Origin of the sequence: Streptomyces sp. NPDC048417 (genome assembly GCF_040651615.1) — a bacterium.
Classification (GTDB): domain Bacteria; phylum Actinomycetota; class Actinomycetes; order Streptomycetales; family Streptomycetaceae; genus Streptomyces.
Map to the genome: position 1 here is coordinate 56375 of NZ_JBEZKI010000001.1, position 224904 is coordinate 281278.

General features: G+C 70.3%; 226 protein-coding genes, 2 tRNA genes and 3 pseudogenes (1 of these 231 running past the window's edge). 142 read left to right on the top strand and 89 right to left on the bottom strand.

Going from position 1 to position 224904, the window contains the following annotated elements; genetic code table 11:
* The 3 genes from AB0D59_RS00270 to AB0D59_RS00280 all read right to left on the bottom strand — a co-directional run.
* Positions 1-329, bottom strand: the beginning of a protein-coding gene (locus tag AB0D59_RS00270; RefSeq protein ID WP_362559806.1) for a TIGR03943 family protein. 436 nt of this gene lie to the left of the window's left edge; 329 of the gene's 765 nt are visible here — the first part of the coding sequence; the start codon lies at positions 327-329; its stop codon lies off the left edge, out of view.
* Positions 326-1330, bottom strand: a complete 1005-nt coding sequence (locus tag AB0D59_RS00275) for a permease (protein WP_362558875.1) — start codon at positions 1328-1330, stop codon at positions 326-328. The genes AB0D59_RS00270 and AB0D59_RS00275 overlap by 4 nt, the downstream gene beginning before the upstream one ends.
* A gap of 461 nt (positions 1331-1791) precedes the next feature.
* Complete coding sequence (locus AB0D59_RS00280) at positions 1792-3135, bottom strand: helix-turn-helix transcriptional regulator (protein WP_362558877.1); 1344 nt, start codon at positions 3133-3135, stop codon at positions 1792-1794.
* A gap of 196 nt (positions 3136-3331) precedes the next feature.
* Here AB0D59_RS00280 and AB0D59_RS00285 point away from each other — a divergent pair, with 196 nt between their 5' ends.
* The gene (locus AB0D59_RS00285) at positions 3332-3454 is read left to right on the top strand and encodes a hypothetical protein (protein ID WP_362558879.1); all 123 of its coding nucleotides are present in this window, start codon (positions 3332-3334) and stop codon (positions 3452-3454) included.
* Between the two features lie 246 nt (positions 3455-3700).
* A complete protein-coding gene (locus AB0D59_RS00290; protein WP_362558882.1) occupies positions 3701-5674 on the top strand; it encodes an Ig-like domain repeat protein in 1974 nt (657 codons plus the stop codon).
* A gap of 10 nt (positions 5675-5684) precedes the next feature.
* Here the strand turns inward: AB0D59_RS00290 and AB0D59_RS00295 are convergent, their stop codons facing one another.
* Both AB0D59_RS00295 and AB0D59_RS00300 read right to left on the bottom strand, forming a co-directional pair.
* A complete protein-coding gene (locus AB0D59_RS00295) occupies positions 5685-6740 on the bottom strand; it encodes a hypothetical protein (RefSeq protein ID WP_362558885.1) in 1056 nt (351 codons plus the stop codon).
* Positions 6741-7005: 265 nt separating this feature from the next.
* Complete coding sequence (locus AB0D59_RS00300) at positions 7006-8091, bottom strand: PP2C family protein-serine/threonine phosphatase (RefSeq protein ID WP_362559808.1); 1086 nt, start codon at positions 8089-8091, stop codon at positions 7006-7008.
* 186 nt (positions 8092-8277) lie between these two features.
* Here AB0D59_RS00300 and AB0D59_RS00305 point away from each other — a divergent pair, with 186 nt between their 5' ends.
* From AB0D59_RS00305 to AB0D59_RS00315, 3 genes are all read left to right on the top strand, one after another.
* Positions 8278-8718: a hypothetical protein gene (locus AB0D59_RS00305; protein ID WP_362558887.1), complete on the top strand. Its 441-nt coding sequence runs from the start codon at positions 8278-8280 to the stop codon at positions 8716-8718.
* 366 nt (positions 8719-9084) lie between these two features.
* The gene (locus tag AB0D59_RS00310) at positions 9085-10050 is read left to right on the top strand and encodes a hypothetical protein (protein WP_362558890.1); all 966 of its coding nucleotides are present in this window, start codon (positions 9085-9087) and stop codon (positions 10048-10050) included.
* Positions 10051-10161: 111 nt separating this feature from the next.
* Positions 10162-10749, top strand: a complete 588-nt coding sequence (locus tag AB0D59_RS00315) for an HAD family acid phosphatase (RefSeq protein WP_362558893.1) — start codon at positions 10162-10164, stop codon at positions 10747-10749.
* On the opposite strand, the gene AB0D59_RS00320 is transcribed toward AB0D59_RS00315, so the two are convergent.
* Positions 10728-12080, bottom strand: a complete 1353-nt coding sequence (locus tag AB0D59_RS00320) for a PLP-dependent aminotransferase family protein (RefSeq protein WP_362558896.1) — start codon at positions 12078-12080, stop codon at positions 10728-10730. The two genes, AB0D59_RS00315 and AB0D59_RS00320, sit on opposite strands and share 22 nt — an antisense overlap.
* A gap of 79 nt (positions 12081-12159) precedes the next feature.
* Here AB0D59_RS00320 and AB0D59_RS00325 point away from each other — a divergent pair, with 79 nt between their 5' ends.
* From AB0D59_RS00325 to AB0D59_RS00345, 5 genes are all read left to right on the top strand, one after another.
* On the top strand, positions 12160-12948 hold the full coding sequence (locus AB0D59_RS00325; protein ID WP_362558899.1) for an alpha/beta fold hydrolase: 789 nt from the start codon (positions 12160-12162) through the stop codon (positions 12946-12948).
* 330 nt (positions 12949-13278) lie between these two features.
* Positions 13279-15228: an FUSC family protein gene (locus AB0D59_RS00330; RefSeq protein WP_362558902.1), complete on the top strand. Its 1950-nt coding sequence runs from the start codon at positions 13279-13281 to the stop codon at positions 15226-15228.
* Between the two features lie 414 nt (positions 15229-15642).
* On the top strand, positions 15643-17421 hold the full coding sequence (locus AB0D59_RS00335; RefSeq protein WP_362558905.1) for a VWA domain-containing protein: 1779 nt from the start codon (positions 15643-15645) through the stop codon (positions 17419-17421).
* A gap of 125 nt (positions 17422-17546) precedes the next feature.
* Positions 17547-19277: a methionine--tRNA ligase gene (gene metG / locus AB0D59_RS00340; RefSeq protein ID WP_362558908.1), complete on the top strand. Its 1731-nt coding sequence runs from the start codon at positions 17547-17549 to the stop codon at positions 19275-19277.
* Between the two features lie 183 nt (positions 19278-19460).
* On the top strand, positions 19461-20966 hold the full coding sequence (locus tag AB0D59_RS00345; protein WP_362558910.1) for a polysaccharide pyruvyl transferase family protein: 1506 nt from the start codon (positions 19461-19463) through the stop codon (positions 20964-20966).
* A gap of 73 nt (positions 20967-21039) precedes the next feature.
* Here the strand turns inward: AB0D59_RS00345 and AB0D59_RS00350 are convergent, their stop codons facing one another.
* Complete coding sequence (locus AB0D59_RS00350; protein WP_362558913.1) at positions 21040-22389, bottom strand: polysaccharide lyase family 1 protein; 1350 nt, start codon at positions 22387-22389, stop codon at positions 21040-21042.
* Between the two features lie 54 nt (positions 22390-22443).
* Positions 22444-23244, bottom strand: coding sequence for a hypothetical protein (locus AB0D59_RS00355; protein ID WP_362558916.1), 801 nt, complete (start codon positions 23242-23244; stop codon positions 22444-22446).
* A 262-nt stretch (positions 23245-23506) separates the two neighbouring features.
* Here AB0D59_RS00355 and AB0D59_RS00360 point away from each other — a divergent pair, with 262 nt between their 5' ends.
* Positions 23507-23980, top strand: coding sequence for a hypothetical protein (locus AB0D59_RS00360; RefSeq protein WP_362558918.1), 474 nt, complete (start codon positions 23507-23509; stop codon positions 23978-23980).
* Between the two features lie 141 nt (positions 23981-24121).
* A complete protein-coding gene (locus AB0D59_RS00365; protein WP_362558921.1) occupies positions 24122-25528 on the top strand; it encodes an FG-GAP-like repeat-containing protein in 1407 nt (468 codons plus the stop codon).
* Between the two features lie 80 nt (positions 25529-25608).
* Here the strand turns inward: AB0D59_RS00365 and AB0D59_RS00370 are convergent, their stop codons facing one another.
* Positions 25609-26529, bottom strand: coding sequence for an intradiol ring-cleavage dioxygenase (locus AB0D59_RS00370; protein ID WP_362558924.1), 921 nt, complete (start codon positions 26527-26529; stop codon positions 25609-25611).
* A 132-nt stretch (positions 26530-26661) separates the two neighbouring features.
* Positions 26662-28425 carry an aspartate--tRNA ligase gene (gene aspS, locus AB0D59_RS00375; RefSeq protein WP_362558927.1) on the bottom strand — a complete coding sequence of 588 codons (1764 nt, stop codon included), beginning with the start codon at positions 28423-28425 and terminating at the stop codon, positions 26662-26664.
* Between the two features lie 238 nt (positions 28426-28663).
* Here aspS and AB0D59_RS00380 point away from each other — a divergent pair, with 238 nt between their 5' ends.
* Positions 28664-30781, top strand: a complete 2118-nt coding sequence (locus AB0D59_RS00380) for a SpoIIE family protein phosphatase (protein ID WP_362558929.1) — start codon at positions 28664-28666, stop codon at positions 30779-30781.
* A gap of 30 nt (positions 30782-30811) precedes the next feature.
* Here the strand turns inward: AB0D59_RS00380 and AB0D59_RS00385 are convergent, their stop codons facing one another.
* The 4 genes from AB0D59_RS00385 to AB0D59_RS00400 all read right to left on the bottom strand — a co-directional run bounded on the left by AB0D59_RS00385 (position 30812) and on the right by AB0D59_RS00400 (position 36112).
* Positions 30812-31843 (bottom strand): AI-2E family transporter, encoded by a 1032-nt coding sequence (locus AB0D59_RS00385; protein WP_362558932.1) that lies wholly within the window; start codon positions 31841-31843, stop codon positions 30812-30814.
* A 415-nt stretch (positions 31844-32258) separates the two neighbouring features.
* Positions 32259-33236, bottom strand: a complete 978-nt coding sequence (locus AB0D59_RS00390) for a pirin family protein (RefSeq protein ID WP_362558934.1) — start codon at positions 33234-33236, stop codon at positions 32259-32261.
* A 113-nt stretch (positions 33237-33349) separates the two neighbouring features.
* Positions 33350-35305 (bottom strand): Ig-like domain repeat protein, encoded by a 1956-nt coding sequence (locus AB0D59_RS00395; protein ID WP_362558937.1) that lies wholly within the window; start codon positions 35303-35305, stop codon positions 33350-33352.
* 327 nt (positions 35306-35632) lie between these two features.
* A complete protein-coding gene (locus AB0D59_RS00400; RefSeq protein WP_362558939.1) occupies positions 35633-36112 on the bottom strand; it encodes an SseB family protein in 480 nt (159 codons plus the stop codon).
* A 175-nt stretch (positions 36113-36287) separates the two neighbouring features.
* Between AB0D59_RS00400 and AB0D59_RS00405 the strand changes: the two genes are divergently transcribed.
* The 3 genes from AB0D59_RS00405 to AB0D59_RS00415 all read left to right on the top strand — a co-directional run bounded on the left by AB0D59_RS00405 (position 36288) and on the right by AB0D59_RS00415 (position 39820).
* Positions 36288-38129 (top strand): acyl-CoA dehydrogenase, encoded by a 1842-nt coding sequence (locus AB0D59_RS00405; protein WP_362558942.1) that lies wholly within the window; start codon positions 36288-36290, stop codon positions 38127-38129.
* Between the two features lie 83 nt (positions 38130-38212).
* A complete protein-coding gene (locus AB0D59_RS00410) occupies positions 38213-39511 on the top strand; it encodes a M18 family aminopeptidase (RefSeq protein WP_362558945.1) in 1299 nt (432 codons plus the stop codon).
* A 66-nt stretch (positions 39512-39577) separates the two neighbouring features.
* The gene (locus AB0D59_RS00415; protein WP_362558947.1) at positions 39578-39820 is read left to right on the top strand and encodes a DUF6458 family protein; all 243 of its coding nucleotides are present in this window, start codon (positions 39578-39580) and stop codon (positions 39818-39820) included.
* Positions 39821-39899: 79 nt separating this feature from the next.
* On the opposite strand, the gene AB0D59_RS00420 is transcribed toward AB0D59_RS00415, so the two are convergent.
* From AB0D59_RS00420 to AB0D59_RS00430, 3 genes are read right to left on the bottom strand one after another with little or no spacing between them, the layout of a single operon-like run.
* Positions 39900-41720: an NHL domain-containing thioredoxin family protein gene (locus AB0D59_RS00420; RefSeq protein ID WP_362558950.1), complete on the bottom strand. Its 1821-nt coding sequence runs from the start codon at positions 41718-41720 to the stop codon at positions 39900-39902.
* 25 nt (positions 41721-41745) lie between these two features.
* Entirely contained in the window at positions 41746-42213 is a 468-nt protein-coding gene (locus AB0D59_RS00425) for a hypothetical protein (protein WP_362558953.1), read from the bottom strand.
* 21 nt (positions 42214-42234) lie between these two features.
* Positions 42235-42627: a cupin domain-containing protein gene (locus tag AB0D59_RS00430; protein WP_362559811.1), complete on the bottom strand. Its 393-nt coding sequence runs from the start codon at positions 42625-42627 to the stop codon at positions 42235-42237.
* A 74-nt stretch (positions 42628-42701) separates the two neighbouring features.
* On the opposite strand from AB0D59_RS00430, the gene AB0D59_RS00435 reads away from it, so the two are divergent.
* Both AB0D59_RS00435 and AB0D59_RS00440 read left to right on the top strand, forming a co-directional pair.
* Entirely contained in the window at positions 42702-43700 is a 999-nt protein-coding gene (locus AB0D59_RS00435; RefSeq protein WP_362558956.1) for a helix-turn-helix domain-containing protein, read from the top strand.
* Positions 43697-44191 carry an LURP-one-related family protein gene (locus tag AB0D59_RS00440; protein WP_362558959.1) on the top strand — a complete coding sequence of 165 codons (495 nt, stop codon included), beginning with the start codon at positions 43697-43699 and terminating at the stop codon, positions 44189-44191. Before AB0D59_RS00435 ends, AB0D59_RS00440 begins: the two co-directional genes overlap by 4 nt.
* Positions 44192-44216: 25 nt before the next feature.
* Here the strand turns inward: AB0D59_RS00440 and AB0D59_RS00445 are convergent, their stop codons facing one another.
* Entirely contained in the window at positions 44217-45011 is a 795-nt protein-coding gene (locus AB0D59_RS00445) for a carbon-nitrogen family hydrolase (protein ID WP_362558962.1), read from the bottom strand.
* A 184-nt stretch (positions 45012-45195) separates the two neighbouring features.
* On the opposite strand from AB0D59_RS00445, the gene AB0D59_RS00450 reads away from it, so the two are divergent.
* Entirely contained in the window at positions 45196-46020 is an 825-nt protein-coding gene (locus tag AB0D59_RS00450) for a maleylpyruvate isomerase family mycothiol-dependent enzyme (protein ID WP_362558965.1), read from the top strand.
* Between the two features lie 98 nt (positions 46021-46118).
* Positions 46119-46883, top strand: a complete 765-nt coding sequence (locus AB0D59_RS00455) for a class I SAM-dependent methyltransferase (RefSeq protein ID WP_362558968.1) — start codon at positions 46119-46121, stop codon at positions 46881-46883.
* Between the two features lie 335 nt (positions 46884-47218).
* On the opposite strand, the gene AB0D59_RS00460 is transcribed toward AB0D59_RS00455, so the two are convergent.
* Positions 47219-48520 (bottom strand): MFS transporter, encoded by a 1302-nt coding sequence (locus AB0D59_RS00460; protein ID WP_362558971.1) that lies wholly within the window; start codon positions 48518-48520, stop codon positions 47219-47221.
* Positions 48517-49167, bottom strand: coding sequence for a GntR family transcriptional regulator (locus tag AB0D59_RS00465; RefSeq protein WP_362558973.1), 651 nt, complete (start codon positions 49165-49167; stop codon positions 48517-48519). Before AB0D59_RS00465 ends, AB0D59_RS00460 begins: the two co-directional genes overlap by 4 nt.
* Before the next feature lie 190 nt (positions 49168-49357).
* Here AB0D59_RS00465 and AB0D59_RS00470 point away from each other — a divergent pair, with 190 nt between their 5' ends.
* Positions 49358-50260, top strand: a complete 903-nt coding sequence (locus AB0D59_RS00470; RefSeq protein WP_362558975.1) for a D-alanyl-D-alanine carboxypeptidase — start codon at positions 49358-49360, stop codon at positions 50258-50260.
* A 177-nt stretch (positions 50261-50437) separates the two neighbouring features.
* Entirely contained in the window at positions 50438-51373 is a 936-nt protein-coding gene (locus tag AB0D59_RS00475) for a BRO family protein (protein ID WP_362558977.1), read from the top strand.
* A 60-nt stretch (positions 51374-51433) separates the two neighbouring features.
* On the opposite strand, the gene AB0D59_RS00480 is transcribed toward AB0D59_RS00475, so the two are convergent.
* From AB0D59_RS00480 to pdhA (AB0D59_RS00490), 3 genes are read right to left on the bottom strand one after another with little or no spacing between them, the layout of a single operon-like run.
* Positions 51434-52852 carry a dihydrolipoamide acetyltransferase family protein gene (locus AB0D59_RS00480; RefSeq protein ID WP_362558979.1) on the bottom strand — a complete coding sequence of 473 codons (1419 nt, stop codon included), beginning with the start codon at positions 52850-52852 and terminating at the stop codon, positions 51434-51436.
* A gap of 10 nt (positions 52853-52862) precedes the next feature.
* Positions 52863-53843, bottom strand: a complete 981-nt coding sequence (locus AB0D59_RS00485) for an alpha-ketoacid dehydrogenase subunit beta (protein ID WP_362558982.1) — start codon at positions 53841-53843, stop codon at positions 52863-52865.
* 2 nt (positions 53844-53845) lie between these two features.
* Positions 53846-55060: a pyruvate dehydrogenase (acetyl-transferring) E1 component subunit alpha gene (pdhA, locus tag AB0D59_RS00490; protein WP_362558985.1), complete on the bottom strand. Its 1215-nt coding sequence runs from the start codon at positions 55058-55060 to the stop codon at positions 53846-53848.
* Positions 55061-55596: 536 nt separating this feature from the next.
* On the opposite strand from pdhA (AB0D59_RS00490), the gene AB0D59_RS00495 reads away from it, so the two are divergent.
* Entirely contained in the window at positions 55597-56613 is a 1017-nt protein-coding gene (locus AB0D59_RS00495; protein ID WP_362558987.1) for a phosphotransferase, read from the top strand.
* A gap of 37 nt (positions 56614-56650) precedes the next feature.
* Here AB0D59_RS00495 and AB0D59_RS00500 read toward each other — a convergent pair whose 3' ends face one another.
* Entirely contained in the window at positions 56651-58240 is a 1590-nt protein-coding gene (locus tag AB0D59_RS00500; protein WP_362558989.1) for a protein kinase, read from the bottom strand.
* A 318-nt stretch (positions 58241-58558) separates the two neighbouring features.
* On the opposite strand from AB0D59_RS00500, the gene AB0D59_RS00505 reads away from it, so the two are divergent.
* Entirely contained in the window at positions 58559-60223 is a 1665-nt protein-coding gene (locus tag AB0D59_RS00505) for a protein kinase (protein ID WP_362558992.1), read from the top strand.
* Positions 60224-60356: 133 nt separating this feature from the next.
* On the opposite strand, the gene AB0D59_RS00510 is transcribed toward AB0D59_RS00505, so the two are convergent.
* Entirely contained in the window at positions 60357-60899 is a 543-nt protein-coding gene (locus tag AB0D59_RS00510) for a bacterial proteasome activator family protein (RefSeq protein ID WP_362558995.1), read from the bottom strand.
* A 186-nt stretch (positions 60900-61085) separates the two neighbouring features.
* Between AB0D59_RS00510 and AB0D59_RS00515 the strand changes: the two genes are divergently transcribed.
* Complete coding sequence (locus AB0D59_RS00515; RefSeq protein WP_362558998.1) at positions 61086-61640, top strand: hypothetical protein; 555 nt, start codon at positions 61086-61088, stop codon at positions 61638-61640.
* Positions 61641-61662: 22 nt separating this feature from the next.
* Here the strand turns inward: AB0D59_RS00515 and AB0D59_RS00520 are convergent, their stop codons facing one another.
* The 7 genes from AB0D59_RS00520 to pdhA (AB0D59_RS00550) form a co-directional block, all read right to left on the bottom strand.
* Positions 61663-62643 (bottom strand): NAD(P)H-quinone oxidoreductase, encoded by a 981-nt coding sequence (locus AB0D59_RS00520; RefSeq protein WP_362559001.1) that lies wholly within the window; start codon positions 62641-62643, stop codon positions 61663-61665.
* A 66-nt stretch (positions 62644-62709) separates the two neighbouring features.
* On the bottom strand, positions 62710-63807 hold the full coding sequence (locus AB0D59_RS00525; protein WP_362559003.1) for a potassium channel family protein: 1098 nt from the start codon (positions 63805-63807) through the stop codon (positions 62710-62712).
* Positions 63804-65207 carry a molybdopterin molybdotransferase MoeA gene (locus tag AB0D59_RS00530; protein WP_362559004.1) on the bottom strand — a complete coding sequence of 468 codons (1404 nt, stop codon included), beginning with the start codon at positions 65205-65207 and terminating at the stop codon, positions 63804-63806. Before AB0D59_RS00530 ends, AB0D59_RS00525 begins: the two co-directional genes overlap by 4 nt.
* Positions 65204-66109, bottom strand: a complete 906-nt coding sequence (locus AB0D59_RS00535) for an NTP transferase domain-containing protein (protein WP_362559006.1) — start codon at positions 66107-66109, stop codon at positions 65204-65206. Before AB0D59_RS00535 ends, AB0D59_RS00530 begins: the two co-directional genes overlap by 4 nt.
* 108 nt (positions 66110-66217) lie before the next feature.
* Positions 66218-67567 (bottom strand): dihydrolipoamide acetyltransferase family protein, encoded by a 1350-nt coding sequence (locus tag AB0D59_RS00540; RefSeq protein ID WP_362559008.1) that lies wholly within the window; start codon positions 67565-67567, stop codon positions 66218-66220.
* Positions 67567-68571: an alpha-ketoacid dehydrogenase subunit beta gene (locus AB0D59_RS00545; protein WP_362559011.1), complete on the bottom strand. Its 1005-nt coding sequence runs from the start codon at positions 68569-68571 to the stop codon at positions 67567-67569. Before AB0D59_RS00545 ends, AB0D59_RS00540 begins: the two co-directional genes overlap by 1 nt.
* Positions 68571-69713: a pyruvate dehydrogenase (acetyl-transferring) E1 component subunit alpha gene (pdhA, locus tag AB0D59_RS00550; protein ID WP_362559012.1), complete on the bottom strand. Its 1143-nt coding sequence runs from the start codon at positions 69711-69713 to the stop codon at positions 68571-68573. The genes AB0D59_RS00545 and pdhA (AB0D59_RS00550) overlap by 1 nt, the downstream gene beginning before the upstream one ends.
* 190 nt (positions 69714-69903) lie before the next feature.
* On the opposite strand from pdhA (AB0D59_RS00550), the gene AB0D59_RS00555 reads away from it, so the two are divergent.
* Complete coding sequence (locus AB0D59_RS00555; RefSeq protein ID WP_362559814.1) at positions 69904-70389, top strand: Lrp/AsnC family transcriptional regulator; 486 nt, start codon at positions 69904-69906, stop codon at positions 70387-70389.
* Positions 70390-70405: 16 nt separating this feature from the next.
* Here the strand turns inward: AB0D59_RS00555 and AB0D59_RS00560 are convergent, their stop codons facing one another.
* Complete coding sequence (locus AB0D59_RS00560; protein WP_362559014.1) at positions 70406-70993, bottom strand: TetR/AcrR family transcriptional regulator; 588 nt, start codon at positions 70991-70993, stop codon at positions 70406-70408.
* Positions 70990-72504: a 3-hydroxyacyl-CoA dehydrogenase gene (locus tag AB0D59_RS00565; protein ID WP_362559017.1), complete on the bottom strand. Its 1515-nt coding sequence runs from the start codon at positions 72502-72504 to the stop codon at positions 70990-70992. The genes AB0D59_RS00560 and AB0D59_RS00565 overlap by 4 nt, the downstream gene beginning before the upstream one ends.
* A gap of 148 nt (positions 72505-72652) precedes the next feature.
* On the opposite strand from AB0D59_RS00565, the gene paaN reads away from it, so the two are divergent.
* Entirely contained in the window at positions 72653-74344 is a 1692-nt protein-coding gene (gene paaN / locus AB0D59_RS00570) for a phenylacetic acid degradation protein PaaN (protein WP_362559019.1), read from the top strand.
* Between the two features lie 152 nt (positions 74345-74496).
* Here the strand turns inward: paaN and AB0D59_RS00575 are convergent, their stop codons facing one another.
* From AB0D59_RS00575 to pepN, 4 genes are all read right to left on the bottom strand, one after another.
* Entirely contained in the window at positions 74497-75231 is a 735-nt protein-coding gene (locus AB0D59_RS00575) for a TrmH family RNA methyltransferase (RefSeq protein ID WP_362559021.1), read from the bottom strand.
* The gene (locus AB0D59_RS00580) at positions 75228-76436 is read right to left on the bottom strand and encodes an HTTM domain-containing protein (protein WP_362559023.1); all 1209 of its coding nucleotides are present in this window, start codon (positions 76434-76436) and stop codon (positions 75228-75230) included. Before AB0D59_RS00580 ends, AB0D59_RS00575 begins: the two co-directional genes overlap by 4 nt.
* Positions 76433-77218: a DUF5819 family protein gene (locus tag AB0D59_RS00585; RefSeq protein ID WP_362559025.1), complete on the bottom strand. Its 786-nt coding sequence runs from the start codon at positions 77216-77218 to the stop codon at positions 76433-76435. The genes AB0D59_RS00580 and AB0D59_RS00585 overlap by 4 nt, the downstream gene beginning before the upstream one ends.
* A 388-nt stretch (positions 77219-77606) precedes the next feature.
* Positions 77607-80042 (bottom strand): aminopeptidase N, encoded by a 2436-nt coding sequence (gene pepN / locus AB0D59_RS00590; RefSeq protein WP_362559028.1) that lies wholly within the window; start codon positions 80040-80042, stop codon positions 77607-77609.
* 159 nt (positions 80043-80201) lie between these two features.
* Between pepN and AB0D59_RS00595 the strand changes: the two genes are divergently transcribed.
* A complete protein-coding gene (locus AB0D59_RS00595; protein WP_362559029.1) occupies positions 80202-81335 on the top strand; it encodes an acyl-CoA dehydrogenase family protein in 1134 nt (377 codons plus the stop codon).
* A 36-nt stretch (positions 81336-81371) separates the two neighbouring features.
* On the opposite strand, the gene AB0D59_RS00600 is transcribed toward AB0D59_RS00595, so the two are convergent.
* The 6 genes from AB0D59_RS00600 to AB0D59_RS00625 all read right to left on the bottom strand — a co-directional run bounded on the left by AB0D59_RS00600 (position 81372) and on the right by AB0D59_RS00625 (position 86825).
* Positions 81372-81701 (bottom strand): rhodanese-like domain-containing protein, encoded by a 330-nt coding sequence (locus tag AB0D59_RS00600; protein WP_351738617.1) that lies wholly within the window; start codon positions 81699-81701, stop codon positions 81372-81374.
* A 39-nt stretch (positions 81702-81740) separates the two neighbouring features.
* Positions 81741-82553, bottom strand: a complete 813-nt coding sequence (locus AB0D59_RS00605) for a hypothetical protein (protein ID WP_362559031.1) — start codon at positions 82551-82553, stop codon at positions 81741-81743.
* A 9-nt stretch (positions 82554-82562) separates the two neighbouring features.
* Positions 82563-83093 carry a hypothetical protein gene (locus tag AB0D59_RS00610; protein ID WP_362559032.1) on the bottom strand — a complete coding sequence of 177 codons (531 nt, stop codon included), beginning with the start codon at positions 83091-83093 and terminating at the stop codon, positions 82563-82565.
* A gap of 22 nt (positions 83094-83115) precedes the next feature.
* On the bottom strand, positions 83116-84579 hold the full coding sequence (locus AB0D59_RS00615) for a DUF2252 domain-containing protein (protein WP_362559034.1): 1464 nt from the start codon (positions 84577-84579) through the stop codon (positions 83116-83118).
* Positions 84580-84930: 351 nt separating this feature from the next.
* Complete coding sequence (locus AB0D59_RS00620; RefSeq protein WP_362559037.1) at positions 84931-85590, bottom strand: response regulator transcription factor; 660 nt, start codon at positions 85588-85590, stop codon at positions 84931-84933.
* The gene (locus tag AB0D59_RS00625) at positions 85563-86825 is read right to left on the bottom strand and encodes a sensor domain-containing protein (RefSeq protein ID WP_362559816.1); all 1263 of its coding nucleotides are present in this window, start codon (positions 86823-86825) and stop codon (positions 85563-85565) included. Before AB0D59_RS00625 ends, AB0D59_RS00620 begins: the two co-directional genes overlap by 28 nt.
* A gap of 285 nt (positions 86826-87110) precedes the next feature.
* Between AB0D59_RS00625 and AB0D59_RS00630 the strand changes: the two are divergent.
* Positions 87111-87860, top strand: a pseudogene (locus AB0D59_RS00630) (ABC transporter ATP-binding protein); the annotation flags it as partial.
* Positions 87861-88036: 176 nt separating this feature from the next.
* Complete coding sequence (locus AB0D59_RS00635) at positions 88037-90469, top strand: ABC transporter permease (RefSeq protein ID WP_362559039.1); 2433 nt, start codon at positions 88037-88039, stop codon at positions 90467-90469.
* A gap of 364 nt (positions 90470-90833) precedes the next feature.
* Here AB0D59_RS00635 and AB0D59_RS00640 read toward each other — a convergent pair whose 3' ends face one another.
* The 8 genes from AB0D59_RS00640 to AB0D59_RS00675 all read right to left on the bottom strand — a co-directional run bounded on the left by AB0D59_RS00640 (position 90834) and on the right by AB0D59_RS00675 (position 101493).
* Positions 90834-92045: an alkaline phosphatase gene (locus AB0D59_RS00640; RefSeq protein ID WP_362559819.1), complete on the bottom strand. Its 1212-nt coding sequence runs from the start codon at positions 92043-92045 to the stop codon at positions 90834-90836.
* A gap of 722 nt (positions 92046-92767) precedes the next feature.
* Positions 92768-92920, bottom strand: coding sequence for a hypothetical protein (locus AB0D59_RS00645; RefSeq protein ID WP_362559041.1), 153 nt, complete (start codon positions 92918-92920; stop codon positions 92768-92770).
* A 9-nt stretch (positions 92921-92929) separates the two neighbouring features.
* Positions 92930-93637, bottom strand: coding sequence for a hypothetical protein (locus tag AB0D59_RS00650; RefSeq protein ID WP_362559043.1), 708 nt, complete (start codon positions 93635-93637; stop codon positions 92930-92932).
* A gap of 1369 nt (positions 93638-95006) precedes the next feature.
* The gene (locus tag AB0D59_RS00655; protein ID WP_362559821.1) at positions 95007-95630 is read right to left on the bottom strand and encodes a malonic semialdehyde reductase; all 624 of its coding nucleotides are present in this window, start codon (positions 95628-95630) and stop codon (positions 95007-95009) included.
* 140 nt (positions 95631-95770) lie between these two features.
* Complete coding sequence (locus tag AB0D59_RS00660) at positions 95771-97789, bottom strand: acetoacetate--CoA ligase (protein WP_362559045.1); 2019 nt, start codon at positions 97787-97789, stop codon at positions 95771-95773.
* Between the two features lie 16 nt (positions 97790-97805).
* The gene (locus tag AB0D59_RS00665; protein ID WP_362559047.1) at positions 97806-99416 is read right to left on the bottom strand and encodes a bifunctional 3-(3-hydroxy-phenyl)propionate/3-hydroxycinnamic acid hydroxylase; all 1611 of its coding nucleotides are present in this window, start codon (positions 99414-99416) and stop codon (positions 97806-97808) included.
* Entirely contained in the window at positions 99413-100351 is a 939-nt protein-coding gene (locus tag AB0D59_RS00670) for a fumarylacetoacetate hydrolase family protein (RefSeq protein ID WP_362559049.1), read from the bottom strand. Before AB0D59_RS00670 ends, AB0D59_RS00665 begins: the two co-directional genes overlap by 4 nt.
* Positions 100348-101493, bottom strand: coding sequence for a VOC family protein (locus tag AB0D59_RS00675; protein ID WP_362559050.1), 1146 nt, complete (start codon positions 101491-101493; stop codon positions 100348-100350). The genes AB0D59_RS00670 and AB0D59_RS00675 overlap by 4 nt, the downstream gene beginning before the upstream one ends.
* A gap of 137 nt (positions 101494-101630) precedes the next feature.
* On the opposite strand from AB0D59_RS00675, the gene AB0D59_RS00680 reads away from it, so the two are divergent.
* Positions 101631-102266, top strand: a complete 636-nt coding sequence (locus tag AB0D59_RS00680; protein ID WP_362559052.1) for a TetR/AcrR family transcriptional regulator — start codon at positions 101631-101633, stop codon at positions 102264-102266.
* A gap of 512 nt (positions 102267-102778) precedes the next feature.
* Positions 102779-103429, top strand: coding sequence for a TetR/AcrR family transcriptional regulator (locus AB0D59_RS00685; protein WP_362559055.1), 651 nt, complete (start codon positions 102779-102781; stop codon positions 103427-103429).
* A 51-nt stretch (positions 103430-103480) separates the two neighbouring features.
* Here the strand turns inward: AB0D59_RS00685 and AB0D59_RS00690 are convergent, their stop codons facing one another.
* From AB0D59_RS00690 to AB0D59_RS00700, 3 genes are all read right to left on the bottom strand, one after another.
* Positions 103481-104170: a TetR/AcrR family transcriptional regulator gene (locus AB0D59_RS00690; RefSeq protein WP_362559058.1), complete on the bottom strand. Its 690-nt coding sequence runs from the start codon at positions 104168-104170 to the stop codon at positions 103481-103483.
* Positions 104171-104435: 265 nt separating this feature from the next.
* A complete protein-coding gene (locus tag AB0D59_RS00695; protein ID WP_362559060.1) occupies positions 104436-105482 on the bottom strand; it encodes a zinc-binding dehydrogenase in 1047 nt (348 codons plus the stop codon).
* A 132-nt stretch (positions 105483-105614) separates the two neighbouring features.
* Positions 105615-108830, bottom strand: a complete 3216-nt coding sequence (locus AB0D59_RS00700) for a cytochrome P450 (RefSeq protein WP_362559063.1) — start codon at positions 108828-108830, stop codon at positions 105615-105617.
* Positions 108831-109030: 200 nt separating this feature from the next.
* Here AB0D59_RS00700 and AB0D59_RS00705 point away from each other — a divergent pair, with 200 nt between their 5' ends.
* Entirely contained in the window at positions 109031-109696 is a 666-nt protein-coding gene (locus AB0D59_RS00705) for a TetR family transcriptional regulator (RefSeq protein ID WP_362559066.1), read from the top strand.
* Positions 109697-110352: 656 nt separating this feature from the next.
* Here AB0D59_RS00705 and AB0D59_RS00710 read toward each other — a convergent pair.
* The 3 genes from AB0D59_RS00710 to AB0D59_RS00720 all read right to left on the bottom strand — a co-directional run bounded on the left by AB0D59_RS00710 (position 110353) and on the right by AB0D59_RS00720 (position 111454).
* Positions 110353-110682: an NIPSNAP family protein gene (locus tag AB0D59_RS00710; RefSeq protein WP_362559069.1), complete on the bottom strand. Its 330-nt coding sequence runs from the start codon at positions 110680-110682 to the stop codon at positions 110353-110355.
* A gap of 70 nt (positions 110683-110752) precedes the next feature.
* A complete protein-coding gene (locus tag AB0D59_RS00715; protein ID WP_362559072.1) occupies positions 110753-111172 on the bottom strand; it encodes an SsgA family sporulation/cell division regulator in 420 nt (139 codons plus the stop codon).
* 27 nt (positions 111173-111199) lie between these two features.
* Positions 111200-111454 carry a hypothetical protein gene (locus AB0D59_RS00720; protein WP_362559075.1) on the bottom strand — a complete coding sequence of 85 codons (255 nt, stop codon included), beginning with the start codon at positions 111452-111454 and terminating at the stop codon, positions 111200-111202.
* Between the two features lie 510 nt (positions 111455-111964).
* Here AB0D59_RS00720 and AB0D59_RS00725 point away from each other — a divergent pair.
* A pseudogene (locus tag AB0D59_RS00725) lies at positions 111965-112937 on the top strand (cytochrome P450); the annotation flags it as partial.
* A gap of 114 nt (positions 112938-113051) precedes the next feature.
* On the opposite strand, the gene AB0D59_RS00730 reads toward AB0D59_RS00725, so the two are convergent.
* Positions 113052-113687: a TetR/AcrR family transcriptional regulator gene (locus AB0D59_RS00730; RefSeq protein WP_362559077.1), complete on the bottom strand. Its 636-nt coding sequence runs from the start codon at positions 113685-113687 to the stop codon at positions 113052-113054.
* Positions 113688-114089: 402 nt separating this feature from the next.
* Here AB0D59_RS00730 and AB0D59_RS00735 point away from each other — a divergent pair, with 402 nt between their 5' ends.
* Together AB0D59_RS00735 and AB0D59_RS00740 are read left to right on the top strand one after the other, a co-directional pair.
* Complete coding sequence (locus AB0D59_RS00735) at positions 114090-116549, top strand: SpoIIE family protein phosphatase (protein ID WP_362559079.1); 2460 nt, start codon at positions 114090-114092, stop codon at positions 116547-116549.
* 80 nt (positions 116550-116629) lie between these two features.
* The gene (locus AB0D59_RS00740) at positions 116630-119065 is read left to right on the top strand and encodes a SpoIIE family protein phosphatase (RefSeq protein WP_362559081.1); all 2436 of its coding nucleotides are present in this window, start codon (positions 116630-116632) and stop codon (positions 119063-119065) included.
* Positions 119066-119130: 65 nt separating this feature from the next.
* Here AB0D59_RS00740 and AB0D59_RS00745 read toward each other — a convergent pair whose 3' ends face one another.
* Together AB0D59_RS00745 and AB0D59_RS00750 are read right to left on the bottom strand one after the other, a co-directional pair.
* On the bottom strand, positions 119131-119592 hold the full coding sequence (locus AB0D59_RS00745; RefSeq protein WP_362559083.1) for a hypothetical protein: 462 nt from the start codon (positions 119590-119592) through the stop codon (positions 119131-119133).
* A gap of 86 nt (positions 119593-119678) precedes the next feature.
* Positions 119679-119864: a hypothetical protein gene (locus AB0D59_RS00750; protein ID WP_362559086.1), complete on the bottom strand. Its 186-nt coding sequence runs from the start codon at positions 119862-119864 to the stop codon at positions 119679-119681.
* Between the two features lie 320 nt (positions 119865-120184).
* Between AB0D59_RS00750 and AB0D59_RS00755 the strand changes: the two genes are divergently transcribed.
* Together AB0D59_RS00755 and AB0D59_RS00760 are read left to right on the top strand one after the other, a co-directional pair.
* On the top strand, positions 120185-120322 hold the full coding sequence (locus AB0D59_RS00755) for a hypothetical protein (protein WP_362559089.1): 138 nt from the start codon (positions 120185-120187) through the stop codon (positions 120320-120322).
* A 1181-nt stretch (positions 120323-121503) separates the two neighbouring features.
* Positions 121504-121956, top strand: coding sequence for a hypothetical protein (locus AB0D59_RS00760; protein ID WP_362559092.1), 453 nt, complete (start codon positions 121504-121506; stop codon positions 121954-121956).
* Between the two features lie 251 nt (positions 121957-122207).
* On the opposite strand, the gene AB0D59_RS00765 is transcribed toward AB0D59_RS00760, so the two are convergent.
* Positions 122208-122504 (bottom strand): helix-turn-helix transcriptional regulator, encoded by a 297-nt coding sequence (locus tag AB0D59_RS00765; protein ID WP_362559094.1) that lies wholly within the window; start codon positions 122502-122504, stop codon positions 122208-122210.
* A 111-nt stretch (positions 122505-122615) separates the two neighbouring features.
* Between AB0D59_RS00765 and AB0D59_RS00770 the strand changes: the two genes are divergently transcribed.
* Entirely contained in the window at positions 122616-123539 is a 924-nt protein-coding gene (locus AB0D59_RS00770; RefSeq protein ID WP_362559097.1) for a hypothetical protein, read from the top strand.
* Positions 123536-125338: a hypothetical protein gene (locus tag AB0D59_RS00775; RefSeq protein ID WP_362559099.1), complete on the top strand. Its 1803-nt coding sequence runs from the start codon at positions 123536-123538 to the stop codon at positions 125336-125338. Before AB0D59_RS00770 ends, AB0D59_RS00775 begins: the two co-directional genes overlap by 4 nt.
* Before the next feature lie 193 nt (positions 125339-125531).
* On the opposite strand, the gene AB0D59_RS00780 is transcribed toward AB0D59_RS00775, so the two are convergent.
* A tRNA-Leu gene (locus AB0D59_RS00780) sits at positions 125532-125615 on the bottom strand.
* Positions 125616-126023: 408 nt separating this feature from the next.
* Here AB0D59_RS00780 and AB0D59_RS00785 point away from each other — a divergent pair.
* The 7 genes from AB0D59_RS00785 to AB0D59_RS00815 all read left to right on the top strand — a co-directional run bounded on the left by AB0D59_RS00785 (position 126024) and on the right by AB0D59_RS00815 (position 135464).
* Positions 126024-126908 (top strand): DUF3662 and FHA domain-containing protein, encoded by an 885-nt coding sequence (locus AB0D59_RS00785; protein ID WP_362559101.1) that lies wholly within the window; start codon positions 126024-126026, stop codon positions 126906-126908.
* Between the two features lie 10 nt (positions 126909-126918).
* Positions 126919-127449, top strand: a complete 531-nt coding sequence (locus AB0D59_RS00790; protein ID WP_362559104.1) for an FHA domain-containing protein — start codon at positions 126919-126921, stop codon at positions 127447-127449.
* Positions 127450-127547: 98 nt separating this feature from the next.
* Positions 127548-129113: a Stp1/IreP family PP2C-type Ser/Thr phosphatase gene (locus AB0D59_RS00795; protein WP_362559824.1), complete on the top strand. Its 1566-nt coding sequence runs from the start codon at positions 127548-127550 to the stop codon at positions 129111-129113.
* A 27-nt stretch (positions 129114-129140) separates the two neighbouring features.
* Positions 129141-130580: an FtsW/RodA/SpoVE family cell cycle protein gene (locus AB0D59_RS00800; RefSeq protein ID WP_362559106.1), complete on the top strand. Its 1440-nt coding sequence runs from the start codon at positions 129141-129143 to the stop codon at positions 130578-130580.
* The gene (locus tag AB0D59_RS00805) at positions 130577-132061 is read left to right on the top strand and encodes a penicillin-binding protein 2 (RefSeq protein ID WP_362559109.1); all 1485 of its coding nucleotides are present in this window, start codon (positions 130577-130579) and stop codon (positions 132059-132061) included. Before AB0D59_RS00800 ends, AB0D59_RS00805 begins: the two co-directional genes overlap by 4 nt.
* Before the next feature lie 207 nt (positions 132062-132268).
* The gene (gene pknB, locus AB0D59_RS00810) at positions 132269-134248 is read left to right on the top strand and encodes a Stk1 family PASTA domain-containing Ser/Thr kinase (protein ID WP_362559111.1); all 1980 of its coding nucleotides are present in this window, start codon (positions 132269-132271) and stop codon (positions 134246-134248) included.
* Between the two features lie 184 nt (positions 134249-134432).
* Positions 134433-135464: a restriction endonuclease gene (locus tag AB0D59_RS00815; RefSeq protein ID WP_362559113.1), complete on the top strand. Its 1032-nt coding sequence runs from the start codon at positions 134433-134435 to the stop codon at positions 135462-135464.
* 96 nt (positions 135465-135560) lie between these two features.
* Here the strand turns inward: AB0D59_RS00815 and AB0D59_RS00820 are convergent, their stop codons facing one another.
* Genes AB0D59_RS00820 through AB0D59_RS00845 form a run of 6 tightly spaced genes read right to left on the bottom strand, consistent with a single transcriptional unit; the run spans position 135561 to position 139685 of the window.
* Positions 135561-136310, bottom strand: coding sequence for a class E sortase (locus AB0D59_RS00820; protein WP_362559115.1), 750 nt, complete (start codon positions 136308-136310; stop codon positions 135561-135563).
* A 19-nt stretch (positions 136311-136329) separates the two neighbouring features.
* A complete protein-coding gene (locus tag AB0D59_RS00825; protein WP_362559116.1) occupies positions 136330-137340 on the bottom strand; it encodes a class E sortase in 1011 nt (336 codons plus the stop codon).
* Positions 137337-137975 (bottom strand): aminodeoxychorismate/anthranilate synthase component II, encoded by a 639-nt coding sequence (locus AB0D59_RS00830; protein ID WP_362559119.1) that lies wholly within the window; start codon positions 137973-137975, stop codon positions 137337-137339. Before AB0D59_RS00830 ends, AB0D59_RS00825 begins: the two co-directional genes overlap by 4 nt.
* Positions 137972-138133 carry a hypothetical protein gene (locus AB0D59_RS00835; RefSeq protein ID WP_046727640.1) on the bottom strand — a complete coding sequence of 54 codons (162 nt, stop codon included), beginning with the start codon at positions 138131-138133 and terminating at the stop codon, positions 137972-137974. The genes AB0D59_RS00830 and AB0D59_RS00835 overlap by 4 nt, the downstream gene beginning before the upstream one ends.
* Positions 138134-138185: 52 nt before the next feature.
* Positions 138186-138869 (bottom strand): class E sortase, encoded by a 684-nt coding sequence (locus AB0D59_RS00840; protein ID WP_362559122.1) that lies wholly within the window; start codon positions 138867-138869, stop codon positions 138186-138188.
* Between the two features lie 27 nt (positions 138870-138896).
* Complete coding sequence (locus AB0D59_RS00845) at positions 138897-139685, bottom strand: DUF881 domain-containing protein (RefSeq protein ID WP_362559124.1); 789 nt, start codon at positions 139683-139685, stop codon at positions 138897-138899.
* 152 nt (positions 139686-139837) lie between these two features.
* Between AB0D59_RS00845 and crgA the strand changes: the two genes are divergently transcribed.
* Positions 139838-140092, top strand: a complete 255-nt coding sequence (gene crgA / locus AB0D59_RS00850; RefSeq protein ID WP_362559127.1) for a cell division protein CrgA — start codon at positions 139838-139840, stop codon at positions 140090-140092.
* Between the two features lie 288 nt (positions 140093-140380).
* Here crgA and AB0D59_RS00855 read toward each other — a convergent pair whose 3' ends face one another.
* The gene (locus tag AB0D59_RS00855; protein ID WP_362559129.1) at positions 140381-141280 is read right to left on the bottom strand and encodes a rhomboid family intramembrane serine protease; all 900 of its coding nucleotides are present in this window, start codon (positions 141278-141280) and stop codon (positions 140381-140383) included.
* Positions 141281-141422: 142 nt separating this feature from the next.
* Positions 141423-141956 carry a peptidylprolyl isomerase gene (locus AB0D59_RS00860; protein ID WP_362559131.1) on the bottom strand — a complete coding sequence of 178 codons (534 nt, stop codon included), beginning with the start codon at positions 141954-141956 and terminating at the stop codon, positions 141423-141425.
* 334 nt (positions 141957-142290) lie between these two features.
* Here AB0D59_RS00860 and AB0D59_RS00865 point away from each other — a divergent pair, with 334 nt between their 5' ends.
* Both AB0D59_RS00865 and AB0D59_RS00870 read left to right on the top strand, forming a co-directional pair.
* The gene (locus tag AB0D59_RS00865) at positions 142291-142986 is read left to right on the top strand and encodes a DUF5324 family protein (RefSeq protein WP_362559133.1); all 696 of its coding nucleotides are present in this window, start codon (positions 142291-142293) and stop codon (positions 142984-142986) included.
* A 239-nt stretch (positions 142987-143225) separates the two neighbouring features.
* A complete protein-coding gene (locus AB0D59_RS00870; RefSeq protein WP_362559136.1) occupies positions 143226-144071 on the top strand; it encodes an alpha/beta hydrolase in 846 nt (281 codons plus the stop codon).
* 122 nt (positions 144072-144193) lie between these two features.
* Here AB0D59_RS00870 and AB0D59_RS00875 read toward each other — a convergent pair whose 3' ends face one another.
* The gene (locus AB0D59_RS00875) at positions 144194-145369 is read right to left on the bottom strand and encodes an endonuclease/exonuclease/phosphatase family protein (RefSeq protein WP_362559139.1); all 1176 of its coding nucleotides are present in this window, start codon (positions 145367-145369) and stop codon (positions 144194-144196) included.
* Between the two features lie 135 nt (positions 145370-145504).
* Here AB0D59_RS00875 and AB0D59_RS00880 point away from each other — a divergent pair, with 135 nt between their 5' ends.
* Both AB0D59_RS00880 and AB0D59_RS00885 read left to right on the top strand, forming a co-directional pair.
* The gene (locus tag AB0D59_RS00880) at positions 145505-146200 is read left to right on the top strand and encodes a response regulator transcription factor (protein WP_362559142.1); all 696 of its coding nucleotides are present in this window, start codon (positions 145505-145507) and stop codon (positions 146198-146200) included.
* Complete coding sequence (locus AB0D59_RS00885) at positions 146193-147275, top strand: HAMP domain-containing sensor histidine kinase (RefSeq protein WP_362559144.1); 1083 nt, start codon at positions 146193-146195, stop codon at positions 147273-147275. Before AB0D59_RS00880 ends, AB0D59_RS00885 begins: the two co-directional genes overlap by 8 nt.
* 267 nt (positions 147276-147542) lie before the next feature.
* Here the strand turns inward: AB0D59_RS00885 and AB0D59_RS00890 are convergent.
* Positions 147543-147615 (bottom strand) — tRNA-Ala (locus tag AB0D59_RS00890).
* Positions 147616-147799: 184 nt separating this feature from the next.
* On the opposite strand from AB0D59_RS00890, the gene AB0D59_RS00895 reads away from it, so the two are divergent.
* Together AB0D59_RS00895 and AB0D59_RS00900 are read left to right on the top strand one after the other, a co-directional pair.
* Complete coding sequence (locus AB0D59_RS00895) at positions 147800-148348, top strand: transcriptional regulator (RefSeq protein WP_046727633.1); 549 nt, start codon at positions 147800-147802, stop codon at positions 148346-148348.
* A gap of 150 nt (positions 148349-148498) precedes the next feature.
* Entirely contained in the window at positions 148499-150328 is a 1830-nt protein-coding gene (locus tag AB0D59_RS00900) for a protein kinase (RefSeq protein ID WP_362559147.1), read from the top strand.
* Here AB0D59_RS00900 and AB0D59_RS00905 read toward each other — a convergent pair.
* Together AB0D59_RS00905 and AB0D59_RS00910 are read right to left on the bottom strand one after the other, a co-directional pair.
* Positions 150292-151602 (bottom strand): hypothetical protein, encoded by a 1311-nt coding sequence (locus AB0D59_RS00905; protein ID WP_362559150.1) that lies wholly within the window; start codon positions 151600-151602, stop codon positions 150292-150294. The two genes, AB0D59_RS00900 and AB0D59_RS00905, sit on opposite strands and share 37 nt — an antisense overlap.
* A gap of 202 nt (positions 151603-151804) precedes the next feature.
* Entirely contained in the window at positions 151805-151933 is a 129-nt protein-coding gene (locus tag AB0D59_RS00910; protein WP_003999697.1) for a DLW-39 family protein, read from the bottom strand.
* Positions 151934-152295: 362 nt separating this feature from the next.
* Between AB0D59_RS00910 and AB0D59_RS00915 the strand changes: the two genes are divergently transcribed.
* The 4 genes from AB0D59_RS00915 to AB0D59_RS00930 all read left to right on the top strand — a co-directional run bounded on the left by AB0D59_RS00915 (position 152296) and on the right by AB0D59_RS00930 (position 154629).
* Complete coding sequence (locus tag AB0D59_RS00915; protein ID WP_362559152.1) at positions 152296-152643, top strand: DUF6344 domain-containing protein; 348 nt, start codon at positions 152296-152298, stop codon at positions 152641-152643.
* A gap of 170 nt (positions 152644-152813) precedes the next feature.
* Positions 152814-153602, top strand: a complete 789-nt coding sequence (locus AB0D59_RS00920) for a GntR family transcriptional regulator (RefSeq protein ID WP_362559155.1) — start codon at positions 152814-152816, stop codon at positions 153600-153602.
* Positions 153596-154411 carry a glycosyltransferase family 2 protein gene (locus AB0D59_RS00925; protein WP_362559158.1) on the top strand — a complete coding sequence of 272 codons (816 nt, stop codon included), beginning with the start codon at positions 153596-153598 and terminating at the stop codon, positions 154409-154411. The genes AB0D59_RS00920 and AB0D59_RS00925 overlap by 7 nt, the downstream gene beginning before the upstream one ends.
* 26 nt (positions 154412-154437) lie before the next feature.
* Positions 154438-154629, top strand: a complete 192-nt coding sequence (locus AB0D59_RS00930) for a transposase (protein ID WP_362559161.1) — start codon at positions 154438-154440, stop codon at positions 154627-154629.
* 551 nt (positions 154630-155180) lie between these two features.
* Here the strand turns inward: AB0D59_RS00930 and AB0D59_RS00935 are convergent.
* Genes AB0D59_RS00935 through AB0D59_RS00945 form a run of 3 tightly spaced genes read right to left on the bottom strand, consistent with a single transcriptional unit; the run spans position 155181 to position 157592 of the window.
* Positions 155181-156134, bottom strand: coding sequence for an FkbM family methyltransferase (locus AB0D59_RS00935; protein ID WP_362559163.1), 954 nt, complete (start codon positions 156132-156134; stop codon positions 155181-155183).
* 3 nt (positions 156135-156137) lie between these two features.
* The gene (locus AB0D59_RS00940) at positions 156138-156341 is read right to left on the bottom strand and encodes a ferredoxin (RefSeq protein WP_360480748.1); all 204 of its coding nucleotides are present in this window, start codon (positions 156339-156341) and stop codon (positions 156138-156140) included.
* 39 nt (positions 156342-156380) lie between these two features.
* Complete coding sequence (locus tag AB0D59_RS00945) at positions 156381-157592, bottom strand: amidohydrolase family protein (protein ID WP_362559166.1); 1212 nt, start codon at positions 157590-157592, stop codon at positions 156381-156383.
* Positions 157593-157776: 184 nt separating this feature from the next.
* Here AB0D59_RS00945 and AB0D59_RS00950 point away from each other — a divergent pair, with 184 nt between their 5' ends.
* The 3 genes from AB0D59_RS00950 (at position 157777) to AB0D59_RS00960 (ending at position 163436) form a co-directional block, all read left to right on the top strand.
* Positions 157777-158229, top strand: a complete 453-nt coding sequence (locus AB0D59_RS00950; RefSeq protein ID WP_362559169.1) for a DoxX family protein — start codon at positions 157777-157779, stop codon at positions 158227-158229.
* A 239-nt stretch (positions 158230-158468) separates the two neighbouring features.
* Positions 158469-158927: a hypothetical protein gene (locus tag AB0D59_RS00955; RefSeq protein WP_362559172.1), complete on the top strand. Its 459-nt coding sequence runs from the start codon at positions 158469-158471 to the stop codon at positions 158925-158927.
* Between the two features lie 471 nt (positions 158928-159398).
* Positions 159399-163436, top strand: coding sequence for a WD40 repeat domain-containing protein (locus tag AB0D59_RS00960; protein WP_362559174.1), 4038 nt, complete (start codon positions 159399-159401; stop codon positions 163434-163436).
* A 407-nt stretch (positions 163437-163843) separates the two neighbouring features.
* On the opposite strand, the gene AB0D59_RS00965 is transcribed toward AB0D59_RS00960, so the two are convergent.
* Positions 163844-164341 (bottom strand): DUF6083 domain-containing protein, encoded by a 498-nt coding sequence (locus AB0D59_RS00965; protein ID WP_362559176.1) that lies wholly within the window; start codon positions 164339-164341, stop codon positions 163844-163846.
* 1099 nt (positions 164342-165440) lie between these two features.
* A complete protein-coding gene (locus AB0D59_RS00970) occupies positions 165441-166199 on the bottom strand; it encodes a GntR family transcriptional regulator (protein ID WP_362559178.1) in 759 nt (252 codons plus the stop codon).
* A gap of 189 nt (positions 166200-166388) precedes the next feature.
* Between AB0D59_RS00970 and AB0D59_RS00975 the strand changes: the two genes are divergently transcribed.
* The 12 genes from AB0D59_RS00975 to AB0D59_RS01030 all read left to right on the top strand — a co-directional run bounded on the left by AB0D59_RS00975 (position 166389) and on the right by AB0D59_RS01030 (position 172994).
* Positions 166389-166724, top strand: a complete 336-nt coding sequence (locus AB0D59_RS00975) for a hypothetical protein (protein WP_362559180.1) — start codon at positions 166389-166391, stop codon at positions 166722-166724.
* A gap of 2 nt (positions 166725-166726) precedes the next feature.
* Positions 166727-168064, top strand: coding sequence for an FtsK/SpoIIIE domain-containing protein (locus AB0D59_RS00980; RefSeq protein ID WP_362559182.1), 1338 nt, complete (start codon positions 166727-166729; stop codon positions 168062-168064).
* Positions 168065-168147: 83 nt separating this feature from the next.
* The gene (locus AB0D59_RS00985) at positions 168148-168315 is read left to right on the top strand and encodes a hypothetical protein (protein WP_362559184.1); all 168 of its coding nucleotides are present in this window, start codon (positions 168148-168150) and stop codon (positions 168313-168315) included.
* 20 nt (positions 168316-168335) lie between these two features.
* Entirely contained in the window at positions 168336-168992 is a 657-nt protein-coding gene (locus AB0D59_RS00990) for a DUF2637 domain-containing protein (RefSeq protein WP_362559186.1), read from the top strand.
* A gap of 19 nt (positions 168993-169011) precedes the next feature.
* Entirely contained in the window at positions 169012-169194 is a 183-nt protein-coding gene (locus tag AB0D59_RS00995) for a mobile element transfer protein (protein WP_362559189.1), read from the top strand.
* A gap of 20 nt (positions 169195-169214) precedes the next feature.
* On the top strand, positions 169215-169544 hold the full coding sequence (locus AB0D59_RS01000; protein WP_362559190.1) for a SpdD protein: 330 nt from the start codon (positions 169215-169217) through the stop codon (positions 169542-169544).
* A 94-nt stretch (positions 169545-169638) separates the two neighbouring features.
* Entirely contained in the window at positions 169639-169821 is a 183-nt protein-coding gene (locus AB0D59_RS01005) for a hypothetical protein (RefSeq protein ID WP_362559193.1), read from the top strand.
* A gap of 5 nt (positions 169822-169826) precedes the next feature.
* Entirely contained in the window at positions 169827-170069 is a 243-nt protein-coding gene (locus AB0D59_RS01010) for a hypothetical protein (RefSeq protein ID WP_362559195.1), read from the top strand.
* Positions 170062-170253 carry a hypothetical protein gene (locus tag AB0D59_RS01015; RefSeq protein ID WP_362559198.1) on the top strand — a complete coding sequence of 64 codons (192 nt, stop codon included), beginning with the start codon at positions 170062-170064 and terminating at the stop codon, positions 170251-170253. Before AB0D59_RS01010 ends, AB0D59_RS01015 begins: the two co-directional genes overlap by 8 nt.
* Positions 170254-170257: 4 nt before the next feature.
* Positions 170258-171652: a replication initiator protein RepSA gene (gene repSA, locus AB0D59_RS01020; RefSeq protein ID WP_362559200.1), complete on the top strand. Its 1395-nt coding sequence runs from the start codon at positions 170258-170260 to the stop codon at positions 171650-171652.
* On the top strand, positions 171649-171840 hold the full coding sequence (locus tag AB0D59_RS01025; RefSeq protein WP_362559202.1) for a helix-turn-helix domain-containing protein: 192 nt from the start codon (positions 171649-171651) through the stop codon (positions 171838-171840). The genes repSA and AB0D59_RS01025 overlap by 4 nt, the downstream gene beginning before the upstream one ends.
* The gene (locus tag AB0D59_RS01030) at positions 171837-172994 is read left to right on the top strand and encodes a site-specific integrase (RefSeq protein WP_362559204.1); all 1158 of its coding nucleotides are present in this window, start codon (positions 171837-171839) and stop codon (positions 172992-172994) included. The genes AB0D59_RS01025 and AB0D59_RS01030 overlap by 4 nt, the downstream gene beginning before the upstream one ends.
* Before the next feature lie 259 nt (positions 172995-173253).
* On the opposite strand, the gene AB0D59_RS01035 is transcribed toward AB0D59_RS01030, so the two are convergent.
* The 3 genes from AB0D59_RS01035 to AB0D59_RS01045 form a co-directional block, all read right to left on the bottom strand.
* Complete coding sequence (locus AB0D59_RS01035; protein ID WP_362559206.1) at positions 173254-174684, bottom strand: site-specific integrase; 1431 nt, start codon at positions 174682-174684, stop codon at positions 173254-173256.
* Between the two features lie 16 nt (positions 174685-174700).
* Positions 174701-174925: a hypothetical protein gene (locus AB0D59_RS01040; RefSeq protein WP_362559209.1), complete on the bottom strand. Its 225-nt coding sequence runs from the start codon at positions 174923-174925 to the stop codon at positions 174701-174703.
* A 228-nt stretch (positions 174926-175153) separates the two neighbouring features.
* The gene (locus AB0D59_RS01045) at positions 175154-175579 is read right to left on the bottom strand and encodes a helix-turn-helix transcriptional regulator (protein WP_362559210.1); all 426 of its coding nucleotides are present in this window, start codon (positions 175577-175579) and stop codon (positions 175154-175156) included.
* A gap of 232 nt (positions 175580-175811) precedes the next feature.
* Here AB0D59_RS01045 and AB0D59_RS01050 point away from each other — a divergent pair, with 232 nt between their 5' ends.
* The 21 genes and pseudogenes from AB0D59_RS01050 to AB0D59_RS01150 all read left to right on the top strand — a co-directional run bounded on the left by AB0D59_RS01050 (position 175812) and on the right by AB0D59_RS01150 (position 187530).
* Positions 175812-176315 carry a hypothetical protein gene (locus tag AB0D59_RS01050; RefSeq protein WP_362559212.1) on the top strand — a complete coding sequence of 168 codons (504 nt, stop codon included), beginning with the start codon at positions 175812-175814 and terminating at the stop codon, positions 176313-176315.
* Between the two features lie 15 nt (positions 176316-176330).
* Positions 176331-176663 carry a hypothetical protein gene (locus AB0D59_RS01055; RefSeq protein WP_362559215.1) on the top strand — a complete coding sequence of 111 codons (333 nt, stop codon included), beginning with the start codon at positions 176331-176333 and terminating at the stop codon, positions 176661-176663.
* A 12-nt stretch (positions 176664-176675) separates the two neighbouring features.
* Positions 176676-177311, top strand: a complete 636-nt coding sequence (locus tag AB0D59_RS01060; protein WP_362559218.1) for a hypothetical protein — start codon at positions 176676-176678, stop codon at positions 177309-177311.
* Positions 177308-177895, top strand: coding sequence for a hypothetical protein (locus AB0D59_RS01065; protein ID WP_362559221.1), 588 nt, complete (start codon positions 177308-177310; stop codon positions 177893-177895). Before AB0D59_RS01060 ends, AB0D59_RS01065 begins: the two co-directional genes overlap by 4 nt.
* Positions 177892-178170, top strand: a complete 279-nt coding sequence (locus tag AB0D59_RS01070) for a hypothetical protein (protein WP_362559224.1) — start codon at positions 177892-177894, stop codon at positions 178168-178170. The genes AB0D59_RS01065 and AB0D59_RS01070 overlap by 4 nt, the downstream gene beginning before the upstream one ends.
* Before the next feature lies 1 nt (position 178171).
* Positions 178172-178780: a hypothetical protein gene (locus AB0D59_RS01075; RefSeq protein WP_362559225.1), complete on the top strand. Its 609-nt coding sequence runs from the start codon at positions 178172-178174 to the stop codon at positions 178778-178780.
* Positions 178780-179595 (top strand): DUF6195 family protein, encoded by an 816-nt coding sequence (locus AB0D59_RS01080; RefSeq protein ID WP_362559228.1) that lies wholly within the window; start codon positions 178780-178782, stop codon positions 179593-179595. The genes AB0D59_RS01075 and AB0D59_RS01080 overlap by 1 nt, the downstream gene beginning before the upstream one ends.
* Positions 179596-179689: 94 nt before the next feature.
* A complete protein-coding gene (locus AB0D59_RS01085) occupies positions 179690-180007 on the top strand; it encodes a hypothetical protein (protein WP_362559230.1) in 318 nt (105 codons plus the stop codon).
* Positions 180008-180015: 8 nt separating this feature from the next.
* On the top strand, positions 180016-180450 hold the full coding sequence (locus AB0D59_RS01090) for a hypothetical protein (protein WP_362559233.1): 435 nt from the start codon (positions 180016-180018) through the stop codon (positions 180448-180450).
* Positions 180447-181097 carry a hypothetical protein gene (locus AB0D59_RS01095; RefSeq protein ID WP_362559234.1) on the top strand — a complete coding sequence of 217 codons (651 nt, stop codon included), beginning with the start codon at positions 180447-180449 and terminating at the stop codon, positions 181095-181097. Before AB0D59_RS01090 ends, AB0D59_RS01095 begins: the two co-directional genes overlap by 4 nt.
* The gene (locus AB0D59_RS01100; protein ID WP_362559237.1) at positions 181094-181294 is read left to right on the top strand and encodes a hypothetical protein; all 201 of its coding nucleotides are present in this window, start codon (positions 181094-181096) and stop codon (positions 181292-181294) included. The genes AB0D59_RS01095 and AB0D59_RS01100 overlap by 4 nt, the downstream gene beginning before the upstream one ends.
* Positions 181291-181779, top strand: a complete 489-nt coding sequence (locus tag AB0D59_RS01105; protein WP_362559239.1) for a hypothetical protein — start codon at positions 181291-181293, stop codon at positions 181777-181779. Before AB0D59_RS01100 ends, AB0D59_RS01105 begins: the two co-directional genes overlap by 4 nt.
* A gap of 122 nt (positions 181780-181901) precedes the next feature.
* Complete coding sequence (locus AB0D59_RS01110) at positions 181902-183731, top strand: hypothetical protein (RefSeq protein ID WP_362559240.1); 1830 nt, start codon at positions 181902-181904, stop codon at positions 183729-183731.
* Complete coding sequence (locus tag AB0D59_RS01115) at positions 183731-184090, top strand: hypothetical protein (protein ID WP_362559245.1); 360 nt, start codon at positions 183731-183733, stop codon at positions 184088-184090. Before AB0D59_RS01110 ends, AB0D59_RS01115 begins: the two co-directional genes overlap by 1 nt.
* Positions 184087-184278: pseudogene (locus tag AB0D59_RS01120) on the top strand (WhiB family transcriptional regulator); the annotation flags it as partial. The gene AB0D59_RS01115 and the pseudogene AB0D59_RS01120, both read left to right, overlap by 4 nt.
* Before the next feature lie 195 nt (positions 184279-184473).
* The gene (locus tag AB0D59_RS01125; protein WP_362559826.1) at positions 184474-184932 is read left to right on the top strand and encodes a histone-like nucleoid-structuring protein Lsr2; all 459 of its coding nucleotides are present in this window, start codon (positions 184474-184476) and stop codon (positions 184930-184932) included.
* Positions 184929-185144 carry a hypothetical protein gene (locus AB0D59_RS01130; RefSeq protein ID WP_362559247.1) on the top strand — a complete coding sequence of 72 codons (216 nt, stop codon included), beginning with the start codon at positions 184929-184931 and terminating at the stop codon, positions 185142-185144. The genes AB0D59_RS01125 and AB0D59_RS01130 overlap by 4 nt, the downstream gene beginning before the upstream one ends.
* Complete coding sequence (locus AB0D59_RS01135) at positions 185141-185626, top strand: hypothetical protein (protein ID WP_362559248.1); 486 nt, start codon at positions 185141-185143, stop codon at positions 185624-185626. The genes AB0D59_RS01130 and AB0D59_RS01135 overlap by 4 nt, the downstream gene beginning before the upstream one ends.
* Positions 185623-185889 carry a hypothetical protein gene (locus AB0D59_RS01140; protein WP_362559249.1) on the top strand — a complete coding sequence of 89 codons (267 nt, stop codon included), beginning with the start codon at positions 185623-185625 and terminating at the stop codon, positions 185887-185889. The genes AB0D59_RS01135 and AB0D59_RS01140 overlap by 4 nt, the downstream gene beginning before the upstream one ends.
* Positions 185886-186500, top strand: coding sequence for a hypothetical protein (locus tag AB0D59_RS01145; RefSeq protein ID WP_362559252.1), 615 nt, complete (start codon positions 185886-185888; stop codon positions 186498-186500). Before AB0D59_RS01140 ends, AB0D59_RS01145 begins: the two co-directional genes overlap by 4 nt.
* Before the next feature lie 352 nt (positions 186501-186852).
* Positions 186853-187530 (top strand): hypothetical protein, encoded by a 678-nt coding sequence (locus AB0D59_RS01150; RefSeq protein ID WP_362559254.1) that lies wholly within the window; start codon positions 186853-186855, stop codon positions 187528-187530.
* Positions 187531-187533: 3 nt separating this feature from the next.
* Here the strand turns inward: AB0D59_RS01150 and AB0D59_RS01155 are convergent, their stop codons facing one another.
* Together AB0D59_RS01155 and AB0D59_RS01160 are read right to left on the bottom strand one after the other, a co-directional pair.
* Complete coding sequence (locus AB0D59_RS01155; RefSeq protein ID WP_362559255.1) at positions 187534-187959, bottom strand: DUF6233 domain-containing protein; 426 nt, start codon at positions 187957-187959, stop codon at positions 187534-187536.
* A gap of 84 nt (positions 187960-188043) precedes the next feature.
* Positions 188044-188319 (bottom strand): hypothetical protein, encoded by a 276-nt coding sequence (locus AB0D59_RS01160; protein ID WP_362559257.1) that lies wholly within the window; start codon positions 188317-188319, stop codon positions 188044-188046.
* Between the two features lie 149 nt (positions 188320-188468).
* On the opposite strand from AB0D59_RS01160, the gene AB0D59_RS01165 reads away from it, so the two are divergent.
* From AB0D59_RS01165 to AB0D59_RS01220, 12 genes are all read left to right on the top strand, one after another.
* The gene (locus tag AB0D59_RS01165) at positions 188469-188774 is read left to right on the top strand and encodes a hypothetical protein (RefSeq protein WP_362559260.1); all 306 of its coding nucleotides are present in this window, start codon (positions 188469-188471) and stop codon (positions 188772-188774) included.
* 201 nt (positions 188775-188975) lie between these two features.
* Entirely contained in the window at positions 188976-190130 is a 1155-nt protein-coding gene (locus AB0D59_RS01170; protein WP_362559262.1) for a DUF2637 domain-containing protein, read from the top strand.
* Entirely contained in the window at positions 190127-190777 is a 651-nt protein-coding gene (locus AB0D59_RS01175; RefSeq protein ID WP_362559264.1) for a hypothetical protein, read from the top strand. Before AB0D59_RS01170 ends, AB0D59_RS01175 begins: the two co-directional genes overlap by 4 nt.
* The gene (locus AB0D59_RS01180) at positions 190774-191283 is read left to right on the top strand and encodes a hypothetical protein (protein WP_362559266.1); all 510 of its coding nucleotides are present in this window, start codon (positions 190774-190776) and stop codon (positions 191281-191283) included. Before AB0D59_RS01175 ends, AB0D59_RS01180 begins: the two co-directional genes overlap by 4 nt.
* Entirely contained in the window at positions 191280-191870 is a 591-nt protein-coding gene (locus tag AB0D59_RS01185) for a hypothetical protein (protein ID WP_362559268.1), read from the top strand. The genes AB0D59_RS01180 and AB0D59_RS01185 overlap by 4 nt, the downstream gene beginning before the upstream one ends.
* A 143-nt stretch (positions 191871-192013) precedes the next feature.
* A complete protein-coding gene (locus AB0D59_RS01190; protein WP_362559269.1) occupies positions 192014-192178 on the top strand; it encodes a hypothetical protein in 165 nt (54 codons plus the stop codon).
* Positions 192179-192240: 62 nt separating this feature from the next.
* On the top strand, positions 192241-192456 hold the full coding sequence (locus AB0D59_RS01195) for a hypothetical protein (RefSeq protein WP_362559272.1): 216 nt from the start codon (positions 192241-192243) through the stop codon (positions 192454-192456).
* 160 nt (positions 192457-192616) lie between these two features.
* On the top strand, positions 192617-192988 hold the full coding sequence (locus AB0D59_RS01200; RefSeq protein ID WP_362559275.1) for a hypothetical protein: 372 nt from the start codon (positions 192617-192619) through the stop codon (positions 192986-192988).
* Between the two features lie 160 nt (positions 192989-193148).
* The gene (locus AB0D59_RS01205) at positions 193149-193538 is read left to right on the top strand and encodes a hypothetical protein (RefSeq protein ID WP_362559277.1); all 390 of its coding nucleotides are present in this window, start codon (positions 193149-193151) and stop codon (positions 193536-193538) included.
* Between the two features lie 178 nt (positions 193539-193716).
* The gene (locus tag AB0D59_RS01210) at positions 193717-194112 is read left to right on the top strand and encodes a hypothetical protein (RefSeq protein ID WP_362559278.1); all 396 of its coding nucleotides are present in this window, start codon (positions 193717-193719) and stop codon (positions 194110-194112) included.
* 38 nt (positions 194113-194150) lie between these two features.
* On the top strand, positions 194151-194330 hold the full coding sequence (locus AB0D59_RS01215; protein ID WP_362559280.1) for a hypothetical protein: 180 nt from the start codon (positions 194151-194153) through the stop codon (positions 194328-194330).
* 19 nt (positions 194331-194349) lie between these two features.
* Complete coding sequence (locus tag AB0D59_RS01220; protein ID WP_362559282.1) at positions 194350-194874, top strand: hypothetical protein; 525 nt, start codon at positions 194350-194352, stop codon at positions 194872-194874.
* Positions 194875-194912: 38 nt separating this feature from the next.
* Here AB0D59_RS01220 and AB0D59_RS01225 read toward each other — a convergent pair whose 3' ends face one another.
* Complete coding sequence (locus AB0D59_RS01225; RefSeq protein ID WP_362559283.1) at positions 194913-195539, bottom strand: hypothetical protein; 627 nt, start codon at positions 195537-195539, stop codon at positions 194913-194915.
* Between the two features lie 176 nt (positions 195540-195715).
* Between AB0D59_RS01225 and AB0D59_RS01230 the strand changes: the two genes are divergently transcribed.
* The 36 genes from AB0D59_RS01230 to AB0D59_RS01405 all read left to right on the top strand — a co-directional run bounded on the left by AB0D59_RS01230 (position 195716) and on the right by AB0D59_RS01405 (position 222628).
* Positions 195716-196078: a hypothetical protein gene (locus AB0D59_RS01230; protein WP_362559285.1), complete on the top strand. Its 363-nt coding sequence runs from the start codon at positions 195716-195718 to the stop codon at positions 196076-196078.
* 119 nt (positions 196079-196197) lie between these two features.
* Positions 196198-196374 (top strand): hypothetical protein, encoded by a 177-nt coding sequence (locus AB0D59_RS01235; protein WP_362559287.1) that lies wholly within the window; start codon positions 196198-196200, stop codon positions 196372-196374.
* A 157-nt stretch (positions 196375-196531) separates the two neighbouring features.
* Positions 196532-196780 (top strand): MerR family transcriptional regulator, encoded by a 249-nt coding sequence (locus AB0D59_RS01240; RefSeq protein ID WP_362559289.1) that lies wholly within the window; start codon positions 196532-196534, stop codon positions 196778-196780.
* A 48-nt stretch (positions 196781-196828) separates the two neighbouring features.
* Positions 196829-197158: a hypothetical protein gene (locus AB0D59_RS01245; RefSeq protein ID WP_362559292.1), complete on the top strand. Its 330-nt coding sequence runs from the start codon at positions 196829-196831 to the stop codon at positions 197156-197158.
* The gene (locus tag AB0D59_RS01250; RefSeq protein ID WP_362559295.1) at positions 197158-197334 is read left to right on the top strand and encodes a hypothetical protein; all 177 of its coding nucleotides are present in this window, start codon (positions 197158-197160) and stop codon (positions 197332-197334) included. Before AB0D59_RS01245 ends, AB0D59_RS01250 begins: the two co-directional genes overlap by 1 nt.
* Entirely contained in the window at positions 197334-197573 is a 240-nt protein-coding gene (locus tag AB0D59_RS01255; RefSeq protein WP_362559297.1) for a hypothetical protein, read from the top strand. The genes AB0D59_RS01250 and AB0D59_RS01255 overlap by 1 nt, the downstream gene beginning before the upstream one ends.
* A 14-nt stretch (positions 197574-197587) precedes the next feature.
* On the top strand, positions 197588-197983 hold the full coding sequence (locus AB0D59_RS01260) for a hypothetical protein (protein ID WP_362559300.1): 396 nt from the start codon (positions 197588-197590) through the stop codon (positions 197981-197983).
* Positions 197980-198228, top strand: coding sequence for a hypothetical protein (locus AB0D59_RS01265; RefSeq protein ID WP_362559303.1), 249 nt, complete (start codon positions 197980-197982; stop codon positions 198226-198228). Before AB0D59_RS01260 ends, AB0D59_RS01265 begins: the two co-directional genes overlap by 4 nt.
* 17 nt (positions 198229-198245) lie before the next feature.
* A complete protein-coding gene (locus AB0D59_RS01270; protein WP_362559306.1) occupies positions 198246-198635 on the top strand; it encodes a holin in 390 nt (129 codons plus the stop codon).
* Between the two features lie 365 nt (positions 198636-199000).
* Entirely contained in the window at positions 199001-199615 is a 615-nt protein-coding gene (locus AB0D59_RS01275) for a hypothetical protein (RefSeq protein ID WP_362559308.1), read from the top strand.
* A 3-nt stretch (positions 199616-199618) separates the two neighbouring features.
* Positions 199619-201274: a terminase gene (locus AB0D59_RS01280; RefSeq protein WP_362559310.1), complete on the top strand. Its 1656-nt coding sequence runs from the start codon at positions 199619-199621 to the stop codon at positions 201272-201274.
* 16 nt (positions 201275-201290) lie between these two features.
* Positions 201291-202778, top strand: coding sequence for a phage portal protein (locus AB0D59_RS01285; RefSeq protein WP_362559312.1), 1488 nt, complete (start codon positions 201291-201293; stop codon positions 202776-202778).
* Positions 202762-203778 carry a hypothetical protein gene (locus AB0D59_RS01290; protein WP_362559314.1) on the top strand — a complete coding sequence of 339 codons (1017 nt, stop codon included), beginning with the start codon at positions 202762-202764 and terminating at the stop codon, positions 203776-203778. The genes AB0D59_RS01285 and AB0D59_RS01290 overlap by 17 nt, the downstream gene beginning before the upstream one ends.
* Before the next feature lie 69 nt (positions 203779-203847).
* Positions 203848-204570: a hypothetical protein gene (locus AB0D59_RS01295; protein WP_362559317.1), complete on the top strand. Its 723-nt coding sequence runs from the start codon at positions 203848-203850 to the stop codon at positions 204568-204570.
* On the top strand, positions 204567-204755 hold the full coding sequence (locus tag AB0D59_RS01300) for a ribosomal-processing cysteine protease Prp (protein WP_362559319.1): 189 nt from the start codon (positions 204567-204569) through the stop codon (positions 204753-204755). Before AB0D59_RS01295 ends, AB0D59_RS01300 begins: the two co-directional genes overlap by 4 nt.
* A 4-nt stretch (positions 204756-204759) precedes the next feature.
* Complete coding sequence (locus AB0D59_RS01305) at positions 204760-206076, top strand: hypothetical protein (protein WP_362559321.1); 1317 nt, start codon at positions 204760-204762, stop codon at positions 206074-206076.
* Between the two features lie 56 nt (positions 206077-206132).
* Positions 206133-206558: a hypothetical protein gene (locus AB0D59_RS01310; protein ID WP_362559323.1), complete on the top strand. Its 426-nt coding sequence runs from the start codon at positions 206133-206135 to the stop codon at positions 206556-206558.
* A 15-nt stretch (positions 206559-206573) separates the two neighbouring features.
* Complete coding sequence (locus AB0D59_RS01315; RefSeq protein ID WP_362559324.1) at positions 206574-207203, top strand: hypothetical protein; 630 nt, start codon at positions 206574-206576, stop codon at positions 207201-207203.
* Positions 207200-207541, top strand: a complete 342-nt coding sequence (locus AB0D59_RS01320) for a hypothetical protein (RefSeq protein WP_362559326.1) — start codon at positions 207200-207202, stop codon at positions 207539-207541. Before AB0D59_RS01315 ends, AB0D59_RS01320 begins: the two co-directional genes overlap by 4 nt.
* On the top strand, positions 207541-207915 hold the full coding sequence (locus AB0D59_RS01325; protein ID WP_362559328.1) for a hypothetical protein: 375 nt from the start codon (positions 207541-207543) through the stop codon (positions 207913-207915). The genes AB0D59_RS01320 and AB0D59_RS01325 overlap by 1 nt, the downstream gene beginning before the upstream one ends.
* Positions 207915-208142 (top strand): hypothetical protein, encoded by a 228-nt coding sequence (locus AB0D59_RS01330; protein WP_362559329.1) that lies wholly within the window; start codon positions 207915-207917, stop codon positions 208140-208142. The genes AB0D59_RS01325 and AB0D59_RS01330 overlap by 1 nt, the downstream gene beginning before the upstream one ends.
* Positions 208139-208567, top strand: coding sequence for a hypothetical protein (locus AB0D59_RS01335; RefSeq protein ID WP_362559332.1), 429 nt, complete (start codon positions 208139-208141; stop codon positions 208565-208567). Before AB0D59_RS01330 ends, AB0D59_RS01335 begins: the two co-directional genes overlap by 4 nt.
* A 71-nt stretch (positions 208568-208638) precedes the next feature.
* Complete coding sequence (locus tag AB0D59_RS01340; RefSeq protein ID WP_362559334.1) at positions 208639-209205, top strand: hypothetical protein; 567 nt, start codon at positions 208639-208641, stop codon at positions 209203-209205.
* 94 nt (positions 209206-209299) lie between these two features.
* Positions 209300-209635 carry a hypothetical protein gene (locus tag AB0D59_RS01345; RefSeq protein WP_362559336.1) on the top strand — a complete coding sequence of 112 codons (336 nt, stop codon included), beginning with the start codon at positions 209300-209302 and terminating at the stop codon, positions 209633-209635.
* 29 nt (positions 209636-209664) lie between these two features.
* Positions 209665-210048, top strand: a complete 384-nt coding sequence (locus AB0D59_RS01350) for a hypothetical protein (RefSeq protein WP_362559338.1) — start codon at positions 209665-209667, stop codon at positions 210046-210048.
* Positions 210049-210063: 15 nt separating this feature from the next.
* Positions 210064-214527 (top strand): hypothetical protein, encoded by a 4464-nt coding sequence (locus AB0D59_RS01355; protein ID WP_362559340.1) that lies wholly within the window; start codon positions 210064-210066, stop codon positions 214525-214527.
* Positions 214528-215532: a phage tail protein gene (locus tag AB0D59_RS01360; protein WP_362559341.1), complete on the top strand. Its 1005-nt coding sequence runs from the start codon at positions 214528-214530 to the stop codon at positions 215530-215532.
* Positions 215532-216686: a siphovirus ReqiPepy6 Gp37-like family protein gene (locus tag AB0D59_RS01365; RefSeq protein WP_362559344.1), complete on the top strand. Its 1155-nt coding sequence runs from the start codon at positions 215532-215534 to the stop codon at positions 216684-216686. Before AB0D59_RS01360 ends, AB0D59_RS01365 begins: the two co-directional genes overlap by 1 nt.
* A gap of 9 nt (positions 216687-216695) precedes the next feature.
* Positions 216696-217640: a hypothetical protein gene (locus AB0D59_RS01370; RefSeq protein WP_362559346.1), complete on the top strand. Its 945-nt coding sequence runs from the start codon at positions 216696-216698 to the stop codon at positions 217638-217640.
* Positions 217640-219076: a hypothetical protein gene (locus AB0D59_RS01375; protein WP_362559349.1), complete on the top strand. Its 1437-nt coding sequence runs from the start codon at positions 217640-217642 to the stop codon at positions 219074-219076. The genes AB0D59_RS01370 and AB0D59_RS01375 overlap by 1 nt, the downstream gene beginning before the upstream one ends.
* A gap of 12 nt (positions 219077-219088) precedes the next feature.
* A complete protein-coding gene (locus AB0D59_RS01380) occupies positions 219089-220408 on the top strand; it encodes a CHAP domain-containing protein (protein WP_362559350.1) in 1320 nt (439 codons plus the stop codon).
* Between the two features lie 124 nt (positions 220409-220532).
* Positions 220533-221351: a hypothetical protein gene (locus AB0D59_RS01385; protein ID WP_362559353.1), complete on the top strand. Its 819-nt coding sequence runs from the start codon at positions 220533-220535 to the stop codon at positions 221349-221351.
* A 77-nt stretch (positions 221352-221428) separates the two neighbouring features.
* The gene (locus AB0D59_RS01390) at positions 221429-221734 is read left to right on the top strand and encodes a hypothetical protein (RefSeq protein WP_362559356.1); all 306 of its coding nucleotides are present in this window, start codon (positions 221429-221431) and stop codon (positions 221732-221734) included.
* Between the two features lie 36 nt (positions 221735-221770).
* Positions 221771-222118: a hypothetical protein gene (locus tag AB0D59_RS01395; RefSeq protein WP_362559358.1), complete on the top strand. Its 348-nt coding sequence runs from the start codon at positions 221771-221773 to the stop codon at positions 222116-222118.
* Between the two features lie 19 nt (positions 222119-222137).
* Complete coding sequence (locus tag AB0D59_RS01400; RefSeq protein WP_362559360.1) at positions 222138-222317, top strand: hypothetical protein; 180 nt, start codon at positions 222138-222140, stop codon at positions 222315-222317.
* A complete protein-coding gene (locus AB0D59_RS01405; protein WP_362559361.1) occupies positions 222314-222628 on the top strand; it encodes a hypothetical protein in 315 nt (104 codons plus the stop codon). The genes AB0D59_RS01400 and AB0D59_RS01405 overlap by 4 nt, the downstream gene beginning before the upstream one ends.
* Positions 222629-222690: 62 nt before the next feature.
* Here the strand turns inward: AB0D59_RS01405 and AB0D59_RS01410 are convergent, their stop codons facing one another.
* From AB0D59_RS01410 to AB0D59_RS01420, 3 genes are read right to left on the bottom strand one after another with little or no spacing between them, the layout of a single operon-like run.
* Positions 222691-223539, bottom strand: coding sequence for a helix-turn-helix transcriptional regulator (locus tag AB0D59_RS01410; protein WP_362559363.1), 849 nt, complete (start codon positions 223537-223539; stop codon positions 222691-222693).
* 23 nt (positions 223540-223562) lie between these two features.
* On the bottom strand, positions 223563-224090 hold the full coding sequence (locus AB0D59_RS01415) for a DUF6879 family protein (protein WP_362559365.1): 528 nt from the start codon (positions 224088-224090) through the stop codon (positions 223563-223565).
* The gene (locus tag AB0D59_RS01420; RefSeq protein ID WP_362559827.1) at positions 224062-224322 is read right to left on the bottom strand and encodes a hypothetical protein; all 261 of its coding nucleotides are present in this window, start codon (positions 224320-224322) and stop codon (positions 224062-224064) included. The genes AB0D59_RS01415 and AB0D59_RS01420 overlap by 29 nt, the downstream gene beginning before the upstream one ends.
* Positions 224323-224904 lie beyond the last annotated feature (582 nt).

Here is a 224904-nt window from a genome sequence, read left to right on the forward strand (position 1 = left end):
GGGGGGAAGAGGAGCAGGGCGACGGCGGGGAGGGTGAGCAGCCAGGCGATCCGGGGCCCGTGGTTGTGGCCGTGGTCCTGGTCGTGGCCGTGGTCCTGGTGATCGCTGTGACCGCGGTCGCGGTCGCGGTCGTGGTCGTGGTCGTCCGTGGTGCGGCTGCGCAGTGCCGCCGTCGTGAGGCCCAGCAGGATCAGGGTGATCCCGGAGGTGATCAGATACGGGCGCAGGGACGCCTGGACGTACCTGAGGTACAGGTCACCGAAGAGGGTGATCCGCAGGGCCGCCGCGCCGACCAGGCAGAGCAGGACCGGTCCGCCGTAGCGCCTCACAGCAGCCACCACCCCACCAGGACGCTGGACGACAGGGCCACCAGCCAGGTCGCCGAGGAGAAGCGGAGGGCGAAGCCCCGGCCGAAGGTGCCCGCCTGGAGGGCGATCAGCTTCAGGTCGACCATCGGGCCGACCACCATGAACGCCAGCCTCGCGGTGGCCGGGAAGGCGCTGAGCGAGGCGGCCACGAAGGCGTCGGCCTCGCTGCACACGCACAGCACGACGGCGAGCACGGCGAGGAGGGGGACGGCCGTCCACGCGGAGCCGGTGAAGACGTCCAGGACCGATCTGGGCACGGCGATGTTGAAGGTCGCCGCGGCCGCCGCGCCCAGCACCAGGAAGCCGCCGGCGTGCAGGAAGTCGTGCTGGAGGCCGGTGACGAAGGCACGGGGGCCGGTGGCGTGGGAGCCCTGGGAGGTGCGGGGTGGGCGCAGCCACTCGTCGCGGCCGAACCGTGCCCACAGCCAGCCCATCACCACCGCGGTGCCGAGGGAGGCGAGCAGGCGGGCCAGGACCATCTCCGGCCGGCCGGGGAACGCGATCGAGGTCGCCACCAGCACCACCGGGTTGATGGCCGGTGCGGAGAGGAGGAAGGCGAGGGCCGCGGCCGGGGCGACCCCGCGGCGCATCAGGCTGCCGGCCACGGGGACGGAGGCGCACTCGCAGCCCGGGAGTACGACGCCGGCGGCCCCCGCCACGGGAACGGCGAGGGCCTGGTTGCGGGGGAGGAGGCGGGTGAACACGCGCTCCGGGACGAAGGCGCCGATCGCCGCGGAGACGACGGTGCCGAGGAGGAGGAAGGGGACGCCCTGGACGGCGACCGCCGTGAACACGGTCCACCAGGCGGCGACCGGTGGGGTGTAGAGGTCGAGGGCGAGGGTGGGGCCGAGGACGGAGGCGACGGTCGCGATGGCGAGGAGGGCGGTGCCGCCGAGGACTGCGTGGACGAGGGCGCGCAGGAGGAGGCGCAGGGTGTCGGTCGCCGTCCGGTGGTTGTGCACGCCCGGGACGCTAACGAGGGTGCCTGTGGGGTGGGGGTCAGTTGACAGAGAGAAGGCTGTGTGTCGGCTGCGGGCCGGTGGGGGTTGCTCGCGCCCACGCGGCGGAGCCGCACATCAACACAGCCCCACGCCCCCCAAAGAGGCGCCGTCACCTCAGCGGGCTGCCAAGGCACCGCCCAGGAACGTGTGCGTCGGGTTCAGGTCCCGCAGTTCGTCGCCCGGCGTCTTCGCCGGGTCCCGGTCCCAGATCGTCAGGTCGGCCCGCGCCGGCGCGGATGAGCAGGTCGGCTCCGTGGTCGGTCATCGTCTTCTCCGTCGTCTCGAAGGTGTCGCTGACGAGACTGTTGTAGAAGCCGTGCGGCGATTCCACGCCATACCGACGCCGCTCGCGCAGGAAACACGACAGCGGAGCGGTCCCTGATATCGATCGTGCGACAACTACCGGACGGTAGCGACGGCCCCTACAACGGCGGCTGGGCCGGCGCCGGGCCCAGGGTCGTGGTGCCCGGGGCCGTACGGTGGCCGAGGCCCGTGCGGTACGCGTCCAGGGCCGCCTCCACCCGGCCGGTGCGGCGCAGCAGGTCGCCCAGCAGCCGGCACAGGTCCGCCAGGTCGCCGGCCGCGCCCGCCCGCTCCAGCAGGCTCAGCGCGCGGACGTAGTGCTCCTCCGCGGCCTCCGTCTCCCGGGCGTCCTCGGCGATGATGCCGAGCAGGCGGTGCGCGGCGGCCGCGTGGACCGCGCCGCGCTCGGACGAGAAGTCGCCGAGCACGTCGTTCAGCAGTGCGGCGGCCTCCTCGGACTTGTCCCGGCGGTGCAGTACGTCGGCCAGCTCGACGGCGGCCTGGCTGCGGTACAGGGCCGCCCGGGTCTCCGACAGCATCGCCAGAGCCTCCCGCAGCTCCCCTTCCGCGCGCTCCAGTTCGCCGTTCTGGGCGCAGACGTAGCCGCGCATCCAGTGGCAGTTGGCGAGTTCGGTGCGGAGCTGGAGCTGGCGGTACAGCTCGGCGGCCTTGGCCAGCGAGGCGTCGGCCTCGGCGACCCGGCCCTCGGCGAGCAGGGTGCGGGCGACGGAGCGGTGCATCCGGGCGATCAGCGCGGGGTCGCCGGCCTGCGGGGCGAGGGCGAGGGCGAGTTCGGCGGCCTGGGCGGCGCGGGCGTGGGCGCCCATGTCCATGTACGGGCCGATGGCGGAGGCGTAGAGCAGCAGGAGGGCGTCCGGGTCGTGCAGCCCGCTCCGGTTCAGCTCGTCGAGCGTGGTCTCAAGCAGGTAGACGGCGTACCGGAGTTCACCGGCCAGGTAGTGGCTGACGGCCCGGCCGCGGATCGCCGGGACGCGCACCGGCAGCGGCTCGTCGGCCGTCCACAGCTCGGCCCGCTCGAAGAACTCCCGGGCCCGGCCCAGCTCGCCGGTGTCCAGGGCGCACTCGCCCATCCCGAGCAGGGCGGTGGCCTGCTCGACCGTCAGCCCGTGCGCCTCCGCCTCCTCGAAGAGGGCGGCGTACAGGGCGGCGGCCTCCTCGGCCGCGCCGGTGGCCAGGGTGCGCTGCGCCTCGGTGAGCCGCAGCCTGAGGTCGGTGGCGAGATGGGCGGGGCGCCCGCTGGCCAGTTCCTCGAAGCCGACGCCGAGCCGCCCGGCGATGTGCCGCAGCGCCTCGTCGGAGGCCCGCACCCGCCCCGCCTCCAGTGTGGAGATGTAGGCCGGTGTGTAGGCCGGTTCGGCCAGCTGGCGCTGGGTCAGCCCCCGTTCGGTGCGCAGCTGCTGCACCCGCCGCCCGACGGTCACCGGATCGTCCCGTTTCTGCATTCTGTCACTCCCCCCAACTCCCCCTGGACCCCTTGCCGTTGAGCTCTGCCAGCCCCTAGGTTAAACGGCGAATTAAACACGCTTAACCCGCCCCTGTCGTTGCGAGGTCGCCGTGCTCGGACGCACATCCGCACGCCCCACCGCACTCCCCCACTCCCGGCTTCGCTCGGTCGGGGGGACCCCCACCGCCCGTAGTGTGGCAGCTGCTGTGATCGCGGTGGCCGCGCTCATCACGGCAGCCAACGCGGGCCCGGCCAGAGCGACGGACGACGGCTCCCGTTCCTCCGCGCCGGCCACCGCCGAACACGCGCCGCGCTGACCCGCCCCACCTGCCCCGGCGGGACCATCCCGGTCCCGCCTGACCCGGCCCCGGCCGCGGACACCCCCCTCCCCCCGGGCCGTCGACGGCCGCTTCCCGGCGGGGAATCCCCGGTGCTGATTGTCAGTGGCATGACCTAGTCTTCATCACATCCGCCACACGCGGCCCACAGCGCACGCACACCCGTGGGCCAATTCCCGTGGCGCCTCACTTCATTCGTTCCGGGGGGTTCGAATCAGCGTGCGTATGCGCACCCGCACCGTCACGGCCGCCACCACCCTGGCGGTCCTCTTCAGCTCCGCGGCCCTGGCCGCCACCACGCCGGCCTTCGCCGACACCAGCGCCCTGCTGCCGGTCAAGTCGACCGGTGACATCGTCGTCGACGGCGTCCACCAGCAGGTCTTCATCAGCGACCCGAGCAACGGCAAGATCGTCGTCGCCGACTACTCGGGCAATGTGCTCAAGCAGCTCACCACCGACCTCTCGGGGGTCACCGGCCTGGAGCTGTCCGCCGACTCGGGCACGCTCTACGCGGCCGTCCGGGACCTGGACGCCGTCGCCGTCGTCGACACCGCGACGGACACCGAGACCACCCGCTACTCCGTCGGCGACAAGCCGCGGAGCGTCGCCGTCGCGAACGGCAAGCTGTGGTTCGGTTACGGCGATGCCGCCGAGGGCAACATCGGCTCCGTCGACCTGACCGGCGACCACCAGGTCACCCTCGGCCAGGACAGCAGCTGGTACTCGGCGCCCATCCTGGACGCGGCACCGGGCACCGACATCCTGGTCGCCGGCGACCGCGACCTGAGCCCCGCGTCGCTGACCTCGTACGACGTCTCGTCGGGCACCGCGACCCAGCTGGCCCACATCCGCACCGACGGCAGCAACCTGGGCGACCTCCAGGTCACCCCCGACGGCAAGGACGTCGTGGTGGCCAGCGGGGCGCCTTACTACCACCAGGTGTACAAGACGTCCGACCTCAACGAGGACGGCAAGTACACCAGCACCGCCTACCCGAACGCGGTCGCGATCGCGCCCGACGGCACGGTCGCGGGCGGCAGCTTCGCCTGGTACGACCCGGACATCTACATCTTCCACCCGGGCAGCAGCGAGGCCGTGCGCACGTACGACTTCCCCAACACGGGCACGTCCAGCGGCGCCGACACGCTCGCCGACGGCGGCCTGGCCTGGACGCCGGACGGCTCCCGCCTGTTCGCGGTGACGTACAACGACGCGGACGTGTACTCCCTGCGCGAGTACGACACCCCGGGCCGGGCGGCCACCACCGTCACGGTGAACGCCCCGGCGACGGCGACCCGCGCCAAGCAGCTCACCGTCACCGGCACGGTCTCCTCGACGGCCGCGCTGCCCGCCGGCACCCAGCTCGCGGTCACCCGCACCGACCTGGACTCCCCGAACGGCAAGGCGCTGCCCGCCGTCACCGTCAAGGCCGACGGCACCTACTCGTTCACCGACACCCCGCCGGCCGGCGGCAAGGTGACGTACCAGGTCTCCTACGCGGGCGACGCCGACCACACGGCCGCCTCCGCCAAGGACACCGTGGACGTCTCCCGCGCCAAGCCGACGCTGACGCTGAACAACAACGGCAAGGTGTACGCGTACGGGCAGGACGTGAAGTTCACCGCCCACCTCGGTACGACGTACAAGAACCGCACGGTGGAGATCTGGGCCGACCCGTTCGGCTCGGACAAGCCCAACAAGCTGGCCAAGTCCGGCAAGGTCGACTCGCACGGCAACCTGTCCGTCACCCTGGACCTCAAGCGCGACACCAAGGTCACCGCGAAGTTCACGGGCGACGCGCGCTGGCAGCCGCGGTCGGTGTCCAGCTCGGTGGGCGCGAAGGTCAGCATCTCCATGACGCCGAGCCGTCAGTACAAGACGAAGTCCGCGTGGGGACAGAAGTACTACGTCTTCCACAAGACCAAGAACCCGCTGTTCACGACCAAGATGGCCTACTACACCGGCCGTTCGCAGCGGTTCGACTTCCAGGTCTACTACCAGGGCAAGTGGTACGCGGACGACTCGAAGTACTTCGCGCTGGCCACCAGCGGGATCTCCCAGGTCGAGTTCACCGGCAACCACAAGGACGACGTCGGCTGGCGCTTCCGGGTCCGTTCCGACTACATCAACGGCACGTCCGGCGACACCGTCAACTCCACGACCTACGGGGCGTGGAAGTACTTCACCTTCACGAGCTAGTACCGGTGACTCAGCTGGTCTGAAGCTGCCGCAGGTGCTGCTGGACATGGTCCAGGGCACCTTCCCGGCGGCCCGGCACCCTGAGTCTCAACTCCGCGAGCGCGGGTCCGAGTTCACGGGCCCGCGCCGCGTCCTTGATGGCGCCCCACTGGTGGTGGGCCCGGTCCACGGCCGCCTCGACGGCCGGCGCGTCGGCAGGCTGCCCAGCCGCCAGCCGGGCGTGCGCGACGGTCAGCCAGGTACGGCAGCTGCGCGCCGCGTCCCCCGCGAACATCGCCAGGTCGGCCCGGACTTCGGACCAGTGCAGGGCGTCCTCGGAGGCCGGCCCGTGCGCCCGCGCGGCGGCCTCCTCCCAGCGGGCGGCGAGCCCGTCGGCCTCCGCGTACCGCCCGCCCCGCGCGGCCGTGCTGATGGCGTCGTGCGGATCCCCGCTGTCCGGGGTGTGGGTGCTGAGCAGAATGCAGCCGGCGGCCTCGGCGCCGAGCCGCGCGAGCACCTGCTGGTGCAACTGCGTCATCGGCGGCCGGTGCCCACTGCGCAGCACGGTCGCCACGGCCTTCATGTACGACGGCGCCGCGACCTCCCGCCGGGACGGCGGCGGTGCGATACGCCCGTGCACGGCGTTGTTGCGCCCGGAATCGAGGGGCACGGTACGCAGCCACTCCCAGGTCTCGTGGTCGGCGTGCAGATCGAGGACGAGCGTGGTCGCCCCGGCCGGCCGCAACCGCAGCTCCTCGCGGATCCAGTGCCAGGGCAGGCCGGTGTAGCGGACGGTGGCGGGCGTGGTCCGGGCCAGCGCGAGATGCGGCAGCCGCTGCTTGCGGTCCAGCTGCAGCTGGCCCGTGACGAACACGGTCAGCGGGCCGGGGGCGGCCGCGGCGGCCCGCAGCCGGGTCAGGACGGCCTGCGGCTCCAGGGGGTCGGCGAGTTCGACGACGTTGGCGGTGTCGGTGCCGGAGAGTATCGCCGGGGGGACGGCCGCGAGCACGGGGAGCACGGAGGCCGCGTCCACCAGACACCCCTTGCCGTTCGGCGAGGCCGCGAGCAGCAGCACGGTTCCGGGCATCGGCCCTCCCCCTTGTTCCCCAGGTCCACTTACGTCAGCACGGTAACCGCTGCGCCTGCAAAGCGGAGGGTGCGGGCGAGGTTTGGGGTGGGATGGGAGTGTTCCGGGATGCGGGATAGCACGACAGGCCGGGGACCTGTGCCCGCGGACCTCTTGACGGCCACCACGTTCCGCACCCCGCCCGCACCCCGTCAGAACGCCACCGTTCCGCACCTCACCCGCACCCCGTCAGAACGCCACCGTTCCGCACCTCACCCGCACCCCGTCAGAACGCCGCCGTTCTGCGGATCGCGAAGATCGTGGTGTCGTCGGAGAGGCGTCCCCGGCTGTGGCGCAGTACGCCGTCGCGGAGGTGGGCGACCAGGAGGGCCGGGTCGGAGGTGGCGGCCCGGGCGGCCTCCTCGGGCAGCGCGTAGAACTCGCCGTCCGCGTTCCTCGCCTCGGTGACGCCGTCCGTGGTGACCAGGAGGGTCTCGTCGGCGGCGAGGGTGACGGTGCGGGTCGGCGGGGGACCGGAGCCTGTCGCCAACTCGGCCATGCCCAGCGGGAGTCCGTCGCCCTGCGGCAGCGCGCGTACCCCCGTCGGCCCCACCGCCAGCGGCGGCTCGTGGCCGAAGTTGACCATCTCCACCGCGTCCGACGCGCCCGGCGGAAAGCCGAGCAGCACCGCCGTGGCGAAGCGGTCGCCGTCGTCGCGGCCCAGGGCGACCGTGTGGCCCCGGTGCCGGAGCATCCGGATCTCCAGCCGGCCGGCCACCGTCGCCAGGTCCTTCTCGTGATAGCCCGCCTCACGGAACGTGCCCAGCAGCGCGGCCGCCGTCTCCACCGCGCCCAGCCCCTTGCCCTGCACGTCCCCGACCAGCACCCGGGTGCCGTGCGGGCCCGGCTGGATGTCGTAGAAGTCGCCGCCGACCCGGGCCACCGTGTCGGCGGCGAGATAGACCTCCGCGTGGTCCAGCCCCGCCCACCCCGGCGGCAGCGGACGCAGCACGGTACGGCGGGTCGTCTCGGCGATGTCCCGCATGTGCAGCAGCCGCCGCTCGCCGCCGGCCCGGACCGCACAGGCGAGTACGGCCAGCACCCCGGCGAAGGCGACCAGGATGAAGTCGGGCAGCCCGGCCCGGTACTCGTGCGGCCAGACGCTGTCCACGGCGATGTAGTCGAGGACCGCCAGCACCGCGAACACGACCGTCGCCCAGACCCCGCAGATCGCCGCCGCGATCCCGGGGACCAGCACGATCCAGGAGATGATCCGGAACCGTTCCGTGGTGTTGAGGTCGACCGTCGTGATCCCGGCCAGCAGCAGCAGCGGCGCGGCCCAGGAGAAGCTCCGGCCCCGGGCCCACTGCAGGGGCTGGCCCCGCGGCGGGTCCTGCCACCGCCGCGGGGCCGGGTGGTCGGTCACGACAGTCAGGGAAACACACCCCGGGACCCGCCGCATGTCGTGGACGGCGTACCCGGCCGGTATGGCCGACTTGCCAGGGGGTACCCGCAGGTGTGCTCTGGAACCTGGGGGCGAGGAGAGAGGAGCACTCTCATGGCTCAAGCGGCACCCACGACCGGCGGTATGCCCCGGCGCGGCCCCACGCCCGACGTCTTCAGCCCGCACACGCACCTCATGGCCAGACGGGCCTTCCCGATCGTGACCGGGCTGATCTACGGCTACTGGGCGGCCGCGAACCGGCGCAGCGGCGGGCCCATCACCGGCTGGAACCTGCTCTTCGGCTTCGTGACCGCCATCGTCTTCGCGCTGGTGCTGTTCGGCGTGCTGACGATCGGCCCGCGGCTGCGGCGGGAGGTGCACGCGCTGATGTGGACGGCGTTCATGGGGATCGCCTTCGGCTTCCTGTACAGCCAGAGCGGAGAGTCGGTCCTGCGCTCCACCGGCATGTCCCTGGCGGTCGCGGCGGTGACCTTCATCGTGATGTTCTACCGGTTCTACACGCACGAGGACGCGGTGGGCCATCGCATCCGATGACCACTCCCGGCCACGCGTGGGCCCCGGCCGTGCCGGCCGGGGCCCACGTGTTCCCCTTTTTCCCTCACGGGAACTTCCCCTCACCGGCCGCCGGGCCGCCCGAGGGCACCCGGCGACATCCCTGCGAAGCCGCTCCGGCCGTTCCGCCGGAGCGGAGATCTCCGCACGACCAGGAAACACCCGTTCGGGCCAACCCTCCACCGGAGCACGGCGCCCCAAGGGTTTCCGGTGCCCGGCCGCCCGCCCCGGGCCGCCGTGTCGTCCGTTCGGCTCGACCTGACGCCCCGCCGTGCCCCGGATGCAGTCACCCCGCTCGCCTGACCTGCCCGCAGAGGCTTGCCTGGAAGCGTGCCCCCCGTGCCCTCCGTGCCCACAGGGCCCGCGCGGCCCGTACGGCGCACCCGGGCCGTACGTCTCCGGATCGCCCTGTCGGCCCTGCTGATCGCGCTGTCCTGTCTGCTGCTGCCGTTCGGCGCGCTGGCGGCCTGGGCGGCGTACGGGCTGGCGGACACCGGACAGTACGTCAGCTCGATGGCGCCGCTCGCCGACGACCCGGACGTCCGGGACGCCGTGGCGGACACCGTCGGCGAGGGCATCATGCGCGAGGTGGACGTCGGCCGGCCGATGCAGGGCACGGTGGCGCCCTTCGTACGTGAGGCGGTCCGCTCGTTCACCCAGACCCGGGCGTTCCGGCTGGTCTGGGACGCGGGCAACCGGGCCACCCACGACGCGGTCCTGCGCGCGCTCCAGGACGAGCGCGAGGAGGCCGTGACCGTCGACCTCGCCCCGGTCACCGCGCAGGTCAAGGACCAGCTCACCCAGGACCATGTGCCGCTCGCGGCCCGTATCCCGGTCCAGCACACGGCCGTCGCGGTGCTTCCGGCGGCGGAACTGGACCGGCTCCGGAAGGGGTTCCACGTGCTTGAGGTCGCCGGCTTCTGGCTGCCCGTCGCGGCTGTCGTCTTCGCGGTCGGCGGTATCGCCGTCGCCGTCCACCGCCGCCGTGCGGTGCTGGCGACCGCGCTGGGTACGGCGCTGGGCGGCGCCTTGCTGGGTCTCGCCCTCACCGTCGGCCGCTCGCTCACCCTGTCCGGCCTGCCGTCCGACGTCTCGCACCCGGCCGCGGCCGCCGTCTACGACGCCCTGACGTCCACCCTGCGCACGGTCTCCTGGCTGCTGCTGGCCCTGGGCCTGACGGTGGCCGCGCTGGCCTGGCTCGGCGGGCACGTCCGCCGGCGCCCCGACGAGGAGCAGGAGCCGGCCCTCGACACGCCCGATTCCGCTTCCCTCAGGGCGGATTCACAGCCTGCCGAGAACATGCCCATCACTTAACCGGCCGCTCCAGCGGCGGACACACGGTGGGCGTCCCGGCCGGGCACCGTGACGAAACGACGGCCACCGGTACGGAACACCGGCGGCCGTGAGCTGAGGAGCCCCCGCCCGATGATCCGTCTCACCGCGGGCCGTGCCACCGTCGTCCTCGGTGCCGGCCTCGCCCTGTCGATCGCCGCCGCCCTGCCGGCACAGGCCGCCGACGTCGCCGAGGCCCAGTGGCTGTCCGACGTCGCCGCCGTCACCGGCCCCGCGCAGAGCTACGTCGACTCCCGTGCCGCCGCCGACACCTCCGGCGCCAAGCTCGCGATCGTCCTCGACATCGACAACACCTCGCTGGAGACCTACTTCGAGGGCGGCATCACCGTCCCCGCCACCCCGCCGGTGCTCGCCCTCGCCCAGGACGCGCACGCCAAGGGCGTCAGCGTGTTCTTCGTCAGCGCCCGCAGCAACCTGTTCAACGCGGTGACCAGGTCCAACCTGACCTCGGCCGGTTACCCCGTGGACGGCCTCTACGCGCGGACCGTCGCACAGCTGCCGGCCGAGTCCATCGCGGACTTCAAGACCTCGCAGCGCAAGGCGATCGAGGCGAACGGCTACGACATCGTCGCCGACATCGGCAACAACACCACGGACCTGTCGGGCGGCTACGCCGACACGACGTACAAGCTCCCCGACTACGACGGCCTGCTGGACTGACGCCCCAGGGGGCGGCGCGCCGCGAGTTCCGCGAGCGTGCGCAGCGCCCCCACCAGCTCGGGCTCGCCCGCCGAGGCGAGCCCGAGCCGTACCGCGTCCGGGGTCCGTTTCGGGTCGACGCGGAAGGCGGTACCGGGCGTGATCCCGATCCCGTGCGCCGCCGCGGCCGCCGCGAAGCCGTCCGCCCGCCAGGGCGCGGGCAACTCCCACCAGGCGAAGTACCCGCACGGATCGGCCCGTACGGCGAACCCGTCGAGCAGCTCGCGGACGAGCCCCTGCCGCCGCCCGGCCTGCGCCCGCTTGGCCGCGACGAGCCGCGCCACGGTCCCGTCCCCGATCCACCGCACGGCCGCCTCCAGCGCGAACGCCCCCGGCCCCCACCCCCCGGACCGTACGGCCGCCGCCACCGCGTCCACCCGGTCCCGCGGTACGACGACGAACCCGACGGTGAGGCCGGGCGCGACCCGCTTGGAGAGCGAGTCGACGACATGGACGAGGCCGGGCGCGAGCGCGGCGAGCGGCGGCTCGGGGCCGGTGTGCAGGAACGACCAGACCCGGTCCTCCACGACCGGCAGTGCCAAGTCGTCCAGGCACCGGACCAGTTGGATGCGCCGCTCGGTCGGCACGGTCAGGGACGTCGGATTGTGCAGGGTCGGCTGGAGGTAGAGGGCGGAGAGCGGGGCGGACCGGTGCGCGGCGCGCACGGACTCGACGACGGGTCCCTGCTCGTCCGTCTCCACCGGGACGAGCGTGACGGAGAGCCGGGCCGCGACCTCCTTGACCAGCGGATACGTCAGCGGCTCGACCCCGACCCGGCCACCCGGCCGGACCAGCGAGGCCAGGGTGGCGGCGACGGCCTGGCGGGCGTTGCCGGTGAAGAGGACACGGTCGGGATCGGGCCGCCAGTCGCCGGTGGCGAGCAGCGCGGCGACGGCCTCCCGGGCCCGCGGGGTGCCGTCGGCGGCGCCGGTGCGCAGCGCGTCGCCGAGCGCGTCGGGCCGCAGCAGGGGAGTGAGGGCGGGGGCCAGCAGCTCCGGCTGCCCGGGCACGGACGGGTAGTTGAGCTCCAGGTTGACGCGAGCGGTGCCGTCCTCGACCAGCGCCCGCCCCTGCGGGGTGACCTCGGTGGCCCGGACGAAGGTGCCGCGCCCGACCTCGCCCACCACCAGCCCGCGCCGCACCAGTTCGGCGTACACCCGCCCGGCGGTCGAGGCGGCGATCCCGTGCCGGCGCGCGAACGCCCGCTGCGGAGGCAGCCGTTGCCCGGCCCGCAACCGCCCCCGCGCGATGTCCAGCGCGATCCGGTCGGCGATCCCCCGAAAGTCGTCCACGCCACGTCCCCCGCCCACATTGCACCGAGGGCAAAGATCTTATTGCACCGAGAAGTTGGCGGCACCTAGGGTCGTCCACATGCCCCCCTTCCTCGCATACGACGACATTGACCCCCAAACCTCGCGCACCCCCTTGCTCCTGATCCACGGCCACCCCTTCGACCGCACGATGTGGCACCCCCAGCGCACCGCCTTCGCCCCCTCCCGCCGGGTCATCGCCCCCGACCTGCGCGGCTACGGGGCCTCCCCGGTCACCCCCGGCCGCACCCCGCTCTCCCGCTTCGCGGCGGACCTGGAGGACCTCCTCGACGCGCTGGACGTGCGGACCTGTGTCGTCGCGGGCCTGTCGATGGGCGGACAGATCGCGATGGAGTGCTACGACCGGTTCGGCGCCGACCGCGTGCGGGGTCTGGTCCTGGCGGACACGTTCCCCGCCCCGGAGTCACCGCAGGGCAGGCGGGCCCGCAACGCCATGGCCGACCGCCTGCTCCGCGAGGGCATGCGGGGCTATGCCGACGAGGTCCTGGAGAAGATGGTCGCGCCCTACGCCCGCCCGGAGGTGAAGGCCCACGTGCACCGCATGATGACGGCCACCGCCCCCGAGGGCGCGGCGGCGGCCCTGCGCGGCCGGGCCGAACGCCCCGACTACCGTCCCCTGCTGACGAAGGTCACGGTCCCGGCGCTGGTGGTGGTCGGCACCGACGACGAGTACACCCCCGTCTCCGACGCCGAGGCCATGCACGCCCTCCTCCCCGACGCCACCCTCCGCGTCATCGACGCGGCGGCCCACCTGCCGAACCTGGAACAGCCGGAGGAGTTCAACCGGGCCCTGGGGGAGTTCCTGGCACGGGTCGACGGAGGATCGTGACGTCACTCCCGTGCCCCACCCGAGCCGACCCGCCCGGAGTCCGAAGGCGCCGGCGCTCCGCCACAGATTTCAGGCCGCCCGGAGTCCGAGAGCGACGGCGCTCCGCCACAGATTTCAGGCTGCCGGAGTTCGAAAGCGACGGCGCTCCGCCACAGATTTCAGGCTGCCGGAGTTCGAAAGCGAAGGCACTCAGCCGTGGATTCCGCCCCCTCCGGAGTTCGAAAGTGCCGACACTCAGCCACAGATTTCGGCCCCTCCGGAGTCCGGTGGCGAGGGAACTCGCACTCAGCCACAGATTTCCTCACCAGCACCGGCGCCGATAATGGGCGTATGTCCCGCGAGTTCCCCATCGGCCTCACGCCTCCCGACTGGCTGGTAAGGAACCTCCGGCCCCAGCAGGCCCCACCCCTCAACTGGCCCGCCCTCGCCCGCGCCGCCCTCGGCATGGCCCTCCCGCTCACCATCGGGCTCGCCGTCGGACAGCCCGCGTACGGCGCGCTCGCCTCCATGGGCGCCCTGTCCGGGGTCATCGGCGACACCGCCGACGCCTACCGGATGCGGATCCTCAACATCGCGGTCCCCCAGCTCTTCGGCGCCGTCGGCGTCACCGCCGGCGCGCTGGTCTACGGCCAGGGCTGGCTGACGGTCGTCGTCATCACCGGCATCGCGCTGATCTCCGGGATGATCTCGACGATCGGCGCGGTCTCCTCCGTCTCCGGCCTCCTCCTCCTGCTCAACTCCGTGATCGGCGCGGGCCTGCCGCTGCCCGGCGCCTGGTGGCTGACACCCGTCCTGATGACCGGCGGCGGCCTGCTGGTCCTGCTGCTCGCCCTGCTGGCCTGGCCGCTGCGCTCGGGCGTACCGGAACGCTCGGCGGTCGCCGCCACCTACCGCACGGTCGCCGACCAGCTGACGGCCATCGGCACCGCCGACGCCGAGGAGTACGACCACGCCCGGCACACCGTCACCCAGTTGCTGAACCAGTCGTACGACCTGATCCTGGCCCGGCGTGCCCGGTACCGCGGCCGCAGCCGGGAACTCACCCGCATGCTGGCCCAGCTCAACGCGATCACCCCGGTGGTGGAGGCCGCCCCCGCCGCCCGGCTCGCCGGAAAGCCGCTGCCGCCCGAGATCGCCGCGGCGGTCCACCAGATCGCCGACGCCATCGACGCCGGCTACACCGGCCCGATGGGACTCGACCTCCCCGAGCCGCGCAACGAGACCGGCCGGGCCGTCGACCACGCCCTGCGGCACGTCGCCGACGTCGCCACCACCCCCGACGTCGACCCGCGCGGCATCGACGACCGCCTCGGCCGCCCCGCCGCCCTCGGCATCCGCACCGCCCGCGCCGCCCGCAACGTCGTGCTGTCCGCCAACTCCTGGCGCTACGGCATCCGCCTCGCCCTGTGCATCGGCATCGCGCAGGCACTGGTGTCCCTGGTCCCGGTCCCGCGCTCCTACTGGGTCGCGCTGACCATCACCTTCGTCCTCAAGCCCGACTTCGGCTCGGTGTTCTCCCGGGCGCTGCTGCGCGCACTGGGCACGGTGGTGGGCCTGGTGGTGGCGGCGACCGTCCTCACCCTGGTCCCGCGCGGCTGGCCGGACGTCCCGGTGATGCTGCTCCTGGCCCCGCTGATCCCCGCCCTCACCCCCCGGGGCTACGGCTTCCAGACCGCCGCGATCACCCCGGTGATCCTGCTCCTCTCCGACGTACTGAACCACCAGGGCACCGGCCTGCTCCTGCCCCGCCTCCTGGACTCCCTGATGGGCTGCGCCATCGCGCTCGTCGCCGGGTACCTGCTCTGGCCGGAGAGCTGGCGCACCCGGGTCGGCGACCGTCTCGCCGACGCGGTGGCGGACACCGCGGACTATGTCGACCTGGCCTTCAAGGAGGGCGCGGACCCGGGCGCCCGCGCCCGGATGCGCCGCCGTCTCTACCGCGACCTGTCCACCATCCGTACGGAGTTCCAGCGCGCCCTGACCGAGCCGCCGCCCACCGGCCGCCGCGCCGCCGCCTGGTGGCCGCTCGTCGTCGCCGTGGAACGCATCGTCGACGCGACGACGGCGGCCCGGGTCCGGGTACGGCACGGAGCACCGCCCCCGCCCCGGGCCGAAGTGGACCAGATCGCCCTGCAACTACGCGAATTGGCGGAGAGCGTCCGCGAGGCGGAGACCCTGGTCGCGGTCCGCACGGACCTCACGGGCCCACCGGACAGCGTCCTGGAACCCCTGCGCCAGGAGGTGGCGGCGGCACGGGCGATCGCGTCCCCGCACGGCTGAGGGCACCGGCGACGACATCGCCTACGCAGGCGTGCGCGCTGGTGATCGGACACCTCGTGGAAACAGGCGTCACCACACCGGAACCGGCAGGTGAGGGCGGAGCGCCCACCGGGATGCGCGGCGTTGGGCGTTTCCCGACGATCGGCAGCAGCTTACGTACTTTACTCTACCCTTGCGATCCCTTGGCGTGAGCGTGACCTCAGGGGCGGGGTCGCCCACGCGAAGAGCCACCGAATGAACGAGGGATGAACCAAGGGGAACCGGAGGGGAGTTGGGGAGGGGCCGGAACTCGACCGCCGTACGCCCGACAGGAGTCATCGACCCTCCCCAAGATCGCAACCTGGGGCCGCTAACCTTACGTGTCCGTCCTGGCCAGCGATTGACGGGTATCAACTCACGCGAAGGGTTGCGCACATGGGCATTCTCACTCTCCTGCGGAACGCATTCGGCCGGTCGCGAAAGCCGCGCCCCGCCGAGGCAGAGGGTGCAGACCAGCTCCCCTCGCAGCCGACGCCGGCACCGGCGCCGAAGCAGGAAACACCGGAACCGGCCACCCCGGCGGTGGTCCCGGAACCCCGCCCCGGGGACACCGACGAGCACGATCTGGTAACGGCTGCTTTCGACAACGTGACCGTCCCGAAGCAGGCGTCACGAACGATCGAACCGGAAATCGAGGTACGCGAGGAGACACCGACCGAGCCGGAGACACCGGCTGAGGCCGTGGCCGAGGTTGAGGCGCCGGCCGAGCCGGAGACATCGGCTGAGGCAGAAGCCTCGGCTGAGGCAGAAGCGTCGGCTGAGCCGGAGTCCGAGCCTGAGGTCGAGGCCGCGCCGGTCGTCACGCCGGACGCCGAAGCCGTACCGGTGGCTGAGGCGAAGGCCGAGGCCGAGACGGCAGCTGAAGTGACTGCGGAGCCGGTGGCGGAGACCGAGGCCGAGGCTGAGGTCGAGCCCGTGGCCGAGGTGGCGGCTGAGCCGGAAGCCGAGGTCGAGCCGGTCGCGGAGCCGGAGGCCGAGGCGGCTGTCGAGTCGGCGCCGCAGTCCGAGGACAAGGCTGAGGCCGAACCGGAGACCGTCATCGAGCCGACGCCGGAGCCCGTCGCCGAGGCGGTGGCCGAGCCGTCGCCCGAACCCGGGCCGGAGGCCGAGCCGGTCGCGGAGGCCGAGTCCGCCGCGACCACCGAGCCCGAGAGCGCCCCGGCCGAGAAGGCCGAGGACGAGCCCGCACCGGCGACCGCCGAGACGAGCACCGCCTCCGAGCCGGAGGTCGAGGCAGCCTCCGAGCCGGAGGTCTCCCAGGAGGCCGAGGCCGAACCGGTCGCCGAAACGTCCGCCGCACCGGCCGCCGAGAGGCTCACGGAGCCCACCCCCGAAGCCACTCCGGAACCCGCCGAAGCCACTTCGACCGCCGCTCCGGAACCCGCCGAAGCCACTTCGGCAGACACCCCGGAACCCGCCGCGGCCGCCGACGGCGAATCCGCCCCGCAGGGGCCACCCGCACCCGACGACGAAACTGTCACGGGTGGCGCGGGCGGGAACGACACCGCCGAAGGCGAAGCCGAGGCCGCCGCCGACAACGACGCCGCGGCGACCGCCCTCGCCAAGGCCGGCCTCGCCGGCACCCACGCCGCCACCTACCTCGTCCTCGACCGCTCCGCGAGCATGCGCGCGTACTACAAGGACGGCTCCGCCGCGGCCCTCGCCGACCAGACCCTCGCCCTCGCCACCCACCTCACCCCGGACGGCGAGACCCCCTCCGTCCACGTCGTCTTCTTCTCCACCGAGGTCGACGGCACCACCGACCTCACCCCGGCCTCCCCCGAGAACGCGATCGACGAGGCACACGCCGGCCTCGGCCGCATGGGCCGCACCAGCTACCACGCCGCCGTGGAAGCCGTACTCGCCCACTACGACAAGAACGCCACCCCCGGCGCCCCGGCCCTCGTCGTCTTCCAGACCGACGGCGCCCCCGACGCCAAGACCCCCGCCACCCAGTCCCTGACCGACGCCGCGAAGTCCCACCCCTCGCTGTTCTTCTCCTTCGTCGCGTTCGGCGAGCACGAGAACAAGGCCTTCGACTACCTCCGCAAGCTGAAGACCGACAACACGGCCTTCTTCCACGCGGGTCCGACCCCCCTGGAACTCACGGACGCGGAGCTCTACGACGGCGTCCTGATCGACTGGCGCCCGTAGCACCTGCCTCTCCCGTGCCGCCCGCTTCTCATCCCGTAAAACGGGAAGCGGGCGGCATACACATGTCGGCTACGATTTCAAGGTTCGCAAAAGCAGCAACAAAACCGACCTGGGAGCAGCCCCCGATGGCTCGACACCTCATCACCAGCGCCCTTCCGTACATCAACGGGATCAAGCACCTGGGCAACATGGTGGGGTCCATGCTCCCGGCGGACGTGTACTCCCGGTACCTCCGCCAGCGCGGCCACGACGTGCTCTACATCTGCGCGACGGACGAGCACGGCACCCCCGCCGAGCTCGCTGCGAAGGAGCAGGGCCTCCCGGTCGACGAGTTCTGCGCCCAGGCGCACGACGCCCAGAAGGCGGTCTACGACGGCTTCGCACTCGCGTTCGACTACTTCGGCCGTTCCTCCTCCGCCGAGAACCGCGAGATCACCCAGCACTTCGCCCGCCGGCTGAACGAGAACGGCTTCATCGAGGAGCGGGCGATCCGCCAGGTGTACTCGCCGGTCGACGGGCGTTTCCTCCCGGACCGCTATGTCGAGGGCACCTGCCCGCACTGCGGCTACGACAAGGCCCGCGGCGACCAGTGCGAGAACTGCACCCGCGTGCTGGACCCGACCGACCTGATCAACCCGCGCTCGGCGATCTCCGGCTCCACGGAACTGGAGATCCGCGAGACCAAGCACCTCTTCCTCCTCCAGTCCAAGCTCCAGAACGAGGTCGAGGAGTGGGTCTCCCGCCACGAGGACGTCTGGCCGCAGCTCGCCTCCTCCATCGCCCGCAAGTGGCTGACCGAGGGCCTGCACGACCGGGCGATCACCCGTGACCTGGACTGGGGCGTGCCCGTCCCGGCCGACACCTGGCCGGAGCTGGCGGCCGAGGGCAAGGTCTTCTACGTCTGGTTCGACGCCCCGATCGAGTACATCGGCGCGACAAAGGAGTGGGCCGACCAGGACCCGGAGAACCGCGACTGGAAGTCGTGGTGGTACGACGTCGACACCGCCGTCCGCTACACGGAGTTCATGGCGAAGGACAACGTCCCCTTCCACACGGTGATGTTCCCCGCCACCGAACTCGGCGTGCGCGAGCCGTGGAAGAAGGTCGACTACGTCAAGGCCTTCAACTGGCTGACGTACTACGGCGGCAAGTTCTCGACCTCGCAGAAGCGCGGCGTCTTCACCGACCAGGCCCTGGCGATCCTCCCCGCCGACTACTGGCGCTACTTCCTGATCGCCAACGCCCCCGAGTCCGACGACTCCTCCTTCACCTGGGAGCACTTCACAGCCACGGTGAACAAGGACCTCGCCGACACCCTCGGCAACTTCGTCAACCGCGTCCTGTCCTTCTCCAAGAAGCGCTTCGGCGAGGAGGTCCCGGCCGGCGGCGAGCCCGGCGAGGCGGAGGCGAAGCTGGGCGAGGAGATCTCGGCCCTCCTCGCCGAGTACGAGTCGCAGATGGAGTCCCTCCAGTTCCGCAAGGCCGCGGCGGCCCTCCGCGCCCTCTGGTCGGCCGGCAACTCCTACCTGGAGGAGAAGGCCCCCTGGCTGGAGATCAAGACAGACAAGGACGGCGCGGCCCTGACCCTGCGCACGGCGATGAACCTGATCCACCTCTACGCGGTGGTCTCGGAACCCTTCATCCCGGCGACGGCGAAGACGATGCGCGAGGCGTTCGCCCTCACCGGCACTGCGTCTGATCAAAAGCGTGCGACCTGGGTCACCGCCGCCGAGGCGAAGTCCCTGGCCGCCGTCCCCGCCGGCACCCCCTTCACGGTCCCCCCGGTCCTCTTCGCCAAGCTCACGGACGAGGACCTGGAGACGTACAAGGAGCGGTTCGGCGGCACCACCGCGTAAGCCCCGCGCGCACCAGCGCACCACCGCACCCCCGCGCCACCGCGCACCGCGCACCGCCGAAGGCCCGGCGGGAGGACCCCCCTCCCGCCGGGCCTTCGGCGTGAGGTAAGCCCCAGGAAAGAGACCGATCAGACTCTTACCTCTCCTTCACCATGCGTTTACTTCCGGGATATCGTGCCGTTCGTGAAACGCATCCTGATCCGTTCCGGGAAGAGCCCGTTCCGTGTCGCCACTCCGGCGGAGTTCATCCACCAGGACCTGATCGGGACGAATACCGGAAATCTGCTCTTCAGCGACTCGGCCCACAAGATGCTGACCGCCCCGGACACCGAGGTGACGTCCAACGGCATCCGCACCGACCCCTCGGCCCACCGGGCCGCGGAGATCAACGAGCAGTACGACGCCTTCGTCATCCCGCTCGCCAACGCCTTCCGCCCGACCTTCCAGACCTCCCTGGACCGGCTCACCACGCTGATCGAGCAACTCACCATCCCGGTCGTGGTGTTCGGCGTCGGCGCACAGGCCCCCGCGGACTACGACACCGGGTGGCTGAAGCCCATGGCGGACTCGGTCCGCCGCTTCGCCCGCGCCGTCCTGGACCGCTCCGCGTCGATCGGCGTACGCGGCGAGCTGACCTCGGACTACCTGAAGAGCCTCGGCTTCAACGACATCGACATCATCGGCTGCCCGTCGATGTTCCTGTACGGCGACACCTTCCCGGAGATCCGGGCCACGGAGCTGGGCGCCGGCTCATGCATCGCCCTCAACCTCTCGCCGGACGCGATACCCGTCGGCGACATAGCGGGCCTGGCCCGGCACGCGTGGGAGCGCTACCCCCACCTCACCTACTACGCGCAGAACACCGTCGACGCGGAACTGCTGATGTGGGGCGACACCTCGCCGGAGTCCGGGCACACGGACCCCTTCCCGCTCCAGCTCAGCCACGCCCTGCTCCAGGAGAACAAGGTCCGCATGCCGCTGGACCCCGCCACCTGGATCGACGAACTGCGCGGCTACGACTTCGCCTACGGCACGCGTATCCACGGCAATGTCGCCGCCCTGCTGGCCGGCACCCCGAGCGTGGTCCTCACGCACGACTCGCGCACCCTCGAACTGTGCCGCTACTTCGACATCCCGCACCGCCCGCTCACCGAGCTGGACGCCGGCACCGACCCGCGTGACCTGTACGAGGACGCCGACTTCTCCGCCATGGTCAAGGGCCACGGCGAGCGCTTCGAGCGCATGATCGCCTTCCTCGACCGCAACGACCTGCGGAACACCTACACCCACGGCGACGGCGGCGCCGCCTTCGACGCCCGGCTGGCCGCCCTCGACCTGCCCGCCTCGATGCCGGTCTGGGACGGCGGGGACGACGGCCAGATGCGGTACCGGATCAGCCGGCTGCGGGAGCGGATCACCGCGGCGGACACGAAGGCCGCCCGGCACGCCAAGGAGAACAAGGAACTGCGCAACCGGCTGGCCACCGCCGAGAAACACGCGGCCGAGACGACCCGCCGGCTCGACGCCCTCCGCAAGGAACTGACGGCCGCCACCCAGCAGCTGTCCGCCGTGGAGCGCCGGGTCTCCGGCATCGACAAGCGGGTACTGGTCCGCCTGGGCCCGGCCCTGCGCCGCCGGGTGCACCGCCCGAAGCCCCAGCCCCCGAAGCCCCAGTCCCCGAAGGACTGACCACCGCCCCGCACGCCCGTCCCCCGGCCCCGGCCCCCGGATCCTCCGCACGGATCCGGGGGCCGAGCGCTGCTCAGCTCGCGGTGAGCGCCCCGGCGCCCGCCGTCTTCGCCAGCTCCGTCGGCAGGTTCCCGGCGCTCGGCTCCAGGCCCGCCGTCAGCGTCGGCGTCCAGTTCACCGTCGTCCTGATCTTCTTCGAGTTCGCGGCGTTGTAGGCGGCGACGAGGTCGGTCGTCGTGCCGTTGACGAGGTTGCCGCTGCCCGCGACCGAGCCGGTGCCGTCGCCGCTGAGCAGCTTGGAGGTCTTGATGGAGCCCGGCACCGTCCAGTAGTTGTTCTGGGCCACGACCTGGGCCTTCGCGCGGGAGTTGATGCTGTACTGCAGCGCGTAGCCGTTGAGGGTCGTCACGTCGTAGTAGTTGTTGTAGAGGTGCACCTGACCGACGCGGGTCAGCGGGGCGCGCTGGACGACGCCCTTCCAGACGTTGTGGTGCAGGGTGACGCGCAGCTTGCCGCCGGGCTCGCTGTCGCTGCTGCCGATCAGCATCGTCTTGTCGTGGCTGGTGAACTGGTTCTGCTCCACGGTCACCAGGTCCGAGCTCTTGGTGATGTCGAGTTCGCCGTCGTGGACCTGGTACTCACGGCCGTAGTACTTCGGGTTGGTGCTGTCGAAGTGCCCGGCGTCGCTGAACGTGTTGTGGTCGGCCCAGACATGGGTGGCGCCGCGCAGGGTGACCGAGTCGTACGCGGAGTTCCAGTTGCCGTCGTCGCCGTCGGTCGGATCCCACTGCGGGAAGCAGTCCTCGGTGTCGGAGAAGGTCAGGTTGCGGACGATGACGTTGTCGACGCCCTGGATCTGGAGCATGCCGCCGGTGATGCCGGCCTTGGTGCCGGGCACGCCGACGATCGACGTGTTGGCCGGCACCCTGAAGACGATGTTCTTCGCCTGCGCGGCCTGCGCGGCGGCCCGCGCCTTCTCCTGCGTCCCGGAAGGCAGCTTGGACCGGCCGTACGTCGACGGGTCGAAGGCCTTCAGGTAGGCCGACAGCGAATACCCCGTCCCCGCCGCGTAGTCGGCGCAGGTCAGCTTCTTGCCGGAGTCGTCGGTGTCGGCGTCGATGGTGCCCTTGACCTTGATGACGCGCGGCGTGGTGTCGGACGTCGACCCCAGCGCCTTCACCAGCTGGGCGCGGGTCGAGACGGTGAAGGTGTGCGCGGAATCGGCCTTCGCACCGCCGGTCGTACCGGAACCGGAGGACGCCCAGCCGTCCTTGGCGGCGAGCGTCCGGTGGTAGAGGTCGGCGCCGGACGCGTTCGCGTCCAGCACGAGCGCACCGGCACCGACACCGGCGGCCACGACGGCGGCGGAGACGACGAGGGTACGTCGCGTACGGAGAGACCGACGGTGAGAGGCAGAGGCCACGGGGAGTCCTTACTTACTTCCGAAGTGCTGGGGACGGGCCCGCTGGGGCGGGCCTCACTTCTCTGTGGTCACGGAGATCAAAAAAGTTGCCGTCACCTTCTCGGCCGTGAACAGCCGAGCTTGTGCGCTCGGTCGTTCACACCTCGTCGCGCTCCCGACTGCCCCTACGACGGGACGGTCACGGGTCGCATCCACCCTGCCCCCGGCAGCCATCAGGGGGAGGGTGCGGGTGCGGTGACGAACACCCACGCCGAGCGTGCGCGATCGCGCACGTTGACCCCGGCGACGACATCGACCGGGCCAGCGAGCCCGTGGCATGCCGCTTCTCCTTGCCCGCACGGCGTGCGAGGCGACGGGTGGCCGATCGGTCTGCTTCCGCTGGAGTTCGGCGCGCCCACGGGTCTGCCAACGCCGATAACGGCCCAGCCGACGCCCCTGGTAGTTGGTGCCGTCGCTGGTCGTGGCCAGATTCACGACGCCCCGGTCCACCCCGATCCAGTCGACCGGCTCGTACACCTGTGGATCCGGCAGCTCGCAGGTCGCGATCAGGAACCACATGCCTCCGCGCCGGACAAGGTCGCTCTCGCCCCTGCGGTGCGCTACGAGCATCTTGAGCTGATCCGGCGAGCGGGAGAACCGGATGCCCTTCATCCGCCCGTCCACGGTCCAGATGGAGACAGTGTGCGCGTCGTACTGCCAGGACAGGCAGCGGTCGTCGAACGGTTGGGCCGCCTCTGGACGGAACACGACAGGAGCGCCGACGGCCTCGCGGTACCGCCTCGAGGTGGGCGAACCCAGGTTGCCGGCCCGGAGATTGGCCTTCAGGACCGTGCAGGCGTCGACAACCTTTTCCACCACCCGCACCGCTGGCGGCGACCACCGCACACACACCCGTGATTCATGTTCGCAATCACTACGACCAGCGGCCAATGGAGCGGTTGTTTCGCATGCGCGGTTCTGTCGGGCAGTCACGCGGAAGCTCGGCGCCGCAATCACTGCAGGAGGCGGGTACTCTGCTGCGAGAACGCCGTGGCATCCTCGGCAGAATCAAGTGAATGTTTGGGCGGGGTGAGGCCCCGGCCCCTGCATGTCCCCGACACATCCGTATGGTTTCGCCATGACCCCTGAGCTCATCCCGATCGCCTATGAGCCGCACGGCCGTACCGAGGCCATCGGTCACTACACCGGCGGACAGTTCCTGGCGTCGGTCACGTACGCGTTCCCCGAGGGGTTCCGGCTCGACGAGGGCTGGGAGGAGCAGAAACGGCTCTACTCGGTGCTGCATCTCTTCGACGCGGAGGGCCACTACCGCGACTCGCAGATCTGGTGCGCGGGCAGCTGGGCCGAGCAGCGGCGCGAGCCGGACGGCGCCGGTTCGGTGCTGGCGCGGGCCCGCGCACACCTGGCGAACATGCTGCGCAGCCTGCCGAGGCGGACGTACACGGACATCGCGATACGCCCGTTCCAGCTCACGGTGGACGGCGTCTTCTTCGGGCTGGTGGCGAAGGACGACGAGGACGGGGGGTGGGCCGAGCTCTACCCGGACCACCTGGGCTTCGGTGAGCCCTGGGACGGCCGGTACGACACCTGACACCCCACCGCCAGGCCAACGGCTGGTAAAGTCCGCTCACTTGTCGCCCGACCTGCACCGCTCCGCCTGATCCCCCGGGACAGCTGCGATGGCAAGCGGTCGTTCGGAGTGCGAGTCGGGGAATCTACAGGGGGGTAACTCATGCGCAGATGGGGTGCTGCCGCGTTCGTGGCCGCGTCTCTGGTCGGTGGCGTGCTGCTGCCGGCCGTCCCGGCCGGCGCCGTACACGGCGCCGTACCGGGTGACTTCAACGGCGACGGCTACCGCGACGCGGTCCTGCCCGCGCCGGGCGCGAACGTGTCCGGCAAGGAGGGCGCGGGCGCGGTCGTCGTACTGTACGGCTCCGCCTCGGGGCTGTCGACGAGCCGCCGTAAGACCATCACCCAGAACACCGCGGGCGTGCCGGGCGCCAGCGAGACCTACGACGCCTTCGGCGCCGCCACCGCCACCGCCGACCTGAACCGGGACGGTTACGCCGATCTGGTGGTCGGAACGCCCGACGAGGACACCTCGAAAGGCACCGACTCCGGTGCGGTGACCGTGCTCTGGGGCAGCAGGAGCGGTCTGACGAGCGGCACGGACCTGCCCTCGCCGTTGTCCTCGACGTACCGCTACGGCGAGGACGTCGCCGCGCTCGGGCTCGGATCCGGGTGGAGGACGCGGGTCGCGGTCAGCGCGATGGACTCGACCGTGTACTTCACCGGACCGTTCACCCGGAGCGGCACGTTCGGGTCGGCCGTGGACAACGAGGGCACCTTGTCCCCCCTGTCCGTGGCGCTCGGTGACTTCGACGGCGACGCCGCACCGGACCTGGCCTCCGCCACCTTCCGGGAGCCCGCCCTGACCGGCGGCAACCTCTACGTGAATCCCTGGCACGACAACGAGCTGCGGGGCAACGGCCTCATCGTGGCCGCCGGCGACGTCAATGGCGACGGCTACGCCGATCTCGTGGCCGGCGACCCGGACGAGCCCGAGAAGGCGGGTGTGGACGGCGCGCCGGGTGGCCGGGTGCTGGTCTGGTACGGCTCGAAGGCGGGTATCGCGACCGACGCGGAGCCCGTCCAGATCACCCAGAACACCGCGGGCGTCCCCGGGGCGAGCGAGAAGGACGACGGTTTCGGCGGGGCCCTCGCCGTGGCCGACCTGAACCGGGACGGCCGGGCGGACATCGTGGTCGGGTCGCCGTTCGAGGATCTCGCCAGGAACAGGGCCGGCCAGGTCACGGTCATCCCCGGCCGCGGCAGTGGTGCGCTCGGCACCGGCTCGTACTCCTTCTCCCAGGACACCGCGGGGGTGCCGGGTGCCGCCGAGACCGACGACTTCTTCGGTACGACGGTCTCGGTCGGTGACATCGACAAGGACGGCAGGCCGGAGCTGTTCGTCGGTGCGGCGGGCGAGAACAACTCCACCGGAGCCGTCTGGGTCTTTCCCGGCGGCTCCGCCCGGCCGACGGCCACGGGCAGCCGCGTCATCACGCCGAATGCCGTCGGCCTCACCCAGCAGTGGGGCACCATGCTGGGTGGCGACGGACTGCTCTCGGTGATCTGAACGCACCGGAGGCGCCCGGGGTCTCCTTCATGGGTCCCGGGCGCTCGCGTCATGGATGGCTCACCGGTGTCCCACCGATGTCAGCCGTTGCTCGTCTCGTCCGGTTCGACGCCCAGGGTCAGATGGCCGCGGACGCCCCGGGCGATGTGGTGGCGGTCGTACCTGAGGTAGAGCAGGCCGCCCTCGTGCCCGTTGTCCGGGTAGATGCTGTCCCCGTCGAGGGTGGTGCGGGTGGTGGTGTTGCTCGCGTACGGCTCCACCTCGGCCGACAGCAGCACCGACTTCTCGTCGAAGAACAGCTGGCCCGTGTGGCAGGTGTGGCCGCCCTCGTACCCGGCGTCCGTCCATTCGCCGTCCACGTGCACCTTGACGTGGATGTGGACGCACCGGCCCTGGTACCAGCCGGGGAAGACGGTCCTGAAAGTGACCTGCCCGTGCCGGTCCGTGTGCCAGGTGCCGCGCAGGTAGCGGGTGTCGTCGGTCGGCTCCTGGTGGCCGCCGCCACCGCCGGGCGGGGGGCCGGTGGGGGTGCCGGTGGGCACGTCGGTCGGCGGGGGGCCGGTCGGCGGGGTGCCGCCGCCACCGCCGCCGCTGCCCACCTCCTCGTACCCGGAGTAGACGCCGGACGCGTTGCAGTGCCAGATGTCCACGGCCGCGTTCCTGAGCGGCCTGCAGGTCTCCGCGTCGATCACCTTGAGGGTGAGATGCAGCGGGATGCCCTCCTGGTCCTCGGTGACGTCCTGGCGGAGCTTGTCGGCGTCGATGTAGTACGGGCCCTCGACCAGTTCGGACGTGAGCGTGTAGCAGGCGCCCGCCGAGGACGAGGGCGAGGCCGCGGCTTGGGTGCCCTGCTCCGCGGCGGTGCCGTCGCTCGCGGCGAAGGCGCTGCCGACGCCCACCGCGGTCACGGCCACGCTGCCCGCCGCCAGGACCGTACGGCGGGCCAACTTCCTTCTCTCTTCCGGGGATTGAGCATCAGTGGGGGCGTGGGTGTCTGTCATGGTCAGGGACCGTAGACAAGCCGGAGCCGGTGGGAACATCGGAGCGAGCTGTGAATCGCGGTGCGCAGGCGAAAGGCTCGAAACCGACGCCGGTTTCGAGCCTTTCCTTCAGCTGTGCTGCTTCTGTACGCCTTACTTCGGCTGCGGCTTCCGGATGGTCAGGTGCAGCTCGCGCAGCCGGGTCTCGTCCAGCTCGGTCGGTGCGCCCATCATCAGGTCCTGGGCGTTGCCGTTGAGCGGGAAGGCGATGGTCTCGCGGATGTTGGGCTCGTCGGCGAGGAGCATCACGATGCGGTCCACGCCCGGGGCGATGCCACCGTGCGGCGGGGCGCCGAAGCGCAGCGCGCGCAGCATGCCGGCGAACTCGCGCTCGACGGTCTCCTCGTCGTAGCCCGCGATGCCGAACGCCTTGAGCATGATGTCCGGCTCGTGGTTCCGGATCGCGCCGGAGGACAGCTCGACGCCGTTGCAGACGATGTCGTACTGCCAGGCCAGGATGTCCAGCGGGTCCTGGGTCTCCAGGGCCTCCATGCCGCCCTGGGGCATCGAGAACGGGTTGTGCGAGAAGTCGATCCGGCCGGTCTCCTCGTCCTTCTCGAACATCGGGAAGTCGACGATCCAGCAGAACCGGAAGACGTTCTCCTCGAAGTGCCCGGCGCGCTTGGCGGCCTCGACCCGCACCGCGCCCATGATCTTGGAGACCTCGTCGAACTCGCCCGCGCCGAAGAAGACGGCGTGACCTGCGGCCAGCTGGAGCCGCTTGGTCAGCTCGGCGACGTTCTCCTCGGTGAGGAACTTGGCGATCGGGCCGGTGAGCGTGCCGTCCTCGGTGACGCGGACCCAGGCCAGGCCCTTGGCGCCGAGGGAGACGGCGAAGTCACCGAGCTGGTCGAAGAACTTGCGGGGCTGGTCCTGGACCGCCGGCACCGGCAGCGCACGGACGTGCTTGCCGGCGAAGGCCTTGAACTCCGAGCCCTCGAAGATGTCGGTGATGTCGACCAGCTCCAGCTGGGCGCGCAGGTCCGGCTTGTCGGAGCCGTACTTCAGCATCGCCTCGCGGAACGGGATCCGCGGGAACGGCGAGGTGACCTCGTGGCCGCCGCCGAACTCCGTGAACAGCTCGGTCATCAGCTGCTCGATCGGGCGGAAGACGTCCTCCTGCTCGACGAAGCTCATCTCGACGTCGAGCTGGTAGAACTCGCCGGGCGAGCGGTCGGCGCGGGCGTCCTCGTCGCGGAAGCAGGGCGCGATCTGGAAGTAGCGGTCGAAGCCGGAGATCATCAGCAGCTGCTTGAACTGCTGCGGGGCCTGCGGCAGGGCGTAGAACTTGCCCGGGTTCAGGCGGGACGGCACCACGAAGTCACGGGCGCCCTCGGGGGAGGTCGCGGTGAGGATCGGGGTGGCCATCTCGTTGAAGCCGAGGGCGACCATCTTGTGGCGGATGGCCGAGATCACGGCCGTGCGCAGCATGATGTTGCGGTGCATGCGCTCGCGGCGCAGGTCCAGGAAGCGGTACTCCAGGCGCCGCTCCTCGTTGACCCCGTCCTCGGTGTTGATCGTGAACGGCAGCGGGGCGGCCGCGCCGAGCAGCTCGACCTCGCCGACCTCGACCTCGACCTCGCCGGTGGGCAGGTCGGGGTTGATGTTCTCGGTTCCACGTGAAACAACGCGGCCGTCGACCCGGACGGTGGATTCCTTGGAGAGCTTGTCCAGGGCCTCGTACGCCGGGGTGCCGGGGCGGGCGACGAGCTGCGTGATGCCGTAGTGGTCGCGCAGATCGATGAAGAGGATGCCGCCCAGGTCGCGCCGATTGTGCAGCCAGCCGCTCAGCCGGACGTCGGTGCCGACGTCAGAGGCGCGGAGCTGGCCGCAGGTGTGGGACCTGTACCGATGCATCGTCGGGTGTTCCTCTTCTTCGTGGTCTGCCGAGGTGCTCTCCTCGACCGGCACCGAGCCATGGTGCCCGGACCCATCAAGGGTACCGGCCACCCAAAGATCGCCTCCCCACCATTAATCGCAGGCGGGGGCGGGGCGGGGCGATGGCCGACCGGGGCAGGGGGGCGATGGTCTCAGTCCCACCAATCTCGCTCCGAAACAGTGGCACTCTTCGATCTCATCTTCTTAAAGTGGGGCAATGCGAACTGGCGAGCCCCTGCCCGCCGTGGAGGACGTCCTCGCCGCCCTCGCGACGGGGCTGTGGCACTGGGACACGGCCACCGGGCTGGTCACCGCGGATGCGGAGGCGGCCCGGCTCATCGGGCTGCCGGCCGAGCCGTCCCTCCTGTCGGAGGCCCTGGTCCGGTCCCGTTTCCACCCCGTGGACTGGAACGAGAACACCAGCATCACCCGGCTGGCCGCCACCGAGGGCACCCTCGGCGAGGTACGGCTGCGGGTCATGGACGAGCGAGGCCGGCTGATCCGTACCGTCCGCAGCCGTTTCAGGCCGGTGTACGACTCCGAGGAGCGCGTCTACCGGGTGACGGGCACCATCCAGGAGGTCACCGAGCCGTCCCCCGGCAGCGCGGGCCAGCATCCGGTCACCGGCGACTGGCGGCGCTCCCGTGAGGCGTTCCTGCTGGACGCGGGCCGGGCGCTGGCCGAGGCGCGGTCCACCGAGGAGGTGCTGCGGGTCGCCGGGGGCCTGTCGATGCCCGGGTTCTCCCCGGAGGGGCTGGCCGTCTTCGGGGCCAAGGGCGACCGGCTGATGATGATCGGCCACCACGGTCAGCAGATCGACGAGGACAGCCCCTTCACCAGCATGCCGCTGGACACCGACTACCCGGCGGCGGAGGTGGTACGGACCGGCCGGGCCGTCTATCTCTCCTCGGCCGATCAGTACAAGTCCCGCTACCCGGTCACCTGGCCGCTGGCCAAGCAGTTCGGCCGCCGGTCCTGGGCCTTTCTGCCGCTGACGGTGGCCGGGCGGACCATGGGCGCCTGGATGGCGGGGTTCACCTACCCGGTGTCGTTCACGCCCGACGAGCGGTCCGTGCTCACCACGGTGGCCCGGATGCTGGCGCAAGCCCTGTCCCGGGCCGGGATCGCCGACTCGGAGCGGGAGCTGACCGACGGCCTCCAGCGCTCCATGCTGCCGTCGCTCGGCCCCGAGATACCGGGCATGGACGTGGCCGCCCGCTACATCCCGACCGGCGGCGGACTCCAGGTGGGCGGCGACTGGTACGACATGATCCCGCTGCCGTCCGGCCGGTTCGCGCTGGTCATCGGCGACGTCCAGGGGCATGACGTACGGGCCGCGGGCATCATGGGCCAGCTCCGGATCGCGCTGCGCGCCTACGCCTCCGAGGGCCACCGCCCGGACGCGGTCCTCTCCCGGGCCTCCCGTTTCCTGCACGGGATCACCTACGACGAGGAGATCACCGACCTCCGCTTCGCGACCTGCCTGTACGTCGAGGCGGATCCGGCGACCGGGGTGCTGGAGATCGCCCGCGCGGGGCATCTCGACCCGACGATCCGGATGACCGACGGCACGGTGCTGCGGCGGCCGACGGCGGGCGGCCTGCCGCTCGGCATCGACCCCGACGCGGACTATCCGACCACGCGGTTCGCCCTCGAACCCGGCGAGATCATGATGATCTGCACCGACGGTCTGATCGAGACCGGCGGCCATGACATCGAGAGCGGCTGGCAGCGGGTCCGGGCGATCATGGAGGAGCAGGACAGCGACCTGGAGAAACTGGCCGACGCCCTGGTCCAGGCCGTTCACGGCCCCTCCTCGCACCACACCACCGGGCCGCTGGCCGACCGCCGCGAGGACGACATCGCGATCCTGCTGCTGTCCCGGCCGGGCTCCGTGCACGGCGACGGGACCATGGCCGTACGGCCCCGGGCACGCCGCACCCTGCTGTCGGTGGCCCAGGACGAGCCCGAGCGGATCGCCGAGGCCCGCCAGCACCTGCGCGAGCTGCTGCACGACTGGGGCTCACCCGACCAGGTCGACTCGGCGGTGCTGCTGGTCTCCGAGATGCTCACGAACGTGCTGGTGCACACCGACGCGGACGCGCTGCTGCTCGCCGAGGTCTGCGGCCAGGCCCCGGGGCGCCGGCTGCGCGTCGAGGTCACGGACGTCGGCGACGACCTCCCGCACAAGCGCCGCCCCGGGGAGCTGGCCTCCTCCGGCCGCGGCCTGGTCCTGATCGAGCTCCTGGCGGAGGCCTGGGGCGTCGAGCCGCGCGGGGAGGGCAAGAGCATCTGGTTCGAGCTGTACGAGGGGTACGCGGGCGACGGGGCCTAGCCAGTGCTGTGACCGGAAAGGTTCACCGCACTAGGTGGTCGCGTACCGCGCTCGTAGCTCGTGTACGACCCCGAAGGCGGCCGCCGTGAGCGGTACGGCGAGCAGCATGCCCAGGATCCCGGCGACGGAGGCCCCCGCGGTGATGGTCACCATCACCACCGCCGGGTGCATCTGCACGGTCCGGCTCTGGATCATGGGCTGCAGCACATGCCCCTCCAGCACCTGCACGGCGAGTACGACACCGAGCACCCACAGCGCGATGACGAAGCCCCGGTCGGCGAGGGCGACCAGTACGGCGACGGCGCCGGAGATGAAGGCGCCGAGGTAGGGGATGTAGGCGCCGACGAGGACCAGCGCGCCGAGTCCCACGGCGCCCGGCACCTGGAGGATCAGCAGGCCGACGGTGATGCAGACGGCGTCGATGAACGCGATGACGGTGGTACCGCGCATGAACCCCTCGATGCCCTCGAAGGCACGACGGGCCATGGCCTCCAGCAGGTCGGCGCTGCCGCCGGGCGCCACGGCCCGGAGGGACTCGACGACGAGATGCGAGTCACGGAGGAAGAAGAAGACGAGCAGCAACGCCAGTACGGCCATGGCGATGCCCTCGCCGACCACACTCACGCCGCTGATGACGTTGGAGGCGGCCGTCCCGGCGAACTTGCCCAGCAGGTCCTTGGCGTTCTCGGCGAGGTCGTCGAGCGAGGTCCCCGCGGCGCCGAAGTGCTGGGCGAGCGACTTCGCGGCGTTCTTGAGGGACGAGGTGATCTGGCCGCCGGTGTCGATGAGCGCGGCGACGACGATGTAGACCGCCCCACCGACGACGGTGACGACGGCGACGCAGGTGAGGCCGGCGGCGAGGGAGCGCTGCACGCCGGCCGTGACGAGCCGCCGGTACAGGGGCCCGAGCAGGGCGGTGCCGAGGAGGGCGAGCAGCACGGGGGTCACCGCGGTGCGGAACTCCGAGCAGAGCCGGATGCCGACCCAGCCGACGCCGGCGGCCAGCAGCAGCACGGCACACCACGCTGCGAACCGACGCACGGGCTCGGGCAACAGGGACACGCGTCCAGCGGATCACGCGAGGCCCCCGACCGCCCTGCCGTACACCCCCTGCCGAGTGACCCGGCACCCCAGAACCCCACCTACGCCCACCCACCACCCGTCTCGGTCGGTCGGGAAGCGAGGCCGAGGAGCCGGAATCGACTCGGCCGGCCAGAAAGCCAAGCCGAGAGGACCGGATCGACTCGGCCGGCCAGAAAGCCAAGCCGAGAGGACCGGATCGACTCGGCCGGTCAAGAAGCCAAGCCCAGGGGGCCTCGGATCGACTCGGTCGGTCAAGGAGCGAAGTCGAGGTGCCTCGGATCGACTCGGTCGGTCAAGGAGCGAGGTCGAGGGGACCGGGTCGACTTGGTTGGGCGGGGGATGGCCGGAGGCCCGGCGTAGGGGTTACGTCGGGCCTCTCGGGGGCGCGGGTCTGTTACGCCTGCGGGCCCGTCTCCGTCATTCCGTGGACCGCCGGGATCGTGCCCAGGCGGCCCTTCTGGAAGTCCTCGAAGGCCTGCATCAGCTCGTCCTTGGTGTTCATGACGAACGGGCCGTAGTGGGCCATCGGCTCCCGGATCGGCTGCCCGCCGAGCAGCACGACCTCCAGGTCCGGGGTGTGCGAGTCCTGCTTCTCGTCCGCGCGGACGGTCAGCGAGGAACCCGCGCCGAAGACGGCCGTCTGACCGAGGTGGATCGGACGGCGCTCCGCCCCCACCGCACCCTTGCCGGCCAGCACGTACGCCAGCCCGTTGAAGTCCTCGCGCCAGGGGAGCGTGAGCTCGGCGCCGGGAGCCAGCGTCGCGTGGATCATGGTGATCGGCGTGTGCGTGATGCCCGGACCGGCGTGACCGTCCAGCTCACCGGCGATGACACGCAGCAGCGCACCGCCGTCGGGGGTGGTCAGCAGCTGGACGTTGCCACCGCGGATGTCCTGGTAGCGCGGGGCCATCATCTTGTCCTTGGCCGGGAGGTTCACCCACAGCTGGAGGCCGTGGAAGAGGCCGCCGGACATGACCAGGGACTCCGGCGGCGCCTCGATGTGGAGCAGGCCGGCACCGGCCGTCATCCACTGGGTGTCACCGTTGGTGATGGTGCCGCCGCCGCCGTTGCTGTCCTGGTGGTCGAAGATGCCGTCGATGATGTAGGTGACGGTCTCGAAGCCACGGTGCGGGTGCCAGGGCGTGCCCTTGGGCTCGCCCGGCGCGTACTCCACCTCACCCATCTGGTCCATCATGATGAACGGGTCGAGGTGGCGGTAGTTGATCCCCGCGAACGCCCGGCGTACCGGGAAGCCCTCGCCCTCGAAACCGCTCGGCGCGGTCGTGACGGTGAGCACGGGACGGGCCACGGCGTCGGCCGGTGCGGCCACCCGGGGAAGGGTCAGCGGGTTCTCGACGGTCACTGCAGGCATGTTGGCTCCTCCTTGTACGCCCAGTTTAGTTGAGCGTTGAACTTTCTGCCACCCCTAACGGCGAAGGCCCGGAGGACATTCCCTCCGGGCCCGGTCATCTGCCGATCAGTGGATCAGTTGCTGAAGTAGATGTACTTCCAGCCGCCGTACGTCGTGGAGTTCACGGTGTCGCCGGACGAGCCGTTGACGTACACCGAACGCAGCCGCGCCCGGATGCCGGACTCGCCGGGAGCGCCGAGCCGCACGGCCGACTTGCCGCTCGTGCCGAGCTTGAAGTACTCGGAGTCCGTCGAGTACCACTTCCCCTGGTAGTAGACCTCCAGGTCCAGACGGTGCTCGCGGCCCGGGTAGTAGGTCATGGTCGTGGTGAACACCGGGTCGGTGTTCTTGTGGAACCAGTAGTACGACGTCGAACCGATCTTCGCCGTCTTGTAGTGCTTGGAGACGGCGGTGGAGATCTTGACCCGCGCGTACGCCGTGGCCTTCACCGCCTTCGGCGCGTACCGGGCGTCGCCGTCGAAGACCGCGGAGACGGCCGTGTCCCGGGTCATGTCCACCCAGGCGGCGATGTTGCCGTGGGAGTCCACCTTGCCGGTCTTGATCAGCTTCTTGCCCTTGTCACCGCCGAAGGGGTCCGCGTAGATCTTGACCGAACGGTTCTTGTACGTCGTCCCCAGGTGCGCGGTGAACTTCACGTCGGCGCCGTAGTTGTACAGCTTGCCGTTGTTGTTCAGGCTCAGGCTCGTCGCCGTACGGGAGACCGCGACCTTGTCGGAGGCGGAGACCGCGGTGTGCCCGGCGTCGCCGGCGTAGGTCACCTTGTACGTGACCGTGCCGCCGGCCGGCGGGGTGTCCGAGAAGGAGTACGTGCCGTCCGCCTTGACCGTGACGGAGGCGAGCGCCTTGCCGCTGGGGCTGGAGACGTCGGTGCGGGTGACGGAGAGCTTGCTGCCGGCCGCCAGCGGGACCGTGGCCGAGAGCTTGCCGGTGACGGTGAGCTTCTTGGCGCGGGCCGCCGAACTCGGGGCGTTGACCGTGAGCGTCGGCACGTTGAGCGTCGGCTGGGTCAGGGCCTTGAGCGTGTAGGTGCCGTTGCCCGACACCAGCGCGAAGATCCGCGAGGAGTCCGGCGCCCAGCGCAGGTTGCCGACGGCGTAGTCGGACGAGGAGCCGACGGTGTAGGTACGCAGCGGCTTGGTGGCGTCGGGCCGGTAGACCGCGACCTTGCCGGCGTTGAACTGGGCGACCAGGCCGGTCGCCGAGACGTCGGCACCCCAGGCGCCGGGGTAGGCGCCGGCCTTGCTGAACTTGCCGTCCGCCCACGCGTCCCGGTCGGTGCCGTTGACCAGCACCTGGTCGGCGCCGGGGACGAGGTCGATGTCCCCGATGCCGCTGTTCAGGGTGTAGTCGCCGTTGTACCAGGCGGTGGCCGTGGCGGTGGCGCCCGAGACGTCGAGGACCGCCATGGAGTCGGTGGAGATGCCGGTCTCCCCGACGGCCAGCAGGCCCGGCCGGGTCGGGTCGGTGTCCAGCAGACCCTGGCCCCAGATGCCGACCGACGTGCCCTCGGTGGGGAACTGCGCCATCGCCACCGGGTCGGTGCCGCCCGCCGGGTCCACCGCCGGGTCGATGGAGCCGATGTCGCCGTCCCACTGGTCGCCGTACGAGAACCACGCCTTGCCGCCGGCGAAGGCCAGGTGGCGGGGGCCGGTGTCGGTCGGGATGCTGTACGTCGCCTTCAGGTCCAGCGTGGCCGGGTCGAGGGCGAGGATCTGGTGGGTGTTGGGCAGGGCCGCGTAGAGGGTGGAGCCGTCGTCCGACAGGGCCAGGTCGCTGACGCTGCCGAAGCCGCTGTGCGAGTCGACGAGGGTGCCGCTGTAGTTGGCGGCGAGGATCCGGCCGTTCGCGGCGTCGCCGACGAACACCCGCTGGAGTCCGCCGTCCACGACGAGACCGCCGTTGTTGGTGACGGTGGTGGCGGCAGCCGAGGCGGTCCCCGCCGCCACGACGCTCAGCGCCGCCGAGCTGAAGAGGACCGCGAGCGCCGTCGCGACCGAAGTGCTGCGCATGCGCACAGTGATGAAACCCCCAGTGGAAACCCGGGTTCGCCGGGTGGATGAGAGCGCCGCGCGGCACCCTCACACGACCGCGGAAGAGCGGTTGTGCGTGGGGCGCGGCTGCCAGGGCGCAGCCTATGGCATGGCTGTGACAAAGGGGGAGCAGGTTTTCCCGAGGAATCCGGGAACTCCGAGGACAGCGGCCGCCAACGGGACGCGTCTGTGCGAGGTGGACGGAAAGCCGAGGTGGGCGTCTGGCCGAGGTGGCCGTAAAGCCGACGTGGCCGTGTAGCCGAGGTGGCCGTAAAGCCGACGTGGCCGTGTAGCCGAGGTGAGCGTCTAGCCGTACATCCGCCGCATCGCGAAGTCCACCATCTGTTCGACCGCCTTCGCGTCGAAGACCATCCGGTGCTCGCCCTCCATGTCGAGGACGAAGCCGTAGCCGGTCGGCAGCAGGTCGATGACCTCCGCGCCCGTGATCACGAAGTACTTGGACTCCTTGCCCGCGTACCGGCGCAGCTCCTTGAGCGAGGTGAACATCGGGATCACCGGCTGCTGGGTGTTGTGCAGGGCGAGGAACCCGGGGTTGTCGCCGCGCGGGCAGTACACCTTGGACGTGGCGAAGACCTGCTGGAAGTCCTCGGCGGTCAACTGGCCCGTGGTGAAGGCCCGCACCGCGTCCGCGAGCGACGGCGGAGACGGCTCGGGGTAGAGCGGGGGCTGCTGGCCGTACCCGCCCGCGCCGGGCATCTGCTGCTGCGGCTGGGCGTACTGCTGCTGAGCGGCAGTACCGTCCATGGGCTGGCCGTATCCGTACATGAGCGCAAGCCTACCGAGACACGCGGCCTCTGCGAGAAGGTAGACCCTTCTCACACTTCCACTGATGGGGTTGCGTCTTATTACCGGCGGGTAGCATCATCGGAGCTACTCGTTGGTATGTGAACGCTTGCGCGAGGATTCAGTGCCTCGCCGATCCGGATACGGAGCCGTCACCATGGGGCACTACAAGTCCAACCTCCGCGACATCGAATTCAACCTCTTCGAAGTGCTCGGTCGCGACAAGCTGTACGGCACCGGCCCGTTCGCCGAGATGGACACCGACACCGCGAAGAGCGTCCTGGAGGAGCTGACCCGGCTCGCCGAGAACGAGCTGGCGGAGTCCTTCGCCGACGCCGACCGCAACCCGCCGGTCTTCGACCCGGAGACCAACACCGCGCCGGTCCCGGCCTCCTTCAAGAAGAGCTACAAGGCCTTCATGGACTCCGAGTACTGGCGGCTCGGCCTGCCCGAGGAGATCGGCGGCACGACCGCTCCCCCGTCGCTGATCTGGTCGTACGCGGAGCTGATCCTCGGCGCCAACCCGGCCGTGTGGATGTACTCCTCCGGCCCGGCGTTCGCCCGCATCCTCTTCGAGGAGGGCACCGAGGAGCAGAAGAAGTGGGCCCAGATCGCGGTCGACCGGACCTGGGGCTCCACCATGGTCCTCACCGAGCCGGACGCCGGTTCGGACGTCGGCGCCGGCCGCACCAAGGCGGTCCAGCAGGAGGACGGCTCGTGGCACATCGAGGGCGTGAAGCGCTTCATCACCTCCGGTGAGCACGACATGGAGGAGAACATCCTCCACTACGTGCTGGCCCGGCCCGAGGGGGCCGGCCCGGGCACCAAGGGGCTGTCGCTCTTCCTCGTGCCGAAGTACCTCTTCGACTTCGAGACCGGCGAGTTGGGCGAGCGCAACGGCGTCTACGCCACGAACGTCGAGCACAAGATGGGCCTCAAGGCCTCCAACACCTGCGAGATGACCTTCGGCGACCGCCACCCGGCCAAGGGCTGGCTGATCGGCGACAAGCACGAGGGCATCCGCCAGATGTTCCGGATCATCGAGTTCGCCCGCATGATGGTCGGCACGAAGGCGATCTCCACGCTGTCGACGGGCTACCTCAACGCCCTTGAGTACGCCAAGGAGCGCGTCCAGGGTCCCGACCTCGCGAACTTCATGGACAAGTCCGCGCCCAAGGTCACCGTCACCCACCACCCCGACGTCCGCCGCTCGCTGATCACGCAGAAGGCGTACGCCGAGGGCATGCGCGCCCTGGTCCTCTACACCGCCTCGATCCAGGACGCGATCGCGGTCAAGGAGGCGAACGGCGAGGACCCGAAGACGGAGCACGCGCTCAACGACCTGCTCCTGCCGATCGTCAAGGGCTACGGCTCCGAGAAGGGTTACGAGCAGCTCGCCCAGTCGCTGCAGACCTTCGGCGGCTCCGGCTTCCTGCAGGAGTACCCGATCGAGCAGTACATCCGCGACGCCAAGATCGACACCCTCTACGAGGGCACCACCGCGATCCAGGGCCAGGACTTCTTCTTCCGGAAGATCGTCCGCAACCAGGGCGCGGCGCTGAACTCCCTCGCCGAGGACATCAAGAAGTTCCTGGCGCTCGGCACCGGCGGCGAGCAGCTGGCGGGCGCCCGCGAGCACCTCGCCAAGGCCGCCGTGGAGCTGGAGGCGATCGTCGGCCTGATGCTGACCGACCTCGCGGCCACCGAGCAGGACGTCAAGAACATCTACAAGGTGGGCCTGAACACCACCCGCCTGCTGCTCGCCTCCGGCGACGTGATCGTCGGCTACCTGCTGCTCAAGGGCGCCGCGATCGCCGCCGAGAAGCTGGAGACGGCGTCCACCAAGGCCGTGTCCTCCAAGGATGTCGCCTTCTACACCGGCAAGATCGCGGCGGCGAAGTTCTTCGCGGCCAACGTGCTGCCGGGCGTCACCCTGGCCCGCAAGGTCGCGGCCGACGTCGACCTCGACCTGATGGAGCTGGACGAGGCGGCCTTCTGATCGTTCCGATCGACCCGGTTTGCCTACGGTGGCCCGCTCCCTCACCTGGGAGCGGGCCACCGTACGTCGTTAAGGTGAGGAACATGAGCGAACCAGCCCGCTTCGACCGCGGCCACACCGACGACCTGATGTCCTTCCTCGCGGCCGGCCCCACGCCGTACCACGCCGTGGCCAACGCCGGCGAACGGCTGGAGAAGGCCGGTTTCCGGCAGGTCGCCGAGACGGACGTCTGGGACGGGACGGCGGGCGGCAAGTACGTGCTGCGCGGCGGCGCGATCATCGCCTGGTACGTCCCGGAGGGCGCCGCACCCCACACGCCGTACCGGATCGTCGGCGCGCACACCGACTCCCCGAACCTGCGGGTCAAGCCCCGCCCGGACACCGGGGCGCACGGCTTCCGCCAGGTCGCCGTGGAGATCTACGGCGGACCGCTCATGAACTCCTGGCTCGACCGGGACCTGGGCCTGGCCGGCCGGCTCACCCTGCGCGACGGCACCACCCGCCTCGTCGACGTGAACCGGCCGCTGCTGCGGGTGCCCCAGCTCGCCATCCACCTGGACCGCGCGGTCAGCAGCGACGGGCTCAAACTGGACAAGCAGCGCCATCTGCAGCCGATCTGGGGCCTCGGCGACGACGTCCGCGACGGCGACCTGATCGCCTTCCTCGAGCAGGAGTCGGGCCTGCCGGCGGGCTCGGTGACCGGCTGGGACCTGATGACCTACGCCATCGAACCGCCGGCCTACCTGGGCCGCGACCAGGAGCTGATGGCCGGCCCCCGGATGGACAACCTGCTGTCCGTGCACGCCGGTACGGCGGCCCTCGCGGCCGCGGCGACGGGCGGCGCGCAGCTCCCCTGCATCCCGGTGCTCGCCGCCTTCGACCACGAGGAGACCGGCTCCCAGTCCGACACCGGCGCGGACGGCCCGCTGCTCGGCAGCGTGCTGGAGCGCTCGGTGCTGGCGCGCGGCGGATCGTACGAGGACCGGGCGAGAGCCTTCGCGGCCACCGTCTGTCTCTCCTCCGACACCGGCCACGCCGTGCACCCCAACTACGCGGAGCGCCACGACCCGACGCACCACCCCCGCGTCAACGGCGGCCCGATCCTCAAGGTCAACGTCAACAACCGCTACGCGACGGACGGTTCGGGCCGCGCGATCTTCGCCGCCGCCTGCGACAGGGCCGGGGTCCCCTTCCAGACCTTCGTCTCCAACAACTCCATGCCCTGCGGCACCACGATCGGGCCGATCACCGCGGCCCGCCACGGCATCCAGACCGTCGACATCGGCGCGGCGATCCTCTCCATGCACAGCGCCCGCGAACTGTGCGGCGCCGACGACCCGTTCCTCCTCGCGAACGCGCTGACGGCCTTCCTGGAAGGCTAGTTGCACATGTACCGCCCGCCCCTGGGTACCCGGTGTGGACCGGAACCTGAAGGAAAGGCAACGCTCATGGGGCTCGGCGGGTGCATCATCCTCATCGCCGTGGGGGCCATCCTCACGTTCGCGACCGACTGGCACATGCAGGGCGTCAACCTCGATGTCGTCGGCCTGATCCTGATGGCCGTCGGGATCATCGGGGTCGCCACGTTCAGCAGCATCGCCCGGCGCCGCCGGGTCGTCGTACCGCCGACGGCCGTCGTCGAGGACGACCGGCGCCGCCGCGACGGATACGGCGACGGGTACGGCGCGTGACCGACACGGCCGCACCCACAGCGGCGTCACCGGCAACCGCGAACCCCAGGGGGAGGCCCCGCGGGGCCCCCTAGGCCTCCTAGGCCCCCTGGGCCCCCTGGGCCATTCCGGCCAGGACCAGCGGCAGCCGGTCCACCCCTCCCCCCGTGACCCGTACCGGGACACCCCAGTCCTGCTGGTGCACATGGCAGGCCGGGTACTCGTTCGCAGGGTCGTCGTCGCAGGACGCGGCCATCGCCGAGACGTGCAGGACGCCTTCGGTCACGGCCGGGTTCAGCTCCAGCTCGCGGGAGAGGGCCGTGTCCGGACCCTCGCCCTTGAGGAGCAGCTCCGGCGGGGTCGAGGACACCAGGAGCCGCGTCGACGGGCCGTAGCGCGTGTCCAGCTTCTGGCCCGCGGGGGCCTGGAAGATCACGTCCAGACGGAGGCCGCCGGGGGCCACCTCGGTCGCCGCCCGCTGGGTACGGTGGGCGACCGACTCCACCCGGACCGCCTCCTCGGGCAGCCGCAGCCGGGTCAGCCGGTGGCGGGCCGACTCGACCACCACGATGTCGTCCCCGGCCAGAACCGCGTCGCTCGGCTCTCTCAGATCCGTCGCGAGCGTGGTCACCTGGCCGGTCGCCGGGTCGTACCGGCGCAGCGCGTGGTTGTAGGTGTCGGACACCGCGACCGAGCCGTCAGGGAGCGCCGTCACGCCCAGCGGGTGCTGCAGCAGCGCCTGTTCGGCCGCGCCGTCCCGGTGGCCGAAGTCGAAGAGACCGGTGCCGACCGCCGTGTGGACGCGGCCGTCCAGGTCGACCCAGCGCAGCGCGCTGGTCTCCGAGTCGGCGAGCCAGAGCCGGTCGGCGGTGGCGGCGAGACCGGACGGCTGCGCGAACCAGGCCTCGGCCGCCGGCCCGTCCACCAGCCCCTCATTGGTGGTGCCGGCGGCCACCGCGACCGTCTCGCTCCCCCGGTCGTACGCCCACAGCTGGTGCACGCCCGCCATGGCGATCCACACCTTGCCGCCGAAGACCGCCACGTCCCAGGGGGAGGACAGGTCGACCTCGCGGGCCGGGCCCGAGGTCGGGGAGCCCTGCCACCACTGGCGGCCGGTGCCCGCGAGCGTGGTCACCTCGCCGGTGGCCGGGTCGAGACGGCGCAGCGCGTGGTTGACGGTGTCGGCGACGACCACCGAGCCGTCGTCGAGGAGCGCCAGGCCCTGCGGTTCGCTGAAGGCGGCCTCGGCGGCCGGGCCGTCGGCGAAGCCGCGCTCACCGGAGCCGATCCGCCGTACGACCGTCTCCGCGTCCTCGGCCAGCTCCACCAGCTGGTGCCGGGTGGTGTCGCTGACCAGGAAGTTCCCGGTGGGCAGCAGCAGTGCCTTGCCGGGGAAGCGCAGGGCGGTCGGCTCGGGCTCCGGCGGCACGTACGGGCCGTCGCCGCGCCGCAGGGTGCCCTTCGCCTCGTGCTCCGCCTCCAGCTCCTCGACCAGCCGTGCGATCGCGTGTGCGTGGCCCTCGCCGGCGTGCTGGGCGACGACGTATCCCTCGGGGTCGATCACGACCAGCGTCGGCCAGGCCCGCACCGCGTACTGCTTCCAGGTGGCGAGCTCCGGGTCGTCGAGCACCGGATGCTCCACGCCGTACCGCTCCACGGCGTCGACGACCGCCTGATGCTCCGCCTCGTGCACGAACTTCGGCGAGTGCACCCCGATGATCACCACCGTGTCCCGATGCCGCTCCTCCAGCTCCCGCAGCTCGTCCAGGACGTGCAGGCAGTTCACGCAACAAAATGTCCAAAAATCAACAATCACGATGCGGCCACGGAGCTCCGCAAGGCTGAGTTGCTTGTCACCTGTGTTGATCCAGCCGCCCTTGCCGATCAGCTCGGGGGCACGGACACGTACGCGCTTTGCCATGGTTCAAGCCAACCACACCCGCACCTCACGCTATTCCGTACTCGTTGAGCAGCCTGGCGATGCGCACGAGAGGTCGTCCCTCGAGAGCTTCGTCGGCGATCAGACGTGCACACACCGCGCTGCCGGGATCAGGCTCGCGGTGTCCCGAGTCGGCATCGACGCGAAGGCCGTAGGGCGGCTGTCCGCCGATCCATCGCCCTCGGCCGCGAAGGTACTGCTTGGCACGACGGATGCGCTCACCCTGGGTTTCCGCCTCGGTCCGCGCCCACTTCCGGGCCACATCCCGGTACCCAGACTTTCCGCGGTCGACGTGCACCTGGCGAACGACCAGACCGTGCCGGGCCGCCCACGTCCGGCAGTCGGCCTCCTGCCGTTCGATGGCCGTCTTGCCCTCCCGGTCGAGTGAGAGTCGAAGGTAGAGATCGGCGCAGATGCTCCCCTGCTGCATATCCCCTCCAGAGTTGCTCACTCTGTGAACGAACAGCAAAGTCAAAGGTAAAGAATTCCTTGCAGGTCAGCTCAGCGCGTGGCCCGTCGTCGCGTCCACGTGGGAGGGGATCTCGTCGTGCCGGTCGCCGACCGTGGAGGTGCCGGTCGGTTCGAAGAGGAGGATCGAGGCTCCGGCCGGGGCGGACGGCTTGTGCTCGGTGCCACGGGGGACGGTGAAGACCGAGCCCGTGGGCAGGACGACCGTGCGCTCGCCGGCCGGCTCCCGCAGGGCGATGCGCAGCTCGCCCGCCAGGACCAGGAAGAACTCGTCGGTGTGGTCGTGCACGTGCCAGAGGTGCTCGCCCTGGACCTTGGCGGCGCGGACGTCGTAGTCGTTGACGGCGGTGACGATCCGGGGGCTCCACAGGTCCTCGAAGGAGCCGAGGGCGTGGGCGAGGGAGACGGGTTCGCCGTTCATGGCGCTGCTCGTGGCGTTCATGGCGTTCATCCTGGGCGCTCGCCCGGCGGTCGGGTGAGTGCTAGAAATCGCATATGGCGCAAGGATCCTCGCAGTCGACGCACCGGGTGGCCGTGATCGTGGACGCGGGCACCAACCCGTTCGAGGTCGGGGTCGCCACCGAGCTGTTCGGGCTACCGCGTCCGGAGCTGGGGCTGTCCGTGCCGCCGTACGAGGTGACCCTGTGCGCGCCCACCCGCGAGGTGCGGATGAACCACGGCTTCTTCACCCTGAGCGGAGTGGCCGGGCTGGCGGCGGTGGACGGCGCGGACACCCTCGTGGTGCCGGGGCGCCCGGACAATGTCGTACCGCGCGGTGCGGACGTCCTCGACGCGATCCGGCGCGCGCACGCGCGCGGGGCGCGGGTGGTGAGTTTCTGCACCGGGACCTTCGCGCTCGCCGAGGCCGGGCTGCTGGACGGGCGGCCGGCCACCACGCACTGGCGCTGGGCGGACGCCTTCCGGCAGCTGCATCCCCGGGTGCTGCTCCGTCCGGATGTGCTCTTCGTCGACGACGGCGACCTGCTCACCGCCTCCGGCAGCGCGGCCGCGCTCGACCTGGGGCTGCACATCTGGCGCCAGGACCACGGCGCCGAGATCGCCAACGCGGTCTCCCGGCGGCTGGTGTTCGCCTCGCACCGGGACGGCGGGCAGCGGCAGTTCGTGGAGCGGCCGGTGCCCGAGGTGCCGGACGAGTCGCTCGGCCCGCTGCTGGCCTGGGCGCAGGAGCGGCTGGGCGAGCCGCTGACCGTGGCGGACCTGGCCGCGCGGGCGGCGGTCTCCCCGGCGACCCTGCACCGCCGGTTCCGCGCCCAGCTGGGCACCACCCCGCTGGCCTGGCTGACCGGGGAGAGGGTGGCGCTCGCCTGCCGGCTGATCGAGCGCGGGGAGGAGCGCCTGGAGGTGGTGGCCTCGCGCAGCGGCCTGGGCACCGCGGCCAACCTGCGCGCACGGCTGCGGCGCGAGACCGGGCTCAGCCCGTCGGACTACCGGCGGCGTTTCGGGCCGGTGGGCCGGGAAGGGGTACGGACATGAGATTCCTGGTACGCGACCGGCTCCTCGGCTTCGGCGAGGACTACTGGATCGAGGACGAGCACGGCGACAAGGTCTTCCTCGTCGACGGCAAGGCCATGCGGGTGCGCGACACGTTCGAGCTGAAGGACCGGCACGGGCGCGTGCTCGTCGACATCCGCCAGAAGATGTTCGCCCTGCGCGACACCATGGTGATCGAACGCGACGGCGAACCCCTGGCCACCATCAGGCGCAAGCGGCTCTCGCTGCTGCGCAACCACTATCGCGTGCACCTGGTCGACGGCACCGATCTGGACGTCAGCGGCAAGATCCTCGACCGTGAGTTCGCCGTGGAGTATGACGGTGAGCTGCTGGCCGTGGTCTCCCGGCGCTGGCTGCACGTCCGGGAGACCTACGGTGTCGACGTCGTACGGGACGACGCGGACCCGGCGCTGCTGATCGCGGTGGCGGTGTGCGTGATCCACCTCGCGGACAAGGAGCGCGAGGAGGACTGACGGGCCGCCGGAGACCGGCGGACGGCTAGCGGCGAGGGGGTTCCAGGCCCAGCAGGCGGTCCTTGAGCGCCGGGAACTGTTCGCGGGTGGCGGCGACCTTGGCCGGGTCGAGGTCGACGGTGAGGATCTCCTCGCCGGCGCCCGCCTCGGCCAGCACCTCGCCCCAGGGATCGACCACGATCGAGTGACCCGCCTGCGGAACTCCGGCATGCGTCCCGGCCGTTCCACACGCGAGCACGAACGCCTGGTTCTCGACCGCCCGCGCCTGGGCCAGCAGCGTCCAGTGCGCGCGCCGCCGCTCGGGCCAGCCCGCCGAGACCACCATCGTCTCGGCACCGGCGTCGACGAGTGCGCGGAAGAGTTCGGGGAAGCGGAGGTCGTAGCAGGTGGCCACGCCCAGCGTGGTCTCCGGGAGCCGGACGGTCACCAGTTCCTGGCCGGCGCCCATCAGCACCGCCTCGCCCTTGTCGAAGCCGAAGCGGTGGATCTTGCGATAGGCCGCGGCCAGATCACCGGAGGGGGAGAAGATGAGAGCCGTGTTGTAGAGGGGGCCCTCAGGGTCTCGCTCGGGGATGGAACCGGCGTGCAGCCAGACGCCTGCGTCGCTCGCCGCCTTCGCCATCGCCTCGTACGTCGGGCCTTCGAGCGGCTCGGCCTCGGTGGCGAACTCCTCGTAGGCGAACGCACCGGTCGTCCACAGCTCGGGCAGTACGACGAGATCGGCGTCCGCCTGCTCGCGCACCAGTGCGGCCACGCGTCGCCGACGGGATTCGACCGATTCGCCCTCGTTTACGTCGATCTGGATGAGCGAGGCGCGCACACTACCACCGTCCTGGCAATTCGAGCCGTCCACACAGGCCTACGATCGTCACACGAAAGCACTGCCGGGGTGCCTCACAGCAGCGTAACTTAGCGTCTCAAGACACCCGCCGACAGCAGCCCACCTCCAGCTGGCAGCGCCGCCACAACCTGCCCGAGTACCGACCGCCGAGGGGTCCCGTTCCGTGAGTCTGCATCCCACTCTCCAGCCCTACGCCGACGCCTGGACCCACTCCATCGAAGCGATATCCGAGCTGGTGACGCCCCTTGCCGAGGGCGAGTGGAACCGGCGGACACCGTGCCCGGGCTGGTCGGTGCGGGACGTGGTCTCCCATGTCATCGGCATGGACTGCGAGATGCTCGGCGACCCGCGCCCGATCCACACCCTCCCGCGCGACCTCTTCCACATCACCAACGAGCACCAGCGCTACATGGAGATGCAGGTCGACGCCCGCCGCCACCACACGGCGCCCGAGATGACCTCCGAGCTGGAGTACACGGTCATCCGCCGCAACCGCCAGCTGCGCAACGAGTCGCGGGAGCCAGGGCACGCGGTGCGCGGGCCGATGGGCAAGGAGATCACCCTCGAAGAGGCCATGCGCAACCGCGCGTTCGACGTGTGGGTGCACGAGCAGGACCTGCGGGCGGCGCTGGGGCGGCCGGGCAACCTCGACTCGCCGGGTGCGCAGATCGCCCGGGACGTGCTGCTCGGCGAACTGCCCCGGGTGGTCGCCAATGAGGCGGAGGCCCCGCGCAGTTCGGCGGTCATCTTCGATGTGCACGGGCCGGTGGAGTTCCTGCGCACCATCCGCATCGACATCCAGGGCCGCGGCACCCTGGAGACCACCCCCGCGCTCGGCCCCGCCGCCATCTTCACCCTCGACTGGGAAACCTACGTCCGCCTGGCCTGCGGCCGCGTCACCCCGGAGGCGGCGGCCGACCGGGTGAAGGCGGAGGGCGACCCGGATCTGACGGCGGCGATCCTGCGGAACTTCGCGGTCACGCAGTAGGAATCCGCGGTCACGCGGTAAGCATCAGCGGTGAGAAACAGCGGCGGCCACCGGTAATTCGGTAGGCCACGGCAGCCGTCGGGATCTACCTTCCCGGCATGACCTCTGCCACCGCACCGCACGACGACCTCCCGCCCCGCCTGACCCGCCTCACCTTCCACGGCCCGCTCTCCGAGGCCCGAGCGGCCGCGATGGTACGGCGGCTCGCGTCCACCCACCCCACCACGGTGCTCGACATCGGATGCGGCTGGGGCGAGTTGATGCTCCGTCTGCTGGACGCCGTACCCCGCGCTCACGGCGTCGGACTGGATGTGCACGCCGGGGATCTGGCGCGGGGACGGCGGGCCGCCGAGGCGCGCGGGCTGGCCGACCGGGTGGAGTTCGCCGAGGAGTCGGCGGTGGACACCGGGCGCGGCCCGGCCGACGTGGTGCTGTGCCTCGGAGCGAGTCAGGCGCTGGGCGACGACCTGGCGGTGGCCCTGCGGGAGCTGCGGCGGCTGGTGGCCGACGGCGGCCGGGTCCTGCTCGGCGAGGGCTTCTGGCAGCGCACCCCGACCGAGGCGGAGCTGTCCGGAATGTGGCCGGGCGCGTCGACCGCCGACCACCACGACCTGGCGACCCTGGTCGACCTGGCGGTGGCGGCGGGCTTCCGCCCGGAGTGGACGGAGACGGCGAGCCTGGCGGAATGGGAGGAGTTCGAGTCGGCGTACCAGGCCGACCAGGAGGTATGGCTCGCGACCAACCCCGGCCACCCCCTGGCCACGGAAACCCGCACCCGCCTGGACACCCACCGATCGACCTGGCTGACCTACCGCGGCGTACTGGGCCTGACCTACCTCACCCTCGTACCAACGACGAACTGACCGACCACCACACCAACAGCCACCCAGCCGCCACACCGACGCCCACCCGACCGCCTACCGATGGCCACACCGACAACCGCCCGACTGCCTACCGACAACCGCCCGATCGCCGCACCGGCAGCTGACCGACCGCACGCCCGGAAAGCCGCCGACGGCGATCGCCCCCGCAGGTCGCACCCGCAGGTCGCCCAGCCCCTCCGTCGGCTGGAAACGGGCAGCGGGGCGGCGCGAAAGTCGAATCCACGCTCGGAAAGCCGCCTGCGGCAATCGCACCCCACAGGTCGGGCAACCCTTGTGCCGACTGGAAACGGGTGGTGCGCGGGTGGGAGGAAAACTCACGCAGGCACGTGCACCGTCTCCACCCGGCTCGCCACCACCCGCTCCCGCTCCCGCCGAGCCGCTCGCCCCCGCAACCGCAGGATCTGGCTCACCCCCAGCGCCTGGAGCACGAACACACACGAGAACGCCACCGAGTAGTCGTCACCGGTCGCATCCAACAGCACACCCACCACGAACAACGTCGTCATCGAGGCCACGAAACCACCCATGTTGGTGATCCCCGACGCAGTCCCCTGCCGCTCGGGCGGATTCGCCGGCCGCGCGAAGTCGAAGCCGAGCATCGACGCCGGCCCACACGCCCCCAGCACCGCACACAACACCACCAGCAGCCACATCGGCGCATGCTCGGCCGGATACACCAGCGTCGCCGCCCACACGACGGCCGTCGCCCCGACCGTGCCCAGCGCCAACGGCAACCGCGCCGCGTGATGCCGGGCGACGATCTGGCCGTAGACCAGACCGATCACCATGTTGGAGAGCACGACCAGCGTCAGCAGCTCACCGGCCGTGGCACGGGACAGCCCCTGCGCCTGGACCAGGAACGGCAGCCCCCACAGCAGCAGGAACACCATCGCCGGGAACTGGGTGGTGAAGTGCACCCACAGACCGAGCCGGGTCCCCGGCTCCCGCCAGGACGCGACGATCTGCTTGCGTACGTACGCCGCGCCCCGGTGCGGGAAGGGCGCCGGCTCGTGCCCCTCGGGGTGGTCCTTCAGGAAGAACAGCACGAGGACCAGCACGACCACACCGGCCAGGGCGCTGCCCGCGAACGCCGGAGTCCACCCGATGCCGTGCAGCAGCCGGGCCAGGACCAGCGTGGAGACGAGGTTGCCCGCCATGCCGACCAGACCGGCGAGCTGTGCGACGAGCGGCCCGCGCCGCACCGGGAACCAGCGGGTGCCGAGCCGCAGCACACTGATGAAGGTCATGGCGTCGCCGCAGCCCAGCAGGGCACGCGAGGCGAGCGCGGTGCCGTACGACGGGGAGAACGCGAAGCCGAGCTGGCCGGCCGTGAACAGCACCGCCCCGATGGACAGCACCTTCTTCGTGCCGAGGGTGTCGACCAGCAGCCCGACGGGTATCTGCATGCCGGCGTAGACCAGCAGCTGGAGTATCGAGAAGGTGGACAGGGCCGAGGCGTTGACGTGGAAGCGGTCGGCCGCGTCGAGCCCGGCGACACCGAGGGACGTACGGAAGATGACGGCGACGAAGTAGACCGAGACGCCTATGGACCACACCGCGACGGCCCGGCGGCCGCCGGGCGGATCGCCGGGCAACGCGACGCTGCCGCGGCTCATCGGACCTCACCCCGCGCCAGGTGCGCGAACCAGTCGACGTGCCGGTGCACCAGCTCGACCGCACGGTCGGCGTCCCCGGCGCGCAGCGCGTCCAGTATCTCCTCGTGCTCGGTCAGCGACTTGGCGATCCGGTCGGGGTGGGCGTTCATGATCGCAACACCCATGCGCAGCTGGCGGTCGCGGAGCCGGTCGTAGAGGCGGGAGAGGATCTCGTTGCCGCCGTCGCGGACGATCTCGGCGTGGAAGCAGCGGTCCGTGACGGCCGCTGCGGCCAGGTCACCGGCGGCTGCCTCGGCCTTCTGACGGTCCAGCAGCTCCTCCAGACGGGCCACGAGCATCGCCGACGGCGGTACGGCCTTGCGCACCGCGTGCTCCTCGACCAGCATCCGGGTCTCCACCACGTCCGCGATCTCCTGCGCGGAGACGGGCAGCACCATGGCGCCCTTCTTCGGGTAGAGCTTGATCAGGCCCTCGACCTCGAGGCGCAGCAGCGCCTCGCGGACCGGGGTGCGGGACACCCCCACGGCCTCGGCCAGCTCGCCCTCGGTGAGCAGCGTGCCGCCCTCGTAGTGGCGGTCCAGGACAGCTTGCTTGACATGGGAGTACACACGGTCGGCGGCGGGGGGCTGCTTGACGGCCAGGCTCATGCCCACAGGATAGATACAACACGTACGCATACAGGAGAGCGGTCCACCATGCGGACGTGACCTATGTCTCCCCAAGCAACCGCACAACCATCTGTGCTACTTACGTGTCCTACACGTGCGGCCCGCACTTCCCTGCCGCCTCAACTTGGCCGCACTACAGGGGCATTCGACTCGACTCGGGGTAACTCACTTGATTACCGGCATTAAGGGCACCCGCTTCCGCAGAGCTGTCGCCGTCGCCGTCACGTCCGGCGCGTTGCTCGCCACCGGGGCCCTCACCGCGGCGCCCGCACAGGCTGTCACGGCGCCCACCATTGTGGCCAAGGGCGGCTACCTCATGAACAACGCCACCGCCGCCTCGCTGTACACGAAGAAGGCGGACACCCGGCTGTCCACCGGCTCGACGACGAAGATCATGACCGCCAAGGTCGTGCTCGCGCAGTCGAACCTGAACCTGGACGCCAAGGTCACCATCCAGAAGGCGTACAGCGACTACGTCGTCGCGAACAACGCCTCCCAGGCCCACCTGATCGTCGGCGACAAGGTCACCGTCCGCCAGCTGCTGTACGGGCTGATGCTGCCCTCCGGCTGCGACGCCGCCTACGCGCTCGCCGACAAGTACGGCACGGGTACGACCCGCGCCAAGCGGGTCGCCAACTTCATCTCCAAGATGAACACCGCCGCCAAGAACCTGCACCTGACGAACACGCACTTCGATTCCTTCGACGGCATCGGCAACGGCAACAACTACTCGACGCCGCGCGACCTGACGAAGATCGCCAGCAGCGCGATGAAGAACTCCACGTTCCGCACGGTCGTCAAGACGAAGAAGTACACGGCGAAGACGATCACCAAGACCGGTTCCACCCGCACCATGGGTGCCTGGACCAACACCAACACGCTGCTCAGCAGCTACAGCGGCGCCATCGGCGTGAAGACCGGCTCCGGCCCCGAGGCCAAGTACTGCCTGGTCTTCGCCGCGACCCGCAACGGCAAGACGGTCATCGGCACCGTCCTCGCCTCCTCCTCGGTCACCCAGCGCGCCACGGACGCCACGAAGCTCCTGAACTACGGCTTCGCCCGCCTCGGCTGACACCCTGGCACACAGACGACGAAGGCCCGCCGCAGCATCTGCGGCGGGCCTTTTCGCATACCCGAGCGACCCGGCGCAGCAGAACTCGCATCCTTCCCTCGCAATCGTGAACATCGCAGTATTTGACTGGCATATTCGATTTTCTTCGCCCTAGGTTCCGCGGCGGAGGTGGTTCCCATGAACGAACCCAACAAGCAAGCGAAGCCCGCCAAGTCTCACGAGGCGATCGACGTCAGCGACTTCGTGTACGCGGCGACCGGAGCCCGGGTACGACGACTGACCATGCCGGACGGAACGCACTGGTTTCCCGCGGTGGACTTGTGCAAGGAACTCGGGTACGCCAACGCCCGGAAGGCTCTCGCCGACCATGTTCCGGAGGAGCATCGAGAGACTATCGAGAGCGTAACTGGAGGTTACGGTCTCAGCATTCCCGCAGGTAGGATGTGGCGTCGAGACATGAACCTCATCGCTCTCCCGGGCCTCATCGCTCTCGTGAACGGCTGCACGAAGCCCGCGTGCGCCCCCTTCAAAGAGTGGGTGGCCGAAGTCATCGCGACCGTCCAGCGAGAGGGTTCCTACACTCTCGAAGAGGCCGAGGTGCAGCCCACCGAGCCGGGCGCGCCCGTGGCCTACGCCATGCCGGAGCAGGTCGCGGAGGCCATCGTCCGGCTCGAGGCGCACAACCTTCAGCTGGACGAGCAGTTGGCGGACGGGCAGCGCGAACTGATCGAGTTGCAGAAGAGCACGCTCGCCGTGCAGCAGGCCATGGTCCGGGCGATGGAACGGATCGCCGACCGGCTCGACGAACTCGTCCTCGAACGTCGCAAGCCGTACGGCCCGCCCATGGCGCTGCCGACCACCGAGTCCCTACTCGCCGACTGGCGAAGGCGGTTGTCGGTGACCGAGGACGTGTGGACGGTGGCCGTCGTCATCGCCCCGGTCCTCGTCGAGCGGGGTGAGCTGCGGGAGCCGCTCGAATCGATCGCCGCGCGTACCGGTCTGACGGTGCACCGCGTCAACGAGTGTCTCCGGCTGCTGCGCAAGCACGCCTGCATTCACTCGCGGGGCGGGACGGAGGAAGGGGCGCCGGTCTATGTGCTGAACCAGCTCTGAAAGTGAGTGGGCGGTCGCAGGACTAAGTTGCGACCGCCCACTCTCCCAACCTATCGGCTCTCAGCCCCAGGTAATCAACCGCTTCGGCTGTTCCAGGATCGCCGCGATGTCCGCGAGGACCTTGGAGCCCAGTTCGCCGTCGACCAGGCGGTGGTCGAAGGACAGGGCCAGCGTGGTGACCTGGCGGGGCTTGACCTTGCCCTTGTGGACCCAGGGCTGGAGCTTGATCGCGCCGACCGCCAGGATCGCCGCCTCGCCCGGGTTGAGGATCGGTGTCCCCGTGTCGATGCCGAAGACGCCGACATTGGTGATCGTCACCGTGCCGCCCTGCATGGCGCCGGGCGAGGTCTTGCCGTCCCGGGCCGTGGTCACCAGCTCACCGAGGGACTCGGCCAGCTGCGGCAGCGTCTTCGCCTGGGCGTCCTTGATGTTCGGGACGATCAAACCCCGCGGGGTGGCCGCGGCGATGCCCAGGTTGACGTAGTGCTTGAGCACGATCTCCTGGTTCGCCTCGTCCCAGGACGCGTTGATGTCCGGGTTGCGCCGGATCGCGACCAGCAGGGCCTTGGCGATGAGGAGAAGCGGGTTCACCCTGAGGCCCTGCAGGTCCTTGTCCTGCTTCAGCTCCTCCACCAGCTTCATCGTGCGGGTCACGTCCACCGTCACGAACTCCGTGACATGCGGGGCCGTGAACGCCGAACCCACCATCGCCGCCGCCGTCGCCTTGCGGACGCCCTTGATGGGGACCCGGGTCTCGCGCGCACCCTCGTAGGACGCCGCGGGAGCCGCCGCAACAGCAGGAGCCGTCGGCACGGCCGGCGCCTGCTGCGGGGCCGCCGCCGGTACGGCCGCCACCGCCGCGTGGACGTCCTCGCGCGTGATGACGCCGTCCGGGCCCGACGGGGTCACCGTGGCCAGGTCGACGCCCAGGTCCTTCGCCAGCTTGCGCACCGGCGGCTTCGCCAGCGGGCGGGGACGCTCCGCGGCGGGGGCCTCGGGGACCACGTCGGCGACCTCGGCATGGCCGTGGCCGTTCAGCTCGCTCTGGACCGCCGCCTGCACCGCCGCCTCGGCGACCGTCACCTCCGGGCCCTTGCGCGGGCGGCGCTTCGTGGAGGAGGCCGCCACTCCGTAGCCGACGAGGACCGGCTGGCGGCCCTGCGGCTTCTCCTCCGGCTCCGGAGCCGGCGCGGGCTCCGCCACGGGAGCGGCCGCCCCGCCCGACACGTCCACCGCGATGATCGCCGTGCCCACGTCCACCGTGGTGCCCTCGGCGAAGCGCAGCTCGCGCACCACCCCGTCGTAGGGGATGGGCAGTTCTACGGCCGCCTTCGCCGTCTCGACCTCGCACACCACCTGGCCGTCGGTGACCGTGTCGCCCGGCTGGACGTACCACTTGAGGATCTCGGCCTCGGTGAGCCCCTCGCCCACGTCCGGCATCTTGAACTCGCGTACGGACGCTTCCGTCATCGTCGTCACGACCCTCTCCTCAGTACGCCAGGGCACGGTCGACGGCGTCGAGCACCCGGTCAAGGCCCGGAAGGTACTCCTCCTCCAGGCGGGCCGGCGGGTAGGGGGCGTGGTAGCCGCCGACCCGGAGCACCGGGGCCTCCAGGTGGTAGAAGCAGCGCTCGGTGATACGGGCGGCGATCTCCGCGCCCGAGCCGAAGAACACCGGCGCCTCGTGGACGACGACCAGGCGACGGGTCTTCTCGACCGAGGCCTGGATGGAGTCGAAGTCCAGCGGGGAGACGGACCGCAGGTCGAGGATCTCCAGGGACCTGCCCTCCTCGGCGGCCGCGTCGGCGACCTCCTGGCAGAGCTTCACCATCGGGCCGTAGGCGGCCAGAGTGAGGTCGGTGCCCTCGCGGACCACGCGCGCCTTGTGCAGCGGGCCGGGGATGGCCTCCGTGTTCACCTCGCCCTTGTCCCAGTAGCGGCGCTTGGGCTCGAAGAAGATCACCGGGTCGTCGCTCTGGATGGCCTGCTGCATCATCCAGTAGGCGTCCGAGGAGTTGGACGGGGAGACGATCTTCAGTCCCGCCACGTGCGCGAAGAGCGCCTCGGGGGACTCCGAGTGGTGCTCGACCGCGCCGATGCCGCCGCCGTAGGGGATGCGCACGACGACCGGCATCTTGACCTTGCCCAGCGAACGCGCGTGCATCTTGGCCAACTGGGTGACGATCTGGTCGTACGCCGGGAAGACGAAGCCGTCGAACTGGATCTCCACCACCGGTCGGTAGCCGCGCAGGGCGAGGCCGATCGCGGTGCCGACGATGCCGGACTCGGCGAGGGGGGTGTCGATGACGCGGCTCTCGCCGAAGTCCTTCTGGAGGCCGTCGGTGACCCGGAAGACGCCGCCGAGCTTGCCGACGTCCTCGCCCATGACGAGGACCTTGGGGTCGGCGTCCAGGGCGCGGCGCAGCGACTCGTTGATCGCCTTGGCCAGTGCCATCTTCTCCGCTGCCATGATCAGACCCCCTCTACGTCCGCGAACGACGCCTGGTAGGCGGCGAACTGGGCTCGTTCCTCGTCGACGAGCGCGTGCCCGTCCGCGTACACGTGCTCGAACACGGCGAAGTTGTCCGGGTCCGGCATGGCTCGGACCGCTTCGCGCACTCGCCTGCCCAACGCCTCGGACTCGGTTTCGAGTTCCGCGAAAAATCCCTCGTCCGCGTGGTTTGAGGCCTCCAGGTACCGGCGAAGGCGCAGGATCGGGTCCTTGGCCTCCCAGGCCTCGCGCTCCTCGTCGGCCCGGTACTTGGTCGGGTCGTCGGAGGTGGTGTGGGCGCCCATCCGGTAGGTGTACGCCTCGACCAGCGTCGGGCCCTCGCCGCTGCGGGCGCGCTCCAGCGCCCACTTGGTGACCGCGAGGCAGGCCAGCACGTCGTTGCCGTCGACACGGACGCCGGGGAAGCCGAAGCCCTGGGCACGCTGGTAGAGCGGGACGCGGGTCTGCTTCTCGGTCGGCTCGGAGATCGCCCACTGGTTGTTCTGGCAGAAGAACACCACCGGGGCGTTGTAGACCGCGGCGAAGGTGAACGATTCGGCGACGTCGCCCTGGCTGGAGGCGCCGTCGCCGAAGTAGGCGATGACCGCCGAGTCCGCGCCGTCCTTGGCGACGCCCATGGCGTAGCCGGTGGCGTGCAGCGTCTGGGAGCCGATGACGATCGTGTAGAGGTGGAAGTTGTTGCTGTTGGGGTCCCAGCCGCCGTGGTTGACGCCGCGGAACATGCCCAGCAGGTTGGTCGGGTCGACCCCGCGGCACCAGGCGACGCCGTGCTCGCGGTAGGTCGGGAAGACGTAGTCGTCCTCGCGGGTGGCGCGCCCGGAACCGATCTGGGCGGCCTCCTGGCCGAGCAAAGACGCCCACAGGCCCAGTTCGCCCTGCCGCTGCAGGGCGGTGGCCTCGGCGTCGAAGCGGCGGGTGAGCACCATGTCGCGGTACAGGCCGCGCAGCTCCTCGGGGGTGATCCCGGCGACGTACGCGTCGTACTCGGCGTTCTTGACCCGTTTGCCCTCCGGGGTCAGCAGCTGCACGAGTTCGGGATCGGTGCTCTTCTTCGTGGTGGTGCGAGGCGTGGTGGTGCGAGTGGTGCGCTTGGTGCCGGTCTTGCTGCCGGTGGTACCGGCTTTGCCTGCGGCGCTGCGTCGCGGTTCGCTCGCGGCACTGCTGTCCACGGTCACGTGTGCTCCTCCGTCGGTCCGGCCCCCGGGGTTGCCGGGTGAACCAGTGCGGCTCACCTGCTTCCGACACCCGTGGCACGGGGTGGGTGCCACTCGGCCGGGAACAGGCGTGACAGGTGCCCCGGCGAGCGCCCTGCAAGATGCACGTTACCCAGTGCTCCACATTTCTGTGAAACCCCTCCTGACCTGCGATTTTGCTTGGAAATCCAAGTACTTTTTGCTTGGGTTTCCTAGTAAATCGACACAGGCCGGAAGGTCGCTGGTCAGAGCCTTGCAGGAGGCCGGAGCTACCGCACGTTATCCCGCCACCCCGGGCCACGGGAAGATGTAAGGCTCCCGGCCCGCGGCGCCGGCGCTCCACGGCGAGCGCATCCGCGACGGCGCGTCCTGGGGCGATTCCCTCGCACCCGCGTTCGCCCCGGTCCACCACGTGACCGAAAGCGACCAACCGCGACTGCCTGCGACAATCCCCAGCTCACAGGCCCAGGCGTTGCCCTAGCATCTGCCGCGTGCCGCGCCCATGTGTACCACCCCTCATGCCCCACGCGCCCCCTCTGGGCGCCCTGCTCCGGCTCTACGCCGCCGGTTCCGCGCTCACCTGCGAACCCGTGGAACAGGGCCTGCTCAACCGCGGCTACCGCGTCCGCACCACCCGCGGCCGATACTTCCTGAAACACCACTTCGACCCCGACACCGCCGACCCGGCCGCCATCGAGCGACGCCATCTGGCCACCCAGCGCCTGGCCGCCCTCGGCGTCCCGGTCGCCCTGCCGCTGGCGCACCGTGAGGGCCGTACGGTCGCCGTCGTCGGCGGGCACGCCTACGCGCTGCACCCCTGGATCGACGGCCGGCACCGGCACGGCGGACAGCTCACGCGCGGGGAGTGCGCGCGGCTCGGTGCGCTCCTGGGCGCCGTGCACGCCTGTTTGGAGCGCGTGATGCCACCCAAAGGGCGTACCCGCCCGGCCACGAGCCCCCATCCCGTCGAGAGCGCCGATCCCGCCGACACCTTCGCGCTCATCGACGACCTCCTCGCCCACGTCAGCCGGCACCGGCCCGCCGACGCCTTCGACGAACTCGCCCGTCATCGGCTGCTCGAACGCCGTGCGCTCCTGGAGCAGCACGCCGGCCTGCGCCCCCCGCGCGGCGCCTCCGTGGGCTGGGTGCACGGCGACTTCCACCCGTTCAACCTGCTCTACAAGGACGACGCGCCCGCCGCGATCGTCGACTGGGACCGGCTGGGCGTGCAGCCCCGCGCGGAGGAGGCCGTCCGCGCCGCCGCGATCTTCTTCGTGCGCCCGGCGGGAGCGCTCGACCTGCCGAAGGTGCGGGCGTACGCGCGCGCGTACCGGCGCGCGGCCGGCGCCACGCCCTCGGAGTTGGCGGCGGCCGTGCACCGCGTGTGGTGGGAACGGCTCAACGACTTCTGGATGCTGCGCTGGCACTACGAGCGCGGCGACACCCGCGCGGACCCTCAGTTCCCGGCCGCCTCGGCGCTGGCCGTGTGGTGGACCGGCGAATACGACGCGGTGTGCGACGCGTTCGTCGGGTGAGGACCGTTGCTCAGCCCTGCAGGGGTGTCGGTGTCCTTCAGGGGTTGCCCAGGCCGGCGCCGGAGATCGTGTTGCCCTCGTCCGTGTTGCCGCTGCCGCCGTCCGTGCCCGTCGATTCGGTCGGGTCCGTCTCGGGGGAGCTCGCGGTGTCGGTGGGCTGCGAGGCGCTCGCCGTGTCCGACGGCTCGTCGGTCGGGTCGGTGCTCTCCGTCTGGGACTGGGTGTACGACGGGGTCTCCGACGGCGTGTAATCGGAGTTGCCGTTGTCGCCCGAGCCGCTGGTGTCGGTCTCCGTGTCCGTGGCCGTGTCGCTGGCCGTGTCGGAGGGGCTCTCGCTGGGCGTCTCGTCCTTGGTGGTCTGCGAGGCGCTCGGCGACTGCGTCGTCCCCGTGTCACCGCCGTCGCCGCCGCCCCTGTTCAGGGCCAGCGCGACGCCCGCCGCGATCGCGATCACCGCGAGGACGGCCAGGATCCACAGCTTGCCGCGGCCGGTGCCTCTGTTGCCGTGGCCCTCGAAGCCGCCGTCGTCACCGCCGCCGTAGCCGGACGGCAGGATCGGCTGGGGGATCTGCGAGGTCCCGGAGGAGTCCATCGGGTGCTGCATCACCGCCGTGCCGGCGAAACCGCCCGCCGACGCGTGCCGGCCGTCGTGCACGGTGACCGGGCCGGTGTTCCAGGTGCCGGTGTGGGCACCCTGGTCGTACAGCATCTGGAGGCCGTACTGGACCAGGCCGCGCATCTCCTCGGCGGTCTGGAAGCGGTCGTCGGGCTCCTTGGCGAGCGAACGCATGACCAGGCCGTCCAGCTCCGGCGGAGCGGCGCCCTCGGAGGTCTGGGACGGCGGCACCGGGATGTCCTGGACGTGCTGGTAGACCACCGACAGCGGGGTCTCGCCGATGAACGGCGGCCGCAGGGAGAGGAGTTCGTACAGCAGACAGCCGGTGGCGTACAGGTCGGAGCGGTGGTCGACGGCCTTGCCGAGCGCCTGCTCCGGGGAGAGGTACTGGGGCGTGCCCATGACCATGCCGGTCTGCGTCATCGTCGTGGACGCGCCGTGCAGGGCGCGGGCGATGCCGAAGTCCATCACCTTGACGGCACCGGTGTGCGTGATGATCACGTTGGCGGGCTTGATGTCGCGGTGCACGATGCCGTGCTGGTGCGAGTAGGCCAGCGCCTCCAGCACCCCGGACGTGATGATCAGGGCCTGCTCGGGGCCCGGCGCCTCGGCGTTGATCAGCAGGTCGCGAATGGTGCGGCCCTCGACCAGCTCCATCACGATGTACGGCACGGACTGGCCGCCGACCACGTCCTCGCCGGAGTCGTACACCGCCACGATCGCGTGGTGGTTGAGCCCGGCGACCGACTGTGCCTCGCGCGTGAAACGGGCCTTGGAGACCGGGTCCTCGGCAAGGTCGGCGCGCAGCAGCTTGACGGCCACGGTCCTGCCGAGCCGTACGTCCTCGGCGGCGAACACCTCGGCCATGCCACCACGGCCGAGCCGGTGCGTGAGCCGGTAACGGCCGTCGCCGACCAGGCCGCCGTTGCCCCACATCTCCGGCGTGTCTGACATGCCGCCGCCAGTCGCCTCGGGGTCGGACGGGCCCTGGGCGCTGTGCGTCTGTGCCATCGGTCCTCGCCGTCGTTTCTGCCCGCGGTGCGCGCGGTGTTGTCACGGTCTCCGTCGGCCACGCTACAGCCTCCGCGCAACCCCCAGGTCCGGGTTCCGGCCCGTGGACGGACCGGCCATCAAACCCGTACCACGCGCTGTCGTGCAAATTCTGTGTACCGGACGTACGGCAGCTGTAACGCTTCCGCGGCTCTTCTTTCGCGTACGGTCACGGAACGGGCACCGCGCTTGACGTCCCGGTGCCCTCGGGCAGACTTGGCCGGGAATGAGACATTCGATCAACAAGGGTGCCTGAGCGCCCGACGGGGGACGGGGAAAATGAGCCAGGACGGCGTACACGGCCGTTACGTGGGGCGGGCTCTGGCGGGTGGCCGCTACCAACTGCGCGACCTGCTCGGCGCGGGCGGTATGGCCTCCGTGCACCTGGCGTACGACACGGTCCTGGACCGTCAGGTCGCGATCAAGACCCTGCACACCGAACTCGGCCGGGAACAGGCCTTCCGCGAGCGCTTCCGCCGCGAGGCCCAGGCAGTGGCCAAGCTCACGCACACCAACATCGTCTCCGTCTTCGACACCGGAGAAGAAGAACTCGACGGCTCGACCATGCCGTACATCGTCATGGAGTACGTCGAGGGCCGACCGCTCGGCTCGGTGCTCGACGAGGACGTGACACAGTACGGCGCGATGCCCGCCGACAAGGCGCTGAAGATCACCGCCGATGTGCTGGCCGCGCTGGAGATCAGCCACGAGATGGGGCTGGTGCACCGCGACATCAAGCCCGGCAACGTGATGATGACCAAGCGCGGGGTCGTCAAGGTGATGGACTTCGGCATCGCCCGTGCCATGCAGTCCGGGGTCACCTCGATGACGCAGACCGGCATGGTCGTCGGCACTCCGCAGTATCTCTCCCCGGAGCAGGCCCTCGGCCGGGGCGTGGACGCCCGCTCCGACCTCTACTCGGTCGGCATCATGCTGTTCCAGCTGGTCACCGGCCGGCTGCCGTTCGACGCGGACTCGCCGCTGGCGATCGCGTACGCGCATGTCCAGGAGGAGCCCGTCACTCCCTCCTCGGTCAACCGTGCCCTTCCCCCGGCCGTGGACGCGCTGGTCGCCCGCGCCCTCAAGAAGAACCCGAACGAGCGCTTCCCGACCGCCGAGTCGATGCGCGACGAGTGCCTGCGGGTGGCCGCCTCGCTCCAGCCGGCCGCGCCCAGCATCGTCCCGGGCATCCCGCCGACGCAGAGCGGTTCCGGGGTCGGCTCCGCGGTGTTCCCGCCGGTCGACCAGGCGACGCCGGCGCCTCCCGGGCCGGTGCAGACGCCGTACCAGCCGACGCCGAACCCGAACCCGTACGGCACCCCGGTCCCAGGCCCGGCTCCCGCTCCCGCTCCCGCTCCCGCGTACGGCTATCCGCAGCAGGCGGGTTACCAGACGCCGGCCGGGTACGCCCAGCCGGCGCCGTCGACCCCGCCGCCGTACACCATCAGCCCCCAGTCGCCGTCCTCCGGTGGTGGGGGCAGGGGCAATCGGCCGGTGGTCATCGGGTCGATCGCGGTCTCGCTGATCGCGGTGATCGGTCTGATCGTCGCGCTGGCGCTGAACAGCGGCGGCGGTGGGGACGACAACGGCGGAAGTGGAAGCAACGGCGGCGGCACCGCGAGCGCCGGGGCCTCGCACGCGTCGGGCTACCGCGGGCCGGACACCGCGAAGACCATCGACAAGACCGAGTGCACCGAGCCGCAGGAGTCGTACGACGACGCCGACAAGGTCCAGGTCCCGGACTTCAAGTTCAAGTACGTCAAGTCGGTCAAGGAGTGCTTCCAGGCCGCCGGCTGGCAAATGAAGATCGTCTCCGTCGACGAGAACACGTACGGCGACGGCACGGTCATGGAGCAGTTCCCGTCCTCCGGCACGGACGTCGACCCCGAGGACATGCCGACCATCGAGCTCAAGGTGTCGACGGGCAACCCGGCCACCGGCTGAGGCGCGGCACGGCACGGCACGGCACGGCAGCCGAAGTAGTAAGGGCCCGGCGGTGTCGCCGGGCCCTTCGCCGTCTCGGGAGTCCTGCTCTGAGTCCTGCTCTGGGTCCTGCTCTGAGTCCTGTTCGGGCGTCCTAGAGGTACGGTCCGCCGGAACGGCCGGCCGCCGGTCCGTGTTCCTCGCCCTCGTGGCCGACGCCCGGCGGCAGCGCGCGCCGCATCTGCTCCAGCTGGGCGCGGGCGGCCATCTGCTGGGCGAACAGGGTGGTCTGGATCCCGTGGAAAAGACCCTCCAGCCAGCCGACCAACTGGGCCTGCGCGATCCGCAGCTCCGAGTCGGTCGGGGTCACGTCGTCGGTGAAGGGCAGGGAGAGCCGCTCCAGCTCCTCCACCAGCTCCGGCGCCAGGCCGTCCTCCAGCTCCTTGACGGAGCTGGCGTGGATCTCCTTGAGCCGGACCCGGCTGGCCTCGTCGAGGGGAGCCGCCCGCACCTCCTCCAGGAGCTGCTTGATCATGCTGCCGATCCGCATGACCTTGGCGGGCTGTTCCACCATCTCCGTCACCGGGATCTCGCGGGAGTCCTCGTCCCCGTTGCCGCCACCGAGAGCCATCCCGTCCTGGCCCACGACCAGGATCTGGGGGTTCTCGGGCGACCGTTCGTTCCTCGGCATCTCCATGCCGCCATTCTCTCGCACCCGTACACCTCACCACCGTGGTGCCCCCCGTTGCGGCTGATCGACCTCTCCGAGCCGCTTCCCGAACGGGCGTAGACCCATCGGCCGAATCAGAAATGCCGCCCTTGTCGGTGAATGTGAATCTGGTGTTCGTCGGCTCTGACGACTGTGTTCCAGGAGGTCACCGACGTGACTCCAAGGCCGCGTTCAACCCTCGGCGGCGTACGGCTCGTGCTGGTCCGCCTGCCGCTCGTCCTCGCGACGGTCCTGCTGCCGTACGACACGGCCGTCGCGTACGACCCCGAGCCCGTGGCCGCCCATTCCCCCGGGCCCGTGCCCTCGGGCACCGCCGGCGCCTCGGCCTCCCCCGAGCCGTCCCGAGCCGGAACCCTGGCCGGTGAGGGCCGGCTGCGGCCTGGACGGCCCCAGGGCCCGGCGGCGGCCGTCCAGGGGCAGGACGAGGACGGGGACGAGCCCGGCGAGGACGGGGACGAGCCCGGCGAGGACGAGGCGGGCGAGGAGACCGACGGCGCGAGCCCGGCCACCACCTCGACGCAGCCGCCCCGGGAGGCCGGACTGGTGCCCACCCCGTCCCCGACGCACCCCGCCCACCAGTCCGTGGCCCACAGCGAGGAGGACGGCTCCGAGCCCGTGCTGCACATACTGCCGCTGGGCAGCGGCCTGGTCCTGATCGGCCTCGGGCTCGGCCTCGCCTTCGTCGCCCTGCGGGTCCGGCGGAGCTAGGACGGGGCCCGAGGGCGCCGGTCTAAGGGGCTACGAGGAGGACCTTGCCGATGTGCGCGCTGGCCTCCACCAGCCGCTGGGCCTCGGCCGCGTCGGCCATCGGCAGCTCCCGGTCGACGACCGGCCGGACATGGCCGCCCGTGATCAACGGCCACACATGCTCCCGCACGGCCGCGACGATGGCCGCCTTCTCGGTGAGCGGACGGGCGCGCAGCGAGGTCGCGCTGATCGCGGCCCGCTTGCCGAGCAGCGCGCCGACATTCAGCTCGCCCTTCACTCCGCCCTGCATACCGATGATCGCGAGCCGCCCGTTGACCGCGAGGGCGCGCACGTTCCGGTCCAGGTAACTGGCGCCCATGTTGTCGAGGATGACGTCGGCCCCGGCACCGTCGGTGGCCTGCCGCACCTCGGCGACGAAGTCCTGGTCGCGGTAGTTGACGAGGATGTCCGCGCCCAGCTCGGCGCAGAAGTCCAGCTTCTCCTTGGTGCCCGCGGTGACGGCGACCTTGGCGCCGACCGACTTGCCCAGCTGGATCGCCATGGTGCCGATGCCGCTGGAGCCGCCGTGCACGAGCAGCGTCTCGCCGGGGCGCAGGTGGGAGATCATGAAGACGTTCGACCACACGGTGCAGGCCACCTCGGGCAGCGCGGCCGCCTGCTTGAGGTCCACGCCCTCGGGCACCGGCAGCAGCTGCCCGGCCGGGACGGCGACCTTCTGCGCATAGCCGCCGCCCGCGAGCAGTGCGCACACTTCGTCGCCGACCGACCAGCCGGAGACACCGGGGCCGAGCTCGACGATCCGGCCGGAGCACTCCAGACCGGGATAGGCGGAGGCGCCCGGCGGCGGGTTGTAGTGGCCCTGCCGTTGCAGGATGTCGGCACGGTTGACGGCGCTGGCCACCACCTCGACCAGCACCTCGCCCTCTCCGGGCACGGGATCGGGGACCTCGTCCCACACCAGCGCCTCGGGCCCACCAGGTTCGGGAATCGTGATCGCATACATGCGGCCGACGCTACCCCCCGACCGGCCGCGCTCCCGGTCAGGCCCGAGGAACGGCCGTATGCCGGGTCAGGCCCGGGGCAGCGGACGTATGTCCGGGGCGACCTGGGTGCCCGGCGAGGCCCGCACGATCGTGATCAGCCGGTCCGTCAGCTGGATGGTGCCGACGGCCGGGTCGTCGTAGCCGAGCACCCGGTGTCCGCGCAGGACGCTCACCACCAGGTCGGCCGTCTCACGCGGGGTCTTGCCGACCTCGGCCTTGACCGCCGGGCGCTCCACCAGGTCCAGGCCGGTGCCCTGCTGGATCAGGTCCTCCATGACCATGCCGGCGGCGGGACTGAGCACGGACAGCCCCAGCAGCCGCCCGGCGGCGCTGGCGCTGGTGATGACGGCGTCGGCGCCGGACTGCTTGAGCAGCGGGGAGTTCTCCTCCTCACGGACCGCGGCCACGATCTTCGCGCTCTTGTTGAGCTGCCGGGCGGTCAGGGTCACCAGCACGGCCGTGTCGTCCCGCTGGGTCGCGATGATGATCTGCCGGGCCCGGTGCACCTCGGCCCGCTTGAGCACCTCGCTGCGTGTCGCGTCCCCGACCACCCCGGCGTACCCATCGGCGGTGGCCGCCTCGATCGCCTTGGCGCTGGGGTCGACCACGACCACCTGCTCCTTCTTCAGCCCGGTCACACAGACGGTCTGGATCGCCGACCGTCCCTTCGTCCCGAAGCCGACGACGACGGTGTGATCCCGCAAGGCGGACCTCCAGCGGTTCTGGCGCCATTCCTCCCGGGTGCGTTCGGTGAGGACTTCGAGCGTGGTGCCGACCAGGATGATCAGGAACAGCACGCGCAGCGGCGTGATGACGAAGATGTTGGTGAGCCGCGCGGCGTCACTGACCGGGGTGATGTCGCCGTATCCGGTGGTGGAGAGGGTGACGGTCGCGTAGTAGAAGGCGTCGAGGAGGTCGACGCTGCCGTCCGAGGTGTCGTTGTAGCCGTCGCGGTCGGCGTAGACGATGAACGCGGTGGCGACCAACAGCAGGAGGGCCAGTGACAGCCGTTTGCTGACCTGGCGGATCGGGCGCTCCACCACTTTCGTCGGGAGTTTCACCCGTTGGGTCACCAGATGTTCGTCCGCCTGGCGGGCGATGGCGTCATGGCCCGGAAGTTTCACGTGAAACACACCTCGATCCCCGCGGCCGCCCACGGCAGGTCAAGCAGCTCGGTCTCCTCACCCCGCTGTGCCCCGCCCGGCGGAACGACCGCGAGGGCGTCGGCGGCGGCGATGCCGCGGAGCATCGCCGGACCGTTGTAGTGCAGCGGGACGGCCGCGTCACCCCGCAGGACGACCGGGATGAGCCGGGTGTCGTACGGGTGTCCGTGCGCCACTTCCGCCAGGGGCAGCGCGTACGGCTCGGGTGCCGGGTGGGCGGCGAGGGTGCGCAGCAGGGGTTCGGCGAGGGTGAGCAGGCCGGAGACGGCGGCGAGGGGGTTGCCGGGGAGACCGACGAGGTGCTGGTTCTGCTGGATGCGGGCCAGCAGCATGGGGTGGCCGGGGCGGACCTTGACGCCGTCGACGAGGAGTTCGGCGCCGATGCGTTCCAAGGTGGAGTGGACATGGTCGACCGGGCCGGAGGCGGTGCCCCCCGTGGTGATGACGAGGTCGGCGGCGGACGAGGTGATCGCCTTGTGCAGGGCCTTGGCCTCGTCGCCGAGCCGGCGTACGGCAGTCACCTCGGCGCCGAGCGCGCGCAGCCAGGGCGGCAGCATCGGGCCGAGCGCGTCCCGGATGCGTCCTTCGCTCGGGAGCCCCTCGGTGAGCAACTCGTCCCCCAGGATCAGGACTTCGACCCGGGGACGGGGGACGACCGTGACGGTGTCGTACCCGGCCGCCGCGGCGAGGCCGAGGACGGCCGGGGTGACCAGGGTGCCGACCGACAGCAACTGGTCTCCGCTGCGGCACTCCTGGCCGCGCGGGCGGATGTCCTGGCCGTGCACGACCTCACGGGTGGGGTGCAGCCTGCCCTGGGTGTCGGTACGGCCGTGTTCGCTGCGCAGCACCGCGGTGGTGTCCGCCGGAATCCGGGCGCCGGTGGCGATCCGTACCGCCGCGCCGTCGGTGAGCGGCTCGGGCTGCGCGTGCCCGGCCAGCACGCCCTCCTCGCGTACGTCCCAGGGACCGGGGCCCGCCACCGCCCAGCCGTCCATCGCGGAGGTGTCGAAGGAGGGCAGGTCGGTCAGCGCGTCCAGCGGGCTGGCCAGGGCCACCCCGAGGGCGTCGGCCAGCGACACGGAGACGGGGGCCCGGCGGGCGCCGGAGCGGGCGGCACGGGCGGCGATCTCGCGGGCCTGGGGCCAGGGGGTGGCGCGGTGCTGGTGCGCCGAAAGACCCCCGTGGGCGTGCTCGCCCGGGGCGGCGGGCGGTGGTGTCCGGCCGCCGGTGGCGCCCTCTGCGAACTCCCGGGGCTCGCGGGACTCCCTGGGCTCTCTCACGAGGGCGAGCGCCTCCTCGACGTCGAGATCGTCGTCGGTGTCCCCGGTGGACTCGCCGACCCGGGTGCCGGGGGCGGTCACCGTCCGGGCCCGGGGCCGGGGGCGGGCTTCCCGGAGGCCGGCTGCTCGGCAGGGTTCGCCTCCTCCTCCCAGCGCAGGGCCAGCGCGGCGGCCTTGCGGGCCGCCTCGGCGACCGCCTCGGGGCCGCCCTTGCCCTGTGCGGCCGCGTAGCCGACGAGGAACGTGGTCAGCGGGGCGGCCGGGCGGGCGACGCCGTGCGCGGCGTCCCGGGCCAGGTCGAGCAGGACGCCGGTGTCGACGTCCAGGTCGATGCCCAGTTCGTCCTTGACTGCGGAGATCCATTCATCCAACACGTGCCCATGCTCCCTGATGCGTGCCCTGGCGTCGGCGATGTCGTCCCAGGTGTCGCAGTCGAAGGACGCGAGGGGGTCCGGGACGCGGGTGAGGTCGAGTGCGGCGGTCAGGTGCCGCAGGGGGAGTCCGGTGAGGCCGGGGCCGTCGCCTTCTTCGGCGAGGGCGGACAGGGCCCGGCGGAGCGGTGCGGTGCGGTAGGCCGCCACCAGCGGCTGGTCCCGGCCGTCGGCGTCGGTGAGCAGGGCGGCGTCGGCGTCGGTGGTGTGCAGGGCCGCCAGCAGCCGCCCCATGGTCGCCTCTTCGAGGAACGGGAGGTCCCCGGAGAGGACGACCACACGGTCGGCGGTGGTGTGGCGCAGGCCGGCGTCGAGGGCGGCGACCGGGCCGCCGCCCGGGGGGTCCTCGCGGGTCCAGCGGACCGGGCGGGAGGTGGGGCGGGGAGCCGCCACGACGACGGTGTTCCGGGCGCCGGCACAGGCCGTGAGCACACGGTCGAGCAGGGGACGGCCGCCTACCCGGACGGAGGGTTTGTCGGCCCCGCCGAGGCGTCTGGCTGCGCCGCCGGCCAACACGATCGCGTCGTAGCCCGGCGGCTCGGTGTCGGTCACCTTTCGAGTATGGGGGGAGGGTGGATCACTGGGAACCGATAGGGGCGGGTGCGCTTTGCAGGGAGTGGTTGCGGGATCCGCCCCCGACGGGGCGCCGGCGCCACAGAGCTAGAGCGTCCTCAGGAGGACCGCCGGCTGTTCCACACAGTCCGCCACGTACCTCAGGAAGCCGCCTGCCGTGCCTCCGTCGCAGACCCGGTGGTCGAAGGTCAGCGACAGCTGGACGACCTGCCGGACCGCCAGCTCGCCCTCGTGCACCCACGGCTTCGGGACGATACGGCCCACGCCCAGCATCGCCGCCTCGGGGTGGTTGATGATCGGCGTGGAACCGTCGACGCCGAAGACGCCGTAGTTGTTCAACGTGAAGGTGCCGCCGGTGAGTTCACCCGGGGTGAGCCTTCCGGCGTGGGCCGCCTCGGTCAGACGGGCGAACTCCGCCGTCAGGGCCTCGGCGTCGCGGGCGTGGGCGTCCCGGACGACGGGGACCACCAGGCCTCGGTCGGTCTGGGCGGCGAAGCCCAGATGAACGTGGTCGAGTTGGACGATCTCGCGGGCCTCGACGTCGACGTAGGAGTTCAGCTCGGGATAGCGGGCCAGGGCGGCCGTGCTGATCCGGGCGAGGAGCGCGAGCAGGGAGATCTTCGGGCCCGCCGCCGCGTTCATCGCGGTCCGTGCGCGCATCAGCTCGGTCGCGTCCGCGTCCACCCAGCAGGTCGCGTCCGGGATCTCCCGGCGGCTGCGGGACAGCTTGTCGGCGACCGCGCCCCGGATGCCCTTGAGGGGCGTGCGGGTGCCGGTCCGGGCGTTCGCCGGGCCGGTCGGCGCATTCAGCGGGTCGGCCGGGGCGGTCAGCGGGTCGGCCGGGGTCACGGTGGCGGCGCGGGCCGCACTGACCCGTAGGGCGTCCTCGACGTCGGCGCGCAGGATCAGGCCGTCGGGACCCGAACCGGACAGCCGGCGCAGGTCCAGGCCGTTGTCCCGGGCGAGCCGGCGGACCAGAGGGGAGATCACCGGGACAGGGCCCTCGGGGAGCGCGGGCGGTGCGGGCACACGCGCGTGGACCGCCGTTTCGACGGCGGCGGCCCTGCCGGCCGTGCCGTTGGCCTGCTCCGGTGCGGTGGGACGGGCCCGGCGGCGGCGCGCCGGGGGTGCCCCGGTGCCGTAGCCCACCAGGACGTTGCCGGAGCCCTCCGCCTCGGGGACCGGGGTGGCCTCGCCGACGGCGACCGTCAGCAGCGGGGCGCCGACGGGCAGTTCGGCGCCCTCCTCGCCGAAGCGGGCGGTGACCACACCGCCGTAGGGGCAGGGGACCTCGACCATCGCCTTGGCCGTCTCGACCTCGACGACCGGCTGGTCGATCGCGACGACCTCGCCGACCTGGACCAGCCAGTTGACGATCACCGCCTCGGTCAGCCCCTCCCCGAGGTCGGGCAGTTTGAACTCCAGCACCTGTGCCATCAGCCCTCGGCCTCCCACTGCAGACGCGCCACCGCGTCCAGGATGCGGTCGACGCCGGGCAGGTGGTGGCGCTCCAGCATCGGCGGCGGGTAGGGGATGTCGAACCCGGCCACGCGCAGCACCGGCGCCTCCAGGTGGTGGAAGCAGCGCTCCGTGACCCGGGCCGCGATCTCCCCTCCCGGTCCGCCGAACCCGCCCGACTCGTGTACGACGACCGCGCGCCCGGTGCGCCGTACCGAGGCGCAGACCGTCTCGTCGTCGAACGGCACCAGGGAGCGCAGGTCGACGACTTCGAGGTCCCAGCCCTCCGCGTGGGCGGCCTCGGCGGCTTCGAGGCAGACCGGAACGGACGGGCCGTAGGTGATGAGCGTGGCACTGCGCCCTGTGCGGCGCACGACCGCGCGGCCGATGGGTTCAACGTCGGTCGGCTGCTCGGGGTTCCAGGTGTCCTTGGACCAGTACAGGCGCTTGGGCTCGAGGAAGACGACCGGGTCGTCGGAGGCGATGGCGGCGCGCAGCAGGCCGTAGGCGTCGGCGACCGTGGCCGGGGTGACCACGTGCAGGCCGGGGGTGGCCATGTAGTAGGCCTCGGAGGAGTCGCTGTGGTGCTCGACGCCGCCGATGCCGCCGCCGTAGGGGATGCGGACGGTGATCGGGAGGGGCATCCGGCCCCGGGTGCGGTTGCGCATCCGGGAGACATGGCTGATCAGTTGCTCGAACCCGGGGTAGGCGAAGGCGTCGAACTGCATCTCCACGACCGGGCGCAGCCCGTACATGGCCATGCCGACGGCGGTGCCGAGGATGCCGGCCTCGGCGAGCGGGGTGTCGGTGCAGCGGTCCTCGCCGAACTCCTTGGCGAGGCCGTCGGTGACCCGGAAGACGCCGCCGAGGGCGCCGACGTCCTCGCCCATGACGTGCACGGCGGGATCGGCGGCCATCGCGTCGCGCAGCGCGCGCGTGAGGGCCTGGGCCATGGTGGCGGGCTTGACGGCGACGGTCGTCATCAGTGGCCGCCTTCCCGGTCGGCCTGCTCGGCCTCCAGCTCGGCCCGCAGCAGGGCGCGCTGCTCGCGCAGCTGGGTGGTGGTCTCGGCGTACACCTGGTCGAAGAGGGCCATGGGGTCGAGTGCCGGGTCGCGGTTCATGCGCTCACGCAGGTCGGCGGCCATGGTCTCGGCGCCTTCGCGCGCGTGCCGGGCGAAGTCCTCGTCGAGCAGTCCGCGGTCGGTCAGCTCGCGCTCCAGCAGCAGGATCGGGTCGTGGTCGCGCCAGGCGTCCACTTCGGCGTCGCCGCGGTAGCGGGTGGCGTCGTCGGCGTTGGTGTGGGCGTCGATGCGGTAGGTCACCGCCTCGACCAGGGTGGGGCCGCCGCCCTCGCGCGCGTGCCGCACGGCGTCGGAGAGGACCTGGTGCACGGCGGCCGCGTCGTTGCCGTCGACCAGGCGGCCCGGCATGCCGTATCCGACGGCCTTGTGGGCCAGGGAGGGGGCGGCGGTCTGCTTGGCGAGCGGGACGGAGATGGCGAAGCCGTTGTTCTGGACCAGGAAGACGACCGGGGCCTGCCAGACGGCGGCGAAGTTCAGCGCCTCGTGGAAGTCGCCCTCGCTGGTGCCGCCGTCGCCGACCATGGCGAGCGCGACCACGTCGTCGCCCTTGAGGCGGGCCGCGTGGGCGAGGCCGACGGCGTGCGGGAGCTGGGTGGCGAGCGGGGTGGAGAGGGGGGCCACGCGGTGGGCGTAGGGGTCGTAGCCGGTGTGCCAGTCGCCGCGCAGCAGGGTGAGCGCCTCCACGGGGTCCACGCCCCGGGCGACGACCGCGAGGGTGTCGCGGTAGCTCGGGAAGAGCCAGTCGCGCTCCTCCAGGGCCAGCGCGGCGGCGACCTCGCAGGCCTCCTGACCGGTGCTGGACGGGTAGACGGCGAGGCGGCCCTGTTTGGTGAGGGCGGTGGCCTGTGTGTTGTACCGGCGGCCGTGCACCAGCTGGGTGTAGAGCCGGCGCAGCAGCTCCGGGTCGACCTTGGCGGCCGCCTCGGTCCCGAGGACGCGGTACGGCCGCTCGTCGGGCAGCAGGGGCGCGGGGTCCGTCCGGGGTTGCCAGGCGGGCGGCGGCGACGGGCGGTATGCGCCTCGCTGCTCCAGGACCGTCATGACGGCACCTCCTCGTGGGGGTGGCTACGGAAGACGGGTCGGCTGTGACCCCTCTCACCTACCGATTGTTCGGTCGTCAGCACATTTTGGCTACAGGCGGCTTCAGGCTGTGGACAAACGGTTCTCCACAGCCTGGAATGAACGCATTACGTCCATGGTAGGAAGGCGGGGGGACATGCCACCTGAACAAATGGCCGAGGGCCCGCAGGACCACACCGCGCTGCCGCCCGCGCGCCCGCTGGACGCCATTGATCAGGACATCCTGCAGATGCTCCAGGCGGACGGCCGGGCCTCGATACGGTCGGTCGCCGAACGTGTCCATGTCTCGCGCGCCAACGCCTACGCGCGTATCAACCGTCTGATCGAGGACGGGGTGATACGCGGTTTCGGCGCCCGGGTGGACCATGAGCGGGCCGGGCACGGCACCTCCGCCTACATCACCCTGAAGATCGTCCAGAACAGCTGGCGCACGGTGCGCGAGGAGTTGCGGCAGCTGCCCGGCGCCGACCACATCGCCCTGGTGGGCGGCGACTTCGACGTCCTGCTCCTGGTGCACACGCCCGACAACAGGGCGCTGCGCGAGCTGGTGCTGACCCGGCTCCAGGCGATCCCGGAGGTGCTCAGCACCCGCACGCTGCTGGTGTTCGAGGAGGAGGACCTGGGGCCGGGCGGCTGAGGCCGGACGGCCGGCGTCAGGCCGCGCGGAGCCCCGAGAACACCAGGCGGGCCACCGCGTCGGAGACCTCGCGCTCGGTCGCGCCGCGCCCGTCCGGGCGGTACCACTCCACGATCGAGTTGACCATGCCGAAGACCAGCCGGGTCGCGAGGCGCACGTCGATGTCACCGCGTACGTCCCCGTCGGCGGCGGCCGCCTTCAGCAGGTCGGCCACCCGGTGGTCGAAGTCCCGGCGCCGCTCCAGCGCCCACCGCTCGGTGCCGGTGTTGCCCCGCACCCGCAGCAGCAGCGTCACGTACGGCAGCTCGGTGATCAGCACCTCGACCATGCGGCGCACGACATGCTCCAGGCGGTCGGCGGCGCGCCCCACGCGCGCGTGCTCCTCGTCGAGGATCCCGAACAGGCCGTCCAGGGCACGGCTGACGGCCCGGCGCAGCAGTTCCTCCTTGCCGGAGACATGGTGGTAGATCGACGACTTGGAGATGCCGGCGGCCTTGGAGAGGTGCTCCATGGAGGTGCCGTCGTAGCCGCGCTCGTTGAAGACCTGGACGGCCACCGAGAGCAGGGTCTCGGGGGTGTAGGTGTCGCGCTTGGCGGTGGTCATGACGCGCCCTCCCGCTTCTCGGTGGCGTACGCGTGGCGGTAGAGCGCGAGGGAGGGCGCGTAGCGGCCGCTCGGGTCGCGCAGATGGAGGTCGTCGAGGAGGTCGTAGGCGAAGTCGCGGCCGAGGCGGCGGCTCCACTCGAAGGGGCCGAGCGGGTAGTTGACGCCCAGGCGCATCGCGGTGTCGATGTCCTCCTCGGTGGCGACGCCCTTGGCGACGGCGTCGTGCGCGAGGTCGACGATCCGGGCGACCGTACGGGCGACGATCATGCCGGGGACGTCACCGATGACGCTGACCTGCTTGCCGAGCGCCTGGAAGAGACCGATGGCCTCGCCGAGCGTCTGCGGCAGGGTGTCGTGTCCGGCGGACAGGGCGATGCGGGTGGCGCGGCGGTAGTCGAGCGCCAGGTCGAAGTAGACGACGTCGCGGAACTCCACCGAGGTCTGGCCGTCGGTGAGGACCAGCTGGCCGCCGCTGGGCAGTACCAGGCGGGTGCCGTGGTCCTCGTCCTCCTCGCGGACCTGGATGCCCGCCTCGCGGATCATCGCGAGCAACTCGGCCGCCGGGCCCAGGTTGCCCTCGGCGACGACGTAGGGGGGCCGGTCGGCCGGCTCGGCGGTGTGCGGCTCGGGGCGCTCGGCGTCGTCCGCGTAGTCGAACCAGCCGTGCCCGGTCTTGCGGCCGAGGTGGCCGGACTCGACGAGCCGGCGCTGGGCCAGGGAGGGCGTGAAGCGGACGTCCTGGAAGAAGGCCTGCCACACGGAGTGCGTGACGGACTCGTTGACGTCCTGGCCGATCAGGTCGGTCAGTTCGAAGGCGCCCATCCGGAAGCCGCCGCTCTCGCGCAGCACCGCGTCGATGGTGGCCGGGTCGGCGGCCTGCGCCTCGTAGACCGCGAACGCCTCGGCGTAGAAGGGCCGCGCGATGCGGTTGACGATGAAGCCGGGGGTGTCCGCGCAGGCGACCGGCGTCTTGCCCCAGGCGCGGGCCGTCTCGTACGCGCGCGTGGCCGACGTGACGTCGGTGGCGAACCCGGAGACGACCTCGACCAGCGGCAGCAGCGGGGCCGGGTTGAAGAAGTGCAGGCCCACCAGACGGGCGGCGCTGCGCAGGGAGCCGCCGATGGCGGTCACCGACAGGGAGGAGGTGTTGGTGGCCAGCAGACAGTCGCCGTCGACGATGTCCTCCAGGGCCCGGAACAGCTCCTGCTTGGCCTCCAGCCGCTCCTGGACTGCCTCCACGACCAGGGTGCAGTCCGCGAACTCGGTGAGTTCCTCGGCGGGCAGCAGCCGGGCGCGGGCCGCGTCCCGGTCGGCGGCAGTCATCCGGTCCTTCTCGACCAGCCGGTCGAGACGGGCGCCGATCGCTGCGGCAGCGTCCCCGGCCCGCCCGGGGACGGCGTCGTAGAGCCGTACGGGATGGCCCGCGACGAGTGCGACCTGGGCGATGCCCTGGCCCATGGTGCCGGCGCCGGCGACCCCCACGGGGCTGCTGAGGTCGAGTGCTGTCATGTGCGCGATCCTCCCGCACGGGGTTTTCCACAGATGCGGCAGGCCCCCTTGTCCCGACCGATCGTTCGGTTACTCTAACTCTGTCCGGCCGTTTCCGCCCAGGTCATGAGCTCGAAGGGGAGCTCATCAGACGAGGAGTTGGTCCCGCATGACCGCCGAACTCACCGTGCACGAGTTGATCGCCAAGCACCGGCCCACGCTTGACCAGGCGCTGGAGGCGATCCGCACGCGCGCTTACTGGTCCCCCCACCCCGAGCACCCCAAGGCCTACGGAGAGCACGGCAGCCTGGACGCGGCGGCCGGCAAGGCCGCCTTCGACGCCCTCCTCGGCGGCCGCATCGACCTCGGCCAGCCCGGCACCGACGACTGGCTGGGCGACGAGGTCTCCCCGTACGGCATCGAACTGGGCGTGACCTACCCACACGCCGACGTCGACACACTGCTGCCCGCCATGAAGGCCGGCCAGCGCGCGTGGCGCGACGCGGGCGCGGAGGCGCGCGCGGTGGTGTGTGTGGAGATCCTCAAGCGGATCAGCGACCGGACGCACGAGTTCGCGCACGCGGTCATGCACACCAGCGGCCAGGCGTTCATGATGGCGTTCCAGGCGGGCGGCCCGCACGCCCAGGACCGCGGCCTGGAGGCGGTGGCCTACGCGTACGTGGAGCAGGTCCGCACCCCCGGCACGGCCGAGTGGTCCAAGCCGCAGGGCAAGCGCGACCCGCTCGCGCTGACGAAGACGTTCAAGCCGGTCCCGCGCGGGATCGCCCTGGTCGTCGGCTGCAACACGTTCCCGACGTGGAACGGCTACCCGGGTCTGTTCGCCTCCCTGGCCACGGGCAATGCGGTGCTGGTGAAGCCGCACCCGCGCGCGGTGCTGCCGCTCGCCCTGACCGTGCAGGTCGCCCGGCAGGTGCTCGCCGACACGGGCTTCGACCCGAACCTGGTGGCACTGACGGCGGAACGCCCCGGCGAGGGCATCGCGAAGACGCTCGCCACCCGCCCGGAGGTCAAGATCATCGACTACACGGGCTCGACCGCCTTCGGTGACTGGCTGGAGGCCAACGCCCGGCAGGCGCAGGTGTACACGGAGAAGGCCGGTGTCAACACCGTGCTGGTGGAGTCCACCGACAACTACAAGGGGATGCTCTCCAACCTGGCGTTCTCGCTCTCCCTGTACAGCGGCCAGATGTGCACGACCCCGCAGAACCTGCTGATCCCCCGCGACGGCATCCGGACCGACGAAGGCCCCAAGACGTACGACGAGGTGGTCGCCGACCTCGCCCGCGCGGTAGACGGCCTGCTCGGCGACGACGCCCGCGCGAACGCGCTGCTCGGTGCGATCGTCAACCCCGACGTCAAGGCCCGCCTGGAGGCCGCCGCCGGACTCGGCGAGGTCGCTCTGGCGTCCCGGGAGATCGCCAACCCGGAGTTCCCGGACGCGGTCGTCCGCACGCCGGTGATCGTGAAGCTGGACGGGGCCAAGCCGGACGACGAGGCCGCGTACATGAGCGAGTGCTTCGGGCCGGTGTCCTTCGCGGTCGCCGTCGACTCGGCCACCGACGCGGTGGAGCTGCTGCGGCGGACGGTCCGGGAGAAGGGCGCGATGACGGTCGGCGCGTACACGGTCGACACGGACGTGGAGGGCGCCGTGGAAGAGGTCTGCCTGGAGGAGGCGGCCCAGCTGTCGCTGAACCTGGTCGGCGGGGTGTACGTCAACCAGACGGCCGCGTTCTCCGACTTCCACGGCTCGGGCGGCAACCCCGCTGCGAACGCCGCGCTGTGCGACGGGGCGTTCGTGGCGAACCGGTTCCGGGTGATCGAGGTGCGCCGGGAGGCGTAGCCGTTCGGGGTGCCTGGTCGTCGTGGGGAGCCGCGGGTCCGTAGTGGCCTGTCGCGCCCGCGCGGCGGTAGCCGCATGCTCAGGTACGGCCCCGCCCCCTGATGGGGCGCGACGGTCCAGACCCCTTACACGACAAGGCACTTGCAAGGCACTTACAAGGCACTCCAGTGGTACAGCGTCATCGCCACGCTCGTCGCCAGGTTGTAGCTGCTCACCTGGGGGCGCATCGGCAGCCGTAGGAGGTGGTCGGCACGCGCGCGCAGGGCCGGCGAAAGGCCCGTTCGTTCTGAGCCGAAGGCGAGGATCGCGTTGTCCGGGACCTTTGTGTTCCGGATGTCCTCGCCCTCCGGGTCCAGCGCGTACACCGGGCCCGGTGGCAGCTCCGGCACCGTCAGGCGCTCGACCGCCGTCGCGAAGTGGAGGCCCGCGCCGCCTCGTACGACTGTCGGGTGCCAGGGGTCGAGCGTGCCGGTCGTGATCACTCCCGTCGCGCCGAAGCCCGCCGCCAGGCGGATCACCGCGCCCGCGTTGCCGAGGTTGCGGGGTTCGTCGAGGACCACGACGGGGGCGGAGCGCGGGTCGCGGGCCAGCTCGCGCAGGTTGGCCTCGCGGGACGGTCGTACGGCCAGGGCGGCCACGGCCGTGGGATGCGGGCGGGAGACCAGGGACGCGAACGTCTGCGGCAGCACCTCCGTCAGCAGGGCGGCCAGCGCCTCCCGTACGTCCGGCGCCAGCTCGTCCGCCAGGGCCAGCGTCGCCGCCCGGTCCATGGTGACCGCCACCGGCACCTCCGCGCCGAAGCGCAGGGCGTGCTTGAGGGCGTGGAAGCCGTCGAGGAGGACGGCCGATCCCGCCAGCCGCGCCCAGTGGTTCAGGGGGTCGGTCATGCCCCGAAGCCTACGCGGGGCTGCTCCTCCGTCTCCGGGGACCGAGGGGACCGAGAGGGAGGCAGTGCGGGGGCGCGGCGCCGCAGGACACGGTCACGCGTGCGTGCCGCGTGGTCGCCGACCCCGAGCAGGAAGGCCGTCGGCAGGAAGACAGAGTCCGCCGCGATCATGGCGAGCGAGAAGAAAGGCAGGCCGAGGACGACCGCGATCACCGCGTGCTCGGTCATCATCGCGGCCAGCAGCACGTTCTTGACCCGGCGGTTGAACAGCGTGAACGGGAAGGCGACCTGGACGATGACCGTCCCGTAGGTCACCAGCGTCACCAGCGTGCCGTTGGCGGACAGCAGGTCGGCCAGGGCCGGCCAGGGCGAGAAGTAGTCCAGGTGGAGCGGGTAGTAGACGGCGGTGCCGTCCTGCCAGCGGGAGCCCTGGATCTTGTACCAGCCGGCGGTGGCGTAGATCAGACAGGCCTCGGCCATGATCACGAACAGGGCGCCGTTGTGCAGGATGTTGGCGATGACGTCCAGCAGGATCCGTGGCTCGCGTGTGCGTGCCCAGCAGCCCACCGCCCACCACAGGGCGGCACCCGCCCAGGTCGCCCACATGAGGGCCGGTACCAGCCAGCCGCCGCCGGTGCGGCCGGTGAGGGCCGCCAGGACCAGCAGGAGACCGGACACCGCCCACAGCGCCGGTCCGACCCGGTCGGTGACCGGCTGCTGCTCGGCACGCGCGCGTGCCGCCCGGCGCGCGTCCAGGGACCACACCTGGCCGCATCGTGTGAACACCAGGTAGAAGGACATCAGGTGCAGCACGTTGTCGCCGCCGTCGCCCATGAAGACGCTGCGGTTCTGCAGGGACAGCACGCCGACCATGAACAGCAGGGACATGGTGCGGGTGCGCCAGCCCACCGCCAGCAGGGCGCTGGAGACAACGGCCAGGAAGTAGAAGACCTCGAAGAAGGCTCGGCCGTCGGAGGCCAGCAGCGCGGTGAACGCGTGGTTGTCCGCGGTCAGCTGCTGGGCGAGGTCGAAGCTCCAGGGGCCGTCGGGGCCGTAGAGCTCCTGGCGGTGCGGGTACTCGCGCAGCAGGAACAGCAGCCAGGTGACGGCGAAGCCGATGCGTACGACGGCCGTCTGGTACGGGCCGAGCGCGGACCCGGTGACCCGGGCGATGGCCCGGGACAGACACAGGGCGAGGCGGCTCATCGCACACCTCCGTCGGCCTCGTCCGCCGTGACCGTCCACCAGGGCAGCACCCGGTAGCCGGGGGTGTCGGAGACCTTCTCGCCGCTCCAGTCCGGTGGGGGCACGTTGGTGGTGCTGGAGCGCACCTGGACGCGTTCGATGGTGCCCTTCTCACTGGTCGCGTCCCCCTCGTACATGCGCATCACGACGATCCGGCGCAGGTACTGCTCGGAGAGGGAGCCGCGCAGGCCGATGGGGCGGTTGTCGGTGCCGTGGGTGCTGACGAAGAAGTCCCAGGCCCGGCGCAGCTCGTTCTGCACGGTGTGGCTCGGCAGCAGGCTGCCGTCGATGGCCCTGCCGTCCTGGGCCGACAGGTCGTTCCAGCCGGTGGTGGTCGTGGTGCCGTTACGCATCCGCACGTCGGCACGCACCTGCACGGCGATGTTCTGCTGGAGCGGGTTCGGCGCGAACAGCTTCCAGTTCTGCTCGAACTCCGGGTACACCCACTCCTCGATCGCCTTGCCGTGCTGCTTCGTCACCGTGTTCGCCGGCGCGATGCTCAGGAACACCATCCCGAGGTGCACACAGGCGGCGACCGCCACCAGGGCCAGCGCGAGGGCCGCGCCGACCTGGTAGCGGGGGGAGAGCGCGGCGACGCCGGTACGGGGGGCGGCGGGGGGCTCCTGGGTGCCGAGGGGCGGTTGCTGCGGACCGGCCTCCGCGGAAGGCCCGTGATCAGGACGCGTCCCGCTCGGACCCGTCGGCCCCTGCCGGGCGTCCGAGTCGCCGTCGTACGCGTCCATTGCGCCCCGTTCCCCGATCCCGCCGTGTCTTCCGTGTCGTCCGGACGGCCCATCCTGGACCGGCCGGTGTGCCGCTGCCCGGCACTCGCACGGAACGGTACTCAGCCCCGGCCGCCGGGCGCAGCCCCGGGGACCGGCCCGGGGGCGTGGCCATCGCCACTCCGGTCGGCCGCGGCCACGCTCCCCCCAGCGCTCCACCGGACCCTACGACCCAGGTCACAGCAGGTCGCACGGCGGACGAGGGCGGCCCGCGGAGCCCCGCTCGGCGAGTTGTCCACAGGCCGCGCCGAAGGTTTTCCACAGCGGTTGAACTCTCGGGCCGCGCCCTCGAAACTGTGGATCTGCCCCGGGACCGGGCGTAGCAGGTGTGACGGGTGTGGCGGGTGTATCAGGCGTTCACGGCCCGGGCGTGGAGCATACGGCGGACGGCGTCGGAGCGTTCCAGGAGAGTGTTGCGGACCACGGGGGCCGCGTCCTGGGCCGCCTGCCGGGCCTTCTCGATGTACGCGGAGTCGATGGCGTACGGCGGGAAGAGCTGCGAGGTGTAGACCATCGCCGGGATCATTCCGCCCTGGTCCAGCTGGGGGATCTCGGTCAGATAGCGCTCGGCGTAGGGGGCGAGCAGGGCGTCCTGGCCGGGGCGCCAGAAGGCGTCCGCCACCGCCCTGACCGACTGGACGGGCACTGTGCGGTCCACGGCCAGCCGCTGCCAGACCTCCGCCTTGGCGGCCGGGTCGGGGGTGGTGGCCCGGACGGTGAGGGCGCGGACCCAGGCGTCGGGGTCGGGGTCGCGTTCGAGCAGGGCGGCGGACGCGGCGGTGACGTCGGCGCCGAGTTCGGCCTCGCGGGCGAGGGCGCGCCAGCGCAGGTCGATGTCGTCGCCCGCCTGGTCGCGGAGCCAGGCCAGGTCCTCGGCGGCGGTCGCGGTGCGGGCCAGGCCGCGCAGGGCCACCTGGCGGCGGCCCGGGTCGTCGGCGAGCTGCCGGCAGGCCTTGGCCGCGGCCTCCGTCAGGGCGGGGCGGTCGGCGTCCGGGGCCCAGAGTTCGGCGATGTTGGTGACGAGGGTCAGGAAGGGCTCGATCACGGCGTCGGACGTCTCGGCGGCGAGGACCGCGGTGAGGCACCGTCCGGCTTCGGCCGCCGTGGCCTCGCCGGCCGTGAGCATGTCCCAGACGGTGGCGGCGGCCGCGCCCCGGGAGATGGCGGTGGGCAGCTGGGCCGCCGTGCGGAAGAGGGTGTCCCGGGTGGCGGGGTCCGGGCGGGTGGTGGCGAAGGTGAGGTCGTCGTCGTTGATCAGGAGGAGGTCGGACGTGGCGGGAAGGCCGGTGACCGGGGTGCGGGGCTCGGTGACCTCGACGCGGACCAGGGCGGTGCGTTCGAGGGCGTCACCGTCACGTTCGTACGCGCCGACCGCCAGGACCTGCGGGCGCGGGGTGCCGTCGGCGACGAGGGTGACGGTGTCGCCGTCGTGCTCCAGGGTGAAGCGGTCGGTGCCGGCCGTCTCCAGCCAGGCCTTCCGCCAGCCGGCGAGGTCCCGGCCGCTCGCCTCGCCGAGGGCGTCGATCAGGTCCTGGAGGGTGGTGGTGCCCCAGGCGTGGCGGGCGAAGTAGGCGGCCATGCCGGTGCGGAACCGGTCCTCGCCGACGTAGGTCATCAACTGCTGGAGGACGGAGGCGCCCTTGGGATAGGTGATGTTGTCGAAGATCGACGCGGCCTGGGCGACGTCGTGGATGGGCTGGTGGATCGGGTGGGAGACCGGGCCCTGGTCGGAGAGGTAGGCCTTGAGCTTGTCGCCGGCGAGGTGGCCGGCCCAGGCGTCGGTGTAGCGGGTGGCGCCCTCCGCGGCCCAGTGGCAGGCGAACTCGGCGAAGGCCTCGTTCAGCCAGAGGTCGTCCCACCAGCGCATGGTGACGATGTTGCCGAACCACATGTGCGCCATCTCGTGCAGCAGCACGACCGCGAGCAGCTCGCGCTCGGCGGGCGTCGGCGTGGCCCGCCGCAGGAACATGTCAGACCAGGTCACACAGCCGTAGTTCTCCATGGCGCCGCCGAACTCGGGCATGAACACCTGGTCGTACTTGCGCTGCGGGAACGGCATCGCGAAGGCCTCGGCGTAGAAGGCAAGGCCCTGGCGGGTGAGGGTGAAGATCTCGTCGGCGTCGCGTTCCAGGACCTGGGCGAGCGAGCGGCGGGCGAAGATGCCGAGGTCGTGGCCGTCGGCCTCGCGGCGGATCTCGTGGAAGGGGCCCGCGTTGACGACGGTGTTGTACACGGACAGCGGCGGGGTGTCCGGGAAGCTCCAGCGGCGGGCCGCGCCCTGCTCCTCGACGCGCGGGCCGCCGGAGTTGCTGAGGACGGTCCAGGCGGCCGGGGCGGTCACGGTGAAGGCGTGCGGGGCCTTGAGGTCGGGCTGGTCGAAGCAGGCCCAGACGAAGCGGGCCTCGTCCGGTTCGAAGCTGGTCCAGACGTAGACCTCGCCGTCGGCGGGGTCTACGGCCTTGTGGACGCCCGGGCTGACCGTGGTGTCGGCCTGGACGCTCTCCACGCGCAGCACGTTGTGCGCGGCCAGGCCGGGCAGCGGTATCCGGCCGTCGTCGGTGGGGGTGAGGGGGGCGCCGTTGAGGGTCGCGGAGCGGACCTCGGCCGCGCAGTCGACGAAGGACTCGGCGCCCGGCTCGGAGCAGCCGAAGGCCACCGTGGAGACGCACCGGATCTCCGGTCCGCCGGGCAGGGCGGTGAGGTCGATGTCCACCTCGTACCGCTCGACCGTGATCAGATCGGACCGGCGCTCGGCCTCGGTGCGGGTCAGGCTTCGGATCCCCATGTGTCCTCCCTCGTGTGCCCGTCCCCCGTCGGCGGGCAGCGGGCGTCAGCCTACGACGGGAAGAGCTGGTGATCGCAGGGATTTTAGGTTCCCTTCTTCTAGAACCTGTTCTATCTTGACGGACCGTCAGATCAGCGGACCCGCCGGGAGGACAGGACCGTGGACTTCACCTTCACCGAGGAGCAGCTGGCGGCGGCCGAGGCGGCGCGTGGGGTGCTCGCCGGGGTGGCACCGGACGCGGTGCCGAGCCCCGCGCTGACCACCGGCGCCGTGGCCGAGCACTTCGACCGGGACCTGTGGGAGCGGCTGGCCGCCGCGGACCTGCTGAGTCTGCTGACGGCCGAGGAGTACGGCGGGGCGGGCCTGGACGCCATCGCGCTCTGCCTCGCGCTCCGGGAGTCGGCGAAGGTGCTGGCCCGGGTACCGCTGCTGGAGAACAGTGCGGCCATGGCGGCCGTGCAGGCCTACGGGGACGAGGAGCTGAGGAGCCGGCTGCTGGCGCGGGCGGGGCGCGGCGAGCTGGTGCTGACCGTCGCCGCGAGCGGACGCACCGGGCACGACCCGGCCGAGCTGGCGGCGACCGCGCGACGGCAGGGTGACGTGTGGGTGCTGGACGGGGTGCAGACGGCGGTGCCGTGGGCGTACGACGCCGATCTCGTCGTCGTACCGGCGCATACCGACGGCGACCGGAGCGTGCTGGCGCTGGTGGCGCCGTCTGCTGACGGGGTCACGCTCGCCGAGCAGGTGTCGACCAGCGGGGAACGGCTCGGTGAGCTGCGACTGGAGTCGGCACGGGTCGCGGAGCGGGATGTGGTGACCGCGGCGGGGGCCTGGGAGTGGCTGCGGGAACTGCTGGCGACCGGGACGTGTGCACTGGCGCTCGGGGTGGGTGAGCGGGTGCTGCGGATGACCAGTGAGTACACGGGGAAGCGGGAGCAGTTCGGGCATCCCGTCGCCACGTTCCAGGCGGTCGCCGTGCAGGCCGCCGACCGGTACATCGACCTGCGGGCCATGGAGGCGACGCTGTGGCAGGCGGCGTGGCGGATCGCCTCCGGGGCGACCGGGGCGTTGCCGGCGGCCGGGGATGTGGCGGTGGCGAAGATCTGGGCGGCCGAGGGGGTGCGGCGGGTGGTGCAGACCGCGCAGCATCTGCACGGGGGGTTCGGGGCCGACACGGAGTACGTGCTGCACCGGTATCACGCCTGGGCGAAGCAGCTAGAGCTGGCGCTCGGGTCTGCCGGGGCCCATGAGGAGGCGCTGGGGGATCTGCTGGCCGCGCACCCCCTGGGATAGCGGGGGCGCCCCGGTGCGGGGCGCCGTCGGGTCCCCTCAGATGACGAAACCCGGTTCGCCCGTGTCCGTCACTACCTCTCGTCCTGCCGCCTGCCACACCTGCATGCCGCCGTCCACGTTCACCGCGTCGATGCCCTGCTGGCCCAGGTACATCGTGACCTGGGCCGAGCGGCCGCCGGAGCGGCAGATGACGTGGACGCGGCCGTCCTGGGGAGCGGCCTCGGTGAACTCGCCGTAGCGGGCCACGAACTCGCTGATCGGGATGTGCAGGGCGCCCGCGGCGTGGCCCGCCTGCCACTCGTCGTCCTCGCGGACGTCCAGCAGGAAGTCGCCGTCCTTGAGGTCCGCGACCTCGACCGTGGGCACACGCGCTGCGAAGTTCATGGCTCCGACGCTACCCGACCGCTACTCCTCGGTGAGCAGCGCGGCCAGCTCCGCCTCCCGCTCGGCCACGTCCTTGTAGAGCTTCTCGGCGATCTCGTCGAGCAGGCTGTCCGGGTCGTCGGGGGCCAGCCGGAGCAGGCCGGCGATGGGGCCGCCCTCCAGTTCCTTGGCGACCAGGGTGAGCAGTTCCTTGCGCTCGGCCAGCCATTCGAGGCGGGCGTACAGCTCCTCGGCGCGGCTCGGCTTGCGCTCCGGCGGGACCGGGCCGGCCGCCCACTCCTCGGCCAGCTCCCGCAGCAGGGCCTCGTCGCCGCGGGCGTAGGCCGCGTTGACCCGGCTGAGGAACTCCTCGCGCCGCTCCTGCTCGGCCGGCTCCTGCACCAGGTCGGGATGGGCCTTGCGGGCCAGCTCGCGGTAGAGCCGACGGGCCTCCTCGCTGGGCCGCACCCGCTGCGGAGGCCGTACCTCCTGCTCGGTGAGCATCGCGGCGGCCTCCGGGAACAGGCCGTGGCCGTCCATCCAGCCGTGCAGCAGTTCCTCGACGCCGGGGATGGGCAGGACCCGGGCCCGGGCCTCCTCGGCGGCGCGGATGTCCTCGGGGTCGCCGGTGCGGGCGGCCTTGGCCTCGGCGATGCGCGCGTCCAGCTCTTCGAGGCGGAGATAGAGGGGGCCGAGCTTCTGCTCGTGCAGGCGAGAGAAGTTCTCGACCTCGACACGGAAGGTCTCGACCGCGATCTCGTACTCGATCAACGCCTGCTCGGCGGCCCGCACGGCCTGTTCCAGGCGTTCCTCGGGCCGCGGTGCCTCAGACTGCTCAGCTTCCGGGGTCGTCACCCGACCAGACTAGGGCCTGTCGTCCTCGGGGGTGGCCGCCACCCACTCGGCGACCAGATCTCTGCAGGCCACGACGAGGGTTCCGGGGCGGCAGGCCAGCTCGTGCGTGCAGCCGTCGGGGTACGGGAGGATCTCGTCGAGGATCACCTCGCCGAGCGAGGTCAGGTCGCAGGCACCCAGGATGTCCGTCTGGAAGCGGGAGACCCCCGCGTAGCGGACGACCAGGTCCTCGTCGTGCTTGAAGCAGTTGTGACGGAAGCGGATCTCGATGTCGTCGGGGGCCGTGCGGCGCATCCCCAGCGGGCGCAGGTCCTTCACACAGCGGTGGCCGCCGAAGTCGTAGTGGTCCGGGTCGGTGGCGAAGGCGCGGGCGCCGGGCGGCAGCTCACCGGCGAGCTCCGGGAGCCGCGCCAGATAGGGGCCGGGGTCGACGCGGACCGGCCCCACGCCCTCGCCGTCGGCGAAGACCGGGCCCCTGCCCTCGTCGTCGGCGAAGACCGGGCCCTTGCTCTCGCCGTCCTCGATGACGACGTACTTCACGTCATGACCTCGTCACCGGCCGTCACACCCCGAGTTCCGCCGCGATCCGGCCCGTCCGCACCGCGGCCACCAGTTCCTCGTGGTCCGCCTCCGTGCGGTCGGCGTAGGTCACCGCGAACGCGGCGATCGCCTCGTCCAGCTCCTCGTTCTTGCCGCAGTAGCCGGCGATCAGGCGCGGGTCGGCGCTGTGGGAGTGGGCGCGGGCCAGCAGGGCGCCGGTCATCCGGCCGTAGTCGTCGATCTGGTCGGGCGACAGGGCGGCCGGGTCGACGCTGCCCTTGCGGTTGCGGAACTGGCGGACCTGGAAGGGCCGGCCCGCCACCGTGGTCCAGCCGAGCAGGATGTCGCTGACCACCTGCATCCGCTTCTGCCCGAGGACCACCCGGCGCCCCTCGTGGTCGACGGCGGGCGCCTCGAAGCCGGCCGTCGCCAGGTGCGGGACGAGCGCGGACGAGCGGGCCTCCTTGACCTGGAGGATCAGCGGCTCACCGCGATGGTCCAGGAGCAGCACGACATACGACCGGGTGCCGACGCTGCCGGTGCCGACTATCCGGAAGGCGACGTCGTGCGGGGCATGCCGGGAGAGCAGCGGGTGGCGGTCCTCGGAGAGCGTGGTGACGTAGTGCTCCAGGGCCGCCACGACCGCTTCCGCCTCCTCGTCCGCGACCCGGCGCAGCACCGGCACGGCGTCGACGAAGCGGCGCCCGCCGTTCTCGGTGGGCTCGGTGGAACGGGCCGCGAACCGGCCGCTGGTGTTGGCGCGGGCCTTCTCCGAGACCCGGCGCAGGGTGCCGAGCATGTCGTGGGCGTCGGAGTGGGAGACCAGCTCCTCGTCCGCGATGGCGTTCCACGCGTCCAGCACCGGGAGCTTCGCCAGCAGGCGCATGGTGCGGCGGTAGGCGCCGGCCGCGTCACCCGCCGCCTTGCGGCACATGTCCTCGTCGGCGCCCGCCTCCCGGCCTGCCAGCACCAGGGAGGCGGCGAGCCGCTTGAGGTCCCACTCCCAGGGGCCGAGCACCGTCTCGTCGAAGTCGTTCAGATCGATGACGAGATCGCCGCGCGGGTCGCCGTACAGGCCGAAGTTGGCCGCGTGGGCGTCGCCGCAGATCTGGGTGGCGATCCTGGTCATCGGGGTGCGGGCCAGGTCGTGCGCCATCAGGCCGGCCGAGCCGCGCAGGAACGCGAACGGGCTCGCCGTCATTCTGCCGACCCTTATCGGGATCAGCTCCGGGATACGGTCGCGGTTGGACTCCTCGACGGCGCTCACCGCGTCGGGCCGAGAGCCGTCCAGGTCCAGGGCGTCATGGCTGCGGCGCGGCACGGCCGAACGCAGCGCCTGGCCCTCCTCCTTGGGCGAGCCCTTTACCGGCCACTGCGCAAAGCCCTTCGGCGAGGGCAACTTGCGCGCGCCCGCCGTCGTCAGCTCTTCCAGTCCGGTCACGTCGACCGCCTCCCCCGTACTCCGCACACACACCCGCACGAACATCAACTCGTGGAAACGGTACAGGTGGGGGCCGGAAACGTGTCAGACCCTGTGGATAACTTCGGGGGGCCGGACAGGAACCGGGACCGGACAGGAACCGGGGGGCGAACAGGAACCGGGGGGCGGCCGTCGTCAGATGTCTGCGGCTGATTGGGGCTGGTCGCGCCACGCGGCGGTAGCCGCATATCGACTACAGCGCGCGCCCCTTGGGTGGGATCACTGGCCCTACCTCCAGGGGCGCGGGGAACTGCGCGAGCAACCACAACGCACCCGCACCCGCACCCGCACCCGAGAGCACCCCCGCACCCGGAAGCACCCTCGCACCAGCCCACCTCAAGCCCACCTCAGCCCATCTCAAGCCCGCAGGAAAGCCAGCACCGCCAGTACCCGCCGATGTGTCTCCTCCGCCGGTGGCAGGTCCAGCTTCGTCAGGATCCCGCCGATGTGCTTGCCCACCGCCGCCTCCGAGACCACCAGCTCCCGGGCGATCGCGCCGTTCGACTTCCCCTCCGCGACCAGCGCCAGCACCTCCCGCTCGCGCGGGGACAGCCGCTCCAGCGGATCCCGGCGCCGGCGCAGCAGTTGCCGTACCACCTCGGGGTCGACCACCGTCCCCCCGTCGGCCACCGCGCACAACGCCTCGACGAAGTCCGCGACCTGCCCCACCCGGTCCTTGAGGAGATAGCCGACGCCCGTCCCGTCACCGGAGTCGAGAAGGTCGGCCGCGTAGCTGCGCTGCACGTACTGACTGAGCACCAGGATCGGCAGCGTCGGCCGTGTCGCACGCAGTCGCACCGCCGCGTGCAGGCCCTCGTCCTGGAAGCCCGGCGGCATCCGTACGTCCGTCACGACGACGTCCGGCGCATGCTCCGCCACCGCCGCGACCAGCGCCTCCGCGTCCCCCACGGCCGCGACCACCTCGTGTCCGCAGCGGCTCAGCAGTCCGACGATCCCCTCCCGCAGCAGCACGCTGTCCTCGGCGAGGACTACCCGCAGCGGTCGTTCGGTTCGCACGGCAACTCCACACGCAGCAGGGTCGGTCCGCCCGGCGGACTGGACACGGAGAGTGTGCCATCCAGCACCGACACCCGGTCCCCGAGTCCGGTGAGCCCGCTGCCCGCCGAGGCGTCCGCGCCGCCCCGGCCGTCGTCCCGCACCTCCAGGAACAGCCGCCCGTCCCGGTACCCGCCGCGCACCCCGGCGCGGCCCGCGCCACTGTGCCGGTCGACGTTGGCGAGTGCCTCGCGCACCACGAAGTACGCGGCCGCCTCCACCGGTTGCGGCAGCCGCACGGGGAGCCGGAAGTCGACGTCCACGGGAACGGCCGTGCGGTCGGCCGCGTCGGCCACCGCCGCCGCCAGACCGTGGTCGGCGAGCACCTTGGGATGGATGCCGTGGACGATCTCCCGCAGTTCGGTGAGCGCCTCGCCCACCTCCCGCTGGGCCTTGGCGAGCTGTTCGGCGAACGGGCCCGGCGGGGCGTCCAGCAGGGCCAGGCCGAGGGTCATCGACAGGGCGACCAGGCGTTGCTGGGCGCCGTCGTGCAGATCGCGTTCGATACGCCGCCGCTCCGCCTCGAAGGCATCCACCAACCGCGCTCGGGACCGCGCCAGTTCGACCATCCGTGACCCCAGTTCCGCCTCGCGAGGCGCGACCAGCAGCCGGGTCAGCTCGGCCCGGGCGCCGGCGGTGACGCCCAGCGCATAGCCGCCCAGAGCCAGCAGCGACAATCCCAGCGCCGCGGCCCCGAAGGCGGCCGGCCAGGTGCTGACCGTCCACGCCTTCAGCACCTTCGTCCCGCGCCCCTCGCCGGCCGTGGCCAGCAGCAGCGGGGCGGTGACCAACGACAGCGGGCAGAGCAGGGCGAGGGTCACGGCGAGCGCGTCCAGGGGCCACAACAGGCCCGCGAACAGCAGCGCGTGGCCGAGCTCGCGCCAGGTCGCCCGCTCCCGCAGCCGGGTCGTCAGCCAGGCCCGCAGGCCGGTCGCGGAAGGCCGTACATGCGGGTCGTACGCCGGATGCCGGTCGACCAGCCGCAGCCGGTGCCGTTCGAGCCGGGCCACCGGAAGGCCCGCGAGCGCCGTGAGGAGCAGCAGTGGCAGCCCGACGAGTACGACGGCGAGCGCGACGCCGGCCGTGACCGCGGTGACCAGTCCCACGAGGAGTACGGCACCGGTGACCGCGCCGGTCAGCAGGTAACCGGCGGCACGCCAGGGCCAGCCGGAGACCAGGAAGCCGGGCCCGGCCATGGCCTGCCAGACGCTGCGGGGAGGGGGCTGCATGCCGGTCACCGTAGGCGGCGGGCCGCGGCCCGGGCCATCCGTCCAGCCACCGAGGTGGAGGTATGCCTGGCCCTACCCCGGATCTCCGTCCCGCCGCACTGCGCCACCCTGCCCCCGGACGGTTTCGTGGACCCACCACCGGGCGACACCACCGGGCGACACCACCGGGCGCCACCACCCGGCGCCACCACCCGGCGACCATCCAGCCATCACCGGACCACCACCGGACGACCCTTCGAGCAGTGAGGACCCATGACCAGCAACACCGACAGCACCAGCGGCACCGGCGACGCGATCACCTTGCGCTCCGTCAGCAGGCGTTACGGCTCCGGCGACAGCACCGTCACCGCACTCGACCAGGTCTCCCTGGGCTTCCCGAAGGGCACCTTCACCGCCGTCATGGGCCCATCCGGCTCCGGCAAGTCGACGTTGTTGCAGTGCGCGGCGGGCCTGGACCGGCCCACCTCCGGGTCGGTCCTGCTGGCCGGGACCGAACTGACCGGGCTGAGCGAGACGAAGCTGACCCTGCTGCGCCGGAAGCGGGTCGGGTTCGTGTTCCAGTCGTTCAACCTGCTGCCCTCGCTGACCGCCGAGCAGAACGTGGCGCTGCCGCTGCGGCTGTCCGGCCGGCGCGTGCCGAGGTCCCGGGTCCGCGAGGTGCTCCGGCAGGTCGGTCTCGGCGAACGCGCCCGGCACCGGCCGACCGAGCTGTCCGGCGGCCAGCAGCAGCGGGTGGCGCTGGCCCGTGCCCTGGTCACCCGCCCCGAGGTGCTGTTCGGCGACGAGCCGACCGGCGCCCTGGACTCACGGACCGGCCGGGAGGTGCTGACGCTGCTGCGGGCCATGGTCGACGGCCAGGGCCAGACGACCGTCATGGTCACCCATGACCCCGTCGCCGCCTCCTACGCGGACCGCGTGCTCTTCCTGGTCGACGGCCGGGTCAACGACGAACTGACGAGCGCGAGCGCCGACGTCATCGCGGCACGGATGACCGAGCTGGAGACACGACCCACCACCGGCACCCGAACCGCACCCCGAACCAAACCGACGACCGACACCGAACCCACACCCCAAACCAAACCCACGACCGACACCGAACCCACACCCCAAACCAAACCCACACCCCAAACCGGCCCCGGAACCACCCCCACCCCCACCCTCCAGTCGAAGGCCCTCCCGTGCTGAGTGTCGCCCTGCGCACCCTGCGCGCCCGCTGGGTCACCTTCGTCGGCGGATTCGTCGCCCTCGCGCTCGGCGTCGGGCTGCTCACCGTGATGGGCCTCGCCCTCGCCGCCTCGCTGGACGCGCCGACCCGCGCCCCGGAGCGGTTCGCCGCCGCCCCGGTCGTCGTGACGGGCACCGACACCCTGCGCGTGCCCACCCCGATCGGCGACCGCACCCAGAAGCTGGCCGAGCCGCATGCCGTACCCCCCGCCGCCGTCGCCGAGTTGGAGAGACTAGGCCGGGTCACCCCGGACCGCTCCTTCGCCGTACGGGCGCGGGGCGGCCCCGGCGATCTGGTCGGCCACCCCTGGTCGGTCGCCGCGTTCGCGCCGTACGAGATCGCCTCGGGACGTGCCCCCCGCGCCGCCGACGAGGTGGTGGTCAGCGGGACCTGGACGGAGCCCGGCCAGAGCCTGCGCACGCAGCACGGCAGCGTCAGGGTCGTCGGCACGGTCGCCGACCGCGGCTTCGAGCACGCCGTCTTCTACACCGACGCCCGGGCCGCGCAACTCCAGCCCCGCAGTGTGCAGTTGGCCACATCCGCCGATGCCACGGCCGTACGGAACACGGTGAAAAACATCACGGGCGTCCGGGTCCTCACGGGCGCCGACCGCCGCTACGCCGACCCGGACCCCGACCGTGACCGGGAGGCGCTGACCGCGCTGAACGCCCTGTTCGGCACGGCCGGCGGAGTCACCGCCTTCGTGTCGGTGTTCGTGGTGGCGTCGACGTTCGCCTTCGCGGTCGCCCAGCGCCGCCGCGAGTTCGGTCTGCTGCGCGCCGCCGGGGCGACGCCCGGGCAGCTGCGCCGGACGGTGGCCGCCGAGGCCCTGCTGGTCGGCGTGATCGCCTCGGCGGCGGGCTGTGTGCTCGGCCGGTACGGCGCACCCCGCCTCGTCCGCTGGACGGTCGACGGCGGACTCGCCCCGGACTGGTTCGAGACGGGTGACGCCGTCTGGCCGTACTGCGCGGCCTTCTCGACCGGAGTGCTGGTCGCGCTCTGCGGAGTGGTCGCCGCGTCCTGGCGGGCGGGCCGGACCGGGCCGGCACAGGCGCTGCGCGAGGCAGCCGTGGACAACAGGCCGATGACCTGGGGGCGTTGGCTGTGCGGCGGGACCCTGTTGGTGGCCGCGGCCGTGCTCCCGTTCCTCGGCGACCCGGGCGATCTGCTGCACCGCAAGAGCTATGTAAGCCGTCCGATGCTGTTGATCACGGCGGTCGCCCTGCTGGCACCCGTCCTGGTCCGCCCGCTGACCCGGCTGCTCACCTGGGCCCCGGCGCGGCTCCCGGGCGCCGCCGGCCTGCTGGTGCGCGAGAACGCGGCCGCCGCGGTGCGCCGTACGGCCTCCGTCGCGGCGCCTGTGCTGGTGACGGTCGCCCTCGCGGGCTCGCTGCTCGGCGCCGCCGCCACGCTCAACGCGGCCAGGGCCGCCGAGACCCGCGCCCGGACCACCGCCGCCTTCGTCGTCACGCCCTCGGCGGGCGGGTTCGACGGAGCGACGGTCAAGGCGCTGCGCGCGGTGCCCGACACCGAGGTGTCCATGACCTCGGCGAGCGCGGTGTACGTCCTGGAGGACGGGGTCGCACTGGTCAAGTCCGAGGCCAGGGCCGCCGATCCCGCCGCCCTGGCCGTCACCGCCCGCCTCCCGCTCGCCGCCGGCCGGACCACCGGCCTGGACGACGGCTCGATCATCGTCAACGAGGAGTGGGAGAGGCACACCGTCGGGCAGCGGGTGCGGGTGTGGCTGGGCGACGGCACCCGGAAGACCCTGCGCATCGCCGCCGTGATGACAAGGGGCACCGGCGACAACGGCGTGTACGTCACCCCGGCCAACGCCGCGGGCGCGGCCGTCGACCGGGTCGACGTGGCCCTGGCGGACGGCGCGGACGCGGACACGGTGGCCGCCGGCCTGCGCGCGGCGGTCCGGGCGGACGGCGGCCGGGTCCGTACCGCGGACCAGTGGATCGCGGCGACCTACCCGCGGACCGACCGCACCACCCGCCTCGGCTTCCTCCTGGTCCTCGGCATCGCGCTCCTCTACACCGGGATCTCCCTGGTCAACACGATGGTGATGGCCACCTCCGACCGGGTCCGCGAACTGGCCGCGCTACGGCTGGCCGGCGCCACCCGCCGGCAGGTGCTGCGGCTGGTCGGCGCCGAGGCGCTGACGGTGGTCGCGGTCGGCGCCCTGCTGGGCCTGCTGGTCACGGCCCTGAACCTGACGACCGTCGGGGCGGCCCTGCACGTCCTGCACGCCCCGGCCGGCCTCGCCCTCCCTTGGCCGGCCCTGGCCGCCACCACCGCCGTCTGCGCGGCCCTCGCGGTCTTGGCCGCGACCGTTCCGGCCGCCGCGGCCACCCGAAGACCGCACCCGTTCCCCCGGTGATCCACCCAGCGGTCCGGCCTTGATCCACACAGCGGTGCCCCCGGTGATCCACACAGTGATCTGCACAGCGATCCGCCCGGTGATCCACCCAACGGTCCGCCCAGTGAGAGACACCTCACACCGACAGGAAAATCACACCGCCGAGCCGGTCCGACTGACCACCCGCCAGCCCCCGTGAACCACAACGGCACAGCAGAAAGGCCCATCGTGATCACGATGGGCCTTTGCCTCTGTGGGGAACCGACGAAATGCGCTGATCAGGGTGCTCGGTCAGCGAGCATTCCCCGTGCACCTTGAGATCATTTCCCAGTTCAGACGACGCCCTTCTGATCTCAAGGCGCGCTCTCGGTTGTCAGCGCGTCGTTCAGCGGCGCGTCAGGGCCTGGCGCAGCACGTCGTACACGTAGGTGTTGGCGTGCTTGCCGGTGAAGCGGTCGGACAGCGGGCCGGCCGCGGTGACGGGAACGTCCACACCGGTGTGGCCGGACGTGGTCCAGTCGATGTAGAAGCTCTTCTCGCTGCCGCGGATGCTGAACGGACCGTCCTCGGCGGAGATGCCGGTGCCGGACTCGTCAGCGGCGTCCGAGTCCTCGACGGCCAGGCCGCCGGTCTCGTGGTCGCCGGTGACGACGAGCAGGGTGTCGGGGTGGGTGGCGACGTAGGCACGGGCCACGGCCACCGCCTTCTCGAGTTCCTGCATGGACTGCAGGACGCGGGTGCCGTTGTTCGAGTGGGCGAACTCGTCCACGCCCTCTTCCTCGACCATGAGGAAGAAGCCCTTCTTGTTCTTGTCCAGCGTGCTCAGGGCCTTGCTGGTCATGGTGGAGAGACCGACCACCGGGCTGTACACGTCGCCCTGGCCCTCGGCGCGCTGCTGGAACATCTCCTCGTTGGCGAAGAGGCCGAGGAGCTTGCCGCCTTTGGCGCGGCTGAGCTGGTCCGCGCTGGAGACGTAGGAGTAACCGGCCTTCTTGGCCTTGGCGATGAGGTTGCCCTTGGTGCCCTTGCTCGCCTCGGACGCATCCTCGGCGGGCTGGTCCTTGAACGCGCCGGCGCTGCCCGCGGGCAGCCACCAGTCCTCGCCACCGCCCAGGATCACGTCGGGCTTGCTGACCTCGATGTACTGGCGGGCGATCTCGTCCTGCGCCGAACGGTTGGCGGTGTTCGCGAAGAACGCCGCCGGCGACGCGTCGGTGACCTGCGCGGTGGTGACCAGGCCGGTGGCCTTGCCGGCCGCCTTGGCCTGCCGGCCGAGGGTGGCCAGCGGGTTGCCGTCCACGTCGACGCTGATCGCGCCGTTGTAGGTCTTCTCGCCCGTGGCCCACGCGGTCGCCGCGGCGGCCGAGTCGGTGACGACGGCCTTCGGGTCGTCCGGCTCGGTGGTCAGCTGGCCCGAGGTGGGGAGCTTGTCCATCGCGAGCTGGCCGCCCAGGCCGGTCAGGTGCAGGCGGGCGGCCTGGCGCGTGGCGGCGCCCATGCCGTCGCCGTTGATGAAGATGACGTTCTTGGCGGTCGAGGCCTTGGCCGAGGCGTGCGGAACCGAGGCCGACGCGCCCAGCGTCGGGCTGACCACCATCGTCACGACCGCAGCGGCAACCGCGGCGGCTGCGGGAGCGGCGAACCGCCGAGCCCTACGAACATCCAGGGACACAACGTCCTCCGTTACTGTTCTTGCCCATTGCTTGACCGCGAACATAGGTTTCTTTTGGAGGGTGTTGACCAATTGCAGATGACCAGTACGCGACTAGATCTTTAGTAGGGGGTGAAGGCGCAGGCCCCGTACTTGTTCGGACAGGTCACGCGAGGACGGACTCCGTCCCCTGCCTGCCGCAAGCCCCGCGCTCGGCGACGGCACATCTCCGCCTGATCGGCGCCGCAGGTCGTCACCATGACGGCACCCCGCATTCCGCTGGGGGTCGATGGCGTGACCGGACAGCAGGCAAGGCGCAGTAAGTGGCTGGACACCCTCGCCCTCGGCGGCGAACGCCCACGACGCGCCGCACCCACCATCGCCGGCACACCACAGAGCGATCCGGTCCCCCGGCACCGCAGCACAATGCAGACGTGCCCCTCTCGTGAGATAGCTCACGAGCAGGGCGCTCTTGACATGTCTTGACAAGAAGCGCGCGATGTCTCACAGCCAACGGACAGCCATCAGCGACTGCCGACGACCACCGGACAACGAGAAACGGGCCCCCGCCGTGACTTCCGTCACCGGCGGAGACCCGTTTCTTCGGTGTCTCTCTGTGGGGAACCGACGAAATGCGCTGGTCAGGCGCTACTCCGGCCCTTCGGTGATCATTTCCCGCGAACATGTAGATCGTTTCCCACCGCCATGGTGAGCCGCTCGTACGAGCTCGTTACCGAAACCTTCTGCATCGCCATCCCGGCCACGTCCATGACCGGCTCCGACGGCAGCAGGCAGGCTGCCGACACGTTCGCCTGGAACATCTTCCCGACCTATCGGTCCGTACCGGCGTTGCCCTCGTCGTTCGAAGAGTCTCGCCGCTTGGTCTCGCCCTCCGCGGATGGGCCCTTCCCCTGCGCCTCCAACAGCTCCAGGAGCGCAGCGTCTGCCTTTTTCTGGTCTTCCTTCGTCAGTTCGAGAGGTGCGTTGTTGTAGACGGTGTACCGGTCGGGATAAATGATGTTGGTGGTCCTCAAGGTGAACGTCAGAAGCGAGCGCCAACCCTTGCGGTGGCCAACCCTCACTTGGATTCGGACCTTGTAGTCACGAGCCTCCGGAACCAACCCAGAAAACGGTGCCTCGAACTCGATGAAGAGTTGTTGCGCCTCTCTGCCGGCCACAACGAATCCGGCCGGCAACTTCGGTTCCTCGTCGGGCCCGGGTTGGAGACGGGATGGTGAAGACGTCCATAGGAGTGGCAGATGAGAGGCGGGCTCATCGGGGAAGCTCAGCATGAGATCCTGCACGACTATCGGCTTGGCACCGGTGTTGTGTAGGACGAGCGGAAGCCGCAGGCGAACCATGGAGCCGTGGCAAATCGCTGCAAAGGAATGAGGCTCCCACGTCTCCAGGCGCCCCTGTCTGGCGTTGAGCCACCAGAATGAGGCGACGGTGAAGACCAATGCACTGACCGCCACAACGCTGGTAGCAGAAAGCGATGAGAACGCATTCTGATCAGCAGCGGCCGTCAGCGGAAGCACAAATTCAGTGTGCCAGCCTAAGGGTGGGCACGCTGAACGTCGCCCATGGGGCAACGGCAGTTTGTCAGGGCGGTCTCGGCCTGCAACGGCACGTTTGCTGCAATCACAGCTAGAGCCTGGCCCTGGTGACGGCACGAGATGTAGCTTCCGCGAGCGCTCTCGTGCCGTCCGCCACCGGTCCCGCCGCAGCCATCCCCATATGGCTCGAGGCACCAGGAGCGAACCCATGAAGTCAATGAGAACCGTGATACAGGGTCTAGTGTCCGGCCGGTCTGCAGGAACAGACGAAACCACCGCTGACGGCCGGGGGTGGTATCACAGGGATGCAGGCAACCTCGGTTGCCGGGCAAGAGCCATGTTCGTGTCAGCGGCCACTGACCTGCCGGTCGTGGTTGTAGTGGCTCCCGCCGTCGCGGTCCCCACCATGATCGTCCCACGAGGAGCCGGTGCCCTGGTCCCGGCGGTGGCCGTCACCACGGTCCCAGCGCTAGTCGTGGTCGCGGTCCGAGCGGTAGCCCTCGTCGCGGTCCCAGCAGTAGTCGTGGTCACTGTCCGACCGGTAGTCGTGGTTACGGTCCCAGCAGTAGTCGTGGTCACTGTCCGACCGGTAGTCGTGGTTACGGTCCCAGCAGTAGTCGTGATCGTGGCCCGACCGGCGGTCGTCGCTCCGGTCCCAGTTGTGCTCGTGGCCGCCGCCCGAGCGATGGTTGTCGGCCGCGACACTGACGGCCGGACGCTGGACATGAGGCGGAGCCGTAGTCGGTGCCGGGGGTATCGCGCCGGCTGCGACGACGGCCTCGACTCGCGCGAAGGCCCACGACCTCGAGGTATCTCTGCAGCAGTCGAGGCGTGCGTGCCGTCTTTGGGACCCCGCTCGTGGAGGTCGCCGTGACGACCACTACTCCCACCTGAAGCGTGGCGCCAGATCGCCAACTCCGGTGCCGTCCGGTTCGCTGTCGCGTTCGCCACCGGAGTCCTGCTCTACCAGCAGGGCCGTTGACGCAGGCCGCGATCGGCGGCCTCGGCGCCGAGGCGGGACTGATCGTCGGGTACTACGGATACGCCGAATTCAGGCGTGACGGCATGAGCGGATGCGATCCTCGTCTACTCCCTCATCGAACTGCCCCTCTGGGCACTCTCCGCATGACACGCGGCACCTCTTGATCACCCCGGCGGCAGCCACTCGTTGATGGCCGCTATGAGGACGGTCGCTTCCAGAAAGTCCATCACAGCCACCTCGGGCAGGGGAGAAAAATGGGCGCCGGTACTCAGGAGAGCACCGGCGCCCACGGCATGGCACCTCTTACCGCCGACCGCTCTCGGGCTGCTCGGACTTCGGTTCCGGCGCGCCCAGGCGGCGGCGGTGCCGTCAGGCCCAGGTGACGGCGTCCTCGACGGGCACGCGGGGCAGCCGCGGGAACCACGGGTCGACGCCCGGGTGACCGATGTTGACCACCAGATGCGAGCGCCAGCTGGTACCGGCGAAGAACTCCTCGTCCACGCCGGCCTTGTCGAAGCCCCCCATGGGACCGGCCCCGAACCCCGCCGCACGGACCGCGAGCAGGAAGACCCCGGTCTGCAGTGCCGAGTTGTAGGCCGCGATGCTCTCGCGCGTCACCATCTGGTCGGCGAACGCCGCTCGCAGCAGGTCTCCGCGGGCCGGGAAGACGGTCGGCATCTGCTCGTGGAAGTCGACGTCGTACGCCAGGACCGCCACGGCCGGCGCACTGAGCGTCTTGGCCCTGTTGCCCTCGTCGAGATGCCGGACGAGTCGCTCCTTGCCCTTTCGGGTCCGCACGAAGAGCACGCGCAGAGGCTGGCCGTTGGCGGCGCTCGGCGACCAGCGGGCGAGTTCCCAGATCATGGCGAGTTCGTCGTCGGCAACGGCCACCTCGGCGAAGGTGTTCGCGGTGCGGGCCTCGGTGAACAGCACCTTTCGTCCGGCGTCGTCGAGGACATCGAGGGCCTGCGGTTCGCGGTCGGTCACGCTCATCATTTCTCTCTTACTTCGGTTGTGTGTGGTGCCGGGGCGGGTTGACCGCCCCGGCACCACCCCATGGGGACGGGGTTTGCGGAGCCGGGCGGGGCACTAGGACCGGTGCTGTCACGTGGGCCTATGGCCCCTGGCCGACGTCATAGGTGGTGTGCTGACCGCTTGCTCCGCTCCGCGCCCAGACGGGCGAAGTAGGCGATCAGTTCGGGGTTGTCGACCGCCGCGGCGTTCAGGACCTGATCGGCAGGGGCACCCTGGAGCAGGCGCTTGACGGGAACCTCGAGTTTCTTGCCGGTTCTCGTGTGCGGGAGGGCCGGTACGGCGAGGATCTCGTCGGGGACGTGGCGGGGTGAGGCGCCGGCGCGAATCGCGTCGCGGATCCGGTCGCGCAGGGAATCGTCCAGGCCGACCCCGTCGGCGAGGACCACGAAGAGCGGCATCCAGTAGCCGCCGTCGGGTTCCTCCGCGCCGATGACGAGGGCCTCGGTGATCTCGGGGAGGCGTTCGACGACGTCGTGGATGTCGGCACTGCCCAGGCGCACGCCGTTGCGGTTGAGGGTGGCGTCGGAGCGGCCGTGGACGATCACCGAGCCGTGCGAGGTCAGCGTGATCCAGTCGCCGTGCCGCCACACGCCCGGGTAAGCGTCGAAGTAGGCGTCGCGGTAGCGGCTGCCGCCGGGGTCGTCCCAGAAGTGCAGCGGCATGGACGGCATGGGCCGGGTGACGACCAGTTCGCCGACCTGGTCGAGGACAGGGGTGCCCGTCGGGTCGTAGGCGGCCAGCGCCACGCCCAGGCTGGGGGCGGACAGCTCCCCCTCCCAGACGGGGGTCGTGGAGGCGCTGCCGGCGAAGCCGGAGACGATGTCCGTACCGCCGCTGGTGGAGGCCAGCTGGACGCCGGCGCCCACGTGGTCGCGGACCCAGGGGTAGGCGGAGGCGGGCAGAGCGGAGCCGGTGCAGCCGACGACGCGTATGGCCGACAGGTCGTGCACGGAGGGTTCGATGCCCAGCTTGGCCATGGTCAGCAGGTACTGAGGACTGGTGCCGAAGACGGTGACTTTGTGACGGGCCGCCAGCTCCCACAGGACGTCCGGACGCGCCTGCGGTACCGGGCTGCCGTCGTAGGTGCAGGTGGTGGCACCGGTCAGCAGGGTGGAGACGACCAGGTTCCACATCATCCAGTGGGTGGTGGTGTACCACAGCAGGCGGTCCCCGGTGCCCAGATCGGTGTGCAGGCCGAGGGTCTTGAGGTGTTCGAGCAAGACCCCGCCGTGCCCGTGGACGATGCCCTTGGGCAGTCCAGTGGTGCCGGAGGAGAAGACGACCCACAGGGGGTGGTCGAACGGCACCGGGGCGATGGTGAGGTACTCGACGCGGGTGGCCGCGTCCTCCCAGGGAACCGTCAGCACCGAGTCTCCGCCCTCGGGCCACGCAAGGCCCACGTGGTCCACGAGCACCGTGGCCTTCAGCGTCGGCAGTGCAGCGGCGAGTTCGAGCGAGGCGGCGCGGCGGTCGTGGGTGGTGCCGTTGAAGAGGTAGCCGTCAGCGGTGATGAGCACCGTGGGTTCGAGCTGGGCGAAGCGGTCGGCAGCGGCCTTGGGTGCGTAGTCCTGGCCGCATACCGACCACACCGCGCCCAGGCTTGCGGTGGCGAGGAAGGCGATGACGGCGTGGGGGGTGTTGGGCAGGTAGCCCACTACTCGGTCGCCCTGTCCGACGCCCAGGCCGCGCAGGCTGGCTGCGACGGAGGCGACTTGGGCGCGCAGCTCCCGGCCCGTGATCTCGTAGCAGGATCCGTTCTCGTCCAGGGCGGTGATCGCGGGAGCGTCAGGCTGCAGGTTGCGCAGCGCGTGGTGGGCGTAGTTGAGGGTGGCGCCGGGGAACCAGCGGGTGCCGGGCATGGTCTCCTCGGCCAGCACCCGCTCGTACGGAGTCGTCGCGTCGATGTCGAAGTACTCCCACACCGCGGCCCAGAACCCTTCGAGGTCGGTGACGGACCACTGGTACAGGGCTCGGTAGTCCGTGGGCTCCTGGATCTCTCCGGCGCCCCGGTGCCGGGCCGCCCATCGGGCGAAGTCCGCGATGCGGCTGCGGGCGGCCGACTTCGGGTCGGGAGTGAAGAAGGGTTCCGTATACGGCTCAGGGTGCGGGGTGGTCATGGTGTGGTGCTCCTCGTCAGGCGGGCCGGGCGTCGGCGGTTCGGCGGGCCGTGTGCAGCAGGGGGGCCCAGGCGACGGTGTCCGTGAAGTCGCCGGTGCCGGCCGGGACGGTGTCCATCACGACGCGGTCGGGGCGCAGCAGGACGGCGTCGGCACGGCCGCGTGCCAGCCAGCCGGCCAGGGTGCCGTCGTCGCCTTGGTCGTCGACGTGGATCGTCGGGGCGCCAAGTGCCGTGGCCACGGCCGTCATCTGCGCCGTGGGCGGTACAGCGGTCAGGACGGCGAAGGAGTGCCCGAGGACGTCATCGAGGCGCACTCGCCTGCCGTCGTGCCGTAGCCAGGGCTGCGGGCAGAAGGTGCCGGCCAGCACGCGACCGGTCAGCCTGGGGCGGCGCCGTACGAGTGGACCGGCGGTCAGGGCGGGGCTGAGGTCACGGCTCACCGCCGCGGTCACGCCGGGGATGCGACAGACCGTGCCCACGGCGGCCCGGCGCAACGCCGCACCGCGGTCCTGTCCGCCGGTCATGGCCCAGCCGACGGCGACCGCGATCCGGATCACATGGCGGGCGTGAGGCTTGCGCTCGCGTTCGTAGGTGTCCAACAGCCCCTCGGGTGCGCCCTGTTGGAGGACGCGGGCGAGTTTCCAGGTGAGGTTGCGGGCGTCGCGCAGGCCCGCGCACAGACCCTGGCCGACGAAGGGCGGGGTGAGGTGGGCGGCGTCGCCCAGCAGGAAGACGCGCCCCCGGCGCCACCGATCGGCGAGGCGGGCCCGGAAGGTGTACTGGGCCTGCCGGATCACCTCGAAGTCGTCGCCCGGCGAGGCGTCGGGCGGCAGGTCAACCCAGGGGGCGACCAGCTCGCGCAGGCGCGCCCACCCGCCCGGGCCGTCCAGGGGCTGATCATCGGCCAGCCGGAACTCCCAGCGGTAGCGGTACTCGCCGACGCGCATGAACGTGGCCGGCCGGGTGGGGCAGCAGATCTGCTCGACGCCTTCCCAGGTGCGCACCGGGCGGCTGGTGCGCACGTCGATGACCCGCCAGCTCTCCTCGAAGTGCAGGTCCTCCCAGACAGCGCCGATGGCGTCGCGGGTGAGGCTGCCCGCACCGTCGCAGCCGAGGACGGCATCGGCCCACAGATGCTCCTCCTCGTCGCTGCCGTCGCGGCGGAAGGTGACCCGGACCGGACCCGTGGGATCATCCGATCCGTCGGTGTCCTGGGTGACGGACACGACCTCCACCCCGCCCCACAGCTCGCACTCCGGGCGGCGCGCCAGGGCGTCGCGCAGCAGGCGTTCCAGCTCGGGCTGGTCGAACATGCTGGTCTGCGGGAAGCCGTGGTGCCCGTGCAGGGACCGCGGGAATTCGCTGATCATGCGGCGCCGGGCGTCCAGCAGCCGCAGCCCGCGCGCCGGGCGGGCGAGGGCGGCGAACTCCTCGTGGACGCCGACACTCTGAAGGATCCGGCGGACCTCGTCGTCCACGACAACGGCGCGCGGCAGGGGGTAGACGTCCCGGTGGCGTTCCAGGACGACGCTGCGCACGCCGCGCCGGGCGAGCAGGAGGGCGGCCGTGACCCCCACGGGTCCCCCACCGATGATCACCACCGGTCTCCGGGATGCGTCCTTCATGGTGCGTCCGTAACGGGGGTCCGCTGCTCGCCAAGGTCGATCTGCCCGTCGGGGGTGGCGATCGTGGCGGTGATGAGGTCACCGTCGCGCAGGTAAAGGGGGTTCTTGGCCTGGCCCTTGAAGAACGCCTTCCACTTCAGCACGGGCGGCAGCAGGGCGGCGATCTTCTCGACAGGCTTGGGCGGGGCCTTCAGGGCGGTGCCGCCGGGCGTGCCGGTCAGCAGCAGGTCGCCCGGATCGAGCGTCTGGAAGCGGGCGAGCAGGGTGAGCGCCTGTGCGGGTCGTACGATCATGTCGGCCAGCGTGCGGTCCTGGCGCGGGGCGCCGTTGACCGACAGCCGCAGCCGCAGGTTGAGCAGTTGGTCGAAGTCCCCGGGCTCCAACAGGGCCAGGTACGGCCCCGTCGGTGTAAAGGTCGGATAGGACTTGCTCTCGTAGAACTGGGTCTTGGTCAGCTGGACGTCGCGGGCGCTGACGTCGTTGGTCAGGACAAGGCCGGCGACGTAGCGCGGCAGGTCCTGCTCCTCGACGACGGTGCCCACGGGCAGGGTCGCGCCCATGACGAGGCCGAGTTCCACCTCGTAGTCGAGGAACTTCACATGCGCGGGGCGGATGATCGTGTCATGGGGGCCGCTGACCGAGCCGGACGCCTTGCGGAAGAAGGTGGGGGGGATGTCGCCGGTGAAGCCCGAATCCTTGGCGTGGCTGCGGTAGTTGACCATCTGGGCGACCACCCGGCACGGGGTGGTGACCGGAGGCAGCGCCACCAGGTCGGCGACGGGCGTGCCGCTCTCGGTGGAGGCGGCGGCCTCGCGGACCGCGTCCCGGTCGGCGAGCAGTTCGGCGGTGGTGACGGCCTTGGTCTTGATGCGGACGGCGCGTTCGTCCCGGACGACCCACCAGCCGTCGGTGGTACGCAGAACGTTGGTGCTCATGAGCTCATCGCTTTCATCAGGCCCAGCAGGCGTGCGGGGTCGAGTTCGTTGTCGTCGCGCAGGGCCCTCATGACCTCGCGCAGCTTGGCGGGGGAAGGGTTGGTGCCCAGGAAGTCGCGGGTGACCGGCGGGCCCCACTGGGCCAGGCCGCTCGCCGACATCGGTGCCCAGCCGGGCTCGAGGTCGCAGGAGAAGAGGTCGCCGTCGGCGAAGTGCTCCAGCATGAAGTGGTCGGGGTCGCGCCAGTAGTCGAACAGCTGGCTGCCCTGGATGTGCCGGCCGATGCCCCAGCTGCGCTTGTAGCCGCGCTCGGCGAGGTACTCCCCACCGGCACCGATCGCGTCGAGGTCGGTGACCTGGTAGGCCGAGTGGACATAGCCGGTTCCGGGCCCCAGGTGCAGGGCGAGCGTGTGGTGATCGACGGCCACGCTCTCCTGGTCGCACCGGATGAACGCCATCGTCGGCCCGCGCCCGCGCTGCCCGTCCAGGAACAGGAAGTCGGACACGATCATCCCGAGGGTGTCCAGGTACCAGTCCAGGGTGCGGGCGAAAGACCGTGTCTCCAGCACCACATGGCCCAGCCGCTGGATACGGGACGGCTCACGGGGCGGGCGCTGGGTGGCGTTCGTACGACGGTGATCTGTACCGAAGTTGAGGATCAGCGGCTCCTGCTCGGCCAGCGCGGGCAGCTGCTCGGCGCACTGCACGACCCGGACCGGCAGGCCCGAGGGATCGAGCAGGGCGACCGACTGCCCACCGCCCGGTACGCCGATGTCCCGGACGGTACTGCCGGTGGCGCGGGCCAGCCGGTCGAGGTCGGCCCGCTCGGCCGCGCGGAACGCCGGTCCGATGAACCGGGACGCACGCCCCCGCCGGATGACCGTGCAGGGTGAGCCCGCGAAGGTGCCGCGCAGCCACAACTCCCCCTCGGTGCGGGCGGCGATCGCGAACCCGAAGTCACGCGCGAAGACCTCAGCCCGGTCCAGGTCCGGCTTCTCGAACTCAAGCCAGGCCAGATCCGCCACCTTGATCACGGGATTCCGGGAACGTCCTGGGTGCTCTCCGCGCAGGGCGCCCTGCTCACTGTGGAGGTCTTGGTGGGGCGTCTGGGGATCGGCCCTGTTAACGGGGGTGTGGGACATGGTGTCCTCCAAGCAACACTGCTGTAATGAGGAAATCATCAACTTTGCCGTAACCCATCGTCAATAGGGTGGATCCAAATAATTGATAACCTCATCAGTAATGGCAGACTCATCGCGATGGTTGTTACACTCGCCGTATGCCGACGTCAGCCCCGCCCAAGAACCGCTTCGAGCGACGCCGCGCCGAGACCCGCCAGGCGCTCGTCCGCGCGGCCCGGCAGATCCTCGCGGAGACCGGGGACACCAGCGCCAGCATCCAGGCCATCGCCGAGCGCGCGGACGTCGGTTTCGGCTCCTTCTACAACCACTTCGAGTCCAAGACGGAGCTGTTCGACGCCGCGGTGACGGACGCCCTGGAGGAGTTCGGTCAGGCCATCGACGAGCGTGTCGAAGGGATCGCGGACCCGGCCGAACTCGTCGCGGCGGGCTTCCGGCTCACCGCCCGGATGGCCGACTCCCATCCGGAACTCATGCGGATCCTGCGTGATCGCGGTCTGGCCCACATTCACGCCCAGAGCGGCCTGTCCCCACGAGCGCTCCGCGACCTGGAGATCGGCATCGCCACGGGCCGCTTCACCTGCACCAACCCGACCACCGCCCTGTCCGCCCTCGGCGGGACCCTGCTGTCCCTCGTGGCGCTGAGGCTGGCCCGCCCCGACCTCGACGGCGACGAGGCGGCCTCGGACCTGGCCGAGATGGTCCTGCGCATGCTGGGTGTCCCCGCCGACGACGCCCGTGAGGTCACCCGGCGCGCCCTGCCCGACCTCACCTGATTCCCCCGCCCGAGGCGACCTCTGGACGACTCGTCAGAGCGAGGCTGCGGCGGACCGGGTCACCGATCTTGTTTGCCGACCGGCGCATTGCGCAGGCGGCGTCGGCGAGCGGGATGTGGTCGGTGATGGAGGGGCGAGGTCGAGGCGGCCGGCTGCGGTCAGCTGCACGAGTTCGGTGACGGACTCGGGGGCGCCGCCGTAGCGGCCGCACACCCGAGTGCACGGGTAGTTGAGGGGCAGGCCCCTGGGTGATGCTGAAGATGCCCTCCGGGAACTGCTTGAAGCTCGCCGAAGTACGCGACCGGGTTGGTACCGGGATCTGCGGCGTGTGGCCGAGGATCGGAATTCCGCGCGGGGACCGTGTGAGGCGCAGGCCGGTCTCGGGCTGGGTGGTCATGGGCTTGCCCGTGTGCGGCGAGAGGGGGAGAGCAAGGACGTCGTTCGATGCGAGGAAGCCGCCGTTGCAGCGTCGTCCCAGATTTCCATACGTCGCAACTGGTACCATACAGCGTATGGAAAAGAAGGCTCCCCGGGGGACCAGGAAGAGGGACGTCCCGCTCACCAAGGACGGCATCTACGCCATGGCGCTGCAGCTCATCGAGGCCGACGGGGTCGAGGCGCTCAGCATGCGCAAACTCGCGACCGCGCTGGATGCGAACCCGATGTCGCTGTACCACCACGTGCCGAACAAGGACGCCGTGCTGCGTGGCCTGGCCGAGCGCGTCGGCTCGCAGTTCCGGGCGGGGGCGCGGGAGGACCTCCCCTGGCAGGACCGCCTGCGCCAACTGGCTCTGGGCTTCCGTAAACTGTCGCACAGCCATCCGAAACTGATGGCGTACTCCTTCGCGCGAGCCGACTACGTCCAGCCGGAGGACCCCTTTTGGCAGGGGCTCATCAACATCCTGTCTGCCGCGGAACTGCCGGCCTCGGAGATCCCGCGCGTCGCTGCCTCCCTGTGCGCGGTTTTCACGGGGCTGCTGGTCAGCGAACTGACCGGAGCGCTGCAGCGGTGGACCACCCTGCCGCCGGCACCAGCCGGCCCCGACGGGGAAGACGCCCACTCACCCGCTAAGGACGTGATCGACGCGATGTTCAACTGTGCGCTGGACGCGACGATCGTCGGCTTGGAGAGCCACATCGCACGAACCCGCAAGGAGCCATGACGGAGCGGAGCGGCTGCCGCGCGCTCGACTGACGCACAACTCTTCGTTGCCTCAGTGACTGCGCGCTGAGGCGGCGAAGCGGCGGACGTCAGAACGCCGTTCATGCCCCTCCGACTCATGCAGAATGTCCCGCACGCGGAGCGCAGCCACCTGTGGTGCTACGCCGGCGGCGACCAGGAGCGCGGTCACCGCAGCTTCACCCGCAGGATCCGCCCAGCTGGACGCGGCGTTCTCCGCGGCGAGGGCCAGCATCAGGGCTTCCAGCGCCAGGGCGAGGACAGGCGCGGGAACATGGTCCGCGAACACGCCTTCGTCCTGACCACGTCGCACGGTCGCGGTGGCCTCTTCGCGCGCCGGTGCCAGAGTGGCTCGGATCGCCTCGTCTCCCAGATCGCGGCGGCCCAATGAGATGAGCATGCGGTACTGGTCGCCCACCGCCCATGCCGCCAGGGCCATCCGCGCCGTCGCCTCCAGCGGGTCGGCACCTGGAATACGGGCCGTGGCGAACGCCTGTTGAAGCGCTTGGCCTGCTTCCTGCGTCAGGGCGGCGACCAGCGCTTGCCGGCTGGAGAAGTGTCCGTAGAGGGTGCGCCGCGCGACGCTGGCCGCCTGAGCGATGCTGTCGAGACTCGCGTCGGGGTTGTCCCCCAGTTTCTGCCGAGCGGTCGCGAGAATACGTGTGCGATTTGAGCGAGCATCACTGCGCCGCGGAGTACGGCCCAGGGCATCGGCCATCTGCATGATTCCCATCTCCACTTCGGATCATGTGCGCCGCTACGGAGGACACCGGGTTCTGGCGCCCGGCTACGAGTCGGCGGCAGCGGGGTTCCGCGGCCTTTGGAGGGAGGAGTCAGCTCGGCGCCGCGCCCCTGCCCGACCTCACCTGGCCCGGAGTCGGCGCGTGCCAGGCCAGCAGATGCCGGAAAGCCGTGGGCGCCGGTGCTCCCTCAAGCACCGGCGCCCACTCACCCCTGCCCGAGGTGGCTTTGATGTCCCGCTGGACGTGTCAGGGGACGAGGATGAGGCGGATCGGGTCGCCGATCTTGTTCTCCAGTCGGTGGGTCGCGTCGGCGGCGTCGGCGAGCGGGATGTGGTCCGTGATGGAGGGGGCGAGGTCGAGGCGGCCGGCTGCGGTCAGCTGCACGAGCTCGGTGACGGACTCGGGGTAGCCGCCGTAGTGGCCGCGCACCTGCTTCTGCATGTAGTTGAAGGTCAGGCCCTCGGTGATGGTGAGGGGCCTGGGCGTGATGCCGACCAGGATGAGGGAGCCGCCCAGGCCGAGTGAGGAGGCGGCCTGCTCGCGGACGGCGGGCACGCCGGCACAGTCGAAGGCGAAGTCGAGGCCCCGTCCGGCGGTGGCGGCGCGCACCTGGTCGGCGAAGTCGTCGGCGGTCGGGTCGAGTGCGATGTCCGCGCCGAAGGCCAGGGCGCGTTCCCGGGCGCTGGGCAGCGGGTCGACGGCGATGATCGGTGCGGCGCCGACCAGGCGGGCGAGGCGTACGTTGTGTGCGCCGACTCCGCCCACACCCCACACGCCGACGGACTGGGCGGGGCGTACTCCGGCGGTGGCGACGACGGCGGCGTAGGGGGTCGAGACCGCATCGGGGATGATCGCGGCCTGGTCGAAGGGGAGGCTGTCGGGGATGGAGATGAGGGTGTCCTCGCGGGCGAGGGTGTACTGGGCCCAGCCGCCGTCGTAGTCGATGCCGGCGGTGAGCATCTGGGTGCAGGGGCGGCGACGCACGCAGCCGGCGCACTGGCCGCAGGTCTTGCCGGCCTCCAGGGTGACGCGGGTGCCGACGGTCAGGCCGCGCTTGAGGTCGGGGCCGAGGGTGTGGATCACGCCCGAAACCTCGTGACCGACGGTGACCACGTCTGAGGTGGCGAACAGCGGGACGAGGGAGCCGTCGATCAGGTGGACGTCCGAAAGGCAGACGCCTGCAGCCTTCACCTCGATGAGGATCTCGCCCGGACCCGGCACGGGGACGGGGACCTCCTCCACGACGAACTTCTTGCTGTCCAGGTGGAAGCGTCCGGCGAGCATGGTGTCCATGGTGATCTTCCTTCTGTGAGTGGCACTCCCGGCGATTCGGGCCGATCGGTGCCGTGTGGTGTCGGGCGGGCTTGTGGTGGCCGGGGAGGCGTGCGGGGTGGCTGGACGGCCGCACGCCTCCCGGCGTCGGGGTCAGGCGAAGACGTCCTGCTGGTAGTGCTCGTCGGCTTCGAGCTGGGCGAGCCACTGCTGGGCGGTTTCGTCGTCGCTGCCGGTCCGCTGGCGGTGAATCGCGGCGAGGGCCTCGCGGACGGCGGGTGCCATGCGGCGGCCGTCACCGCAGACGTAGATGTACGCGCCGTCTTCGATGGCCTGCCACACCGTGTCGGCGGCGTTGGCGATGGCGTTCTGCACGAACCGGGCCGGGTGGCCGCTCACCGCGGAGAAGGCGGTGTGGACCTGTGCGATCCCGGACTGCTCCCAGGCCTGCATCTCCTGGCGGTAGAAGTAGTCGTGCTCCGGGTGGCGGCAGCCGACGAAGACCTGCGACAGGCCCACCTCGGTACCGTTCTCCTGCTGCGAGGCGCGCTCCTCCAGGAATCCGCGCAGCGGCGCGATGCCGGTGCCGGGGCCGATGAGGATCAGCGGCGTGGCGGGGTCGGCCGGCGGGGCGAAGGTCGGGGAGGGCACGCGCACGTAGCCGTAGAAGACGTCTCCGGGCTCGAGTCCGGCGATGTAGGAAGAGCAGGTGCCGCGATACTGGCCGTCGCCGGACAGGGCCGGGCCTTCCAGCAGGCCCACAGTCAGGCGCACGTGGCGCGGGTTGGCCAGCGGGGCGGAGGAGATGGAGTAGAAGCGGGGACGGATCGGCCCCGTCATCTCCAGGAACACGGCCAGCGGCAGTTCGACCGCGGGGAAGCGCTCCAGCAGGCCCAGCACGGAGATGCGCTTGCCGAGGATCTCGTTCTGGTAGCGCTCCTCGGCTTCCTGGGTGTCGGCGGTGTAGGCCTGCAGCTGCGGCCGGGTCCACGGGCACTCGGTGTGCTCGGCCAGGATGCGCACCTGGGTGCGGGTCGCCACGTCCTGCAGCTCCAGGAACTCAGTGAGGAGCAGGCCTGCGGTGACGGGGGCGCCTACCGGCAGGTGGGTGCGGCCGCCGGCCGGCTGGTCCAGGCGCAGGACCTGGTCGCGGTCGACGCCGAGGCGGGCGAGGGCGCGGTTGACCAGTGCCGGCTCGTTCTTGGCGAAGACGGCCAGGTGGTTGCCGGTGTCGTAGGTGACACCCTCGGGGAGCTCGATGGTGATGGACTTCGCCGACGGGCGCGGCGGCTCGAGGCTGAAGTCCCACAGCCCGGTCGCGTCGGCCACGAGTTCCTCGTTGGCCACCACCGTGAGGGGGTAGGCGTGCTCGGAGACGATCGCGGGGCGCACGTCCGCCTCGGTGAGCAGCTGGACCTGGTAGCGCGTGCCGCTCGCGTCGGAGGTGTCGGCGGCGTACTCCTCGGCCAGGGTGGTCCACAGGGTGTCCATCCAGCGGGTGGCCATGCCGTCGAAGTCACCGGCGGCGTCGGCGATGCCGCGCTCGATGATGGGGGTGGCGCCGGCGGCCAGCAGGGCTTCGTCGATCCGCTTGGGGAAGGCCTGGTAGGTGGCCACCCACTGGGTGTTGCCGGCGCCCAGCAGCGCGAGCCGCACGTTCGACAGCGAGCCCTCGGGCAGCCCGGCGGCGATCAGGTCGTCGAAACGCTGGGCGTTGTCGGGGGCCTTGCCGTTGTAGCTGGCGGCGACGACCACGAGCAGGCCCTCGGTGGGCAGGTTGTCGCCCAGCTCGTCCAGGCTGGTGAGGGTGGTGCCGAAGCCGGAGCGCTCGCCGCGGTCGGCGATGGTGCGCGCCAAGTCCTCGCAAGAGCCAAGGCTGGAGCCGTAGGCGACGGTCAGGTTCACCCCGACACCGCTGACCGCGGCCTGCGCCTGCGTGTCGTCGGTCTGCAGGTCCACGGCGCCGAAGACGGTCCGCTGGTGTTCCTGACGGCGCCGGACGACCAGCTGGAAGTCGCTGGGCTTGCGCGTCAGCGCTTCCTTGACGTCCATCTTGTAGTCGCTGGTGTCGGAGAACTTGAGCTTCTGCAGCACCAGCGCGAGGGCCAGACGGGACTCGGTGAGCGCGAACTGCCGGCCGATGCAGGCACGCAAGCCGTTGCCGAATGGCTTGTAGGCGTGCGGGTGCTGCTGGGCGCGGTTCTCCGGCAGCCAGCGGTCGATGTCGAACTCCTCGGGCCGCTCCCACGCCTTGGGGTGGCTGTGCAGCGGGCCCTCGAGGATGTTGACCCGCGTTCCCTTCTTCAGCTGGTAGCGGCCGCCGATGACGGTGTCCTCCAGCGGGGCCTTGCCGAATGCCGGGATGGGAGCCCACAGGCGCAGGGTCTCGTCCAGGATGCGCGGGATGACGTCCAGCTTCATGATCGTGTCGTAGTCCGGCACGGTGTCGCCAGGCAGCAGCCGGTCCACCTCCGCGTAGGCCTGGGCCAGGACGTGCGGGTTGCGCATCAGCGAGTAGGTGGCGAACGACAGCAGGCCGCTGGTGGTCTCGTGACCGGCGATCAGGAACGTCAGCACCTGGTCGCGGACGTTGTCGTCGGCCAGCAGCTTGCCGGTCTCCGGGTCGGTGGCCTCCAGCATCAGCCCCAGAAGGTCCTCCTCACCGCTGCCCTTCCCCTGGCGGCGCTCCTTGATGACGCTCTCGACCAGTTCCTGCATCTGCTGGATGTTCTCGCGGTACCTCTTGTCGTCCGCCTTGCGGAACTTGGTCATCATCGGCAGCTCCTGCGAGCGCCGCAGCGACTCCACCAGCGCGCCCAGCAGCGCGTTGAGGAAGGGGTGCAGCTCCTCCTTGTCGAAGGACTGGAACCGGTAGCCGAACCCCGACAGGGCGATCGTGTCCAGGGTGAGCCGGGTGTAGTCGTCGGTGATGTTGACCGGCTGACCCTCCCTGCGCTCCCACTTGCCTACCAGGTTCTGGGCGATCTCCAGCATCTGCCCGTAGTAGGCCTTCATGGCCCGCTGGCTGAAGGCCGGCATGAGGACACGGTGCGCCATACCCCATTCCTCTTCGTGCTGGTGGGCCGTGAACAGGCCCGCTCCCGCGAAGTCCCGGACGTGATGCAGCGGCGTCTTCTCGATCTGCTTGAAGAACCGCGTCTCGTCGCAGACCTCGGCCACCAGGTCCGGGTCGTAGACGAAGACCTGCTCGATGCCGGCGATGTCCATGCCGTAGATGCCCTCGGGGAACTGCTTGGACAGCTCGCCGAAGTACTCCACCGGGTTGGTGCTGGGGATCTGCGGCGTGTGGCCGAGCAGGGGTATCCCGCGCGGGGACCGAATGGGGCGGAGGTCGTTCGACGTGGTCATGGCTTGCTCCTTTGTGCGGAGAGGGATGGGCAAGGGTGCCGGTCGATGCCGCGGTGCACCACAGAAACATACGCCGTACGGAAAAGAACCGTACGCCGTATGGAACGTCGAGCGCAACCCGGGCCGCAGAAGTGTCTACTCCGTCACCGCGCGGTCCAGCTCATTTCCATACGCCGTACGAAACCGCTACCGTACGGCGTATGACAAAGGCGAAGCTTCCCCCGCGGGGAACAAGGAAGAGAGACGTGCCCCTGACTGAGACCGGGATCTATGCAGCCGCCCTGCGGCTCATCGACGCGGACGGGGTCGAGGCGCTCACCATGCGCAAACTCGCGACCGCGCTGGATGCGAACCCGATGTCGCTGTACCACCACGTACCGAACAGGGGCGCCCTGCTGCGCGGCGTGGCGAGGACGGTCGGCGGCCAGTTCCGCACCGTGACCCTGGAAGACGCTGCCTGGCAGGAGCGCATCCGCCTGCTCGCCACAGATTTCCGGACGCTGGCGCACCGCCACCCCAACCTCATGGCCTACTCGTTCAGCCAGCCGGACTTCATCCAGCCCGAAGACCCGTTCTGGGCTGCGCTCACCGCGACACTGGACGCCGCAAGGGTGCCGCACTCAGAGATCCGGCCGATCGCCGCTCTCATGTGCGCGGTCGTCATCGGTGTCCTCACCGCCGAACTCAACGGCGCGCTTCACCAGTGGTCGAACCTCGAGCCCGCCGGCCCCGCTGCCGGCGAAGACGGGCCCGCGGACGCAGGCCCTGAGGAGGACCGCATGTTCCGCCTGGTGATGGACACGATCATCACGGGCATGGAAAGCCGACTCATCACCGACGGTGACGGCCAGGGCGCCGGCCATTGATTTTGCAGTCCTGAAGCGTTGCGGCCTGAGGCCGGCCCGTGGTCGGGCGGGCGCAGGCTGCCGCGCAGGGGGAGGCGCTCATCTCATCCCCAAGAGGCCTTCTCCACTCGGCCGTTGCAGATGCGCGGTGTGCTGCGGCTGGGCCCGGGCGACCGATCTGTGGCCGACCTGATGGTTACACCATCGGCGGATCCACGTGCGCGCTCTACGGGCACACCCTGCCCTACGCCACCTCGCGCTCAGTCTTGCTGCTGATTCGCTGGCCTGGATGGTGTGCGTGGTCCGCGGTCTCGTACGGTCCCAGGAACCGCAGCGTCCGACAGTGGCCAGGGCCCTGGACGCTGCCGTGCGGCTCGCTCGCACTCCGGGCGACGACCCGCGCATGACTCGGCCGGCCGAGCTTCGGACGCGGCAGCAGCCTGGCTCACGGTGCCGCCGGTACGTGTTCACCCCCGGTCGGCTGGGCCTCCATGTCACCGGGCGTCGGTCGCCCGTACTGACGGGCACTCAACCGGGTCTTCGGCAACTTCAACCGTCCCCCGACCTCGCCGATCTCGTCCATGCCCGTTGCCGTCCGGCGAGCGCCTTGGCGGAGTTGCGCGGCGTTCTGAATCGACCGAGAAGGTCGCCGCGGACTTCGAGCGGCTCAGTACCTGTCACCGCAAGGGTGAGTCGGCGGTGGGCGTCAGCACGGACTCGGCGACGCCGACGATCTGGCTGATGTCGAAGCCCTCCATGTCCGCGCGGAATTCAGGGCTGGACAGGTACGCCTGCAACCGCTCCTGAACGTCGTCGGCGTCCCGGTAGGAAACGAGGGCGTAAAGCTGGGGCGCCTCACTCCCGGCAGCTGCGGGCACCGTCCAAACGCCGTGCGTGGCGATCCTGTGCTTGGCCATACCGGGAATGTGCTTGGACCAGATGTTCTCGTAGGCGACGAGCGCCTCAGGGCTGCGCAGTGTGTAGACACGAAGCTGGTACTGGGACATGAACACTCTTTCCTTCTCTTCTGCTGCCGAGACAAAGATCCCCAGCGGCACGGCGGTTGGGAGGCTTCTCTCAACCTTTCGCGAACAGGTTCGCCAGTTCGAGCTCCCAGTCGATGTGTCCGGACTCGGTGCCCCGTGGCACCAGCGCCTCCGTGTCCTCTAGTAAGGTCCTGACATCCTGCACGGGAACCTCGAGCAAGGCGATGCCCGCGGGAGACCCGAGGACGATGTACATCGCTTGGTCACCACGGCCGACGGCCGGCCAGAACCGGACGTCCCCACAGCCTGCGGAACCCGTCAGGCCGTCGGCCAGAAGATCACGCCCCAGGACCCATTCGGCCGGCTCGTCCGTGTCGGTGAAGAAGGCGGCACGGACGACATAGGGATCAGTGGGCTCGAACCGCAGGTTCATACACATGGACAGCGAGTAGGTGCGCGAGATGACAAGCTGCACGGCCACCCCCTGCATGACGGTCTTCAAAGACTCCATCGACTTCCACTCCTGACTGGGCGGCGGTCAGCGACCGCTGATCTCAGCCCGGCCATCGTGGTGCCAGCCATGGATCTCGTCCCAGGAGTAGCCCAGTTCGAGCAGGTAGCCGACACCGTGGTCCCAGCGGTAGTCGCCGGCGTTGACGCTGAAGGCCGGGCGCTGGACGTGCGCGGATGGAGAAGTCGCGGCCGAAGCGGTGCCCCCGGCGCCGAGAACGGCGACCCCCGCGACCGCCACGGAGAAAGCGGTGACGGCAACGCGCCTCGTGAGCTTCTTCATGGTCTTTCCTTCCCGATTGGTGCGATCTGCACTATCGGCTGTATGCAGCCGAAGTGCGGCGCCCGGCGTGGTCCGAGCAGACTCTTCCATACGGCGTATGGAAGCACTCCATCAGGATTACCATACGACGTATGGAACTGTCGAGGCGGCGAAAATGGCCCGCACGGCCGGCAGCGGCATGACCAGCTCGACGTCCTCGCCCAGACCGCTTCGGCCGCCTGGACGAAGTCCGCCTGGCCTTCCAGAAGATGCTCACCTGAACCGACCATCTCGGGTTATGCGCCGCGGAGATCAGCCACACCGGCGAGCAACTTGCCAGCAATTCCCGGGCGTTCGTCCACCTTTCCCTCATCGGCGCGGCCTTCGGACTCGACCACGTCCTGGGCTGAGCCCTCGCCCCTGAGGGACGAGCCGCCCGGGATTTCCGTCTCCGGAGCCGTGGCATGCGGGCGCCCGGGTCCGGCCCCATGCTGGAAACGAGGGGTGCGACAACGGAAGGAGACACACAAGCCGCCGTTCCTGCGGCTCGACGACCCGGAGCACCACAGGCTGCGCACCCTCGCCATGCGGCCGTTCGGCCCGCCGCACATCCCGGGCCGGGTCGACGCCATGCGCGGCGAGATCGACCGGATCACCAAGGAACTGATGGAGTCCTTCGAGGCGGGCCGGCAGATCGACGTCGTCGACTTGATTTCGCCTACCCACTGCCCGTCACGGTGATCTGCCGCCTGCTCGGCGTACCGCGCGAGGACGAGCCGCTGTTCCGGGCCTGGTCCGACGCTCTGGTCGCAGCCGCCGACGTCAAGCCCGAGGAGGACACCACCGAGACGGACAAGGCGGGCGACCAGGCGCGCATCGAGATGGGCGGGTATTTGGTGAACCTCGCCGAACAGCGCCGTGGCAAGCCGAGCGACGACATGCTCTCCGCCTTCGTCAACCGGACCCGGCCCTGCGGCTCACCCAGGAGGAACTCGCGGAAACCGCCGTGCTGCTCCTCATCGCGGGACACGAGACCACGGTCAACCTGATCACCAACGGGGTGCTCACCCTGCTGCGCCACCCCGAGCACCTGGACCAGCTGCGCCGTGACCCCGACCTGCTGCCGCGAGCGGTGGAGGAACTGCTGCGCTACGAACCTCCGGTCCACGTCCGTGAGCGCCTCCCGCTCGCCGACATCGACGTCGCCGGTAAGCCGATCGCCCAAGGTACCCCCGTCGTTCTGGTGCTGGCCTCGGGCAACCGCGACCCCAGGCGGTTCCACGATCCCGACCGGTTCGAGCCCACCCGCCCGGACAACGAGCACTTCGGCTTCGGCAGCGGCAACCACGTCTGCTACGGCGCACCCCTCGCCCGCATCGAAGCCCAAGCCGCGCTGGGCGCACTGCTCCCCCACCTCGGCACGGCACGCCTGGCCCAGGACCCGCCCCCCTACCGCCAGAACGCCATGCTCCGCGGACCCCGCCACCTGCCCATCCAACTCTGAGGCTGAGGGGCGGCGACAACAGGCGAGAGAGACCAGCCACCCCGGTCCATTACGCAGGCCGCGGGAGCCGGTGCGGAGTCGGCGCCAGTCGACCGGTGCGCGACACGATCCTCTTCACGCTGCAGCGGGAAGGGGCCGCCGGGCGAGGTCACGGGCCTCATCCGGGGCGAGGCCGAGCATGTGCAGGATCATCTCGGCCATGGTGCCTGCGGCCTGGTCGCTGTCGGCCTCGGGCTGGTTGGACCACAGCTCCAGGAGCGCCAGCAGGCTGCCGTTCAGCACGGTCAGGGCGATCACCGGGTCGAGCACGGTGAACCGGCCTGCGGCCATGCCCTCCTCCACGTCGCGCTTCGCCCGCGGAGCCAGTCCGTCGCCGGCGCATATCCGACCGAGCTGGCTGTGGCACAGGATCTGCATGATCTCCGGGTATGACTCGGCCATGCGCGCGCTAAGCCGCACGCCCCCAGCGAGGCGCTCGGCGGGATCATCGACGCCGTGCAAGCGTTCGTCGACGGCTTGGGCGTACTCCTCGAGCGCATCGGCCACGGCCGCGTCGAACAGGTCCGGCTTGCCCGCGAAGTGGTTGTAGAAGGAGCCGAGGCCCACGTCCGCCCGCTCCGCGATGGCATGGATGCTGGCGCCGGCGCCACCAGACTCGGCCAGGATCTGCCGCGCGGCGCGGACGAGTGCGCGGCGGGTCTCGGCACGACGGCGTTCGAATCGGTTCCTGCGTGGGGCTGGCATCGGCATGCTCCCATGAATAAGAGCAGCAATTCTGATGGATTCATCATTGCACCCACCCACCTCGGGCGTCCACTCTCGCCCACCAATTCCGGCCCTGCGGTCGCGCGACGTGACAGCGCACTGTCACATCTGACGCTTTGATCAATTCCGGGGGACTTGACGATGAAGCGCTCGTATCTGACTATTTCATCAGAACTGGACAAAGTGGCCCAAGGTTGGCAGAAGTCGCGCCGGTGGACCACTCAACCATCGGTGAGGTCGCGCGCTCCATCACACGTCCGGCGCGGCCGGTCCCGCCGGGGCGCTCCTCAGCCCCCGGCCAACACCGTTCCACCACGGCTACAGATCGGCCCGACGCCGTACACGCCGACGCTGTCTCACACCTCCGCACCGAATGGGAAGAACCGGATGACGAACACCGACCACACGCCACTCGCCGAGCCGGTGAGCCCCCGAGAGATACCCGATGCGGCAATAGCGATGCTCGATGCGGAGGGGACCCTGGTGGGGTGGACGCACGCCGCTGAGCAGCTTGTCGGGTACTCGGCCAGGGAAGTGGTGGGCCGGTCCGCCGCACACGTGCTGCCGCCCGCCGAGGACGCCCCGAGTGCTGCAACGTTTGCCGAGCAGTGCCGTGCCCAGAATGGCTGGTCCGGCACCGTGACGGTCCGCCACCGCGACGGCCACGCCATCAAAATGACGCTGCGGATCTCGCTGCTGTGGGGGCAGGACGCCAGCACCCGGTGGCTGGTGTCCGTGACCGACATAGGCACCCTGTCCTCGGGGGCTTCCAACGGAGCTGTGCGGGAGTCGCTCCTGGCCCACGCACCGATCGGCATCGCCGTCTATGACCCGCAGCTGCGCTGTACCTGGGTGAGCGACGCCATGGAGCGCCACGTTGGCGTTCCTCGTGACCGATGGTTCGGACACCGCCTGAAAGATCTGATCCCTGGCTTCGAGGCGGAAGCGCTCGAGTCAGTGATGCGGCAGGTGCTGGAGAGCGGCCCCACCAAGGTCCACGAATACCGGGCGTGGCCGCCGGCGGACCGGGGCCGGGCGCACGTGTTCTCGGCCTCGTTCTTCTGCCTCCAGGACGCGGACGGCAAGGCACTGGGCGTGTGCTCCATGAGCGTGGATGTCACCGGCAATCGGCGGGCGCGCGAGCGCCTTGCCATCCTCAGCGAAGCCAGCACGCGCATCGGCAGCACCCTCGATTTGATGCAGACCGGTCAGGAACTGGCCGACCTTGCCGTGCCCCTGCTGGCCGACCACGCCATCGTCGACCTGGTGGAGTCGGTTCCGTTCGGCGTGGAGCCCTCGGCGCGGATCGGCACGACGAGCGACCGCCCTGTGTTGCGCCGTGCCGGGGTGGCCTCCACCGAACAAGGTGTCCTGGAGTTGCCGGCGGTGCGCGAAGAGGTGATCCACGTCCCCCCGACCTCGTCATTCGCCGCCGCCCTGCGCACGGGCAGGTCTTACCTGGAACCGGTGCTGGACACCCATGCCGGCCCATGGGTCGACCACGACCCATCGCGAGCGCAGAAGGTCCGTGACAGCGGGATCCACTCTTTGATGGTCGTACCCATCCGTGCGCGGCGCTGCGTGCTGGGATTGGCGCTGTTCGGCCGCTCCACGGAACCGACGCCCTTCCAGGAGGACGACCTCCTCCTCGCCGAGGAGCTCGTCACCCGGGCCGCGCTCAGCCTGGACAACGCTCTCCAGTACGCTCGCCAACGCACCGCGGCCCTGACGCTCCAACGCGACCTGCTCCCCCAGCATGTGGGAGGCGGCGCCGCCCTCGATGTGGCCTCGCGCTACGTGCCGGCTGACATGGACCACGGCGTGGGGGGCGACTGGTTCGACGTGATCAAGCTGTCTGGCGCCCGGGTGGCCCTCGTCGTCGGAGATGTGGTCGGACACGGCATCAACGCCGCGGCGACGATGGGCCGATTGCGCACCGCCGTCCGCACGCTCGCGGACATGGAATTGCCTCCCCACGAACTGCTGAGGCACCTCGATGACACGGTCAGGCGGCTGAGCGAGGAAGACGCCGACGCTCCGGACCAGTTCCCCGCGGCGGTGGGCGCCACCTGCCTGTATGCCGTCTACGACCCGGTCACCCGGCGGTGCACGATGGCGCGGGCCGGGCATCCCCCGCCCGCGATCATCGACCCGCAGGGCCATATCACTTTCCCCGACGTGCCCGCCGGAGCCCCGCTCGGCCTCGGCCTCGGTCTGATCCCCTTCGAGTCCGTGGAACTGGAACTGCCCGAGGGAACTCTGCTCGCGCTCTACACCGACGGTCTGGTCGAGTCCCGCGACGACGACATCGACGTGGGCCTGGATCGCCTGGGCGCCGCCCTGGCACAGGCCGGTTCGTCCCTGGAAGACCTGTGCTCTCAGGTGATCGAGACCTTGCCCACTCAGGCCTCGGCCGACGATGTCACCTTGCTCCTCGCCCGGACTCGCGGACTCGAACCGGCCCAGGTCGCCTCCTGGGAACTGCCGAACGATCCGGCCACTGTCCGCGTCGCCCGGCAGGCAGCCGCCCATCAGCTCAGCGAATGGGGGCTTGAGCATCTGGTGGCCACCGTGGAGCTGATCGTCAGTGAACTGGTCACCAACGCAATCCGCTACGGCGGCGGGCCGATCCGCCTACAGCTCATCCACCACCAGGTCTTGACGTGCGAAGTCTCCGACAGCAACACCAGCCACCCACGCCCCCGCCATCCCCACATCATCGACGAGAACGGCCGCGGTCTCTTCCTCGTCGCTCAGTTGTCCCGCAGGTGGGGGTCCCGCTCCGCAACGGACGGCAAGGTCGTCTGGGCCGAACAAGACCTGCCCTCCAAAGCCGTTGCGGTGTGACGCGCTGCCGACCGGGCGGCCGACGGCCGCCACAGCATGCCGATCTCTCGAGCCGCAGGCTCTCGCAAAGGAAACCAGAGATGGATATAGAGAATGTCAAGAACGCCTGCTCGGCAGACGCCTCCCAAGGATCGACGGGCCTCTCCGGTTCCGGTCCCAACGGCAGGTTGTACGCCTTCGACGGTCTGGCAGCCGCCGTGCTCGACAATCGAGGCGCGGTGGTGCGGTGGACCGGGACAGCAGAGGACCTGACGGGGTTCCGAGCCGAGGAGGTCTGTGGCCGCCCCGTGCAGGAACTGGTGGCCGACCTCCCGGACGACCTGCGCGGCGCCACGGAAATGCCGACGTCCGGCCGGGTACGGCTGAGGCACCAGTGCGGCGACACCATCGATGTCACCTTCCGGACCACCAAGGTGGGGAGCTCGGCGGAGGTCCTCGTCCTGGCGGCCCCTACACACCACGTCGCCGACCACGAGCAGGGCGCAGCGCTCCTGCGTGCACTGTCCGCACAGAACCGGATCACAATCGCTGTGCATGACACGGATCTCAGCACTGTGCAGACGAACGCCACGCCGGGCACTCTCGACGGCCGTCCAGTACAGCCCGGCACTCGGCTGAGCGACGTGCTGTGCGCCAAGGATGCCGAGAACCTCGAGGCAGTACTGCGCCAGGTACTCGAGACGGGTGCCCCAGTGGACCGCAGAAACCAGCAAGTGAGCTGGCGGCACGATCCGGCGCGGCAGCACGCGCTGTCGCTGTCCGCCTTCCGTCTCGAGGACGCACGAGGACGCCCCACGGGGGTCGCAGCCCTGTACTTCGACAACGCCGACCAGATGCGCGCCCGCCGTCATCTGGATCTCGCCCGCGAGGTGGCCGAGCGAGTAGGAAAATCCCTGGATGTCGTGCGCACTGCGCAGGACCTCGCGGACGTTCTCGCACCTGCGTTCGCGGATCTCGCCGAAGTCGACCTTGCGCACTCCGTCTTCGACGGGGAAGAGCCCTCGAAGGAGCTAGGCGGCGGAGACATGGGCAACGCGGCCCTTGCGCCGGCCACCGCGGTGTGGCCGGCCGGCATCAAGCGCGGCGAGCCCGTCCCGCCCCTTCCCGACCACCCCCTGCTGTGCAGCTTCCGACACGGCGAGCCAGTCGTCTTCGGTCTTGACGAATTCATCGCCATGGTCAGCGACCCGCAACTGGTCGAGTATCTCGTCCCGAGGGACGCCCCCCGTTCGGTGATGGTGGCACCGTTGCATGCCCGCGGGCTCACGCTCGGCGCCATAACGGCCTGGCGCTGCGGCCGATCCGACCCCTTTACCGAGGACGAGGCGGATCTCATGAAGCAGATCGCCTCACGGGGTGCGCTCGCCATCGACAACGCCCGCCGTTACACGCGCGAGCACAGGGCGGCCGTAGCGCTGCAGCAGAGCCTCCTCCCCCCGGCCACGACCGACACTCCGGCAGCCGAGACCGCCGGCCTCTACCTGCCCGCAGGCGGCGGAGCGGGCAGCAGCGGCGACTGGTACGACGCCATTGCTCTGCCCTCTCTCCGGGTGGCCCTTGTCGCCGGAGACGTAGTCGGCCACGGCATGCCCGCAAGCGCCACCATGGGCCGCCTGCGCGCCGCCATCCAGACCCTCGCGGACCTGGAACTCGAACCGGACGAGCTGCTCACCCGGCTCGCGGACCTGATCCAGCGCCTCGCGGCCGAAGCCCCGTCCGGCGACCGCGACATCGTCGGCGGCACATGCCTGTACGCGGTCTACGACCCGGTCACCAGGCGCTGCGCCATGGCCAGTGCCGGGCACCCGTCACCCGTCCTGGTCCGGCCCGACGGGACTGCCCAAGCAGTCGGGATCTCCCCGGGGCCACCACTCGCCCTCAGCGGCATGCCGTACGAGACCACCGTGATCGACGTCGAGCCGGGCAGCGTCCTCGCTCTCTACACCGACGGCCTGATCGAACGGGGCGATCGCGACATCGGCCAAGGCCTGCCGCGCCTGACGGAAGCCCTCGCCGCGCACTGCCGTCCGGATCGTGCCCTGGACGAAACCGGCCGGGCTCTCCTCGCCGACCTGGCAGACCAGGCCCCGCGCGACGACGCGGCCCTGCTGCTGGCCCGCACCCGCGCCGTCCCAGCGACGGACACCGCTCACTGGGAGATCCCGGCCGATCCGGCCGCCGTCTCCAAGGCTCGAGAGTGGATAACCCGCCAACTCACCATGTGGGGCCTGGACGACCTCCTCTTCACTACTGAACTCATCGTCAGCGAACTGGTGACCAACGCCATCCGCTACGGTCGCCCGCCGATGGACCTCCGTCTGATTCACCACCACGTCCTGGTGTGCGAGGTCACCGACTCCAGCAGCACCCAACCCCGCCTGCGGCGTGCCCGCACAACCGACGAGGGAGGACGCGGCCTGTTCCTCGTCTCTCAACTCGGCGGACGATGGGGCTGCCGCCACGGCCAGAACGGCAAGACGATCTGGTCCGAGCAAGCCATCCAGGATTCCCCCTGAAGCTACGGCTCACCAAAGTGGGTTGAGGCAGAGTCACCCACAGCTCTGATGTGGGCCCGGGGAACTCACGTCCCGATCCGCCCCGCTGCCGCCCCGGTGATCTCTTCGGGACTGTAGGTCCGCAACAGTTCGTTCAGCGTGCACTCCAGCTGCGCTCGGCGCGTGGACCGGTCACGGGCCAGCGCTTGCGCGATTGCCTCCTGCAAGTACTCCTCCGGGGTCTTCCGCTCGGCTGCTGCGCAACTCCGGATCCGCTCGTGGACCTCCTCGCTCATCGGAATGCTCATGAGGTACTTGCCGTCAGGTCCTGGGAGCAGGCTGCAGAGCACGTCGATGGGGAGTACATCCTCCAGCCGCTTCCAGATCTTTCTTATGGCCCTGCCTTCGTTCTTGGCCGACACAAGCACCACGAGCCGCTTCCGGTCGTCAGCGGCCGCCATGAGCAGGGCGCTTCCCTCCTGTGCGGCCCTCAACTCCACGGCATCGATGGAGCGGGTCAGGGTGATCTCGATAGCGTGCACGGTCACTGCTCGTCCTCCTGCTGTGGGTTCGAGTGGTCCGAGATGCTGGGCACAGCCGGTCAGGGTCGCTGGCAATGCCGAGGTCGGGCCCCTCACTCAAGAGAGATCTCTCCGTCCGGCAGCCACCCGTCCCAGTAGCCGTCCATGAAGTCGAGCAGCTCCGCGGGCTCGACCACGGCTCTGGCCGAACGCAGCTCGGCCGTCGTCCACCAGCGCGCTTGTGGGCCGAGCGTGAAACGGATGGATATCGGCCAACTCCCGGCCGCGGGCCGCACCACGACGACGTACTGCGTGCCTTCCGACGTGTCCCTGCGTGGGAGCCGGCCGATAAGGGGTGAGACGCGAACCGCGGGGAGGTGAGCGACGCGACGCAGGTGGCGGGCTGCCGCGCAGCGGTTGTTCTCACCGGGACGCATGGAGATTGTCGGTAGCGTCCAGCGAGTTTCCCGGGCGGACGCACTCGGGATCAGGAGAAGTAGGCGCTTCGGGGAGTCGATGATGACGGGACGTACCAGGTCGCCACCACTCGGATCGGCATCGTGCATGCCCCCACATTCCCGTGGTGCTATTCGAATCGCACCTTGTCTACTCCTGTCGGGTGACGGGACCCACCTCCACCGCGGTGCGCGGAAACCGGCTCTCCATCACCAACGCGGGTCTCTCTGCACCCCACGACGCGAGGGTGGAGCGCGGAACGATCGACCCCACCGCGCTGCACTGCGGCCTGGCATCCTGAACCAGCCGCAGCCGGGATCCTCACAGCACTACTTGTTGCGGATCCCGGTCGGTCTTGGGCTTGAAGACCGACCGGGGAGAGATCTCCGCTCCGGTGCAGCGCTGCCAACCCGGGCCAGGCAGCGAAATCTCCTCAGGCCGTCGCCTCGGGCCCCCGTCGAGCCTCTGAGTGCAACCCACAGCCCCTGAGGACGCAGGTGCCGCACCAAGCTTGTCTCCCCTGTCGGGCTGTCCCTGTGCGTGTTCTGGCAACCCAGCCGGACAGGATCCTCTTGCCACGGGGTACTTGCGGACGACTTGCTGGCACCGCACCCGGCACCCATCCCTGTGTTGCTGAGCCTGGCCGTTCCTGAGGCGAGCCTGGCCGTTTCCCCCTTCCTACAGGCAGGGGATGGCCGTCCAAATTGTCGTCATCCGCTCCCGCCTTCCGTACACAGCCCTGTCTCCGTCATCCGCCACCAGTTGCCCAGCGCCGCCCGCCTCTGGCCCCGAGGCATGCCTCTCGCCTAGAGATTGCTGAGGTACCAGGCCCAGAAGGACAGGCCCTACGGAAGAGCGGCATACCCCAGCTCACCGCAGTCGTGCCGAGTCGGCCAGCTCCGTCACCACCCTGGACGCCCTGTCCCCTTCCCGTTCAACCATGAGCACGACATGGCTCGGGCAGGCCTTCCACGCCGCATACAGTCCCTGCTCTGGGGGACCGCCCCTACCTGCCCCAGGTGCCGGTCGCTCATCCACCCGGGCCTCCGGATCAGCTACCCATTGCCAAGACAAGTGCGGCGGACTCCTCCCTACGTGCCCTACCGCCTGCCAGAGCAACTGCACGCGCCACGGCGCTCAGGACACCCGTTCCTGCGACAGGGCTACCTCTCCATGCCCGACGGAAAGAAACAGGGGTTCCCGGCTCAGGGAACAGAGAACTGCAATACAAAAGAGCCTCCCCCTTCCGAAAATTACCTCTGCGCCACAGGGGCTGGAATCCGAGCCGCATAAAACAGCCCTGCCTTTCTAGCGAGACAGCGAAACGTTCCTCCCCCTCAGGCAGGCCCTGGATAACAAAACGGGAATTTTCGACACGCTTCGCACAGGTAACCCGACAGGTAATTGACCATGTCGCTACTTCGAGTGAAGCACCCCTTGCGAGAGAGGTAACTTATGCACTCTCATAGATAGGGTCCTGAAATGATCGAAACCCTTCCGTGGGAAGAAGTAGCCGGTGATCCCGACAAGTACATCGAGCTCCTAGAGGAGAGGGAGGTCGAGCTGCAGCGCGATTTGTTCAAGGTCCGCCAGGAGCTTCGCCTCGTACGTCAGGTGCAGAAGCAGATGCAGATCGCGAACGAGTGGCGGTCAACAGGCATCCCCGAGCAGCGACAGCCAGACACAGACTCCGATAACACCGAGACGACGCCAGCAGCCAGCGGCTTCCAGGCCGTGCCCCGCAAGACCCGCATCATGCGACTCATGGCCCAAGACCCTCTGCGGCGATGGAAAGCGTTGGAAGTAGCCAACGCCCTCAATGAAGCAGACAAGATCAAGAGCGTTCGTGTGGCCGCGGATGAACTGGCGAAGTCAGGATCTCTGATCAAGCTACCGAACGCCTTCTACCAGTACGCGCCATCTCAGCAGCCTTAAACGAAGGAAGGCCGCCACCAAGGAGTCCAGTCCAAGGTGACGGCCAACGGCGACGAACCCACCTAGAACCTTCCAGAGTGCCGGATCAGTTCGTCACGTTGCATTTTACGAGCGGTCGCGGGCCGCCGGTAGCGCACGACGAAATATGGTCCTGCCCTTCGCCCGAAGGGATGACCGCCCCCATGTTCGACTTCGAACAGCCATTCCGTGCCCCACGTCCAAATACCGGCGGTCCCCCGCAGCGGCCCGTTTCATACATTCCGGCCGGGCCACAGGTCACAGTCCAGCGCCTTTTCGAGGTTGGCGATGGTCAGCAGGTCGGGCCACGCCTCACCGGCGAGCGCCTTGGCGATCGTGTAGCGGGCGACGCCACTCTCACGCGACAACTGAGCGACGGACCAGCCCCGCTGGTCGAGCGCGGCCTTGATCCGGGCAGCCATGGTCTGGGCGACCCGCGCCCCGTGGTGCTCCTCCATGACGGCCTCAGGCCACGCGCCGCCGACGCAGTACGCGCGCGGCGGCAGTCGGCGGGCATCTCCTTGGGGCATGAAGTGAAGTCTGACCCATCCGGTCCTCCCCGGTCGCGCGCGGCTGATGCCACAGATACATGTTATTCGAATAACACCCCTCCGGCTGGGGTGTTGGTGTGGCGACATGTGATGAATCAGCGCATTGATTCCTATAGCCCGGCCGGCTCCCCCGCGGGGTGGAGCCGCGTCGGCGACGAAGTGCGCCGTGTGGTGCGCCGCGCCGACCCCGTCCTGCCGTACAAGGCACGTGAACTTCTCTCCGCTCTGGCCCAGTTGGCGCTCTTCTGCAACGGCGAGGGCCTGCCTGGGACCGCCGAGGTGTGGCTGTCCCGCGAGGCGATCGAGCGCTTCATCGCGGTCGGCTGTCCCAACGTGGGCGAGAGCACCCGGGGCAACTACCGAACCCGACTCCTGCGACTGCGCGAGGTCGTCCTGGGCGGCGAGTGCCGCACCGGCAAGCCCGCGCGGCTGTCGGCTTCCTTCCCGAACCGTCCCTACAGCCGGACGGAGCTCGCGGACCTGTGGGGCTGGGCCGGCGGACAGCCCACCGAGGAACTCCGTTGGGGCTGCAAGACCCTCTTGGCGCTCGGGCTCGGCGTCGGCCTCGACTCCCCAGAAGTCATCCCGCTGCGCGTGCACGATGTACGCGCAGCCGCGTCCGGAGAGGGCCCGGTCGTCGTGGCCACGCGGGGCAGCCGAAAGCGCGACATTCTGTGCCGCCGCCCTTGGGAAGGAGTCCTTGCTTCCGCCGTCGACCGCCTCGCCACCCCAGGCGTCGCCCAGTACCTGTTTCGCCCCAACTGCCACAGCCGCGGCACCAACACCGTCACGAACTTCCTGGCCCGCTCCCAGCCGAGCCCGAACGCCCCACGTCTGGTCATGGGCCGTCTCCGGTCGAACTGGCTGGTCGAACTCTTCGAAGAGCGACTCCCGATCACCGTCATCGTGGCTGCTGCCGGGGTCGACACCCTCCACGGCCTGTCCCGCATCCTCCCGTTCCTGCCCGCCGTCACCGCCGAGGAAGCCTCCCGTCTGCTCAGAGGCGGCCCATGACCAAAATCCCGTCGCGCTCGCCCAGCGACCGGCACGAGCGCCTCCTGGAGATGCGCGCCGAGCGCACGTTCGTCGATGACGACGCCGTCACGGCAGCGATCGAGGAGGTGGACAACAGCGGACTCATCCCGCTCCTCGAAGAGTTCGTCCACCTCCCGCGCGGCCGCCGCCGCACGCTGCACCTCCGCAGCCTGCTGATCGGCCTCCACCTGTGCACTCAGGCCACCGGCGGCAAGATCGTGCTGGAACGCGTCACCGACATCCTGTACTTCCGCACCACACCGCGGATGCGCGCCCTGCTCGACGTACCTGAATACCCGGACCACGACCAGGGGTTCGAGGCGGCCTACGCCGTCGTCCGACGGCTCTTCCACGCCATGAAGGACGCCATGAACCCGTCCCCGCTGCCGTGCAACAAGAACCTCTCGCGCAAAGAGGCCCGAGAACTCGCAGCGAATGCCGCCCCCGACGACCTCGCCGAACGCGAGCAACGGCTCGCCCTCTTCACCGAGTTCATCCTGGACGCCTCCGTACGCCCTCTCCACAGCCTGCTGAGCGAGCTGGCGGAGGTCTCCCTGGGTGTGGACGCCACACCGGTCCGCACCTTCTCCCGCGGCCGCCGCACAAACGGCCCCGAGCTCGCCACGGACCCCGACGCCGGCTGGTACGTGCGCGAAGGCGACCACCGAGACCCAGACACGCCCGTCTCCGACGCCCTGCGTCCGCCCCCGCTGCCCGCCAAGAAGAACCACGCCAAAGCTCCCCAGCGCCGGAAGAAGACCTCGCTCAAGAAGAAGTACCTGTTCGGCTACGACGCCCACCTGATCGTGACCCGGGATGCCGAGCACGATGTCGTCCTCCTCGACGACGGCACTCCAAACCCTGATGTCCTTCCGGTTCTGGTCCTCGGCGTCGCGCTCGACAGGCCCGGCCACCGGCCTGCCTACAACGGCGTGAAGATCCTCAACCGCATGCAAGATCGTGGCTACAAACCCGGCTTCCTCGCGGGCGACCGCGCGTACAACAACTCCGAGCCCGACGAGTGGCAGCTCCCCATCCGGGCCATGGGCTACAAGCCTGTCTACGACTACCGGGCGGACCAGCTCGGCAAGCAGGCCGGGACGGACGGCGCGATCCTCGTCGAGGGCCGCTGGTACTGCCCGTCCATGCCCGAACCCCTCATCAACGCCACCATCGACCTGCACGCCGAACGCATCGACCAGGAGACCTGGATCAGGCTGATCGGGGCCCGCCGCGGCTACCGCGTCATGCCCAAGGAAAACGCCGACGCCGACGGCTACCAGCGGATGATGTGCCCCGCCGAAGCAGGCAAGGCCCAGTGCCCCCTCAAACCCCACACCCTCGGCCGCGGCATCCAGCTCCCCCTCGTCGACCCGGAGCCCAGCCCAGCGGGCCCGCTCAAGGTCTGCCGCCAGCGCACGATCACCGTCAGCCCCGAAACCGGCGCCAAGCACTGGCAGGCCCTGGAGTACGGCGGTCCGGAATGGCAGAAGATCTACTTCCGGCTCCGCAACAGCGTCGAGGGCTACAACGGCTACGCGAAGAACCCACTGGCCGAGGGCATCGAAGCGGCGGGCTCACGCCGCATCCGCGGCATCGCGGCCCAGACGATCCTCCTGGCCTTCCAACTCGCCCACGCCAACCGCCGCAAGATCAAGAGCTGGCTTGAGACGCTGGCGCTCGGCGGCGAACGCCCCCGCCGCCGCACCCACCACCGGCGGAAGACCAAAGATCGCGGAGCCTGGACCCCCACCGGCCGCCTGATGCCGGCCACCTGATCCGAGGCCAGCGCCACCCCAGCACCAACCGGAGAACAACCAGCACGAAAAGCAGGGCCCCGACCGTGAGATACCTCACCGCCGGGGCCCTGCCGCGTCACCGTCCGGGCCGCAGCCCGCCGCAACAACGAGGAACGGGCCCTCACCATGACTTTCGTCACTGGTGAAGACCCGTTCCGTCGGTTCTTCTCTGTGCGCGAGGGGGGAGTTGAACCCCCACGCCCTTGCGGGCACTGGAACCTGAATCCAGCGCGTCTGCCTATTCCGCCACCCGCGCATTGGGTGTGTCCTCCGGTCCCGGCCTCTGTTTCCTTCGGCCCGGCGCCTTCCGACACGCAGAACACTAGCACGTGGGAGGGGGTGGGTTCACATCCCTTGTCTCCGGGCAGCGCTCACCCCGACGCTCACGTACCGAGCAGTCGGCATTCACGTATCAACCTCGTACCGGTCCAGGCCATCTGTCCAGGAGACGGATCGGGTGCACAGTCAGGTGCGGGACACTGGTCATGGGCCACCTCTACGATCCTTGGCAGAAGAAGCGCCGATCCTTGACAGGAAGAAGCGTGCCGAGGAGTTCGAAGAGGGGCCGCTGGGGGAACCGGCTGATTGCCGGGCGCGTAGATACGATCAGTGAGCAGTAGCGGTAAGGCAAGCCGTACGGGCAACGCGACAGAGGAGGTGCCCTGTGGGAGTCCTGAAGAAGTTCGAGCAGCGTCTCGAAGGTCTGGTCAACGGCACCTTCGCGAAGGTGTTCAAGTCCGAGGTCCAGCCCGTGGAGATCGCCGGTGCGCTGCAGCGCGAGTGCGACAACAACGCGACCATCTGGAACCGCGACCGGACCGTCGTACCCAATGACTTCATCGTCGAGCTGAGCGCTCCCGACTTCGAGCGGCTCAGCCCCTACTCCGGGCAGCTCGGCGACGAGCTCGCCGGGATGGTCCGCGACTACGCCAAGCAGCAGCGCTACACCTTCATGGGGCCGATCAAGGTCAACCTGGAGAAGGCCGAGGACCTGGACACCGGCCTGTACCGGGTGCGCAGCCGCACCCTCGCCTCCTCCAGCAACCAGCAGGCCGCCCCGGAGCGCGCGCCCGCGGCCGGCGGCGCCCCGCAGCGAGCGGGCGGCTACGGCTACCCGCAGCCCGCCGCGGCCCCGCCCATGCCGAGCGCACCGCCGCCCGGCGCCCCGCAGCGCCCCGGCGGCTACGGCTACCCGCAGCCGGCCCAGCCCGCCGCCCAGCGGCCCGCAGGGCCCTCCGGGCCGGTCGGCGCCTCGGCGCCCGGCTCCCGTACCCGCTACTGGATCGAGATCAACGGCACTCGCCATCAGATCTCCCGCGCGACGCTCGTGCTGGGCCGCAGCACCGAGGCCGACGTGCGGATCGACGACCCCGGCGTCTCCCGCCGGCACTGCGAGATCCGGACCGGAACGCCCTCGACGATCCAGGATCTCGGGTCCACCAACGGCATCGTGGTGGACGGGCAGCACACCACCCGCGCTACGCTCCGCGACGGCTCGCGGATCGTCGTGGGCAGCACCACCATCATTTACCGGCAAGCCGAAGGGTGAAGCGGGGGCAATGTCAGAGCTGACCCTCACGGTCATGCGGCTGGGTTTCCTGGCCGTACTGTGGCTGTTCGTGATCGTGGCCGTGCAGGTCATCCGCAGCGACCTGTTCGGTACGCGCGTCACCCAGCGCGGATCGCGTAGGGAAGAAGGACGCCGGCAGCAGCCCGCCGCCCGGCAGCAGGCCGCGCCTCCGCAGCAGCGCGGCCAGCAGCCGGCCGCTGCGGCCGGCGGCGGCCGACGGCGCAACGCCCCCAGCAAGCTCGTCGTCTCCGAGGGCACGCTCACGGGTACGACGGTCGCGCTCCAGGGGCAGACCATCACCCTGGGCCGCGCCCACGATTCCACGATCGTGCTGGACGACGACTACGCCTCCAGCCGCCATGCCAGGATCTACCCGGACCGCGACGGCCAGTGGATCGTCGAGGACCTCGGGTCCACGAACGGCACGTACCTGGACCGGTCCCGCCTGACGACTCCCACACCGATCCCGCTGGGCGCGCCGATCCGCATCGGCAAAACCGTCATCGAGCTGCGGAAGTAGTGCTACATCATGGATAGGCGCGAGCGGAGCGAGCACGCAGCGGCGGACCTGACGCCGGTCCGTCGCGCGCTCCCGACCGGAGGGTGGGCACCGTGCGGATGTACCCGGAGCCGACAGGCGAGGTGCGCATGAGTCTGTCACTGCGCTTCGCCGCCGGATCGCACAAAGGCATGATCCGCGAGGGCAACGAGGACTCCGGTTACGCCGGTCCACGCCTGCTCGCCATCGCCGACGGCATGGGCGGCCAGGCCGCCGGTGAGGTCGCCTCCTCCGAGGTGATCTCCACCCTGGTCACGCTCGACGACGACGTGCCCGGCTCCGACATCCTCACCTCCCTCGGCCACGCCGTGCAGCGCGCCAACGACCAGCTGCGCGCCATGGTCGAGGAGGACCCGCAGCTCGAGGGCATGGGGACCACCCTCACCGCCCTGCTGTGGACCGGCCAGCGGCTCGGCCTGGTGCACGTCGGCGACTCCCGCGCGTATCTGCTGCGGGACGGCCTGCTCACGCAGATCACCCAGGACCACACCTGGGTCCAGCGGCTCGTCGACGAGGGCCGGATCACCGAGGAAGAGGCCACCACCCACCCGCAGCGCTCGCTGCTGATGCGCGCACTGGGCAGCGGCGACCACGTCGAGCCCGACCTGTCCATCCGCGAGGTCCGCGCGGGTGACCGTTATCTCATCTGCTCCGACGGGCTCTCCGGGGTCGTCTCCCACCAGACCCTGGAGGAGACCCTCGCCAGCTACCAGGGACCCCAGGAGACCGTGCAGGAGCTGATCCAGCTCGCACTGCGCGGCGGCGGCCCCGACAACATCACGGTCATCATCGCCGACGTCCTCGACCTGGACACCGGAGACACTCTCGCCGGGCAGCTGTCCGACACCCCGGTCGTGGTCGGCGCCGTCGCCGAGAACCAGCACCACCTGCACGACAACGGCTTCATGCAGACCCCGGCCGGCCGTGCCGCGAACCTCGGCCGCCAGGTGCCCGGCCAGGGAGGGGGCGGCGAGTTCGGCCCGCCCGGCTCCGGCGACACCACCGGATACGTCCCGGCCGGCAGCTTCGGCGACTACACCGACGACGACTTCGTCAAGCCCCGCAAGGGCCGCAGGTGGCTGAAGAGATCCTTCTACGGCATCCTCGCCCTCGCCGTCATCGGCGGGGGCCTGTACGGCGGCTACCGGTGGACGCAGACCCAGTACTACGTCGGCGCCAACGGCGAGCACGTCGCGCTGTACCAGGGCATCAGCCAGGACCTGGCCTGGGTGTCGCTCTCGAAGGTGGAGAAGGACCACCCCGAGATCGAACTCAAGTACCTGCCGCCTTACCAGCAGAAGCAGGTCAAGGCCACCATCGCCGAGGGCGGTCTCACGGACGCCCAGTCGAAGGTCCAGGAGCTGGCCGTGCAGGCCTCCGCCTGCAAGAAGGAGTCGGAGCGCACCGCGTCCGAGTCCAAGACCAACTCCAAGACCGGCCAGGGCGAGGCCGGCGGCACCACGGGAACCACCAAGACCTCTCTCACGTCCAAGGCCTCGCCAAGCCCCTCGAACTCGGCGTCCCCCTCGGCGTCAACGTCCCCGTCCCCCTCAGCGACCCCCAGCCCCGGCCCCACCCTCTCGGAGGATGAGCAGAAGGTCGTCTCGCTGTGCGGTAAGCAGTAGGCAAGCCGTGAGAGGCCCCGTCACACGATGAGCAGTACTACCAACACGTCGACGAACCACACGTCCACCATCGGCTCCATCGGCACACCGAGCCGACGCAACACCGAGCTCGCACTCCTGGTGTTCGCCGTCGCCATCCCGGTGTTCGCCTACGCCAACGTGGGCCTGGCCATCAACGACAAGGTCCCCGCGGGGCTGCTGAGCTACGGCCTGGGCCTCGGCCTCCTGGCCGGCGTCGCCCACCTCGCCGTACGCAGGTTCGCCCCGTACGCGGACCCGCTGCTGCTGCCCCTGGCCACCCTGCTGAACGGACTCGGCCTCGTCGTCATCTGGCGGCTCGACCAGTCCAAACTGCTTCAGTCGATCAAGCAGGCGGGCACCGCGGCACCGCGCCAGCTCCTGTACACCGCGATGGGCATCGCACTGTTCATCGTCGTGCTGATCTTCCTCAAGGATCACCGCGCCCTGCAGCGCTACACCTACATCTCCATGGTCGGCGCGCTCTTCCTGCTGCTGCTGCCGCTGGTACCGGGCCTCGGCCAGAACATCTACGGCGCCAAGATCTGGATCTCCGTCGCCGGCTTCTCCATCCAGCCCGGCGAGTTCGCCAAGATCGTCCTCGCGGTGTTCTTCGCCGGCTACCTGATGGTCAAGCGCGACGCGCTCGCCCTCGCCAGCCGCCGCTTCATGGGCCTGTACCTGCCACGCGGCCGCGACCTCGGCCCGATCCTGGTCGTCTGGTTCATCTCGATCCTGATCCTGGTCTTCGAGACCGACCTCGGTACCTCGCTGCTGTTCTTCGGAATGTTCGTCATCATGCTGTACGTCGCCACCGAGCGGACCAGCTGGATCGTCTTCGGTCTGCTGATGTCGGGGGCCGGCGCGGTCGGCGTGGCCAGCTTCGAACCCCACGTCCAGCAGCGCGTCCAGGCCTGGCTCGACCCGATGAAGGAGTACACCCTCAGCCGTCAGGGCGTCGCCGGCCACTCCGAGCAGGCGATGCAGGCCCTGTGGGCGTTCGGCTCCGGCGGCACCCTCGGCACCGGCCTCGGCCAGGGCCACTCCGAACTCATCCGGTTCGCCGCCAACTCCGACTTCATCCTCGCGACCTTCGGCGAGGAACTGGGCCTGGCCGGCATCATGGCGCTCCTGCTCATCTACGGCCTGATCGTGGAACGCGGCGTACGCACCGCCCTCGCCGCCCGCGACCCGTTCGGCAAGCTGCTCGCCATCGGCCTCTCCGGCGCCTTCGCCCTCCAGGTGTTCGTCGTCTCCGGCGGTGTCATGGGCCTCATCCCGCTGACCGGTATGACCATGCCGTTCCTCGCGTACGGCGGATCTTCCGTGATCGCCAACTGGGCCCTGATCGGCATCCTGATCCGCATCAGCGACACCGCACGGCGCCCGGCCCCCGCCCCTGCCGCCAACCCCGACGCCGAGATGACCCAGGTGGTCCGCCCCTCATGAACAAGCCCCTGCGCCGGATCGCGATCTTCTGCGGCCTCCTCGTCCTCACCCTGCTGCTGCGCGACAACTGGCTCCAGTACGTCAAGGCCGACACCCTGCGCGAGGACACCGCCAACCGCCGGGTCACCATCGCCCGCTACTCCACCGCACGCGGCGACATCATCGTCGACGGCAACCCGATCACCGGCTCCACCGCGTCCAGTTCCTCGGGCCTGAACGACCTCAAGTACAAGCGCACCTACAAGAACGGCCCCATGTGGGCCCCGGTCACCGGCTACGCCTCCCAGGCCTTCGGCGCCAACCAGCTGGAGTCCCTCGAGGACGGCATCCTCACCGGCAACGACGACCGGCTCTTCTTCCGCAACACCCTCGACATGATCACGGGCAAGCAGAAGCAGGGCGGCAACGTCGTCACCACCCTCAACGCGGCCGCCCAGAGCGCCGCCTACAACGGGCTGAAGAAGCAGGGCGGCAAGGGCGCGGTCGTCGCCCTGGACCCGTCCACGGGCAAGATCCTGGCCCTTGCCTCCTACCCGTCGTACGACCCCTCGGCCTTCGCCGGCACCTCGGACACCGACGCCGAGGCGTGGAAGAAGCTCCAGAAGAAGTACAACCCCAACGACCCGATGCTGAACCGGGCGCTGCGCGAGACCTACCCGCCGGGCTCCACCTTCAAGGTGGTCACCGCCGCCGCCGCGCTCCAGAACGGGCTGTACACCTCCGCCGACGAGGCCACGAAGTCCCCGTTGCCGTACGTCATGCCGGGCACCACCACCGAGTTGAAGAACGAGGGCAGCATCCCCTGCAAGAACGCGACCATGCGGGTCGCGCTGCGGTACTCCTGCAACACCGTCTTCGGCAAGATCGGCGCCGACCTCGGCAACGACAAGATGCTGGCCGAGGCGAAGAAGTTCGGCTTCGACGAGGAGCAGTTCACCCCGGTCCGCTCCAGCGCCTCGGTCTTCTCCGACAACATGAACCAGTCGCAGACCGCGCTGTCCTCGATCGGCCAGTTCAACACCGCCGCGACCCCGCTGCAGATGGCCATGGTCGCCTCCGCGGTCGCCAACGACGGCAAGCTGATGAAGCCGTACATGATCGACAAGCTGCAGTCGTCCGGCGTCGACACCATCTCCCAGACCGACCCGCAGGAACTGAGCCAGCCGCTGTCCTCCGAGAACGCCCAGGTCCTCCAGTCGATGATGGAGACGGTCGTCAAGGAGGGCACCGGCACGAACGCCCAGATCAGCGGCGCCACCGTGGGCGGCAAGACCGGTACCGCCCAGCACGGCGTGGAGAACAGCGAGAACCCGTACGCCTGGTTCATCTCCTACGCCAAGCTCCCCGACGGCAGCAAGCCGGTCGCGGTCGCCGTGGTGATCGAGGACGACCAGGCCAATCGCGACGACATCTCCGGCGGCGGCCTCGCGGCCCCGATCGCGAAGAGCGTGATGGAGGCGGTCATCAACTCCAAGAAGTGACCCCGCCCGCCACGGCGCTGCGGTGCCACCGGACGTGACACCGCTCACGTCTCCTTCACATCGACGCACGTTGCGATACCGGTCCTGTATCGGGTTACGGGCTTGGCCAGGTCACACAAACACAGCCGGGTACGGTAGGCCCGGACGGCAGCCTCCGACCGCACACCCGTGCCGGTCGGGACCGACGGAGAGGGCTGGTAGGGAACTATGGAAGAGCCGCGTCGCCTAGGCGGCCGGTACGAACTGGGCCACGTGCTCGGCCGCGGTGGCATGGCGGAGGTCTACCTCGCCCATGACACCCGGCTCGGCCGCACGGTGGCGGTGAAGACGCTGCGAGCGGACCTCGCGCGCGACCCGTCCTTCCAGGCCCGGTTCCGCCGGGAGGCCCAGTCGGCCGCCTCGCTCAACCATCCCGCGATCGTCGCGGTCTACGACACGGGCGAGGACTACATCGACGGGGTCTCGATCCCGTACATCGTCATGGAGTACGTGGACGGTTCGACGCTCCGTGAGCTTCTGCACTCCGGCCGCAAGCTGCTGCCCGAGCGCGCGATGGAAATGACCATCGGCATCCTCCAGGGCCTGGAGTACGCGCACCGCAGCGGCATCGTCCACCGTGACATCAAGCCGGCGAACGTCATGCTCACGCGCAACGGCCAGGTCAAGGTCATGGACTTCGGCATCGCCCGCGCCATGGGCGACTCCGGCATGACCATGACCCAGACCGCGGCCGTGATCGGCACCGCCCAGTACCTCTCCCCGGAGCAGGCGAAAGGCGAGCAGGTCGACGCCCGCTCGGACCTCTACTCGGCGGGCTGCCTGCTCTACGAGCTGCTGACGGTACGACCCCCGTTCGTGGGCGACAGCCCGGTGGCCGTCGCCTACCAGCACGTCCGCGAGGAACCGCAGCCCCCGTCGGTGTTCGACCCCGAGATCACGCCCGAGATGGACGCCATCGTCCTGAAGGCCCTGGTCAAGGACCCGAACTACCGCTACCAGTCGGCCGACGAGATGCGCGCCGACATCGAGGCGTGCCTCGACGGCCAGCCGGTCGCGGCCACCGCCGCGATGGGTTCGGTGGGCTACGGCTACCCGGACGACCAGGCGACCACCGCGCTGCGCGCCGACGCCGGCGCGACCACCATGCTGCCGCCGATGAACCCGGACGACGGCGGCTACGGCTACGACGAACGCCCGGACCGCCGCCGCCAGCAGAAGAAGAGCAACACCTCCACGATCCTGCTCGTGGTCGCCGGCATCCTGGTGCTGGTCGGCTCGATCCTGATCGGGAAGTGGGTGGTCAGCGGCAACGGCGCGGACAAACCCTTCAAGGCGCCGAACTTCGTCGGCCAGACCTACGCGGACGCGCAGAAGATGGCCGACAACTCGGGCCTGAAACTGGCGGCGCCGACCAAGAAGGCCTGCGACAACGCGCCCAAGGGGAGCGTCTGCTCCCAGGACCCGAAGGAGAACACGGACGTCAACAAGGGCGACACGATCTCGCTGGTGGTGTCGACGGGTTCACCGAAGATCGCGGTGCCCGACGTCCGCGGCCTGAGCTTCGAGAAGGCCTCGGACCAGCTCACGGCCAAGGGGTTCAAGGTCAAGAAGAAGACCGAGGTCTCCGAGCAGAATCCGGGCGTCGTCACCGACCAGAACCCGGCGGGCGACAGTGAGGTGGAGAAGGGCACCGTGATCACCCTCACGGTCGCCAAGGCCGAGGAGAAGGCCACGGTCCCCGACGTCAGGGGTAGGTCCTGTGACGATGCCAAGGCGCAGATGACGGCCAACAACCTGGTCGGCAACTGCACCGAGGTGGAGACCGACGACGCCAACCTGGTCGACAAGGTCGTCTCGACCGACCCGCAGCCCGGCACGCAGGTCAAGAAGAACTCCGCGGTGAACATCCAGATCGGCAAGGCCAAGCAGCAGACGGCCGTGCCGGAGGTGCGGGGCCAGACGGTGGCCCAGGCCAAGCAGACCCTGCAGGCGGCCGGCTTCACCCAGATCCAGTTCAACGGCAACTCCAGCGACGACGCGATCGTCACCGGCGAGGACCCGCAGCCCAACACCGGCGTCGACAACCCCGGCGGCACGACGATCACCCTCACCACGGTGGGCGGCAACGGCAACAACGGCGGGAACAACAACGGCGGTACCAACTTCTTCGGCGGTACCAGCGGCTGACCCCCGCTCCCCGTTCAACAGAGCCCCGGCGCCCCTCCTCCCGGAAGGACACCGGGGCTCTGCCTTGCACCCCGCCACCGCACACGAGTTCCCTGCTCGATCGTGCCTTCCCTTGCGCCGACTCGTTGATCCGATGGGGTGGGGTGCGGGTGCTCTGCCCTGACTCCGACCGAAGGGCAGAACCGTGATCAACGAATCAGCACTGCTGGAATCGAAGAGCCTGCGCGAGAGCGTGCTGGAACGAACCGACGTACTCGACCGAGTCAAAGCGCTCTCGCTGCTGCCAGACGGGATGCATGTGACGACGGCGATGGTGGCGACCTATTTTCAAGTGGGCGTCAAGGCCATCCGCTCTCTCGTACTCGACCACCGCACAGAGCTGGAAGCCAGCGGCTACCGCGTCTTGACAGGTTCAGAACTGAGCTCCTTCAAGGAGCTCAGTGGGATTCGGTCGAATACCGCATCCCTCGCACTCTTCTCCCGCCGAGCCGTCCTCAACGTCGCCATGCTCCTCCGCGACAGCGAAGTCGCACGTCAGGTGCGTGTCTACCTCCTCGACATGGAGTACCTGGCCCGGACACAGCCTGTGGAAAACCCGGTCCCGACAGACCACCAGGCCCTCGACGACCGCATCGACCAGCGCATCACCCACATCCTCGGCAAGACCGTCGTCCCCATGTTCAACGCCCTGATCGAGACATCGAGCGAGCACCGCCAGGAGCTGATCGCCCTGCGCGCCGGAGTCCAGCGCATCGAGCGGCGGCTCCACCAGCACCATGCACGGCTGAAGCGGCTCGAAGGGATCCGGGACGACCGACCCGCCGTCGGAGTCATGGCCGCCATGGACGCTATGAACGGCCGCACGTTCGAGCGCCACATCGCCAAGCTGCTGATCCGCGACGGGTGCACCAACGTCGTCGTACAGGGCGGTCACGGCGACCGGGGCGTCGACATCATCGGACTCACGGCCGACGGGCGACGCCTCGTCGTCCAGTGCAAGAGGTTCGCGCCCTACCTCAACATCACCAGTCCCGACGTCCAGAAGTTCATCGGGTCCGCGAAGGTCCTGTACAGCGCGGACGTGGCGATCTACGTGGCAACGTGCCCGTTCACGGCGGAGGCCCTGGAAATCGCCGCCGAAGCCGGGATCACCGCCGTACACCGTGGGGCGCTGGAGGACTGGAGTGCCGGGGAACCGCTCAGGGTTCTGGAGTAGCCGGGACGCGACATACGGAGGCCCGAAGCCGCAAGTGTTGGTTGCGGCTTCGGGCCTTCGCCATGCTAGGGGACTGAGTTGCCGTCAGTAACTCGGTCAGCTCAGTTCCTTCGGCGGAGTCCGCTCGCTGTCCACCTTCTGCACCCGCACCAGCTCGCCCCACACCACGTACCGGTACCGGCTCGTGTACACCGGTGTGCAGGTCGTCAGGGTGATGTAGTGGCCCGGCTTGGTCCTGCCGGACTCCTCGGGGACCTGGGAGAGGACCTTGACGTTGTACTTCGAGGTCTCGGAGAGGATCGAGTACGCCTTGTAGACGTACCACTTGTCCCGCGTCTCGAAGACGATCGGGTCGCCGACCTTGACCTTGTCGATGTTGTGGAACTTCGCGCCGTGGCCGTCCCGGTGGGCGGCGAGGGTGAAGTTGCCGGTCTTGCCGGTGGTGGGGAGCATGGCCTTGGCCGGGTCGGTGTAGTAGCCGGCGACCCCGTCGTTCAGGACGTCCGTCGACGTGCCCTTCTCGACCAGCACCTCACCGTTCTTCATGGACGGCACGTGCAGGAAGCCGATGCCGTTCTTCGTGTTCAGCGCACCCGGACCGGTGTCCTGCTGGGCCCAGGTGTCACGGACCTTGTCGCCCTCCCGGTCCGCCTTGCGGTCCGCGACGACGTTCGTCCACCACAGCGAGTAGACGACGAACAGGCCCAGCACCAGGCCCGCCGTGATGAGGAGTTCGCCGAAGACGCTGACCGCCAGCGCGATCGGGCCGATCGGCCGACGGCCCGGCGCGGGCGCCCCGTCCGGCGCGTCGGTCTGCTCTTCGGTGTCGTCGGCGGTCGCTGCCACTGTTCCTCTGCCTCTGCCCTTACTCGACGAGCGCGTCTGGCTTGCCCTTGCTGCGCGGGCTTTCCTCGACCATCTTGCCCCACACGATCAACCGGTACTTGCTGGTGAACTCCGGTGTGCAGGTGGTCAGGGTGATGTACCGGCCCGCCTTGGTGAAACCCGAACCCTTGGGAATCGGGTCCAGCACACTCACGTTGCTCGGCGACGTCACCGCCAGCATCGACGTCACCTTGTACACGAAGTACTCGTCCTGTGTCTCGACGACAACCGCGTCACCGGCCACCAGCCTGTTGATGTACCGGAACGGCTCACCATGCGTGTTGCGGTGCGCGGCGAGGCCGAAGTTGCCGGTCTTGTCCTGCGGCATCGCGGTCTTCAGCGCACCCTCGCCGTAGTGGCCGACCATGCCCTTGTCGAGAACCTTCTTGTTGCTGACGCCCTCGGCGATCGGCGCCTCCACATCCAGCTTGGGGATGTGCAGGATGGCGAAACCCTGCCCCGGCTCGAAGACACCCGGAGCCCGCTTGCCGCTCGCCCAGTCCTGCTGGAGGCTGCTGGCCTCCTTGCCCGCCTGGGCATGGGCACGGACGTTCGTCCACCACAACTGGTAGGTGACGAACAGCAGCATCAGCACACCGGTGGTGATGAACACCTCGCCTATCGCCCGGCTCGCCATGACGGCCGGACTCGGCTTGCGCAACCGCGCCTGCCGACGGGCCTCGACCCGGGAGAGCGGCCGCCCCGACGGGCTGTTCTCCGACGGCGGCGCCTCCGATGCGCCGCCATGACGGCCACCACGCCGCTTGGCTGCCTTTCTGCGGGCCGCTCGGCCGCCCCCTGGGAGTCCAGGGGCAGAAGAGGCTGCCGCGCCCGCAGAAGCCGATACGGGCGGCGGATCGGGGATCCGCAGCGCCACGGTCTCGTCGTCGACCGGCGGGAGATACGCCGTCTCCCCGAGCGCACTCGACCCCCCGTACGACTGACCCCCGTACGAGGTATCGGTCTCGCGCTCGGGGCGCAGCGCGGTCACGCCGTGGCCCTGCCCACCACCGGGGCGAGCCCCGCCGACCTCGCCACGGCCCCCTGGTCACCGCAGACCACCAGCCAGTTGGCCAGCATCCGGTGCCCGTGCTCGGTCAGCACCGACTCGGGATGGAACTGCACACCCTCGACCGGGAGTTCACGGTGTCTGAGACCCATGATGATCCCGTCGTGGGTGCGGGCCGTGACCTCCAGTTCGGCCGGCACGGTGGCCGGCTCGGCGGCGAGCGAGTGATAGCGGGTCGCGGTGAACGGGGTCGGCAGCCCGCCGAAGACCCCCTTGCCCTCGTGCTCGACCAGCGACGTCTTGCCGTGCAGCAGTTCCGGCGCCCGGTCCACCACACCGCCGTACGCCACCTGCATCGACTGCATGCCGAGGCAGACACCGAAGACGGGCACCCCGGTCGAGGCGCAGTGACGGACCATGTCCACACACACGCCCGCCTCCTCCGGCGTACCGGGCCCGGGCGACAGCAGGACGCCGTCGAAGCCGTCCTGGGCGTGCGCCGTCGACACCTCGTCGTTGCGCAGCACCTCACACTCGGCGCCCAGCTGGTACAGGTACTGGACCAGGTTGAAGACGAAGCTGTCGTAGTTGTCGACGACGAGAATCCGCGCGCTCACTGGTTGTCCACCGTCACATCGTTGAAGGGCAGCAGCGGTTCGGCCCAGGGGAAGACGTACTGGAAGAGGACATAGACCACGGCCAGGACCAGTACGAGCGAGATCAACGCCCTCACCCACACGTTGCCCGGCAGATGCCGCCAGATCCAGCCGTACATGCCGTCCCTTCCGTTCCACCACGGCACCAGAATCCCGCCGTACTGCACCAGACTAACGGCGCAGCGCCTTGGGTTTGCCTGCCTCCACAGGCTGCGTGGAGTCCAGATGCGCCCAGACGATCAGCCGATGGCTGTGCCCCCATTCCGGATCGCACGTGGTCAGCGTGAGATAGCGGCCTGGACGCGTATACCCCGACTTACGTGGCACAGGGTCGATCACTTCAACGTCCGTCGGAACTGTTTTGTAGGGGCCTTTGTCGATCCGATAGGTGAACCAGGTCGTACCGTCCGTCAGCACGATCGCATCGCCCCTGCGCAGCTTCGGGAAGTCCAGGAACGGGTCGCCGTACGTGCGCCGATGGCCGGCGACCGCGAAGTTGCCCTCCTGGCCCAGCCGGGCGGTACGGGCGTAGTGGGCGAGACCCTTCTTCAGCACATCGGTGCCGGTGCCCTCCAGGACCGGCTTGTTCCACGTGAAACCGAACCGGGGGATGTACATGATCGCGAAAGGCCTGCCGTAGTGGTACGCGGCCGGCTCGGCGGGGGCGGCGGACGCCTTGGCAGTGGGATGCACCGTGGCACTGTCCGACCACTGCCGCTGTAACTGGTCGATCTGGTCATGCATCACGCTGTCGGCCTTCACGCCGGTCCAGAACAGCACATACACGACGAAGAGGACTATGAGCGTACCGATGGTGATGCAGAGCTCGCTGACGGTCCTGACGATCACGCGCACCGGCGGCTCCAGAAGACGACGAGCTGCTTACCCCACAGGCTTCGCGTACTGCAGATCCACTGTGCCCGAGTAGCCCGGCAGAGTCACCGTCCCGTCCTCGGTGACTTTCCAGCCGAGGCCGTACACGTTCACGTACACCATGTAGTTCTGAATCGCCTCGGAGTCCGCCAGCGCCTGCTGCATCTTCGCCGGGTCCCCCACCGCCTGGATCTTGTACGGCGGTGAGTACACCCGGCCCTGGAGGATCAGGGTGTTGCCGACACAGCGCACGGCACTGGTGGAGATCAGCCGCTGGTCCATGACCTTGATGCCCTGCGCGCCGCCCTGCCACAGCGCGTTCACCACGGCCTGCAGATCCTGCTGGTGGATGACCAGGTAGTCGGGCTGAGGCTCGGGATAGCCGGGGAGCTTGGCCGTGGCGTTCGGCGGGGCGTCGTTCAGCGTGACGGTGATGGCGTCGCCGGTGAGTTTCTGGGTCCCCGCGCCCTTCTCCAGCCCGGCGAGCTTGTCGTCGTCGGCCTTGCTGGAGCCGTCGTCGCGCTCGGCCAGCTTCTCGTTCCGGTCGCGCGAGCCCGCGTTGGACTCGTCCAGCTCCTTGTTCTTGCGGCTGCGCTCCTGGATCAGGTCGGACAGCTTCAGCAGATTGTCGTCCGAGCGGATGTCGGTGCCCTTGGCCGTGTTGAAGCTGGTGAAGAAGAGAAGACCGGCCAGGGCGAAGACGGCGACGGTGAGAATCTGCACCGGCCGGAAGCCACCCTTACGGACCGGGCCCGCACCCATTGATCCGGTCGCGTTGGAGTCGGCAGAATTGCTCAACGTACCCTTATCTCCTTCGACGCCACGGAAGCACTACGCTAACGGACGCCCGGGGGAGCGGTCAGTGCGCCCTTACTGTCCCCTTGTACGCTGCCCTGAGCCCGACCCAGTTACCTGCGCGGCCACGCAGCGCATCGACAGGAGAGACCCTCGTGCCGAAGTCACGTATCCGCAAGAAGGCCGACTACACGCCGCCCCCGGCGAAGCAGGCGACCGCCCTCAAACTGAACAGTCGCGGCTGGGTCGCACCGGTCATGCTGGCCATGTTCCTCATCGGCCTGGCCTGGATCGTCGTCTTCTATGTGACCGACGGTTCGCTGCCCATCGACAGCCTCGACAACTGGAACATCGTCGTGGGCTTCGGCTTCATCGCGGCGGGCTTCGGCGTCTCCACGCAGTGGAAGTAGCTCTACCCAGGGCTGTTCGCTGAGTTATCCACAGGCCTGTGTATGGACCTGGGGAAAAGAAGACGATCTGTGGATAACCCGTAGGGCGTTGACGCCGGTACGACTACCACAACGCCCTTCGCGTAACTGTGCGCCCCCTCCCTGACCTGCAGAAATGCAAGTGAGGGCCAGGGGGCACAGTTGTGCGCGCACCCTGTGCACAAGATCCGCCACCGACTGTGGACAACGGTTCGGTATCGGTGCGGCGAGCCGCCGTGAACAGGCGAACCGGGTGCCGGGCGAGTCCGGTCAGGTGAGCTGGGCGGTCCTGACGACCGTCAGGACGAGCGCCACCACCAGGACCAGCGCGCAGGTGCCGTACTGGATGAGGTTCCGCCGCTCGCGCGGGGCGTGCACCATCGCGTAGCCGGTGACGACACCGGCGACCAGGCCGCCGATGTGGGCCTGCCAGGCGATTCCGCCGCTGAAGGTGAAGATGAGGTTGATCACCAGCAGGGCGATGATCGGCCGCATGTCGTAGTTGAGCCGGCGGATGAGCACCGCGGTCGCGCCGAAGAGGCCGAAGATCGCGCCGGAGGCACCGAGCGAGGGCTGGTTCTGGGCGGCCAGCAGATAGGTGAAGGCGCTGCCCGCCAAGCCGGAGACGACGTAGAGCGTGATGTACCGGGCGCGCCCGAGGGCGGCCTCCAGGGGGCCGCCGATCCACCACAGGCTGAGCATGTTGAACGCGATGTGCATGGGGTTCGAGCTGTCATGCAGGAACATCGCGGTCAGCAGCCGGTAGTACTGGCCTTGTGCGACGCCTTCGATGTCGCCGTACTGGGGGAACCAGGCCTGGCCGATCAGCTCGAAGCGGCTGGTGAAGCTGTCTCCGACGGAGAGCTGGACCAGGAAGACGGCGATGTTGACGCCGATCAGGATCTTGGTGAGCAGCCGTGGGTCGGCGGTGACGGTGCCGCCGACGATGGTGCGCGGGCGGGAGTCGGCAAGGGGCGGGCCGCTCTGGCCGGCGGTGGTGCCGCGTACGCATTCGGGGCACTGGAAACCCACGGAGGCACTGACCATGCACTCGGGGCAGATGGGGCGCTCGCAGCGGGTGCAGCGCACGCCCGTTTCCCGGTCCGGGTGCCGGTAGCACATGGGCAGGCTGTGAGCGTCCCGCGCGCTGCCTGCCGCCTGGTCCTCCATGGGGTCCCCTCGTTCGTCGTGGGCAATGCTCTGCCCCGCACATCCTTACGGACGGGCGGGGCTTTTGGTTCCCTTCGGGCGCTTCCTTTTGGGCGCTTCCCTCTGGGTGTCCGCTTCTGCCGGTTCGGCTCCGCGCTGTCGGTCAGCTCTCGCGCTTCTCGACGAGGACCGTCTCGACGATGACGTCGTTCTCGGGGCGCTTGTTCGGTCCGCTGACGGTCACGGAGGCGATCTTGTCGACGATCTTCTGGCTGTCCGTGTCGACGACCTCGCCGAAGATGGTGTGCTTGCGGTTGAGGTGGGGCGCGGGATTGACCGTGATGAAGAACTGGGAGCCGTTGGTGCGGGGGCCGGCGTTGGCCATGGCCAGCAGGTAGGGGCGGTCGAAGCGGAGGTCGGGGTGGAACTCGTCCTCGAACTTGTAGCCGGGGCCGCCGATGCCGGTGCCGACCGGGTCGCCGCCCTGGATCATGAAGCCGCTGATCACCCGGTGGAAGACCGTGCCGTCGTACAGCGGGTCGGTGGAGACCGTGCCGGTGGCCGGGTGGGTCCACTCACGCTCGCCCTGCGCCAGTTCGATGAAGTTCTTGACGGTCTTCGGCGCGTGGTTCGGGAAGAGCCGGACCTCGATGTCGCCGAGGCTGGTCTTCAGGGTGGCGTAGAGCTGCTCGGCCACGGTCCGCCTTCCGTTGTGCTCCGGTGTGCTCGGGTGTAACCCGGTGCTGGGTTTGCCCGCCACGATCCTCGCACGGTACGGCGGCCCGGTGGCCCGCCTGCGGTCTCCCGGCGCGGATCCTCACGAATCGCTTGCGGAAACCCGGCGGAGTCCCCAGATCCCCGCAGAGGCGGAGCGCTGGGCGCCGATCCGTGGCATTGTCGTCGACAAGCCCCTCTTAGTTCTGGTTGCACCCGTATGCCCGTCCTCGCGCGCCGCTTGGCCCGGGGAGAGGCATGATCCCTAAAAGGGTGGATAGTCGAAATACCGTACGCCACCGAGGAGGAGGAAACCCGTGACCCGCAAAGAGAGCGTGCGCGCCGCGACCAGCTCGGCGAAGGACAGCGTGCGGCACGCAGCGGAAGTGGTGGCGCCTTACGCCGACACGGCCAAGGAGCGTGCCGCGTACTACGCGCAGGAGGCACGCGTACGGCTCGCGCCCGTGGTGTCGCAGGCCGCTGAGCAGGCCCGCGTCCAGTACGACGCCCGTCTCGTGCCGCGTCTGGAGCAGGCGCGGACGCATGTGCCGCCGATGGTGGACCAGGCTGCGCACGACGCTGCCGATCTGACCCGTAAGGCGGCCCGGCAGGCCGCCGACTATTCACGTCCCAGGATCGAGCAGGCCGTGGCAGCGGCTGGGCCGGTCCGTGATGAGGCCTCTGCGCGGGGTGCTGCGGCGCTGGCCGCGCTGCGTGGCAATGTCTCGGCCGAGGAGATCGAGAAGCTGGCGCGCAGGAACGCGCGGCGCTCGGCGTACGGCCGTGCGTTCAAGTCGTTCGCTGTGTTCGGTGTGCTGGCGGGTGCTGCCTTCGTCGCTTGGAAGTGGTGGGACAAGCAGGCCAACCCGGACTGGTTGGTCGAGCCTCCCGCTGCCACGGAGGTCCCGGAGCCGGGCCCTCTGGGCTCGGTGGACGGCAGTTCTCCGCTGCACCCCGAGGTCCAGGCCAAGGAGGCGGAGGAGCAGGCGTCGCGCGACGACAAGAAGCGCTGAGCCCAGCGTTTCACGTGAAACAAGAGCCCCCTCTGATCCGCGTGTCCGCAGGTCGGAGGGGGTTTGTTGTGCGGTCTCCTTCGTCGGCTCGACCGGTACTCCAGTTGTGGATTGTGGTCTTGCTGGTGGGTGTCCGGTGCCGTCGAATGTTGGGCATTGTCCTCGAAGAATGAGGGCCGGTAGGTTCGTGCCGCCGAGGTTTGCGTGACTGGGGAAGTTCAGGAGCCAGGGGTGGCGGTGTGACTGAGACTGATCTTGAGCTGAGCGATGGTCGCAGACTGCATGTCTACGACACCGGCGCGGATGACTCGGACGGTCGCCTCACCGTCTTCTGGCACCACGGCACGCCGAACATCGGCGCCCCGCCCAAGCCTCTTTTCCCGGCCGCAGACCGGCTCGGCATCCGCTGGGTGTCGTACGACCGCCCCGGATACGGCGGATCAACTCCTCGCCCAGAGCGGAATGTGGCATCGGTCGCCGCCGACGTCTCCACCATCGCCGATGCGCTGGGCATCGATCGGTTCGCAGTCATGGGCCATTCCGGTGGCGGTCCGCACGCCTTGGCCTGCGGTGCGCTGCTGCCGGGACGTGTCCTCGGTGTCGTCAGCGTGGCAGGTCTGGCCCCGTTCGGCGCCGAAGGGCTTGACTGGTTCGCGGGCATGACGGACTCCGCCGTGGGGTCGCTGCGTGCGGCCGCCGAGGGACGAGCGGCGAAGGAGCATTACGAGGCGGGTGCCGAGTACGACCCGGACATGTTCACCCCGGCCGATCACGCCGCGCTCTCTGACGAGTGGTCCTGGTTCGGCGACGTCGTCGGTCCCGCCGTGGAGGCCGGTCCGGGCGGGCTGATAGACGACGACCTGGCCTATGTCGCCCCCTGGGGATTCGACGCCGGGCAGGTCATCGCGCCGGTTCTCTTCCTGCACGGCGGCCAGGACCGGGTCGTGCCCAGCTCGCACAGCCAGTGGCTCACGAGCCGCTGCCCCGCGGCAGAACTGCGACTGAGCCCTGAGGCCGGACACATCTCCGTCCTCAACGCCGGCGGGGCCGCCTTGGACTGGCTCGCGGACCACTCCGGCCGCTGATGTTCGCCCGGCACGGGACAGTCGGGTCCGGTCCGGGAACGGGTGCGGCCACCGGTGATCACCGGTGCGTGCAGACAGCCGGGCCGGCGCCTCGAAGGGCCTCGACTGCGGGCCTGGCCTGTTCACCAGCTGATTCCGGCCGCCACCGGCAGGTGGTCGCTGCCGGTGGCCGGCAGTACCCACGAGCTCTGCGGCCGTACGCCGCGGACGAGGATCTGGTCGATCCGCGCCACCGGGAACTTCGCCGGCCAGCTGAAGCCGAAGCCGTTGCCGGCCGTGTCCTGGGCCGAGTGCAGCTGCTCGGTGAGGTCGGCGAACGCGCGGTCGTCCAGCGTGCCGTTCAGGTCGCCGAGCAGGACAACCCGCTGGTTCCGGTCGGCGGCGACGGCCGCGGCGAGCGCCTGCGCGCCGGCGTCGCGCTGGGCCGTCGAAAAGCCCGTCCTGGGAATCACCCGTACGGACCCCAGGTGGACGACATACACCGCCAGCGGCCCGTGATCCGTGGCCACCGTGGTCCGCAGCCCCCGGTTGTAGGCCATCTTGACGTCGGCCGGCTTGGTGTCCGCCAGCGGCCCCGCGTCCATCTTGACGTCGACCGGCCGGGTGTCCGACAGCGGCAGCCTGCTCCACAGACCGACCGTGCCCTGCACCGTGTGGTACGGGTACGTCTTCGCCAGCTCCTTCTCGTACGTGCCCGTGGCCTGCTCGGTCAGCTCCTCCAGGGCCAGCACGTCCGCGCCGGAGGCGGCCAGGTCGCGGGCGGTGCCGGCCGGGTCGGGGTTGTCGGCGTCGACGTTGTGGCTGACCACGACGAGATCACTGCCCGGGTGGGACTTGTCGCCGAGCAGCCCGCCGAAGAGGTTCAGCCACACCGTGACCGGCAGCAGCAGCGCGGCCACCGCGGCGGCGGAGCGGCGCCACAGGGCCCCGGCCAGCAGTACCGGGACGAACAGACCGAGCCATGGCAGGAGGGTCTCCATCAGGCTGCCGAGGTGCCCGATCCGGTTCGGGATCTCGGCGTGCAGCAGCATGAGCAGGCCGAGGAGCAGCGCCAGCGCCGTGAGCACCGGGCCACGCTTCCAGGGTCCGGGCCGGGTGCCGCTGCGGAGCGCCCGGCGGATGCCCCCGCGCCAGGTCCCGGCGCCGGCGTCCGGGCGGATGCCCGCGCGCCGGGTGCCGGACACGGTGTCCGGGCGTCCGGCGCCGTCCTGTCCGCTCTCCGCCGCGTCCTGTCCGCTCTCCGCCGTGTCCGCCGTGTCCGCCGTGTCCGCCGTGTCCGCCGTGTCGATCTGCGTCATCGTCTGTCCTCGATCGCTCCGGCGTAAGCCGGCCGTTCCTGACGTCGTGCCGCCAGTCAAGGCAGTGCGGTGTTGCCGGCACGTATGCGGTTTTCGATACGCGGACGATACGTGCCGACTCCTAGCATCAACGACATGCGTGTGCTGATTGTCGAGGACGAGCCCTTTCTGGCAGAAGCCATCCGCGACGGCCTGCGCCTGGAGGCGATCGCGGCGGACCTCGCGGGTGACGGCGACACCGCTCTGGAACTGCTGGGCATCAACAGCTACGACATCGCCGTCCTCGACCGCGACATCCCCGGGCCTTCCGGCGACGAGATCGCCAGACGCATCGTCGCCTCCGGCAGCGGCATGCCGATCCTCATGCTCACGGCGGCCGACCGTCTCGACGACAAGGCTTCCGGTTTCGAACTCGGCGCCGACGACTACCTGACGAAACCGTTCGAACTCCAGGAACTCGCGCTCAGGCTCAGGGCACTTGACCGCAGGCGTGCCCACCACCGGCCTCCCGTGCGCGACATCGCGGGTCTGCGCCTTGACCCGTTCCGCAGAGAGGTCTACCGGGACGGCCGCTACGTCGCGTTGACCAGGAAGCAGTTCGCGGTCCTCGAAGTCCTCGTCGCCGCGGAAGGCGGTGTCGTCAGCGCCGAGGAGCTACTGGAACGCGCGTGGGACGAGAACGCCGACCCGTTCACCAACGCCGTACGCATCATCGTCTCGGCGCTCCGCAAGCGCCTTGGCGAACCCTGGGTCATCGCCACCGTGCCAGGCGTCGGCTACCGCATCGACGCCCCACTGGACGCCGGGCACGAGGGAGGAGACCGTGGATAGAGCCCCTGGTCCGAGCGCTCGCCTCAAACTCACCCTCAGCTACGCGGGGTTCGTCATGCTGGCCGGCGCCCTGCTGCTGGCGGCGGTGTGGGTGTTCCTGAACCGTGTGCCCCACCCCGGGCTCATCTTCGAGCCCGACTACCGCTTGGCCGTCGTGCGCACCTTCGCCCCGACGGCCGTCGCCGTACTGACGTTCCTGCTGGTGTTCGGCCTCGTGGGAGGGTGGATCCTGGCCGGCCGGATGCTCGCCCCCCTGACCCGCATCACGGACGCCACTCGCCTGGCCACGGACGGATCGCTCGCGCACCGGATCCGGCTGCCGGGCCGCAGGGACGAGTTCCGTGAACTCGCCGACGCCTTCGACACGATGCTCGCGCGGCTCGAGGCACACATCGCCGAACAGCAGAGATTCGCCGCCAACGCATCTCACGAACTGCGCACCCCGCTGGCGATCTCGAAGACGCTTCTCGATGTGGCCCGCACCGGTCCGGACCACGCCACCGGCGAAATCATCGACCGCCTGCACGCCGTCAACACCAGGGCGATCGACCTTACCGAGGCACTGCTGCTGCTCAGCCGCGCAGGCCAACGGTCCTTCACCCGAGAACGCGTCGATCTGTCCCTCATGGCGGAGGAGGCGACCGAAACGCTCCTCTCCCTCGCTGAGAAGAACGGCGTCACCATCGAGACCTCCGGCGAGATCACCCCCACGATCGGATCGCCTGCGCTGCTGCTCCAGCTGACGACGAACCTGGTGCACAACGCGATCGTCCACAACCTGCCCGCGCAGGGCACCGTGTGGGTCAGTACCGGCGTCCGCCCCGGGACCGTGGCGCTCTCCGTCGAAAACACCGGCCAGAGAATCACCCCCCAGCTGGCCTCGACACTTACCGAGCCGTTCCAGCGCGGCACCGAACGGGTACGCACCGACCACGCGGGTGTCGGCCTCGGCCTGGCCATCGTCAAGACCATCACCCGCGCGCACGACGGGACCCTGACCCTCACCCCACGTGCCGCCGGTGGGATGCGCATCACCGTCGAACTGCCCGCGACATCCCCGCACACCGACAGGTGACGAGCCGGGGAACATCGAATTCAGCCGCTCGCGCCAGAGATGCGCCCCGGCATCCGGCGCGCGACCAGGATGCTCAACGAGGGGCAACGACGCGGTCGCTCACGCGAAGTAGCCACCCCAGCACGTATGGTGCGCGGGCATCTTCGTCCAGGGGCGACCCTCCGAATCGTCACCCCGGGCAGGCATCCCACGCCGAGACCCGACGGACAACCGGGACAAAAAGACCCCTCCGACTGCGTTTCCGCAGTTCAGAGGGGTCTGATGCTGTGGAGCCTAGGGGAGTCGAACCCCTGACATCCGCCATGCAAAGACGGCGCTCTACCAACTGAGCTAAGGCCCCGTACGGGAAGCGGCCGGCCGAGCGAAAGGTCCGCTGGTCGGTGCCGCAGACCAGAGTACCGGTTCACCCCCCGTACCTCACAAAAAGATTGGGGGTCCCCCCGGATGACCACGCTCCGTAAGATGCTCGACGAGGTTCGCTGTAGCGAACCGTGGATTTTTTGGGGAAGCGATGGGGAGACGCAATGGACGCCGCACAGCAGGAAGCCACCGCCAGAGCGCGGGAGCTGCAGCGGAACTGGTACGGAGAGCCGTTGGGGGCGCTCTTCCGTAAGCTCATCGACGACCTGGGGCTCAACCAGGCACGTCTCGCGGCGGTCCTCGGACTGTCCGCACCCATGCTGTCGCAGCTGATGAGCGGACAGCGGGCGAAGATCGGCAACCCGGCCGTGGTCCAGCGGGTCCAGCTGCTCCAGGACCTGGCGGCGCAGGTCGCGGACGGCAGCGTGAGTGCGGCCGAGGCGACCGAGCGGATGGACGAGATCAAGAAGTCCCAGGGAGGCTCGGTGCTCAGCAACACCACGCAGACGACGAGCGGTTCGGGAGCGCCCACGGTCAAGCGGGTGGTCCGCGAGATCCAGTCGCTGCTGCGTTCGGTGGCCGCCGCCGGTGACATCATCGACGCGGCGGACACGCTGGCTCCGACCCATCCGGAGCTGGCGGAGTTCCTCCGGGTCTACGGCGCCGGCCGCACCTCGGACGCGGTCACGCACTACCAGTCGCACCAGAGCTGAGCCACGGCCCGGTACACCGGAGGGGGTCCGGTGAACCGGGCGGGGCCCGGCCCTGGCCGAGGGGGTCACGCGAGAGGGGTCGTATCGCTCATCCGGGGAAAGCAAGGGGGGTGTGGCAGGGGGACTAGAGGGGGAGGGCTACGGGCAGTCATGGGTGAGGTCTTCGCAGGCCGGTACGAACTGGCCGACCCGATCGGTCATGGCGGCGTGGGCGCCGTCTGGCGTGCCTGGGACCACCGGCGCAAGCGCTATGTGGCCGCCAAGGTGCTCCAGCAGAGCGACGCCCACGCGCTGCTGCGCTTCGTGCGGGAGCAGGCGCTGCGCATCGACCATCCCCATGTCCTGGCTCCGGCCAGCTGGGCCGCCGACGACGACAAGGTCCTGTTCACGATGGACCTGGTCGCCGGCGGCTCGCTGGTCCACCTCGTCGGGGACTACGGTCCCCTGCCCCCCGCCTTCGTCTGCACGCTCCTGGACCAACTGCTCTCCGGCCTCGCCGCGGTGCACGCCGAGGGCGTGGTCCACCGGGACATCAAGCCCGCGAACATCCTGCTGGAGGCCAGCGGCACCGCCCGCCCGCGCCTGCGCCTCTCCGACTTCGGCATCGCCATGCGGTTCGGCGAGGCCCGGCTGACCGAGACCAACCTCGTGGTCGGGACGCCGGGTTACATCGCTCCCGAGCAACTCCTGGGCGCCGAGCCCGACTTCACGGCCGACCTGTTCGCCGTCGGCCTGGTCGCCCTTTTCCTCCTGGAAGGCGCCAAGCCCGACGCCAAGGCGCTCGTCCAGCACTTCGCCGAACACGGCACCCCAGGAGCCCCCAAGGGCATCCCCGATCCCCTCTGGCAGGTCGTCGCCACCCTTCTCCAGCCCAACCCGCAGTCCCGCTTCCGCACGGCCACGGGCGCCCGCAAGGCCCTCGCCCAGGCCGTGGAACTCCTCCCGGCGCCGGGCATCGACGACGAGTCGATCGAAATCTTCGACCAACTGGGGCCACTGCCATCGGGGTTCGGACCCGAGGGACCACTGCGAGTGGCATCGGGGATCGATACGGCGAGGGGCGCGACCGGAACTAGGGGGACAACCGGGACGACCGGGACGACCGGTACCGGACCGAGGGCCGCCGGGGGTACGACGGAGGCGGCCGCGGGCTCGGGGGCTGCCCCGGGCACGGCAAGGAGCGCGGCGGCAGCCCCGGGGACGGCCGCGGTGACAGGGACAGGGACAGGTTCGGAATCGGACACGGCGCCGGGAAACGGAGCGGTTTCAGAGGCGGCCGCCCCGACGGGTTACGGCACGGCGCCGGAGACCACCTCCGATACAGCATCGGGGACCGCACCCGGCGTGGCGCCGGGGGCCGCTTTCGGTACCGCGCCGGGGGCCGCTTTCGGTACCGCGCCGGGGGCCGCTTTCGGTACCGCGCCGGAGGCCGCTTTCGGTACCGCGACCGGCAGGGACCCCGGCTCGGCGGCCGGAGCACGGGCAGGTCACGCGGACGCTCCCCCGGTCACCTCCACCGGACCCACCGGCCCGTCCTCAACCCCGGCCCGCATGTCCGACACCGGCAGCTTCCGGCTCCCGCCGCCCCAGACGCCGGTACCCCCCACCCCGCACGCGGAGCCGCCGCAACGGACGCAGCCGGCACCGCCGTACGCCCAGCAGCAACCGCAACCGCAACTGCAGGCACAACCGCAGGCACAACTCCCGGACGTTTCCCCCGTCCCGCAGCCCCATGCCCCCTGGCCCCCCGCACAACCCCTGCCTCCGGCCCAGCCGCACGCCGACACCACCACCACGGCCACCTACACCGCCCGCGACCCGCGGCCCGCGCCGCAGGCTTCGCAGCCGTCCGTGCGTACTCACGGCCGGCGTCGGCGGCGGGTGCCTCGGCCCGGGCCGCCCGCGAAGGCCGTCGTGCCCATCCTGCTGCTGGCGCTGGCCTGCTACGCCGTGGGTTTCTGGGCGTTGACCCGGATCTGAGCGCGACGGGCGCTCAGCGTCCACGCGCCCAGGACGAGGAGCAGGGCCGTGCCCGTGCCGATCCCGCCGGCCGCGAGCATCCGCATCGCCGTCGTGCCGTGGTCGCCGGCCGCGGCGACCAGGCCGCCGCCCTGGTCCGACGGCGGGTCGAAGACGTTCTTCGGGACGGGCGAACCGGCGTAGTGGGGGCCGGAGTTCGGGGTGCCGTCGACGCGGACCCGGAGTGTCACGTCGTACGGCCCCTTCCCGAACGTGTCCGCGGTCTGTCCGGTCAGGTGGACGACGAGGTAGTAGGCGCCGGCGAAGCGGACGGAGTTCTCCTCGCCGGAGACGGCGTACCGGTTGGCGTACGCCACGGGCGGCAGGGGGTCGAGGGAGGACGACTTCTGGGTGCCGTCGTAGCCGAGGGAGATGTCGTCGACGTAGCCGCGGACGGGGTTGTAGAGGGAGAGGTTGAGCGCGGCGCTGACGTAGCCGTGGGCGTCGCCGCCGATGCTGCCCAGGTCGAGGGTGGCGTGCAGTTGCTGTCCCCAGTCGACCGGGACGGCGTAGTAGAGGGTCTGGCCCGGGGTGATGCCGGTCTGCCAGACGCCCGTGCGGAGGGTGCGGGCCGTGGTGAAGCCGGCGCCCGCGGTACGGGCCTCGGGGTCGCCGGTGAGCGGCTCGGGGGACGCGGAGTTCCAGGTCTCGGGGGCGGTGGTGGCGCCGGCCCCGGTCAGGCCCGGTTCGGTGACGGGGGCGATCTCCAGGTCCCAGCTGCCCGGCGACGTGGTCCGCGAGCCGGACGCGAGCCGCTCGACGACGACGTAGTAGGTGCCCGCCCCCTGGCAGAGCGCCTTGCCGGTGTCGCGCCGCCCCAGCGCGGTGACCGGCCGGGGGCTCAGTCCGGCGCCGAAGCGGGCGCCGTCGTAGCCGCAGGAGACACCGTTGGCGTCCTCGATCGAGACTCCGATGCCGTCGCTCGCGGAGACGGTGGCGTCGGTCGGCGGGACGGCGGTGACGGGGACGTAGGCCGTGCTGCCGGCGGCGAGTTCGAGGCGGAAGTACAGCTCGCCCTTCTCCGGCAGGGTGCTGCGGTAGGTCGTACCGGGCTCCAGCGGTACGGCGGCCGCGGTGCCCGTCGCTCCGGTGATCGTCCGGGCGCCCGGGGCGAAGCCGTAGCCGCTGCCGCCGTCCGCCGCAACCGGAGAGGCCGGCAGCAGTGCCGTCAGTGCGAGGGCGGCCGCCATGCCGATGCCGCGCCATCCCGCCGCCGTACGCCACCGCCGTGTCACGCGCGCCCCCAGCCGTCGCTCGTCAGCCGTCGAAGCCCCGGACCGGCCCCGGTCCCATACTGCCGCTCGCGCCCCCGCGCCATCCGGCGATTTGTACGACCGTCCGAAACGCCCGCCTCGCGCGATCTCCGCGCACCCCCCGGACAACGCAAAACCCCGACCGCGAGGCGGTCGGGGTCTCAGTGTCTTTGGTTGTCGGTACTCACGAACCCGTGGGCACGGAGTCAGTCGCCTCCGTCCACAGATCCTGCTCGGCGCGATCCGCCTGGATCTGGCGGTACACGAGGAGCCCGCCGATGGCGGCCAGTGCGACCAGGAGAAGCTTCTTCACCGCGCGACCTCGTCTCTTCCTTGACGTAGGGGACCTCTGGCGCCCGACTATACACACCGACCGATATCGATCGGTGACCTGGCATCCGGTCCCAACTCCGGCCCACCGCAAGGTGTTGCACGAGGAGTTGCAGAAGGCCGGGCCGTTCCGATCGGAGGGTGATCACACCTCCACGGACGGTTACTTTGCCCCCTCTCGCCCGCCTTCAGGGGCCTTTCTTCTGATTTTTCGGACCTCACGCGTCCATCCGGGTGGTGTTCATCGGAACATCGCCGCGCCACAGGTCGACGTCCCCCACTTCGCGATCCCCATACACATCATGAGGAAAGTACGCAAATCGCCCAACCCGAAAGTGAGGGGCCATGGCTCGGAACGCCAAGGTCATGAAGTTGTGGACCGCCATCGTCACCGCCTTCCTCGCGCTGTGCACAGCGCTCGGACTCGTCTCCGCCGCCACCGCCACCGCGGTACCGCAGACCGAAGCCCCGCGCAACAGCAGCGGCGACGACCACAGCCCGGCCGGCCGGGTGATGATCCCGGCACAGACCCACTGGCTCTGGGCCCAAGCAAGGTCCCTGCCCCCCACGATGAAGCAGCGCATCCGGGCCGAGGCCCACGGCAAGACCCCCGGCTGCCGCCAGCGGCCCCTGGACACGACCGAGTCGGAGGAGAACCCGGCCGAACCCCCCGCGGCGCCCCTCGACTGCTGATCCTCCCCAGACGGCTCAGACGCAACGGCGCAAGGGCGACTTGCGTACGTACCAGCGCCTACTGCGAAAAGACCCGCGACCGGGAACCGGTCGCGGGTCTTCGCATGTCCGGCCCCGTCGGTGGGGCGCTCGACTCTTCAACTCCTCTTGAGGAGTCGTAGGCTGAAGCAGTGCCCAAGGCGTACGAGGAGATCGCCGACGACCTCCGCCGCTCCATCAGGAACGGCGAGCTCAAGCCCGGTGCGCGGCTGCCTTCCGAGGCGGAGCTGGCCCGGCAGCACGGCCGGAGCGGGCCCACGATCCAGAACGCGCTGCGGCTGCTGAGCGCGGAGGGGCTGATCGACAAGCGTCACGGCAGCGGCACCTACGTGCGCAGGCCCCGCACCCGCGCGATCCGTGACAACACCCGGCACCAGTGGGAGAAGGACCGCGCCAGGCTGCCGGAGGCCACCCGGGCCGCGACGGGCGCGACCGAGCACGAGACCGGTCTGGTCCTCGACGACCTGGTCTTCTTCGCCCGGTACCGCCAGCTGATCGCCCCCAGCGACCTCGCCGACGCGTTCGGGGTACCGGAGGGCACCGTGCTCCTGGAACGCACCTACCGGACCCGGTACTCGGCCGAGCCGGCCCCCTTCAGCCTGGTGAGCTCCTATCTCGTCCGGGACATGATCGCGGCGAACCCGGCGCTCCTGGACGAGACCAGGGAGCCCTGGCCGGGCGGCACCCAGAACCAGCTGCACACCGTCGGCATCGAGGTCGCCTGCGTCGAGGAACGCTTCACCGCCCGGCCGCCGACGCCCGAGGAGGCCCGGGAGCTGGATCTGCCGGCCGGCACCTCGGTGATCCTGCTGCGCAAGACGTCGTACGACATCCACGACCGCATCGTGGACATCTCCTTCGTCACGCTGCCGGGCGACCGCACGGAACTGCTCTTCACCACGCACCTGGAAAGGTGGTGAGCGCCGCCGTGAGCCGGTGCGTCGCCCTCGTCACCGTCGTCACCGCGGTCCACGCGCCGTCGGCCCCTTTCCTGCCGGAGGCCTACAAGTCACTGTGCGAGCAGCGGCTGCCGGACGGCTGGGAGTGGCAGTGGCTGATCCAGGAGGACGGCTACGGCGACGAGGTCCGCCCGTACGTCCCCGACGACGCCCGGGTGTCGTTCCGGCAGGGCCGCGCCGGCGGTCCCGGGGTCGCCCGCACCATCGCGCTGGCGCGGGCCGAGGGGTCGTACGTCAAGATCCTCGACGCCGACGACCAGCTCACGCCCGGCGCGCTGGCCCGCGATCTGGCCGTCCTCGAGGCCCGTCCGGCGGTCGGCTGGGCCACCTCACGCGTCCTCGACCTGCTGCCCGACGGCTCCACGGCCGGTTTCCCCGGCGACCCGGAGGAGGGGCCGATCGAGCGCGGAGCCGTGCTCGACTTCTGGACGGCGAACGGCTTCCTCGCCCAGGTCCACCCGGCGAGCCTCTTCGTCCGCCGTGAGCTGCTGCTCGCCCTGGGCGGCTGGATGGCGCTGCCGGCCTCCGAGGACACCGGGCTGCTGCTCGCGCTGAACGCGGTGAGCCGGGGCTGGTTCACGGCGGAGGCCGGGCTGCTCTACCGCAAGTGGGCGGGTCAGGTCACCGGGCAGGCCGCCCACACCGACCCGGCCGAACGGCGGGCCCGGATGGCGGTCGTGGCGGCCCGGGCACGGGCGCTGGCGGAGTTCGGCTGGCGCTACCCAACGACGGCGGCCGACTGGGCCGACCAGGGCCTGTCGCGAAAGTAGATCTTGTTCTTTGATGATCACGTGCCGTGGGACGTGATCATCTGACGAATGGCCAGTGGGCCCGGCTGGAGCCGTTGTTGCCGCAGAGCATCGAGCCGGGTCGGCCGCGGGTATGGACGCGACGGCACCTGACGGACGGCATACGGTGGCGGACCCGGACGGGGGCCCCTGGCGAGACGTGCCCGAGTGGTACACAAGGCGTACGAATACCGCCGTAACTGGTCCTACCTTCGTAATTGGTCCTACCTGCATAGACGCGGGATCAAGGCAACCATTGGCTGTGACCTGCACGTTCACATGGCAGTCCCAGGGCTGCATGCCTCTGAAGGTAGAGAGTGGGTGTTTCTCACTGTTGGATATGGGCGTGCCGAAGAGCGATGACTACGCGAGAACCAGTGCTCGACTGACTGTCTGGGGCTGCCTTGCCGGGCTGGCCGTGGTCCTGGCTGTTCCGGTGACCATACTGGTGACCGTCCTCCTCTTCGGGATGCCGACCCCCTAGCGCTGTCGGTTGCCCAGCGCACACCCTCTCGTCGTACAGGTGGCGGATGGAATGGCCCGTCAACAGCCGTCGCCTCCATGAGTAGCTGCGCCTGCACTTTCGCAACAGGCCCTGGCGGCCGACGGGACGGCGCACGTGTGCGGCCGCCGACCGGAAGGCGCACGCGTCCGGTCCTCGGCGAAAAGGGGGCACGCGCCCAGCCCCCGGCTGACAGGCACACGCGTGCGGCCCTCGACCGGAATGCACACGCGTGCGGCCCCCGACCGGCTAGAGCGTCGCCGCGTCGGTCCGTGAGAACACCAGGTCGCTCTCCTCGGTCACCGGTCCGTCCCAGCGGACCGGGGCCACCGGCTCGCCGTACAGCGCCCGGGGGTAGCTGTCGGCCGCGTAGCTGTTGGCGAGCCGGTAGACGTGGTAGCCGGCGTCGGTCATGGTGCGCAGCAGGTCGTCCGCCGAGTCGCCGAGCTGGGCCATGCGGTCGGGGGTTACCTCGACGGTGATCTCGGCGTCCGGGCGCAGCTTCTCCAGCAGCGGGGCCAGCCCGCGCACCACCGCGCCCTCGGCGCCCTCCACGTCGATCTTGACGACCCGCGCGGTCTCGATCTCCTCCGGCCGCAGCAGCTCGGGCAGCGGCACGGCCTCGATGTCGAAGCTCGACTCGGCCGGGCCGTCCCACGGGACGATGCTGTTGGCGCCCATGTTGCGGGAGCTGGCGAGCACGAAGGTCAGGGTGCGGTGGGCGTCGGAGACGGCGGCGTTGACCGCCCGGATGTTCCGGCAGCCGTTGAGCGCGCCCTGCTGCTCCAGGCGGCGGTGGAAGACGGGGGAGGCCTCGACGGCCACGACCCGGCCCTGGTCCCCGACCAGCTGGGAGGCGAGGACGCTGAAGACGCCGATGTTGGCGCCGACGTCGACGAAGCAGTCCCCCGGCGCCAGCCGGCCGCGCAGCCAGCGGGTCATGTGCGGTTCCCACACCCCGAAGAGGTAGAGGTAGCGCTGGATGAGGTCCTGGGTGTCGACCGCGAACCGGGCGCCGGAGCGCGTCTCCACGACCCGCCGGCGCGGGTGGTCGCGCAGATAGGGGTTGAGCGCGCGGGCGGCGAGGGCCTTGCCCCAGGGACCCGGGAAGTCCCGGACATAGCCGCGGCCGAGGGTGGCCAGAAGTTCGGCGAGTCCGCTGCTTCCGGTACGTCCGGTGAGTTCCGTGCCGGTGGTGCTCATCCGCTAGTCAGTGACCCTTTTGCCGTTGATCCGGATCGCCTGGGACGGGCAGCGTTCGGCGATGTCCCGGATCAGTTCGTCGTCCCCGGACTCCTCCCGTCCGGGCAGGACGAAACCGTACCCGTCCTCGAAGCCGAACACGGCGGGTGCCCGGAAGGCACACTCACCCGACCCATAACAGACATCGGCGTCGACGGAGACCTTCATGGGAAGTCCCCTGCCCACCGGACGCCCCGCCGAACCGGGTTACGTGAAGGGCAGCTCCAGCATCCGGATCGCGTTCCCGCGCAGCAGCTTGTAGGCCACCTCCGGCGCCAGCCCGCCCACGTGTTCCTGGGCGACCCGCTTGGTATCCGGCCAGGTCGAGTCGACGTGCGGGTAGTCCGTCTCGAAGGTCGCGTTGTCCACGCCGACCGTCTCGATCGCCTCGATGCCGTGCCGGTCACGGAAGAAGCAGCAGAAGATCTGCCGGTAGTAGTACGTCGACGGGGGCTCCGGGACCAGGTCCTTGACCCCGCCCCAGGCGCGGTGCTCCTCCCAGACGTCGTCGGCGCGCTCCAGGGCGTACGGGATCCAGCCCATCTGGCCCTCGCTGTACGCCAGTTTGAGCCGGGGGAACCGCACCAGGACCCCGGAGAAGAGGAAGTCCATCATCGAGGCCATGGCGTTGTTGAAGCTGAGCGAGGCCTGCACGGCGGGCGGGGCGTCGGGGGAGGCGGCGGGCATCTGCGAGCTGCTGCCGATGTGCATGTTGACGACCGTCCCGGTCTCCTCGCAGACCGCGAAGAACGGGTCCCAGTAGCCGGAGTGGATGGACGGCAGGCCCAGATAGGTGGGGATCTCGCTGAAGGTGACCGCCCGGACGCCCCGTTCGGCGTTGCGCCGGATCTCGGCGACGGCCAGGTCGATGTCCCACAGCGGGATCAGGCACAGCGGGATCAGCCGGCCGCCGCTGTCGCCGCACCACTCCTCGACCATCCAGTCGTTGTAGGCGCGGACACAGGCCAGCGCGACCTCCTTGTCCTCGGCCTCGGCGAAGGTCTGTCCGCAGAAGCGGGGGAAGGTGGGGAAGCAGAGGGAGGCCTCCACATGGTTCATGTCCATGTCGTCCAGGCGGGCCTTGGGGTCCCAGCAGCCGCGCCGCATCTGTTCCCGGGTGATGCCGTCGAGCGTCATCTCGTCCCGGGAGAAACCGACGGCCGCGATGATCCGCTTGTACGGGAAGAGCAGGCCCTCGTACTCCCACCAGTCGGTGATCTGGCCCTCGGGGTCGGTGGTGAAGCGGTACTTGCCGCCGACGTAGGCGAGTTCGCCGATGCCGGCCGTGAAGGGCTTGGGGCCCCTGTCGCGGTACTTGCCCGGCAGCCACCTCTCGAAGAGGTGCGCGGGCTCGATCACGTGGTCGTCCACGCTGACGACCCTGGGCAGATCCTGGGTACCGGTCGCGTTCTCTGCCATGCCTACCCCCTGCTGCCTGCTTGGATGCCCGATTAACTGACGGCCCATCAGATTTCGGTTCGGCTTTCAGGCTAGGCCCAGGAACCGGTACCAGCAAGAGCCGCCGGACCTCTTGCGACCCGCGCCGCCTTCCGCTGAACTGACGGATCGTCAGACGAATGGACGGATCCGGGGAGGGTGCGGGATGCGATCAGCCTTGCTGAGCGGTGCCGAGTGGTTCGCGGTGCTCCGCATCGGGCTCGGTCTGTGGTGGCTGGAGAGCTGGCGGCACAAGGACAAGAAACAGTGGTTCGGCGGCGGGGGCATCGGCTGGGCGGCCGGTGTCGCGGAGAAGCACCGCTGGCCGGTGGTCCGGCGGGGCTTCGACGTCGTCGTCGCGCCACGTCCCCGGCTGATGGCCTACGTGGTGGCGTACGCGGAGCTGGCCCTCGGCCTCGGCCTGACCTTGGGCTTCCTCACACCGATCGCCCTGGTGGCCGGGTTCCTGCTCAGCCTGATCTACCTGACCCTCATGATCCACGACTGGGCGGAACAAGGGCAGAACCTGATGATGGCCCTGATCTCCGCGGTCGGCATCTTCGCGATGTGCTGGCAGGCCTGGTCCCTGGACTCGGCCCTGGGACTGTTCGCCCCCTAGAGGCACGGGGAACAGCGCAACCAGCCACAACGACCACGACAAAGCCCCTGACCTCTCGAGAAAAGGCGATTCGTAGGCGCCCCAAAGGGGCGCGGGGAACTGCGCGACCAGCCACAACGAAGCCGCAGCCGACCGACGGCACACACGGGCGTCCCTCCCGGCGAAGCCCCTCGCACGCCTATGGCCTCTTCACGCCCGGCATGGCACCCTGCCCGTCGCCCGGCAGCAAGGAGACGAAGATGACTGCTCCCTCGGCGGAGTTGCTCAGAAAGCTGCACTCCGCACGTGCGCACCGTGCCTACGCGCGTGCACTGGCCGTCTGCCGCCACACGGGCGTCGACCCCGACGCGGCGCAGACCGTGCCGACGAGCCCGGTCGGCCGGGCCGCGAACGCGCTCCGGCTGTCGGCCCAGTCCCTCACCGCCCAGGCGGACACCGCACCCGACCCGGCGGCGGACGCCCGCTGCGCCCGCAACGCCGCCGCCACCGCGGCGCTGGCGGCACAGGTGGCGCGCTCCCTGGACGACCGCCCCGAGGCGGCAGCGGCCCTGAGCGCCGCGCTCACCGCGTCCAGGGCGGCCGCGGTGGCGGCCGGCGGCACCGCGGCGGGCCAGGACACGGCTCTGAACACGGCGGCCGACGACGCGGAGGAACAGGCGGTCGAGGCGGCACGCACGGCGGGCTGGATGCGGCGCTGAAGGCGTGCGGGTGCCCCACGCAGGGGCACAGCACCCCACGGCGATACGGCGCCCCGGGGTGCGCGGGCGCATCGCGCCAGGTGCCACGACGGCTGGCGCATCGCGCCAGGTGCCAGGCGGCCCACGGTGAACGATGCCCCCGTGCCGTTCGGCTCCGGTCCCTCCCCACGTGGGGACCGGTGCCGAACGGCGCGGGTGACCTCAGGCCCCGCAGGGCCCGCCCAGTCGGAGAGAGCAGCTGCTGTCGTCGCGCCACTCCGGCGGGTAATCACCGGTGGAACCTGACCGAGAACATGCGGTGCCGTGCACTGTCTCTGCGGACGCTGAGCTGGTCGGCCTGCCGGGCGACGCCCGACCACCGCCTTACTGGGGCGAAATCCTGCCAGTCGAGGTGCACATCTGAGGAGGCCATGACGTCCTGTCCGGGGCTTCGCCGCAGGTCAGGCGTATAAAGTGAGTTTTCCGGTCCGGATGTCCAGCAGCAGGGGAAGTAAGGGGTGGAGAGCCTTGGGTCCCGACGCAGGGGCACGGACAGCCTTCGCGGAACGTCTCGCGTTGCTGTACAAGGAGGCCGGCAATCCTCCGCTCAAACGCGTCGCCGAGGCGGTCGACCGACTGCATCGTGTCGACGAGCGAGGCCGGCCCGTGCGGGTCTCCGCCCAGCGGATCAGCGACTGGCGGCGGGCGAAGAACGTGCCCGCGCAGTTCGTCGCGCTCTCCGCCGTACTCCAGGTCCTCATCCCGCAGGCCCGGCGCTCCCAGCCGGCGCCGGTCTCCTCCGGGCTGTACGACCTGTCCCAGTGGCAGAAGCTGTGGGAGCGAGCCGTGGCCGATCCGGTCGGCGAGCTTGCCGTGCCGGAGACGACGGAGGAGACGGAGGCACCACCGGCGATCGACAGCGTCTGCCCGTACCGGGGCCTGGCCTCCTACCGCCGTGAGGACGCGCGCTGGTTCTTCGGCCGGGAGAGCAGCACCGCCGCCCTGGTCGCCCAGCTCCGGTCGGCGAAGGCAGGCGGCGGTCTGGTCATGCTGGTCGGCGCCTCGGGGGCGGGCAAGTCCTCGCTGCTGAACGCCGGCCTGGTCACCGCTCTGCAGAACGGCGCCCTGGCCGACGAGGAGGACCGCCCGCACGAGGTCCTTCAGCTCGTCCCGGGAGCGGACCCGGTCAAGGAACTGACCTGCCGCATACCGGAGCTGGCCGATCTGGCTGACGTGGACGATCCGGAGGCCGTGCGGGAAGCGGTCACGGCCTGGGCCGGGCGCGAGGCCGAGGATGTTTCACGTGAAACATGGCCCTCGGGAACCGATACGGCGCGTCCGGTCGTGATCGTGGACCAGTTCGAGGAGACCTTCACCCTGTGCGCCGACGAGGCGGACCGGCGGACCTTCATCCAACTGCTGCACGCGGCCAGTACCCCCGCCGCCTCCGGCGAACCGGCCCCGGCCCTGGTCGTCCTCGGCATCCGGGCCGACTTCTACGAGCAGTGCCTGGGCTATCCCGAGCTGGCCGACGCGCTCCAGCACCGGCACATGGTGCTCGGCCCGCTGACCACCGCCGAACTGCGCGACGCCGTGACCGCCCCTGCCAAGGCGGTGGGCCTGGAACTGGAGCCCGGCCTCGCCGAGCTGATCGTCCGTGAGGTGAGCGCCGACGGCCCGCGTGGCGCCCATGACGCCGGCGTCCTCCCGCTGCTCTCGCACGCTCTGCTCGCCACCTGGCAGCGCCGCAAGGGGGGCCGCCTGACGCTGGCCGGCTACCGGGCGGCCGGCGGCATCCAGGGCGCTGTCGCCGCGACCGCCGAGCGTGCCTGGTCCAGCCTGGACCCGGCCGCCCGCACCGCCGCCCGGCTGCTGCTGCTCCGCCTGGTCCGCCTCGGCGAGGACACCCAGGCGACCCGCAGGCGTGGCACCCGACGCCAGCTGGCCGCCGAGTCCACCGACCCGAGCAAGACGGAGGAGTCACTCGAAGCACTGGTCCAGGCCCGCCTGGTGACCCTCGACGCGGACACCGTGGAGATCACCCACGAGGCGCTGCTACACGCCTGGCCCCGGCTGCGCGAGTGGCTCGACGAGGACCGCAACGGCAATCTGCTGCGCCAGCGTCTGGAGGAGGACGGCCGGTCCTGGGACGACTCCGGCCACGACTCCGCACTGCTGTACCGGGGTTCACGGCTGGAGCAGGCCCACACCTGGACGAAGTCGGCCGGTAACACCTTCCTGACCCGCAGCGCGGTGGAGTTCCTGGCGGCCTCGGTACGGCTGCGCCGTCGCACGGTGTGGATCAGCAGGGCCGCCGTGTCGGCGCTGGTCGTACTGGCGGTGCTGGCCGCCGGCGCGGCCGTGGTCGCCCGGCAGCAGCGGGACGACGCGATGTTCGAGCAGGTGATCGCGGAGGCCGACCGGTTCCAGTACTCGGACCCGGCGCTCTCGGCCCAGCTGGACCTGGTCGCACACGGTCTACGCCCGGACGACGAGGGCGCCAACAACCGTCTGATATCGATCGTCAACGCACCGCTGGCCACCCCACTGCTCGGCCACACCGGCGCCGTCTACCTCACCACCTTCAGCCCCGACGGCAAGACGCTGGCCACCGCCGCCTACGACCGCACGGTCCGCCTGTGGGACGTGAGCGACCCGACCCGTCCCAAGGCTCTCGGCAAGCCGTTGCTCGGCCACACGAGCTGGGTCTCCAGCGCGGTCTTCAGTCCGGACGGCAGGACCCTCGCCAGCGCCGGCGACGACGGCACCGTACGCCTGTGGAACGTCTCCGACCCGGTCCACCCGGCGTCCCTGGGCACCCCGCTGAGCGGTCACGACGGCACGATCTACCTGGTCGCCTTCAGCCCCGACGGCCACATCCTGGCCACCGCCGACGAGGACCACACCGTCCGCCTGTGGGACGTGCACAACCCGCGCCACCCCACGTCGATCGGCACCCTGTCCGGCCACACCGAAGCCGTACGCTCCCTCGCCTTCAGCCCCGACGGCCACACGCTCGCGGCCGGCAGCGACGACACCTCGATCCTCCTGTACGACGTCTCCGACCCCCGGCGGCCCAAGCGCGCCGGGGCGCCGCTGACCGGGCACACCGGGACCGTGCACTCCGTGACGTTCAGTCCGGACGGCCACACCCTGGCGAGCGGCAGCGCGGACGACACCGTACGGCTGTGGGACGTCACCGACCGGGCGCGCTCCAAAGCCCTCGGTGCGCCGCTCACCGGGCACACCGGACCCGTCTGGTCGGTGGCCTTCAGCCCTGACGGCTCGATGCTCGCCGCGGGCAGCGCGGACTCCACGGCCAGCGTGTGGAACGTCGGCAACCCGGCCTTCCCCTCCCAGGTGGGCGAGCCGCTCGCGGGCAGCAGCGGGGAGATGTACGCCGTCGGCTGGAGCCCCGACGGGCACACCCTCGCGACCGGCAGCGGTGACGGCAAGATACGGCTGTGGTCGATCCCCGGGTCGGACATGATCGGCGCGGCGGGGGCGTTCAGCCCGGACGGCCGCGTCCTGGCCACCGGGGGCGGCGACAGCCGGATGCGGCTGTGGAACATCACGGATCCGGCCCGGCCCACGACGCTCGGCGAACCGTTCCGGACCGGGTGGCGGGACCTGCGCTCGATGGTGTTCACCCGTGACGGCCGCACCCTCGTCATCATGACCGGTGAGAACAACATCAACTGGGTGCAGCTGTGGAACATCTCCGACCCGGCCCACCCCAGCCAGTACGGTGCGCCCGTCCGGCTGAACACCCGGTACGCGGGCGCCGAGGCACTGGCGCTGAGCCCGGACGGGCGCACCGTGGCCGCCGACTACGACGACCGCACGGTCCAGCTCCTGGACATCACGGACCCGGCCCACCCCAAGCAGCTCGGCGAGCCTCTCAAAGGCCACACCGGCTATGTCAACGCGCTGGTCTTCAGTCCGGACGGCAGGACCCTGGCAAGCGGCAGCGCGGACGGCACGGTCCGCCTCTGGGACGTCTCGGACCGGTCCCGTGCCAAGGCTCTGGGCGGCCCGCTCAAGGGCCATCTGGGCCCCATCAACACCCTCGCCTACAGCCCCGACGGGGCGACCCTGGCCAGTGGCAGCGACGACGACACGGTCCGCCTCTGGAACGTGTCGGAACCGGCCCGTGCGACCCGGCTGGGCTCGGCCCTCACCGGCCACACCGAGGCGGTGGTGTCCCTGACCTTCAGCCGGAGCGGCAAGACCCTGGCCAGCGGCGGCAACGACAACACGGTCCGCCTCTGGAACGTCTCGTCCCCGTCCTCCGCCCACCCCATCGGCCAGTCCATGAGCCCCAACGCCAAGACGGGCAACTTCCTGTCCTTCAGCCCGAAGAGCAACATGCTGGGCGTCTCCAGCGGCGCCGACACGGTCCGGCTGTGGAGCCTGGACGTCGACCAGGCGGTCAGCCGTATCTGCTCGGTCACCCGGAACGTCCTGACCCAGGCGAAGTGGCAGGAGTACCTCCCCCGCCTCGCCTACGACCCGCCCTGCGACGACTGAACCGGTGCTCTGCGTGACCGCCTTTGAGTGATCCCGATCACAACTGCTCACGACGGTCGAGAAGTTGACCCCCGCCGCACAGGCCACCTTGTTAGGCTGACCGCAACCCGGTCGCTGGTGCATCCCCCGTCGCCAGCGACCGGGCCTTTCCATACCCGGAGCCGGACGCGAAACGTTCCGGCCGCCGGCCATGAGCACCCACCCACGCCAAAGGCCCCCGATCCATCCGGACCGGGGGCCTTCGTGCTGGTGGGGCTAACAGGATTTGAACCTGTGGCCTCATCCTTATCAGGTCGATCACGGCACCTTCCGGACCCTGCACTTCGCCGGGAAAGCGACTCGACGCCAGCCGCTCAGGTACGCCGGAATCCGACCGCGTTCGCGGCTGTTGGTGTCAGCCACTGGTGTCACCGATCAAGCGACCTCTTGACAACCGATCGCTCGGCCTGCTCTGCAGCGCACAAGAACTGATGGGCCGGCGTCACCAGCTCGCCGGGGATCGGATCAATGCCGCGCACTCGGACGGCCACGATATCGATCACGACGGGAGAGTGAGGGGGCTTGATCTCGACCAGCCGCCACCGGAAAGGCCGTGGGACGTCCTTGGCCGGTAGGTCCGCCATGGCCAAATGGACCCATCGATCGTAGACAGTCGGATAGACGCGCACGTCAGCCCCACACAGGCGGCAAGTCGGCGGCTCCACAAACGTCACATCGTCGGGGTCGAACTCGGGTCGAGGTGGCGCCGTTGCGCCCTCTTTCTCCGCCATTTCGTTGGCGAGACGATTCCAGCAGTCGTCGCACAACACAGCCATGAGATCAATGCGCCCTCGACTGCGGACCGTCGGGCCGGTCTCCCCGCAGCGCTGGCATAAGTGCTCGTCACGATCGCCGGTCGCCCCCATGTGTTCGAGTGTGAGCGGATCTGACCGGGTCCTAGTAGGTCGCGATTTAGCCTCATTTGGCGATCACGTGCCGACAGGCCGGTGGATCCTCGATGGCTGCGCCGAGGTTCCACCGGCTCACCCTCTCGATGCGAACTACTGGTGGGACGGTCGCTGGGGTCTGATGGGCTGGTCAGTGAATCGTCTGGAGCTGGTGACGGTCGGTCACGGTCGCGGTGGTTGCTGTACTTCGCTGCTGTACAGCACCAGTACCTGGCGCCGGGGAGGTCGGCAGGTCATGATTGCGAAGTTTGGTACGACGGTGCGAAGCACGCGGGGGTGGAGCAGTGGTTTGGTATCTGTTGGCGCCCGGCGCTCTGGTGTCGGTGCTTGTGGCAGTGGGCGGAGTTGCCGCCATCAGGACGGGATGGGTGCCTCCGTGGTTGCGCCGGAAGACCTGCCGGCCCCGGTTGTGGGGGTACGGGGCGCTGCTGATGTCGGTGTTTCTTGCTGCCCAAGTGGTGAGCGGGGCAGTTGCCGGTCCATACTCACAGCTCCTGGTCGTCAGTGGGGGGCTCGTGGTGTTACTGACCGCGATGGGGCTGATGCTGGCCTCACAGCGGCCAGGACGGCCCCATTGAGGTTCGCCTCCCACCACCACTCGCCTTGACGACTCCCTCAACCCACCCAGCTCCCATCCCGTCTGCCGTCGGCCCACACACCGTGGAGCGGGCGTGGTTCAGGGCGTCCAGGTGGAGCGCGCCACTGTACGAACGACCTGGACGCCCTGGGCCGCGTCTGCTCGGCTCTGCCTGGGTCGATGGCAGACGGGATGGGAGCACCCCGCGCACGCCACTGACTCGCCGGCACTCGCGAACGGTGCCCCCGCCATCTCGGAGCCTGAGCGCCCCCGCCGGAGGCTGGTTTTGACCGTGGCTGCCCTTCTACGGTGATCGACTCATGACCCGGCTCTGGCCACGTGGGCGCGCGTCGGCGCAGCGCGGGCGGAGCGGGCCGAAGGCAGGAGCGGCGCCCGCGGCGGAGCCGGGAGCGCGCCCGGCGGAGCGGAGCGCAGCCGGCTTGATGAGGTAGAGAAACCTGTAACAAGGTCCGCGTCGGCCTACGCGTCGAAGTCGTACTCCAGGATGTACGAGGCCGCGTCCAAGGTCATCTCGTTGATCTCGACCGGGCGCCCTTCGTCCGCGAATGCGGTCCGGCAGATCAGGATGACCGGCGTACCGGAGGAGATGCCCAGCTGCGACGCCTCATCCTTCGAGGGCATGCGCGAGCGGATCTCTTCGCGGAAGTGCACGGGCTTGTAGCCGAGTTCGGCAAGGCGGGCATAGATCCCACCTGCCCCCGGATCCTCGTGCGTGATGGCGGAACCCCCCACCACTGATGTGGGGAGGTAACTGGTCGCCAGCAGCACGGGCTTCCCATCCAGCACATACCGCCGCCGGCGGACGCAGACCGTCTCCTCGTCGGCAAGGTCAAGTACGCGCCCGATGTTCTCCGGTGCGGCCTCCTCTGACACCGCCACCTGGTCCACTTCGAGCGTGCGGTTCTCGGTATCGGCCGCCCAGATGGATCGACCGCTACCCCACTGTTCCTCGGAAAGCCGCTGGATGCCCCGGCGCCGTAGAGGCCGGAAGGACCGAACGAAGACGCCGGCGCCCTTGCGGGCCTCGGCTACGCCTTCGTCCTTGAGTACACCCAGCGCCTGACGTGCCGTCATGCGGGCCACGCCGTGCGCGGCCATCAGCTCATTCTCTCCCGGAAGCCGATCACCGGGACCGTATTCGCCCGACTGGATCGCCTCGCGCAGGGAGTCTGCGATCCGCTGGTACTTCGGCCGACGGTCGTCGTCGGTGGTGGCCATTCGGAAGCCCTCCTCTCTTCTCTAGACAGCCTAGGGCATGGGCTGGTCACCCGCTCAGTGCGTGTAACCGCAATCCTTCGCCCTCAACCTCTCTAGACATCTTTCTTGACGACGTCTCTAGAGATGTGTTCCCATGGAGATGTCTAGAGAGGTCGCGTAAGGCGGCCTCCAAGAACGAGGGATGTGCTCATGCCGTCTTTCAAGGTCGACCTTTCGACCGCTGTGGTGTTCGTGGCGACTGCGCCGGAACCGAAGATGGTCAACAAGCGGACCGGTGAGCGGGCCGTGGACCGGGACAACCCCAACGTCGGTATGTCCACCGTGGGCCTGCTCGTCTCCGACGAGGGGGAGGGCAACCTCTACCAGGTCACCGTCCCGGAGACCGGGCTCCCGGAGGGCCTCGCGCCGGGCACCATGGTCGCCGTGACCGGCCTCAAGGCCCGCGACTGGGAGAACACGTTCAACGGCGAGAAGCGCCACGGGATCTCGTTCCGCGCGGTCGCGGTCACCCCGCTGGGGGCCTGACCATGACCGACGTCACGCCCTGGCTGGAGCTGGGCACGGCTGCTGCGGGTGCTGGTGGGATCGGCTACGCGAAGGTCCGCGCGCCGCGCGTGTACTGGTCGCTGGTCGGTCTGCCGGTCACCTGGGGCCGGTTCACCTGGACCTACGGGTCGACCATGGAGGTGTGCGGGCTGACGGTGCAGCCGTCCCGTCTGCGAGCGTTCATGGCACGGAACGTGGCTCATCGTGAGGTGCGGCCGGTCCCGCCGAAGGTTCGCCGGGTGCGGGGCACGTCGACCGGTCTCCTGGTGATCCTGCGGCTGCCGGCCGGGCTGGAGCCCGCGGACATCGCCGCGTCCTCGCAGCGTCTGCGTCACGCGTTCGGGGTGCAGTCGGTGACCGTGTCGGAGACCAAGCCGGGCTTTGTCGAGCTGCGGATGACCGGCTACGACGTCCTTGGCCGGGTCCGGATGCCGCGCACGGCCAAGCCCCGTGACCTGGTCGTCCCGGTCGCGCTGCGGGAGGACGGTTCGGTGTACGAGCGGGACTACCGCAAGGTGCCGCACGGTCTGATCCTGGGCGCGAACCAGTCGGGTAAGTCCATGCTTCAGCGCAACCTGATCAAGGGGCTGGCTCAGCTCCCGGTCGGGCTCGTGGGGATCGACTGCAAGCGTGGTGTCGAGCAGTCCCGCTACGCCTCCCGGCTGTCGGCGCTCGCGACCGATCCGCAGTCCGCCGGCCTGCTGCTCGATGCCCTGGTCCGTGAGATGGAAGAGCGCTTCGACCTGCTCGCCCTGCACGGCGCATCCGACCTGTGGGACCTCAGCGACGATGTCCGCCCGGTGCCGCTGGTCGTCCTCATAGACGAGATCGCCGAACTGTTCCTGGTGACCTCGAAGAAGGATGAGGCGGCCCGCGACCACACTGTCATGCAACTGGTCCGGCTCGGTCAGATGGCCCGCGCGGTGGGGATCTACCTGGAGGTGTGCGGGCAGCGCTTCGGCTCCGACCTGGGCAGGGGCGCGACCGCCCTGCGTGCCCAGCTAACCGGCCGCGTGGTGCACCGCGTCAACGACAAACAGACCGCCGAGATGGGCCTGGGGGACATCGCCCCGGACGCGGTGTCGGCTGTGACTGCGATCCGTGCGGACCGTCCCGGCGTCGCGGTGGCCGGCGACACCTCCGGCGGCTGGTCCCGCATCCGCACCCCTGAGATCACCGCCGACGAAGCGGCGGCAGTCTGCCGCGAACACGCGGACCTGGCACCGGACCTGCCGTTCCTGGAGCCGTTCCGGCCCGCGGTCCTCAGCGCGCCGGCCAAGGCTCCCGTGCTGGTGATCCCGGAGCCGGTCACCGAGTAATCCCAGGTTTTCTCCGGTCGGCGCGACCGCCTCGCGCCAGGTCCCTACCCGCTCCATGCCCAAACCCCGGAAGGAGATCGCTCATGGCCAGGACGAAGACCCCGGAGCCGAAGCCTCCGCAGTGCGAGGTCTGCAAGGGCACGGGTGAGGTCTCCCGCACGGTCCAGGTCGGCCGCAAGCGCCGCGCGGTCGGCAAACAGACGGGGTTCTGCCTGAACTGCCTCGGCTCCGGCGAAGCCCCCACCGACTAGCCCCTGAAGGAGGTGAAGACATGAAGCGCTCCATCCGCCCGGACGCGGTACTGGTTCAGGCTGTGATCGCGGGTGCGTTGTCCTTCGCCCACCTGCACGATCTCGCCCAAGCTGCCGGGCAGACCGGATGGAAGGCCTGGGCCTACCCGATCAGTGTTGACCTGCTGCTGGTCGCCGCGTGGCGTCGGCTGCGGGCACAGCGGTCCCGGCTGGCCTGGTGCTGGTTCCTGGTCGCCCTGGTTGCCTCGCTCGGTGCGAACATCGCCACGGCCGGGTTCCTCGACATGGAACACCCGCCCGCCCTGCTCCGCCTGGGCGTCGCTGGCTGGCCCGCGCTGGCCTTCCTCGGCGGCACCCTGCTCGCCCACCAACACACCGACCCCACCCCGGACCCAGCACCGGCACCCGCTGTCGAGCCGGACCCGATCTCGCGTCCGGTGGTCGACGTCGACCGCTCCGAGACACCCGAACCGGCCCCGGAGATCCCTGAGCCGGAACCGGTCCCGGCGCTTCCCAAGGCCGCTGTGAGCGTGCCCCCGGCGCTCATCGACCACGCCCGCAAGGTTGCCACCGAACACCGCGCTCGCACCGGAGCCGAGATCGACGCGTCCACCCTGCGCGCCCGCCTCGGCGTCCCAGAAGACCTCGCCGGCGCCATCGTCGCCCAACTCGCCTGACAGACAAGGAGGTTCCACCGTGCGCCCGAACCGCTTCTACGACGTGATCCGCATCGGGCCGGTCAAGGTCGCCACGTTCAACAACGGCCGTGGCCAGACCAAGCACATCGCCGCCTGCACGGCTCCCAACTGCGGCGTCTCCAACGAGTACTTCGACCGGTCCGCCGCCGAACTCGCCGCCCGCACCCACACCTGCGTCTGACCCCGAAAGGAGATCCACTGATGTTCACCCCGAAGTACCCGACCCCGGACACCGCTCCGGCCCCGGCACCCGCAGTGCCTCAGACCATGACCCCGGCGCCCGTCGTCCCGGCCACTCAGGCCTTGGCCCCGGTCACCCAGGTGGCCCCGGCCCCGGTTCCGGCCAGGCCGACCATCCAGCTCACCCCCGGCTCCATGCTCGCCCTCGCGGCCGGCGGCGGCGCCGTGGTCCTGGTCGTCGGCGCGGTCCTGGTCTCCATGCTCCTCGCCGTCGCCATCACCGCCGTGTCCGTCGCGCTGGTCGCGGTCGTCCTCAAGTCGCTGCTGAAGGACCTCAACAACCAGCGCTGAACGGCCCCCGGAGCGGCCTCGGTCGCCAAACTTCCGCCGCTCCGGGCGCCTGCACCCATTCCTGATCCAACGGACCCGAAAGGGAAGTCCCATCATGCCCCGGAACACCCCGAGCCCACGCCCCTGCCGCGACTGCGACGGCTTCCCCCGCGTCGCCATCGCCACCGGCACCCGCAACCCGGACGGCACCCGCACCACCCTTCGCGTCGACTGCCCGGCCTGCCACGGCACCGGCACGACCGCCCCCGCCCCGGTCCTTGCCCGGATCGCGCGGTGACGGCCATGGAGAACCTCACCGTCTCGGCCCACATCGAGCCGGACACCCGTTTCCGCGTCACGCCGTTCGCGGACCGCACGCACCCCTTCGTTAGCCTCCGCCTCGGCGGCGACAGCATCGAGATCGCGCTTCTCGCCGCGCCCGGCACCTCCGAGGCCCTGCGCAACCTCGCCGCCGCCGCGATCGAAGCCGCCGGCGCCCTGGACGCCATGACTGCTGACGCGCCGGAGGTGACCGGCCGTGGCTGACCTCACCCCGACGCCCGACCGCCCCGGCCTGCACGTCAGCAAGCCGTCCCCGGACGCCCCCGCCACCGCATCGGCCGTTTGCCACTGCGGTGCCCGCGCCACCGCCACGGGTGATAGCCAGGTCAAGGCACTCGTCGACGGCTACACCGCCAACCACGGCCCCGCCCACCGAAAGGGCCGGTGAGCGCGTGACCGACACCGCCACTCTGGCGGGCCTGGGGGACCCGGCCACCCTCGCCGACGTGCTGAGGCTGGCCGGGTCCGCCGGCTTCGACCGCGTACAGGACCAGATCCGGCGTACGGGCGGCTGTTCCGACCCGATCCACCTGCACGGCTCCACCGTCACCCGCGACCGCACCACCGGCCAGATCCTGCACCGCTACGACACCGACAACGAGCCCGGCGGACGGCTGCGGATCGCGTGCGGAAACCGCCGCGCATCCCGCTGCCCCTCCTGCGCCTGGACCTACGCCGGAGACACCTACCACCTCATCCGCGCCGGCCTCGTCGGCGACCCTGCCAAGGGCACCCCGGAGACCATCCGGGAGCATCCCCGGGTCTTCGCCACCCTCACCGCGCCCTCGTTCGGCCCGGTCCACAACCGGCCCGGCACCCGGCCCTGCCGCTGCGGCACCCGCCACGGCGAGGACGCCCTCGAACTCGGCACCCCGCTCGACCACGACACGTACGACTACGCGGGCGCCGTGCTGTGGAACAACCACGCCTCCGAGCTGTGGCGGTACTTCACGATCTACCTGCGCCGTGAGATCGCCCGCCGCGTCGGCCTCACCCAGAAAGCCGCCCATGAACAGTCCCGGGTGGCCTTCGGCAAGGTCGCCGAGTACCAAAAGCGTGGAGCCGTCCACTTCCACGCCGTGATCCGCTTCGACGGACCCGACGGACCAGACAGCCCGCCGCCGGACTGGGCCACCCTCAACGTCCTCACCGACTCCATCCGTGCCGCCGCCGCTCGCGTCGCTGTCGACGTACCGCCCGCGGGAGACCAGCCCGCCCGACTGCTGCGCTGGGGCACACAGCTCGACGTACAGCCGATCGGCGCCTTCGGTCACGGCGAGGAGATCACCGAGGCTGCCGTTGCCTCCTACGTCGCCAAGTACGCCACCAAAGCAGCCGAGACCACCGGCACGGTCGACCGCCGCATCGGCAACAAGGAAGCCCTCGTACTTCTCGGCGTCCCGGATCACCCGCGCCGGCTGATTGAGGCCTGCCTCGACCTGAACGCCCTCTACCCGGACCGCAAGCTTCGCGACTGGGCTCACATGCTCGGCTTCCGCGGCCACTTCTCCACCAAGTCCCGCCGCTACTCCACCACCCTCGGAGCCCTCCGCCAGACCCGCGCCGACTACCGCGCCGCCCAGCAACGCGAAGCCCTCGGCCTGTCTGATCCCGACGACACGGAGGCAACCACGTTCACGCTCGCCCACTGGACCTACGCCGGCCACGGCCACACCCCCGGCGAATCCTGGCTCGCCGCGAACATCCGCCGGGAGATCCAACTCAACCGCGACACCGCATGCGAGGAACTACCCGCCCTGCTCGACCTGGAAGGAGCCGCCACATGACCACAGCCGTCCCCGAGCTGCTGACCGTGCCGGAGGTCATGGCGAGTCTCAAGGTCGGCCGGACCAAGGTCTACGACCTGATCCGTACTCACCGCCTGGTCTCGATCAAAGTCGACGGCTGCCGTCGCATCTCGGCTGACTCGGTCGGGGACTTCATCCGCAGGCAGATCGAACGGGGCGACCGATGACCAAGAGGCGCCCCAACGGCGGCGGCACGATCTCAAAGCGGGCGGACGGCCGATACATGGGCCGCGCGTACGTCACCGACACGGACGGCAACCGCGTCCGGAAGACCGTGTACGGCACCACGTGGGACGAAGCCAACGAGAAGCTCGGCAAGCTCCAGGACCAAGAGCGCAACGGCGTCCCGGTGCCCTCCCGCTCCTGGTCGCTCGGGGAGTGGTTGGCCTACTGGCTGGAGCACATCGTTGAGCCGGACTCCGAGCACAACACGTACGTCAAGTACGAATCCAAGGTCCGGCTGTACCTGATGCCGCACCTCGGTAAGAAGTCGCTGGTCAAGCTGACCCCTGCCCAGGTTCGCGCCTTCATGGCCACATTGAAGCGAGACAAGGTGCCGGCGCCCACGCGGTTCGAGGTGCTCCGTGTGCTCCGGAACGCCCTCAACCGGGCCATCCGCGAAGAGCTGCTGACGCGCAACGTCGCTCTCCTGGTCGACATGCCCAAGGTCAGTAAGGACAAGGGCACGGCATGGAACGCCCGCGAGGCGGTCACGTTCCTCCGTACGGCTCGTGCGCACCGCCTCTACGCGGCCTGTGTGCTCGTCCTGGTGATCGGTCTCCGCCGTAGTGAGGTGCTGGGTCTGCGGTGGCGGGACGTCGATTTCGAGGGGAGGCAGTTCACGCCGGTCAAGCAGGTGCAGCGGGAGAAGGGCGTCGGTCTGGTCCTCAAGGATCTCAAGACCGAATCGTCACAGGCGGTGCTCCCCATGCCGGAGTTCTGCGCCCGCGCCCTGGAAGAGCGGCGGGAGCTGCAAGAGCTGGAACGGAAGATCGCCGGTGAGCACTGGACACAGGAGCCGGATCAAGACCTGATCTTCTCGTCCGAGCATGGCGGCATGCTCGATCCGGTGGGCTTCTCGCGGACCTTCGGGCGACTCGTGAAGCGCGCCGGCGTCCGCCGCATCACGGTCCGGCTCGCCCGGCACACCTGCGGGACCCTGCTCGCCTTCCTGAAGGTGCACCCCAAGGTCGCACAGGCGATCCTCCGGCACAGCCAGATCAGCATGACCATGGACGTCTACACGCACGTGGTGGGCGACAGTGAGCGGGAGGCCGTCGCGATGCTCGCTGAGCTGCTGGAAGATCCGCTCATCGGCTGATCGCCGCTGTTGGTGTCAAGCGCTGGTGTCAAAAGACCCCCGGACCGATGATCCGGGGGTCTTTTCGCTGGTGGGGCTAACAGGATTTGAACCTGTGGCCTCATCCTTATCAGGAATCAGCGCTTAAATAGCGATCTTCCCAGGTCAGGGAACGTGCAGGTCACAGGCTCATCTACACCTGTCTACACTGCCCGTACCTGCTCAACCCCTGTGCGGCATGCGGCTTTCCCGGGAGAGCGGCGGGATAGGTCGGGAGAGCTCAGGCCGCCGGAACGACTCGCAATTTCCGTTGTCGCGGGGCCCTTACGCCGGGCTTTCCGTCCTCAAGGGCCGCCAATACCTGCCCTGGATAGTCGGCCGCCGCGTGCGTGTAGATCCACGTCACCTCGCCCGCCCGTTCATGACCGAGGATCTCCTGCGTGATGACCTCCGGCACTCCGCGCGCGTGCAGCCGGGAGGCGAAGGCATGCCGGCAGTCGTGGAAGTCGGGCCACCAGTCCGTACGTTCGACCTTCACCGGCCGACGGCGGCCAGTGTTCTCGTCGACCTGCTCCACCGTGACCGTGCGCACCTTCTTCCGCACGACGCCGGCCTTCTCGATGGCGTCCGTCCAGAGCCGTCGGAACGCGGACCGCCGGAGGGGGGCCCGGTACGCCTCGCCCACACCGTCGATCGCCTTGGTTCCACGCCGGACCTTGTTCCGGCCGTGGAACACCAGCTCCTCCTCGCAGAGCCCGTCCTTCGGTTCGGACACCGCGCGGGAGGGGGTGCCCTCGGCCGATTCCTCAGCCCACAGCTCGCGCAGTACCCGGGCCGCGAGGCCGGTGAGCGGCACCGATCGCAGACCGGCGTCACTCTTCGGGTACTCCTTGCGCTTGATCTTCCCCCGCGGTTCCACCAGGACCTCGCGGACGTGGATGCGCCGGCCGTCGAAGTCGACGTTGCACCAGCGGAGTCCGGCCAGCTCCTGGAAGCGGAGTCCGGTCTCCTGGGCGACGATCAACAGTGCATGCATGTACTCGGGGAGCCTCTGCCGGATCAACCAGAGCTGCGCGTAGCTCGGGGGCCGCCGGTCCTCCGGGTGCTTCTTCTTGATCGTCGGCAGCTTGACGCCCTCGGCCGGATTGAACGGAATGCGGCGATCTCGGCGGGCGTCCTCCAACATGCGGTCGAGGACCTGGAACACCTTCGTCACCGAACTGGCGGCGAGCGGGCCGCCGTTCTCGTCGTGCAGGGCGTTGACCCAGAGCTGGGTTTCTCGCCACTCCATCTCGAACAGCCGGACGCTGGCGAAGGTGGGCGCGATGTGGTTGCGCCAGGCTGCCTCGTCCCGGAGCTGGCTCTGTGTCCAGTGCTCGATCCTCGGCTCCCCCTTGGTCTGGGTCGGCCACCACAGACGCCACCAGGCGGAGAGGGTGATCTCGCCTCGGGAGGGGTCGATCCACGTCCGCTGCCGCATCTCTGTGCGGGTCTGCTCGAGGAAGGCGATCGCCTCGGCGTGCGTTGGCTTCGTCCGGCTGCGGTCCCTGCCGGCCGGGTCCGTGTAGCGGGCCTCCCACGAGCCGACGTGCTCGGCGATCGCTGGCCGGTCCCCGGGCTTCTTCAGCTGGCAGGTCGGGCAGCCGCAGCGCACGGACGGCACCGGGCGTGGGTTGGTGGACGGCTCGAGAACCGCCTTCTTGCGCACCATGCGGGTGTACTCCTGATCAGAGAGTGGGTGCGCCGGCGGTGGCCGGGGTGAGCGCGAAGGGCAGATCGACTGGCTCACCGCAGAAGCAGAGCAGGCCGGCGCCTGGGATGTCAGGTGCGCCGAGGTCGACCGTAAGGATCGCGTGGAGTTCTCTGATCAGGTCGTGAGGGTGGGTGCCCCTGGCCACGAAGACGGTGACTTCGTCCGGGTCCCAAACGGCGATCGTGAGGTCTTCGACCACGGCAATGCGGATGCACACAGCTGTCCCCCAGCGGGTTACGCAGAAGCCCTTGATGATCCGCTACGGGAGGACAGCGGGTGACCGATGGTACCCACGTGTGCACATTTTGTGGAGATCGTTTCGATAACTCGATCTCGGTTTGTTTTTCGGTGAACTAAATCCGGACCATCCCCCCTTTCCCCCCACAAAGAAACAGGCCGGACCCGCTTAGGCAACCCTTACTTTCAGCTACGAGGTACGGCTCACCGTGAGCTGAGCCTCGGCATACCTGACAACATCGCGCTGCCTGTCGATGGGCAACTGACGGAACAACTTGAGCAGCCGCCCCTCGCGCTCCTCGTCGGCGCCGCCGGGTACGGCCCGGCCAACTGCCGCGAACATCTCGGCGGGCGTGACCGACAGCCCCCAGTCGTCGCGAAGCGTACGCACGAGCGCGCGAAGGGTGTCTGGCTGGACCCTGGACGTGCCCCGAGCGCGGCGCATCCACGCATTGAGCGTCGGATAGGAGATGCCGGCCTCAGTCGCCAGATCCTTCGGAGTCTTGTCCGGCTTCTCCGCGACAAGGCGATTGAGTAGGGCCGCCAGGTCCTCGCCCTGCGAGGCGGAAGCCTCGGCGGGGCCTTGCTCGCCGGGGTGGTTCTGCTGGCTGGTCACAACCAGAGGATCGGGCATCCCGGTCTACATGTGCAAGTAGATCGGAGATGGGTGACCCGTATTTGACGTTGCAGTTGTCGGTCTACAACGCCCCCGCTCGCCCCGTTCCAGCGCATCAGAACCCCTGCCCGCACCTCCCTTGACGCGATATGCGTCTACACGTAGATTGTAGATCGCCAGGTCGGAGCGACCTGGAGACCCACCGATTCGGCCATCGGCCGGAGGTTTCACCATGCGACGACTGGAAAACGGTGCTCCGCTGCGGGCCGCGATGAAGGCGGCCGAGCTGGACATCAGCCACCTCGCCGCCGCGACGAAGAGCGTTGACCCCACAGGGGAGGGCCTATCTCGAGCCTTGGTTGGTTTCATCGCCGGCCAGGGCAAGACGGCTCGCGAGGAGTGCAGCGACCACGCCGCCGGCCTCATCGCCGCCGCTCTCAACAAGCAGGTCGGCGACCTCTTCGAGGAACCATCTATTTTTTTGACCTCCGAATCTACATATACGCGTAGATCGAAGATTCCCGGCCGGCGTCGACAGCTGCCTGCGCAGCTCATGAAGCAGCACGAGCTGGCGGACTTCCTACGCAAGTCGCCGAGCTGGATCGACGAGCAGATCCGGCAGGCCGCAACGCGAGGGGAGACCTGGCCCGGGCTGTTCTACGTCGGCCGGTCTCGGCGCTTCGACCCACACGCGGTGCTGGAGGCGCTGCAGGAGCACCGCCAACCCGCCGCCTGACGTGAGAGAGCCGCCATGCCCCGGACGAGCGCGTACGCGAGGGCCTACCAGGCGCTGACCCGTGGCCGTGCACTCCGGCCCGACGAGGCTGCCGAACTACTCGCTGAGCTGCGCAAGGAGACCGCGAAGGAGCTGACGGACACGGTCCTCGAGCAGCTGGTCACCGACAGCCAGGTGACCTCGACCGACACCGAGGGCGTCATCCGCCGGAAGCGCAGGGCGTTCAGCGCCGCCAGCAAGACCCTGCGAGCGATCCGCCAGGCCGCCGCATCCACACCAACGACACCGGGGCCGTCCGGACCTGCCCGTCCGTACGGCCCCGCTCGAGACGTCACCTCACCACTCTGAAATGAGGATCACGTGGAACAGGCTATCGAGCCCTTCACCGACATCGCACCCCCGAGAGACGCATTCGACCACGCTCTCGCTGTGGCCGGCGCGGTCGTCGCCCCTCTCGGCACCGACCAGCGGCCGTTCGCCCTCGAGATCGAGGAGGACTTCCCGAAGGGCTACCGAGCCCACCTGAAATTCCGGGAGACCCGTGGCGAAGGCCTCTTGGCGTTCGCCGCCCTCGCCGACGTGCCGGTGACCCGCGCCGACACCGCCTTCGGCGTTTTCCTGGACGCCATCGCCCGCATCGAGGGCATCGAAGTCCGCGGCAGCGCGATGGTCTCCCCCTCACAGGCCGCGAGGCTCGAGGGCCAGCGCGCACCACTGCCCGAGCCCCCCGCCACGGTGGCGCCGGTCGCGCTTGGGGCCAGCGTGCTGGCCATGGTGCCCGCCGTCACTCCGGTCCCGTCGCTGGCCACGGACGGCCTGTACACCGAGGACGTCGCCCGCTGCGTGCGCTGCGGCTGCACCGAGGCCGCCGCCTGCGAGGGCGGCTGCCACTGGGTGCCCAATCGACAAATGGTCGACCTCTGCAGCGCCTGCACCACCGCGGAGGAGCTGCAGGCCATGACCTACACCGCCGAGGTCTCGGACGGTGGGGAGTGACCCAGGACCTGCGGCACGTCCCGCACAAGCTGCACTCCGCCCTGCAGATGGCTGTCGGCCTCCTCGACTTGCCGCTGACCGCCGCCCAGCTCGAGGCCCTGGCGCTCGAGTTGACCGGACCGGTACGGGCACTGATAGCCGAGGCCGTCACCGGCACGACCGACGACAGCCCGGTCCGGTACGCGGTCGCCGACCCGAACGTGGTCGCCGACAGTGACGGCGAGTTCGAGGTGTCGACCTGGGCTGGCTGCACCACGCGCATCAGCCTGGACGTCGACCTCGACTCTCCGGCTGGCACCGTCCAGGCCAAGGTCGCTCGTCAGCCGGACGTCACCGGCGTCGAGATCACCGACGCGTACACGATCGGTATCACCGTGGACCCGCGGTCGCTGGACGCCTGGCGCTGGTGGCTGGGTCAGTTCGGCATCGACCCCGCCACGGTCAAGGTCGACGGCACGGCGATGACCGCCACCGGCCTCAAGGACGGTGCGACGGTGCACCTGCGCGGCGACGGTGTCGCGGCGCTGTACGCCGACCGCGCCGTGGCCGAGCTGGTCTGCCTGCTCGCGCCGGCCGCGCCATGACCGGGCCTCTGACCACCGCCCAGTGGCTGACCGGCGCGGGCATCGGCCTGGGCTCGAGCACGGTCCTGCTGGGCCTGCTCAAGCTCGCCCTCGACGGGCCGCCGCTGCCGGACTACTCGGCCACCCGGAAGGCCCCGGCCGCGCCGCCGCCCTCCCTTCCCGCCCGCGCTCCGCAGCGCCGTCCGCGGCACGCCGCCGCTCCGGCCTTCGCCGACACCCTGCCCCTCACCCGCGTACAGCCCTACCGCGCGCGCCACAGCAAGGACGCAGCCTGAGATGGAACTGATCGAGAACACCTACTTCGGGTGGAACCCGCTCGCGCACGCCGTCGGCTGTCCGACCCCGGTCTGGGACGACGCCGAGGTACTGCACGAGGAGGGTGTCCGTCCCCTCGCCGGCAGCACCGAGCCGCACGGTTGCACGAACGGTGCCTGCACCCACGCGACCACGTTCGGCCGGGTCCGGCTGCGGTTGCTGTGCCGCGACTGCGACACCGTCCACACCATCTCGGCTGAGGGCCTGGGCCAGGCCATGGCCCACACCTCGGTGACCGGGTGGGGCCAGCCGCCCCGCCGGATCGGCGAGGTGTGGCTGTGGCCCGGCCGCCCCGCCATTCCGGGCGGTGACCCGCATCAGTACCTGGTCACACGCCAGGCCGCCACGGTCACCGAGGCCACCCTGTACGGGATCATCACCCGCTACCGCGACGCCTCCGGCAACCCGCTGTGGATCGCTGCCGCCGTTCCCGACCCGGACGGCGCCCACCAGGTCTCCACCCTGCGCTGGCGGTACTCCTCCAACGGCCTGGCCGAGCTCGAGGACGCGGCCGCCTGGATCGCCGACGCGGAACTCCCCGCCGTCCGCACGCTGGTGGTGACCGTCTGATGTCCCAGTCCCTCATCGCCGCCGCCCGGGCCGCCTACACGGGCCGCACTGTCGAGAGCGACGCCCAGCGCGCCGAGAACGAGGCCAAGGCCGCCAGCGAGTTCATCGCCGACGCCCACCGCTGCGCCCGCGACATTCTGGGCGAGGCCGCCGACGTCCTGTCCTGGGATTACACGCCCTGGGACCGTTCGCCCAAGGACACCGAGGAGGCCACTGCCGTCCTGGATCCCGGCCACCACCACTCGTTCGCCCTGCGCTACTCCCGCATGACCGAGCCCACCGAGGTGGCGTTCGCCCTGCTGGCAACGTGCGTGACCTGCGGGTGCCACACCGTCAACGAGGTGAGCAGCCTCGCGCATCTGGGCCAGCTCCTTGAGATGGCTGACCAGTCGGATGCGCAGCACCAGGAGCAGGCCCAAGGGGTGGCCGAGCCGCTGGAGTGTCTCGCCGACCTGCCGGGCCGGGCCAGCCTCTTGAAGCAGGTCGCCGCTCGTCTTACGGCGCTGTACCCGAAGGCCAGTTTGCGCATCGACACCGCCGTGATCTGGACCCACGCGGACGGTGACGGCAGTAGCGAACTGCACCTGCGGGCCACGTCTGCCGAGTCCGCCGCCAAGGTGGCCCAGTCCCTCGGCGCAGCCTCCGTGACCAAGACCACCGGCGACGCGAACTCATACGTGATGAGGCGGACCAACGCCACCGCGACCGTCGACGGCATCACCGTGCAGCTGGCCGGCTACACGCGGCTGTCGGACGACGAGACGGCTGCCTGGCTGGCCGAGCAGCAGCCGGCCGCCGAGGACGGTGAGCAGTGATGCCTGCCGCGCAGTTGCTGGTGGCCGTCGCCTTCGCGGCCGCCGTCGCCATGGTGGTCTGGGCCGCGCTGATCGGTGCGGGCGGTGAGCGCTGATGCCGACCCGCGCGCAGCGCCCGTGCCTGCCCGAGACCACGCCGGGCCAGCTGGCGGCCCGGCAGGCCTGGAACCAGGGCCTGGTCGGCGCCAGCCGCCCGGCCGAGTCCGTGACGCCGTCCGAGGTGTGCAGCGCCCGCAGCTGCGGCAGCCCGGTCGTCGGTCTGCGACCGCCGGTCGCCGGCATGGTCCAGGTACGCAACGCCGCCCCCGACAGCACGGGAACGCACTGGTACTGCCCGGGCCGCTGCACCGTGCTGGCCCGGACCCGCGCCGAACTGCGTGCCATCCCCATGCGCCCGGGCGGTGCCCGGTGACCTCCCGCATGGACACCATCGCCGCCGCGCTGACCCACCCCAGGTTCCGGCGTCCGATCGTGGGCCACGAGCTGCGCGGCCCGATGGTCCAGGGCCTCGGCCCCCGCTCGACCGAGCCGCGGTGGACGGCCACGGTGCCGCAGCTGGCCGAGGCGATCGACACCGCCCTGACCCTGGCCGAGGAGAAGGACACCCCCGCCGGCAGCACCACCGCCGGATCCACGGGGACGGCGGACACTCCTCACGCCCTGGCCATCCGGCTCGTCGGCCCTGACCTCGTCGGCTCCTGCCACTGCGGGCGCGCGATCGGCCGCACCCCACGCACCCGCTCCCTCGACGGCCTGGTCGGCCTGTGGGAACAGCACATCGCCGAGGCCGCCCCCGATGCCGCATGGGCCGATGCCCTCACCTCCTTGCACAGGACCCCGATCGGAGCGTCATGACCAAGCCCGCCCTGCCTTGGACGCACACCCTGGAGGACAGCGTGTCCGCCCTCGGCGCCGCAGCACGCGAGTGCCAGGCTGCCGCCCGGGCCGCCGCCCTGACCAACGGCCAGTACGACCTCGACCGCCTCCGCCTCCACGACGGCAAGATCATGCGCGGACGTCCGGCCTTCTCCGGCGAGCAGGAGCCGCACCTGGCCGCGCTCAGCCGGATCGGCAGCATCCACCTCAAGACCAGGCACGAGCTCGAGCGGCTGTACGAGGACGCCGCCCGGGCCTACGCCCACGGCGCCAACTGGGCCGTGCTCGCGGTGCAGGCCGGGGAGCAGCCCGCCCATGTCCTGCTCAAGGTCGACGCCGCCGACAGCGCCTACGACTTCGACGACTACATGCCCACGCTGTCCCTTGACCGCTTCTCCCAGGGCCCCGCAGTTGAGGCAGCCCGCCGCGTGTACGAGCGGTGCATCGTCGCCGGTTACGAGGCCGAGGGCATCGGCCGACAGGCCTACATCGCCGACCACGAGGCCACCGAGATGCACGCCGCCATCGATGCCGCCGCCGGCCTGCCGGACGCCGCGTACGCGTACGGCGTCCTCGCCGAGTCCGCCCTGCGCTACACGCTCACCACCGCGGTCAACCGCCAGTGAGCAGGACCAAGCCCCCCGCATGCGAGTGGCTCGCCTCACCGGTCCACAGCCTGACCTACGCCCGCCTCTACACGTCCGGCTGGTGGTGCGACCGGCACGCCCCCAGCACCTGGCCGGCCCAACGCCAGACCCCACCTGGCACCACCAAGGCAGCCGCCCCCACCGGCGCCGAGCACAGCAAGGACCACGCGTCATGACGTCACCCGCTACCCGCCCCGTTCCCAAGCCCGGACCGCGCCCCGGGCCGGTGCCGGCCGCTCGCCCGCCCGTGCTGTCGGCACCGACCACCGCGCCGTCTCCCTCGGCCGCGCCGACCGCTGCAAGCCCGCTGATCGCGCCCGGCAAGCTCCGCCGCGACGAGGTCCTGCGGGCGATGTACCAACGGGGAATTCGGCTCAGCCGCATGCTCCCCGAGACGCGCCTGGTGGCTCTCACGCTGCTGCCGTACGCGAACTACAAGTCCGGCCTGATCAAGCACGTTCCCACACCCGAGCAGCTCGCATATGGGACCGGTCTGGCCCGCGGCCAGGTCCTCGTCCACATCGAGATCCTCACCCAGCGCGGATGGCTGACCCAGCAGGTACTGCACTCAGGCCCGACTGCCGGCCAGGAGGTCATTCAACTCCGCATCCCAGCCCTGGCCCTCGAACAGATCCGGCAGAAGCGCGACCACGCCGACTGACCACCATCCCGGCATCCGCAGCCCCGGGGCGTCCCCCACGCCCGCGGATGCCCCACTGCCCCGCCCGCTCCCCAAAGCGGGCGGGGCCCCCTCTGCCTCAACTCCCTCCAGAAGGAACCGTGATGTCCGCCGTCGCGCTCGCAGCCGCCGAGGCTGCACCGCACCCCGAGCCGCACTGCGCGGCTACCGGGGCGCGCCCGCGCGACGGCGGCATGACCGTGAAAGTGCCCCTGCGCCTGGTCGTAGGCAGCCAGTACAGCGACGCTGCCCTGGCTGTCTACGTCAAGATCGCAGCGCTCTCCCTCCGCCCGGAGGGCTGCACCGCCAAGGTCGCGGTGCTCTCCGAGTACCTCGGCATGTCCAAGTCCGCCGTCGAACGCGGACTCAAGCCGCTGCGCAACCCGGACCCCGTCGACGGCATCACCGAGGTCCCGACCGTACGGCGCACCCTGCCCGGCGGCCGCGGCCAGTCCGCCCACCGGGTCACCCGCCCGCTCACCGCCGAGGAGCTGTGGGTACGCATCCCCGTGCGCGCGGCCGAGACGCTGAGCCCGCGCCTGCTGCGCCTGTACGCCCTGCTCGCCTATGCCACCGCCCGCCGTATCCCGGTGACCGCGGCCGAGCTCGGCGAGATGCTCCACCACCACTCCGGCCAGCGTGCCGGGCAGTGCCTGGGAGAGCGGCAGGCGCGCCGTCTGGTCGACGAGCTCGAGGACACCACCTGGCTCACCGTCGACCGCCGCGCGGGCGAGGGCGGCCGCCACGCCTACGAAGCCCGCCGGCACCCGTTGCGCGCCGTCCCCGCGCCAGCAACCGGCCCGGGCCCGGCTGAGGTCCTCGAGGACCAGGCCGCCGAGCAACTCCCGCTGTGGGAGGGCGCGTCACCGGACGTCTATGACGGATCGGGTCCGGGCGATCATGACGGATCCCTCGCGTCTAAGGAAGATCACCAGACTGACCGACCCGATGAGACGAACCCAGTGGGGGTTTCCCGCCGTAGGCGAGGTGACCGTGAGTGGGTCGCCGCTCCTGTGGAAAACTCTCGCGGCCAGCTGACGGACACGTTCCGGCCTAGCCCGTCTCGCGCTTCGCGCGGGACCCGCCCCACCCCCGCCACCGACCACCCGCCGTACACCGGGCCCGAGCTGCGCTGGACCCAGCGCATCCACACCGCCCTCGCGCCGGTCCGGCACCTGCTCACCGACAGCGTCAGCAGGTTCATGCTGCGCCGAGTCGCCCGCGAGATCGGCCGCCAGCTCGACGACGCCGCGGTGAACCTGATGACCCCCGAGCGGATGGCCGCCCGGATCGCCACCCGCTACCGCGACGCCCACACAATCCGCGACGTCGGCGCATGGCTCCTGGCCGTGGCCATCGTCCCCGGCGGATGCGGGCTGCCGCTGTGCGAGGACGGCACCACCTGGCCGACCGGCGAGCCGTGCGAGACCTGCGCCCACAAACGGCAGATCACACGCGAGGAGTGGCGGCGCGCCCGCGTCTGGCAGGAGGACCTCACCGAGCTCCGCCGCCGCAAGGACCTGCCCAAGGCCACGTACCGCGAGCGCAGCGAGGCCTCCGACGAGGAGGTCCTGGCGGCCGCGGCCGCGTACGGACCGGAGCTCGCGCTGCACCGGTACGGCGTGCTCCGTGCGGGCGAACTGCTGCGCACCGCCTACGGCCCCGAACTGCCCCCCGCACCGCCTTCGCCGGCGGCCGCTCCGTTCCCGCGCGCCATCGAGGAGGCGCCCATGCCTGACGACTACATGCCCGCGTGGTTCCGAGCTGCGATCGGCAGGGCCCCGATGACCGGAGCACTGGCGATCGCCTGCCCCGAGCCCGGCTGCCCGGCCCAGCCGGGCCAGGCCTGCGAGTCCGGCCGCGGTCGCCGCCACCCGCAGCCACACAGCGCCCGAACTGCCGCCGCCGAGAAGCCCCGAGAGGAGACCAGCTGATGCCCACCACTCCACACCCCACCCGCGGTGTCACCGCCTGCACCAGGTGCGGCGCGGCAATCCGCTGGGCGACCTGGGGGGCCGGGCCGCAGCGCGGGCGACGCGTACCGCTCAACGCCCTGCCCAGTCCCGCCGGCGGACTGGCCGCGCACACCAACGGGCCGGGCGGCCTGGTCGTCCGCGAGCTCGATGCCGAGCGGCCCGAGCCCGAGCTGCTGGAGTGGAAGGCGCTCGCGCACTGGAACAGCTGCACCGGTAACAGCGCCCCGCAGCAGGCGCCGCGGTCGCGGCCGGCCCGCCGCAGGCCGACGGTGCAGCCCCCGCTGTGGGGTCAGCAGCCCGGCGGGTGGGTGCGGTGAGCACGCCGGACCAGTCCTGGCAGGCACGTGCCGCGTGCTCGCAGAGCAGTCGCGGCCTCTTCCACCGGCCCAACCCGGTCGCTGCACAGCGCGTTTGCAGCACCTGCTCGGTGAGGGCCGAGTGCCTCTACGACGCCCTCGACAGTGATGCGCCGGCGGGTGTCTGGGGTGGCCTCACCCGTAAGCAGCGCGAGGCGCTGCCCGAACTGCCTGCGGGTCGTGTTGTGGCGATCGGCACGCTCCGGACCCTCCTCGCCGAGATGCCCCTGCCCGCGTCTCCGGTCGAGGCGCCGGCCATGAACGAACCATCGCCCGCCGTCGTCAGGCGCAGCCGCCGGGTCCCTAGCGGCAGTGGGCTCCACCTCACCTCTCAGGAGATCTCTATGACCACAGCACCTCAGCCCCAGCCTTCCGGCCCCACACTGATCCCCGCTGCGCCGGACCCGCTCACCGACGCTTCCGCTGATCTCGGCCCGCGGCCCGCGGACAGGCTGCCGATCGGCAAGCTCCTGACGTGGGCCGAAGGCCACGCGGACGAAGACATACTGGCCACGGCCGCGCACATGCGGACCGCCCTCACGGGCCTGCGGACCCGGTACGACGCGGACCACGAGCTGAGCGCGCTCACCACTGAGCGCGAGCGGCTGCAGCAGCGACTCGCAGAGATCGATGCCCGGCAGACCGAACTGGTCCCGCCCAAGGCGAAGCCGAAGAAGCGCGACCCCGAGGCCGCCGCCGCCCGGACCTGGGCGAAGAGCAACGGCGTCGAATGCCCGCCGCGCGGCCGCGTACCCGCGGCAGTCATGGCCGCCTGGCGCGAGGCCACCGGCGGTACGGCGTGAGCGAGCCAGTGGAGTGCGCTCTGTGCCACCAACCCATCCGGTCCGCGGCCGCCCGCGCGCGCCAGATCGGCGGCCGCTGCTGGCGGAAGCTTCGCCCCGACCAGCGCGCCGCGATCCGCGCCGAGCCCTCCCGTATCCGAGCGATCCTCGCCCGCCCTGTGCCCACCACTGACGGGCAACTCCCCCTCGATCAGCAGGAGATCAGCCAGTGAGCAGCACCGAACACAGCAAGCTCGCCGTCGTCGACGGTCGTGACACCCTGGCCGGCGTCCTCGAGGAGCTCGCCGCCGAACGTGACCGACAGGACGCTCAGTGGGGGGAGCAGAACCACCGCGACGGCACCGGCCCCGAGATAGAGATCCTGCCGGGGTGGTTGGCCCGCGACCTGGCCACCGCCGCACGCAACGCCTGCCAGCGGCACGCCGAGATGGGCATCGTCACCTGGCTCGACATCGCCGGCGAGGAGGCCGCCGAGGCCTTCGCCGAGGAGGACCCGGCCCGCCTGCGCGCCGAGCTGGTCCAGCTCGGCGCCGTCATCGTCGCGTGGGTCCAGGCGATCGACCGCCGCTCTGGCGGTCTGCTCGCGGCCCTGCAAGCGGCGGCCGAGCAGCTGCCTGTCACGGACCCGCAGCGCGCCGCCGAGACCCTCAGCAGCATGAGCCAGCCGAACACCACTGGGGAGCCGCGGTCATGACTCTCCCCACCCTGCCCGGCCTCCTCGTCCTGGCCGCCGTGGGCTGTCTCGCCCTCGGGCTGGTGTGCTTCGCGGCCGCCGGCGTCCTGCTCCTGCGCCACGTCCTGCGCGGCGGCCGCGCCGTCGCTCGCGTCCGGGCGCTGCACCGGAAGGCGAGCCACGGCACCACCTGTGTCTACTGCGCACACGGTCAGCGGGTCGGCTACGACACCAGCTGGCCCTGCGACACCATCCGCGCCCTCGACGGCGAGGTGCCCGCGTGAGCGCCACCATCGTGGGCGCCAGCACGACAGCTGCGGAGGCCTACCGCCAGCACATCGAGGACCAGTACCTCACCGTGTACCAATACCCATCACACCTGATACCGGATGGTGCACAGGAGGTGTGGATCCGCCCGGACGGGTCAGTGAACTGGCAGCCGCTTGGCTTCACCAGCGACGTCGTCCTCGGCATCGACTACGGCGCAGCGGATCCCGCCGGTTCCGCCGTCCTCGCGTGGCCTTATCAGTACGGGAAGAGTGCCGCGGTCTCTCTCACGGCCCAGGTCACCAGCAGCATGCGTGCGATGTTCGACGCGCTGTTCGTCGATCACCGTGCCCGCCTGGACCGTCGCCTGCGCCGCCTGGCTGACGACCTCGGCCGCTGGGAACCCCACGTCCACCGCGACTTCCACACGGTGCAACAGATCCTCGAGGACGCCGGCATCGGCGACGGCTACGGCCGCCTCACCATCGCCCAGCCCGTACGCCCACCCGTTGAACTCCCACACGCACCAGGGCTCATCACCGCGTACTCGGTGTTCGACTGGGCCAGTCCGCAGCCCGACGGGCCCCGGCCCCTCACGATGCGGAGCCTCCCACGGCCGCGCCGGTAACGCGCTGCGAGATCACCGATCTCGAGCCCAGCATGTGCGCCCACTGCCGCCCGCCAGCCGCGCCGATCCCTCGTCGGCCCGGCCAGCAGGTCGAAGAGCCGTGGCCCCTCGACCTTCCCGGCCCGCCCTCGAGCGGGCCACGGCCGACGGGCCGCTGGTTCCACGCCGTCCGCGCCGGCACCTGCGCTGCCTGCCACACCCCCTACGCCCCTACCACCCCGATCCGCATGTACATCCCGGCCGGCTGGATCGCCGACTGCTGCGACACCCCCACCTGGTGAACCCCGCCGGGCCGCCACCCCACACCGGCCCGGCACCGCCCCACCCGCACTACCCCGAGGAGAGACACCCGGTGACCACGACCTTCTGCGCTGCCGCCGCCTGCAGCCGCCCCCTCAACGACACCGAGACCTCCGTCGCCCAGGTCCTGTGCAACCCCTGCGTCGACCGCATAGGCGCATGGCTCCGCGAACTGCCCCTGCAGATCACCGTGCTTGAGGGGTCCCGACAGCGTGAGACCACCGGCAGCCAGGCCGGCGGTCGCGCCGTCCACCGCACTGCCCCGCTGCCCGGCCGCGCCGACGTCCTCAACCTCCTCGGCCCTGCGGCCTGGCGCGAGGTACGCGATCCCAGCGGAGACCAGCACGGGCAGCTCCCGATCGCCGGAGTCCTCATCCCCTGGGTCCGCCTCGTCACCGAGGAACGCCGCTGGAACCCCCCGGTGTCACTCGCCCCCGACGACCTGGCGCTGTGGCTGGCCAAGCCCAAGCCGCTCGCCTGGGCATCGCGCCGCCCGTGGGCCGGCGACATGGCCGACGAGCTCGACCAGCTGATGCGCGCCGTCCGCGACACCACCCGCTTGCGGCCTCGGCGGCGAGCGGTCCCGCAGCCGTGCCCGCGCTGCGACTCCCTCGCCCTGGTCGAGACCGATCACCAGCTGTACACCGAGTGCGGCACCTGCGGGTCCATGTACACCCGGGAGGAGCTCGCCCTCGCAGCCCGCATCACCCTGGCTGCCCTGGAAGCCTGAGCTCTAGGCAACGTCGATGCCCAGCTCGGTGTCCGGCCGGCAGAACTCGCACGCCTGGAAGCCTGCGGGGTCGTTCACGAGCACCTGGCGGGCAAGGTCAGGCTCAAGGGGCCGGCTGCTCGTGAATCCCTTGGTGCAGTCGCTGGTGTGGATGAGCGCGGCCTTCGAGGCGCTCGCGGGTCGCTCGACGATGAAGCGGGTCGACATGCGGCCGTCAGCTTCGCCGCGGGCGGCAGCGGGCGGCCTCTTGGGGGCTGAGATCACAGGGCGCGGGATGGCTCGCCGTTCAGCGCGGGCGATCGCGGCCTGGACGGCATCGCGCTGGAGCCGCAGGTAGACGCCGAGGGTCTCGTGGTCGGCCATCTGTTTGTCGAGGTGCGCGAGGATCACGCGCAGGCGCGCGGGGTCCGGTGGCAACATCTCGCTCATGCGTTCGATTCTATGCGCGAGGCCCGCACCAGCACCCGGCCGTACGAGCCCGCCCCCTCCCGAGAGGCCTATCCCGCGCCGCGGCTATCGCCGCTCGCCGGACTCACGCTCGGCTTGCTGTGCTTCGAGGTCCGTCCGTCGCCCAGGTCGCGTGACACGCTTCCGGAAGTAGGGAGCGGCCAGGCGGTAGTCCACGGCGTTCGAGCTGCCGACCTTGACGACCGGCGGGAACGCCGGATCCTCGCGCGAGATCTTCGACAGCCGCTGATGAGAGATCGTCTCGACGATCCCATCAGCCACGAGCCTGCGCGCCAGCTCGCGAAACGACACCATGTCCGGCCCTCCTTCGGCCTCGGCCATGGACACCATCCTGTCTGACCCTGTTGCCACGTGGCAACAGGGTCGCTACTTTGGATCCAGCACAACGGAAAACCCCTCGCCCCATGCGGAGCTGGCACTCCGGGGCGAGGGGGGACCCGTCCTCAGCGATCACAAGGAGCAGGTCCGGCATGGAGCCTACCCAGCCGAGTTCGTTACCCGCAGTACCTCCGAGCCGCCCCCGCTTCGGCCGCGGCCAGGCCCACATCGACAGCCAGGTCCGCACGATGCTCTGTGAGATGGCCGACCGCCTGGACAGCAACCGGGCCGACCAGCACCTCAGCGAGATCGGGCGCCTCGCGCTGATCCAGGCCACGACGATGGACCCGGTCCTCTCCCGCGCCCTCCAGGAAGCGGTGCCCGAGGTATCCGGCCGTACCTCGGTCGTCCGCCGCGACTTCGCGGCACAGCTCCGCGAGATCGCCGGCGCGCAGTGAAGTCCCGGCGCAGCCCCCAGCAGACCGCGTCGACCGAGGCCCCACCCACCTGCTGCGGCCAGCCCATGACGCGCGACGGCCAGCAGCTCGTGTGCCGCCGCTGCGGCGCCTGGGTCGACCCCGCGAGCTGACTCTCCTCAGACCGGCCGCACCCGCGACATCCCCCGGCGGGGGCGGCCACCCACCCGTGAAGGGACCCTCATGCCGACGCCCATCGGCGGCATCCAGTTGACCACCTTGCAGCGCAGGATCATCACCGCAGTGGCCGTCGGAGCCGCTGCGATCGCAGGCATCGGATTCGTCGGTTCCTACGCCGCCGTCCGCGCCCTGGCCGAGGCCAAGGGGTTCGGTACCTTCGCCCTCGCCTTCCCGATCGGCATCGACGCCGGCATCCTCGTGCTGCTCGCGCTCGACCTGCTTCTCACGTGGCTGCGTATGCCGCTCGCCTTGCTCCGCCACACCGCGTGGCTCCTCACCTGCGCCACCATCGCGTTCAACGGCGCCGCCGCAGCGGGCGATCCGCTCGCCATGGGCATGCACGCGGTGATCCCGCTCTTGTTCGTGGTTGTCGTCGAGGCGGCCCGGCACGCGATCGGCCGGACCGCCGCCATCACGGCCGGACGGCACATGGACTCCGTCCGTCTGGTCCGGTGGCTCCTCGACCCGATCCCCACGTTCCTGCTGTGGCGGCGCATGAAGCTGTGGGAGCTGCGCTCCTACGACCAAGTGATCAAGCTGGAGCAGGAGCGGCTCGTCGAGCGGGCCCGGCTGCGTGCCCGGTACGGACGGCGCTGGAGGCGCAACGCCCCGGTGGGGGCCGTCATGGCGCTGCGGCTCACGAAGTACGGAAGGGCATTGGCTCCGGTCTCTGGGGTCCTCGACATCGAGCATGAGCCGTCCGGCTCAGCGCCCGCTGCGCCCGAACTGCCTCCGGCTCAGCCCTCCGTGAGCCGTGAGCCGGAGCCCGATGAGCCTGAGCCCGTCGACTATGAGACGACCGTCGTCACCGCGCTCCACGTCACCGGCGGTGAGTCGCACCCGGTGCTGGTCGACCTGGTGAAGCTGCCCGTACCGGCCGCTGACCAGCAGGGATCACGTGAGCCCGTCCTGAGCCCGGCTGAGCCGATCCTCGTGAGCCGACCTGAGCCGACCGCTGAGCCGACCGGTGAGCCCGGTGCTTCAGCGGACGGCGAGATAGAGCAGCAGATCACCGAACTGGCTCACCGGCTCAAGTCCGGCGAGCGGCTCACCAAGACCACTGCGGCTCAGCTCCTCGGCGTGAGCCAGGCCACCGCGGGCCGACGGCTCAAGGAGGCCAAGACCCGGGTCGGCGACGGGACGGGGTTCTACCCGTGAGCCGCGAGCCAGGCCCCGACGAGCGCCGCGTGCGCTACCTCCTGGCCCGGCTCGGCGCCCGCCCCCTCGGCCACTCCCACCACAGGACGATCACCATGACCGAACACCCCATCACCCCGACCCGCATCATCCCCGCCGGCAAGCCTCTGCCTGCTCGAGCGCCCGAGCCCGGCGAGGTCCCGCCGTGGCGGACGCCGCCTCCTCCGCCGCCCCCGGCCGTGCCGCCCACGCCCGTCCCCTTCCTGATCCAGCCGGACCCGCAGCCTCCCCGGGTCGTCGAGGTCCGGCACGTCCACGAGGTGCTCCTGGTCGCTCCCGAGGAGCCGACGCCGCGCCTGTGGGAGCGCGTCTGGGACACGGTCGCCACTTGGCGGATGCTCCTCGCCGTCCTCGCCGCGCTCACACCTTGGGCCTACGGCCGTAGCCCGGTCGGGATATGGGCGCACACCCTTCACCAGGCCCGCGCCGAGGCCGGCGTCCCCGCCGCGTACGTCATCGCCGGCGTCGCCCTCGCCGCGGCCTGGGGGCTGGACCGGCACACCGGCAAGGCCGTGCCGCGCTTCCTCCTCGTCACCGCCCTGCTCGGCGGCCTCGGAGTCCTCAACTGGTTCGACCCGTTCACCCTGCTCACCGGAGTCACCCGATGACCGGCACCACCCTCACCGTCGGCGGCCTGCTGGCCGCGCTCCTCGTCCTGGTCGCGAACCTGCACCCTTGGTACACCGGCGGCCGCGAGATGAAGCAGCTCACCGCGTTCGGCCAGGGCTTCCTCGCGGCGGCCTGCGCCGCGGCCTGCCCCGGCGGCGCGCTCGGCTGGATCCACGCCCGCTCCGGATCCGTGGCCAACGGCTCCGGAGAGTCCGTCGGCGCGGCCGCGGCCGGCACCGACACCGGGACCCGGCTCGCCACCGGCCAGCTCGTCGGCCTCGGCATGACCGGCGCCGTCGTCGCCGTCCTGGTCGTGTTCGTCATCTACCTCACCTACAAGAACGCCGGGAAGAAAGACCGCCGGCGGATCCTGGGCGGGGCCTTCGTCGGCAGCGTCTTCCTGCTGACGGCTGGCGTGGCCGGCGCCCTGTCCTGGCTCCCCGGACTCCTCAACGGAATCGGCGACGCAGTGATCGGCGCCGCGCAAGGGTCAGGTGTCCTGTGAGCCGCCTCAACCGCACCGCCGCGCGGCTCGCTACCGGTTCCGCCGTCGTCCTGCGCCGCCTCGGGGATCGTGCTGCAGCCTGGGTCCGGCGCGGCCGCCGCGACGACCTGACCGGCTGGCGCGCAGCGTTCGGCTGCTGGGTACGCCTGGCCGCCCTGATGCTCGGGGCGTACCTGCTGTACCGCCTCGTCCGCGCCGTGCCCAGCCTCATGTGGCTGCTGGCCACCGCCTGGACGCTCGTCTCATGGCGCGCAGGGAAGCCCGTCACCGAGGCCTCTGCCGAGCCCGCCGAGAAGGTTCCCGGGCCACCCCCGGCCGAGGTCGTACGCACGCTTCTGCTGGACGTGATGGGGGACGCGGACGCGGTGCACCTGCGCACCGTCCTCGCGCACCTCCAGGACCGGGGGCAGTGGGAGGGCCGCACGGTCACCGATCTGCGCGCCCGTCTGGCCCTCCTCCGCATCCCCCACGACCGCAACGTCAAGGTCGGCGGGTCGCCCACCTGGGGGGTGCGCCGGCGGAATCTCGAGGCCTCTCCTCCGGGCGCCGCCGAGGAGCCGTCTACCGAGGCATCTACCGCCGCGTGACCAGCGCTTCTACCCGCTCATCTACCGCCATCTACCGGCCCGTCTACGGGCCATCTACCGCAAGCTCCGGGGCGGCCGACAGCTGCCAGGCATCCCGGCCGCCCCGGTCCCTCCCACCATCGAGATGACAGGAGACCGCCAGCATGGCACCCACCACCGGGACCGAGACCAAGGCCCTCAACAAGCTCGTCAAGCAGCTGCCCAAGCAGGTATCCGACTGGACCCCCGAGCAGCGCAACCAGTACACCGCTCAGTCCGACCGGGCGATGCACGAGCAGAACGGCAGCACCACCGGCCAGCTGACCTGACCCGCCGCCCCGTACGCCACACTGACCGCGGGCTGTGTCCCGCACCACGAGAGGATCACCACATGTCCGAGATCCGCGTCCAGGTCCTGCTGCTCTTCGGCGACCAGGCCGAGGTCGTCGCCGCCGATGTCCCGGCCGACGAGCGCGCCGAACCGGAGCGCTACCCGGCCGCCGTCATCGCCGAGGCCACCGGCATCCCCGTCGGTGAGCTCCCGGGTCAGGTGCTGACCGCCGAGGTCGGCGACGACGACCGGCTGTCCGGCTGGCGCCGGGCGTAGCGCGAGGCCCTGCCCTCCGGCCCGTACGGACCGGGGGGCATTTCCTTTCCCACGGGTGTTGCAAACTTAGAAGTGACTGTTGTAAAGTTAGACATGTCAGGGCGGGGGGTGAGAGCCCCGGGCCTGACGCCAGTTGAAAACTCCACAGAGAGGGAAGCCAATGGCTGACCGTGACGACGAGGTCATGAGCGCGCTCGCGCACTCGATCTCCGCCACCTACTCGCTCCTGGTCGACGTGTGCGAGGCACTCCCGGTGCCGATCACCCTGCCGACCGACCGGCACATCCCCGCCACCAACGCGGTGCCCGCGATCCAGCGGGCCGCCGCCTTGGCCAAGGATCAGCCGATGGGCGAGATGCAGGAGGCGCAGCTGTACACCGGCTGCATCCACCTCCTGGCCGCCATCGACCTCTACGCGCTCTGCGCCGCGAGGTACGAGGACACCCGGGCCGAAGGGGTAGGCGCCAACCTGCTGTACGCAGACGAAGCGCTGAAGCTCCTGCTGGTCTGGCTCCTGGCGAACGCTGGCTGATCCACCCCACGCCCCCCGGCATCCAGCCGGGGGGCGCTCTCATTCCCTCGCCCCATGGTGTTGCAATCATAGAAGTGAGTGCTGTAAAGTTAGGTACGTCAGGGCGGGGGGTGAGAGCCCCGGATCTGACGCCAGTTGAAAATTCCAGAGAGGAGAAGTCGTGGCTGATCACGACAACGACAGGGAGCGCTTCGTCACGCTGATGGAAGGCCTCGTCGGCGCCTACGTCTACATCCAGGCGCTGCTCGCAGACCTTCCCCTCCCCATCGCCATCCCGGACTTCGAGCCGGTAGGCGAGGAGGACGGACCCGCAACGGCTCTGCTGAGCCTGAACCGGGTCCGCCAGCTCATCGAGGACGAGCCGATCGAGGTGAAGACCCAGCGCGCGTACGAGCACCTCGTACTCGACTGGCTCACCGCCTACGAACTGCTCGTCATCACCCGCCTCGCGGGTCCCGCCCCCTGGCGGCTCGACGCGGTTGAGTTCTCCATCAACCGAGTCGTCACCTGGATCGAAGTGATCGAAGGAGACGACGCCGACGAGTCGTAAACCCCCGCCCGCCCCGCGCAGCCAGCGCGGGGCGGGCACTCCTCCCGGGATTCCCAACGGGCACGCCCCGCCCGCTCTCACAGCACAGCAAAAGGGGCCGACGCTTACCCCGGTCACCCGGGGGTGAGAGAGCGTCGGCCCCACCAGTTGAAGACTCCGCAAAGGAGAATCCGTCACCATGCTAGACCGACCGGGCATGATCGCTCCCGAGATCGCTGAGCACTACGGCGTCGGCATCCACACCGTCACGAAGACCTGGACCCAGCACGCCGACTGGCCAGACTCGGTCGGCAAGCGCGGCCGGTACAAGGAGTACGCCGCTGCCGACGTCGACACGTTCGTCCGCGAGCACATCCGGCGCCAGGCTGTCGACCTTGAACCGGAGCGGCTGTACACAGCGCAGCAGCTGGAGGACGCGGGCATCGGCATCACGGCCGGGACCATCCGGGCCGACCTCACCCGGGGCCGCTGGCCCGAGCCAGACGACTCCGACAACGGCGTGAACCGGTGGAAGGGCAAAACCGCGACGGCCGCCATGGCCACCCGACGCGGATACCGGCGCAAGGAAAGCTGATCGCACCCAGACGGGACCGGGTACGTCATCCTGGTTGCATGCCGACCGTCATCCGGGTCACCGGGGAAGCCAAGGACATGGCCCTCGACGAACTCGCCCAGTTCGTCGAGGAGGCACGCAAGGCTGGCGTCCCCCGCGACCGGAACGTCCCCGCGGAACTGTCGTACAGCAGGAAGATCCAGGAGGTCGTAGTCACTCTCAGTGAGGACGATGACTGATACCAGTACCCTCCGGTCCGTGGACTGGAAGTGGACGATAACCGCTGTACTCCCCGTCATCACTCTCGTTCTCGGGGCCTGGTTGAGCCAACGAAGCGAAGAGCGTAGAGAAGAAGCAGCGCTGCGACGCGAAGAGGCTCTTCGTCAACTGGAGCGGGATACCGTGCGGCTGGACCGCCGGGAGTCGTTCGAATTGACGCACCTCGTAGAGGTCTACGAGACACTGAGCAAGGCCAATACGGCAGCGCTCATGTTTCGTGTAGCCCGTACAACAGGTGGCGAGACGGAGGCGTCTGGTCGAGAGCTGGCGGACGCGAACCGCAAGCTGGTCAGCCTGACCAAGCTTGTCCTCGATACCGACATACGTGTCAAAGTGATGAAGGCACATTCCGACGCCAACGGCATGGCCGTTGATCCAGCTGCTCCTTCCGACGCGCCTGACTCAGCAGTGCAAGCTCAGCACAGTCTGGGAACGGCTCAGGAGGCGATCGCTGAACGGCTCAGGGAGATCTATGGGCCACGGCCCGGTCCTCTCCGCCGGTAGTGCCACTCCTGCGACGGTCACAGGCCTGCCAGCCGTCACTACGCTCCGTCGGCTAGCACCTCTTCCAGCTTCCCGTACGAGTCAAGACGCCAACGGGCGCCGTTGTCGTCTGTGAAGAACAGAACGGGACGGTTCCTCCTCACTGTTCCCTCCGACCAGCGAGGAGAAAAGAAGGCGAATTCTCCTCCACCCGGTATGAGCGGTGCCGGCACGGGACGAGATCCGGAGTCTGGGTGCCGTGCCTTGAGATCCGTCACCGAGTCGGCGTTGTATGCATCCCCGAAGCGAACCACTACGTCATGGATCGGATCGCGGCTGCGGTTGAGCACCGTCGCAAGCCAGGAGTCGTACCCATCGGCGTCCCCGTACTCGTCGATGGTTGTACTACCACGGGCCTCGGAGATCATTGCGACGTCGCGAGCCTGGGAGATCCTTCGCTCCTCAGCCTGGTCCTGAAGTTCCGCGCGCTCCAAGACAAGGTTCTGCTGCTGCTCAGCCATGAACCGCGTCTGCTCGGCGATGAACTCGCGCTGCTCGTTGATCTGTTGTCGCTGGCTTTTGATCGTCTGGTAGGCGAACCAGGCCGCGCCACCCGCGAAGCACGTTCCCAGCGCAGTTGGCACGTCGCCCCACTGCAATGGCCCCACAGCCACCTCCCACCTCATGCTCGGCTCCGTCTGGCAGACGCCCCGCCGTGCCTCCCTGGTTCCTCCTCTCACCCGTCACGACGGCCCTGACGCCCATCACGCAGGGCGAACGGTCACGGAACTGCCACAACCACCCCACAGCACTCCAGGCGCCCGCGATGATGCCCCCTCAGGACATTGGCCCAGGGGGGACCATGCGTATCCGCTCCACCATCGCCGCCGTCACCATCGCGGCCGCCGCACTCACCGCCTGCGCGAGCAGCAACCCCAGCAGCAAGCCCACGCCCTCGTACGCCTCCGACAGCGTGACCGCTCGCTGCCGCGCCGAGCACTGGCCCCAGCCGATGCCAGACGTACGCGGCAAGCACTTCGACCCCCTCGACAAAGACCTGCAGTGCTTCGACAACGTCAAGGCCATTGCCCCTGACGGACACGACGTGATGAACGACTCGGCCGACCAGACGCAGTCATGGACCGTGACTGCGAGCAAGCCGGCCACCGGCGTGAAGGTCACCACGGCTACGCCGATCACCCTTGTCCTGCGCGCCGCAGATTGATGCGCCGCCAGCCCTTCGTCGTGCTGCACCGCCTTCTGAAGATTCCCCGAATCCTCACCAAACCCTTACGGAACGTGCGAACATGCCAGACCGCACACCACTACAAGGGGGGGCCAGATATGCCGAAGATCAAAACCAGACAGAAGATGGGATGGATCACCATCGCGTTCCACTGGACGATGATGGTCTTCACGGTGGGTCTGTGGACCCCGGTCTTTCTGGCCGCTCGCAGGCGCCGCCTCACCGTCACCCGCGTGCCGAACGGCTACCCGCCGCATCCCGGGCAGCCGCACTGACCACCGTCTCCGGCACCCGCTCCTCAACACGGCGATCACTGTGCTGGACACGTTGACGATCAGCACTGCATAATCCGGTGCCAGCGGCACACTTGTGCCCACGTGCCACACGAACCCCCGCCTACGCGGGGGTTTTCGCATGTCAGGGGGTGATCGCATGCCCCGCACCAGCGAGGCCGGCCGCGAAGACGCCGACGGGAACCTGTGGTTCACGGTCCGCGAGGCCGCCCTGTTCACCGGCCGCGACCCCCAGACGATCTACAGCTGGGAACGCCGAGGCCACCTCAACCGCGCGACCGCTGCCGTAGACGAGCGCGGCCGCCGCATCTACAGCCACCAGCAGATCGCCGCCGCCGAACGCCGCGCCCGCCAGAACACGGCCGTCGTACGCCGCATCGCTCGCTGACCCGTCCCAGACGCGCATGGCGTCACCCCACACACCCAGGAGGGCGCCATGGCGCGCACCGCTCTGTCCGTCACCCAGATCACCCGGGCCGGGGTCGCCGCCGGCACCGAGGCCAACGGCGACCCGACGAACAACCACGTGATCCTGAACAACGGGAAGATGGTCCTGCAGGTCCGCAACAGCGGCAGCACCGTCGCCCGCACGATCACCTTCCGCTTCCCCGGCCTGGTCGACGGCCAGGCCGTCACCCCCCGCGCCGTCAGCATCCCCACCTCGGCCACCCGCTGGTTCGGCCCGTTCCCCACCGGCGACTACGGCAGCCAGCTCCAGGTCGACGTCGACAACGCCGAACTCAAGCTCACCGCCTACGGCATCTGATGGCCGCACTCGCCAAGACCACGGTCACCTGCCCCGGCTGCCACGAGACGATCGCCCTAACCCTGCGCCTGGACAAGGACGCCAAGCCGGGCCCCGGCGAACTGGTCCTGGCCGTCGACCGCAGCACGGTCGAGCAGCACCTCACGCGCGCCCACACCGAAACGGCGCTCCGCTGATGGCCGAGCAGAAGATCGGCCAGCTCATCGACGCCCTCGGCGTACAGGCTGACCTGGACGAGGGCGACCTCCCCACCGACGCGTTCGTGATCCTCAAGGTCGTCAAGGCAGACGGGACCGTCAGCCTCGCCAGCGCCCGCTCCGAGGGCCTCGACTGGATCACCCGCCTCGGCATGATCACCGCCGCCCAGGCCATCGAGAACAGCGGCTACACCGAGGCATCCACCGACGACACCTGAGAGGGACGACCCGCATGCCCCGCCTTCAGATCCTCGAACTCCCGGCCGAGCACCACGGCGACGACATGACCACGCCGTACCTCCTCATCATCGACGAGGCCCCGTACGATGGCGCCGCCTTCGACGCCCTCCGCGCGGACCTCGCCAACGACGAACTCGTGGCCCGCACGGGAGCCCGCGCGATCCTCTGCTTCGAGGACACCATGGAGCTCCCGGCGAACCAGGTCGTGGCCGGCGAGCAGACCTACCCCGTCACCTTCCAGGTCTTGCCCGACTTCACCGAGTTCCGCGCCCAGGTCGCCTCCGAACTCCAGAGCACGCAGCAACGCCTCACCGAGTTCGTCCGCGGCCAGGTCGACGAGCAGCTCCGCCTCGCCGCGCAGCGCGCCACCCCGGGACGGTCGGTGTGAACGGCGTCCCCTTCGTGTACGGCGGCCACATGGCGCCCCGCTCCGCACGCGAGGCCGCCCAGCTCCTGGCACAGCAGGGCAAGCACTCCCACCTCCACGCCGAACACGAGAGCGTCTGCGTCAGCGGTCTGTGCACGCCTGTTCCCGCGGTCCTCGGCACCGGTCTGGTCGGTTCGAAGGACACCCACCCCGCCGGATTTCGCACCGTCCAGTCCCTCGTGAGCAGCACCACCCCACCCCTATAGCGGAGGGAGGCAAGCGCATGCCACGCCGCACGCTCACGGTCTGCACCACACCAGGCTGCCCGGAGTACACCCGAGGCGGACGCTGCGCCGACTGCAGGGCTCAGGCCGAGCAGCGTCGCGGCAGCAGCACCGCACGCGGCTACGGTGCCCGCCACCGCAGCACCTTCCGCGCCGCCGTCCTTGCCCGTGACCCGGAGTGCGTGTGCACCGCCGAGGACCATGGCCACGACGGCCCATGCGGCAAGACCAGTCGGCACGCCGACCACTACCCACGCGACCGCCGCGAGCTGGCGGCCGCCGGCGAGGATCCCGACGACCCGCGCCACGGCCGAGGCCTGTGCGGCCCGTGCCACAGCAGAGAGACGGCACGCCACCAGCCTGGTGGCTGGGCCGCCGGCCAGGCGTAGGCCAGCAGCAGGTCGCCGCACGCCACGGAGACCGGCGATGACACGGCGGCAGCCGATCGGCTCTCGGCAACCGAGCAGCTGATCACGTCGCTGGCTCAACTCGTCCACTTCGCGGCGCTGTTCGCGGCTTGGCTGATCACGGCGCACCGCCGCGGTCGTCTGCTTCCTGGCTCACGCGCGCCCGCCTTGGGGGTGGGGGCGCACCCGCGCGGGCGCGCCCGCAGGAGACCGCGGGGGAGGGCAACGGAGATCTGTACGGGTCTGGGGATCCCCGTTCGACGCGTCAACCGACCCGAGTGACCGCCGGCCACGGCGCAACGCTGGGGCCTCTTCCGTGCCGCAACGGCTCAGGAAGGACACCTCACATGGGTGGAATGGGACCGGCCCCGAAGCCGGAAGGAGCGCGACGCCGGCGCAACGCCACCGTCGCCATGACGCCCCTGCCGCCCGAGGGCCGCAAGGGCCGACCGCCGAAGTGGCCTCTGCCAGACGACGTCGTCCTCACTGCTCGCCGGGACAGCGCGCTGCGCAAGGCCGACGAGCTCGAGCTGGCTCTCCTCGAACCGGACCTCAAGGGCCGGGCCAAGGTCGCCGCTGAGAAGAAGGCCGACGCGGCGCGCGAGGCCGCGCTGATCCTCACCAAGCAGCTGGAAGCACAGCAGCAGATCGAGGGTGAGCTGTGGCGTGATCTGTGGAAGACGCCGCAGGCGGTGATGTGGGACCAGCTGCGGTGGACACGTGAGGTCGCGCAGTACGTGCGGTGGAAGAGCCGTGCGGAGGCCGGCGACCTGGACGCGGCCAAAGAGGCCAGGCAGCTCGGCGACCGGCTGGGGCTGACGCCTCTGTCGATGCTGCGGCTGCGCTGGAAGATCGCCGACGCCGACGAGGGCACGGCCACTCCTCGCGGTCGGCGGACGGCGGCCGGTACTCGTCGACAGCGGCCGGACGACCCGCGAGCCACGCTGCACGTGGTGGAGTAGGCCGTGGGCGTCCTGATGGTGCCCAAGCCGGACGACGAGCCATGGCCGACGCTGGGACCTCAGGTCTGTGATCTGCTCGAGGAGCGGACCATCCACGGTCCGGGCGCTCTGCGCGGCCGGCCGTACGTGCTGGACCCGGAGAAGCGGGCGCTGATCTACCGCTGGTACGAGGTCTATCCGCAAGGGCACCCGCGCGCGGGGAAGCGCCGGTTCAAGCGCGTCGGCCTGTCGGTGCGCAAGGGCACGGCCAAGACGGAGCTCGCCGCCGCGGTGGCGTTCGCCGAGCTGCACCCCGAGGGTCCCGTCAGGTGCGACGGGTTCGACGCGGACGGCGAGCCGGTCGGTGTGCCGGTGTCGGACCCGTACATCCCGATGGTCGCGTACACCGAGGAGCAGACCGAGGAGCTCGCGTACGCGGCGCTGTACGCGATGGTCACGGAGGGCCCGGACGCGGACCAGTTCGACCCGGGCCTGGACCGCATCATGCGGTGGGACGGCCTCGGCCGTGCGGTCGCGCTCGCGTCCTCGCCAGACGCGCGCGACGGCGCCCGTACGACCTTCCAGCACTTCGACGAGACCCACAGGTTCGTTCTGCCTCGGCATCGCTCGGCGCATCAGACGATGCTGGCGAACATCCCGAAGATCATGTTGTTCGATCCGTGGACGTTGGAGACCACGACCACCTACACCCCGGGCGAAGGGTCGGTGGCGCAGGGCACCCACGAGTTTGCTGAGCTGGTGGCGTCGGGCAAGTCGAAGGACCGAACGCTGTTCTTCTTCCACCGCGAGGCAACCCCGCGGCCGGACGAGGATCTGTCGGACGACAAGACGATCCGGGCCGCCGTACGGGAGGCGTCCGGGCCGTCCATCGCGGCCTGGCCGGACTTCGAGGGCCAGGTCGACGCGATCGTCTCCCTGTACAACGCGCCGGACACCGACCGCGCCTACTGGGAGAGGGTCTGGCTCAACCGGCGAGTGCAGGCCGGCAGGCAGGCTTTCTCGGTAGAGCGGTGGGCGGAACTGGCCCGGCGCCAGGAGCTGCCGGAGAAGGGCGACCGCATCACGGTCGGCTTCGACGGCGCGCAATTCCGGGACGCCACGGCGCTCATTGCCACCCACCTGGAGACCGGCTTCCAGTGGCCGCTCGGGATCTGGGAGTGCCCGCCCGGCGCCAACGAGAGCGACGACGAGGACACCCTGTGGGAGTGCCCGGCCGATGAGGTCGACGCGGTCCTGGTCGAGGCCTTCGACACGTGGGACGTCGTGCGCGGCTACGTGGACCCGCCGTACTGGGAAGGCCTGGTCACCACGTGGCAGGGCCGGTGGGGCGAGAAGCGGATCACGAAGTGGTGGACCAACCAGCACAAGCGGATGGCCTACAGCCTGCGTGCCTACCAGGGAGCGATGAAGACGGGCGAGCTGACGCACTCCGGTGACGCGGTCTACGCCCGCCACATCGCCAACGCCCGTAAGCGGATGCTGAAAATGCTCGACGACCAGGGCAAGCCGCTGTGGGTGATCGAGAAGGAGCGCCATCAGTCGCCGCTGTCCATGGACGGCGCGATGGCCGGCTGCTTGTCGTGGGAGGCGCGCCGTGACGCGATCGCGGCCGGCGTCAAGCCGAAGAAGAAGAACAACCGAATGATCGTTCTGCGGTGACGCGAGGAGGTGACCCATGGGCCTGCTCGCGGAAGCCCCGGCTACCGACGGCCTGGTGCAGGGGCGGACCGAACTGGACTGGCTGAAGCACCTGATCAAGTGCCACGAGGGGCAGCTCAAGGAGCTCGAGGAACTCAATGCGTACTACGAGGGCACGCAGCCCCTGTCGTACATGCATCCCGAGCTGCAGCGGGAACTGGACGAGAACGTCCGCCAGGTCGTCATCAACTGGCCGCGCCTGGTGGTCGACAGCATCGAAGAAAGGCTGGACGTCGAAGGGTTCCGCTACCCGGGTAAGGCCGAGGCGGATAAGGAGCTCTGGCGGATCTGGCAGGCCAACGACCTCGACGAGCAAAGCCAGATGGGCCACCTGGACGCGCTCGCGATGCGCCGCGCGTACGTGGTGGTCGGGACGAACGACGACGACGCGACGACGCCGATCGTCACGGTCGAATCCGCCCTGGACATGTTCGCCGAGGAGGACCCGCGCACCCGCCAGCTGATCGCCGCGGTGAAGCGGTGGTGCGTGGGCGACGGCGAGGACAAGGTCGACCACGCCACGCTGTACCTGCCCAACTCCACCATCTGGTGGGTCAAGCGGGACGGCGAGTGGGCTGAGGATCCGGACTACCCGCGCGATGACCATGACATGGGCGAGCTCCCCGTGGAGATCCTCGCGAACCGGCCGCGGCTGAAGGGACGCAACGGCGTCAGCGAGCTCGCCGACGTCATCCCGCTGAGCGACGCCGCCTGCAAGATCGCCACCGACATGATGATCTCTGCCGAGTTCCACGCCATGCCCAGGCGTGTGGCCTTCGGATTCGGCGAGGAAGATTTTGTCGACGCGGACGGACGACGGCTGTCGGTGTGGTCGCGGATCGCCGGCCGGATCTGGGCCACGGCCAAGTCGCGGAAGGAAGACGGCGCGGACGTCATCCAGTTCCCCGAGGCCAACCTCGCGAACTTCCACGCCACCCTCAACCAGCTGGCGCAGCTCGTCGCGAGCCTGGCGGGCCTGCCGCCGAGTTTCTTCGGGCAGAGCACCGCCAACCCGGCGAGCGCGGACGCGATCCGGTCCAGTGAGACACGGCTCGTCAAGCGCGCCGAGCGGAAACAGCGCGCGTGGGGCGGTACCTGGGAGCGGGTCATGCGCAAGGTGCTGCGGGTACGGGACGGCGAGTGGTCCGACGATGCGCGGTCGCTGGAGACGGTCTGGCGCGACGCGTCCACTCCGACTGTGGCGCAGTCCGCCGACGCTGCGGTCAAGCTGTTCACGGCGAAGATCGTTCCGCTGCGGCCGACCCGGGAACGGCTCGGTTTCACGCAGGCCGAGATCGCGCGGATGGAAGAACTGGACGAGCAGGCCGCGAACGCCGCTATGACCCGGATCGCCAGCGGGGACGTGACTCCACTGTTCGGCGCGAAGCCCCCACCGGCCGCCCCGGAGCCGGACCCTGCGCCGGAGCCGGTGCCTGTGGAGCCAGCCAGTGGCAACGCCGCCTGAACTCGCCCGCACTCGGTACGAGCAGGTCACGTCGACCATCCGCGCGATCGTCGTGCAGATCCAGGCCCTGTGGCAGGGCATGTCCGCGCAGACGGTCGAAGACGACCTCTTTGGCGAGGCCGGCGCGAGAATCGCCTCGGCCGTCGTGGCTGGGCAGTTCACGGTGGCCGACGCCGCGCAGGCGTACATCGCGGCACAGATGGCTGCGCAGGGCGGCAGTGCCGCAGCGGAGGCGGCCGTAGTTGCCGCGGCGTTCACCGGGATCGCCCCCGGCGGCGGCCCCCTCGAGTCGCTGCTGTTCCTACCCGCCATCGGCGTACGACGGCGCCTGGCCGCAGGACTCAGCCCGGAGGAGGCCATGCTCGGCGGCCTCGCAGACATGGCGATGTACGCGTCCACGGCGATCGCCGACAGCGCGCGCTCGGCGGACCAAGTCGGCATGGCTGCGAACCGGTCCTGTGTGGCGTACGTCCGCGTCGTGCAGCTGCCCGCCTGCTCGCGGTGCATCGTCCTGTCCGGCCAGATGTACCGCCACTCCGAGGGGTTCCTGCGGCATCCGAACTGTGACTGCCAGACCCTGCCCCTGCACGAGGACGAGTGGCCGGACATCCCCACCCCTACCGAGCTGGTCGACCGGATGACACCAGACCAGCGGCGGCGGGTGTTCACCGCGGACGGGGCGCGGGCCCTTGCGGCCGGCGCCGACGTCGGCCAGGTCGTCAACGCCCGCCGCGGCATGAGCACCGCGCACGTCCACGGACGCGAGCTGCAGATCACCAGCGAAGGCACCACCCGCCGAGGCATGTACGGCCGCAGCCGCGCCCGGGCAGGCGACCAGTTCGACCGGTTCGCCGGCCAGCGCTACGGCACGGCGACGTCGACGCGGTACGCCCGCACGGCAACGAGCCCGAGGCTCATGCCCGAAGAGATCTTCCGAGTCGCGGATGGCAACCGCGACGAGGAACTGCGGCTCCTAAGCCGCTACGGCTACCTCGCGTAGTAGCCACTTCACCCGCCTGACCAGGCGCAACGCCATGGTCACCGATCCCGCAACGGGAGACACCTCACCATGCACATCATCCGTACCCGCTGCCTGTCCGCCGCCCACGGCGCGGACTGGTTCCAGCTGACCCGGCACGACGACCCCGACCCGACGGACCCCCCGACGGACCCGGACCCGGCCAACCCGCCGGCCGATCCGGACCCGGCCGACCCCGACCCCGCCGATCCGGAGGGCGCCGGGCAGCTCGGCGATGCCGGCAAGCGGGCGCTCGACGCCATGAAGAACGAGCGGAACGCGGCCAAGAAGGCTGCCGCAGACGAGAAGAAGCGCGCCGACGCTGCCGAGCGCAAGGTTCGGGAGTACGAGGACGCGCAGAAGAGCGATCTGGAGAGGGTCCAGGGCGAGGCCGAGCGGGCCACGGCCCGGGCCGAGGCCGCGACGAAGCGTGCGGTCACCGCCGAAGTCCGTGTGGCTGCCGCCGACTTCGCGGACTCCGACGACGCGATCGCGTTCCTGGACCTGTCGGCGTACACCGACGACAACGGTGACATCGACACGGAGCAGATCCGTACCGACCTCGCCGACCTCCTGGCGCGCAAGCCACACCTGCGCAAGTCCGCGGCAGCACCGTCCGACCCTCAGCCCGAACCCGGCCGGACCCCGCCGAAGGCGGACCCCGGACAGGGTCCACGTCCGACGCCCCCGGCCACGGACTTCCGCAAGGCGAGCGACGAGGAGTTCAAGGCCGAGCTCGCCAAGTTCGCGCCGGGGTTCCGTCCCCGCTCGTGATCCACGTCCGCGCCCGGTTGGGCGACGGCCGGACCTGCATCGAGGTCGACGGCCACGAGGGTCACGTCGAAGACGGACGGGTCTGCGCAGCCATCACGGCAATCACCCAAACCGCCCTGCTGGGCCTGGAGCAGTACGCCCAGCAGTACCCGGACCTCGTGTCCGTAGAGATCACACAGGAGTAGACACATGACCGTACAGACGGCTTCCCGGCCGTGGTTCAGGCTCGACCGTCACGACGTGCGGTCGACGCTCCCGGCCGCCATTCGCGCGGCGATGCAGAACGGTCTCCTGGACCGTGTGTTCCAGAACGCGCTCACGCCGGAGTTCATCTTCCCGGCCATCGCCGACCCGGAGCCGTGGCAGGGCGGACTCGGCGACACCAAGATCATGACCCGTAAGGGCCTGATCGCCCCGGACACCACTCCGATCACCGGCTCCGACCCGTCGGTCGGGTCGTACGGCCTCGAGCAGTGGACCGTCACGATGGACCAGTACGGCAAGTCCACCGACACCAACATGCTCCAGTCCAAGATGACGCTGGCGTCGAAGTACATGGCCGACGTCCAGAACCTGGGCACCCACGCGGGCCAGTCCCTGAACCGGCTCGCGCGGGACAAGCTGTACGCGGGCTACGCCGGCGGCCGCACCTGGTGCACCACCACCGGCACCTCCGACACGTCGATCGTCGTGAACTCGGTCGCCGGGTTCACCAGGGTCCTCGTCAACGGCGTGCCGACCGACGTGTCCGCCGCCAACCCGCTCAACGTCACCATCGGCGGCGTCGCCAACACCGTCACCGGCGTCAACCTGGGCACCAAGACCCTGACGCTCGGCACCGCGCGCGCCGACGTGATCGGTGACTCCGTGGTGGCGGCCAACGCGCCGATCACTGTCCGACCGGGCACCCAGGCCACGGCCTACAACCTGGCTGCCGGCAACCTCGCCACCTTCGCGATGTTCCGCGCCGCAGTCACCCGGCTGCGGAAGATGAGCGTGCCGACCGTCAACGGCAACTACGTCGCCCACATCGACGCCGACACGGAAGGCCAGCTGTTCGCCGACTCCGAGTTCAAGCAGCTCTACCAGGGCCGCGGCGACTCCGACGTCTACCGCACCCTGTCGCTGGGCACCTTCGGCGGCCTCGACTGGGTCAGGAACCTGGAGACACCGACGCTCGCCTCCGGCACGGACGGCCTGAGCGTCAACGTGCACCGGCCGATCGTCGTGGGCGCCGGCTGCCTGGTCGCCGCACCGTTCGAGGACCAGGGCGCGCTCCTGCAGGAGACCGGCGTCGGTGACGTCGGCGAGATCACCATGATCGACGTGGCCCCCGGCGTGCAGGTCGCACGGATCATCCGCCCGCCGCAGGACCGCCTGATGCAGGTCGTGTCCACCTCGTGGGCCTGGACCGGCGACTACGCCGCCCCGTCCGACTCCCTGTCCGCCAGCGGCGACCCGGCCCTGTACAAGCGGGCCGTCGTGCTGGAGCACAGCGAAAACTGACCGTCTGCCCGGCCGGGGCCGCGCGCCCCGGCCAGCCGACAGAAGGGAGGTCTCGGGTGCGCGTCGTCGCCAACGAGGCATTCACGTTCTTCTACAACCACGTCCCCATCAACGTGGCCGAGGGCGAGCCCATCGACTCCGACGTGGCCGTGTTCCTCCTCAACACGAGGGCCGCCGTCCGCCCGGACGACGAGGACGCCCAAGCCCTCGCCGAGGAACTCGGCCTTAACGTCACCGATGACGGCCAGGAGCAGGAGCCCAACCTGCCACCGCCCCCGCCTCCGGGCACCGGCGACCCCAACGTCCCGGATCCACCCCAGACGAACCAGCTGGACATCGACGCGTCGGTCAAGGTCGTCCTCGCGTGGGTCGGCACCGACCCGGCCCGGGCCGCCCAGGCCCTGGAGCTCGAGCAGGCCAAGCCGGAACCGCGGTCCACGCTCGTCACCCAGCTCGAGAAGACGGCGGCCGCCGGCGCGTAGCAGAGAGGGGGCACTGTGCCTCTGCCCTATCTCGCGACGGTCGAGGATCTGATGGCGTACCCGGGGCAGAGGCCGTCCTCGGACGCCGAGGCGCAGATGGCGCTCCGGCTCGCCTCCGGCGCGATCCGCAACTACACGAAACAGGTCCTCACCTTCGTCGCCGCAGACACCGTCATCCTCACCGGCGGCCAGCGCGTGCTGACGCTGCCGGAGCGGCCGCTGGTCGTCGACAACGCCAACCCGCTGACCGTGGTGGAGATCGTCGACGGCCTCGGCCTGGAGATCCCCGCGGCGGAAGGCCGGGACTTCGTCCGCAAGGGGTCCGAGCTGCACCGTGGCGAGACGTGGCCCACCTCCCGGCTGATGGGCTGGCCCCACCGCCAGCGCATCGGGGTCTGGGCAGACCGGGTCCGGGTCATCTACTCGCACGGGTTCGTGGAGATCCCTGACGACCTGGTGGGGATCTGTCTGGACCTGGCGTCCGCGACCGTTGCCAACCCCAACCGGCTGCGGTCGGAGTCCGCCGGCGCCACCTCCGTGACGCACACGGTGGAGACCTTCGGAACCGGGTCCCTGACCGCCGACCACGTAGAGCTGCTGAAGGCCTACAAGCGTGCGACGTCCTGGTCGGTGACGCAGTCGTGAGCGCCCTGTACGAGCAGTCCGGCGTCATCGTCCGGCCGGCCGCCAGCACCGACCGGTACGGCAACAAGAAGCCGGACTACGGCGATACGGCCGACCGGATCCCGATCGACCAGATCAACGTGCAGCCAGCCGGGGGGAGCAGCGAGGACACCGACGACAAGCAGATCGCCGTCAGCCGCTACCTGCTCGTCTCCGCGCCCGGCACCATGCCCGACCTCCGGGCAACCGACCGGCTCGAGGTCGACGGCATGACCCTCGAGGTCACCGGCAAGGTCGGCCGCTGGCCCGTCCCGGCCGGCGTCCGTCACATCGAGGCGCAGCTGAAGGAGGTCACCTGATGGCCGGCACCTTCCGCTTCGTGCCCAACCCACGCATGTTCACCGAGCTCGCCCGCCAGCCCGAGATGCGGGACGCGCTCAAGGACGTCGCGGACCGAGGCGCGGGCATCACTCGGGCGACTGCGCCGCACTACGCCGGCCCCACGTACGACCCAGCGGTGCAGCGGCACGGCGAGTACGCGGCCAGCGTGTACTCCGCCGCGACGCTGCGCCCGAGTGGCTGGCGGGCCGAGTTCGGCGCGGCTGCTCCCTGGACGCTGCAGGTGGAGTTCGGCAGCGGGCGCCCGGCCACAACCCAGGAGCGGCCACAGTCGGGATGGTCGCCCAAGACCCGCACGCTCGGGCGTGCCCTGGAAACTCTGAGGAGCACCTGATGCCCCGTGTGACACTCGCCCACTGGCATGGTGGGCAGGCGCCCGGAACCGAGATCGAGATCAGCGACGAAGAGCTGGCCCACCTGCGCCGCGACGGCCGTGTCGCCGAGGCACCCGAACCTGCGACCGAACCGAGCCCGGCCGAGCAGCAGGACCAGGCCGCCAAGCCCGAGCCCTCCCACGAGGCGGCACCGGACGCCCCTGCGCCGAGGACCCGCAAGCGGTGAGCTCGCTGCCCGTCGTTGTCTTCCCGGATGCCGAGCTCGTCGCGGTCACCGTGCTGCGAGCCGCGCTGGAGGCTGGCATCACCGTCGGCACCGAGTGGCCGGAGGACCTGGCCACCGAGGTGACGACGGGCGTCGTGTCCGTGACCCGCGGCGGCGGCGCCACAGTCCAGCGGTTCGTCACCGAGGACGTCACCCTCGACATCGACGTCCTGGCCGCCGACAAGGGCCAGGCGCACGACCTCGCCCAGCTGGCCCGCGGACACCTGCGGGCGGCGGAGGGCACCACTGTCGCCGGCGCTCAGATCTACTCCGTCGCGGACATCTCGCTGGTGTGGCTGCCTTATCAGCCCGACGCCGAGACCACTCCGATTCCCCGGTACGTGCTGGTGATGCAGATGCGTCTGCGCGGCCAGCGCGCCGTGTAACCCGCAGCCCCATTCCTTGTGCCCGTCGGCCACCGGCCGCGCGGGTCCCTCGCATGCCTTGGAGGCATCCCGTGACGCTCGATGCAGACAACGTAAGGGCCGCACTCGGCGGCAAGATCCTCATGGCCCCCAAGGGCACCACCGCACCGGTGGACCTCGCGACGCCGTGGGACGCCGCGTGGGTCGACCTCGGCTACATGTCCGACGACGGCGTATCGATGGACTACGCCACCGACGTCGAAGACATCAACGCCTGGCAGTCCCTGTCGCCGGTACGTCGGATCCTGACCTCGGTGGACATGACCCTGGGGTTCACGGCCATCGAGCTGAAGGCGCGCACCATCACCGCGTTCTTCCCGGGGTCCACGATCAGCGAGGTGACCCCGGGCACCGTGTACCGCCTGGACATACCGGCCGCGCCTGGCCCGCAGGAGGCCGCGTTCGGCCTGGAGTGGGTCGACGGCGAGATCATCAACCGCCTGGTCGTCCCCCGCGGTGAGATCACCGACCGCGGCACCATCAACCTCGGCCGCTCGGCCGCCGTCGGTCTCGAGATGACCGTCTCCGCGTACGCCAACTCGGCGCCGGAGATCGCGACCTGGCTGTCCAACGACCCGGCCTGGGCCCTGGCCGCCTGACCGGCCCGGCTCCCTTCTGACTCCCCTGGCAGGCGTGCATGCGGGTCGCGCCTGCCAGGGGGCACAACCCGCCACCACCCGCCAGGAGAACACCGTGAGCACCAGCAAGAAGAACCCGGGAACCGAGACCGTCTCTCTGGACGCGCTCATCCAGCAGAAGCGCGACGCGCTTCCCGCCCCGACAACCTACGAAGCGCTCGGCGTGACCTTCTCGCTGCCGCCCATGCGCGCGCTGCCCTGGCAGCTGCAGGAGAAGGTCGGCAACCTCAACGACACCTTCGCCGTGCTGGAAGAGGTCCTCGGCAAGGAAAAGGTCCAGGAGATGTACGCGGCCGGGTACCAGCTCGGCGACCTCGAAGTCATCGCGCTCGACTGGCAGAAGCGGGCCGGGATGGCCCCGGGGGAATCGCCGGCCTCCGCCGCTTCGTAGCGGAGCACGGGGAGGCAGTCGAGTGGGACATGGCCCGGTACTGGCCGGGCCGGTCCCTGCTGGAGCTGTACCGCGGCGAGATGTCCTGGCGGGAACTGCGCGTGTTCCTCAGGTATCTGCCGTGGGACTCGGCGACCGCGCGGGCCGTCCGCAAGTCCAAGCCCGAGGACGACTTCTGGACTCCTGACCGGCAGCTCCTCGCGTCCATCGTCGACGCGCAGCGCGAGACCACTTTCACGATGGTCAAGCTGCACGGCGACCCGAAGAAGACAAAGCGGCTACGCCCCCCTGAGCCGATCCCACGGCCGGGCATCAAGCGGCGCAATCCCACCGCGATCCGGTTCGGCGGCCGCCATGGCAGCGGCGCCGAGCAGCTGGCGAGGATCTTCGGAGGCCGCGCCATCAACCCCTGACAGGAGGTAGGTGGCGTGGCTGGTACCGGTGGAGTTCTCGTCGGCCGCGGATACGTCAGCATCCGACCCGAGTTCGACGGCGACTGGGACCGCTCCGTCAACGCCCGCGCATCCAGCGCTGGCCGCAGCGGAGGAAGCACGTTCGCCAAGGCGTTCGGTATCGGGCTCAAGGGCATCGGTGTCCTGGCGGGCGTCGCCATCGGAGCGAATCTGGCCTCCACGGCGGCGGGCGCGTCCGCGCTCGCCCCTGCCCTGGTCACCGCTGGGGCCGCGGCCGGCGCGCTGAAAATCGGCCTGTCGGGTGTCGGCGACGCGATGAAGGCCGCGTTCGCCGACAGTTCGGCGGACGCCAACGCCGCGGCCTCGGCGACCAAAGCCGTAGAGACAGCGCAGCGGGGACTCGCCAACGCCCAGAGGTCGTTGGCGGACGCACAGGTAGAGGCGGCGAAACGAGTCAAGGACGCGCAGCAGTCCGTGGCGGACGCCGAGCGAGACCTGACCGCTGCCCAGCGCGATGCACGTGACGCGCAGAAAGACCTCAACGACGCGCGTGAGGAGGCCTCACGCGCGCTCGAGGACATGAACATCCAGCTCGCCAAGTCGCGGCTGGATGAAAAGCAAGCGACCCTCGACCTGGCGGAGGCCGAGGCCAACCTCAAGGCAGCGCAGGCCAAGCCCGGCACGAACCCGAAGGACCTCGAAGAACTCCAGATCCGCTACGACAAAGCCAAGCTCGCCCTCCAGCAGCAGCAGATCGAGACAAAGCGGCTCGCCGAGGACACCACGAAGGCCAACAAGGCCGGCGTCGACGGCAGCGACCAGGTCCTCGCAGCGAAGAAGAAGATCAGCGACGCCAACCAAACCGTCGCCGACAAGGAGCGGGCGCTCGCCGAGGCCCAGGCCGGTGTCGACCAGGCGCGCGTCGACGGGCAGCGGCAGATCGCCGACGCGCAGCAGGCCGTCGCGGACGCCGCGGCCGCCGTCGCGGATGCCCAGGCGGCTGCTGCCGCGCAGGCCTCCGCGTTCGACAAGGCCATGTCGAAGCTGGCACCCAACGCCAGGTCGTTTGTGTCGGCGGTGATAGGCCTCGGCCCGGCCTGGACGTCGATGAAGCTCGGCGTCCAGAACGAGCTGTTCCAGGGGCTGGACTCTACGGTCACGCAGCTGGGCCGGACCACGATTCCCGTCCTGCAGCGGCAGCTGACGGCCACCGCGGGTGTATGGAACACGATCGCCAAGAACGCGGCCGGCGCCGTCACCGAGATGACCAAGAGCGGCGCGCTCGATCAGATCCTCAAGGGCGCCACCGACAACCTGAAGATCTTCGAGAACACCCCGGCGCAGATCCTTACCGCGTTCGGGCAGCTCACCCTCGCCGCGCAGCCCGCCTTCAACCACCTGCTCACCCAGTTCGCAGGCGCCATCACCTCGTTCACCGACGGCATCGCCAGCGCGTTCCAGTCGGGCGGCCTCGCGAGCGCAATCAACACGGCGTTCACGATCCTCGGCCAGTTCGGAACCCTGCTCGGGAACGTCCTCGGCACGGTCCTCTCGATCGTGAAGGCCGCCAGCGATGCCGGCGGTCAGATCGTCGGCGTGATGGGCGCCGTGTTCGGCGAGCTCAACCAGATTCTTGCCGCGCCCGCGATGCAGGCCCAACTGACCAGCCTGTTCGCGTCGGTGGCTCAGATCGTCAGCGCGATCGTCCCGGCCATCGGCACAGTCGTCCAGGCCGCCGTGCCCCTGATCACGGCGATCATCCAGCCCGTCGCGCAGCTTGCGACCGTGCTGGGACCGGTACTGCAACAGCTCGTCGGAACGCTCGGCACCGCACTGCTGCCTGTCGTCCAGGCGCTCGGCCCGGTCCTGGTCACCGTCGGCGTTGCACTGGTGCAGCTCGTCAGCTCCGTCACGCCGCTGCTGCAGCCCATCGCAACCCTGATCACCTCTGTGATCACCGCACTCGCGCCGGCACTGACGCCGATCGTGAGCGTCCTGACCAGCGTCGTCGGCGTCCTCGTCGGCCCGCTGACACAGGTGGTCGTGGCCCTCACCCCCGCCCTCACCCAGGTCGGTACGGTCATCGCCGCGGTGTTCCAGATGGCGGCTCCGCTGTTCAGCCAGTTCGCGGGCGTCCTCGGCCAGGTCGCGGGCCTGGTCGCGAACGTATTCGCGGCGGCCCTGACCCAGCTGATGAGCGCGGTACAGCCACTGATCCCGGTCGGCATGCAGCTGGTACACACGGTGTTCGGCGCGCTCGCCCCAGTCCTGCCGATCGTGGCCCGCGCATTCGGCGAGATCGCCAAGGCCGGATCCCTGCTGCTGCCGCTACTCGGGCAGTTGGTCGGCACGCTTGCCGCGCAGCTCATCCCGGTCGTCGGTGTCATCACCCAGGTCCTGGGCCAGGTAGCCGGGCTCCTCGCCGGTGCCCTGGCGCAGATCCTGCCGCCGTTGTCGGCCGCGTTCCTGACGCTGGTCGTGGCCGTCTCGCCGCTGCTGCCGCTGATTGGGCAGCTCGTCGGGATGGTCGTGCAGATGGCAGCCGGTGTGCTTGTGCAGCTGCTGCCGGCAGTGGTTCAGCTGGTGCAGGCAGGCCTGCAGCTGGTGGTGGCTCTGGTCCCGCTGCTGCCGATCGTCGGGCAGCTTGTCGGGCTGGTCGTCCAGCTCGCCGTCGGCGTGCTGTCCCATCTGCTGCCGCCCATCGTCGCCCTGGCCAGCTTCCTGATCGGCGGACTGGCGGGCGCACTGTCCACGGTGATCGGCTGGGTGGCCGGGCTCATCAACGTGTTCGCCGAAGTCGTCGGCTGGGTGACGGTCCGTCTCGGGCCCGTCTTCTCCTGGCTCTCCGACAAGGTCATCACGCCGGTGTGGGCCGTCATCAAGTGGCAGATCAAGACCGCGTGGGCCCTCACCATCGGGCCGACGCTGCTCGCGTTCAGGCTCGGGATCAACGCCCTGGGCACCGTGCTCACCTGGCTCCGGGACAAGATCGTCAAACCGGTGATCGGCGACCTCGTCTCGATCATCAAGGTCGGCTACAACAAGGGCATCAAACCTGTCTTCGACGCCCTGGGGTCGGCCCTCCATCTGATCGGCGACGGGTTCAAGGCTGCCGTGGACGCCAGCCGCACCCAGTGGGACAAGCTCAAGCAGATCGCAAAGACCCCGGTCGCCTTCGTGATCAACACGGTGTACAACGCAGGAATCGTGGCGCTCTGGAACAAGATCGCCAAGGCGTTCGGTTCCCCGCCGCTGCCCGAGTTCCACCCCAAGGGCTTCGCGTCCGGCGGCATTCTGCCCGGCTACACCCCGGGCAAGGATGTGCACCGGTTCGTCAGCCCGACCGGCGGAATGCTGGACCTCTCCGGCGGCGAGTCGATCATGCGGCCGGAGTTCACGCGCGGCGCCGGCGCCGCCTTCGTGAACTCCTTCAACGCCATCGCCCGGTCCTCCGGGGCGGCCGGCGTCCGCAAGGCCCTCGCGCCCGTCCTCGGCGGCAACCCACACACCACCGCCGTCGACCGGTCCCTCAAGTACGCGCACGGTGGGATCTATCCTCACCAGGCGTTCGCTGGTGGCGGCATCTTCGGGTGGATCAAGTCCGCCGGGTCGGCCGCCCTGGGTGCCGGGTCGAAGGCCTGGAACGCCGTGAAGGCCTCGGCGAGCTGGCTGACTGACACGCTCGAGGCGTCCGCCCGCGCGGGCGTGAAGAAGCTGGTCGACCCGTTGCTCAAGGACTTCCCCGGCATGGACACGTCGCTGGGGCAGCTCATCCGCAAGGTTCCCGACCGGATCATCGGCGCCTTGACCGGCTACTCCAAGACGGCCGACGCCAAGGGCGCGGGGGGCGTGGGCGGTCCGCGGATCCAAGCCGGCCTGCGGTGGGCGCGCACCCAGAACGGGCTGCCGTACCAGTGGGGCGGCAACGGGAACCCCAGCTGGGACTGTTCGGGATTGGTCTCCGCTGTCGAGTCCGTCATCCGGGGGGAGAAGCCGCACCGCAGGTGGGCGACGGCGGCCTTCCACGGGAAGATGGCGCCGCCCGGGTGGGTCCTGCACGGCGACTCCGCCTACCGGATCGGCGTGACCAACAAGGGCGTTGGGCACACCGCCGGAACCATCGGCGGAGTCAACATCGAGAGCCGCGGCGGCGACGGCGTGGTCATCGGCAAGGGCGCCCGCGGCTACCGGGACAAGCTGTTCACCGACTGGTATGGCTTCCAGCCCGGTAAGCACGACAGCGGCGGGTGGATGGAACCGGGCTGGGCCTACAACGGCCTCAGGACCCCCGAGGCCGTCTTCACCCCGTCGCAGTTCCGCACCTTCGAGGGCGCGGCCAACGCCGGCGTCGCGGCCACCGAGGGCGGTGGATCGGTCACGTACGAGATCAACGCCCGCACGGCCGACTTCACCGTGGCCGACCTGCAGCGCGTACAGCGCGTCCAGGAGGCCCGGGCACGAGTGGGGAGGCCTCGGTAGATGCCCCTGATCACAGCCCCGTACGTCGCCCCACCGGATACCGGCGAGCCTGGTACGCCGGGCGGTGGCGGCGGCACCATCGTTCCGCTGCCGGAGATCGGATACGCCACCGTCCAGTACACCGACCCCTCGGGGACGGTGTGGCCGCTCACCGACCGGGACTCCGGTTGGTGGACGCTGGCCGATGGCGTGTCCGGTCTGGGGGCAGTGACGTACGGCCTGACCAGCGACCCGCAGCCGCGCGGGGGAGCCCGGCTGCGGCACGCCCAGGCGCAGCCACGGACGATCGTGTGGCCGCTGTTCGTGCAGGGCGCCACCCACCTAGAATTCATTCAGCGCTGGCGGGCGCTGGCCACCGCGTTCACCCGCACCCTGCGGCTGAACGCGGACGGCAGCCGTACGCCGGGCGTGCTCGAGATCGCCCGCCCGGACGGTACCCGCCGCACGATCGAGGTGTTCTACCAGGACGGATTCGAGGGGCAGAGCAAGAAGGGCTACTACCGGGACGCCGACAGCGCAGTGATCTCCCTGTGGTGCGAGGACCCGTATTGGTCCGATCCCGTACCCGTCGTGGTGCACCGCGCGACCGGATCGCTGGGGTCGTTCTTCACGCCGTTCCCGTCGGTGTCCTCGAGCCAGGTCCTCGGCAACACCGTCGTCACCAATCCCAGCGACACCACAGTGTGGCCGACTTGGGTGATCACAGGCCCCGCCAGTCTGGTCACCTTCACCCACACCGGGACCGGCGAAAGCTTCACGCTCAACCCGAGCGCGTCGGCGATCGGTCACGGCACCCTCCTGGCCGGCGAGCAGGTCACCATCAGTACCGATCCGCCCAGCGTCCGCTTCCAGAACGGCGACAACTGGATCGGAGGGCTGAACTGGCCAACGGCCTCCCTGTGGGGGCTCGCGTCCGGCGACAACCCGGTCAGCTTTGCCCTGTCCGGCTCGGGTGCGGCCTCAGCCGTCGACCTCGTTTTCAATCCCCGCTATGAGACCGCCTGATGGCCATCACGCTGCTCATCACCGACAAGAACATGGCGGTCCAGGGCGACCCGCTTACTGGCTGGACCAGCCTGGACGTCACCACGAACTTCAACGCGCCCGCGGCTGGCACCGTGACGCTGCCCGCCTATCCGGAGGTCATGGCGCAGCTGGTGCCCGGCCATCGCATGGTCGTCATCCGGGACGGTGCGATCTGGACGGCCGGCCCGATGGAGGAGCCCACCAACTACCGGTGGTCTCTGGACGATCCCGGCGTCGGCATGGTCGACGTGAACTTCAGCGACGACCTCGCCACCGTCGCCGGGAACATCACCTGGCCCGAGCCTGCGCTGACCTGGGCCGGGCAGCACGGAAGTACGTACAGGTCGTTCACCGCCACCGGCGCGGAGACGATCATCCGCACTCTGGTCAATGAGAACTGCGGGCCGGGGGCGATCGCCGCGCGCCGCATTCCGAACTTCGTCTTGGACAGCGTGGCCTCGGCCGGGACCAACACCGCGGTGTCGACCCGGTTCGAGGCACTGCTGGATGTGTGCAGGACCGTTGCGTCCGCCGGCGGGGGCATCGGGTTCCGTACACGCCAGATCGGCAGCCAGATCAAGTTCGGCTGTTACGCCCCCGCCGACCGCAGCGCGACCGCCCGATTCTCCACGGGCCTCGGCAATCTCCGATCCGTCGCCTACTCGCAGTCCGCACCGACCGTCACGCACGCCCTGGTGGCCGGGACCGAGACCACCGGCAGCACCGTCCGTACCTACGTCGAAGTCCCCAACACGACGGCGGCCTCGACCTGGTGGCGGGTGGAGAAGTACGTCGACGGCGGCGCCGCCAACGACACCGGCGGCGAACTCACCGCCTCCGGCACTAGCGAGCTCAACGACGGAGCCGCACCGGTGGAGCTCGCCACGATCACCGTGGACACCCCGGACCTGCGCGCCGGCAGGGACTACGGCCTCGGGGACCAGGTGGCCGTCGCCCTCCCGCACGGCCTGCAGCTGATCGACGTCGTCCGCTCCATCCACCTGACGGCCACCCCCGGCGACGGCGAGCAGGTGTCCTCAGTCATCGGCTCCCAGGACGCCACCAGCGACCCCCGCATCGTGCGCCTGGTCCGCACGCTCAACCGCCGGCTCGGCCGGCTCGAAACTCGCTAAGGAGCGCTCGTGGCTCAGGACTCCTGGCCCTCACCAGCCCACAACAGCCGGGCCGTCACCGACGTCGAATACGAGCTGCTCGCCGCACGCTTCAGCGACGACGGTGTCTACGGCAGCCCCAGCGACGTCTCGGTGGTCTCGGCCGGCGCCGGCCTGTCCGTCGACATCCGCGCGGGCGTGTACGCCTCCGTGCGCGGACACCTCTGGTACTCCGGCACCTCCGCGACCAACCTCAGCGTCGGGGCGAACGCGACGACCAGCCTGCGTTTCGACCGGGTGGTCCTGCGGCTGGACCGGTCCACCTGGAACGTCACAGCGGTGGTCAAGGCCGGCACGCCCGGCTCCGGACCGCCTGACCTCACCAGGGATACGGGCAGCACCGGAGTGTGGGAGATCCCCCTCGCCACGCTGTCCGTGGCCGCCTCCGCGACCAGCGTCGGCGTAGCCGCCAAGGAGCAGTACGTCGGGACCAGGATCCGGCCGTGCACGTCGATCTCCCTGCCCGATTCCCCGATGCCCGGCGAGGTCGTCTTCCAGACGACGGACCAGAAGCTAATGTTGTGGACCGGGGAGTTGTGGAAGACCCTGTACCACTACTCCGGCATCGTGGCGTGCGACGCGACGCTGGCGGCCTGGGACATCAGCACGGCCTCCGTCCTCGAGGAGCGCAACGGCATCGTCAGCCTCCGACTGGGTTCGTTCTACCGGGCAGGCGGGGCCTTCAGCGCAGCTACCGAATCGCGGCTGCCCGTACTGATCCCGGCCGCGTACCGGCACGCCACCCGCGATCAGTACGCGAATGCCTACATCAGCGGCGGGACCATCGGCCGGGTCATCATCTACTCCGCCAGCAGCAGTGACCGGGCCGGTCAGGCCTGGCTCACGAACAAGGGCGTCACCATCAACACCGGCGACTTCGTCCTGCCGCAGTCCGGCATGAGCTGGGTGATCTGATGCGCTACCAGTTCGGACAGACCGCGGCGGACTTCGTCGTGACGCCTGCAGACGGCTTGTGGTCGGTGGCCCAAGGCGCGGTGATCACGTTCTGGGACGCGGCGCACGACGGCACCCAGTACACCGACCTCCTCAACGCTGGCGGCGAAGCAGTCACCTCCGTCGCCTCCGACACCTACGGTGCGGTGCCCTCGCTGTTCGGGCCTGACGAGGTCACCGGGATGTGGGCGGAGGCGGCCGGCGGCAGCTCCCGCGTATGGATGTCCGCGCGGGGCGCGTACGCGCCAGCGTCCAGCTCGGCCGTGGAAACCAAAGGCCTGTACGTACGCCCCGGCTGGGGGACTTTCTGGCGGGCGGCCCGGGCCGCGGCCGGGACCGGCAGCCGGGCGACCATCGCGGTCGTCGGCGGCTCGTCGACGGTTGGTTTCTACGCGTCCGATCTGGTGACGAAGTCATGGCCCGCACTGCTCGCTTCCTCGCTGCAGACCGCGTACGGCGACGGCGGCTCAGGTTTCCGGTCGGCGATGTTCAGCGCGAACGGGATTGCCGGATCCGAGGCGACGGCCATTACGGCCTGGACGGCGACCGGCAGCCTGGTCGTCCAGTCCGGGACCTGGACGACGGGCGGCTATACGGCCGGGCCCGGTTGGGGCTACACCTACGCAAGCACCAACGGCGCCTACCTGACGTTCACCGTGCGCGGCACGTCCGCCACCATCTACACCCTCGGGTCCGACGGCGGCCGCGCCTCCTGGGCGTACAGCGTGGACGGTGGCGCCGAGACCACCGTGACCGACACCGCCACCACCGGGCTCGCCGTACTGACCCGGACACTCACCGGACTGGGCGCCGGCACCCACACGGTCCGGATCCGGCACGCCGGTACGACCGGGCAGTACCTGTCCGTCCTGGGTGTGGCCGGCCTCAACGCCAGCGGTGTCGTGCTCAACCAGTTCGGCGCAAAGAACGTGGTGGCAGCGGACTACAACGCGACGTTGCGCAGCAGCTGGAACGGCGGCGCGAACACTCCGGCCGACCTGCTCATCTACATGGTCAGCCCCGAGGACGTCGTCAACGGCACCGGACCGGACGAGTGGGCCGCAAGCGTCCGCCAACACCTGGCGACCATGCGCGACGGTGGCAGCCTCACCGGCGCCACCGACGTGGTCCTGGTCCTCCCACACATCGGAACCGCCGACGTCCTGAGCTGGCGGTACTCCGACTACGTCGACCGGGCTTACAGCCTGGCCCTCGGCCATGAAGCTGCCCTCGTCAACCTCTGGGGCCTCGGCCGGAACTCCTGGAACTACTGGAACGGCCTTGGCTACTGGGCCAACACCGCCACTCCTGGGGCCGCGGGCACGGACGCCGTGGCGATGTCCGACGCCGGCCACGCCTACGTGGCATCCGTGATCAGCGCCCTGCTGCGCAGCTAAGGAGACCAGCAGATGGCAACAACGCAGGTCGCCCAGGTGATCGCAGTAGCCCGATCACAGGTCACCTACAAGGAGGGCTACACCGAGGGCGGCTGGAACAACATCGTCCGCTACGCGCTCGAGGTACCGGGCCTGTCCGGCTACCAGGGCCAGTCCTGGTGCATGACATTCACCAGCTGGGTCGCGATGCGCGCCGGCGTCGCTTCGCTCTACCCCCGGGGCGTGGACTGCTCGGCGGGCGTCGCCTGGTTCCAGGCCGCGTCCCGCTTCAGCTTCTACCCGGCGCTCGGCAGCCAGGTGTTCTACGGCTCCGGCGGCAGCGAGCACACCGGCATCGTCTACGCCTACGACGCCACGTACATCTGGACGATCGAGGCCAACACCAACACCAACGGCAGCACCGAGGGGGATGGCGTCTACCTGCGGAAACGCAAGCGGAGCGACACGATTGTCTACGGGTACGGGCTGCCGGCCTTCGCCGAGGGTGTCATCACCGCCGACCCGGCGCTGGCCGGTGTCGGTGGCTACACCTACGCGGCCGCCAACTCCGGCCCCGGCGCGGGCACCCTGCTGCGCGCGGCACTGGCCGCCGGGAACGTGGCCGCCGACGCGGTGTCTGTCGGCGGCCCCCTGACAGCGGGCGGAGTGGCCGTCCAGCAGGACAGCCTGACCCGCATCGGTCTGGACGTCACCGGCTACTCAGGGTCGGCCACCGCGCCCATCGTCAGGTTCCGCGATGCCGACGGCGGCAATGTGTTCCAGATCGACGGCGCGGGACGGATCATCAGTTCGGTCAACCCCAACGAGTGGCGGCCAGCGGATCAGGGCCTGCTCGCGTGGACGATGAACCCCGCATCGTGCACGCCTTCGGGATCCTCGCTGAGCGCGGGATTCATCTACTTCACGAAGATCATCTTGCGGAACGCTGCCACCATCAGCAACCTCTGCGCAGTCGTCGGCACCGCGGGCAGCGGCCTCACCGCGAACCAGTGCCTGGCCGGTCTGTACACCTCGACCGGCACCCGCGTCGGTGTCACGGCGGACATGTCGACCACGTGGAACGCTGCCGGCGACAAGAACATGCCGCTGACCAGCGCCTACGCCGCAGCTGCAGGCGGTTACTACATCGCCTTGCTGTTCAACGGGACGACGAGCCCCGTGTTCGCCGCAGGCTCATCACTCGGTGCCTCCTTCACCCCCGGCAACGCGCATCTGTCCGCCGGGTCGTACCGCTTCTGCCGCTCGGGCTCGGGGCAGACGTCCCTGCCAGCCAGCTTCACCATGTCGGGCGCGACGCCGGATGCGAACAACATCTGGACTGCCGCGGCGTAGTGCACCTGATCCAAGCCTGAGCCCACAGCCCCTCCAACGCCTTGGTCCCGCAGACCGGAACCAGGGGGCAACACCCCGCAGCCCCGCGCCCTCGGCCGGGGCCTTCGTCATTTCTGGAGAACCCGTGACCACAACATCTGACTGGCGTCGCCTGGTCGACCACGTCATGGCCGTACCCGAGCGCATCTACGAAAGCTGGAGCAGCACCGTCGGCTGGGACAACCACACCATCTTCGGCCGGCAGTACGGCTGGGACGGTGTGGCCTGGTGCGCGATCTTCGACTGGGACATGTACAGCGACACCGGCCTGGCGTCGATCGTCCCCAAGACCGCCTCCGTCTCCGGCATGACCTCCTGGGCGAAGCAGCGCGGCCAGTGGTCCCAGTACCCGAGCGTCGGCGCCTGGGTGAACTTCGGCTCCGGCTCGCACACCGAGATCGTCGTGGGCTTCGACGCCGACACCGTCTACACCAAGGGCGGCAACTCGGTGAAGGCCGGCGCCACCGACAACGGGCAGGGCAACGGCGTCTGGCACCACGAGCACGCCCGCCGCAGCAGCTACGTCACCGGCTACTTCGCGCCCCGCTACCCGGACAGCGTCTGCCCGCCCACCGCCGACCCCGAGGACCCGCGCGGCGGGAAGGCAGTCACGTCCTGGCGGTGGAAGTCCGAGCTCGTCGCGCCGGCGTTCCCGGGCCGGGACAAGTTCAAGCTCGGCGCCACCAACGACTCCGCACTCCAGCTGCAGACCTGGCTGCAGCGCGGCGGGTGGGGGCCGGCATACAAGGTCGGGCCGTCCCGCACCATGACCGCCCTGGACCTGCAGAAGGTCAAGGCGCTCCAGCAGCACTACATCGCCGACCTCGGCCCCGCCGACGGCCTCACCGGCCCGCAGACGTGGCTGTACGCCTGGCAGGTCGCCAACGGCATTCGCCGGAAGTGATTGGCCGCGGGAACCCCGCCCGGCCTGCCCGCGGCGCACGACCGTGCGCCGCGTCCTCTCCACAGAAAGGCACTGCCGTGCTCCCCTCCCTGTTCATATCCGCCATGCGCACCGGCGTCCCGCTGGTCGCTGGCTGGCTTCTGACGCTCGCGGTCAGGGCTGGCGTCACCATCGACTCCGGCAACGTCACCGCGATCGTGACGGTCGTCCTGACCCTCGCCTACTACCTGGCGTTCCGCGTTCTCGAGCTGGTCGGCACCCGGCTGCGCGGCAGCTTCCTGCAGAACCTGGCCGGGCTGGCCCTCGGCTGGGCGCGGCCGCCGTCCTACCCGCAGGTCGACGCGCTGCCGCCCGTCACCGGCACGTACACCACCACGTCCTGACCCGTTCGTCCGCAGTAGAAAGGAGGGCCGTTGCCGTTGGCTATGGCAGAGGAGCTGCTGGGGTTCGCTCCCGTCGACCTGGGGGCCGCGGCCCTCGTCGGGCTCATCGTCCTCCTGGTCCTGCGCGGTCAGCTCGTACCGCGCCGCCAGCTCGAGGACCTCCGTGCCGACAAGGACCAGCAGATCGAGGACCTCCGCGCTGAGCGGGACCTGTGGCGCGAGGCTCACGCTGTCAGCGAGGAGGCCCGCCGCGAGTCCCAGGACCAGGCGGGCGAGCTCCTCGAGCTGAGCCGGACATCCGCGTACTTCTTCGCCGCACTGCCCCGGGCCGCGCGGGAGGTGAGTACGAGTGCCGATGTTCAGGCGCCCACGTCGCCGACGTGACGAGACCAAGGAACGCCCCGTGACCGATGGGCAGCGCGCGGCGCAGGCCGCGCTGGACAGAGCTCAGGTCGCCCGGGCCCGGGCGCACGCTCAGGCCCGGGAAGTACGGGCGGAGGCTGCCGACTGGCGGGCGAGGCGGGAGCGCAATCACTTCGCCGAGCTCGTCCGCAACATGGTGCTGGGGGGTGAGAGCAGGTGACGGTGGCCGAGCTGCTCAATGCCGCGGTGTCCGGCCTGGTGGCGCTGTGCGCCGGAGCCTTCCTGACGGAGTACACCCGGCGGGCGCGGTGGGAGGCTCACGCTGTGGGCCGGTACTTCGTGATCGCTGTCGCGACGATTGGCCTGCTGGGGCTGTACACGCTTGTCATCACATTCATCGACCTGGACGGCCTGCTGGCCAGCGTGCTGCGCCTCGTCCGATCCCTACTACTACTCGGCATCGCCGGTCTCCTGTTGCAGGCGACCGTCTCCGTACGGCGGGCCTACCCCCGCCGGCGGAAGAGGACCTGACTCCGCACACCGTGGCCCCCTCTCACCTTCGGGTGGGAGGGGGCTTTGAACTGTGTCCGGAGCTACTGCAGCGCTTCGATCGCCCGGAGGATGAGCGCACGAGCGTCAGCGCCGTACACGGCCATGCTCCGCAGCTGTTCGAACGCGTGCACGTAGAGCTGCACTTCGGATGGCTGTGTCACGCGTACGCGGGCGGACATCAGCTCCACCGAGACCAGCTGGTCGTCGTAGACGTGGAACACCTCTTGTGGCCAGATCGTCCGCCGTGTCGTCTTCGGGATGATGCCGAGGGAGACTGCGGGCAGAGCGCCGGCGGTGAGCAGGTAGCCGAGCTGGGCTGCCATCGCGTCCGCGTCGCCCAGCTGGTAGTAGAGGACGGCCTCTTCGATCACCATGACGAACTGATGGCCGCTCTCGTGCACGATCTTCGACCGTTCCATGCGGGCTGCGGCCGCCTGGTCGACGTCGTTGGGTGTCTCGTATAGCTCGGCAACCCCAGCAAGGACGCCGCGGGCGTACCCCTCCGTCTGGAGCAGCCCGGGCACCAGCGTGGGCGAGTAGATACGGAACAACTCGGTTGCCTGGTACAGCCCCACGTAGCTGGCCTGGAGGCGCCGCAGCCCCGCGCGCATCTGCCGGCGCCACTCGGTGTAGGCGGTCTCGGCGTCCCGAGACTGGGCGATGATGTCGGCGGCCTGGTCGTCGGCGCCACAGGCCCGGCACCACCGGCGGACGTCCTCGGGAGTGGGAGGCGTACGACCGTTCTCGAGGCGGGACGTCTTGGGGTGTGTCCAGCCGCACCTAGTGGCCAGTTCTGTCCCGGTCAGACCAGCGTCGGCGCGTAGGTCGCGCAGGCGCCGGGCAACGCGCTCACGCGCGGCCTGGGCGGACGAGGACGGGGAGGTGGCCATGCGGTGCGGCTGGACCCTTCGAATTAGATGATCTTGTACTCGTCGTGCGGGACCGCCCGAGTCCAGACAGCCTCGAACGCGTCGGCGCACAGGCGGGCGGCGGCTGGGTCCTCGCTGATCTCGCCCGGCGCGCTCGCACCGGCCCCGGTGAAGTGGTTCCACCGGATCAGGTGGCTGTCGATCAGCCAGAAGTCGTTGCCCGGCAGGGCAATGTCGGACGCTTGCCGGCGCGGCAGCCACCGGACCTGTTCGCCAGCGCTCACGTTCACGCTTGTGCCCGCGTGCTCGTACCGGATGTAGTCGCTCACCGGCTCGGAAACGATGCGGGCGCGCCGTACCGTGACGCCTCGCGCCACCGTGCGCCGGATCAGGTCCGTCCACCGTGCCCAGTACGGGGAGTCCGGGTCGGTGTCCGCTTCGCCCGTCTGCTTCCAGCGAGCGAAGTCGGAGGCCTCGGTGGCAACGCCGTACGAGTCGCGCATTTCGAGGTGGACGGCGGACGTGCGCGCACCGTCCAGCAGCTCAGCGAAGCTGGGCACCTTCGGCGGCATCGCAGGCCTCCCTCAGAATCGACACCATACGGGCCGGGACCCGCACAACCTGCTCGTGCTCGGGGATGCCTACGGCGTGGCCTGGCACCTCGAACGCGGCGCACTCTGCTTCCGTGGCCGCGTCTGGCTTCCACCCCTGGATGACGAGTTCGCCTGTTCCTTCGTCGACCCAGACCGTGGGGCTCTCGCCTTGCCCGGTGTTGGGGTCGATTCCGATGAACCGTAATGACACGGTGCCCTCCAACGCTGCGGCTGTTCGTGGTTGTTCACAAGATTCGTCGTCACTGGAGAGCCGGTCAAGGGTGCGTGCACTGTGATGACCTGCACCGCATAAGAGCCGTGAACAATCGTGAACATCACTCGCTGTGCTGTGCGTCACTCTCCTAGCTTCGGGAGGTACGACGAAACCCCGGCGAGGCGGCGGGCCTCCCGGGGCATGGCCGACTACGAGGAGTCGACATGGCAGAGACTACGCACGCCGCGGAAGCCTCGGCTACTCCAGCCCCATTGGCCTGGTGCGCCTGGCACGAGGGGTACGCGCGAAACGTTCGCCTGATCCGGGTCCAGGAGCAGGGAAGCGGATCCGGCGGAAACTACTTCGCCTGTCTGCCGTGTCGCCGTGCGTACGACCTGGTCCCGCTGGTCGACCAACCTTGAAGGCCTCCGACCTGCCCAACGCCACGCGCCTCAGCGGCCCTCAGCACGCTGGGTGGGCCTGCGTGTTCTGCAGGGCCCCACTCAGACATGGCGCGGTCGCGGCCGGCCGCGCCGAGGGATCGATCGGCGCCGTGGATCTGAGCATCGACGTCTACGC

Excerpts from the sequence above, each read along its gene's own strand:
- AB0D59_RS00280 (WP_362558877.1), bottom strand. The coding sequence starts at position 3,135 with ATGCAGAAACGGGACGATCCGGTGACCGTCGGGCGGCGGGTGCAGCAG.
- AB0D59_RS00290 (WP_362558882.1), top strand. The coding sequence starts at position 3,701 with ATGCGCACCCGCACCGTCACGGCCGCCACCACCCTGGCGGTCCTCTTC.
- AB0D59_RS00295 (WP_362558885.1), bottom strand. The coding sequence starts at position 6,740 with ATGCCCGGAACCGTGCTGCTGCTCGCGGCCTCGCCGAACGGCAAGGGG.
- AB0D59_RS00305 (WP_362558887.1), top strand. The coding sequence starts at position 8,278 with ATGGCTCAAGCGGCACCCACGACCGGCGGTATGCCCCGGCGCGGCCCC.
- AB0D59_RS00315 (WP_362558893.1), top strand. The coding sequence starts at position 10,162 with ATGATCCGTCTCACCGCGGGCCGTGCCACCGTCGTCCTCGGTGCCGGC.
- AB0D59_RS00325 (WP_362558899.1), top strand. The coding sequence starts at position 12,160 with ATGCCCCCCTTCCTCGCATACGACGACATTGACCCCCAAACCTCGCGC.
- AB0D59_RS00330 (WP_362558902.1), top strand. The coding sequence starts at position 13,279 with ATGTCCCGCGAGTTCCCCATCGGCCTCACGCCTCCCGACTGGCTGGTA.
- AB0D59_RS00335 (WP_362558905.1), top strand. The coding sequence starts at position 15,643 with ATGGGCATTCTCACTCTCCTGCGGAACGCATTCGGCCGGTCGCGAAAG.
- metG (WP_362558908.1), top strand. The coding sequence starts at position 17,547 with ATGGCTCGACACCTCATCACCAGCGCCCTTCCGTACATCAACGGGATC.
- AB0D59_RS00360 (WP_362558918.1), top strand. The coding sequence starts at position 23,507 with ATGACCCCTGAGCTCATCCCGATCGCCTATGAGCCGCACGGCCGTACC.
- AB0D59_RS00365 (WP_362558921.1), top strand. The coding sequence starts at position 24,122 with ATGCGCAGATGGGGTGCTGCCGCGTTCGTGGCCGCGTCTCTGGTCGGT.
- AB0D59_RS00370 (WP_362558924.1), bottom strand. The coding sequence starts at position 26,529 with ATGACAGACACCCACGCCCCCACTGATGCTCAATCCCCGGAAGAGAGA.
- aspS (WP_362558927.1), bottom strand. The coding sequence starts at position 28,425 with ATGCATCGGTACAGGTCCCACACCTGCGGCCAGCTCCGCGCCTCTGAC.
- AB0D59_RS00380 (WP_362558929.1), top strand. The coding sequence starts at position 28,664 with ATGCGAACTGGCGAGCCCCTGCCCGCCGTGGAGGACGTCCTCGCCGCC.
- AB0D59_RS00390 (WP_362558934.1), bottom strand. The coding sequence starts at position 33,236 with ATGCCTGCAGTGACCGTCGAGAACCCGCTGACCCTTCCCCGGGTGGCC.
- AB0D59_RS00395 (WP_362558937.1), bottom strand. The coding sequence starts at position 35,305 with ATGCGCAGCACTTCGGTCGCGACGGCGCTCGCGGTCCTCTTCAGCTCG.
- AB0D59_RS00400 (WP_362558939.1), bottom strand. The coding sequence starts at position 36,112 with ATGTACGGATACGGCCAGCCCATGGACGGTACTGCCGCTCAGCAGCAG.
- AB0D59_RS00405 (WP_362558942.1), top strand. The coding sequence starts at position 36,288 with ATGGGGCACTACAAGTCCAACCTCCGCGACATCGAATTCAACCTCTTC.
- AB0D59_RS00410 (WP_362558945.1), top strand. The coding sequence starts at position 38,213 with ATGAGCGAACCAGCCCGCTTCGACCGCGGCCACACCGACGACCTGATG.
- AB0D59_RS00415 (WP_362558947.1), top strand. The coding sequence starts at position 39,578 with ATGGGGCTCGGCGGGTGCATCATCCTCATCGCCGTGGGGGCCATCCTC.
- AB0D59_RS00420 (WP_362558950.1), bottom strand. The coding sequence starts at position 41,720 with ATGGCAAAGCGCGTACGTGTCCGTGCCCCCGAGCTGATCGGCAAGGGC.
- AB0D59_RS00430 (WP_362559811.1), bottom strand. The coding sequence starts at position 42,627 with ATGAACGGCGAACCCGTCTCCCTCGCCCACGCCCTCGGCTCCTTCGAG.
- AB0D59_RS00435 (WP_362558956.1), top strand. The coding sequence starts at position 42,702 with ATGGCGCAAGGATCCTCGCAGTCGACGCACCGGGTGGCCGTGATCGTG.
- AB0D59_RS00440 (WP_362558959.1), top strand. The coding sequence starts at position 43,697 with ATGAGATTCCTGGTACGCGACCGGCTCCTCGGCTTCGGCGAGGACTAC.
- AB0D59_RS00455 (WP_362558968.1), top strand. The coding sequence starts at position 46,119 with ATGACCTCTGCCACCGCACCGCACGACGACCTCCCGCCCCGCCTGACC.
- AB0D59_RS00460 (WP_362558971.1), bottom strand. The coding sequence starts at position 48,520 with ATGAGCCGCGGCAGCGTCGCGTTGCCCGGCGATCCGCCCGGCGGCCGC.
- AB0D59_RS00465 (WP_362558973.1), bottom strand. The coding sequence starts at position 49,167 with ATGAGCCTGGCCGTCAAGCAGCCCCCCGCCGCCGACCGTGTGTACTCC.
- AB0D59_RS00475 (WP_362558977.1), top strand. The coding sequence starts at position 50,438 with ATGAACGAACCCAACAAGCAAGCGAAGCCCGCCAAGTCTCACGAGGCG.
- AB0D59_RS00485 (WP_362558982.1), bottom strand. The coding sequence starts at position 53,843 with ATGGCAGCGGAGAAGATGGCACTGGCCAAGGCGATCAACGAGTCGCTG.
- AB0D59_RS00495 (WP_362558987.1), top strand. The coding sequence starts at position 55,597 with ATGCCCCACGCGCCCCCTCTGGGCGCCCTGCTCCGGCTCTACGCCGCC.
- AB0D59_RS00500 (WP_362558989.1), bottom strand. The coding sequence starts at position 58,240 with ATGGCACAGACGCACAGCGCCCAGGGCCCGTCCGACCCCGAGGCGACT.
- AB0D59_RS00505 (WP_362558992.1), top strand. The coding sequence starts at position 58,559 with ATGAGCCAGGACGGCGTACACGGCCGTTACGTGGGGCGGGCTCTGGCG.
- AB0D59_RS00510 (WP_362558995.1), bottom strand. The coding sequence starts at position 60,899 with ATGGAGATGCCGAGGAACGAACGGTCGCCCGAGAACCCCCAGATCCTG.
- AB0D59_RS00520 (WP_362559001.1), bottom strand. The coding sequence starts at position 62,643 with ATGTATGCGATCACGATTCCCGAACCTGGTGGGCCCGAGGCGCTGGTG.
- AB0D59_RS00540 (WP_362559008.1), bottom strand. The coding sequence starts at position 67,567 with ATGGCACAGGTGCTGGAGTTCAAACTGCCCGACCTCGGGGAGGGGCTG.
- AB0D59_RS00545 (WP_362559011.1), bottom strand. The coding sequence starts at position 68,571 with ATGACGACCGTCGCCGTCAAGCCCGCCACCATGGCCCAGGCCCTCACG.
- pdhA (WP_362559012.1), bottom strand. The coding sequence starts at position 69,713 with ATGACGGTCCTGGAGCAGCGAGGCGCATACCGCCCGTCGCCGCCGCCC.
- AB0D59_RS00555 (WP_362559814.1), top strand. The coding sequence starts at position 69,904 with ATGGCCGAGGGCCCGCAGGACCACACCGCGCTGCCGCCCGCGCGCCCG.
- AB0D59_RS00560 (WP_362559014.1), bottom strand. The coding sequence starts at position 70,993 with ATGACCACCGCCAAGCGCGACACCTACACCCCCGAGACCCTGCTCTCG.
- AB0D59_RS00565 (WP_362559017.1), bottom strand. The coding sequence starts at position 72,504 with ATGACAGCACTCGACCTCAGCAGCCCCGTGGGGGTCGCCGGCGCCGGC.
- paaN (WP_362559019.1), top strand. The coding sequence starts at position 72,653 with ATGACCGCCGAACTCACCGTGCACGAGTTGATCGCCAAGCACCGGCCC.
- AB0D59_RS00575 (WP_362559021.1), bottom strand. The coding sequence starts at position 75,231 with ATGACCGACCCCCTGAACCACTGGGCGCGGCTGGCGGGATCGGCCGTC.
- AB0D59_RS00580 (WP_362559023.1), bottom strand. The coding sequence starts at position 76,436 with ATGAGCCGCCTCGCCCTGTGTCTGTCCCGGGCCATCGCCCGGGTCACC.
- AB0D59_RS00585 (WP_362559025.1), bottom strand. The coding sequence starts at position 77,218 with ATGGACGCGTACGACGGCGACTCGGACGCCCGGCAGGGGCCGACGGGT.
- pepN (WP_362559028.1), bottom strand. The coding sequence starts at position 80,042 with ATGGGGATCCGAAGCCTGACCCGCACCGAGGCCGAGCGCCGGTCCGAT.
- AB0D59_RS00615 (WP_362559034.1), bottom strand. The coding sequence starts at position 84,579 with ATGTTCGTGCGGGTGTGTGTGCGGAGTACGGGGGAGGCGGTCGACGTG.
- AB0D59_RS00625 (WP_362559816.1), bottom strand. The coding sequence starts at position 86,825 with ATGGCCGGGCCCGGCTTCCTGGTCTCCGGCTGGCCCTGGCGTGCCGCC.
- AB0D59_RS00640 (WP_362559819.1), bottom strand. The coding sequence starts at position 92,045 with ATGGTGGTCAGCCCGACGCTGGGCGCGTCGGCCTCGGTTCCGCACGCC.
- AB0D59_RS00645 (WP_362559041.1), bottom strand. The coding sequence starts at position 92,920 with ATGTTCCAGGCGAACGTGTCGGCAGCCTGCCTGCTGCCGTCGGAGCCG.
- AB0D59_RS00655 (WP_362559821.1), bottom strand. The coding sequence starts at position 95,630 with ATGAGCGTGACCGACCGCGAACCGCAGGCCCTCGATGTCCTCGACGAC.
- AB0D59_RS00660 (WP_362559045.1), bottom strand. The coding sequence starts at position 97,789 with ATGACCACCCCGCACCCTGAGCCGTATACGGAACCCTTCTTCACTCCC.
- AB0D59_RS00665 (WP_362559047.1), bottom strand. The coding sequence starts at position 99,416 with ATGAAGGACGCATCCCGGAGACCGGTGGTGATCATCGGTGGGGGACCC.
- AB0D59_RS00670 (WP_362559049.1), bottom strand. The coding sequence starts at position 100,351 with ATGAGCACCAACGTTCTGCGTACCACCGACGGCTGGTGGGTCGTCCGG.
- AB0D59_RS00675 (WP_362559050.1), bottom strand. The coding sequence starts at position 101,493 with ATGTCCCACACCCCCGTTAACAGGGCCGATCCCCAGACGCCCCACCAA.
- AB0D59_RS00680 (WP_362559052.1), top strand. The coding sequence starts at position 101,631 with ATGCCGACGTCAGCCCCGCCCAAGAACCGCTTCGAGCGACGCCGCGCC.
- AB0D59_RS00685 (WP_362559055.1), top strand. The coding sequence starts at position 102,779 with ATGGAAAAGAAGGCTCCCCGGGGGACCAGGAAGAGGGACGTCCCGCTC.
- AB0D59_RS00690 (WP_362559058.1), bottom strand. The coding sequence starts at position 104,170 with ATGCAGATGGCCGATGCCCTGGGCCGTACTCCGCGGCGCAGTGATGCT.
- AB0D59_RS00695 (WP_362559060.1), bottom strand. The coding sequence starts at position 105,482 with ATGGACACCATGCTCGCCGGACGCTTCCACCTGGACAGCAAGAAGTTC.
- AB0D59_RS00700 (WP_362559063.1), bottom strand. The coding sequence starts at position 108,830 with ATGACCACGTCGAACGACCTCCGCCCCATTCGGTCCCCGCGCGGGATA.
- AB0D59_RS00705 (WP_362559066.1), top strand. The coding sequence starts at position 109,031 with ATGACAAAGGCGAAGCTTCCCCCGCGGGGAACAAGGAAGAGAGACGTG.
- AB0D59_RS00710 (WP_362559069.1), bottom strand. The coding sequence starts at position 110,682 with ATGTCCCAGTACCAGCTTCGTGTCTACACACTGCGCAGCCCTGAGGCG.
- AB0D59_RS00715 (WP_362559072.1), bottom strand. The coding sequence starts at position 111,172 with ATGGAGTCTTTGAAGACCGTCATGCAGGGGGTGGCCGTGCAGCTTGTC.
- AB0D59_RS00720 (WP_362559075.1), bottom strand. The coding sequence starts at position 111,454 with ATGAAGAAGCTCACGAGGCGCGTTGCCGTCACCGCTTTCTCCGTGGCG.
- AB0D59_RS00730 (WP_362559077.1), bottom strand. The coding sequence starts at position 113,687 with ATGCCGATGCCAGCCCCACGCAGGAACCGATTCGAACGCCGTCGTGCC.
- AB0D59_RS00735 (WP_362559079.1), top strand. The coding sequence starts at position 114,090 with ATGACGAACACCGACCACACGCCACTCGCCGAGCCGGTGAGCCCCCGA.
- AB0D59_RS00740 (WP_362559081.1), top strand. The coding sequence starts at position 116,630 with ATGGATATAGAGAATGTCAAGAACGCCTGCTCGGCAGACGCCTCCCAA.
- AB0D59_RS00760 (WP_362559092.1), top strand. The coding sequence starts at position 121,504 with ATGATCGAAACCCTTCCGTGGGAAGAAGTAGCCGGTGATCCCGACAAG.
- AB0D59_RS00765 (WP_362559094.1), bottom strand. The coding sequence starts at position 122,504 with ATGCCCCAAGGAGATGCCCGCCGACTGCCGCCGCGCGCGTACTGCGTC.
- AB0D59_RS00770 (WP_362559097.1), top strand. The coding sequence starts at position 122,616 with ATGAATCAGCGCATTGATTCCTATAGCCCGGCCGGCTCCCCCGCGGGG.
- AB0D59_RS00775 (WP_362559099.1), top strand. The coding sequence starts at position 123,536 with ATGACCAAAATCCCGTCGCGCTCGCCCAGCGACCGGCACGAGCGCCTC.
- AB0D59_RS00790 (WP_362559104.1), top strand. The coding sequence starts at position 126,919 with ATGTCAGAGCTGACCCTCACGGTCATGCGGCTGGGTTTCCTGGCCGTA.
- AB0D59_RS00795 (WP_362559824.1), top strand. The coding sequence starts at position 127,548 with ATGTACCCGGAGCCGACAGGCGAGGTGCGCATGAGTCTGTCACTGCGC.
- AB0D59_RS00800 (WP_362559106.1), top strand. The coding sequence starts at position 129,141 with ATGAGCAGTACTACCAACACGTCGACGAACCACACGTCCACCATCGGC.
- AB0D59_RS00805 (WP_362559109.1), top strand. The coding sequence starts at position 130,577 with ATGAACAAGCCCCTGCGCCGGATCGCGATCTTCTGCGGCCTCCTCGTC.
- pknB (WP_362559111.1), top strand. The coding sequence starts at position 132,269 with ATGGAAGAGCCGCGTCGCCTAGGCGGCCGGTACGAACTGGGCCACGTG.
- AB0D59_RS00835 (WP_046727640.1), bottom strand. The coding sequence starts at position 138,133 with ATGTACGGCTGGATCTGGCGGCATCTGCCGGGCAACGTGTGGGTGAGG.
- AB0D59_RS00855 (WP_362559129.1), bottom strand. The coding sequence starts at position 141,280 with ATGGAGGACCAGGCGGCAGGCAGCGCGCGGGACGCTCACAGCCTGCCC.
- AB0D59_RS00875 (WP_362559139.1), bottom strand. The coding sequence starts at position 145,369 with ATGACGCAGATCGACACGGCGGACACGGCGGACACGGCGGACACGGCG.
- AB0D59_RS00880 (WP_362559142.1), top strand. The coding sequence starts at position 145,505 with ATGCGTGTGCTGATTGTCGAGGACGAGCCCTTTCTGGCAGAAGCCATC.
- AB0D59_RS00895 (WP_046727633.1), top strand. The coding sequence starts at position 147,800 with ATGGACGCCGCACAGCAGGAAGCCACCGCCAGAGCGCGGGAGCTGCAG.
- AB0D59_RS00900 (WP_362559147.1), top strand. The coding sequence starts at position 148,499 with ATGGGTGAGGTCTTCGCAGGCCGGTACGAACTGGCCGACCCGATCGGT.
- AB0D59_RS00915 (WP_362559152.1), top strand. The coding sequence starts at position 152,296 with ATGGCTCGGAACGCCAAGGTCATGAAGTTGTGGACCGCCATCGTCACC.
- AB0D59_RS00935 (WP_362559163.1), bottom strand. The coding sequence starts at position 156,134 with ATGAGCACCACCGGCACGGAACTCACCGGACGTACCGGAAGCAGCGGA.
- AB0D59_RS00940 (WP_360480748.1), bottom strand. The coding sequence starts at position 156,341 with ATGAAGGTCTCCGTCGACGCCGATGTCTGTTATGGGTCGGGTGAGTGT.
- AB0D59_RS00945 (WP_362559166.1), bottom strand. The coding sequence starts at position 157,592 with ATGGCAGAGAACGCGACCGGTACCCAGGATCTGCCCAGGGTCGTCAGC.
- AB0D59_RS00950 (WP_362559169.1), top strand. The coding sequence starts at position 157,777 with ATGCGATCAGCCTTGCTGAGCGGTGCCGAGTGGTTCGCGGTGCTCCGC.
- AB0D59_RS00955 (WP_362559172.1), top strand. The coding sequence starts at position 158,469 with ATGACTGCTCCCTCGGCGGAGTTGCTCAGAAAGCTGCACTCCGCACGT.
- AB0D59_RS00960 (WP_362559174.1), top strand. The coding sequence starts at position 159,399 with ATGTCCAGCAGCAGGGGAAGTAAGGGGTGGAGAGCCTTGGGTCCCGAC.
- AB0D59_RS00965 (WP_362559176.1), bottom strand. The coding sequence starts at position 164,341 with ATGGGGGCGACCGGCGATCGTGACGAGCACTTATGCCAGCGCTGCGGG.
- AB0D59_RS00970 (WP_362559178.1), bottom strand. The coding sequence starts at position 166,199 with ATGGCCACCACCGACGACGACCGTCGGCCGAAGTACCAGCGGATCGCA.
- AB0D59_RS00975 (WP_362559180.1), top strand. The coding sequence starts at position 166,389 with ATGCCGTCTTTCAAGGTCGACCTTTCGACCGCTGTGGTGTTCGTGGCG.
- AB0D59_RS00980 (WP_362559182.1), top strand. The coding sequence starts at position 166,727 with ATGACCGACGTCACGCCCTGGCTGGAGCTGGGCACGGCTGCTGCGGGT.
- AB0D59_RS00985 (WP_362559184.1), top strand. The coding sequence starts at position 168,148 with ATGGCCAGGACGAAGACCCCGGAGCCGAAGCCTCCGCAGTGCGAGGTC.
- AB0D59_RS00990 (WP_362559186.1), top strand. The coding sequence starts at position 168,336 with ATGAAGCGCTCCATCCGCCCGGACGCGGTACTGGTTCAGGCTGTGATC.
- AB0D59_RS01000 (WP_362559190.1), top strand. The coding sequence starts at position 169,215 with ATGTTCACCCCGAAGTACCCGACCCCGGACACCGCTCCGGCCCCGGCA.
- AB0D59_RS01005 (WP_362559193.1), top strand. The coding sequence starts at position 169,639 with ATGCCCCGGAACACCCCGAGCCCACGCCCCTGCCGCGACTGCGACGGC.
- AB0D59_RS01010 (WP_362559195.1), top strand. The coding sequence starts at position 169,827 with ATGGAGAACCTCACCGTCTCGGCCCACATCGAGCCGGACACCCGTTTC.
- AB0D59_RS01025 (WP_362559202.1), top strand. The coding sequence starts at position 171,649 with ATGACCACAGCCGTCCCCGAGCTGCTGACCGTGCCGGAGGTCATGGCG.
- AB0D59_RS01030 (WP_362559204.1), top strand. The coding sequence starts at position 171,837 with ATGACCAAGAGGCGCCCCAACGGCGGCGGCACGATCTCAAAGCGGGCG.
- AB0D59_RS01035 (WP_362559206.1), bottom strand. The coding sequence starts at position 174,684 with ATGGTGCGCAAGAAGGCGGTTCTCGAGCCGTCCACCAACCCACGCCCG.
- AB0D59_RS01050 (WP_362559212.1), top strand. The coding sequence starts at position 175,812 with ATGCGACGACTGGAAAACGGTGCTCCGCTGCGGGCCGCGATGAAGGCG.
- AB0D59_RS01055 (WP_362559215.1), top strand. The coding sequence starts at position 176,331 with ATGCCCCGGACGAGCGCGTACGCGAGGGCCTACCAGGCGCTGACCCGT.
- AB0D59_RS01070 (WP_362559224.1), top strand. The coding sequence starts at position 177,892 with ATGACCGGGCCTCTGACCACCGCCCAGTGGCTGACCGGCGCGGGCATC.
- AB0D59_RS01075 (WP_362559225.1), top strand. The coding sequence starts at position 178,172 with ATGGAACTGATCGAGAACACCTACTTCGGGTGGAACCCGCTCGCGCAC.
- AB0D59_RS01080 (WP_362559228.1), top strand. The coding sequence starts at position 178,780 with ATGTCCCAGTCCCTCATCGCCGCCGCCCGGGCCGCCTACACGGGCCGC.
- AB0D59_RS01085 (WP_362559230.1), top strand. The coding sequence starts at position 179,690 with ATGCCGACCCGCGCGCAGCGCCCGTGCCTGCCCGAGACCACGCCGGGC.
- AB0D59_RS01090 (WP_362559233.1), top strand. The coding sequence starts at position 180,016 with ATGGACACCATCGCCGCCGCGCTGACCCACCCCAGGTTCCGGCGTCCG.
- AB0D59_RS01095 (WP_362559234.1), top strand. The coding sequence starts at position 180,447 with ATGACCAAGCCCGCCCTGCCTTGGACGCACACCCTGGAGGACAGCGTG.
- AB0D59_RS01105 (WP_362559239.1), top strand. The coding sequence starts at position 181,291 with ATGACGTCACCCGCTACCCGCCCCGTTCCCAAGCCCGGACCGCGCCCC.
- AB0D59_RS01110 (WP_362559240.1), top strand. The coding sequence starts at position 181,902 with ATGTCCGCCGTCGCGCTCGCAGCCGCCGAGGCTGCACCGCACCCCGAG.
- AB0D59_RS01115 (WP_362559245.1), top strand. The coding sequence starts at position 183,731 with ATGCCCACCACTCCACACCCCACCCGCGGTGTCACCGCCTGCACCAGG.
- AB0D59_RS01125 (WP_362559826.1), top strand. The coding sequence starts at position 184,474 with ATGACCACAGCACCTCAGCCCCAGCCTTCCGGCCCCACACTGATCCCC.
- AB0D59_RS01140 (WP_362559249.1), top strand. The coding sequence starts at position 185,623 with ATGACTCTCCCCACCCTGCCCGGCCTCCTCGTCCTGGCCGCCGTGGGC.
- AB0D59_RS01155 (WP_362559255.1), bottom strand. The coding sequence starts at position 187,959 with ATGAGCGAGATGTTGCCACCGGACCCCGCGCGCCTGCGCGTGATCCTC.
- AB0D59_RS01160 (WP_362559257.1), bottom strand. The coding sequence starts at position 188,319 with ATGGCCGAGGCCGAAGGAGGGCCGGACATGGTGTCGTTTCGCGAGCTG.
- AB0D59_RS01165 (WP_362559260.1), top strand. The coding sequence starts at position 188,469 with ATGGAGCCTACCCAGCCGAGTTCGTTACCCGCAGTACCTCCGAGCCGC.
- AB0D59_RS01170 (WP_362559262.1), top strand. The coding sequence starts at position 188,976 with ATGCCGACGCCCATCGGCGGCATCCAGTTGACCACCTTGCAGCGCAGG.
- AB0D59_RS01180 (WP_362559266.1), top strand. The coding sequence starts at position 190,774 with ATGACCGGCACCACCCTCACCGTCGGCGGCCTGCTGGCCGCGCTCCTC.
- AB0D59_RS01190 (WP_362559269.1), top strand. The coding sequence starts at position 192,014 with ATGGCACCCACCACCGGGACCGAGACCAAGGCCCTCAACAAGCTCGTC.
- AB0D59_RS01195 (WP_362559272.1), top strand. The coding sequence starts at position 192,241 with ATGTCCGAGATCCGCGTCCAGGTCCTGCTGCTCTTCGGCGACCAGGCC.
- AB0D59_RS01200 (WP_362559275.1), top strand. The coding sequence starts at position 192,617 with ATGGCTGACCGTGACGACGAGGTCATGAGCGCGCTCGCGCACTCGATC.
- AB0D59_RS01210 (WP_362559278.1), top strand. The coding sequence starts at position 193,717 with ATGCTAGACCGACCGGGCATGATCGCTCCCGAGATCGCTGAGCACTAC.
- AB0D59_RS01215 (WP_362559280.1), top strand. The coding sequence starts at position 194,151 with ATGCCGACCGTCATCCGGGTCACCGGGGAAGCCAAGGACATGGCCCTC.
- AB0D59_RS01225 (WP_362559283.1), bottom strand. The coding sequence starts at position 195,539 with ATGAGGTGGGAGGTGGCTGTGGGGCCATTGCAGTGGGGCGACGTGCCA.
- AB0D59_RS01230 (WP_362559285.1), top strand. The coding sequence starts at position 195,716 with ATGCGTATCCGCTCCACCATCGCCGCCGTCACCATCGCGGCCGCCGCA.
- AB0D59_RS01235 (WP_362559287.1), top strand. The coding sequence starts at position 196,198 with ATGCCGAAGATCAAAACCAGACAGAAGATGGGATGGATCACCATCGCG.
- AB0D59_RS01240 (WP_362559289.1), top strand. The coding sequence starts at position 196,532 with ATGCCCCGCACCAGCGAGGCCGGCCGCGAAGACGCCGACGGGAACCTG.
- AB0D59_RS01245 (WP_362559292.1), top strand. The coding sequence starts at position 196,829 with ATGGCGCGCACCGCTCTGTCCGTCACCCAGATCACCCGGGCCGGGGTC.
- AB0D59_RS01250 (WP_362559295.1), top strand. The coding sequence starts at position 197,158 with ATGGCCGCACTCGCCAAGACCACGGTCACCTGCCCCGGCTGCCACGAG.
- AB0D59_RS01255 (WP_362559297.1), top strand. The coding sequence starts at position 197,334 with ATGGCCGAGCAGAAGATCGGCCAGCTCATCGACGCCCTCGGCGTACAG.
- AB0D59_RS01260 (WP_362559300.1), top strand. The coding sequence starts at position 197,588 with ATGCCCCGCCTTCAGATCCTCGAACTCCCGGCCGAGCACCACGGCGAC.
- AB0D59_RS01270 (WP_362559306.1), top strand. The coding sequence starts at position 198,246 with ATGCCACGCCGCACGCTCACGGTCTGCACCACACCAGGCTGCCCGGAG.
- AB0D59_RS01275 (WP_362559308.1), top strand. The coding sequence starts at position 199,001 with ATGGGTGGAATGGGACCGGCCCCGAAGCCGGAAGGAGCGCGACGCCGG.
- AB0D59_RS01285 (WP_362559312.1), top strand. The coding sequence starts at position 201,291 with ATGGGCCTGCTCGCGGAAGCCCCGGCTACCGACGGCCTGGTGCAGGGG.
- AB0D59_RS01295 (WP_362559317.1), top strand. The coding sequence starts at position 203,848 with ATGCACATCATCCGTACCCGCTGCCTGTCCGCCGCCCACGGCGCGGAC.
- AB0D59_RS01305 (WP_362559321.1), top strand. The coding sequence starts at position 204,760 with ATGACCGTACAGACGGCTTCCCGGCCGTGGTTCAGGCTCGACCGTCAC.
- AB0D59_RS01325 (WP_362559328.1), top strand. The coding sequence starts at position 207,541 with ATGGCCGGCACCTTCCGCTTCGTGCCCAACCCACGCATGTTCACCGAG.
- AB0D59_RS01330 (WP_362559329.1), top strand. The coding sequence starts at position 207,915 with ATGCCCCGTGTGACACTCGCCCACTGGCATGGTGGGCAGGCGCCCGGA.
- AB0D59_RS01350 (WP_362559338.1), top strand. The coding sequence starts at position 209,665 with ATGGCCCGGTACTGGCCGGGCCGGTCCCTGCTGGAGCTGTACCGCGGC.
- AB0D59_RS01360 (WP_362559341.1), top strand. The coding sequence starts at position 214,528 with ATGCCCCTGATCACAGCCCCGTACGTCGCCCCACCGGATACCGGCGAG.
- AB0D59_RS01365 (WP_362559344.1), top strand. The coding sequence starts at position 215,532 with ATGGCCATCACGCTGCTCATCACCGACAAGAACATGGCGGTCCAGGGC.
- AB0D59_RS01375 (WP_362559349.1), top strand. The coding sequence starts at position 217,640 with ATGCGCTACCAGTTCGGACAGACCGCGGCGGACTTCGTCGTGACGCCT.
- AB0D59_RS01380 (WP_362559350.1), top strand. The coding sequence starts at position 219,089 with ATGGCAACAACGCAGGTCGCCCAGGTGATCGCAGTAGCCCGATCACAG.
- AB0D59_RS01410 (WP_362559363.1), bottom strand. The coding sequence starts at position 223,539 with ATGGCCACCTCCCCGTCCTCGTCCGCCCAGGCCGCGCGTGAGCGCGTT.
- AB0D59_RS01415 (WP_362559365.1), bottom strand. The coding sequence starts at position 224,090 with ATGCCGCCGAAGGTGCCCAGCTTCGCTGAGCTGCTGGACGGTGCGCGC.